This window comes from Variovorax sp. J2P1-31, from assembly GCF_030317215.1.
GTDB lineage: Bacteria > Pseudomonadota > Gammaproteobacteria > Burkholderiales > Burkholderiaceae_C > Variovorax.
The window spans coordinates 445,638-674,296 of the sequence record NZ_JASZYA010000001.1; the positions used below are offsets into that span (position 1 = coordinate 445,638).

Here is a 228,659-nt window from a genome sequence, read left to right on the forward strand (position 1 = left end):
GCATGGCGCAGCTGCGCACCATCCCCGGCGTGCGGCTGATCGGCACCGCGGCCGACAAGGCCAGCGTGATGTCCTTCGTGCTCGACGGCTACAGCACCGAGGAAGTGGGCCATGCGCTCAACGACGAGGGCATCGCGGTGCGCACCGGCCACCACTGCGCGCAGCCGATCCTGCGGCGCTTCGGCGTCGAGACCACGGTGCGGCCCTCGCTGGCCTTCTACAACACCTTCGACGAGATCGATCGCCTGGTGGCGGTGGTGCGCAAGCTCGCGGGGCAGCGGCGCGCAGGTTGAACGCCGGCCCGCATGGCGTCGCGCGGCGCCATGCGGGTAGACGTTTTCGGCATGCGCATATCGGATTTGCGTCGTTGGGTTTCGGGCGTCGGCTTCGTACAGTCGGTTTCAGTTTCAACACAGGAGACCGAATGTCGATCCTTCGCAAATGGTGGCATGCCGCCACCCTCGCCACCCTGACCTTCACCGCGGCGGCCCCGGCCGCCTTCGCGCAGGCCTCGGCCGACGGCAGTGGTCCGCTGGTGTCCACCGAATGGCTCGACAGGAACCTCAAGAACCCCAAGCTGCGCGTGATCGAGGTCAGCGTGAACCCGGGCCTCTACGAGCGCGGCCATGTGCCGGGCGCGGTCAACTTCTCGTGGCATGCCGACCTCAACGACCGCGTGCGCCGCGACATCGTGAGCCAGGCCGATTTCGAGAAGCTGCTGTCGGCCGCGGGCGTCGACAACGACAGCACCGTGGTGCTCTACGGCGACAACAACAACTGGTTCGCGGCCTGGGGCGCCTGGGTGTTCGAGCAGTACGGCGTGCGCAACGTCAAGCTGCTCGACGGCGGCCGCAAGAAGTGGGAAGCCGAAGGCCGCGTGCTCGAGAACCGCGCACCGGAAGTCGTGGCCACGCGCTACAAGGTCACGCGCCCGCATCCCGAACTGCGTGCGCGCCTCGCCGACGTGCTGGGCGTGGCCGAGGGCAAGACCGACGCCAGGCTGGTCGACATCCGCTCGGCCGACGAGTACACCGGCAAGATCTTCGCGCCGCCGGGCGCGGCCGAGCTCGCGGTGCGCGCCGGCCACATCCCGGGCGCGGCCAACGTGCCCTGGGGCCGCGCGGTCAACGAGGACGGCACCTTCAAGTCGGCCGCCGAACTCAAGGCGCTCTATGCGGCCGCCGGCATCGACGGCAGCAAGCCCGTCATCACCTACTGCCGCATCGGCGAACGCTCGAGCCACACCTGGTTCGCGCTGACCAAGATCCTGGGCTACCAGAACGTGCGCAACTACGACGGCTCGTGGACCGAGTACGGCAATGCCGTGGGCGTGCCGGTGAGCAACCCCAGCGGCACGGTCTGGGCGTCGAAGTAGGCACCGTTCTTCTTTCTTTTCTTCTTTCTTTGGGTGGGGACAACTCGTTGTCTCCTCGTCGTGTGGTAACGACGTTCGGGCGGGCCTTGGGTCCGCCCTTTTTTCGTGAGGAGTGGGTTCGACGATGACGACGACAGCGCAGATTCCGGTGGCCGATGCGCCCGCGGGGCCCGGCCGCGTGGCATGGATCGCCGCCGCACTGGTCGTGCTGCTGACCATGGCCGGCGTGCAGGCCCTGGGCGAACGCAACGGTGGCCGTGCACTGGCCTTCGCGGTCGGCCTGGGCGCGCTGCTGGGCGTGGTGCTGCAGCGCTCGCGCTTCTGCTTCTACTGCCATGCGCGCGACTACTTCGAGCGCGGCGATGCGCGCGGCCTGCTGGCCATCGTCGCGGCGCTGGCGGTCGGCACATTGGGCATGCATGTGGTCATGACCGGCTGGCTGCCCGTGCCCGTGCCGGGGCGGCTGCCGCCCGATGCCCACATCGGCCCGGTGAGCTGGGCGCTGGTCCTGGCCGGCCTGGCCTTCGGCCTGGGCATGGTGGTGTCGGGCTCGTGCATCAGCGCCCACTGGTACCGGCTGGGCGAGGGCTCGCCCACCGCGCCCTTCGCACTCATCGGCTCCGCGGCCGGCTTCGTGCTGGGCTTCAACAGCTGGAACACGCTCTACAGCGCGACCATCGCGACGGCCCCCGTGGTCTGGTTGCCGCATCACCTGGGCTATGCCGGATCGGCCGCGGTGCAACTGGGCCTGCTGGCCGCGATCGCCGCGCTGCTGTGGCGGCGCCTGCCGGCCGAGGGCGCGTCCTTGCCGCGCGCCGCCAGCTTCGGCGCGGCCCTGCGCCGGGCCTTCATCGGCCGCTGGCCGGCGGTGTGGGGCGGTGTCGCGGTCGGCGCCCTCGCGGTGATCGTGGTGCTGCGCCTGCGACCCCTGGGCGTGACCGCGGCACTGGGCAGTGCCGCGCGCACGGTCGGCGAGCATCGAGGCCTGGTGCCGCAGCGGCTCGAAGGCCTCGACACCTTTGGCGGCTGCGTGGCGGCCGTGCTCGAGCATTTCTGGCAGACACCCAACGCCCTGCTCATCGCAGGCATCGTGGCCGGCGCGCTGGCGGCGGCGCTGGCCAGCGGCCAGTTCACGCCACGCGTTCCCAGCCTGCGCCAGGCCGTGCGCGGCCTGGGCGGCGGCCTGCTGCTGGGCTGGGGCGCAATGACGGGGCTGGGCTGCACCGTGGGCAACCTGCTCTCGGGCACCATGGCCGGCGCGCTCTCGGGCTGGGTCTTCGGCGCCGCGGTGCTGTTCGCGGTGTGGGCCGGACTGCGCCTGCGCTGGAGTCTCTGAAAGAGCAGGGAGAGGGTCTGCGCGCAGCGAGATTCCTCATGCGCAATCGGTCTTTGGTTTGCTCGCCGCGCCTCGCAGAATCGAGCACGGCGCAAGCCATTGAAGAGAGAAACCGATGACCACACAGCACCCCCCCGTTTCCCCGGTCGACCAGGCGCGACGCGTGATCGGCGTGACGCGCCAGGCCTGGCGCGTGGCGCCGCTGTCCGAGCAGGCCGAGGCCCGGCGTGCGCCGCACGGCTACGTGCCCCTGCGTGCCTTGCGGCGTGTGCAGGCCGCGGCGGCGCGCAGGATGCCGGTGGGGGTGGCGTTGGCGCATTCCTGGTAGGGGCAACATCCCCCTCGTGCGGGCGCCATGCGCGCGCCGGCAAGGCGCGACTCAGCGCCGCAGGCCCAGCAGTTCGCGCGCCACCACCCAGCGATGCACCTCGGTCGGCCCCTCGTAGATGCGCATCAGGCGCGCCTCGTTGGCCATCTGCTGCAGCGGCATTTCCTTGGTCATGCCCATCGCGCCGAACATCTGCATGGCGTGGTCGATCACCTCCCAGGCCATCTCGGTGGCGAACACCTTGACCATCGACACCTGCGTGCGTGCCTCGTCGCCACGGTCGATGCGTGCGGCGGCTTCGTAGGTCATGAGCCGGCAGGCATGGATGCGCGTCGCCGCGTCGGCGACCCACCATTGCACGGTCTGGCGTTCGGCGAGCGACGCGCCGAAGGTGCGGCGCTGCGGCGCGTACTCGCACATCATGTCGAGCGCGCGCTGGGCGCGGCCGATGCACCAGGCCGCCATCTGCAGCCGGCGGCTCGACAGCCGCGCCTGCATGGGCGCGAAGCCCTGGCCTTCCGGCCCGAGCAGCCGTGAATGCGGCACCCGGCAGTCCTCGAACAGCACCTCGTAGGTCGAGACACCGCCGATCATGGGAATGCGGCGCTCGACCTTGAAGCCCGGCGTGTCCTTGTCGACGATGAAGGCCGAGATGCCACCGCGCCCGCCTTTGTCCCGGTCCGTCACGGCCATCACGATGGTCCAGTCCGCGCGCATGGCGCGGCTGATCCAGATCTTGCGGCCGTTGAGGACCCAGTCGTCGCCGTCGCGCACCGCGCGGGTCGACATGGCCGAGGGATCGGCGCCCGCGCCGGGTTCGGAGATCGCGATGGCCGAGACCGTCTCGCCGCGCGCGTAGGGCGCGAGGTACGCGGCGCGCTGTTCGTCGTTGGCGGCCGTGAGCAGCATGCGCAGGTTGGGCGAGTCCGGCGGCAGCTCGTAGGGGGTGATGGTCTTGCCGAACTCCTCGTTCACCCCGACCATCGCGACCACCGGCAGGTCGAGGCCTTCCATCTCGGCCGGTGCGTCGAGGCCCCACAGCCCGCGCGCCTTGGACACGGCATCCAGCGTGGCGTGCTCCTGCGGCGACAGCTCCCACGGCGCGCCGGCCGCCTCGCGCTTCAACAGCGCCGCCTCCAGCGGCAGCAGGTCTTCGCGCACGAAGCTGGCCACCAGGTCCTTGAGCGTCTGATGCTCGGGATCGAGTTCGAAAATCATTCCATCACTCCAAAATTTCCAGGGAAACGGCCGACAGGCTCAGCGGCCGTTGAAGCGCGGCGTGCGGCGCTCGGCCATCGCCTGCACGCCTTCGCGAAAGTCCTCGCTGCGGAACTGCAGCTGCTGCTCGGCCAGTTCGCGCCGGTTGATGGCACGCACCTCCTGCGCCAGGTTGGCCCGCAAGGTGGCGCGGGTGCTCTGCACCGCGAGCGGGGCCGACTCGGCGATCTGCGCCGCCAGCGCCCGGGCCCGTGCCAGCACCTCGTCGGCCGCCACCAGTTCGTCGGCGAGGCCGATGGCGAGCGCCTCGCGGCCGTCGATGCGGCGGCCGGTGTAGAACAGCATCGCTGCCCGTTGGGCGCCGATCAGGCGCGGCAAGGTGTGGCTCAGCCCGAAGCCCGGATGGAAACCCAGCCGGTTGAAATTGACGCTGAAGCGCGCCGCCTCGCAGGTCACGCGGAAGTCGGCCGTCAGTGCCAGCCCGACGCCGGCACCCACGGCCGCCCCGTGGACCGCCGCGACGACCGGCTTGCGGTTGTCGAACAGCCGCAGCGCGTGCGCATAGAAGTCGGCGGGGTCCATGGCCTCGCCGCCCCCCGGCACACTGGAGAAGTCGGCGCCGGCGCAGAAGGACTTGCCCTCGGCCGCGAGCACGATGGCGCGGCAGCCCGCATCGCCGTCGAGCATGGCCAGGGTGTCGGCGAGTTCGCGCATGGCCTGCGCGTCGACGAAGTTGTGGGGCGGACGGCACAGCGTCAGCGTGACGACGTGGCCGTCGCGGCTTTGTGCGAGGGGGGAGGGGGAGGAGGCGTTCATTGGAGTTCGATCTTTGCGGAGCTTGCGATGCGTTTCCAGACCTCGATCTGCTCGCGCTGGAAGCTGCGCAGTTCGTCCTGGCCGCCCTTCATCACGACCACGTTCTGCTTGGCGTAGAACTCGATGGTCTCGGGCATGGCGAGGATCTTCACGAACAGTTCCGACAGCTTGTCGACCACCGGCTTCGGGGTGTTCGCGGGCGCCGCGACGCCGGTCCAGGTGTCGCCGCTGAAGCCTGCGAGGCCCTGTTCCCGCGCGGTGGGCACGTCGGCCAGTCCGGGCAGGCGCTGATCGGCCGCGATGGCCAGCGCGCGAAGCTTGCCGCCGCGCAGCAGCTCCATGGTGGCCGTGATGTCGGCGAAGCCCAGGTCGGTCTGCGCGGAGATGGTGGCATTCACCGCCTCGGGCGCGCCCTTGTAGGGCACGTTGAGCAGCTTGATGCCGGCCTTCTCGGAGAACAGTTCGCCCATCAGCTGGTAGGCGGCCGAGCCCGAGGCGAAGGTGGTCTGGCCGGGCTTGGCGCGGGCCGCGTCGATCAGGTCCTTCAGCGTCTTGTAGGGCGATTGGGCCGGCACGATGAGCACGATGGGCGAGCGCATCAGCGTCGAGACCGGCGCCAGGTCCTTCACCGGGTCGTAGGGCAGCTGCTTGAACAGCGCCACGTTGGTGGCCAGCGTCGAGTTGCTGCCCATGAGCAGCGTGTAGCCGTCGGCGGGGGCGGAGGTCACGGCCTTGACCGCGATGAAGCCGTTGGCGCCCGCGCGGTTGTCGACGATCACGGGCTGGCCCGTCAGTTCGCCCAGCTTGCGTGCGAAGAAGCGCGCGCCGACATCGGTGCCCGAGCCGGGCGGGAAGGGCACGACGAAACGGATCGGCTTGCTCGGATAGTCCGTGGCCGCCGCCGCTGGCTGCTGCGCTTGGGCGAACGGCGCTGCGGCGAGGGCCAGGGTGGCGGTCAGCGCCGCGGCGCTCAGCGTCCTCGACAAGGGGTTCATGAGGGATGTCTCCTGTAGGTGTGTGGCGGATTCTATAAACTTGCTTGTTGACTAGCAAGTAAGTAGTTACGATGGCTTCCATCGCATCAGCAGAGAACATTCCATGGAGACACAGACAAGCACTTCATCCGCGGCCACCGGGCCGCTCCAGGGCATCCGCGTGCTGGACCTCACTTCGGTCGTGCTCGGGCCGGTGGCCACGCAGATCCTCGGCGACTACGGCGCGGACGTGATCAAGGTCGAGCCGATCGAGGGCGACCTGATGCGGGCCAACGGCGTGTCGCGCCATGCCGGCATGAGCTCGATCTTCCTCGCGATCAACCGCAACAAGCGCTCGCTCGCTGTCGACCTCAAGACTGCAGAAGGACGGCAGATCCTGCTCGCGCTCGCGGCCGAGACCGACGTCTTCGTGCACAACATGCGCGTGCCGGCGATCGAGCGCCTGGGGCTGGGCTACGAGGCGCTGCGGGCGGTGTGCCCCGACATCGTCTACTGCGCGGCCACCGGCTTCGGCCAGTCGGGCCCGCACCGCGCCAAGCCGGCCTTCGACGACATCATCCAGGCGGCCAGCGGCATCGCCGGCCTGATGTGGCAATCGACCGGCACGGCCGACTACGTGCCGACCTTGATGGCCGACAAGACCACGGGGATCGTGACCGTCAACGCGATCCTCGCGGCGCTGTTCCATCGCGAGCGCTCGGGCGCCGGCCAGTACGTCGAGGTGCCGATGCTGGAGACCATGGTCGAGTTCACCATGACCGAGCACATGGGCGGCCTGGCCTTCGAGCCCCCGACCGCGCCGGCGGGCTACGGCCGCGTGGTCAGCGGCGGGCGCAAGCCGGCGCCGACCTCGGACGGCTACATCGCGATGCTGCCCTACAGCCCTCAGCAATGGCTCGCGCTGTTCCGGCGCGTGGGGCGCGAAGATCTCGCGCGCGCCTACGACCTGTCCGACCGGCACAAGCTCAATGCGGCGGTGCGCGATCTCTACCGCGAGCTCAACGGCCTGACGCCGACGCGCTCCAGCGCCGAGTGGGTCGCGATCTGCGACGAGCTCGACATCCCGGCCACGCAGATCTGGCAGATCGACGAACTGCCCGAACACCCGCACCTCAAGGCGGTCGGCATGTTCCAGGCAATGGACCATCCCTCGGAGGGCGCGCTGCTGGCCACGCGGCCCGCGACCCTGTTCGGGGCCACGCCCGCGCAGATCCGCAGCGGTGCGCCGCTGCTGGGACAGCATTCGGGCGAGATCCTGGCCGAACTCGGTTACGACGCAGGCCGGATCGAGCATCTGCGCAGCGCCGGCATCGTGAAGGAGCCGGTGCCGCCTCGTTAGACTTCGCGTCCATGAAAACAGCCGCGAAGCCGCCCGAACCGAGCCCGACCCGCCGCACGCAGGTCGAGCGCCGCGCGTCCGCGGAAGCGCGCCTGCTGGCCGCCGCGCGCGAGATCGTGGCGCGCAAGGGCTGGGTCGGGATGACGCTGGCCGAAGTGGGCGAAGCCGCGGGCTACAGCCGGGGCCTGGCCGCGCACCACTTCGGCAGCAAGCCCGCGCTGCTGCGCGCGCTGGCATCGCACATCAACGACAACTTCATGCGCGAGCTCGAGCTCAACCCGCCGGTCGCGGAGGGCATGGCCTCCTTGCTTTCCTTCGTCAGCGTGTACCTCGGCCGCACCGACGGCCGCTGGACCAACACGCGCGCGCTGCTGGTGCTCATGGCCGAGGCCACCACCGACGATTCCGAGACGGGCGAGAGCCTCGCGCGCTACAACCAGAGCGTGATCGACTTCCTCGCGCTGCACTTTCACGCGGCCATCGCGGCCGGCGAGATGCGCCAGGGCCTCGATCCGGGGACCTGCGCGGCCATCGTCATCGGCGCCTTGCGCGGCGTGATGCTGCAGTCGCTGCTGAAGAACGCGACGGTGGACCTGGCGGCCGTGAGCGAGACGCTGTCGGCGATGATCGTGCGGAGCTTCGCCCGGGACCCGGAGGCCTGGGGCCTTGCCGAGCGCCGCGGCGCGCATTCCGCCTAGCCTCCGGCGGGCGTCTCGGCGGGCTGGACGCGAGAGTCCTTCCCGAGCCGCCAGGCCATTGCGGTCCCGACGACCGCCGCGACGAAGCCCCCCAGGAACACGCTGGAATGGCCGAAGTGGTCGGCCATCAGGCCGGCCAGCGGACCGGTCGCGCCATACGCCAGGTCCTGGAAGGCCGCGAAGCCCCCGATGGCCGTGCCGCGCAGGTGCGCCGGCACGCGCTTGACGGCCTCGAGCCCCATGGCGGGAAACACCATCGAGCACCCCATGCCGGTCAGCAGCGCGCCCACCATGGCCACCGCGGGATGGGGCGTCAGCCACAGCAGCGCCTGGCCCAGCGCCTCGACCGTCAGCGACACCAGCGCGACCCGGTTGCCGCCGATGCGGTCGGGCAGGCGGCCCGCCACCAGCCGCAGTGCGACGAAGCCGAGGCCGAAGCAGGTCAGCCCATAGCCTGCGCCCTGCCAGCCATGGGCCAGGAAGTACAGCGGAAAGAAGGCGCCCAGGGCCGCGAAACCCACGCCTTGCAGGCCCACGACCGCACCCTGCTTCCAGATCAGCCGCAGCACATCGGAGAAGGGGGCACGGCGTCCCGGCGCGGACCGGGCCGGCGCGATGGACCACAGCATCGCGCCGCTGAGCAGCGGCAGCAGGATGCTGCCCGCCATCAGGCCGGCGAAGCCGAGCTTCTGCAGCAGCCAGAGCCCGAGCGGGCCGCCCAGCGCGAAGGCGCCGTACAGGCCGGTGCCGACGAGCGCCATGACCTGGCCCGAGCGCGCCGCGCCCATGGCCGCCATGGCCCAGCCCAGCATGCCGACCAGCGCGAAGCTCTCGCCCAGGCCCAGCACCAGGCGCCCCGCCAGCAGCACCAGGTACGCACCGGCGCCATGGCCGAGGGCGGGCAGCGCGGAGGCCCAGCACAGGAGCGACGCGGCCGCGTAGAGGAACAGGCCCCGGAACATCGCGACCTTGCCGCCGCGTTCATCGGCCATCCGGCCCGCCCAGCCACGGCTCAGGAGGGTGGACAGAAAGGCGATGCCCACGGCCAGGCCGGACGCGACGTTGCCCATGCCCAGCGTCTGCGACACATGGACCGCCACCGCCGGCATCGACATCGCGACCGACAGGTAGCCGAGGAAAAGCGCGAAGGTCATCCAGACCAGTTCGCGCAGGGAAGAATTTGCCTGGACGTCCGTCATCGAGCGCCGCTCCTTGAATTTCAAAGAGCACCTGCGGGGCGAAGCGGCGAGGGGAGATGGGTACCGAAGCGACCAACGCACACCGCCAGTCGGCCGCGGGTGCCACTGGTGATGCGTTGGTTGACGTAAACGCTTACGGCGTGTCGCGCGCTGAAGACCTCAGCGTCGTTTCTGCAGCGGCGATTCTAGCGACAACGGCTTCTTCGAAGCAGGGGCCGGCCTGCCCGAGGATCGACGTCCGACCGCGTCGAGGACTGGCTCAGCAAGGCTCGGGGTCGACAAGCAAGAAGCTGCCGTGACCGCCCGGCAGGATCTCGTGCCAGCGGCCCGCCGGGATGATCTGCAGGTCGCCGGCGCGAAGGGGCACCTGCACGCCGTCGAGGACCAGGTCGATGGCGCCTTCGAGCATCAGCAAGGCTTCGTCGTAGCCCGGATGCATCTCCCTGGCCAGCCCCGCTGCATCGACCTTGAACAGCTTCAGGCCCACGCCGCCGGGTCGCCCCACCAGCTTGCCGGCCCACGCCGGGCCCAGCAGCCGTGCGTGGCCGACCAGGTCCCGGTGCGTCGGCTCGGCGTGTGGAGCGGTCATGGGTGGCGCTGGCCCTGCCTCGGGTCAGGCGGCGCGCCGCGCCTCGTAGGCCTTGAGGTTGACGTAGGCGATCTGCAGCACCGACGGCGTGGCCGGCTGCCCCGGTGCCTTGCGCCGCAGCAGGTCGCCGATGATGTGGTCGGCTTCCACCGCCGCGCCGCGCGCCATGTCCTTGTACATCGAGGCCGTGATCGGCGAGCCGGGCATGGTGAGGAAGGCACGGCCGCGCTGCACGGCCGCCGCGCGGGGCGCGAAGCCGTTGTGGGCCGCGATGGCGCTGCATTCGTCGAAGATCGACAGCGACACGGCTTCGCCGCCCGCGGCCACGATCTCGCCGAAGGACGCGCGCAACAGCGTCGTGACGCCCGCGGCCGAAGCGATGAAGACCCACTTCTCCCACATCTCCTGCAGGATGTTCTCGCTGGCGTTGCTGCCGAAGTTCGCGCCCGCGAACTGGGCCGCGATCGCGTCGACGCGGGCCGAGCGGCCGCCCGCGCGTTCGCCGTAGTTGAGGTCGTGGGTGTCGTTGAGGTGCAGCACGCGGCCCTCGTCGTCGAGCGTGGCCGAGATCAGGCACAGGCCACCCAGCACGCGCTCCTCGCCGAAGCGCGCGGCCAGGGCGTCGATGTGCTGCATGCCGTTGAGCAGCGGCAGGATCACGGTGTTCGGCCCGACCGCGGGCGCGAAGGAGTCCATGGTCGAGGCGAGGTCGTAGGCCTTGCTGCCGACCAGGATCACGTCATAGGGCCCATCGATGCCGTCGGCCAGCACGTGCTTCGGTGCCGGCAGCTGCAGGTTGCCCTGCGGGCTCTGGATCACCAGCCCGGTCTTGGCGAGCTGCGCCACGCGCCGAGGCCGCAGCAGGAAGGTGACGTCGCGCCCCGCTTCGAGCAAACGACCGCCGAAATAACCACCGAGTGCACCCGCACCCACCACGAGGAATCTCATCTTTATCACTCCCGAGTCAGACAGAGAAAGATCGACGGCGATGCCGCCGCGATCACCCGGGGGCGTACTCTACGCCGAGCCTCGCTCCTTTGCAGGCTGGCGCGAAAAGGGCGCGAGGTCGATGCCGCCCGCGCGGCCCAGCAGCCGGTCGGCGATCGCGTCGCCCACGCCGGCCGAATGCTTGAAGCCGTGGCCCGAGCAGGCCGAGGCGATCAGCACGCCGGGTGCGCCGTCGAGCGCATCGATCACGAAGTGGCGGTCGGGCGTCACGGTGTACATGCAGGCGCGGGCCTTGAGCAGGCGGCCGGCGATCTGCGGGAAGCGGCCGGCCACGCGGCTCGCGTACATCGCGGCGCCTTCCTCGGCGCTGACCTCGCGCTGCAGTGCGTCGGGCGAGGTGGTGGCCGCGTACTGCTCGGTCGCGACCTTGAGCGCGGGCTGCGCCGGGTCGGACGACGGGAAGCCGTACATGTAGTCCTCCTGCGCGTCGCCGAACATCCAGATGAAGATGGGCAGCCTGTCCGGCGCGAAGTCGGGCGCGGCCGTGCCGGTGTCGAACCAGTACATCACCTGCCGGTAGACGGCGAAGTCGGCGTGCCAGTCGGCGCGCGCCTGCCGGCCCAGGAATTCCGGCAGCCACGGGCCGGCGGCGATCACCACGCGGTCGGCGGTGAAGCGTGCGTTGGCGGTCTGCACGGCGGTGGTGTCGCCGTTGCCCAGCGGCTCGACGGCCTGCACGCGCTCGCCGGTGCGCAGCGTGGCGCCCAGGCCGCGCGCGGCCTCGAGTTGCGCCGCGATGGCCTGCTCGGGCCGCACGAAACCGGCCTCGGGTTCGAAATAGCCGAGCTCGTCGCCCTGCAATGCGAACTGCGGGTAGCGCGCGCGGATGCCCGCGGCGTCGAGCACCTCGTGGCGGATGTCGAAGCGCTCGGCGCACGCGATGGTCCGGCGCACGAAGTCGGGCTTGCCGTGATGGGCGGCGATGCGGTCGCGCGGCGCGAGGATCAGGCCGCCGGTCTGCTCGAAGATCGCGCGGCCGGTGCTGGCCTCGAGCTCGCGCCAGATGGCATGCGAGCGCCGCACCAGCGGCACATAGGCATCGCCTTCGCCGATGGCCAGCCGCGTGATGCGCGACTCGCCATGCGAGGAGCCCTGGTCGTGCGGCGGGGCGTGCTGGTCGATGCCCAGCACGCGCGCGCCACGCAGCGCCAACTGGTAGAGCGTGGCCGCGCCGATGGCGCCGAGGCCGACGACGATGACGTCGTAATGGTTGTGCTGTGTGCTCACAGGATCGGCAGGTTCAGGAAGGCGTCCTTGACCTCGATCGGCTTGGGGATCAGCTTGAGCTGCGCGAACACGTCGGCCAGGCCCTGCTGCTCGCGCGCGATCTCGGGCGTGAGCGCGACCACGCCGTACTGCCGGCGCTCGGTCGCCAGGGCCAGCACCTTGGGCTCGACCTTGAGCTGCGGTGCGAGCGTGTCCACCACCTGCTTCGGGTTGGCCTGGGCCCAGGTGTTGGCCTTGCGCAGTTCGGCGAACACGGTCCTGAGCGTCTCCTGGTTGGCGCGTGCGTAGCCGGGCTGCGCGAAATGGTAGGTGCGGTTGCCGCTCAGGCCGGTGCCGTCGAACAGCAGGCGCGAATCGGTCGCGATCTGCGCGCCGGCGAGGAAAGGGTCCCACAGGCCGATGGCCGCCACGCTGCCCGATTGGTAGGCGGCCACGGTGTCGGAGGCGGTGAGGATGTAGACCGGTTCGATGTCCTCGTAGCTCAGGCCCGCGGCCTGCAGCGCCTTGATCAGCACGTACTGCGTGTTGTAGCCGCGGCCCGTGACCACCTTCTTGCCCTTGAGGTCGCGCACCGTGCGGATCGGCGAATCCTTGGGCACCAGGAAGCCCACGCCGCCGGGGTAGGGGCTCTCGGCCGCGAGGTAGGCCAGGCCCTTGCCGCTGGCCTGCTGGAACACGCCGATGCCGTCGGAGGCATGGCCGAAGTCGATGGCGTTGGCCGACAGCGCTTCCGCCAGCTGGCTGCCGCCCAGGAACTCGCGCCACTCGACCTGGATGCCCGCGGGCGCCAGCGCCGTCTCGAGCTGGCCCGTGCCCTTGAGGATGTTGAGCGTGTTGAACTTCTGGTAGCCGATGCGGATCACCTTGGCGGGTGCCTGCGCGAACGGCGGGCCGGCCGCGATGGCGGCGGCGGCACCGGCGCCGGCTTGCAGGAAGGCGCGGCGGCGCAGCGGGGGAATCGAATGCATGAGAGGGTCCTGGTGCACCGCGGGGGCGCTCGTTGGCGAAAAGGGGGACAAGCGTAGGCGGCCCCTGGCCGCCGCGCCACGACGCATTTCTCATTTGCTCATGCCTGAAGTGTGGGCACATAAGCAAGCAAAAAACGCTTCGTTGCCGCACTGCCGGGCGCTGCCTAGAGTCGCGTCTTTCCAACAAGGACGGAGGACGCATGAAGCGCCAACAATTCATCCTCGGCGGCCTCGCGCTGCTGGGCACGCTGGCCTTCCCGGCCGGCGCCTGGGCCGACAAGCTCGACGACATCCGCAAGGCCGGCGTGCTGCGCGTGGCGGCCTTCGACGGCAACCCGCCCTTCGGCTACATCGACGCCACGAGCAAGAAGCAGGTCGGCCACGACATCGACCTGGCCAACGAATTCGCCAGGAGCCTGGGCGTGAAGATCGAGCTGGTGCCGACCAATCCGGCCAACCGCATCCCGCTGCTGACCTCGGGCAAGGTCGACGTGGTGTTCGCCAGCTTCACCATCACCGACGAACGCGCCAAGGTGGTGGACTTCACCACGCCGTACTTCCTGGTCGGCCAGCAGTTCCTCGCCAGGAAGGGCGTGCTCACCGACGCGGCCCAGCTCAAGGACCTGCGCATCGGCACCGAGAAGGGCACGACGATGGAGACCAACCTGCGCACCAACTACCCCGATGCCAAGGTCGTGCTCTACGACGATTCACCCTTCGCGCTGGCCGCGCTGCGCAACGGCAACGTGCAGGCCATCACCAACGACGGCGTGAAGCTCACGGCGCAGTGGGGCCAGTTGCCCGACAAGGAAAAGTACGAGATCCCGGCGATCACGGTGTCGAAGGAATACCTGGGCGCGGCCGTGCCCAAGGGCGAGACGCGCCTGCTCGAATCGCTCAACAGCTGGCTCACCGAGATCGAGAAGAACGGCCGCGCCGTGGCCATCTACAACGCCTGGTTCGGCCCCGACAGCAAGGCGCCGCTGCCGCGCCTGCTGAAGATCGGCGAGCCACGCGTCGCATCGCGCTGAAGCGGATGAGTGCTGCGGCCATCGAGGGCGACATCGCCGAAGTCAGGACGCGCGCGGTCGCCCGCACGATGGCCGTGGTGCGGGCCTCGGTCGGCACCGAGGCCGACCCGCCAGCGCCGGTTCTCGCGCGCGTCGGCGCCTTGCTGGCCCAGCTGGCGGCGGAGCCCGCGCTGTTCCCCGATGCGCATTTCCCCGCGCCCGTCGAGGCCGCGGGCGAGACGCTCTACCTGCTGGCCGAGTCGGCCGACCGCGGGCATGCGCTCTACCTGTGGCGGCCCGCGCCGGGCTTTCGCACGGTGCCGCACGACCATTCGACCTGGGCGGTGGTGGCGGGCATCGAAGGCGAGGAGCCGAATGTCCTGTGGCGCCGCACCGGTGGCGGCGAAGGCCCGGGCCCGGCCACGCTCGAACCCACCGGTGCGAGGCGCATCGGGCCGGGCGCGCACATCGCCTTCGGGCCGCGCGACATCCACAGCGTGGCGATCGAGGGCGAGCGTGCGATCAAGCACCTGCATCTCTATGGCCGCAGCCTGACGAAGCTGCCCGAGCGACTGGACTTCGACACGGCGGCGGGCCGTTGCGTCACGCAGCCGGCGCAGCCGAAGGTGCTGGCGCCCGTCTCGTCCGACGCTGCCTTCGCGTGAACGCGTTCGAGAGCGCGCGCGAGCAGCTGCTCGCGCCGAAGTACCTCGGCTGGTTGCTCGACGGCTGGCTCATGACCATCGCGTCTTCGCTGCTGGTGATCGTCGCCTCGACCGCGCTGGGCCTGGTCTTCGCGGCCGCGCGCGGCAGCCCGCGGGCCGGCCTGCGCCGGGCCACCGCGGTCTATGTCTCGCTGTTCCGCAACACGCCGCTGCTGGTCCAGCTCTTCTTCTGGTATTTCGGTGCGCCCTCTCTCTTGCCCGAAGCGGCGCGCGAATGGCTCAACGCCGGGCACCAGGTGAGCGTGGCCGGCCTGCGGCTGCACTGGCCGTCCTTCGAGTTCCTCACCGCCATCGTCGGGCTGGTGCTCTACGCCACGGCCTATGTGGGCGAGGAGATCCGCGCCGGCATCCGCGGCGTGCCGGCCGCGCAGCTGCATGCGGGCATGGCCATGGGCTTCAGCGCGGCGCAGGTGCAGCGCCACGTCGTGCTGCCGCAGGCGGTGCGCATCGCGCTCGCGCCGCTGTTCGGCCAGTACATGAACATCGTGAAGAACACCTCGCTTGCCATGGCCGTCGGGCTGGTCGAACTGTCGTACACCTCGCGCCAGGTCGAGGCCGACACCTTCAAGACCTTCCAGGCCTTCGGCTTCGCGACGCTGTTCTACATCGCGACCATCGCGCTGCTCGAGTGGACGAGCGCGTGGGCGGTGCGGCGCACGAGGGTCAGGACATGAGCGGTGCCATCACGGTCCTGCTCGACAACCTGCCGTACCTGCTCTGGGGCGCCTGGCCGAACGGGCCGCTGGGCGGCGCGGCGCTGACGGTGCTGCTGAGCGCGGGCTCGGCGATCGCCTCGGCCGTGCTGGGCCTGCTCTTCGGCGTGGCCCTGGCGATGAGCCGCGGCGCCGCGCACCGCCTGCTGGTCACGGTGCTGGGTTTCTTCCGCGCGATCCCGGTGCTGATGCTGATCTTCTGGACGTACTTCCTGCTGCCGATCGCGCTGGACATCGACGTGCCGGGCGTGCTGTCGGTGATGTGCGCGCTCTCGCTGGTCGGCGGCGCCTACCTGTCGCATGCGGTGCATGCGGGCATCCGGGGCGTGCCCGCGGGGCAGTGGAACGCGGCGCTGTCGCTGGGCATGGGGCGCTGGGGCGCGCTGCGCCACATCGTGCTGCCGCAGGCGCTGCGCATGATGCTGCCCTCGTTCATCAACCAGTGGGTCACGCTGGTCAAGGACAGTTCGCTGGCGTACATCGTGGGCGTGGCCGAGCTTTCTTTCGTGGCGACGCAGGTCAACGCGCGCACCATGGTCTACCCGGCCGAGCTGTTCATGCTGGTGGGCGCGCTCTACTGGCTGCTGTGCACCGCGCTCGAGCGTGGCGTGTGGGCGCTGGTGCCGCGCGATCCGCAGCGCGGCACCTGACGCCCTTGCGGCGTCAGAGCACCTGCTGCACCAGCTGCGGGAACACCTTCGAGACCTTCTGCAGCAGGTAGTCACCGTAGCGGCCGTGGAAGGCATGCACGTTGGCCTGGTCCCAGCGCGTGGCGCTGTCGTCGACGACCGCGGGCACGGGCAGGCCCTCGATCTTGTGCACGCGGGCCTCGAAGTTCGGGTCGAAGAACAGCGGGAAGGACAAGCGGTCGCGGCCCGAGGTGTTGCGCACCACGCGGTGCGGCGTCGAGCGGTAGAGGCCGCCGGTCATGTGGTCGAGCATGTCGCCGATGTTGATCACGAAGGCGTCGGGCACGGGCGTCGCGTCGATCCAGCCCTGGGCGGTGCGCACCTGCAGGCCGCCGATGTCGTCCTGGCGCAGCACGGTGAGCAGGCCGTAGTCGGTGTGCTCGCCCACACCCCATTCGACATTCGAGCCCTCGGGGATCGGTTGCGTGGGGTAGTTGAACAGCCGGAACAGGATCAGCGGGTCGGCCGTGTAGCGCGCCTGGAAGTAGTCGGCCTCCAGTCCCAGGCTCAGTGCGATGCCTTCCATGAGCCGATGGCCCAGCTGCGTCACGGCTGCCATGTAGTCGAGCAGCGTCTGCTTGAAACCCTCGACCTCCGGGAACAGGTTGGGCCCGTGCACCGGCAGGCGCGCCTGCACGCGCGGGTCGTCCGCGCCCAGTTCGCTGCCCAGGTACAGCCCCTCCTTCCAGTCGGGCCGGCCCGAGGTCAATTCGCCGCCCAGCGGGAAGTAGCCGCGCCATGCAGACCCGCCGAGTTCCATGCGCCAGCGCAGCTTGGTCGGCTCGTCGAGCGCGAAGAAGGCGCGGCTCAGCGTTTCGAGGCGCTGCGTGAGGGCGGGGGCGATGCCGTGGCCGACCGCGTAGAAGAAGCCGTGCGCGCGGCAGGCCTCGCCGATCCGGGCGGCGGCGGTGTGGCGGTCCGGCGTGCCGGCCACCAGGGCGGAGACGTCGATGAGGGGGAGGGTGGTCATTTGAACGGCGAACGGATGTCCGACAGGAACTGCGCGGCGCGCGGATGCTGCGGGCGGTTGAAGAAGTCGTCGGGCGTGGCGCGTTCGAGCACGCGGCCTTCGTCCATGAACAGCACGCGGTCGGCGACCTCGCGCGCGAAGCCCATCTCGTGCGTGACGCAGACCATGGTCATGCCCTCGCGCGCCAGGTCGCGCATCACGATCAGCACCTCGCCGACCATCTCGGGGTCGAGCGCGCTGGTGGGTTCGTCGAACAGCATCAGCGGCGGTTCCATGGCCAGCGCACGCGCGATGGCCACGCGCTGCTGCTGGCCGCCCGAGAGTTCGCTGGGCCAGGCCTGGGCCTTGTTCGCCAGCCCGACCTTCTCGAGCAGCGCGAGCGCGCGTTCCTGCGCCGCGGCCGCGCTCAGGCCCAGCAGGTGCGAGGGCGCGAGCGTGCAGTTCTGCAGCACCGTGAGGTGCGGGAACAGGTTGAACTGCTGGAACACGAAGCCGATGCGCGAACGGAAGGCATTGACGTCGGTGCCGCTCGCGTGGATGTCCTGGCCGTCGATCACGATGCGGCCCGACTGAATCGGCTCGAGCCGGTTGAGCGTGCGGATCAGCGTCGACTTGCCCGAGCCCGAGGGCCCGCAGACCACCACCACCTCGCCTTGCGGGATGGTCTCGGTGACGTCGACCAGCGCGTGGTAGTTGCCGTACCACTTGTTCACCTGCTGCAGCTCGATCATGCGGAGATTTTCCTTGTCTTCTTCGCGGCGAGCGCGGGGGTGCGGCGGGTCTGGCGCCGTTCCAGCCAGTAGGCGAAGCGCGAGAGGCCGAAGCACAGGATGAAGTAGGTCAGGCCCAGGATGCCGTAGACCTCGGCCGGCCGGGTGAAGACCTGGGTGTTGATCTGCGTGGCGATGAAGGACACCTCGGCCAGCCCGATGATGTAGCCCAGCGAGGTCTCCTTGATGGTCGAGACGAACTGGTTCACCAGCGAGGGCAGCATGCTGCGCAGCGCCTGCGGCAGCACCACCAGGCGCATCGCGCGGCCGTAACCCAGGCCGAGCGCGCGGGCGCATTCCATCTGGCCCTTGGGCAGGCCCTGGATGCCGGCGCGCACGATCTCGGCCAGGTAGACCGCATCGAACACCACCAGCGCGATCAGCATGGTGGTGAACTGATCGGTCTTGACGCCGGTGACGCTGGGCAGGAAGAAGTAGGCCCAGAAGATCACCATCAGCAGCGGGATGCCGCGCACCACGAAGACCAGCGCCGTGACCGGCCAGCGCAGCCAGCGGTAGGGGCTCACCCGCGCCAGCCCGAAGACGATGCCCAGCGGCAGCGCCAGCACCAGGCCCAGCGCCGCGAGGATCACGGTGAGCGCCAGCCCGCCCAGCGGCCCGTTGGGGTACTGGCCGACCAGGAAATAGAGCCAGTAAGTATGGATGAGTTCGAGCATCAGGGAACCGCCTCGCCATCGCGTGGCCGGCGATGGATGCAACCTGCACGGCCCAGGCCAGGAACACCGCGGAACCGGCTTTGCCGGGCCGCTGGTGTTGCCCCCGGCGAGGGGGTTGGCGCAGCGACACGAAGTGCGCGGAGACTGGGGGAGAACGTCATATCGTGCGCACCGGAAAGCGGTGGTGGTACCAGGCCGCCAGCCCGGTGATGCCCAGCGAGACCGAGAGGTAGGCGAGGGTGGCGAAGGCGAAGGATTCGGAGCTGCGGAAGGTCTCGCTCTCGACCTGGCCGGCCTGGTACATGAGCTCGGCCGCGCCGATCACGGTGGCGATCGAGGTGTTCTTCCAGAGGTTGAGCGTCTGCGAGATCAGCGGCGGCACGGTCACGCGCAGCGCCTGCGGCAGGATCACGCGGCGCATGGTGGCGAGAAAGCCGAAGCCGAGCGCGCGGCCGGCTTCCATCTGCACCGAGGGGATCGCGCGGATGCCGCTGCGGATGTCCTCGGCCATGAAGGCCGCGGTGTAGAGCGACAGCGCGATCACCGCGCTGATGGCCTCGATCGGCCCGGCATAGAGCTTCTCGCGGAGGCCCTCGGGCAGCAGCTCGGGCGCGCCGAAATACCAGAACAGCATGTGGGCGATCAGCGGCACGTTGCGTATCGCCTCGACGTAGGCAAAGCCGACGGCGCGCAGCCACGCGAGCGGCGACAGCCGCAGCAGCGCGACCCCCAGCGCGATGGGCAGCGCGCACAGCAGCGAGACGGCCAGCAGCTGCAGCGACAGCAGCAGGCCGGCGACGAGCATGTCGTGGTACTTGCCGGTGAGCAGCAAGGAGTAGTCGAACAGGGGCATGGGGAAGCGACGGTAGCACCGCGGCCTGGGATTTGCGCCGCCCGGTGGCGGAAGCGCTGGATTTTCTCCCTCTCCCGCTGGGGGAGGGTGGGGGTGGGGGCGCGACGGCGATCAACGCGTCACGCCTGCCGCATGTGCAAAGGCCGCTAGCCCCCATCCCGGCCTTCCCCCGGAGGGGGAAGGAGAAAGACCCGGACTCAGTCGATCTTGTCGCTGTCGAGCTTGAAGTCGCGGGTCTGGAAGCCCGAGGCCGTGTTCGGGCCGTACCACTTGAGGAAGATCTTCTGGGCTTCGCCCGAGGTCTCGAGCTCGCGCAGCGCGCTGTCGACCACGGCCTTGAGGCCGGTCTCGCCCTTCTTGATGCCGATGGCCAGCGCCTCGGTGCTCAGGTTCTGCTTGAGCACCACGTACTGCGCCTTCTGCGCGCCGAGCTTGGCGTAGCTGCGCAGCAGCGCGGCCTCGTCGTCGACGTAGCCCACGCCCTTGCCCTGCTGCAGCGCCTGGAAGGCCTGCTGGCTGGTGTCGAAGGTCACGACTTCCACGTTGGGCACGGCCTTGCGGATGTTGGGTTCCTGCGTGCCGCCACGGATGGTCAGCACCTTCTTGCCCGCGAGTTGCGGCACCTCGGTGATGCCGCTGCTCTTCTTCACGATCGCCTTCTGGCCGGTCACGAAGGTGGTGAGCGAGAAGTCGATCTGCGCCTCGCGCTCCTTGTTGTGCGTCAGGCCGGCCGCGACCAGGTCGACGTGGCCCTGCTGCAGTTCGGGAATGCGCGCGGCCACGGCGATCTGCTTGAGCACGGTCTTCACGCCGATCTTTTTGGCGATCGCATTGGCCAGGTCGACCTCGTAGCCGACGATCTGCCGGGTCTTGGGGTCGATGAAGGTGGCCGGCTCGTCGGTGCCGAGCACGCCGACGACGAGCTCGCCCTTCTTCTGGATGTCGGCCAGCTGGTCGGCATGGGCCAGGCCGGCCAGCCCGAAGGTGGCGGCGACGAGGGAGGCGGCGAGGGTGGCGATGGGCCGGATGCGCATGTTCTTGTTCTCCGTGAAAGCGGTTCTGGGTCCGACCGGCGACGCGCCGGTCTCTCCCCCGGCCGCGAGACTAAACAGGTCGCCGGGGTTTGGGAACAACCGTTTCGGCATATTCAAATTCCGGGCCGCCGCGCCGGGATGCTCGACCTGGCCCGGGCGCGGCGGCGATTTGTACCATTCTGTAAACTTGCCGCATATTCCTACGCCGCCGGGGCTGACCCGGGCGGCGCGCCTCTTGTCATGAACCTTCGCGTGTCCCCTCCAGCGCTCGTCGCGCCCGTCGATACCGAGGTCTTGTCACGCATGGTCCGCACCGACCAGCTCGTGATGGTTCGGCGCAGCGTGCTCGCGGCCATCCCGATCAACGTCGCGCTGAGCCTGGCGGCCGCGCTGGTGGCCTTGAACTCGGGGCACACCGTGGGCGGGCTGTGGTGGCTGCTGCTGTCGCTCTCGGTGAACGGGGCGCGCATCTTCATCTGCCGGCTGCCTTTCGCGCCCTCGCCGGGCGTCACGCCCGAACGCGGGGTCGCGGTCTCGGCGCAGGCCAGGCCGGTGGAGTGGCACCTGCGGCTGGCCGGCTTCTGCGCCGCGGCGTCGGGCGGGGTCTGGGCGCTGATCCCGCTGCTGTGCGCGGGCTACACCTCGCCGCAGACCCTGTTCTACCTGACCGTGGTGTGCGGCATCTGTGCCGGCGCCGCCACCTACGGCATCGCCTACGCGGCGGTCCCGATCAGCTTCGTGATCCCGGCGCTGCTGTCGGTCATGGGCTGCCTGGTGTATGCGGGCGGCTTCGACCGGCTGAGCCTGGCGGCCATGGTGCTGCTGTACCTCGCGGCGCTGGTGCGCGGCTCCCTGCAGAGCCAGAAGGCCTTCCGGGCCGGCAGCCGCCTGAAGAACGAGGCGACGGCCATGGCCTCGCAACTGCGCGAGGCGCACCAGCATCTGCAGGCCTCGGCGCAGGAGCTGACGCGGCGGGCCTCGTACGACGCGCTCACCGGCCTGCTCAACCGCGAGGGCTTCATGCAGGCCACGATGCAGTACATCGAGGCCCGGCCCGGGCGCCCGCTGTGCCTGCTGCTGCTCGACCTCGACGGTTTCAAGGCGGTCAACGACGCCTTCGGCCACAAGGCCGGCGACCGGGTGCTGCGGGACGTGGGCGACTGGCTGCAGCGCGAGCTGTGGTCCTTGAACGCGATCCTCAGCCGCTGGGGCGGCGACGAATTCGCGGTGCTCTATTGCCCGCGCGGCGACGCGCAGCAGCCCGCGGCGGTGGCCGAGGCGCTGATTGCCGCGATCCCCTTCGCCACCGCGCACTACGGCGGCCACCTGGGCGTGAGCATCGGCATCGCGACGTCCGACGGCGCGGGCACGGTGGACATCGCCGAGGCCCTCGACCTGGCGGACGAAGCGCTCTACGAGGCCAAGCGCGCCGGCCGCAACCGCTACCAGGTCGTGGACGAGGCGCTCAACCTGCGCCTGGCCACGCGCCGCGACGTCGAGCGCGACCTGCTCTACGCGATCGAGACGCGCGCGATCGGCGTCTGGTACCAGCCGATCGTGACCAGTGAGGGCGGCCAGATCCACAGCCTCGAGGCGTTGCTGCGCTGGAACCACCCGCGGCACGGCCGCGTCGCGCCCGAGCGCGTGGTCTTCGCGGCGGCCAGCACCGGCGTCGCCGAGCAACTGCTGCGCCACATCCTCAACGAAGTCTGCCTGGCGATGCACCAGCTGGAGGCCGAAGGCTCGGCGCTGGCCCGGGTGCCGATCGCGATGAACGTCTCGCCGCGGGAGATGGGGCAGCTGGCCGTCGACGACATCGTGCTGGGCATGCTGCGCGCGCACGGCATCGCGCCGAGCCGGCTGCACATCGAGATCACCGAGGAGGTGGCCCTCGACAGCCATGCGACCCGCGCCCGGCTGGCCGCGCTCTCGACGGCCGGAGTGACCATCGTGGTCGACGATTTCGGCGTCGGCTACTCGTCGCTGGCCTCGCTGCGCAGCGAGTACGTCGGCCAGGTCAAGATCGACCGCAGCTTCGTCTCGGGCCTGTCGGCCTCGCCGGGCAACACCGTGCTGGTCAACTCGATCGTGCAGCTCGGCCACTCGCTCAACATCCAGGTCGTGGCCGAGGGCGTGGAAACCCACGACGAACTCGACGCCCTGCGCGCGCTGGGCTGCACCCTGGCGCAGGGCTACCACTTCGCCCGGCCCGCGCCCTTGCCCGAGATCGCCGCCTGGGCGCTGCAGCGGCAGTCGATGTCCTGAGACGCGCGAGCGTCCGGAGTCGGGTCCGGGGCCGCGAGCTCCGCGTGACGGATGTCACGCTTGCCCGCGTTTTCTGAAACCGCCTTTTTCGAGGCCTGCGCGCGCCCGCCTGGCGCCGGGTCCACGCACCAGAGGGACGGCGAGGCATGGGCGCCGGGCGACCGTCATGAACGGTCATAAATGGTCATGAATGGCCCATGACGCTCGTCCTGCAGGCCATAAGAATGACCCTGCCCATCGTCCTTGACGCAGGCAGTCCCGTGCGCTTCGCGAGCTCCCCAGGCCGCCGTCCGTGCGGCTGCGCCGCGGCGGCGCCGGGCTTCTCCGACCCCGATGTTGACTGCACGCATGACCCCAACCCGCTCTTCCCAGACGACCCGCGACCCCGCGGGCGCGCCCGCCTGCTGCATGGCGATCCGGTGGGTGCCGGGCCCGGGCGGCGCCGGGGCGTGAGGCGAATGTCCGCCCGGCCCGAGTTCGCCAAGCCCGCCTGCGCCGGGGTGCTCGCGCGCGACGAGACCCTGCGCCGCCGCTGTTGCGCGATGGTGGAGGCGATCGGGTACGAGGCGCAGCCCTTCGCCGCCGTCGACGAGCTCGTCTCGGCCTGCCTGGCCAGCGCCAAGCGCTTCGACCTGCTGGTGATGGCCTTCCCCGGCGACGTGTCGCGGGTGGTGCTGGGCCTGGAGCGGGTCTGCCGGATGATCTCCAACTCGGTGTCCGGCCTGCTGATCCTCGAGGAGCGGCAGATCGACGCGGTGCACCAGGTGCGCTGGGTGCTGCCGCGCGACTTCATCCTCGCGCCCTTCGACGACGAGGAGTTCCGGCTGCGGCTGGTGCGGTGCGGGCCTTCGGCCGAGCTGGCGCAGCAGCGCCCCTTGGTGCTGCCGACGGAAAGCATGCTGCCCTGAGGCGCCGCCCGGTGCCGACACCGGTGGAAAAGATCGGCCGTTCGCCGCTTCTGGGAAAACGCTGACGCGGGCTGATGCGGGTTCGGGCCGAGCCGCGCGCCGGATCGGCCGGAGGGTGCCCATGGGCGTGCTCAAGTGTCGGTGGCGTTCGCCGCCAAAGGCAGCGTCAGCCGGAAGACCGCCCCCCGCCCCCCGGCCCGCGGCCGGCTGGCCGCGAGAACCGTGCGCGGGGAGGCTGCCGCCCAGCCAGCGCAGCAGCGCGCAGAGCAGTGCGGGAAGCCACCGGGCAGGGGGCGAGGTCGGGCGATGGGCGTGATGGCAGTTTCCCCTGCGCGGCACGTCGCCGGCAGCGGCGGTGTGCCCGTCGGCCGTGCACGGCCCGCGTCATGTGCCCGACATTCGCGCGCGCCAGACTCGGGTCGTCGCCGCGCGTCCGCCGGCGGCACGGCTCGAAAGGACAGGCGCATGCACGAAGGCGAGCGACTCAACACCTGCACCCACGGGCTCGGCCTGCTGCTGGCGCTGGCCGCGGCGGTGGTGCTGATCGGCGAGGCCGCCGCTTCGAAGGACGCCCGGCGGGTGGTGAGCTTCAGCGTGTTCGCCGCGGCGATGGTGGCGCTCTATGCCGCCTCGACGCTGTTCCACGGCACGCGCGGCCGCGCCAAGGCGGCCTGGGCGCGCGCCGACCACTGCGCGATCTACCTGATGATCGCCGGCACCTACACGCCGCTGGCGCTGGTCGCGCTGCGCGGTATCTGGGGCTGGGGCCTGTTCGCGGCGGTCTGGGCCGCGGCGCTGTACGGCGTGGCGCGCGAGCTGCTGCCGGCGCGCGAGAGGCCGCCGGCGGTCGCGCTCTATGTGCTCATGGGCTGGATCGGCCTCGCGGCCGTGCTGCCCATCGTCGAGCGCTTTCCCGCCGCCGGCCTGCCGTGGCTGCTGGCCGGCGCCTTGCTCTACACCGGCGGCGTGCTCTTCTACGCGCGCGACGGCCGCTGGCGCCATGCGCACGGCGTCTGGCACCTGTTCGTGCTGGGCGGCAGCGCGAGCCACTGCATCGCGCTGCGCTCGCTGCTGGCCTGAAGGCGGCTGAAGTCCGGTCCGGCGCTCAGAGGCCGGCCAGGCGGCGCGTCATCTCGGCGGCCGGGATCGCGCGGCAGCCGCTCGCGTTCTGCCCCGACCACAGCGCCGAGAAATCGTCGCGGCCCAGCTTCTCCGCTGCGGCCTTGAGCGGCGCGAGCGCGGCCGTGGCCAGCGGGAAGGCCGGCGGCGCATCGCTGAGCGGCCCCAGCGCATCGAGCAGGCGGTTGCGCATGCCGCGCGCCGGCCGGCCGGTGATCAGGTTGGTCAGCACCGTGTGCTCGGCCCGCGGGCTCTGCAGGGCGGCGCGGTGCAGCGCGGTGGTGGTGGCCTCGGGGCACAGCATGTAGCTGGTGCCGACCTGCACGCCGGCGGCGCCCAGCGCCATGGCCGCAGCCACGCCCTGCGCATCGGCGATGCCGCCGGCCGCGATCACCGGCAGCTTCACCGCCTGCACGACCTGCGGCAGCAGCGCGAAGGTGCCGATCTGCGTGGAGAGGTCGTCGCAGAGGAAGATGCCGCGATGGCCACCGGCCTCCAGGCCCTGGGCGATCACCGCGTCGGCACCGTGCGCCTCGAGCCAGCGCGCCTCTTCCACCGTGGTGGCCGAGGACAGCACCTTGGCGCCCCAGTCCTTGACGCGCGCCAGCAGCGCGGCCGAGGGCAGCCCGAAATGGAAGCTCACGACCGGCGGCCGGAAGGGCGCGATCAGCTCGGCGATGGCTTCGCTGAAGGGGGCCCGCCCGCCGCCCTCGGGGATGGTGGCGGGGTCGATGCCGAACTCGGCATGGAAGGGCGCGAGCGCCGCGCGCCACCGGGCCTCGCGCGCCGCATCGGGCGCGGGCGGCGTGTGGCAGAAGAAGTTGAGGTTCCAGGGGCGGGTGGTCTGGGCCGTGATCGCCTGCAGCTCGCTGCGCAGCACTTCGGGCGTGAGCATGGCGCAGGGCAAGGAACCCAGCCCGCCGGCGTTCGACACGGCCACGGCCATGGCGCTGCCCTGGATGCCCGCCATCGGGGCCTGGACGATCGGCAGTTCGATGCCGAAGAGTTCGCGGATGTTCATGCGTCGCTCCTTTCGCGCGTCACGAAGCTGAAGGGCAGGCCGGTGCTCGACACATGCGTTTCGCGCGCGGTCTCGCACCAGCCGGCGCCCAGCGAGGGCGCGTGCGCATCGCCCTCGAAGTCCTGTGCGATCTCGGTCACCACGGCGCGCTGCGCCAACGCCGCGGCTTCGGCATAGATCTGCGCGCCGCCGATCACCCACACCTCGGCCGCATCGGCGCACAGCGCGATCGCCTGGCCCAGGTCGGCCGCGCGCTCGGCGCCCGCGGCCTGCCAGTCGGCCTGGCGCGTCAGCACGATGTTGCGCCGCCCCGGCAGCGGGCGGAACTTCGGCGGCAGCGAATCCCAGGTCTTGCGGCCCATCAGCACCGGGCAACCGGCCGTCATGCGCTTGAAGTGCGCCATGTCCTCCGGCAGGTGCCAGGGCAGGGCGTTGTCCTTGCCGATCACGCCGTTGGCGGCGGATGCATAGATCAGGTTGAGGCGCATGGGTGTGGGAGCTTGTCTTGCGGGGGCCGAGCCCGGCATCGGGCCGGACAGGAGGGTGGAGCGCCCGATTATCCGGCGGGACGCCTGAGGGGGCGACATTGCGAGGCGGGAGCGGCTGTCGGGGGTTAATTCGTTCTCGTTAAGTCTGATTGAACATCCGTTATAGGTTTATTGAATTTTGGCCGAGATGATGACGTAGGGAGTAAATCTTTTGTCTAAAAAATGATGAAGATGCTCTGTCTCTTCTTGCAAAAGAAATGTCATTTTTTCCGCCTGAGCGCCCGCTGGAATCGCGCGAAAGTCCAGTGGATTCAGGATTTTTCGCCAAGGAATTGAGGCGCTGAATCGTTGGTTTTGGGGCGATGCGGGGGCGCTTGACAGCGCTGCGTGCCACCCGGATCACTGTGACCAAAGCACGCGATCGAGCCGGCGTTTTCCCTCTGGGAATGGCCATTTTTCTTCGCGCGAGAGGCCGCCGCCGGCTTGCTTTGGAGCGCCCTTCGTGCGGCTGGCGGACGCCACGATTCAACCCGCCCGATCGTGCGTGCGCTAAATCATCCGAGTGCGCACTTTTCATATTCTCCGTTCTGAATATTCGTGATGGCGAATTTTCTCCTCAACTAAAGTTTGCAATCCGCGGATCGTGCATAAATCCGTTGACGAACGTCTCTTTTTAAGTTGCTTATCTCGCTCAATGTTTCATGGCGGGATGGGCTCGGATTCATCCATTCATCGAGGGGGATTCACGTGAACAAGTCATACAAAACCATCTGGAACGAGTCGCTGGGCGCCTGGGTCGCCGCATCGGAGCTGGCGACAGGGCGAGGGAAATCCAGCCGCAGCCGCAAGGCGGCCAGGGCGGTGCTGGCGGCGGGGGTGCTGCTGCAGGCGGGGGTGATGGCGCCTGCGGTGGCGGGGGCGCTGGACGACGGCTCCGTCAGTCAACCTAACAAGCAGGTAGCCTATGGACCTGGGTCATGGATCGGTGGCATCGGAGCCGGGGTCACCATCGGCGTCGACACCTCGGTCTATGCGAACAATGCCATTGCCCTTGGCATGGGCGTGCACAACAACTCCGCTAGTTCCATCTTGATAGGGAACGACATCACGTTGGACAGGGCGTCGGGTGGTTCGGTTGTCTTCAAGCCCGGCGGGTCGGGAACCTCGAACATCACGCCAGTCAGCAACTCCCTGAACAGCTTCGTCTTCATCAATGGGCTCAGCACGGTGACCAACAGCGGGTCGTCGGTGGCGATTGGTGGGACGCTCACCGACGCGCCAAGTTCGATCGCGATTGGCGTGGTGTCCAACGTGACGGCGGCCACCGCGGTCGCCATCGGTGCGGGTGCGCAATCGCTGGCGAGGTCGGCCGTCAGCATGGGCAATTCCGCCCTGGCATCAGATTCGCTAGCTGTAGCAGTTGGGAGTCAGAGTACGGCTTCCGGTCTACAGAGCGTGGCCGTTGGGGCAACTTCGAAGGCGTCGAACGCCAATGCATTGGCGGCAGGCACCGCCGCCAATGCCGCCGGCAGCAGTGCCGTGGCCGTCGGTACGAACACCCTTGCGAGCCTTGCAAACACGGTGGCGGTTGGCAATAACGCCAAGGCGACCGGCGCCAATGCGCTTTCTGCAGGCAATGCCTCTGCCGCTTCCGGGAGCGATTCGACCGCGGCAGGCCCCAGTGCCACGGCTTCGGGCAATCAGAGCGTGGCCGTCGGGGTGAACTCAAAGGCATCCAACACCAACGCGGTCGCGACGGGCAACGGTGCCACCGCCTCAGGCGACAGCGCCGTGGCCGTGGGCGCAAGTACTCTTGCAAACCTTGCCAACGCGGTGGCGGTCGGCAACAACGCCAGGGCGACCGGCGCCAACGCGATTTCCGTGGGCAATGCCTCCGCGGCCTCGGGCAGCGATTCGACCGCGGCCGGTCCCAGTGCCACGGCTTCGGGTGGACAGAGCGTGGCCATCGGCCTGAACTCGAAGGCCTCCAACACCAACGCGATCGCCACAGGCAACGGTGCCACGGCCTCCGGCAACAGCGCCGTGGCCGTGGGTGCCACCGCCCTGGCGACCAATGATTACGCGCTGGCCGTCGGCCCCACCGCCACGGCTTCGGGCAATCAGAGCCTGGCGGTCGGTTACCTGAGCAAGGCGTCCCAACTCAATGCCGTGGCGCTGGGAACGGGCGCCAACGCGGGCGGCAGTTCGTCGGTCTCCATCGGCGACGGCTCGCAGGCTGCGGGGACGCAGGCGGTGGGCGTGGGCTATTTCAGCAAGGTCACCGGCAACAACTCGGGCGCGATCGGCAACAACAACACCGTCGCCGCCAACAACGCCTTCGTGATGGGCAACAACATCTCGGTCAACGCCGCACTGGTCGGCGCCGTGGTGCTGGGCAATGGTTCGGCGGCGGTGGCCGCGACGCCGGTCACCGGCGTCACCCTCAACGGCACCGCCTACAACTTTGCCGGCACCGCGCCCTCCAGCACGGTGAGCGTGGGGGCTGCGGGGGCCGAGCGCCAGATCACCAACGTGGCCGCGGGCCGCGTGACGGCGGGCAGCACCGATGCCGTCAACGGCAGCCAGCTGTTCGCGACCAACCAGGCGGTGACCAACCTCGCGACCAACGGCGCGCCCACCAAGTATTTCCGTGCCAACTCGAGCGGCGCGGACAGCAACCCCCTGGGCACCAACAGCGTGGCCATCGGGCAGGATGCCGTGTCGGGCGGGGACAGCTCCCTGGCCGCAGGCCTGGGCGCGCGGTCCGCGGGGCAGATGGCGGTGGCGGTCGGCCCCAATGCCAATGCCAGCGCCTTCGGTGCCACCGCCATGGGCGTCAACAGCAAGGCCACCGCCGGCAGTGCCACCGCCGTGGGCAACAGCGCCGTCGCGGCCGGCAACAGCGCCGCGGCCCTGGGCGAAGGCGCCAACGCAACGGGCTCCAACGCAGTGGCCGTGGGTGGCAGCGCCAGGGCGAGCGCCGACTACGCGGTAGCCGTGGGCCCCGGTGCCAATGCCAGTGCCTTCGGTGCCAGCGCCCTGGGCATCAACAGCAAGGCGACCGGCAACAGCGCCGTCGCGCTGGGCAACGGTGCGAGCGCGTCCAACATCCACGCCATGGCCCTGGGCACCAACGCCGTCGCATCCGGCGCCAGCGCATTGAGCGCGGGCGAAAGCAGCACGGCCACCGGCAGCCGGTCCGCGGCCTTCGGCAACACCGCCAGGGCACTGGCCGACGACGCGCTGGCCGCCGGCTCGAGCGCCAATGCATCGGGTCAGCAGAGCGTGTCGGTGGGGTACCTGAGCCAGGCCACCAAGCTCAATGCGGTGGCGATGGGCGCAAGCGCCAAGGCTTCCGGCGCCACCAGCACCGCGTTGGGCGGAAACAGCGTGGCTTCAGGCGATCAGAGCGTGGCGCTCGGCTCCAGTGCCAATGCCGCCGCCTTCGGTGCCAGCGCCCTGGGCGTCAACAGCAAGGCCACGGGCGGATCCTCGATCGCCTTGGGCAACAGCGCGAATGCGTCCAACAGCAGCGCGATGGCCATGGGCACCAATGCCATCGCCTCCGGCAACAGCGCCGTGGCCGTGGGTGAAAACGGTAACGCCGCCGGTCTCCGGTCGGCGGCCTTGGGGAACGGTGCCAGGGCACTGGCCGACGACACGCTGGCCGCCGGCTCGAGCGCCAATGCATCGGGCACGCAAAGCGTGGCGCTCGGCTATCTGAGCAAGGCTTCCAACGCCAATGCCGTGGCCTTGGGCACAGGTGCCAACGCGTCCGGCAGCAGCGCGGTCAGCGTCGGCGCGAACTCCGTCGGCCGCTTCGACAACGCGGTCGCGGTCGGCAACAACGCCAATGCATGGGCCAACAATGCCACGGCGCTGGGCAATGCCGCCTTGGCCTCCGGCACCAACGCGCTGGCCGTTGGCGCCAGTGCCACGGCCAACGGGGGCCAGAGCGTGGCCATGGGCCTCAACTCGAAGGCCTCGAACACCAGCGCGCTGGCCTTCGGCAACAACGCCCTGGCATCGGGCGCGCAGTCGATCGCCATCGGCGACGGCGCGCAGGCCACCGGCACGCAATCCTTGAGCGTGGGCACGGGCAACAAGGTCAGCGGCAACAACTCGGGCGCCTTCGGCGACCCGAACACCGTGACCGGCTCGGGCTCCTATGCGGTCGGCAACAACAACACCATCGCGGCCAACAACGCCTTCGTGATGGGCAACAACGTCAATGTGGCCTCTGGCCTGAACGGCGCCGTGGTGCTGGGCAATGGCTCGGCGGCCGTGGCCGCGACGCCGGTCACCGGCGTCATCCTCAACGGCAGCGCCTACACCTTCGCCGGCACCGCGCCCACCAGCACGGTGAGCGTGGGCGCCGCCGGTGCCGAACGCCAGATCACCAACGTGGCCGCCGGCCAGCTGAGCAACACCAGCACAGATGCGGTCAACGGCAGCCAGCTGTTCGCGACCAACCAGGCGGTGAACAAGCTGGTGGTCAGCGGCGCGCCGACCAAGTATTTCAACGTCAACTCGACGCAGGCTGACAGCATTGCGCAGGGTGCGGAGAGCGTGGCGATCGGGCCGAAGGCTGTGGCCGGCGGTGCAGATTCGATCGCTATGGGCAACAACGCCAATGCCACCGCCGTCGGGGCGATTGCCATCGGGGCCAACAGCATGGCAGAGAGCGCGACCCAGGGCACGGTGGTTCTCCACGGTCTTGCCATCGGAACCAACGCCCGTGCCAACGCAGGGGTGGCCGTCGGCGATAGCGCGAATTCTTCGGACGGGTCCACGGCGCTGGGCAACGGCGCTGTCGCGTCGAACGGCGGCATCGCCATCGGCGTACGCTCGGACTTTGGGACAAGTGCCACGGGAGGCAATTCCCTGGCACTGGGCATGTTGGCCAATGCTTCAGGTGTTCAGGGCGTGGCCATGGGTGTTCGGAGTCTGGCCTCCAACCAGAATGCGGTGGCGTTGGGACCGTTTGCCAATGCGACCGGCCTCGGTGCGCTCGCTGTGGGTTCGGCTGCGAGTGCTTCCGGTGAACTCGGCGCTGCATTCGGGGTACTCAGTGCGGCATCGGGTGCGAAGAGCCTGGCTGTTGGGTACAAGGCAAGCGCGACCCTTGACAGCGCGATGGCGCTCGGCGATGGCGCGACGGGGTCTGCCAAGGATGCGATCGGCGTCGGTTCCCAGTCGGTCGCGAGCGGTCAATCCGCTGTGGCGATGGGGAAAACGAGCGTGGCATCGGGCACGTCGTCGCTCGCCATCGGCGAGGGTGCGCAGGCCACGGGCACGCAGTCGCTGAGCTTGGGCGGTGGCAATGTCGTCAGCGGCAACGGCGCAGGTGCGCTGGGTGTCAACAACAAGGTGGCGTCGAACAACGCCTTTGTGCTCGGCAACAACGTCACGGTCGGGACTGGCCTGGACGGCGCCGTCGTGCTGGGCAACAACTCGAAGGTGGCGGCCGCGCAGGCCACCACAGGTGCGACGATCAATGGCAAGGCCTACACCTTCGCCGGCACGACACCGGCGGCGGGCGATGTGGTGAGCGTGGGCGCGGCAGGCGCGGAGCGCCAGATCACCAACGTGGCCGCAGGCCGTGTGATCGCGGGCAGCACGGATGCGGTCAACGGCAGCCAGCTGTATGCGACGAACACCGAGCTGAGCAACGTGGGCTCGACGTTGACGAACATCACCAACGGCGCGGGGATCAAGTACTTCCGTGCGAACTCGACCCGCCCCGACAGCATTGCCACGGGCGGCAACAGCGTGGCCATCGGGCCGGATGCCGTGTCGAGCGGCTCGAGCTCCCTGGCGGTAGGCCCGGGCGCTCAATCTGCCGGACAGACCTCGGTGGCGATCGGCTTCAACGCCAACGCCAGCAAGATCTCGTCGATCGCCATCGGCGACGGTGCGCAGGCCACGGGCACGCAGTCGGTGAGCATCGGCAGGGGCAACGTGGTCAGCGGCAACAACTCGGGTGCCATCGGTGACCCGAACACTGTCTCCGGATCGGGCTCCTATGCCCTCGGCAACAACAACACCATCGCGGCCGACAAGGCTTTTGTGATGGGCAACAACGTGACGGTCGGTGCCGGCCTGACCGGCGCCGTGGTGCTGGGCGATGGCTCGGCGGCCGTGGCCGCGACGCCGGTCACCGGCGTGACGATCAATGGCAACGGATACGCCTTCGCCGGTACCGCGCCCACCAGCACGGTGAGCGTGGGCGCTGCCGGTGCCGAACGCCAGATCACCAACGTGGCGGCGGGCCGGCTGAGCAACACCAGCACCGATGCGGTCAACGGCAGCCAGCTGTTCGCGACCAACCAGGCGGTGAACAAGCTGGTGGTCAGCGGCGCGCCGACCAAGTATTTCAACGTCAACTCGACGCTGGCCGACAGCATCGCGCAGGGTACGGACAGCGTGGCCATCGGGCCGGAGGCGGTGTCGGGTGGGGCGAGATCCCTGGCGGCGGGTCCGGGCGCTCAATCCGCGGGACAGGTCGCGGTGGCGATCGGCTCCAATGCCAATGCCAGCGCCTTCGGTGCAACCGCGCTGGGCGTGAATACCAAGGCCACTGCAGGCAGCGCCACCGCCCTGGGCAACAGCGCCAATGCAGCCGGTATCAGCGGAACGGCTGTGGGCGAAAATGCCAACGCATCCAGCAACTATGCAGTAGCCGTGGGTGCGAGCGCCAATGCGTCCGGCTTGCAGGGCCTCGCGATTGGCTATCTGAGCAAGGCGTCCAAACTCAATGCGGTGGCGCTGGGAACGGGTGCGAATGCGGGCGGCAACTCGTCGATCGCCATCGGCGACGGCGCGCAGGCCTCGGGCACGCAGGCGGTGAGCGTGGGCCTTGGCAACAACGTCAGCGGCAACAGATCGGCCGTGATCGGCAACAACAACACCATCGCGGCCGACAAGGCCTTCGTGATGGGCAACAACGTGTCGGTGGCTGCCGGCCTGACCGGCGCGGTGGTGCTTGGCGATGGCTCGGCGGCGGTGGCCGCGACGCCGGTCACCGGCGTGACGATCAATGGCAACGGATACGCCTTCGCCGGCATCGCGCCCACCAGCACGGTGAGCGTGGGGGCGGCCGGTGCCGAACGCCAGATCACCAACGTGGCGGCGGGCCGCCTGAGCAACACCAGCACCGATGCGGTCAACGGCAGCCAGCTGTTTGCGACCAACGAGGCGGTGACCAAGCTCGTGACCAATGGCGCACCCACGAAGTACTTCAACGCCAACTCGGCATTGCCTGACAGCATTGCGCAGGGCACGAACAGCGTGGCCATCGGGCCGAATGCAGTGGCGAACAAGGCAGGCGACGTGGCCCTGGGCAACGGCTCGATCGCCAATGGCGCCACGGTGACGGCGGGCGCAACCGTCAACGGCAAGACCGTGACTTTTGCAGGCAACGCGCCGACCAGCACGGTGAGCGTGGGTGCGGTGGGTGCTGAACGCACGATCACCAACGTGGCTGCAGGCCAGTTGAGCACGACCAGCACGGATGCCGTCAACGGCAGCCAGCTGCATGCGACCAACACGGAGCTGAGCAACGTGGGCTCGGTGGTGACCAACATCACGAACGGTGGTGGCATCAAGTACTTCAAGGCGAACTCGACGCTGCCCGACAGCACGGCGACAGGTGCGAATAGCGTGGCCATCGGCCCGAACGCCGTGGCCAAGAACGCGAGCGACGTGGCGCTGGGCAGTGGCTCTGTGACGGACACGGTGCACGTCACGACCGGTGCGACGGTCAACGGGAAGGCCGTGACCTTCGCCGGAACGGCCCCGGCCAGCACGGTGAGCGTGGGTGCGGTGGGCGCAGAGCGCACCATCACGAACGTGGCCGCAGGCCAGTTGAGCGCCACCAGCACGGATGCGGTCAACGGCAGCCAGCTGTACGCGACCAACACGGAGCTGAGCAACGTCGGCAGCACGGTGACCAACATCACCAACGGCGGTGGCATCAAATACTTCCGTGCGAACTCGACGTTGGCGGACAGCCAGGCGCAGGGCCTGGACAGCGTGGCCATCGGCCCGAACGCCGTGGCCAAGAACGCAAGCGACGTGGCGCTGGGCAGCGGCTCCGTCACGGACACGGTGCACACCACGACAGGCGCGACCCTCAACGGGAAGGCAGTGACCTTCGCCGGTACGACGCCGGCCAGCACGGTCAGCGTGGGCGCGGTGGGTGCCGAGCGCACCATCACCAACGTGGCCGCCGGCCGCCTGAGTGGTACCAGCACGGACGCGGTCAACGGCAGCCAGCTGTATGCGACCAACAACGAGCTGAGCAATGTCGGATCGACGGTGACCAACATCACCAACGGTGGTGGCATCAAGTACTTCCGTTCCAATTCGACGCTGGCTGACAGCATTGCGCAGGGGACGGACAGCGTGGCCATCGGGCCGAACGCGGTGGCCAAGAACGCGAGCGACGTGGCGCTGGGCAGCGGCTCCACCACGACCACCGCGATCCAGACGGCCGGTGCGACCCTCAACGGCAAGGCTGTGACCTTTGCGGGTGCCGCACCGACCAGCACGGTCAGCGTGGGCAGCGCAGGTGCGGAACGCACGATCACCAATGTGGCGGCCGGTCGCCTGAGCGCGACCAGCACGGACGCCGTCAACGGCAGCCAGCTGTACGCGACCAACACCGAGCTGAGCAACGTCGGCTCGACGGTGACGAATATCACCAATGGCGGCGGCATCAAGTACTTCCGTGCCAATTCGACACTGGCGGACAGCATTGCCCAGGGGACGGACAGCGTGGCCATCGGGCCGAACGCTGTGGCCAGCGGCGCGGGTGACGTGGCCCTGGGCAACGGTTCGATCGCCAACGGCGCCACGGCGACGACGGGTGCGACCGTCAATGGCAATGCCTACACCTTCGCAGGTACCGCGCCGGCCGGCACGGTGAGCGTCGGCGCGGCGGGTGCGGAACGTACGATCACCAACGTGGCCGCAGGCCAGTTGAGCACCAGCAGCACGGACGCCGTCAACGGCAGCCAGCTGTACGCGACCAACACGGAGCTGAGCAACGTCGGTTCGACGGTGACCAACATCACCAACGGCGGCGGCATCAAGTACTTCCGAGCGAACTCGACGCTGGCGGACAGCCAGGCCCAAGGCCTGGACAGCGTGGCGATCGGGCCGAATGCCGTGGCGAACAACCCGAACGACGTGGCGCTGGGCAGTGGTTCCGTGACGGCAGGGGTCACATCGACGACCGGTGCGACGATCAACGGCCAGGTCGTGACCTTCGCCGGTACCGCCCCGACCAGCACCGTGAGCGTGGGGGCAGTGGGTGCGGAACGCACCATCACCAACGTCGCCGCAGGCCAGTTGACTGCCAGCAGCACGGACGCCGTCAACGGCAGCCAGCTGTATGCGACCAATACGGAGCTGAGCAACGTCGGATCGACGGTGACGAACATCACCAATGGTGGTGGCATCAAGTACTTCCGCGCGAACTCGACGCTGGCCGACAGCATCGCCACAGGTGCGAACAGTGTGGCCATCGGGCCGGACGCAGTGGCCAACGGCGCTGGCGACGTGGCCCTGGGCAACGGCTCGATCGCCAATGGCGCCACGCTGACGGCGGGTGCGACCATCAACGGCAAGGCCGTGACCTTCGCAGGCATCGCGCCGACCGGCACGGTCAGCGTGGGCAGCGCCGGCGCGGAGCGCACCATCACCAACGTGGCCGCCGGCCAGCTGAGCCCGACCAGCACGGATGCCGTCAACGGCAGCCAGCTGTATGCAACCAACACGGAGCTGAGCAACGTGGGCTCGGTGGTGACCAACATCACCAACGGTGGCGGCATCAAGTACTTCCGTGCCAACTCGACGCTGGCGGACAGCCAGGCGCAAGGTCAGGACAGCGTGGCGATCGGCCCGAACGCGGTGGCGACCGGACCGGGTGATGTGGCCCTGGGCAGCGGTTCGACCGCAGCAGGTGCGACGGCAACGGCCGGGACGACCATCAACGGCAAGGCCGTGACCTTCGCCGGGACGACGCCGACCAGCACGGTCAGCGTGGGTTCTGCGGGTGCGGAACGCACGATCACCAACGTGGCCGCCGGCCAGTTGACTGCCAGCAGCACGGATGCCGTCAATGGCAGCCAGCTGTATGCGACCAACACGGAGCTGAGCAACGTCGGTTCGACGGTGACGAACATCACCAATGGCGGTGGTATCAAGTACTTCCGCGCCAATTCGACGCTGGCTGACAGCCAGGCGCAAGGCACGGACAGCGTGGCGATCGGCCCGAACGCCGTGGCGACCAATGCGAACGACGTGGCCCTGGGCAGTGGCTCGGTCACGGACACCGCGCAGGTCACGACTGGCGCGACGATCAACGGCAAGGCCGTGACCTTCGCCGGAACGGCGCCGGCAAGCACGGTGAGTGTGGGCTCGGTGGGTGCGGAGCGCACCATCACCAACGTGGCCGCAGGCCGCCTGACGTCCAGCAGCACCGACGCGGTCAATGGCAGCCAGCTGTATGCGACCAACACGGAGCTCTCGAATGTGGGTTCGACGGTGACGAACATCACCAACGGCGGTGGCATCAAGTACTTCAAGGCGAACTCGACGCTGCCCGACAGCACGGCGACAGGCGCCAACAGCGTGGCCATCGGTCCGAATGCCGTGGCCAATAACGCGAGCGACGTGGCGCTGGGCAGTGGCTCCACGACAACCACCGCGATCCAGACGGTTGGCACGACCGTCAACGGCAACGCCTACACCTTCGCAGGCACCGCGCCGACCAGCACGGTCAGCGTGGGGGCGGTGGGCGCGGAGCGCACGATCACCAACGTGGCTGCAGGTCAGGTCAGCGCAAGCAGCACGGACGCTGTCAACGGCAGCCAGCTGTATGCGACCAACACGGAGTTGAGCAACGTCGGTTCGACGGTGACGAACATCACCAACGGCGGCGGCATCAAGTACTTCCGTGCCAACTCGACACTCGCTGACAGCATTGCGCAGGGGACGGACAGCGTGGCCATCGGGCCGAACGCTGTGGCGACGAATGCAGGTGACGTGGCCCTGGGTGCGGGATCGACCGCAGCGGGTGCAACGGCAACGGCCGGTGCGACCATCAATGGCAAGGCTGTGACCTTCGCAGGCATCGCCCCGACCAGCACGGTGAGCGTGGGAAGCGCCGGAGCAGAGCGCACGATCACGAACGTCGCAGCAGGCCAGTTGAGCGCAACCAGCACCGATGCCGTCAACGGCAGCCAGCTGTACGCGACCAACACGGAGCTGAGCAACGTCGGCAGCACGGTGACCAACATCACCAACGGCGGTGGCATCAAGTACTTCCGAGCCAACTCGACACTGGCCGACAGCCAGGCCACGGGCCTGGACAGCGTGGCCATCGGACCGAACGCAGTGGCAGGCAAGGCGGGCGACGTGGCCCTGGGTGCGGGTTCGACTGCAGCGGGCGCAACGGCAACGGCCGGTGCGACCATCAACGGCCAGGCGGTAACCTTTGCCGGCATCGCCCCGACCAGCACGGTGAGCGTCGGCAGCGCAGGTGCGGAACGCACGATTACCAACGTCGCAGCAGGCCAGTTGAACGCAACCAGCACGGACGCCGTCAATGGCAGCCAGCTGTATGCGACCAACACGGAGCTGAGCAACGTCGGCAGCACGGTGACCAACATCACCAACGGTGGCGGCATCAAGTATTTCCGTGCCAATTCGACGCTGGCTGACAGCGTTGCGCAGGGTACAGACAGCGTGGCGATCGGCCCGAATGCGGTAGCGACCAAGGCAGGCGACGTGGCCCTGGGTGCGGGATCGACCGCGGCAGGTGCGACGGCGACGGCCGGCGCGACCATCAACGGCCAGGCCGTGACGTTCGCAGGCATCGCCCCGACCAGCACGGTGAGTGTCGGCAGCGCAGGTGCGGAGCGCACGATCACCAACGTGGCCGCAGGCCAGTTGACTGCCAGCAGCACGGATGCTGTCAATGGCAGCCAGCTGTATGCGACCAACACGGAGTTGAGCAACGTCGGTTCGACGGTGACGAACATCACCAACGGTGGTGGCATCAAGTACTTCCGTGCCAACTCGACGCTGGCGGACAGCCAGGCCCAAGGCTTGGACAGCGTGGCGATCGGCCCGAACGCAGTGGCAGGCAAGGCGGGTGACGTGGCGCTGGGTGCGGGTTCGACCGCAGCAGGTGCGACCGTAACGACTGGCGCGACGATCAATGGCAAGGCTGTGACGTTCGCCGGGACGGCGCCTACCAGCACGGTGAGCGTCGGTGCAGTGGGTGCGGAGCGCACCATCACCAACGTCGCCGCAGGGCAGCTGAGCGCAACCAGCACGGATGCCGTCAATGGCAGCCAGCTGTATGCGACCAACACGGAGCTGAGCAACGTCGGATCGACGGTGACGAATATCACCAATGGTGGTGGCATCAAGTACTTCCGTGCGAACTCGACGCTGGCGGACAGCCAGGCCACGGGCCTGGACAGCGTGGCGATCGGACCGAATGCGGTAGCGACCAAGGCGGGCGACGTGGCCCTGGGTGCGGGATCGACCGCAGCAGGTGCAACGGCAACGGCCGGGGCGACCATCAACGGCAAGGCCGTGACCTTCGCCGGGACGACGCCGACCAGCACGGTCAGCGTGGGTTCGGCGGGTGCGGAACGCACGATCACCAACGTGGCCGCCGGCCAGTTGAGTGCTGCCAGCACGGATGCCGTCAATGGCAGCCAGCTGTATGCGACCAACACGGAGCTCTCGAATGTGGGTTCGACGGTGACCAACATCACCAACGGTGGTGGCATCAAGTACTTCAAGGCGAACTCGACGCTGGCGGACAGCACTGCCACGGGCACGGACAGCGTGGCGATCGGCCCGAACGCAGTGGCAGGCAAGGCAGGTGACGTGGCCCTGGGTGCGGGTTCGACCGCGGCAGGTGCAACGGCGACGGCTGGTGCGACCATCAATGGCCAGGCCGTGACCTTTGCCGGCATCGCCCCGACCAGCACGGTGAGCGTCGGCTCGGCGGGTGCTGAACGTACGATCACCAACGTCGCTGCGGGCCAGCTGAGCGCTGCCAGCACGGATGCCGTCAACGGCAGCCAGCTGTATGCGACCAACACCGAGTTGAGCAACGTCGGTTCGACGGTGACCAACATCACCAACGGTGGCGGCATCAAGTACTTCCGAGCCAATTCAACACTCGCTGACAGCGTTGCGCAGGGCACGGACAGCGTGGCGATCGGCCCGAACGCAGTGGCGACCAACGCGAACGACGTGGCGCTGGGCAGTGGCTCTGTGACGGACACCGCGCAGGTCACGACCGGTGCAACGATCAACGGCAAGGCCGTGACCTTCGCCGGAACGGCGCCCACCAGCACGGTGAGCGTCGGCTCGGCGGGCGCGGAGCGCACCATCACCAACGTGGCCGCAGGCCGCCTGACGTCCAGCAGCACCGACGCGGTCAATGGCAGCCAGCTGTATGCGACCAACGCGGAATTGAGCAACGTCGGTTCGACGGTGACCAACATCACCAACGGTGGCGGCATCAAGTACTTCAAGGCGAACTCGACGCTGGCGGACAGCGTTGCGACGGGCGCCAACAGCGTGGCGATTGGGCCGAACGCGGTGGCGACTGGCGCAGGCGACGTCGCCCTGGGCAATGGCTCGATCGCCAACGGTGCGACCGCGACGACCGGCGCGACCATCAACGGTCAGGCCGTGACCTTCGCCGGCATCGCCCCGACCAGCACGGTGAGCGTCGGTGCAGTGGGCGCAGAGCGCACCATCACCAACGTGGCCGCAGGCCGCCTGAGTGGTACCAGCACGGACGCGGTCAACGGCAGCCAGCTGTATGCGACCAACAACGAGCTGAGCAATGTCGGATCGACGGTGACCAACATCACCAACGGTGGCGGCATCAAGTACTTCCGTGCGAACTCGACGCTGGCGGACAGCCAGGCCACGGGCCTGGACAGTGTGGCGATCGGCCCGAATGCGGTAGCGACCAAGGCAGGTGACGTTGCCCTGGGTGCGGGATCGACCGCAGCGGGTGCAACTGCAACGGCCGGGGCAACAATCAATGGCCAAGCGGTGACCTTCGCAGGTATCGCTCCGACCAGCACGGTGAGCGTGGGTTCGGCAGGCGCAGAGCGCACGATCACCAACGTAGCCGCAGGCCAGTTGAGCGCGACCAGCACGGACGCCGTCAACGGCAGCCAGCTGTACGCGACCAACACGGAACTGAGCAACGTCGGCTCGACGGTGACCAACATCACCAACGGTGGCGGCATCAAGTACTTCCGCGCCAACTCGACGCTGGCGGACAGCCAGGCGCAAGGCCTGGACAGCGTGGCGATCGGCCCGAACGCAGTGGCGACCAACGCCAACGACGTGGCCCTGGGCCGTGGTTCCGTCACGACGGGGGTCACCCCGACGACCGGTGCGACCATCAACGGAAAGGCCGTGACGTTCGCAGGTATCGCCCCGACCAGTACGGTGAGCGTGGGCAGCGCTGGAGCAGAGCGCACGATCACCAACGTGGCTGCAGGCCAGTTGAGCGCAACCAGCACGGATGCCGTCAACGGCAGCCAGCTGTATGCGACCAACACAGAGCTGTCGAACGTGGGCAGCACGGTGACGAACATCACCAACGGCGGCGGCATCAAGTACTTCCGTGCGAACTCGACGCTGGCGGACAGCCAGGCCCAAGGTCTGGACAGCGTGGCGATCGGCCCGAACGCGGTGGCAGGCAAGGCGGGTGACGTAGCCCTGGGTGCGGGTTCGACCGCAGCAGGCGCGACGGCGACGGCAGGCGCGACCATCAACGGCAAGGCTGTGACGTTCGCCGGAACGGCGCCTACCAGCACGGTGAGTGTCGGCAGCGCAGGTGCGGAACGCACGATCACCAACGTGGCTGCAGGCCAGCTGAGCGCAACCAGCACGGATGCCGTCAACGGCAGCCAGCTGTATGCGACCAACACGGAACTGAGCAACGTCGGCAGCACGGTGACCAACATCACCAACGGTGGCGGTATCAAGTACTTCCGTGCCAACTCGACGCTGGCGGACAGCCAGGCCACGGGCCTGGACAGCGTGGCCATCGGCCCGAATGCGGTAGCGACCAAGGCAGGTGACGTGGCGCTGGGTGCGGGATCGACCGCAGCAGGTGCAACGGCAACGGCCGGTGCGACCATCAACGGCAAGGCCGTGACCTTCGCAGGCATCGCCCCGACCAGCACGGTGAGCGTGGGAAGCGCCGGAGCAGAGCGCACGATCACGAACGTCGCAGCAGGCCAGTTGAGCGCAACCAGCACCGATGCCGTCAACGGCAGCCAGCTGTACGCGACCAACAACGAGCTGAGCAACGTCGGGACAACGGTGACGAACATCACCAACGGAGGAGGTATCAAGTACTTCCGAGCCAACTCGACGTTGGCGGACAGCGTTGCGCAGGGTACAGACAGCGTGGCGATCGGCCCGAACGCAGTGGCGACCAACGCCAACGACGTGGCCCTGGGCAGTGGTTCCGTCACGACGGGGGTCATCCCGACGGTCGGTGCGACGATCAACGGCAAGGCTGTGACGTTCGCAGGAACGGCGCCGACCAGCACGGTCAGTGTCGGCAGCGCAGGTGCAGAGCGCACCATCACCAACGTCGCTGCAGGCCAGTTGAGCGCAACCAGCACGGACGCCGTCAACGGCAGCCAGCTGTATGCAACCAACACGGAACTGTCGAATGTGGGCAGCACGGTGACCAACATCACCAACGGCGGCGGCATCAAGTACTTCCGAGCGAACTCGACGCTGGCGGACAGCCAGGCTCAAGGCCTGGACAGCGTGGCCATCGGCCCGAACGCAGTGGCAGGCAAGGCGGGTGACGTGGCCCTGGGTGCGGGTTCGACCGCAGCCGGTGCAACGGCAACGACCGGTACGGCCATCAACGGCAACACCTACACCTTCGCCGGTGTGGCGCCGACCAGCACGGTCAGCGTGGGCTCGGTGGGTGCGGAACGCACGATCACCAACGTGGCAGCAGGCCGCCTGAGCGCCAACAGCACCGATGCCGTCAACGGCAGCCAGCTGTACGCGACCAACGAGGAGCTGACCAAGGTCGGTACCACGGTGACCAACATCAGCAACGGTGGCGGCATCAAGTACTTCCATGCCAAATCGAGCGGCGCGGACAGCCAGGCCCAGGGCCAGGAGAGCGTGGCGATCGGCCCGAACGCGGTGGCCGTCGGTGCGGGCGATGTGGCGCTGGGCAACGGCTCGAAGGCGAACGGCGCCACGGGCACGACCGGCGCCACCATCAACGGCAACGCCTACACCTTTGCCGGCAACGCGCCCACCAGCACGGTGAGCGTGGGCGATGTCGGCGAGGAGCGCACGATCACCAACGTGGCGGCGGGGCGCCTGAGCGCGACCAGCACCGATGCGGTCAACGGCAGCCAGCTGTTCGCGACCAACATCGAGGTCGGCCTGATCGGCACCACGGTGAAGAACATCAACAACGGCGCCGGCATCAAGTACTTCCACGCCAACTCGAGCGCGGCCGACAGCAAGGCCCAGGGCGCCGACAGCGTCGCCATCGGCCCGAACGCGGTGGCCAACAGCAACGGCGGCGTGGCACTGGGGGCGGGTTCGGTCGCCAACACGGCTGCGGGTGTCGCTGGCTACGTTCCGCCTTCGGCAAGCACCAGTGCGGCGAGCGCGATCAACGCGACGACCAGCACGCAGGGCGCGGTCTCGGTGGGCGATGCGGCCAACGGCATCTTCCGCCAGATCAATGGCGTCGCCGCGGGCACGGCCGACAGCGATGCGGTCAACGTGGCCCAGCTCAAGGCGATCAGCCAATCGGTCTCCACGGCCGGTGACAAGTGGGTCGTGGGTTCGCCGGCGAGCTACAAGGCGCCGACCTCGGTCGGCAACGACAGCACCGCGGTGGGTTCGGGCGCATCGGTCACGGCGAACAACAGCGTGGCGATGGGCACCGGCGCCTCGGTGACGGCGGACAAGAGCGTGGCCCTGGGCAACGGCGCGACGGCCTCGACCGCCAACAGCGTGGCGCTGGGCAACGACTCGACCACCTCTGCCGCGGTTGCCAGCACCGGCGTGACCCTGAAGGGCACCACCTACACCTTTGCCGGCGGCGCGCCGGTGGGGGTGGTCAGCGTCGGCAGCGCAGGCCAGGAACGCCAGATCACCAACGTGGCGGCCGGGCAGCTCAACGCCAACAGCACCGACGCGGTGAACGGCAGCCAGCTCTACGCGACCAACCAGGCGCTCAGCAACATCCAGGGCGGTGGCGGCATCAAGTACTTCCATGCCAATTCGAACGCAGCGGACGCGACCGCCGTTGGTGCGGAGAGCGTGGCGATCGGCCCGCAGGCCGTGTCGACCGGCGCAGGCTCCGTCGCCATGGGCAATGGCGCGACGTCGAACGCCGCCAACAGCGTCGCACTGGGCGCCGGCGCCACGGCAGACCGCGCCGGCATGGCGGGCCAGAAGGAGCTGTTCTCCAACACGGTGGTGAACTCGACGCAGGGCGCGGTGTCGGTGGGCAGTGCGGGCAACGAGCGCCAGATCACCAACGTGGCGGGCGGTACCGAAGCCACCGATGCGGTGAACGTGCGCCAGCTGCAGGCCGTGAAGGCGGGCAGCGTGCAGTACGACACCCATGCCGACGGCTCGGTCAACCAGAGCAGCATCACGCTGGGCGGATCGGGCGGCAACGCGACCGCGATCCACAACGTGGCGGCGGGCGTGGCCGGCACCGATGCGGCCAACGTCGACCAGGTCAAGCAGATGGGCCGCGATGCCAACGCCTACACCGACCAGACCGCCGGCCAGATGCGCACCGACATGCGCAACAACGCACGGGATGCGAGTGCAGGCACCGCCGGTGCGATGGCGATGGCCGGCATGCCGCAGGCCTCGATCCCGGGCAAGAGCATGTGGACGGCGGGTGTGGCCGGCTACGACGGCCAGGCCGCGGTCGCGATCGGTGTGTCCAAGCTGGCGGACAACGGGCGCTGGGTCATCAAGTTCAGCGGCTCGGCCAACTCGCGCGGCAAGACCGGCGTGTCGGTCGGCGCGGGCTTCCACTGGTAAGCCGACTCCATCCAAGCAAGGACGACATCATCATGAACAACAAACTGCATCGTCTCTCCCTCGTCGCGCTGGGCATTGCCGCGCTGCTGGCCCTGCCGGCCTGCGGCAGCTCCTCGGTGAGCCGGGGCATCACCGACAGCGGCACGGCCGCCGAGGTGGTCTTCCCGAGCGCCGAGAAGGACGCCTGGCTCAAGGAGGGGACCTTCCCCAACCTCGACAACCTGCGCGCCGTGGGGCCCGGCGCGACCAAGGACCAGCTCTACGACCTGCTGGGCCGGCCGCATTTCCGCGAAGGCCTGGCCGGCCCGCGCGAGTGGGACTACATCTTCCATTTCCGCCGGCCCGACGGCGGCGTGGCGACCTGCCAGTACAAGGTGATCTTCGACAAGAACGTCGAGGCGCGCAGCTTCCTCTGGTCGCCCGCCGGCTGCGCCGAGGTGCTGAAGCCCGCGGCGGCGCCAGCGCCCGTGCAGGCGCCCGTGGCGGCGGTGGTGCCGGCCGTGCTGCCGGTGGCGCCGCCGGCCCCCGTGCCCGCGGCCCCCATGCCGCGCCGGGTGACGCTCGACGGCGACAGCCTGTTCCGCTTCGACAAGAGCGCGGCCGAGGACATGCTGCCCGAAGGGCGGCGCCAGGTCGCGGCGCTGGCGGCCAGCATCCAGAGGAACTTCAAGTCGCTGCGCGAGATCCGCATCGCCGGCCACACCGACCGCCTGGGCAGCGATGCCTACAACGACATGCTGTCGCGGGCGCGTGCCAACACGGTGCGCGAGATGTTCGTGCGCGAAGGCATCCCGGCGCAGGTGATCCGCACGCAGGGCATGGGCAAGCGGCAGCCGGTGGTCAACTGCCCCGGTGCCCGGAAGAACGACGCATTGATCAGCTGCCTGCAGCCCAACCGGCGGGTGGAGATCCAGGTCGACGGTGCGCAGTGACCGCGTACGGCGTTCAAGCACACGCAGAAGGCGGCGCGCCGCTGGGGCGCATCGCCATCGTGGACGCGCGGGAGCGCTCCCGCGCCAATGCCCGGCGCGCGGTTCGGCGCCTGGGCTACGAAGCGGAGGTCTACGAAAGCGTCGGGGAGATGGCGCGTCGCATGCAGGGGCCGGCGCGGCTCGCCATGGCCTTGCTGGCCGGCGCGAAAGACAGCGCGGCCTCCGCTGCACAGATGGCGGAGTTGCGTGCGCTCCTTGGCCCCTCGGTGCCCACGCTGCATCTGGTGCCGAAGAACCAGCTGCATGAATTGGCATCGCTGTGCCACCACACCCCGGACGAAATCTTCGGCCGGCTCACCGCCTTCAGCGAGCTGTCCAGCCTGCTGCGGGTCTACATGCGCAACGTGCACCTGCGCGTGCCCGACGTCGATTGGGAATGGGAGCGCTACCACTTCCTGTCCATGATGAATGCGGTGGCGTTCGGCGACTGCACGGTCGAATTGCGGACCGACGAGTTCGATCTGGCGACCGAACTGTTCCGCCACACGGGCCACACGCTCACGCGCCAGCAGCTCTGCATGGCCATCTGGGGACACGACGGCCACGACAAGTCGCGCTCGCTGGACGCCTGCGCATCGCGCCTGCGTCGGGCCTTGCAGCTTGAAGAGAATGGGTGGAAACTGCGGGCCGTTTGGGGTGCGGGCTATCGCCTGGACGGGCCGTCTGCCACGGCAACAGCACCGTTGAAGGAGTCGGACTTCGAAGTGTCCTAGTCGACACCGGCAGAGGAAGGGAGGGAGAAAAGAATGAACCAGAAACAGAGCCGCCGCCATGGCGGAGCCAGATCGCCGTGCAAGCACGGCGTGCCACCGTGCGATGCGGATCGCCAGACGGAACGGCGATGGGGCGCTATCTCCTGACCTTCATCGTGCTCGCGGCCTGTGTCGCGGGCGCCATCTGCTTCTTCCTGACCACGCGAGGCACGCCTTCGGACCCTCTGCGCGGGCCCGTGCCGTCCCGGGCCGCCCGTCCGCACGCTGGGCGACGACGTGCCGGCCTGGGTCCGGCGCGCGGATGCGGCCGCGAAGGCGTCGGGCGACGGCGGTTGACGCGCTGGCGCGTTCGTCGACGGGGTCGGCAGAATCAACGCGCGTCCGGGCCGCCCGTCGGCCCCTCGGCTGCGGCCGCCATCGCCATCGCAAGCAGGCCCATGAGGTGTTCGCCCACAAGCTCCTTCTCGAAGGAACTGCGCAGTGCCTCGAGTTCTTCCCATGCCCAGCCGCGCAGGTAGGCGGACAGCGGCGCCACCCATTCGTCCTCGGCTGCGAATCGGCGTGCGCTCGCCGCGGGCGTGAGGCCGAACCAGCGCGCGGTCCATTGCGCCGACAGGCCGATGGTCCAGGCGTTCAGAAGGGGCGCTGCGCACGGGCCCGCCTCGCTGGCTGGATCGACGAGCAGCAGCCGCATTCCATGGGCCGTGTCGACGCACCCTCCGGGGCGCTCCGCCGTGGTGGCGCACCGCCGCCACAGGCGCACGCCGCCCAGTGCAATGCCGGGGTCGGGCGCCTCGTCGGCGGGGCCTTGACGCTCGCCAGGCCGCGAGACCAGGGGCGTCGACGCGCCGTTTCGGCGGGCCGACGCGGCGCCGGCTTCGTGGCCAGAGAGGGAGCTCACCTTGTGCCTTCTTCGTGTGACAGATCTCCTCCTGAGGCAAGGTGCGTGCCCGATGCCGCCGATCGCCGGAGCGGGCGCTGCGGCTTTACGGCGGGTGCGACAGCTGCTTGATTTCATTGGGGAATCCCTTGCAGATCATGGCCTCCCTGCTGTGCTTGCAGTGCGCGCGGAGGCGGCGCGGCATGTTCCGTTCCGGCGCTGCGTAACGCGCTTTCAGGTAACGGCCGCCACATCGGCGGCGGCATGGGGCGGTGATTCGACGGGCCCCGGGAGCGGGTCGCTGCGTTGCATGCCGTGCGCCATGGCATCCGCCGTCGAGCGTGGCGGCTCGGCTTTCGTGCATTGCTAGACAGCTGTGCGTGATCTTCATAGAGCTGGTTCTCGTTTTTCAACTTCTGAATTTGTTTCAAACGCTAACGTTCCTCAAACTCCCGCTACAGAGTGGCATCGGATGACCACGGCGCCGGGAGATGCCACCCAGACGGCCAGGCCATTGGCCGAAATCTGCCCAGGGGATGTCCGGCGCGGACACCCCGCAGGAAGCCGCCGTCGGGGCTCTTCAGATCGAATTTCCAGGCTTGCCTCCATGTCCGACACGCCTTTGCATGTGCATCAGTTCGATACGGATTCACTTGAACGGAAGCACCGGTTCTCCTACTGGGCCGACACCTTCTCCGGCAGCGTCGGCTATGCGGGTCTCGAGAGCCCCAGCCGCGACGACTTCCATCAGCAGCTCTCGATCCTCGAGGTGCCGGGCGTGGCCCGCTTTCAGCGGCACCGGGGCAGCGTGATTTCGGTGCGCTCGGAGCCAGGGCAGGTGGAGCGCGTCGAGGCCTATCCCTTCTACCTGATGCTCAAGCTGGGCAACGGCGCCACGACGATCGCGCAGGGCCGCGAGGCGCTCATCGAGACCGGCGACATGGTGCTGCTCGATGCCAGCAGGGGCATGCAGATGCGCGCGCACGAGGCGGTGAACTCGCTGGTGATCGGCCTGTCGGCACCGCTCACGCAGCGCTGGATTCCCGGCGGCCGCGACTCGGTGGGGCTGCGCCTCGATGGCGCCAAGGGATGGGCGGGCGTGCTGTCGGCCTACCTGCGATCGCTGGACCTCCATCAGGTCGAGGGCATCGAGCGGCCGCTCGAGCGCGCGCTGATCGGCGAGCACATCCTGTCGATGCTCTCGTTCACGCTGGAGCAGCGCGGGCTGATGGGCGGCGGAGAAACGGTGTCGTCGCGGGATCACCTGCTGCACGGCCGCATGCGCAACTGGATCCGCGACAACTACAGCAATCCCGCGGTCAGCGCGTCGATGCTGGCGGACCATTTCAACGTCTCCGTGCGCTATGTGCACAAGGTGTTCTCCATCGCAGGCCGCGGCGTGACCTTCAGGGATGCGCTGCAATGCGAGCGTCTCGACGCCGCATTGCGCATGCTGCGCACGGCCGCCAACTCCAACACCTACATGGCCCAGATCGCCTACCGCTGCGGCTTCTCCGACGCGGCCTACTTCGGCCTGGTGTTCCGAAAGGTCTTCGGCTGCACGCCCCGCGCCTACGGGCGGAAGTTCCTGGGTGAGGGGCCGGCGGACGACGAGGTGCCCGCCGCAGAGCTCTCCTGAGCGCGGGCCTGCCTCGGCCAGCCGAGGAAGCGCTGCGCCGCGCCGTGCAGCCCTTCCTTGCATGGGGCCGCCACCGCGTTGCGCTCCTTGTGCCCTGTGGCGCATGTGCGACATGCGCCCTGGGTCGACGCCCGTTCCCAGCCGGGGTGTTTTCGTTCATGATCTTGCGCTCGGCGCTGTCCCATCAAGACAGCGCACGCCAGAAAAACCGATGCCATAGAAGTGTCGGTCGACGAGATCAGTCACTCAGGGAGAAGCGATGACCATCGCAGGAGAAGCAGACGCCGATATCTTTTCGGCACCGTACGGCGTTGTTCCGCGAGGGCGCGCCGGTCCACCAGGCCTCGGCTTCGCGGCGCAGGAGGCGCTGCAGGCGCGTGAGGCCCGATCCGGATGCCCTACCGTCGATCTGGGGGGCATGTCCTTCATGCGCATCCGGGGCGGCAGCGTGGAAGCATGCCAGCATGCCTTGATCGGGCTGCGCGAGAAGAGGCGAACGTTCTCGCTCCAGCTGCTGGCCGTCGTGCACGGCGAACTCACGGCCGTCGGGTCCTCGGGGCGCAGCCTCACGCTGGCAGCGGGCGACATGGCGCTGCTGGACGCCGGCGAGGGCACGAGCCTGCTGTCACTGCAGCCCATGGATGCCTGGGTGGTCGACCTGTCGGAAGCCGTGATCGCGCGCTGGCTGCATCCGCTGCCGGCCGGCATGTCGAGGCTCGCGGGCGACAGCGGATGGGGCCGCCTGCTGTCCACCTACCTGCGCAACTGGGCGTTCGAGACCCTGAGCGCGCTCAGCAGTTCTTTCGAAAAGGAACTCATCGGCGAGCATGTGATGTCCCTTCTTTCGCTGGCACTGGCGCAAGGACGCGACGCCGCGCCGGACGATGCGCCCGTCGTTTCCGCGCGCGATCGACACATGTACCTGCGGATGCGCCAGTGGGTGCGCGACAACCATGCCGACCCCGAGTTCGGCGTGGCCGCGCTGGCGGCCCGGTTCGGCGCGTCCACGCGCCATGTGCACCGCGTGTTCGCCAGGGCGGGCGGCGGCGAGTCCTTTCTCGATGCCGTCCGGCACGATCGCCTCGATGCCGCGGCGCGGCTGTTGCGGGACGCCATGGACGACGGCTCGCAACAGGTCTCGGTGGCCGAGATCGCCGCGCGCTGCGGCTTCTCCGACCCCGGCTACTTCGGCCGTGTGTTCCGCAAGAAGTACGGCCACTCGCCGAGCGAGTTCGCCAAGAAGAACTTCAGGGCGCCGCGCTGAGCTTGCGGCGGCACCGTCGCGCTGAAGCGGCGGTGCTCAGACCGCCATGGCCGCCGTCAGCGGCGCATGGTGTTCATAGCCCTCGAGCGTGAAGTCGCTGGGCAGCACCTTCTCCAGCCACTCGGGCTCGTAGACCCCGGTGTCCTTATAGGCCGGCACGCGCGACGAAAGGTTCAGCCGCGGGGCGGGGAAGGGCTCGCGCTTGAGCTGCTCCTGCAGCATGTCGACGTGGTTCTCGTAGATGTGCACGTCGCCGATGAAGTAGGTGAACCACTTGGGCGTGTAGCCCGTGAGCCGGCCCACCAGGTGCAGCAGCGCCGCGCCTTCGGTCAGGTTGAAGGGCGTGCCCAGGCCCACGTCGTTGCTGCGGATGTAGAGGCACAGCGAGATCTCGCCCTTGGCCTTGTTGGGCAGGAACTGGTAGAGCAGGTGGCAGGGGGGCAGCGCCATCTCCTCGATCTGCGCCCAGTTCCAGCCGTGGAACAGGATCCGGCGGTCGGAGGGGTTCTCGATGATCGTGTCGAGGCACAGGCGCAACTGGTCCACCGCCTTGTACAGCAGCACCTTGCTGCCCTCGTCGCCGTCGTCGAAGGTGGCGAGCTGTCGGTAGCCGCGGGACTTGGCATCGTCGATCTGGCGGGTCTGGGTCGCCGGCAGCGCCTTGTAGGCCGGCCAGTCGCGCCATTGCACGCCGTACACCGGGCCCAGGTCGTCGGTGCCCAGGCGGTAGGGGTTCTCGAGCCAGCGGGCGTTCTCGTTGGCGTTCTGGTCCCAGACCTTGCAGCCCAGCTCGCGGAACTCGGCCGCGTTCCGCGACGCGCGCAGGAAGCCCACGAGCTCGCCGATGGCCGACTTGAAGGCCAGCTTCTTGGTCGTGACCGCCGGGAAGCCCTGCGTGAGGTCGAAGCGCATCATCGCGCCGGGCAGGCTCAGCGTGCGGATGCCGGTGCGGTTCTCCTGCCAGCTGCCGTTGTCGAAGATGTCTTGGACGAGGTCGAGGTACTGTTTCATGGCTTGGCTATTCTGCAGCGAAGGCGGCTTTTGCGCTCAGGCGCGCAGCACGCGGCCGGGGTTCAGGAGGTTCTGCGGATCGAGCCCCTTCTTGATGGCCCGCATCATGCCCAGCGCCACCGGCGACTTGTGCTTCTCCAGCTTGTGCACCTTGAGTTCGCCGATGCCGTGCTCGGCCGAGAAGGAGCCGCCGAACTTCTCGACCGCGTCGTAGACCAGCGTGTTGACGCGCTCTTCCTCGTCGCGCAGGAAGGCACGGGCATCGCCCTCGGCCGGCGCCTGCACGTTGTAGTGCAGGTTGCCGTCGCCCAGGTGGCCGAAGTTGACCAGCCGCACGCCCGGGATCTCGCGCTGCAGCAGTGCGTCGGTCTCCTGCACGAAGGCCGGGATGCGCGACACCGCGATCGAGATGTCGTGCTTGATGTTCAGGCCTTCCTCGGCCTGCGCCAGCGGAATGCTCTCGCGGATGTGCCAGAGCTGGTGCGCCTGCGAAAGGTTCTCGGCCACCACCGCGTCGGTCACGCAGCCGTCCTCGAAGGCGGTCTCGAGCAGCGCCTCGAAGCGCGCGCGCGCATGGTCTTCGGATTCGCTGTCGGAGTTCTCCAGCAGCACGCAATAGGGCACGGCCTCGTCGTCGACGAAGGGCACGCGCAGCTGCGGCATGTGCTTGTCGACCAGGCTCAGCGCGAACTTGCCCATCACCTCGAAGCCGGTCAGGCCGGCGCCGAGCTGCTTGTGGGCCAGGCCCAGCAGCGTGACCGCGTGGTCGAGCGAGGGCACGGCGGCCCAGGCCGTGAGCTGGGCCGCGGGCAGCGGGTAGAGCTTCATGCTCGCGGCGGTGATGATGCCCAGCGTGCCTTCGCTGCCGATCAGCAGGTCGCGCAGGTCGTAGCCGGTGTTGTCCTTGCGCAGGCCGCTGGTGCCGTCCCAGATCTCGCCCTGCGCGGTGACGATTTCCAGGCCCAGGCACAGGTCGCGCGTGTTGCCGTAGCGCACCACCTGCGTGCCGCCGGCGTTGGTCGCCAGGTTGCCGCCGATGGTGCAGCTGCCCTCGGCCGCCAGGCTCAGCGGGAACAGGAAGCCGGCCTTCTCGGCCGTTTCCTGCAGGGTCTGCAGGATGCAGCCGGCCTCGACCGTCATCGTGAGGTTGGCCTCGTCGATGCCGCGGATGGCGTTCATGCGCTGCAGGCTCAGCACGACCTGCGTGCCGCTGCCGTCGGGAATGCTGCCCACGGCCAGGCCGGTGTTGCCGCCCTGCGGAATCAGGGCGGCGCCGGCCGCCGCGCAGGCCTTGACGACATCGGCCACCTGCTGCACGTTGGCCGGTCGCACCACGGCCAGCGCCTTGCCGCGCGCGCGCTTGCGCCAGTCCTGCTCATAGGCGGAGAGGTCGCCGTCGGTGAGCACATGGGGGGCGCCGAGGATGGCGCGCAATTGGTCGATCAGGGCGGTGGTCATGGGTGGGAAGTCTCCGGCAGGGCGGCTGCCTTTGCGGCCTGGGCCGCGTTGGCGGCGTGGGCATTGCGCAGCCGCAGTCGAACGTGCAGGGCGCATGCGACGAACAGCGCCAGGCACAACAGGATCTCGATGCCGGCCAGTACGCGGCCGGTGGGAAGGGCGTCGCTCCAGGCGCGCACCACGCCTTCGGTGAAGTAGAGCCAGATCATCAGGCTGACCCAGCGGTAGGTGTACATGCGGTTCTTCATCAGCCCCGCGAGCGGCACCACCAGCGGCAGCACCTTCAGCGCGAGCCACGAGCCGCCCGGGCGCAGCGGCGCAAGCCACATCTCCCAGGCCAGGCCCAGCACGATCAGGCCGACGAGGCTGCCCACGGCCAGCCAGCGGGTGGCGGCGACGGAAGAGGACGAGACGGGGGCGGGTGGTGGCAGGGTCGTTTTCATATCAGGAACACCGCGGAACCGGCTTTGCCGGGCCGCCGGTGTTGCCCCCGGCGAGGGGGTGGGCGCACGCGACACGAAGTGCGCGAAGACACGGGGGAGGTCCCTATGATACGGCCATGAATCGTCGGCAATGGTGGAGGGATCTTTCGCATTTTCCGTGGCGCAACACCGCCGCGGTGCTGGGCGAACGCTTCCGCGAAGACCGGCTGGGCCTGACGGCCAGCAGCCTGACCTTCACCACCACCATCGCGATGGTGCCCTTCTTCACGGTCGCGCTGGCGCTGTTCACGGTGTTCCCGATGTTCGCCAAGATGCAGGGCCGGCTGCAGCGCTGGCTGATCGAGAGCCTGATCCCCGACAACATCGCGCGCCAGGTGCTGGGCTACCTCAACCAGTTCGCCAGCAAGGCCAGCGGGCTCGGCATCGCGGGCCTGATCGTGCTGCTGATCACCGCCATCGCGTTGATACTCACGATCGACAAGACGCTCAACAACATCTGGCGCGTGCGCACGCCCCGGCCCTTCGCGCAGCGGGTGCTGATCTACTGGGCCGCGATCACGCTCGGGCCGCTGATCCTGGCGGTCAGCCTGTCCACCACCTCCTATGTGTTCTCGGCTTCGCGCGAGGTGGTGGGCGGCGCGATGGTCAAGCTGGTGTTCGACGGCTTCGAATTCCTGCTGCTCGCGGCCGGCATGGCCTCGCTCTACCACTACGTGCCCAACACCCATGTGCGCTGGGCGCATGCCTGGGCCGGCGGCCTGTTCGTGGCCGCGGCCATCGAGATCGCCAAGCGCGTGCTGGCCTACTACCTGAGCCTGGTGCCGACCTATTCGGTGCTCTACGGCGCCTTCGCCACCTTCCCGATCCTGCTGGTCTGGATCTACGTGGCCTGGGTCATCGTGCTGCTGGGCGCGGTCATCGCGGCCTACCTGCCCAGCCTGCTGACCGGCGTGGCGCGGCGCGGCGGCACGCCCGGCTGGCCGATGCAGCTCGCGATGGAGGTGCTGCAGCACCTGGCGCACGCCCAGGCCGAGCCGGCCCGGGGCGTGGGCGCGGTCGATCTGGTGGCGCGCATGCGCGTCGATGCGCTGCAGCTCGCGCCGGTGCTCGAGACCCTGGTGGCGCTCGACTGGATCGCGGCGCTGGACGAACAGACGGCCGACGAAAACCCGCGCTACGTCCTGCTGGCCGATCCGGCCACGCCCATGGCGCCGCTGCTCGAGGCCCTGCTGATGCCCCGGGCGGAGCCGCTCGAGGGGCTGTGGCGGGAAGGCCCCCTGCACCGCCTGCGGCTGGGCGAGGTGCTGGTGCTCAGAGGCTGACCTTGCCGCGCCAGATGTCGCGGTACATCGCCCAGTCGCCCATGAAGGAATAGAGCGGCCGCTTGAAGGAGGCCGGCTTGTTCTTCTCGAAGCCGAAATGGCCCACCCAGGCGAAAGCGTAGCCGGCGAGCAGGCCGGCCAGCAGCCACCATGCGTTCAATGTGGCCACGGCCGCCGCCACGCAGACCAGCGAGAGCGTCGATCCCGCGAAATGCAGCCGCCGGCAGCTGCGGTCGGCGTGTTCGCTCAGGTAGAAGGGATAGAACTCGGCGAAGCTCTTGAAACGGCGGGGATCGGCGGCAGATGCCGTGCCAGTCGTGGTGTTCATGTGCGTCTCCTGGAGGCCGGCGGGTAGGGCGCGAAGGCCTTGTCCATAATAGCCACGACCTCCCGGCCGCACCATCCGGCCTTCCGATCCCCTCATCGATGCATCCGTCTTGAGCGCCCTGCCTGCCACCACCGCTTCCGCCGCGCCCGCCAGCGACGCGCCCTGGGTCGTGTGCCTCTGCGCCGAATGGTGCGGCACCTGCCGCGACTACCGGCCGCTGCTCGCGCAGGTGGCGCGCGCCCATCCGCAGTTCCGCTTCGCCTGGGTCGACATCGAGGACCATTCGGAGATCGCCGATGTCTTCGACGTCGAGACCTTCCCGACCCTGCTGGTGGCCGGGGCCGACGGCACGCGCTTCCTCGGCCCCTTGCTGCCGCACGCCGAGACGCTCTCGCGCATGCTCGACGCGCTGCAGTCGCCCAAGCCCTCGAGCGCCGACGTCACGTCGCTGCTCGCGGTGCTGGACCAGCAGCCGACCACCTTCGCGGTCTGACCGGAGCCTTGCCATGAACATCCTGATCTTCGGCGCCACCGGCATGGTGGGGCAGGGCGTGCTGCGCGAATGCCTGCTCGCGCCCGACGTCGAGCGTGTGGTCACGATCGGCCGCGGTGCCACCGGCCAGCAGCATCCCAAGCTGCGCGAGCTGGTGCACAAGGACCTGTACGACTACGGCGCCATCGAATCGCAGCTGCAGGGCTTCGACGCCTGCTTCTTCTGCCTGGGCGTGTCGTCCGCCGGCATGAAAGAAGACGCCTACCGCCGCATCACCTACGACCTCACCTTGGCCGCGGCCACGGTGCTGGCCCGGCTCAACCCGGGCATGACCTTCACCTACGTCTCGGGCACCGGCACCGACAGCAGCGAACGCGGCCGCAGCATGTGGGCGCGGGTCAAGGGCGCGACCGAAAACGCGCTGCTGCGCCTGCCCTTCAAGGCCGCCTACATGTTCCGCCCCGGCGTGATCCAGCCGCTGCACGGCGCGCGCTCCAAGACGCCGCTGTACCACGCGCTCTATGTCGTGCTCTCGCCCCTGCTGAGCCTGGCCGGCCGGATCTGGCCCGACCAGCTCACGACCACCGAGCGCGTGGGCCGCGCGATGCTGGCCGTGGCGCGCCACGGCGCGCCCAAGGTCTGGCTCGAACCCAAGGACATCAACGCGCTGGCCTGATCAGCCTCAGCCCCGCGCGCGGCCGCGCTTGCGCCGCCCGGCGCCGGCGATGGCCTGCACCAGGTGCTGGACGAAGGCCTCGACCAGCGGCGGCAGCGTGCGGCCCTCGAGCGCCAGCACCTGCAATTGCCGTTGCTGCAGCGGCGCCTCGGCAAAAGGCCGCGCCACCACCTCGCCGGCCTCGATCAGGTGCACCACGGTCAGGTGCCCCGACAGCATCACGTCGGGCGTGCGCAGCAGCGGCAGCAGCACCGACGAGAAATTGCTCACGAACAGCGCGCGGTACTGCAGGCCCTGCAGGCTGCAGGCCTGGTCGAAGAGCTGGCGCGCGGTGACACCCTTGTCGCCCACGGCCAGCGGGTAGCGCACCGCATCGGCCACGGACACCACGCGCTGGCGCGCCAGCGGATGGTCGGGCCGCAGCACCGCGAACACCGGCGCGCTGGCCGCATGCGCGATGCGCAGGCCGGGCTCGGGCGCGACCACGTACTTGAGCGCGATGTCGGTCTCGCCGCGCGCCAGCAGCGCGCTCACGCCGTCGGGCGAACCCACGTGCAGCTCGAGCTGGCAACCCGGGTGCGCGGCGTCGAAGCCGCGCATCACCAGCGGCATGAAGTGGCCCGCGAAGCCCTCGGTGCAGGCCATGCGGATGCGGCGCGCGTCCTGGCCGCCGAGGTCGCGCACCTCGTCCACCACCTGCTCGATGTCGCGTTGCGCGTTGCGCAGGTGGGCGGCCAGCCGCTCGCCGGCCGCGGTCAGCGCCATGCCGCGGGCATGGCGCTCGAACAGCGGCGTGCCCAGGCTGTCCTCCAGCTTCGCGATCTGGCGGCTCACGGCCGAGGAGGCCACGAACAGCCGCGCCGCGGCCTGGTTGACCGAGCCGCTGCGCGCCACTTCGAGGAAATGGCGCATCGGGATGCTGAGCAGGGGGAGGGACATGGGCTGCAGGTATTGCCTTCAAGGCAATGGTAGCTTGCGAAAACGATGCTGGAAGCATCGGCGTCTTGGCCTTGTACTTGCTGCATCCCACGCATCCACAGGAATTCGCCCATGCAACGCACCGACAGCCTCGCCGCCGCCGCGTCCTACTTCGACGACGGCCGCTTCTTCGCCGACCTGCAGCGCCGCATCGCCCTGCGCACCGAGAGCGACACCGGCGCCGCCACCCCCGCGCTCGAGGCCTACCTGCGCGAGGAGCTGATGCCGCCGCTGGGCGCACTCGGTTTCGAGTCCGAGGTCGTCGCCAATCCGGTGCCCGGCGGTGGCCCCTTTCTGATCGCGCGGCGCATCGAGGACCCGGCCCTGCCCACCGTGCTGAGCTACGGCCACGGCGACGTGGTGAGCGGCCAGGACGCGCAATGGGACGCGGGCCTGGGCCCCTGGGCGCTCACCGCGCGCGGCGAGCGCTGGTACGGCCGTGGCACGGCCGACAACAAGGGCCAGCACAGCATCGCGCTCGGCGCGCTGGCGGCCGTGCTGCAGGCGCGCGGCGGCCGCCTGGGCTACAACCTGACCTGGCTCATCGAGATGGGCGAAGAGGCTGCCTCGCCCGGCCTGCACGCGGTGTGTGTGCAGCAGCGCGACAAGCTGCGCGCCGACCTGTTCCTGGCCAGCGACGGCCCGCGGGTCAGCGCCGAGCGGCCCACGCTGTTCCTGGGCTCGCGCGGGGCGGTCAACTTCAGCCTGCGGCTGCGCGCGCGGCCCCGCGGCTACCACTCGGGCAACTGGGGCGGCGTGCTGGTGAATCCGGGCACGGTGCTGAGCCACGCGGTGGCCTCGCTGGTCGACGCGCACGGCCGCATCCGGGTCGAGGCGCTGCGCCCGCCGCCGCTCACGCCGGCGCTGCGCGAGGCCCTGGCCGGCATCGCGATCGGCGGCGGCGCCGACGATCCGGCGGTCGACGATCGCTGGGGCGAGCCCGGCCTCACGCCCGCCGAGCGCCTGGTGGGATGGAACACCCTCGAGGTGCTCGCGCTGGGCGCGGGCTCGGCCCAGCGGCCGGTCAACGCGATCCCGGCCGAGGCGGTGGCGCACTGCCAGCTGCGCTTCGTGGTCGGCACGCCCTGGCAGGACCTTGAGCAGATCGTGCGCGCGCACCTCGATGCCCACGGTTTCGAACAGGTCGAGGTGCAGGTCACGCTGAGCGGCGCGGCCACGCGGCTGGACCTGGCCAACCCCTGGGTCGACTGGGCCCGCGCGTCCATCACACGCAGCAGCGGCCGGCCGGTCGACCTGCTGCCCAACCTGGCCGGCTCGCTGCCCAACGACGTGTTCGCCAGCGAACTCGGCCTGCCCACGCTGTGGGTGCCGCATTCCTACCCGGCCTGCGCGCAGCACGCGCCCAACGAGCACCTGCTGGCGCCGCTGGCGCGCGAGGGGCTGCAGATCATGGCCGGCCTCTACTGGGACCTGGGCGAGCCCGGCCACGCGCCCTGGGCCGCGGGCCGGCTTCCTTCGCACACCGCCTGATCGATTCTCTTCTTCGTACGCACCATGACCCACCTTCGCACCCGTCGCCGCCTGCTGCTCGGCGCCTCTTCCCTTTGGCTCGTCGCCATGCCCGCGCTGGCGCAGCCCAACGCCTGGCCCGAGCGCCCGATCAAGCTGGTCGTCCCCTTCCCGCCGGGTGGCGGCACCGACATCGTGGCGCGCGGCATGGGGCAGGCGCTGGCGGAGCGGCTGGGCCAGCCGGTCGTGATCGACAACCGGCCCGGCGCCTCCACCATCATCGGCACCGATGCGGTGGCCAAGGCCGCGCCCGATGGCTACACGCTGCTGCTTTCCGGTTCGACCAGCTACAGCGTGAACCCGGCCCTGCGGGCGAGGTTGCCCTACGACCCGGTGCGCGACCTGGCACCGATCGCGATCGTGGCGCGCACGCCGCTGGTGCTGGTGGTGGGCCAGGGCACGCCGTACCGCTCGCTCCACGAGCTGATCGCCGCGGCCAAGGCCAGGCCGAAGGGCCTGCGCTACGCCACCTTCGGCGCCGGCTCGGGCCCGCACCTGGCGGGCGAACTGCTCGCGCTGGCGGCCGGCATCCAGCTGCAGGACATCCCGTACAAGGGCAGCGCGCAGGGCGCGATGGCGGTGATTGGCGGCGAGATCGAGATCGGCATCGACACCGTGGCCTCGGTGGCGCCGCATGTGCGCTCGGGCAAGCTGCGCGCGCTGGGCATCGTGGGCGCGACGCGCGCGAGCCTGCTGCCGGAGGTGCGCACGCTGGCCGAGCAGGGCCTGCCCGAAGCCACTTTCGACGCCTGGTACGGCTTCGCCGCGCCGGCGCGCACGCCGGCCCCGGTGATCGACAGGCTGGCGCAGGCCGTGGGCGCGACCATGGCCAGCCCGGCCCTGCAGGCGCAGCTGCGCGCGCAGGGCATGGAGCCGGTGTTCATCGGCGCGGCCGCCTTCCGCCAGCAGATGGAAGGCGAGATCGCGCGCTACCGCGCGCTGGCCCACCGCGCGGGCATCGCGGCGGAGTAGCGGCGGGGGCGCCGGATCAGCCGGCCACGAAATCGCGCAGCGCGAACAGCACCGCGTCGGGCGCCTCGCTCATCAGCGCGTGGCCGGCCTGCACCGTCACCACCCGGGCCTGGGGCGCCTTGCCGATCAGCGTCTTGGCGGCGCGCGGCGGCGTCATCTGGTCGGCCTCGCCGAGCAGGAACAGCACCGGGCACTGCAGCTTCGCGATGGCGGTCTCGCCGTTGGCGTAGTCGTTGCAGGCCTTGAAGCCGATGTGGAACACGTTGGCATCGCGGTTGCTCGCCAGCACGCGGCGCATCAGCGCGCGCGAGCTGCCGTGCAGCCAGGTGCCCGGGCCCAGCGAGGAGGGCGGCGGCGCCATCATCGAGTGCGAGAAGGTGTTGACCATGGCGATCGCGCGCTGCGGGTCGTTGAGCGCGCCGTCGAGCAGCGCCGGCGACACCACCATCGGGTAGGCCGTGCCGACCATCGCCAGATGCGTCACGCGCTCGGGCGCGCGGGCCGCGGTCTCGAGCGCGATCAGCGAGCCGAAGCTGTGGCCGATCAGCGCCGCCTTGTCGATGCCGGCGGCATCGAGCAGCGCGATCACGAACTGCGCCGCGTCCTCCACGCTGGCCGGCGGCGGGCCTTCGCTCTTGCAGTGGCCGGGCAGGTCGATCGCCAGCACGTTCCAGCCGTGGTTGGCGAACCAGCGGCTCTGCAGGATCCACACGCTGTGGTCGTTGAGCACGCCGTGGATGAACACGACCGTGGGCTTGGCGGCATCGAAGGACTTGCCGCCGGTGTAGGCGTAGGTCGAGTGGCCGTTGACTTGGTACTGCGCCATGGCTCAGGCCCCCGCCTTTTCCGCGGCCTTGAGCGCGCGCTTGAGGTCGTCGATCAGGTCGGCCGGGTCTTCCAGGCCGATCGACAGCCGGATCGTGCCCTGGCCGATGCCGGCGCCGGCCAGCGCTTCGTCGCTCATGCGGAAGTGCGTGGTGCTGGCCGGGTGGATCACCAGGCTGCGGCAGTCGCCCACGTTGGCCAGGTGGCTGAACAGCTTCAGCGCCTCGATGAAGGCCTTGCCCTGCGCGCGGCTGCCCTTGATGTCGAAGCTGAACACCGCGCCCGCGCCGCGCGCGCCGTGGCGCAGCAGCTTCTTGGCCAGTTCGTGGCTGGGGTGCGAGGGGATCAGCGGATGGCCCACGCGCGAGACGAAGGGGTGCTCGGCCAGGAACTCGACCACCTTCTGCGTGTTGTCGATGTGGCGCTCCATGCGCAGCGGCAGGGTCTCGATGCCCTGCAGAATCAGCCAGGCGGTGTGCGGGCTCATCGAGGCGCCGAAGTCGCGCAGGCCCTCGCGGCGCGCGCGCAGCAGGAAGGCGCCGACCGTGCTTTCCTCGCTGAACACCATGTTGTGGAAGCCGTCGTAGGCCTGGCTCAGCTCGGCGAACTTGCCCGACTTCTCCCAGTCGAAGCTGCCGCCGTCGACCACCACGCCGCCGATCACGGTGCCGTGGCCCGACAGGAACTTGGTCGCCGAGTGGTAGACCAGGTCGGCACCGTGGTCGAAGGGCTTGATCAGGTAGGGCGAGGTCAGTGTCGAGTCGACCAGGAGCGGCACGCCGGCCGCATGGGCGATGTCGCTCACGGCCGGGATGTCGAGCACGTCCAGCCCCGGGTTGCCCACGGTCTCGCCGAACAGCAGCTTGGTCTCGGGCCGGATCGCGGCGCGCCAGGCGTCGAGGTCGTTGGGCTTGACGAAGGTGGTCTCGATGCCGAAGCGGCGCATCGTGTAGTGCAGCAGGTTCTGCGAGCCGCCGTACAGCGCGGTGCTGGCCACGATGTGCGAGCCGGCGCCCATCAGCGTCGCCACGCTCAGGTGCAGCGCGGCCTGGCCGCTGGCGGTGGCGATGGCGCCGATGCCGCCCTCGAGCGCCGACACGCGCTGCTCGAGCACCGCGTTGGTCGGGTTGCTGATCCGGCTGTAGACGTGGCCGGCGCGCTCGAGGTTGAACAAGGCGGCCGCGTGGTCGCTCGACTCGAAGACGAAGGAGGTCGTGAGGTGGATCGGCACGGCGCGCGCGCCGGTGGTCGGGTCGGGCGAGGCGCCGGCGTGCAGCGCGAGCGTGTCGAATCCGGGGTCGGAATAGCCTGGCATGGGTCTCCTGGGAAGTCGGTCTTGGAAGCCTGTAACGCCCGGTCACGCCTGCAGGGCGGAAGGGCGCGCACCGTGTGGTGCGATGGGCGGCTATTGTGAGCCAGATGGGCTATATTCAAAACGCAACCGGCCCCTGTCAGAAGAGGATGATTCCGAGGTAAATACGATGAAAGTCAGCGACATCCTGCGTGTGAAGGGCAACACGCTCTATACCGTGACCCCCGACGAGCCCCTGGCCGACGCCGTGACCACGATGGCCGAGAAGGACATCGGTTCGCTGGTCGTGATGGAACATGGCGACCTGGTGGGCATGCTCACCTTCCGCGAGGTCATCGCCGCCATCGTGCGCAACGGCGGCCAGATCGGCGGCTCGCTGGTCCGCAAGGCCATGGACGATGCCCCCGTCACCTGCACCGCCGAGACCGACCTCGACGAGATCCGCCGCATCATGCTGGACCGGCACGCGCGCTACATGCCGGTCATGGACCAGCGCATGCTGATGGGCGTGATCAGCTTCTACGACGTGGCCAAGGCCGTGGTCGACAGCCAGAACTTCGAGAACAAGATGCTCAAGGCCTACATCCGCGACTGGCCTGCCGAGGACGAAGGCAGCGGAAGCTGAGTTCCACCATGAGCGACAGCGCGGAAGCCATCGCCCGCGACATCGCTGCCGTGGCGCGCATCAGCGCCGTTCCGTCGCTGCTGCGCCTGATCTGCCAGAACACCGGCATGGGCTTTGCCGCGGTCGCCCGCGTGACCGACGGCACTTGGACCGCCTGCGCGGTGCAGGACAACATCCGCTTCGGGCTGCTGCCCGGCGGCCAGCTCGACGTCGAGACCACGCTGTGCAGCGAGTCGCGCGCCGCCCGGCGGCCTGTGGTGATCGACCACGCGAGCCTGGACCCGGTCTACCGCGACCACCACACGCCGCGCATCTACCAGATCGAGAGCTACATCTCGGTGCCCATCATTCGGCCCGACGGCACCTACTTCGGCAACCTGTGCGCCATCGATCCGCGCCCGGCCGTGGTGTCGGACCCGCGCACGGTCACCATGTTCACGGTCTTCGCCGACCTGATCGCGCTGCAGCTGGAAAGCGAGGACCGCCAGGTCGCGACCGAATCGGCGCTGGTCGATGCGCGCGCCACGGCCGAGCTGCGCGAGCAGTTCATCGCGGTGCTGGGGCACGACCTGCGCAATCCGCTGGCCGCGGTCGGTGCCGCGGCCGAGGTGCTGGTGCGCAGCAAGCCCGGGACCGATGTGGTGCGCATCGGCGAGCGGTTGCGCACGACGACTCGGCGCATGTCGCGGCTGATCGACGACGTGCTCGATTTCGCGCGGGGCCGGCTCGGTTCGGGCATGGGCCTGAACTTCGAGCGGGTGGACGACCTCGGCGCCGCGCTGAAGGATGTGGTGTCCGAACTGCGCGAAGCCAATCCGCACCGGGCCGTGAGCGAGCACATCGCGGTGGACATCGCGGTGCACTGCGACCGCGGCCGCCTGCAGCAGCTGCTGTCGAACCTGCTGGGCAACGCGCTGACCTATGGCGCGGTCGACCGGCCGGTGAACGTGCGCGTCGACATCGAGCAGGACGTGCTGGTGCTGGCCGTGTCGAACCATGGCGAGCCGATCCGGGCCGAGGACCTGTCGCGGGTGTTCGAGCCCTACTGGCGCCCGCGCAGCAGCGTGCCGGGCGGCGGCCTCGGGCTGGGCCTCTACATCTGTTCGCAGATCGTGCTGGCGCATGACGGCGAGCTGCAGGTGGCGTCCTCGGCCGAACACGGCACCTGTTTCACCGCGCGGCTGCCGGTGTCCGGCCCGGCCGCGCTCGGCTGAGCGCCGGGCGTTCAGCGGGCGATCACCACTTCATCTCGCCCTTGGCGACCTTCGCCCCCAGTTCCAGCGACGAGGTCTCGCGAAGCGCCGGGTAGCGCTTCTTCATGGCGGCGACCAGCGCGCCCGAGTCCTGGGCCTTCGCGGTCTCGGCATCGAAGGCGCGGATGTAGCCGGCGGTGAAGCGCGCCGCCTGCAGCGGCGTCGACGCGCCGGCCAGGAAGTGGCCCGGCACCACGGTCTTCGGCTTCAGGCCGTCGATGATCTTGAGCGTGGCCAGCCAGTCGGCATGCGACTTCGGGGTCTGGGTGTCGGCCATCCACACATGCAGGTTGTTGGCCAGCACGACGCCGCCGACCACCGCCTTGAGCGAGGGAATCCAGACGAAGCTGCGCTCCGGCTGCGGTCCCTTCAGGCCCATGACCTGCAGCGTCTGGCCCTCGAGCGTCAGGCGGTCGCCTTCGAGCACCTCGGGCACCAGCGTGGCCTTGGGCGCATCGGCGCCCAGCTTCGGGCCCCAGAAGGCGAGCTTGCCGGCGGCGGTCTCGCGGATGTGGGCCACGGTCTGCGGCGTGGCGAGCACGCGCGCGTCTGGGAAGGCGGCCTTGACCGTCTCGAGGCCGAAGTAGTAGTCGGGGTCGCCATGGCTGATACAGATGGTCGTGAGCTTCTTGCCGCTGGCGCGGATCTTCTCGACCACCTCGCGTGCCTGCGCGGCGCCGAACTGGGCGTCGACCAGCACGGCCTCGGACTGGCCGGTGACCAGCACCGAGGAGACCGGGAAGAGGGCCTTGTCGCCCGGGTTGTAGACCTCGAGTTGGAGGGCGGCCGCAAGGGCCGGAGCGGCGAGGCTCAGGGCGGCGAGCAGCGCGAACAGGGGGCGGGCGAAAGGAAGGCGAAGCATCTGGATTTCCGACGAGTGACAGGAAATCCGAGCGTAGTTGTCCGAGATCCAATGAAAAATGGCGGAATCGCGTTCGGTCTGTTTCTGAAACCGGTCGAATCAAGGGGCTGGACCGCGTGCGATCCCGCCCCCTTGTCGATCAAGCCGCCGTGTCGAGCGCGACCAGCGCCGCCCCCGGGAAGTGCGCGAAGAGTGCGCCCATCGGCAGCGCGCCATCGCGCACGGTCAGCACCTCGCCCGTGAGCACGTTGCGCAGGCGCGCACCCTCGGGCCAGCCCTGCAGCCGCAGCACCGTGTCGCCCCAGACCGCCTCGCCCAGCGGCAGCCACTGCGCCGCCGCGTGTTCGGGCGCGGCCCATTCGACGTCGCTCGACAGCCTGGCGAACAGCCGGCCCGCGACCACCACCAGCGCCCGGCCCTCGTGCCGGCGCGTGAAGGCCAGCACATGCTCGGCGCGCGCGCCTTCGGCCGCGAGCGCGGTGTAGTCGCCGTCGCGGAACAGGGCCGGGTCGGCGCGGCGCAGCGCCAGCAGGCGCCACAGCACCCAGAGCTTGGCGCCGCCGTCGTGCGGCGCGGCCGCCAGCGCGTGCGCGCCCTCGGCCTTTTGCGGCGACTGGGTCAGCGCCGTCAGCCGGTCCAGCCAGCCCACGCGCGCCGGGTAGTCGACCGGGCGCCGGTTGTCGGGGTCGACCAGGCTCAGGTCGGTGAGCTCGTTGCCCTGGTAGAGGTCGGGCACGCCCGGCGAGCCGTACTTGACCAGCGTCATCGACAGGCTGTTGAGCGCGCCGAACCAGGCCAGCGTGCGGCCCAGGGCCTGCAGGTCGTCGAGGAAGGGGTTGCCGTCGGTGCGCGCGAGGATGCGGTCGACGAAGCCGGTCAGCGCATCCTCGTAGGGCTGGTCGGTGAAGACCCAGCTGGTGTGGACCTTGGACTCGCGCGCGGCCTTGAGCATGTAGGTCTGGATGCGCTCGACGTAGCCGGCGCGCGCCTCGGCCGTGAGCCCGCCCGCGGGCAGCGTGCCCAGCAGCGTCTGGTAGAGCAGGTACTCGTCGGCGGCCGATGGCGCAGGTGCGGCTTCGTCCTGCCGGTTCATCGCGCGCCAGCGCCGCAGCGCGAGCCGCCAGGTGGCCGGCAGTTCCGAGAGCACGTCGATGCGCGTGCGCACGTCCTCCGAACGCTTGTTGTCGTGCGTCGAGGTGGCCAGCATGGTGTGCGGCCAGCGCGCGGCGCGGTCGGCGCTGGCGGCGTGGAAGTCGGCCACCGTCATGCCGAAGTGCGCGGGCTCGCCGCCGACCTCGTTGAGCGAGCTCAGCGGGAAGTAGCGGTAGAAAGCGGTGTCCTCCACGCCCTTGGCCGTGACCGGCGCGCTGAACTGCTGGAAGCGGATCGCCAGCCGCAGCGCGCGGGCGCGCAGCGATTCGTGCGCATCGGGCACGGTCTCGCCCAGCAGCGTGAGCCGCAGGAAGTCGAAGACCGAACCGTCGGCATCGCGGCTGCGGCGGCGCGCCTCGTCGACCGCGCGGTCGATGTAGTGGCGGTCCTGCGCGGAGGGCGCCTCCAGGATGTAGCTGCGGTAGACCGGCAGGCAGGCCGCCACCTCCGACAGCGCGCGGCGCAGCGTGTTGAGCGTGTAGTCGCGGGTGCGGCGGTCGGCGCGCGCGATGCGCAGCAACTCGCTCGACAGCACGTTGAGTTCCGACGACAGCGCGTTGCGCATGATGGCGCGCTTGCCCTCGTAGGCCAGCTCCTCGAAGGGCTGCAGCACGCCGGTGAAGCTGCGCCAGATGCGCGCGAAGCGTTCGGCGGCGGCGGTGTCGACCAGCACGCCGTTGACCACGGTCGCGAAGCGGTAGCCGGTGGTGCCGTGGATCGCCCACTGCACCGGCACCTCTTCCTGCGAAGCCGCGATCTTCTCGGCCACCACGTAGAGCGGCCGCGCGGGCCGGCCCTGGGCATCGGGCCCGGGCAGCACCAGGCCGGCGCGGCGCGCGTAGCCCTGCTGCAAGCGGTCGAAGTACTGGGCCGGGTCGTAGAGGCCGTCAGGGTGGTCGATGCGCAGGCCGTCGACCGCGCCCGCGGCCGCCAGGTCCAGCGCCATGCCCTGCGTGGCCTCGAACACCGGCTCGCGCTCGATGCGCAGGGCCGCGAGTTCGTTGATGTCGAAGAAGCGCCGGTAGTTGATCTCGTCGGCCGCCACGCGCCAGTAGGCGACGCGGTAGGCCTGGGCATCGAGCAGGTCGTGCAGCGCATCGCGTTCGGCCGGCGCGTTGAGGTCGGCCACCGCGGCGGCGATGGCCTGCGCCACGTCGAGCTGGCGCGTCACCAGCCGGGCCAGCCGGCTCTTGAGCAGTTCCTTGTCGCGCGCGCGTTCGGCCACGGCTTCGGGCTCGGGCGCCTCGCGGGCCGGCAGGTGGCCGAAGGAGGTCGCGATGCTCGCCAGGCTGTCGGCCAGGTCGGGGTCGCCCAGCCGGGCCTGGGCACGCTCGAGCACGCGCGGGTAGGTCTCGGGCGCGAGCGGCAGCCGGTGTTCGTGGTAGCGCAGCGCCAGGCTGCCGCTGTCGGCATCGAAGGCCAGCGCCAGTTCGCCGCGCGCCAGCACGTCGCCGTAGTGGTCGCCCAGCACCGGCACCAGCACCTTGCCGTGCAGCTCGGCATTGAGCGGCTGCCAGTCGATGTCGAAGTGCTGCGCATAGAGCGAGGCGGGGCCGTTCTCGAGCACGTCCATCCACCAGGCGTTGTCGGCGCCCAGCACGCCCATGTGGTTGGGCACCAGGTCGAGCAGCTGGCCCATGCCCTGCGCGCGCAGCGCGGCGGTGAAGCGCTCGAAGCCCTCCGGGCCGCCGAGCTCGGGGTTGATCTGGTCGTGCGCCACCACGTCGTAGCCGTGCATGCTGCCCGGCCGCGCGCGCTGGATGGGCGAGCAGTAGACATGGCTCACGCCCAGCCGCGCCAGGTAGGGCAGCACCGCGATCGCGTGGTCGAAGGTGAAGTCCTTGTGGAACTGCAGCCGGTAGGTGGCGCGCGGCACCAGCGTCTCGACCCCGCGGCGCGCGGTGGGCGCGCGGGCCGGGTGCGGGCGCACCGTCTCGAGCGTCTTGAACAGCCGCAGTGCGTTCTCGTCGGCGGCGAGCTGCTGCAGGTCGAGCGTGAGCTTGCGCTGCCAGTTTGGGTGGGCGTCGGTGGTGCCGGGCATGTTGGCCTGATCGAGCTGGCCGATCACGTCCTCCAGCTGGACCATCATCACCTGCGAAGGCGTGCCGGCCAGGAAGGCGTGCAGCGCCGCCACGGTCTCGGGCGCCAGCGCCTGCGCGCCCGTGGCTTCGGCCACCGCATCGGGCGTCAGCAGGCCCGCGCGCTGCACCGCGAGCAGCAGGCGCACGCGCTCCTGGGCGCGGTCGAACAACTGCTGCTCGAACAGCGCCTGGTTCGGGAACAGGCCCAGCGCGAGCCGCAGCCGCAGGTCGTGGCCGGCCCACCAGCCGGTGAGGGTGGCCAGGTCGTGGGTGCTGATCGCCACCAGCGCATGGCGCGGGTAGGCGGCCGGGGCCTTGAATTCGCCGTCGGCACCGCGTTCGAAATACATCAGCCGGTACGACAGCACCTCGAAGCGGGCCAGCGCGCCGCGCATCTCCTCGGCCACCGTGCCCAGGTCCTCGCCGATCACCATGCATTGCGCGCGCTGGCTCTCGATCGCCACCACGGCCAGCATCTCGTGCAGCGCGTAGTGCACATAGGCGCCGTCGTGCGGCGTCCTGCCCGGCGGAATCCAGAACAGGCGCAGCAGGCCCATCACATGGTCGATGCGCAGCGCGCCGGCACCCTGCATGTTGGCGCGCAGCGTCTCGATGAAGAAGCGGTAGCCGCCGGCGCGCAGCTTGTCCGGCCGCAGCGGCGGCAGGCCCCAGCCCTGGCCGTTGGGGTTGAACTCGTCGGGCGGCGCGCCCACGCTCGCGCCATGGGCGAAAGTGTCGGCTTGGCACCAGGCGTCGGAGCCCGCGCGGTCGACCGACACCGCGAGGTCCAGGTAGAGGCCGACTGCCATGCCCAGCGCCGCGCACTGGTCGCTCGCGCGCTGGAGCTGGCGGGCCGCCTGCCATTGCAGGTATTCGAAGAAGCCGATGCGGCCCGGCTGCGTTTCGGCGAAGCGCGCGACCTCGGGCGAGGCCGGGTCGTGGTAGGCCTCGGGCCACACGGGCCAGCCCCAGACCGATGCATCGGTCTCGTGGAAATGCGCCTGCAGCGCCTCGAACAGCGCATGGCGGCGCAGGGCCTCGCCGCGTTCGGCGCGGAAGGCCTCGAAGGCCGCCGCGGTGGCGCTGCGGCCGCTGCGCTGCTGGGCGCGGAAATGCGCGTGCAGCAATTCGAGCACTTCGAACTTGGCGGCCGCGACACCGGGGTAGTCGACCAGCGGCGCTTCGCGCAGCGCGGCCAGCCGGGCCTGGAAATCGGGCGATTGCACCAGCCGCTGCGCGGGTTCGCAGTCGCGGAATTCCTCCACCGCCTCGACGTCGATGTAGAGCACGTCCAGCATCAGCCGCGACGAGGGGCTGTAGGGGCTGGCGTGCGCCGGGTTGTGCGGGAACAGCGCATGCAGCGGGTTCAGGCCGATGATGCCGGCGCCGCGCGGCGCGACCTGCTGCGCGAGCTGCGCCAGGTCGCTGAAGTCGCCGATGCCCCAGTTGCGCGGCGAGCGCAGCGCATAGAGCTGCACGGCCGGGCCCCAGACGCGGCCGTCGCCTTCCAGCGCGGGCGGGCGGTAGCAGTGGGGCGGCGCGGCCAGCAGCAGCGTTTCGCCGGCCAGGCCCGCGATGGCCAGGCGGTGATAGCCCACGGGCAGCGCGGCGTGGATCGTCAGTTGCCGCTCGCAGATCGCCACGCCGTCGATCTCCGTGCGCCGGCCTTCGGGCAGCGCATGCAGGTCGATGCGCCCGTGGTGCGGCGTGCCGTCTTCGGCGCGCACCGCCCAGGTGGCTTCGGGCCATGCCGCGGGCACGCGCACCGTGACCGACCAGCCGCTGCGGCCGGCATCGATGGCCACCGCCGGCGGCATCGCCTCGCGCCAAGCCTGCGCCTCGACCTGCTGCAGGCTCTCGTGCGGCAGCGCCGCCGCGTCGATGCCGAAGCTGCCGAGCAGCGCGACCAGGTTGGCCGGCGCCACCACATGGCGGTGGCCGAAGATGTCGTGGTAGTCGGTCGCGATGCCGAAATGGGCGCACAGGCGCTGCAGCGCGTCGTGCTCGCCCTGCGGGGCCTGCGTGGCGTGGGGGTGGGCGTCAGACAAGCGGTTTCTCCTCGAGGGTCACGCACACGGCGCCGGGCTGAAGCGGGCCCGAGCCGGCGTCGATGCCGCAGGCATAGAGCAAGTCTCCGGCCAGCGGGGCGGCTTCGGTGGGCTGCGGGCCGAAATGGGCCAGCAGCTGGAGACGGGCGGTGGTGCCGGGCGCGGCGCCACCGACCGTCCATTCGACGCGCAGCGCCGCGCCGTCGCGCCAGAAGCGCCCGCCATGGTGCTGGCCGGCCAGCCGCGGCACCAGGCGGTCGCGGCGCAGCGTCAGCAGTTCTTGCACGTGGGCGAGCATCTCGGCGTGGGGGCCGGTCTCGCGCTCCTCCCATTTCAGCTTCGAGGCGAGGAAGCTGGCTTCCGCGTTCGGATCGGGAATGCGCGCCCGCGCGGCCTCGTCCTTGAAGGCCGCGAAGCCGCCGAACTCGGCGCGCCGGCCTTCGGACACCGCGGCCGCGAGCTCGGGGCCGAAGTCGCAGAAGTAGAGGAAGGGCGTCGACGCCGCGTATTCCTCGCCCATGAAGAGCATCGGCGTGTGCGGCGACAGCAGCAGGCAGGCGTAGGCGGCGCGCAGCAGCACCGGGTCGGCCAGCATCGCGATGCGGTCGCCGAAGGCGCGGTTGCCGACCTGGTCGTGCGTCTGCAGGAAGGACACGAAGGCCGCCAGCGGCAGTTGGTCGCTCGGTTCGCCGCGGCGCTCGCCGTGGCGGAAGGGCGAGGGCTGGCCCTGGTAGACGAAGCCCTGCGCCAGCGCGAGGCCGAAGCTTCCGACCGCGTCGTCCGCATAGTCGGCGTAGTAGCCGTCGCGCTCGCCGGTGGTCAGCACATGGGCCGCATGGTGCAGGTCGTCGTTCCACTGCGCGGTGGCGCACAGCGGCGCATGGTCGGCGCCGCGCTCGAGGTAGTGGGCGCCGTTGGCGTCGTTCTCCAGCACCACGTGGATCAGGCGCTCGCGGCCCGGTCCGTCGCGCAACGCGGCGCAGATCTCGCTCACGATGTCCGGCGTGGAGTCGTCACGGATCGCGTGCACCGCGTCCATGCGCAGGCCGTCGAAGCGGAACTCCTCGACCCAGTAGAGCGCGTTGTGCACGAAGAAGTCGCGCACGGTGCGCGCCTGCTCGCCGTCGTAGTTGATGGCCGCGCCCCAGGGCGTCTGGTGCGCGGGGTTGAAGAAGGCCGGGCTGCCCGCGTGCAGGTAGTTGCCTTCGGGGCCGAAGTGGTTGTAGACCACGTCGATCAGCACCATCAGTTCCAGCGCATGGGCCGCGTCGACCAAGGCCTTGAGCTCGTCGGGCGTGCCGTAGGCCGCATCGGGCGCGAACAGCAGCACGCCGTCGTAGCCCCAGCCGCGCGCACCCGGGAAGTCGGCCACCGGCATGAGTTCGATCACGGTGAAGCCCAGCGCTGCGAGTTCGGGCAGGCGCGCGCGCGCCGCGGCGAAGGTGCCTTCGGGCGTGAAGGTGCCGATGTGCAGTTCGTAGATCGCGGCCTCGGTCCAGGGCCGGCCGCGCCAGGCGTCGTCGCGCCATGCATAGGTGGACGGGTCCACCACCTCGCTGGCCTCGTGCACGTCGTCGGGGTTGCGGCGCGAGGCCGGATCGGGCACGGCCGTGCCGTCGGGCAGGCGGAAGCGGTAGCGGTCGCCGGGCGCGGCCGCGGCCACGTCGAGCGCGTGCCAACCGCCGTCCTCGCGTGCCATGGGCAGCACCTCGTCGCCGCGTTCGAGCGCAACGCGCTCATGGCCGGGGGCCCAGTAGCGGAAGCGCACGCCTCCGCCGGCAATGGGGGTGGCGCCGAAAGGCATGGCGTGGAGGTGGTTCATGGGGTTTTCTGGAGGGGTCGGCTCAGCAGCACCAGCGACCGGCAGTGCAGGGTCAGGCTCGGGGTGTCGAGCGGAGAGTGCGCTTCGGTGAGCGCGTCATGGGTGGTGTCGAGCACGACCTGCCAGCGGCCGCCGTCGTCGACCGGCAGCACGAAATCGAGGTGCTCGTGGTGGGCGTTGAACAGCAGGAAGAAGTCGTCGTCCTCCAGCGCCTCGCCGCGCGTGCCCACGTCGGCGATGCCGCGGCCCGACATGAACATGCCGATGCAGCGCGCGTTGCCGTCGTTCCAGTCGTCGGGCTTCATCTCCTGGCCGTCGGGCCGGTACCAGACCAGGTCCTTGGCCTCGGCGCCGTCGAGCGGCGCGCCGCGGAAGAAGCTGCGCCGGCCGAAGGACGGGTGGCGGCGGCGGAAATGCACCAGGTGGCGGGTGAAGTCGCGCAGCGCCTCGCGTTCGGCGTCGAGCTTCCAGTCGATCCAGCCCAGCGCGTTGTCCTGGCAGTAGACGTTGTTGTTGCCGTCCTGCGTGTGGCCGGACTCGTCGCCGGCCAGCAGCATCGGCACGCCCTGCGACAGCAGCAGCGTGGCCAGCATGTTGCGCTTCTGGCGCGCGCGCAGGGTGCGCACTTCCGGGTCGTCGGTGGGGCCCTCGACGCCGCAGTTCCACGACACGTTGTTGCTGTTGCCGTCGCGGTTGCCTTCGCCGTTGGCCTCGTTGTGCTTGTCGTTGTACGACACCAGGTCCTGCAGGGTGAAGCCGTCGTGCGCGGTGATGAAGTTGATGCTCGCGTGCGGCTGCTTGCCCGACCAGCCGTACAGGTCCTGCGAGCCGGTCAGGCGCTTGGCCACCTCGCCCAGCAGGCCGCCGTCGCCCTTCCAGTAGCCGCGCATGCTGTCGCGGTACTGGTCGTTCCATTCGGCCCAGCCCAGCGGGAAGTTGCCCACCTGGTAGCCGCCGTGGCCCAGGTCCCAGGGCTCGGCGATCAGCTTGACGCGGTTGAGCACCGGGTCCTGGCGGATCGCGTCGAAGAAGCCGCCCAGGTTCTCCACCTTGCCCGCCTCGCGCGCCAGCGCCGAGGCCAGGTCGAAGCGGAAGCCGTCGACGTGCATCTCCTCGACCCAGTAGCGCAGCGAGTCCATCACCAGCTGCAGCGCGCGCGGGTGCTCGAGGTTGACGGTGTTGCCGCAGCCGGTGAAGTCGTCGTAGTAGCGCCGGTTCTCCGCGTTGACGATGTAGTAGGACGCGTTGTCCACGCCGCGCAGCGACAGCGTGGGGCCCAGCTGGTTGCCTTCGCAGCTGTGGTTGTAGACCACGTCGAGGATCACCTCGATGCCCGCCGAGTGCAGCGTCTTCACCATGGTCTTGAATTCCTTGACCTTGCGCGAGGCGCTGTAACGCATCTCGGGGGCGAAGAAACCCAGCGTGTTGTAGCCCCAGTAGTTCTGCAGGCCGTTCTCGACCAGGTGGCGGTCGTTGAGGTAGCTGTGCACCGGCAGCAGCTCGACCGTGGTCACGCCCAGGCGCTGCAGGTAGTCGATCACCGGGGCGGTGGCCAGCGCCGCGTAGGTGCCGCGCAGCTCGGGCGGCACCGCGGGATGCTGCATGGTGAAGCCGCGCACATGCATCTCGTAGATCACCATGTCCTGGCGCGCGATCTTCGGCCGGCGGTCCTCGCCCCAGGTGAAGGCGGTCTCGAGCACCCGGCCCTTGGGCATCAGCGCGGCGCTGTCGCGGCGGTCGAAGGACAGGTCCTCGCGCTTGCTGCCGATGGTGTAGCCGTAGAGCGCGTCGCCCCAGCGCAGCTTGCCGACCAGGTCCTTCGCATACGGGTCGATCAGCAGCTTGTTCGGGTTGAAGCGGTGGCCTTCCTCGGGCTTGTAGGGGCCGTGCACCCGGTAGCCGTAGGCCATGCCGGGACGCGCCTCGGGCAGGTAGCAGTGCCAGACGTCGTCGGTGCGCTCGCGCATCACGATGCGCTGCAGCTCGTGGCGGCCGGTGTCGTCGAACAGGCAGAGCTCGACCTTCTGCGCATGCTGGGAGAAGAGGGCGAAGTTCACGCCCTCGCCGTCCCAGGTGGCGCCGCGCGGGTAGGCGGTGCCGGGCCACACGACGTGGATCGGATTGACGGATTTCATGGAAGCGGTGCCTGGCGGAAAGAAAAGACGATGGAAACGCGGGCGCCGCGCGCGCGGCTCAAGGCAGCTTGTCGCGCTTGTCGCCCAGCCGGTCGGCGCGGTCCTTGAGCGACTGGCCGCGGCGCGGCCACCACTCCTCGATGCGCTCGGCGGCCCAGTCCTTGCCGCCCAGGCCGAAGGCCAGCGCGATGGCGAACACCACGCCGCCCAGCAGGATCAGGAAGCTCTCGCGGATGATGTCGCCGCCGACCTTGATCTGGTCGAGCGCGATCAGCACCACGAAGGCCAGCACCGCGTACTGCGCGAGCTTGCCCAGGAGCAGCGCGTCCTGCATCTTCACGTTGCGGCAGTAGGTGGTCACGGTGTCGCCGATGAAGCGCGCGAAGTAGGAACCGAAGGCCAGCACCAGCAGCGCCACGAACACGTTGGGCACGAACCAGACCACGCGGCCCAGCAGGTCGGTGATGTAGGTCAGGCCCAGGCCGTTGAAGGCGATCAGCAGCGCGGCCAGGATCACCAGCCAGTACACCAGCACGCCGAAGACGGTGGTGGTGTCGCCGGCCATGCCGCCCTGGCGCAGGAAGCCGTCGAGGCCCGAGCGTTCGGTCAGCACGTTGAAGTTGATCGCGCGCAGCGCCTTGACGACCGCGAAGCGCGCCACCTTGGCCAGCAGCCAGCCCGCGATGATCACCACCACCGCGATCAGCAGCCGGGGCAGGAAGGCGCCGATCTGGAACAGGATGGCCCGCACGGGCTCCAGGTGAATGCCGAAATTTTCCATGGTGTGTCTCTCCGGTGCCGGGGCGTGGATGTTCTTCAGTTCAATGCTTGCGTTCGACCAGCGCCAGGATGCCCTGCAACGGCACCTGCACCCAGTCGAGGCGGTTGTCGAGCTCGTAGCGCAGCTCGTACATCGCCTTCTCGAACTCGAAGAGCGCGAGCAGGCGGGTGGCCGATTCGGCCGTCTGCGCGGCGCCGCCCTGCGCCATGCGGGCGGTGTAGGCCGCGAGGAAGGCCTCGCGCGTCTCCGCCTCCCAGTCGCGCGCCGCGGGCTCCAGCCGCGCCAGCTCGTCGGCGCTCTGCGCCACCCGGCGCAGCGCCGACCAGCGCGCATAGTTGAAGGAACGCACCATGCCGGCCACGTCGCGCAGCGCCGAGCTGCGCTGGCGGCGCTCCTCGAAGCTGCGGGCGGGCTCGCCCTCGAAATCGATGATCAGGAAGTCGTTGCGCGAGACCAGCACTTGGCCCAGGTGGTAGTCGCCGTGGTAGCGGGTCTTGAGGCCGGTCTGCCCGTCGAGCGGGAAGTCGGCCACGCGGGCCCGCACTTCCGAGGCGCGCGCCAGCAGGCGCTTGGCCTCGTCCTGCAGTTCGGGCGGCAGGTCGGCCAGGCGCTCGGCCAGGCGGTCGAGCGTGCGGCCCGCGCCTTCGGCGGCGCGTTCGCGCCAGCCGATCACGTCTTCCGTGGTCATCGGCTCGGGGTCGAAGGCCGGGTTGCCGGTGCGCTTCGACAGCGCCAGGTGCAGCTCGGCCGTGCGCTCGCCCAGCGTGTGCATCAGCGACAGGAAGCCGCCGTGCACGTCGGCCGGCTGCGGCGCGTCCATGGTGCGCAGGGCTTCGAGGTAGCGCTCGAGGTAGCTCAGCGTGTAGTCCCAGCCGTCGCCCTGGTTGGGCACGAAGGCCTGGACCATCGCCAGCGTCATGGTGCTGCCGTCGTCGGCCATGTATTCCAGCGCGCCGGCCACCGGCACGCAGTTCGGGTACTTCGCGACCTCGGTCAGGAAGCGGCCCATCTCGAGTTCGGGGTTGATGCCCGCGCGCAGCCGGCGGTAGCCCTTGAGGAACAGGCTCTCGCCCAGCGTCACCACGGTGTTGCTGCTCTGCGCGGTCGGCGCGGTGACGGGCAGCGACGCCACGTCGTCGCCGGCCAGGCTCGCGAAAGCCGCGGTGTGGCTGAAGCGCAGCTTGCCGCCGGCGGTCGCCAGCTCGGTGCCACGGCCCATGGCCTCGACCAGCGAACGGCAGAAGCTCTCGTCGAAGAAGGCATCGGCCATCACGCCCACGTTGGCCTGCTGGCGCACCTTGGCGACCGGGCAGGCCATCAGGGCCTTGAGGCGTTCTTCCTCGCTGTCTTCCCAGGCCAGGGCCAGCGGCATGAAGTAGGTGGCGGCCTCGGCCGGGCCGTCGAGGTCGAGCAGCGGCAGCATCCAGCTGCGGCCGTCGACCTCCCACACCGCCTGGTCGCGCATCCGCGCACGCAGGATGGCCGTGCCCTTGGAGGCGTACCAGCGCTGGGTCTCGACATGGCGCGGCAGCGTCTCGGTCTCGAGCTGCAGCCGCATGCGCTCGGCCATGCCGATGCGCCAGGGCATCACGCGGTCGCGGAAGAAGCTGGTCCAGCCGTCGAACAGCACCAGCACCGCGCGGTCCTGCAGCGGCGTGCCTTCCTGGTGCCAGCTGGGCATCGGCGCCTCGGCCGAGAGCCGGAACCAGTAGAAGCCGTGCGAGGGCAGCGTGAGCAGGTAGGGCAGTTCGCCGATCGGCGGGAAGGGCGTCTTGCCCAGCATCTCGACCGGCACCCGGCCCTTGAAGGCCGACAGGTCGAGCTCGACCGGCTGCGCGGTGCGCGACAGGTTGAACACCGTGAGGATGGTGTCGTCCTCGTGCTCGCTGAGGTAGGCCAGGATCTTGCGGTTGCCCGGCTTGAGGAAGCGGCGCTGGCCGCGGCCGAAGGCGCGGCTGGTCTTGCGCACCGCCAGCATGCGCTTGGTCCAGTTGAGCAGCGAGCTGGCTTCGCGCGATTGGGTCTCGACGTTGAGCGCCTCGTAGCCGTACATCGCATCCATGATGGGCTGCAGGTACAGGCTCTGCGGGTCGGCGCGCGAGAAGCCGGCGTTGCGGTCAGGGCTCCACTGCATGGGCGTGCGCACGCCGTTGCGGTCGCCCACGAACACGTTGTCGCCCATGCCGATCTCGTCGCCGTAGTAGATGATGGGCGAACCCGGCATCGACAGCAGCATGCTGTTCATCAGCTTGATGCGGTCGTTGTCGTTCTCCATCAGCGGCGCGAGGCGGCGCCGGATGCCCAGGTTGATGCGCGCGCGCGGATCGGCGGCGTACATGCGGTACATGTAGTCGCGCTCCTTGCTGGTCACCATCTCGAGCGTGAGCTCGTCGTGGTTGCGCAGGAAGATGGCCCACTGGCAGCCGTCGGGGATGTCGGGCGTCTGCTGCAGGATCTCGATGATCGGGTCGCGGTCTTCCTGCGCGATCGCCATGTACATGCGCGGCATCAGCGGGAAGTGGTAGGCCATGTGGCATTCGTCGCCGTTGCCGAAGTACTCGCGCACGTCCTCCGGCCACATGTTGGCCTCGGCCAGCAGGAAGCGGTTGGTGTACTCGGCGTCGATCGCGGCGCGCAGCTGCTTGATCACCGCATGCGTCTCGGGCAGGTTCTCGTTGCTGGTGCCGTCGCGCTCGACCAGGTAGGGAATGGCATCGAGCCGGAAGCCGTCGACACCCATGTCGAGCCAGAAGCGCATCGTCTTGAGGATGGCCTCCATCACCGCCGGGTTGTCGAAGTTGAGGTCGGGCTGGTGGCTGAAGAAGCGGTGCCAGAAGTACTGCTTGGCCACCGGGTCCCAGGTCCAGTTCGAGGTCTCGGTGTCGGTGAAGATGATCCGCGTGCCCTGATAGATCTGGTCGGTGTCGCTCCACACGTAGAAGTTGCGCTCGGGCGATCCGGGGGGCGCGAGCCGCGCGGCCTTGAACCACGGGTGCTCGTTCGAGGTGTGGTTGATCACCAGCTCGGTGATCACGCGCAGGCCGCGCGCATGGGCGGCGTCGAGCATCTCCTTGAAGTCCTCGATCGTGCCGTACTGCGGGTGCACGTTCTCGTACTCGGAGATGTCGTAGCCGTCGTCGCGCAGCGGCGAGGGATAGAAGGGCATCAGCCAGATGGTGTTGACGCCCAGCTCCTTGACATAGTCGAGCTTCGCGGTCACGCCCTTGAAGTCGCCCATACCGTCGTTGTTGCTGTCGAAGAAGGCCTTGACGTTGAGCTGGTAGATGACCGCATCGCGGTACCACTGCGGGTCATGGCTGGTGTCGATCTCCGGCGTTTCCAGCGTGAGGGCGGGCAGGGTGGGCGAGGGTGCGTTCAGTGCCATGGCGCGTCTTTCTGCTTCTTCTTCGGGAAGGTCAAAGGAAGTACTCGAAATCGTTCTCGTCGCGGGTGCGACGCCGCACGCGCAGCACGTGGGCCGGCGTGTGCTGCGGGTCGAGCTGCACGTAGTGCCACTCGCCCTGCCAGAGGAAGCGCTGGTCGCTCAGCAGGTCGTGCACCTGGAAGGACTGGCCGGCCGGCACGCCGATCGATTCGGGCGTGAGGCCGATCCAGCCCGACTGCGTCTGGTGCGGGTCGAGGTTGACCACCGTGACCACCACGTTGCTGCCGTCGTCCGAGGACTTGGCATAGGCCAGCAGCTGGTTGTTCTCCACCGGCAGGAAGCGCAGCGTGGCGTTGGTCTGCAGCGCCGGGTTGTCGCGGCGGATGCGGTTGAGCCGCCCGATGAAGGGCGCCAGGCTGTGCGGCATCTCGGTGCGCCAGTGGCGCAGCTGGTACTTCTCGGAGTCGAGGTACTCCTCGCTGCCCGGGTTGCGCGGCAGGTGCTCCAGCAGCTCGTAGGCCGGGCCGTAGATGCCGTAGTTGGCGGCCAGCGTGGCGGCCAGCGTGAGCCGCAGCCGGAACATCGGCGCCTCGCCGCTCTGCAGCTGCTCGTGCAGGATGTCGGGCGTGTTGGGCCAGGCGTTGGGCCGGAAGTACTCGTGGCCCGGCGAACTCGACAGCTCGGTGAAGTAGGCCGTGAGTTCTTCCTTGCTGTTGCGCCAAGTGAAGTAGGTGTAGGACTGCGAAAAGCCCAGCTTGGCCAGCCGGTGCATCACCTTGGGCCGGGTGAAGGCCTCGGCCAGGAACAGCACCTCGGGGTGCTCGCGCTTGATCTCCGAGATCGCCCATTCCCAGAAGGGGAAGGCCTTGGTGTGCGGGTTGTCGACCCGGAAGATCGAGACACCTTCGCCGATCCAGTGGTCGATCACGCTCTTGAGCTCGGTCCACAGCCCCTGCCAGTCGTCGCACTCGAAGTTGAAGGGGTAGATGTCCTGGTATTTCTTCGGCGGGTTCTCGGCGTACTGCACCGTGCCGTCGGGCCGCCAGCGGAACCAGCCCGGGTGCTGCTTGACGTAGGGATGGTCGGGCGCGCACTGGAAGGCGATGTCGAGCGCGATCTCCAGGCCGTGCCTGCCGGCCTCGGCCACCAGGTGGCGGAAATCCTCGGGCGTGCCGAGCGCGGGCAGGATGTGCTTGTGCCCGCCTTCCTCCGAGCCGATGGCCCAGGGGCTGCCGACGTCGTCGGGCTCGGTCACCAGCGCGTTGTTCTTGCCCTTGCGGTCGATCCGGCCGATCGGGTGGATGGGCGGGAAGTACAGCACGTCGAAGCCCATGCGCGCGATCGCGGGCAGCCGGGCCTCGACATCGGCGAAGGTGCCGTGCTGGCCCAGTTCGGTGCCCGCCGAGCGCGGGAACAGTTCGTACCAGCTGCTGAAGCGGGCCCGCTCGCGGTCCACCACCAGCGACAGCTCGGCGCCGTAGCGGGCTTCGAAGCGGCGGTCGGGGTATTTGCCGGCCAGCGTCTCGAGCGCCGGGTCGAGGGCCAGTGCCTTGAGGCGCGGGCCGTCGATGGCGCGGTCGGTCGCGGCCTTGGCCAGTTCGGCGGCAGCCCGCGCGAGCGCCTGCGCGTCTTCGCCGGTGGCGCGTGCACCGGCCGCCGCGATCTCGAGCGCGCCGACCTGCGCCGCGATGCGGATGTCGGCCTCGTCCACGCGCCGCGTCAGTTCATGGTGCCACGATGCGAAGCCGTCGACCCAGGCCAGCACCGTGTAGACGTAGCGACCCGGCACCGGCGGCACGAAGCCGCCATGCCAGACGTCGTTGTTGCTCAGCGTCATCGGCGTCTCGTGCACCGTGGTCTCGCCCTCGCGCCACCATTGCAGCAGCACCCGCAGCACGTCGTGGCCGTCGGTGAAGCAGTGGGCCGTGACCTCGAAGGCTTCCCCCGCGATGCGCTTGACGGCGAAGCGGCCGCCATCGACGGACGGCAGCACCGCGTCGACCACGGCGCGCACGCGCCCCTCCTTGGGCATGCCATGCGGCAGCGACAGCAGGGCCGCGACCTGGGTCTGCGGCATCGGCGGCGCGGCCGGGATGGCGGTGTCGGCCGCGGTGGGCGCGGCCGGTGCGGCGGCGGGTTGGAGGGACTTCGGGGTCTTGGGGGGCTGGGAACTCTTAGGCATGGGGCACGTGCTTGAGGATCAGGGTGGACAGGGGCGGCAGCGTGAGGTTGAGCGAGTGATGGCGGCCGTGCGCGGGCAGGGGCGAGGTCTGGGCGCCGCCCAGGTTGCCCCAGCCCGCGCCGCCGTAGTCGCGGGCGTCGCTGTTGAGCAGCTCCTGCCATTCGCCGGCCAGCGGCACGCCCACCGTGTAGTTGGTGCGCGGCAGCGGCGTGAGGTTGCACAGCACCAGCACCGGCGCGCCGTCCCTGGCCTTGCGCAGGAAGGCGAACACGCTGCGCTGTGCATCGTCGGCCTCGACCCACTCGAAGCCCTCGGGCGAGAAGTCGAGCTCGTACAGCGCGGGCTCGGCCTTGTAGACGCGGTTGAGTTCGCGCACGAAATGCTGCAGGCCGCCGTGGCCTTCGGTGCCCGCGACCCACCATTCGAGTTCGCCGTCGTGCGTCCACTCGCGGCGCTGGCCGAACTCGCCGCCCATGAACAGCAGCTTCTTGCCCGGGTGCGCCCACATCAGGCCGAACAGCGCGCGCAGGTTGGCGAACTGCTGCCAGCTGTCGCCGGGCATCTTGTTGATCAGCGAGCCCTTGCCGTGCACCACCTCGTCGTGCGAGAGCGGCAGCACGAAGTTCTCGTTGAAGGCATAGACCAGCGAGAAGGTCAGCTGGTGGTGGTGGTGCCGGCGGTGCACCGGGTCCTTGGCGAAGTAGGCCAGGGTGTCGTGCATCCAGCCCATGTTCCACTTCATGCCGAAGCCCAGGCCGCCCATGTCGGTGGGCCGCGACACGTTGGGCCAGGCGGTCGATTCCTCGGCCACCGAGACGGTGTCGGGGTGTGCGCGGTAGACGGCGCGGTTGAGGTCGCGCAGGAACTCGACCGCCTCGAGGTTCTCGCGGCCGCCGTCCTTGTTGGGGATCCACTCGCCGGGCTGGCGCGCGTAGTCGAGGTAGAGCATCGAGGCCACGGCGTCGACGCGCAGGCCGTCGAGGTGGTAGCGATCGAGCCAGAACAGCGCCGAGGAGATCAGGAAGCTGCGCACCTCGTTGCGGCCGTAGTTGAAGATGCTCGAGTTCCATTCGGGATGGAAGCCCTGGCGCGGGTCTTCGTGCTCGAACAAGTGGGTGCCGTCGAACACCGAGAGCCCGTGCGCATCGGTCGGGAAGTGCGAGGGCACCCAGTCGAGCAGCACGCCGATGCCGCGGCTGTGCAGGTGGTCGACGAAGGCCATGAAGTCCTGCGGCGTGCCGTAGCGCGCCGTGGGCGCGAAGTAGCCGGTGGTCTGGTAGCCCCAGGATCCGTAGAAGGGATGCTCGGTCACGGGCATCAGCTCGACGTGGGTGAAGCCCAGGTCGACCACATAGGCCGCCAGTCGCTCGGCGAGCTCGCGCCAGCCCAGCATCTCGCCGCCCTGGCGCTGCCAGGAGCCGGGGTGCAATTCGTAGACCGACATCGGCGCATCGAGCGCATTCTTCGGGCCGCGCTGCTGCATCCAGTCGGCGTCGTTCCATGCGTAGTCGTCGATCGACCAGACGCGCGAGCCGGTGGCCGGCGGGTGCTCGGCATAGAAGGCGAAGGGGTCGGCCTTGTCGACCGAGTGGCCATTGCGGTCGAACACGCGGTACTTGTAGACCGCGCCTTGCACCGCGTCGGGCGAGAAGCCTTCCCAGATGCCGCTGCCGTCGGGGCGTGGCGCGAGCCGCAGCGCGGTGTCGTTCCAGCCGTTCCAGTCGGCCACCACGGACACGCCGCGCGCGTTGGGCGCCCAGACCGCGAAGGTCGCGCCGCCCTCGGGCTGCAGCTGGCAACCCATGGCACGGTGCATCTCTGCATGCGTGCCTTCACGGAATAGCCAGACGTCCTGCTCGCTCAGGCGTGGGGATGGGGTGTGCACGGGTGGAATCCTCCTGCGCGGGCGGGTCCGGCGAATTCCGGCGGCGCCCTTGCGACAACGTTCATTGAACCGTATGCCCGACCCGGATTGGGCCGCCGAGCGCCCTTTGCCTTGTCGGACAGGAGCTATGTTGCACCTTTCATGCCATTGTCAAAACCGCGGGCGCGGACCCGCGCTGGGTCTCAGCCGCGCAGTCGGTTGGCGCTGGTCACCGCGTCGTTGTACTTCTTGACCATGTCGTTGAAGGACTTGGCGGTCTTGGCCTGCTTCATCGTGCGGTAGGTGCCGATGAAGGAGACCAGCGACGAGCCGGTGCTCTCATGCGCCGAATCGGGGCGGGGCTCCTTGTCCTTGGCCGCGGCATAGAGCTCGCGCTGTTCGGCCAGGGTCTTGTCGAGCGAGGCCACGATCGCATCGGCGGCCTGGTACTTGGCCGGGTCGCGGATGTCGGATTCGCTGTCGAACAGCGACACCACCTCCTCGGCCTGCTGCAGGCCCAGCTTGGTGTTGTAGCCCAGCATGTCGCCCGAGGCCTTGAGCTTGGCCAGCATGGCCGCGCTGCGCTTCTTCTCCTCGGTGCCCAGCACGGCGCTGAAGCTCTTCATGCTGGCGGTGCTCTTGTCGAAGGCGGTGCGCACCTCGGCGTCCTGCGCCTTGCCCTTGGCCAGGTCGTCTTCCTGGTAGGCCTTGGAGCTGTAGTAGACCTCGAGCGCCTTGAGCTGGGTCACGAGCTTGCCGAGATCGCCGATCAGCACATCGGCGCTCTGGTCCAGTGCGCCGAGTTCGGAGGCGGGGAGTGCGCGGGCCTTTTTCAGTTGCTCGAGCGAGATGTCGACCCAGCCGGCGCTGATCGAGAGGTTCTCGGTCGCCTTGCGCTTGGGAATGTTGAGCTTGAGGTAGCGCTCGTGGGTCTCGGGCAGGCCGAAGGTGCCGATGAGCTTGTTGTAGCCCTGCGTGTAGCCGTTGAGCTTGGCGCTGGTCGCCTGGCCGGTGTCCACGTTGCTGGCCGCCGACTTGACCTTGTCCCCGACCGCCGAAGCCGCCGCGCTCACGCTCGACGCAGCGTCGCCGGCCTTGCCGCAGGCGCTCAGCGCGAGCACCGCGCAGGTGGTGGCGGCGGCGATCCAGAGCTTCTGGCTGTGCGTGCGGGTCTTTGTCTTGCTGTGCATTGTTGTATGTCCAAAGAGGTAGGGAGAAGGCTTGGTAACTTAATGCATCACCGCGCCCCGCGTTGCAGGACAGGACCGCAGATGTAAAGCGGGGTGACGCGGGCTTTACCGGGGACCGTCGAAGGACGATACTGTATGAAAATACAGTATCCATCATGTCCGACGCCTTCATCCCCCTGTATGCCCTCAAGGGCCGCGGCGCGGCCAGCCGCCTGGCCCACCGCTTCGAGCGCGACGTGCGCGACGCCTACGACGACGGCTGGGGCACGCTCGACGAAACCGCGGCCGATGCATGGCTGCCGCTGCAGACCGAGGTGCGCTTCGAAAACGTGAAGTCGGTGCTCAGCGAGAACGATTCGCCCGACATCCCCTTCGACCGCTCGCTCAATCCCTACCGCGGCTGCGAGCACGGCTGCATCTACTGCTTCGCCCGGCCCACCCACAGCTACCTCAACCTCTCGCCCGGCCTGGACTTCGAGACCAAGCTGATCGCCAAGCGCAACGTGGCCGAGGTGCTGCGCGCCGAACTGGGCCGCAAGGGCTACCGGCCCAGCCAGATCGCGATCGGCACCGCGACCGACTGCTACCAGCCGATCGAGCGCGAGCTGCGCCTGACCCGCGCGGTGATCGAGGTGCTGCAGGAAACCCGCCACCCCTTCGGCCTGGTCACCAAGTCCAGCGCGGTCGAGCACGACCTGGACCTGATCGCGCCCATGGCGGCCGAGCACCTGGCCGCGGTCTACGTGACCGTCACCACGCTCGACGGCGCGCTGGCCCGCAAGCTGGAGCCGCGCGCCGCCTCGCCGCAGCGGCGGCTGCGCACCATCCGCACCCTGGCCGAGGCCGGCGTGCCCGTGGGCGTGAGCGTGGCGCCGCAGATCCCCTTCATCACCGACGACATGGAGAAGGTGCTCGAGGCCGCCTGGGAGGCGGGCGCGCGCTGCGCCTTCTACACGGTGGTGCGGCTGCCCTGGGAGGTGGCGCCGCTGTTCAAGCAGTGGCTGGAGCTGCACTACCCCGACCGCGCGGCGCGCGTGATGGCGCGCATCCGCGAGATGCGCGGCGGCAAGGACTACGACGCCGACTTCGCCACCCGCATGAAGGGCAGCGGCCTGTGGGCCGACCTGATCCGCCAGCGCTTCGAGAAAGCGACGAATCGCATCGGCTTCAACCGCCAGCGCATCCCGCTGGACCTGGGCGCCTTCCGGCCGCCGGGGGCGGCGGGGCAGGGCAGCCTGTTCTGAAGAAAGGATCAGATGCTGCGCAGGTTCACGCGCTGCGACAGCGCCGCCGCGCTCTCGCGCCGTTCGCTGTAGCGGTCGACCAGGTAGTCCGCGCAGTCGCGCGTGAGCAGCGTGAACTTGAGCAGCTCCTCCATCACGTCGACCACGCGGTCGTGGTAGGGCGAGGGCTTCATGCGGCCGTCGGCCTCGAATTCCAGATGCGCCTTGGCCACCGAGGACTGGTTGGGGATCGTGATCATGCGCATCCAGCGCCCCAGCACGCGCAGCTGGTTCACGGCGTTGAAGGACTGCGAACCCCCGGACACCTGCATCACCGCGAGCGTCTTGCCCTGCGTGGGCCGCACCGCGCCGATGGACAGCGGGATCCAGTCGATCTGCGCCTTCATCAGGCCGGTCATCGCGCCATGCCGCTCGGGCGAGCACCAGACCATGCCCTCGCTCCACTGCACCAGCTCGCGCAGCTCCTGCACCTTGGGATGGTCCTCGGGCGCGCCGTCGGGCAGCGGCAGGCCGTGCGGGTCGTAGGTGCGCGTCTCGGCCCCCATGGCCTGCAGCAGGCGCGCCGCCTCCTCGGTCACGAGCCGGCTGTACGAGCGCTCGCGCAGCGAGCCGTAGAGCAGCAGGATGCGCGGCGCATGCGTGGCGCGCGCCGGCGGCGGCAAGCGCTGCGGGTCCGGCCGCTGGAGGAATTCAAGGCTTGGCGACACGCTGGCCCTTCGCATCGACCACGGCCTCGCCGTCTTCCTTGGAGAACGCGCCCTGCTGGGGCTGCGGCAGGATGTCGAGCACCGCTTCGGACGGGCGGCACAGGCGGGTGGCCTTCGGCGTCACCACGATCGGGCGCTGGATCAGGATCGGGTGCTGCAGCATGAAGCCGACGATCTGCGCGTCGGTCCAGGTCGGGTCGGCCAGGCCGAGTTCGGCAAAAGGCTTCTCCTTCTGGCGCAGCAGCTCGCGTGCCGTGATGCCCATGGCCGCGATCAGGCCTTCGAGCGTGGCGCGGTCGGGCGGGTTCTTCAGGTACTCGATGACCGTGGGTTCCTCGCCGGAGTTGCGGATCAGCGCGAGCACGTTGCGCGAGGTGCCGCAGGACGGGTTGTGGTAGATCGTGATGTCGCTCATGGTTCGAGTCAGCAGTGGTTGAAGCGTAAAAAGTGGATGTTTCAGCCGCCGAGCCGCAGCGCCAGCGCGGCCAGCGTGACGAGCAGCACCGGCAGGGTCAGCACGATGCCGATGCGGAAGTACTGGCCCCAGCCGATGGTGGTGCCCTTCTTCGCCAGCACGTGCAGCCAGAGCAGCGTTGCCAGGCTGCCGATCGGCGTGATCTTCGGGCCCAGGTCGCAGCCGATCACGTTGGCATAGACCATGGCTTCCCGGATCACGCCGCTGGCGCCCGAGGCCTCGATCGACAGCGCGCCGATCAGCACGGTGGGCATGTTGTTCATCACCGAGGACAGCAGCGCCGTCAGCAGGCCGGTGCCCAGCGCCGCGCCCCAGACGCCGCCCTGCGCGAACACATCCAGCAGCGACGCGAGCTGGCCCGTCAGGCCCGCGTTGCGCAGCCCGTAGACCACCAGGTACATGCCCAGCGAGAAGACCACGATCTGCCAGGGCGCGCCGCGCAGCACCCGGCGCGTGTCGATCACCGGACCGCGGGCCGCGACGGCCAGCAGCGCGAGCGCCGCCACCGCGGCCACCGCGCTGACCGGCACGCCCAGCGGCTCGAGCCCGAAGAAGCCGACCAGCAGCAGCGCCAGCACGATCCAGCCGGCGCGGAAGGTCGCGGGGTCGCGGACCGCCTCGGCCGGCAGCCGCAGCCGCGCCACCGCGTAGCCCGCGGGAATGTCGCGGCGGAAGTACAGCACCAGCACGCCCAGGCTGGCGAGCACGGCCGCGAGGTCGACCGGCACCATCACCGCGGCATAGCGGTGGAAGCCGATGCCGAAGAAGTCGGCCGAGACGATGTTGACCAGGTTGGAGACCACCAGCGGCAGGCTCGCGGTGTCGGCGATGAAGCCGGCCGCCATCACGAAGGCCAGGGTCGCGGCCGGCCCGAAGCCCAGCGCGGCCAGCATGGCCATCACGATCGGCGTGAGGATCAGCGCCGCGCCGTCGTTGGCGAACAGCGCCGCCACCACCGCGCCCAGCAGCACCATCAGGGCGAACAGCCGCGCGCCGCGCCCGCCGCCCCAGCGCGCCACATGCAGCGCGGCCCATTCGAAGAAGCCGGCCTCGTCGAGCAGCAGGCTGATCACGATCACCGCGATGAAGGCGCCGGTGGCGTTCCACACGATGCCCCAGACGGTCGCCACGTCGGCCCAATGCACCGCGCCGGACAGCAGCGCGAGCCCGGCGCCCAGCGAGGCGCTCCAGCCGATGCCCAGCCCGCGCGGCTGCCAGATCACCAACACCAGCGTGAAGGCGAAGATCGCCAGTGCCGTCAGCATGCGCAGGCGGCGCTGCCGTCGGCGAGGCAGGGCGCGCCCTGGCAGCAGTTCTCGGTCAGGTAGCCGAGCAGCGCGTTCATCCGGTCGAAGGCGGCGCGGTAGATCAGGTTGCGGCCCTGGCGCTCCTGCGACACCAGGCCCGCGTGCGTCAGCTCCTTGAGGTGGAAGGAGAGGCTGGTGGCGGGCACGCCGATGGCCTCGACCAGCGCACCGGGGGTCAGGCCCTCGGGGCCGGCGACCACCAGGCAGCGAAAGACCTGCAGGCGCACGGGTTGGGCGAGGGCGGCGAGGGCGCGGACGACTTCATTGGCTTCCATGATTCAATCATAGTTGAATCATGGAATTGATGGCGAGCCCTGGGGTTTTTCGGCCGCGGCCCCCTCAGCGCCGCATCCCGTCGCGGTCGAACAGCGTGGGCGCGGCTTCGCGCACCACCTCGAGGAAGGCCCGCAGGCCCGCCGGCACGTGGCGATGGCCCGGATAGTAGATGCACAGGCCGGGGATCGGCGGCGACCAGTCGTCCAGCACCCGCAGCAGCCGGCCGGCCGCGACATGCGGTGCCACGGCGTACTCGCTGGTCCAGACCAGGCCCGCGCCACCCAGCGCGGCCTCGACCATCAGGTGATGGTCGTCGAGCGTCAGGGGCCCGGCCACGTCGACCGACACGCGCTGGCCGCGCTTCTCGAAGTCCCACTTGTAGAGCGGGCCGCTGGGAAAACGCGTGCGCACGCACACATGCCCGGCCAGGTCCTGGGGCGTGCGCGGCTTGCTGCGCGTCGCGAAGTAGGCGGGCGAGCCGACCACGGCGAAGCGAACGGGCGGGGTGCAGGGCACGGCGATCATGTCCTCGGGCACGCTCTCGGCGATGCGGATGCCGGCGTCGAAGCCCTGGCCCACGATGTCGACCAGCCGGCCCTCGGTCACGATGTCCACCTCCATGGCCGGATGGCGGCGCAGGAACTCCAGCACCACGGGCGCGAGGATCATCGAGGCGGCGGCCTCCGAGGCATTGAGGCGCAGCGTGCCCGCGGGCGTGTCGCGCAGTTCGTTGGCCGCGGCCATGGCGGCCGAGATCTCGCGCAGCGCCGGCTGCACGCGCGCCAGGAACTGCTCGCCCGCGGCGGAGAGCGCCACGCTGCGCGTGGTGCGGTTGAACAGGCGCACGCCCATGCGCTGCTCCAGCGCCGCGATCGCATGGCTCAGCGCCGAGGGCGACAGGCCGAGTTCGGCCGCGGCACGGCGGAAGCTGCGGTGCGTCGATACCGCGACCACGGCGTTGAGTTCGGCCAATCCGGTTTTCTGCATTGTGCGATCTCCTGCATGACTTCATGCGTCATTGGGCCGATTGTTTCATCGATCGGCGCGGCCTATCTTCGCTGCTCTTCGAAAGGAAATCACATGACATCCGCTTCCGCCGACGGCCGCAAGACCGTCCTCATCACCGGTGCCTCGACCGGCTTCGGCGAGTCGGCCACCCGGCTCTTCGCGCTGCACGGCTGGAACGTCGTCGCCACCATGCGCACGCCCGCCGCCGGCGCCGAACTCGCGGCCCTCGACAACGTGTGGGTCACGCGGCTCGACGTGCAGGACCACGCCAGCATCGACGAGGCCATCGCGGGCGGCATCGCGCGCTTCGGCCGCATCGATGCGCTGGTCAACAACGCGGGCTTCGGGCTGTTCGGCCTGTTCGAGTCGGCCTCCAGGGAAAGCATCCAAACGCAGTTCGACGTGAACGTGTTCGGCGTGATGGACGTGACCCGTGCGCTGCTGCCGCACTTCCGCGCCCGGCGTTCGGGCGTGATCGTCAACGTGAGCTCGGGGGCCGGCGTGTTCGGGCTGCCGATGATCTCGCTCTACACGGCCAGCAAGTTCGCGCTCGAAGGCTTCTCGGAATCGCTGGCCTACGAACTCCGGTCGCAGAACATCGTGGTGAAGATCGTCGAACCCGGCGGTGTGGTCAGCACCGGCTTCGGCGCCCGCGCTGCGGCCGAGGCCTCGCAGGCGCTGGCCGCACCGGCCGACTACGACGGTTTCGTCGCGGGCGCGCAGAAGGTGTTCGAGGGCCTGCGCTCGGCTCGGCTCGCCACCTCGGAAGACGTGGCCGGCGTGATCTACGAAGCCGCCAGCGACGGCACGGACCGGCTGCGCTACGTGGCGACCGAGGACATCGCGCCGCTGGTGCGGGCGCGGCGCGAGACCTCGGAGGACGACTACATCGCGCTGATGCGCGCCACCTTCACGCCGACGGCGTGATCACCGCGGGCGCGCAGCCCGCGGGCTTGAACACCCGCTCGGTCGAAGCCGGCGACTTCGCCAGCTTGGCCGCCGGCCGGCGCGGGCGGCGGATCAGTTCGCCGCCGCAGTTGGGGCAGGCGCCCGCGAGGCGGCGTTCCGCGCAGTCGCTGCAGAAGGTGCACTCGAAGGAGCAGATCCGGGCGTCCGCCGATTCGGCGGGCAGGTCGCGGTCGCAGCATTCGCAACCTGGGCGCATTTGGAGCATGGAAAGAAGACCTCGGAAAGTGGTGCCTTCGAGCTTAAACGAGACGGCGCGGCGCCTCAGCCGGCCTTCCAGCGTGCGCAGCGCGATTCGGCCTTGGTGGTCCAGGGCACCTCGCCCTTGATCGATTCGACGACCTTGTAGTAGTCCCAGGGCTCCTTCGACTCGGCGGGCGTCTTCACCTGCAGCAGGTGCATGTCGTGCACCATCAGGCCGTCGCCGCGCAGCCAGCCGCCCTTGACGAACATGTCGTCGAACTTCGCCTTGCGCAGCTGGGCCATGACCTTGTCGCCGTCGTCGGTGCCCGCGGCCTTGACCGTCTTCAGGTACTGCAGCGTGGCCGAGTAGTTGCCGGCCTGGAAGGAGGAGGGCATGCGCTTCTGCTTGTCGAAGAAGCGCCGTGCCCACTCCCGCGATTCGGCGCTCTGGTTCCAGTACCAGCTGTCGGTGAGGAACATGTTCTGCGCGGTCTTCAGGCCCAGCGCATGCACGTCGTTGATCGTGATGATCATGCCGGCGAGCTTCATGTTCCTGCCGATGCCGAACTCGGCCGCCGACTTGAGCGCGTTGACCGTGTCGCCGCCCGCATTGGCGAGCGCCAGCACCTGGGCCTTGGAGCTCTGCGCCTGCAGCATGAAGGAGGAGAAGTCGCTCGCGCCCAGCGGGTGCTTGACCGAGCCCGCGACCGTGCCGCCGTTGGCCAGGATCACCTTGGTGGCGTCGCTCTGCAGCGAGGCGCCGAAGGCGTAGTCGGCGGCGACGAAGAACCAGGACTGGCCGCCGCCCTTGACCACGGCATTGGCCGTGCCGCGCGCCATGGCGACGGTGTCGTAGGCGTACTGGATGGTGTAGGGCGAGCAGAACTCGTTGGTCAGGCTGGAGGCACCCGAGCCGACGACGAAATAGGGCTTCTTCTTGTCCGCCGCCACGCCGGCCATCGCGATCGCGGCACCGGAGTTCACGCCGCCGATCAGCATGTCGAGCCGGTTCACGTCGAACCACTCGCGCGCCTTGGCCGCGGCGATGTCGGGCTTGTTCTGGTGGTCCATGGTCAGCAGCTCGATCCGCTTGCCGTCGATCGCGCCACCCATGTCGGCGATCGCCATGCGGATCGCGTCCGCGCCCGCGGGACCGTCGTAGTCGCGGTAGATGCCGGACATGTCGCTGATGAAGCCGATGCGGATCACGTCGTCGGAGACCTGGGCATGGGCCCCGGCGGCCGAGGCCATCATCCAGGCGAGCGCGCAGGCGATGCGGGTTTTCTTCATGGGTGTCTCTCTTGTCTTCTGGGTGGGAATCGGGGGCTCAGAGGGCGAAGGCGGGACGCACGGCACCCACGCGCGGCAGGCCCATCATTTCGCGCGCTTCGGCGGGCGTGGCGGGCTCCATGTCCATCTCGCGGATGATCCGCACGATGCGTTCGGTGAGCTGCACGTTGGTCGCGAGCTCGCCCTGGCGGAAGTAGAGGTTGTCCTCCAGCCCCACGCGCGCATGGCCGCCGAGCAGCAGCGAGGCCACGTTGGCCTCGAGCTGCGAGGGGCCGATGCCGCTCACGCAGAAGATGCTGTGCTTGGGCAGCGTGTCGACCATCATCTGGAGGAAGCGCGGCGAGTAGGGCATCGCGTTCTGGAAGTTGCGGTGCACGTTCATCACCAGATTCACGAAGTGCGGCGCGTCGTCCAGCCCTTCGTGGATCAGCGTGGTGGTGTCCTGCAGGATGTGGGTGGGGCTGAAGACCTCCCACTCGGGCTTGATGCCGCGCGCCTTCATGCCCGCGGCGAGTTCGCGGCCGCGCGCGAGCGAGGTGTCCATCAGGATCTCCTTGCCCTCGAAGCTCAGGTTCAGCGTGGTGGCGTCGAGCGTGCACATCTCGGCGCCGGCCTCCATGCCCTTGAGCCGTTCTTCCCAGAGGATCTCCCAGCGGTCGCCCGCCAGCGGATGCACCATGTCGCCGTGCACGCCGCCGCCGGTGGAGTTGTTGATCACGATGTCGCTGCGCGCACGGATGCGGGTGTTGATGTCGCGGTAGATGTCGGGGTTGCAGGTGGCGCCGTCGTCGGGCCGGCGTGCGTGGATCGCGACCACGCTGGCACCCGCGTTCCAGCAGCGGACCGTGTCGTCGGCGATCTCCTGCGGCTGCGTGGGCAGGTGCGGGTTCTGCGACTTGTGGGCCATTCCGCCGGTCGGGGCGATGGTCAGGATGACTTTGCGTTTGGACATGGGATGGGCTCTGGCGTGGGGAGAAACGAGGAAGCGGCGTTGCGCGTGGCGTGCGTCGATTGTTCGATCCCGGGTCCCCCAGGTCAGTCGTCGCAACGACAATTCACCTCAGGGTTTACGCGGCCGGGGCCACGCTCAGGCTTCGCGGCCCACCTTGCCCGCGCGCTTCTCGAGGAAGGCCCGCACGCGTGCCTTGGCCTCGTCGTCGCCCTGCGCCACGGCCGACATCAAGGCCTCGACGAACAGGCCGTCGGAGCGGCTCATGTCGGCGATGCGCGGCAGCGCCTGCAGGATCGCGAAGTTGGACAGCGGCGCATTGCCGGCGACCTTGCGTGCCAGTTCGATCGCCTTGTCGACCGCCGTTCCGGGTTCGACCAGGTAGTTGCTCAGGCCCGCGGCCTGGCCCTCGGCCGCGTCGAGCACGCGGCCGGTGAGCATCATGTCGGTCATGAGGCTGAAGCCCGCGAGCCGCGGCAGGCGCACCGAGCCGCCGCCGCCCACGAAGATGCCCCGCTGCCCTTCGGGCAGGCCGTAGAAGGTGCTGCGATCGGCCACGCGCAGGTGCGCCGTGGCCGCGAGCTCGAGCCCGCCGCCGATCACCGCGCCATGCAGCGCCGCGATCACCGGCACGCGGCCGTACTGGATCTGCTCGGAGGCCTGGTGCCAGGCGCGCGAATGCAGCACGCCGTCGGCGACGCTGCGCTCCATCACCTCCGAGAGGTCCAGGCCGGCGCAGAAGTGCTCGCCGGCGCCGCTCAGCACCACGGCGCGGCAATCGGGGGGCAGGGCCGAGAACGCGATCTGGAGCTCGGCCAGGAAGGCGTCGCTGATCGCGTTGCGCTTGTCGGGCCGGTGCAGGCGCAGGTGCACCAGCGCCTCCGAGCGCGTGACCTGGAGGAAGCGCAGCTGGCTGCAGGGGCCGGGCAGGGGAGAGAAATCGTCGTGCATGAAGAAGGTTTGTGATGTGTTCTCAGGTCCGGATGACGTCGGCGTCGCCGGCGTAGAGCCGTGCCACCGCGTCGGCGCGCCGCGTCAGCACCGCGCGCTGGTTCACGTAGCCCTTGTCGGTGATCTCGCCGGCGTCGGCATCGAGCGGCTCGGTCATCCACAGGATGCGGCGCGGCATCTGCGACGAACCCGCGCCGCTGCGCTGGAAGGCGGCCAGCGCCTCGCGCACCGTCTGCGCGACCGCAGCGGGACCGGCCGCCAGCGCGGCGGCCGTGGGGAAGACCAGCGCGCCGATCTCGTCGCGGTCGTGGCCCGCGATCACCGCGTCGGCCGCATAGGGCGACAGGGCCGTGACCAGCTGCAGACGCAGCGGACCGACCGAGACCCAGGTGCCGCTGGAGAGCTTGAAGTCCTCCGCGACGCGGCCGTCGAAGATCACGCCGCGTGCCGGGTCTTGGGGGTCGACCAGGTAGCCCGCGTCGCCGATCCGGTAGAAGCCTTCGTCGTCGAAGGCGGCGGCCGTGAGCTCGGGGGCGTTGCGGTAGCCCGCGAACACCGAGACGCCGCGCACGCGCATCTCCTGCTTCTCGCCGTTGCGCACCAGCTTGAGCTCGAGGCCGGGCAGCGGGATGCCGATGCAGCCCGCGCCGTCGAGGCGGAAGTGCGCGCTGGTGACCAGCGGCGAGGTCTCGGTCGAGCCCCAGGAGGTGGTGAGCCACAGCGGTTCGTCGCGCACGCTGGCCGCCAGCGCCTCGAGCCGCTGCCAGGTGCTGGCGGGCAGGGCGGCCGCGGCATAGAAGACCAGCAGCAGCGGCGACAGCACCTCGCGCGCGAGCGCGGGGTCGGCCTCGAGGAAGGGCAGCAGCATGTCCAGGCCGCGCGGGACGTTGAAATGCAGGTTGGGCCGCACCTCGCGCAGGTTGCGCACGGTCTTCTCGATCAGCCCGGGGGCGGGCCGCCCCTCGTCGATGTGGAGCGTGCCGCCGTGCCGCAGCACCAGGTTCAGGTTGTGGTTGCCGCCGAAGGTGTGGCTCCAGGGCAGCCAGTCGAGCAGCACCGGCTTGTGCGTCGCGAGGAAGCGCCAGGTCTGCGCCAGGGCCTGCTGGTTGGCGCACAGCATGCGGTGCGTGTTGACCACCACCTTGGGCTGGCCGGTCGAGCCCGAAGTCAGCAGCAGCTTGGCCACGTCGTCGCTGCGCAGGGCCTCGAAGGCGGCCCTGACGGCCGGCGTTTCGGCGGTGTCGAGGAAGCTGCCGAAATGCAGGGCGCCGGGCACGTCTTCGGCGCCTTCGCTCAGCACCTTCACCGCGTCACCCGCGCAGGCGCTGATCGCTGCACCATAGGTTTGGGCATTCGCGGCATAGACCAGCGAGGGCTGCAGCGTCTGGACGATGCCGCGGATCTTGGTGTGGTCGCTGGTCAGCCGGCAGTAGGCGCTGGAGACCGGGCAGAAGGGCAGGCCGACATGCAGCGCGGCCAGCATCAGCATGGCGTGGTCGATCGAGTTGTCGGAGAGCACCAGCACCGGCCGGTCGCGCGGCAGCTGCAGGTCGAGCAGGCGCTGCGCGATCGCGCCGACGTGGCGCCGCAGTTCGCCCCAGCGCACGCGGCGCCATGCGCCGCCGGCGTCGCGTTCGGCGAAGGCCAGCGTGTCGGGCGTCTCGGCGGCCCAGCGCTCGAGCCAGTCGCCGATGCAGCGGTCGTAGGCGCCCAGCGTTTCGGGGGAACTCAGCACCAGGCTGCCGTCGGCTTCTTCGCGGCACAGCGTGCGGGCCGGTGCCACGAGGGCGGGGTTGTCGTAGAGGGCGGCCATGTCGGGTCCTTTCCTGTGGAGTGGGTGCGGGCGGCGATCAGCTGCGCGGGTCGGCCGCGGCCCTGGCCTGGATCAGCCCGATCAGCAGTTCGTCGCGCCGGGCCTCGAGTGCCGCGAGGCTCTGCCCCTCGAGCGCATCGGCCATGCCCTGCACGACCAGGGCCTTGAGCTCGGCCGTCATCGCGGGCGTGCCCAGGTCCTGCCACCAGGCCTCGATCGGGCCGCCCAGGTGGTCCAGCACATGCGCGATGCCGCCCGCGCCACCGGAGAAATGCAGGTTCATGAAGGGGCCGAACACGCCCCAGCGCAGGCCGGGGCCGAAGGCGATGGCGGTGTCGATGTCCTCGACCGTGGCCACGCCCTGGTCGACCAGGTGGAAGGCCTCGCGCCAGAGCGCGGCCTGCAGCCGGTTGGCGATGTGGCCCTGGATCTCCTTGCGGCCGTGGATGGGCCGCTTGCCGACCGATGCGTAGAACTGCATCGTGCGTTCGATGGTGCGCGCCGAGGTGTGCGCGCCGCCGATCACCTCGACCAGCGGGATCAAGTGCGGCGGGTTGAAGGGGTGGCCCAGCACCACGCGGCCGGGGTGGCGGCAGGCGGACTGGATGTCGGTGGTCGAGAGGCCCGAGGAGCTCGAGGCCAGGATCACCTCGGGCGGCAGCAGCGCGTCCATGCGCTGGAACAGATCGGTCTTGAAATCGCGCCGCTCGGGCCCGTTCTCCTGCACGAAGTCGACGCCCTGCAAGGCGGTGTCGAGTTCGGCGTGGAATCGCAGCCGGTCCATCGACGCGCCCGGCGCGAGGCCCAGCCGTTCGAGCGTGGGCCAGTGCCGCGCCACGCTCGCGCGCAGCCGCGCCTCGGCATCGGGCGCGGGATCGGTGGCCACCACGTCCAGCCCGTGGGCCAGGAAGTGGGCGGCCCAGCTGGCGCCGATGACGCCGGTGGCAACGATGGCGACGCGCTGGATGGAAGGAGAGGTCATGGTGTGAAAGGGGCGGTCGATGAAGGGCGAAGGCGAGTGCGCAGGCGGTGCTCGCACGGGGGGCTTTCCGCATGGAATTGTTCGATGGGCCGGGTGAACTCACAGTCGTCTGAACGACAATCCGCACCTGGGAAAACCTCAGGCCCGGCCCCGGCGCCCACGCACGCATCCACCCCATCCCATGAGCTTCAAGACAGCGCCGCGCGCGGCCGGCATCACCCTGCAGCAACTGCTGGCCGAATCGGCGTGGTTCGCGCTGTTGACGCCGGCCGCGCGCGCGCAGGTGCTGGCCGACATGGTCGAGCGCACGGTGGTGGCCGGCGATGCGCTGATCCGCCATGGCGAGACCGCGCTCTGGTGGAACGGCGTGATGGAAGGCGTGATGAAGTGGTCCACGGGCACGCGCGCGGGACGCTCGGTCACGCTGGGCGGGCTCACGGTCGGCAGCTGGTTCGGCGAGGGCAGCCTGCTGCGCGGCAAGCCGGTGCAGGCCGACATCATCGCGCTGCGCCACAGCCGCGTGGCCCTGCTGCCCAAGAACACCTTCGAGTGGCTGTACGAGACGCAGCCGGCCTTCGGTCGCTTCCTCACCAACCAGATCAACGAGCGCCTGCACTGGTTCATGGGCGACTTCGCCGCGCACCGGGTGCTGGGCGTCGAGGCGCAGGTGGCGCGCGCGCTGACCGGGCTGGTGCACCCCTGGCTGAACCCCGGCGGCGACCTGCACCTGCAGATCTCGCAGGAGGAACTGGCCAACCTCGTGGGCCTGTCGCGCCAGCGCTGCAACCAGGCGCTGAGCCAGTTCAAGGCGATGGGGGTGGTGCGCACCGAGTACGGCGGCATCACCATCCTCGACATCGACCGGCTCACCACGCTGAGCGCGGTCGAGTAGCGCCACCGGCGCGAGCCGACGCTTCAGACGCCCAGCCAGGTCGCCAGCGCCGCGGGCTCGGCCGCCACCGCCGCCGATTCGGCCGCGAGCACGATGCGGCCCTTCTCCATCACGATCGCGCGCTCGGTGTGGGCCAGCACACGGCGCCAGTCGCGGTCGACGATCAGCGTGGCGATGCCGGTGCCGCGGATGTCGGCGATCACGCGCCAGATCTCGGCCACGATCAGCGGCGCCAGGCCCTCGGTCGCCTCGTCGAGGATCAGCAGCCGCGGGTTGGTCATGAGCGCGCGGCCGATCGAGAGCATCTGCTGCTCGCCGCCCGACAGCTGCTGGCCGCCGTGCGCGAGCCGCTCGGTCAGGCGCGGGAAGGTCGCCATCACGCGCTCGAAGGTCCATTCGCGCCGGCCGTCGATGCCGGCGCGTGCGCTCATCAGCAGGTTCTCGCGCACCGAGAGGTTGGGGAAGATGCCGCGGCCCTCGGGCACGTAGCCGATGCCCAGGCGCGCGATCTTCTCGGGCGCCCAGCCGCTCACGTCGCGGCCGTCGAGCAGCACGCGGCCGGAGGCCGGCCGCACATAGCCCATCAGCGTGCGGATCAGCGTGGTCTTGCCCATGCCGTTGCGCCCCAGCAGACCCAGCGAGGTGGCCGCGGCCTGGGTCGCGTCGACGCCGCGCAGGATGTGGCTGTCGCCGTAGTAGGTGTGGATGGCTTCGATCTGCAGCATCTCAGTGGCCCTCGCCGTGTTCGTCGCCCAGGTAGGCCTCGCGCACGCCCGGATCGTTGCGGATGTCGGCCGGTTCGCCGGTCGCGATCACGCTGCCGTTGACCATCACGGTGATGCGGTCGGCGATGCGGAAGACCGCGTCCATGTCGTGCTCCACCAGCAGGATCGCGTGCGTGGCCTTGAGCCGCGTGAGCAGGGCCAGCATGCGTTCGGATTCTTCCGCGCCCATGCCCGCCAGCGGCTCGTCGAGCAGCAGCACGCGCGGGCGGGTCGCGAGGCACATCGCGACCTCGAGCTGGCGCTTGGCGCCGTGGCTCAGGGTGCCGGCGATGCGGTGCGCCTCGGCCTCGAGGCCGGCGGCACGCAGCGCCTCGCCGGCCGCGGCGTTGCTGGCGGCGCAGGCGCGCGCCGACTGCCAGATCGCCCAGGGCCGCGGCGTGGCGGCCTGCGCGGCCAGGCGGCAGTTCTCGTGCACCGTGAACTCGGGAAAGATCGTGGTGCGCTGGTAGCTTCGGCCCACGCCGTCGCGTGCGCGCCGCGACTGGGCGCGCGCCGTGATGTCGACGCCTTCGAGCGCGATGCGGCCGTCGGAGGCCTCGATCTCGCCCGAGAGCATGTTGATCAGCGTCGACTTGCCGGCGCCGTTGGTGCCGATCACCGCATGCACCTCGCCGCGGCGCAGGTCCAGCGTGACCGCGTTCACCGCCACCAGGCCGCCGAAGCGGCGGGTCAGGCTCTGGACGGACAGCAGGGGCGTGCTCATGGCGTCACCGCCTTGGCCGCGGGCGTGGGCGAGATCCGCGCCGCGAGCGCGATCAGGCCCTTGGGCAGCAGCGCCACGAACACGATGATCGCGATGCCCAGCGTGAGCTGCCAGTGGTCGGCCAGCGGACCGACCAGCGCATGGGTGCCCAGCACCTCCTTGAGCAGCGTGAAGGCGACCGCGCCGATCACCGCGCCGCGCAGGTGGCCGAGGCCGCCGAGGATGATCATCAGCAGCACCTCGCCCGAGTTGTGCCAGGCCATGAGTTCGGGGTTGACCACGCCGTCGCGCGCGGCGACCAGGAAGCCGGCCAGGCCGGCCAGCGCGCCCGCGATCACGAAGGCCGCGAGCTTGTAGCCGTAGACCGCGAAGCCGGCCGCGCGCATGCGCTGCTCGTTCACACGGATGCCGGCCAGCGCGGCGCCGAAGCGCGAGCGGCGGATCAGCGCGAGCAGGCCGTAGGTGCCGGCCAGCGCCGCCAGCACGAAGTAGAACTGCACCCGGCGGTTCTCCATGTCGATCGCGCCCAGCGCGGGCCGCACGTACAGGTAGATGCCGTCGCTGCCGCCGCCGACCTTGGTGTCGTGGAACACGAAGTAGGCCATCTGCGCGAAGGCCAGCGTGACCATGATGAAGTAGACGCCGCGGGTGCGCAGGCTCAGCGCGCCCACCGCCAGCGCGTACAGCGCGGCGCTGCCCATCGCGAGCGGCAGCAGCCAGGCGATCGAGCCGCCCTCGGCCCCCGAACCCAGCACCGTCGCATAGGCGCCGATGCCGTAGAAGGCCGCGTGGCCCAGGCTCACCAGGCCGGTCATGCCGACCAGCAGCTCCAGGCTCAGCGCGAAGATCGACAGGATCATGACCTTGACGATCAGGTCCGAGATGTAGGGGCTCAGCGTGGGGCCGAGCGCGGCCAGGGCCAGCGCGCAGAGCAGGGGAATCCAGTGGGCGAGGGTTTTCATTGCGTTGTCCACCAAGCTGTCGAACGATGCACGGCCATCGAAACCGATGCACGCGCATGCGTGAGATACCGCGGAACCGGCTTTGCCGGGCCGCTGGTATCGCCCCCTCGAGGGGGAGACGCCGCAGGCGTTTCGGGGGTGTTCAATTTCGTTTTCCCATGAGGCCTTCGGGGCGCCAGATGAGGATGATGGCCATCAGCACATAGATGCCCATCCCGCTGAGTTCGGCGAAGAAGACCTTGCCGAAGGTGTCGACGAAGCCCACCAGCAGCGAGGCCACCAGCGCACCGGTGATCGAGCCGATGCCGCCGATCACCACCACCACGAAGCAGACGATCAGCACGCTCGCGCCCATGTTCGGGTAGACCGAGGACATCGGCGCGGCGATCATGCCGGCCAGCGCCGCCAGCGCCACGCCGGCCGCGAACACGATGCGGTAGAGCCGGCGGATGTCGATGCCCAGGCCGCGCACCATGTCGCGGTTGCTGGCGCCGGCGCGGATCATCATGCCCAGCCGCGTGCGGTGGACCACCAGGTACAGGCCGATCGCGAGCACGATGCAGGCGGCCGAGGCGAACAGCCGGTACCAGGGGTAGCTCATCAGGTCGCCCAGCGCGAAGCTGCCTTCGAGCCAGGGCGGGGCCTTGACGCCGTGCACGTCGTTGCCCACCAGGATCGAGCGCAGCTCCTCGAACACCAGGATCAGCCCGTAGGTCATCAGCACCTGCTGCAGGTGGTCGCGCTGGTAGAGGTAGCTGAAGAAGGCCCATTCGAGCAGGTAGCCGAAGACGGCCGCGAGCACCACGCCCGTGACCAACATCACGATGAACTGGTCGCCGAACAGCGGTGAGAGCGCGAAGGCCATGTAGGCGCCCAGCATGTAGAAGCTGCCGTGCGCCAGGTTGATGACGCCCATGATCCCGAAGATCAGTGTCAGCCCCGAGGCCACGAGAAAGAGCAACAGTCCGTACTGAACCGAGTTCAGGCATTGGACGAGGAAGGTGCCGATGTCCACGTTGGAGGTTCTCTCTGGACGCGTTCGTTGAGAAGGAGATGCGATGCGGGAGACACCGCGGATCCGGCTTGGCCGGTCCGCAGGTGTCGCCCCCTCGAGGGGGGAGTCGAGCTACACGAAGTGAGCGAGGGACGGGGGTGGGCTACATCCTGCAGCCGCGCGCGGGATCGGCCAGGCCCTTCACGGCGATGCTGACCATCTTGTTCTCCTTGCCGTCGACCTTACGCAGGTAGATGTCCTGCACCGGGTTGTGCGACTTGCTCACCGAGAAGCTGCCGCGCGGGCTGTCGATCCTGGCGCGCTCGATGGCGGCCGAGAACTCGGCCTTCTTCGAGATGTCGCCCTTGACCGCATCGAGGCCGATCGCCAGCATCTGCGCGGCGTCGTAGCCCTGCACCGCGTACACGTCGGGCTGCAGCTTGAAGGCCTTGGCATAGGCGGTGCGGAAGCTGTTGTCGCGCGGCGTGTTCAGGCCGTCGGCATAGTGCAGCGTGGTCAGCATGCCCTGCGCGGTGTCGCCCTGCGCGTCGAGCGTGCCGTCGGTCAGGAAGCCCGGGCCGTAGAGCGGGATGGTCTTGTGGAGGCCCGCGGCCGCGTAGTCCTTGACGAACTTGACCGCGCCGCCGCCCGCGAAGAAGGCGTACACCGCGTCGGGCTTGGCCGCGGCGATCTCGGTCAGCAGCGCCTGGAACTCCACGTTGGGGAAGGGCACGGTGAGCTGCTTCACGACCTGGCCGCCGGCCTTCTCGAAGCCTTCCTTGAAGCCGTTGACCGACTCGTCGCCGGCCGCGTACTTCCAGGTGATGGTGATGGCCTTCTTCTTTTTCTCCTGCTTGGCCGCGACCTCGCCCATGGCGTAGGCCGGCTGCCAGTTGGAGAACGAGCTGCGGAAGATGTTGGGTGCGCACATCGGGCCGGTCACGGCGTCGGCGCCGGCGTTGGGCACCAGCAGCACGGTGCCGCTTTCCTTGGCGGCCTTGGCCATGGCCATGGCGACGCCGGAGTGCACGGTGCCCACGATCACGTCGACGTTGTCGCGCTTGATCAGCTTGTTCACGTTGTCGGTGGCCTTGGCCGGATCGGATTCGTCGTCGACCTTCACGTACTCGATCTCGCGGCCGCCGAGCTTGCCGCCTTGCTCTTCGACGCGCAACTTGAAGCCGTTCTCGATCGCCACGCCCAGCGCGGTGTAGGTGCCGCTGTAGGGCAGCATCAGGCCGACCTTGAGTTTGGCCGGCTGGGCATGGCCGGCGGTGGCGATGCAGGCCAGCGCGAAGGCCGCGAGGGCGGCCGCGGTGCGGCGCGTGGGGGTGTGGCTCATGGATGTCTCCTGTTGTGGATGAACGAAACGGTGGCGTCGATCACGGCCTGCGGCTGGTCCCGGTGCGGGGAATGCCCGCAGTCCGGCAGCTCGAGCAGTTGCGTGGCGGGGACCCGCGATGCGATGCCGCGGATCTGTTGCAGGGTGCCGTACGCGTCGTCCTCGCCCTGGATGGCGAGCACCGGGCAGCGGATGCCCTCGAGTTCGGCTTCGATGTTCCAGTGGCGAAAGGGCGGGTGCAGCCAGATCCGGTTCCAGCCCCAGAAGGCCGAGTCCGGGTCGTCGTGGTAGCGGCCGAGCTTCTGCGGCAGGTCGGTGCCCAGGTAGGCGGTGCGCGCGAGCTCGATGTTCGCGACGGTCTTGTCTTCCACGAAGATGTGCGGCGCGAGCACCACCAGCCCCGCGACCTTGGCGGGGAAGCGCGCGGCATGCAGCAGCGCGATCGAGCCGCCGTCGCTGTGGCCGAAGAGCCAGGGTGCTTCGTCGATGCCCAGCGCCGCGAACAGCGGCGGCAGCACCTCGTGCGCCTGGCGGTGCATGAAATCGACATCCCAGGTCTCGTCGGCGTCGCGCGGGGTCGAGCGGCCGTAGCCGGGCCGCGAGAACACCAGGCCGCGAAAACCGCCGGCCGCGCACAGCTGCGCCGGGAAGTCCTTCCACATCGCGACCGAGCCCAGGCCCTCGTGCAGGAAGACGACGAGCGGGGCGTCGCTGCGCTCGGGCGCGATCCACTCGCACTCGATGCGCACCGCGCGGCCGGGCCAGTCGATGGTGGCGAAGGTCGTGCTCATGCGTCTTGCTCCTTCCCCCTCCGGGGGAAGGCGGGGATGGGGGCGTGCAGCGCCTGCAAAGTCCTGGCGTGCGCGAAGGCCCGAGCCCCCACCCCAACCCTCCCCCAGCGGGGGAGGGAGGAAGAGGAAGGCAGAGGCCGTCTCGTGCATGGCTGTGGCTCCTTCCCCCTTTGGGAGAAGGCGGGGATGGGGGCAAGCAGCGCTTGCAAAGTCTGGGCGTGTGCGAAGGCCCGGGCCCCCACCCCGACCCTCCCCCGGCGGGGGAGGGAGGAAGAGGAGGACATCGGCCGTCTCGTGCATGGCTGTGGCTCCTTCCCCCTTTGGGGGAAGGCTGGGATGGGGGCAAGCAGCGTTTGCAAAGTCTGGGCGTGCGCAAAGGCCCGAGCCCCCACCCCAACCCTCCCCCAGCGGGGGAGGGAGGAAGAGGAAGACAGCGGCCGCCTCATGCCTGCTGCTCCCGCTCGCGCAACCTGAACCTCTGGATCTTCCCCGTCGCCGTCTTCGGCAGCTCCTCGACGAACTCGATGAAGCGCGGGTACTTGTAGGCCGCCAGGTGCTGCTTCACGAAGGCCTTGAGTTCTTCCTCCGTGGCCGCGCTGCCGTTTTTCAGCACCACGAAGGCCTTGGTCTTGGTCAGGCCGTCGCTGTCCTGCTTGCCGATCACCGCGGCCTCGAGCACGGCCGGGTGCCGCATCAGCGTGGCTTCGACCTCGAAGGGCGAGACGTAGATGCCGCTGACCTTGAGCATGTCGTCGCTGCGCCCGGCATAGGTGTAGTAGCCGTCGGCGTCGCGCGAGTACTTGTCGCCGCTCTGGGTCCAGCCGTCGCGGAAGGTGGCGGCGCTCTTCTCGGGGTTGCCCCAGTACATCAGCGCGCTGCTCGGGCCCTGGATGTAGAGGTCGCCGACCTCGCCGTCGGGCACGGGGCGGTCGTCCTCGCCGCGCAGTTCGATCCGGTAGCCCTCGACCGGTCGGCCGGTGGTGCCGTAGCGGATGTCGCCCGGCCGGTTGGAGATGAAGATGTGCAGCATCTCGGTCGAGCCGATGCCGTCGATGATCTCGCAGCCGTAGTGCGCCTTGAAGCGCTCGGCGATCTCGCCCGGCAGCGCCTCGCCGGCCGACGAGCACATGCGCAGCGCGACCGCTTCGCGCGCGGGCTTGGCGGGCGAGGCGAGCATGCCCGCGAAGCCGGTCGGCGCGCCGAAGAAGACCGTGGGCTTGACGGGCGTGCCGTGCGCGGCCTGCGCTTCGCCGGTCCAGCGCCGGAAGGTGGCGTCGGGCGTGGGCCGTTCGGCCATCAGCACCACCGTGGCGCCGACCGACAGCGGGAAGGTCAGGCCGTTGCCCAGGCCGTAGGCGAAATAGAGCTTGGCGGCGGAGAAGCAGACGTCGTCCTCGGTCAGGCCCAGCACCGGCTTGCCGTAGAGCTCGGCCGTCCACCAGGGGTTGCCGTGGGTGTGGACCGTGCCCTTGGGCCGGCCGGTCGAGCCCGAGGAATAGAGCCAGAAGGCGTGGTCCTGGGCCCGCGTGGGTGCGGGCGCGGCCATCGGTGCATGGGCCGCGATCTGCGCCTCGAAGTCGAGCCCGCCCGGCGGCAGCGCCGCGATTGGCTGCGTGACGAACAGCCGTGCCAGCGCATGCGGCGCGCGGACCATCGCGTCCTGCAGCACCGGCAGCAGCGCGCCCGAGACCAGCGCCGCCTTCGCGCCGCTGTGTTCGAGCATGTAGGCGTAGTCGTCGGCCGTCAGCAGCGTGTTGACCGCCACCGGCACCAGGCCCGCGTAGAGCGCGCCGAGGAAGCTCACCGGCCAGTCGCTGCTGTCGAGCTGCAGCAGCAGCACGCGGTCCTCGCGCTGCAGGCCGGCGGCAAGCAGCGCGCTGGCCAGCCGGCGGGCGCGGTCCTCGAGCTGGCCGTAGTCGAGCGTGCCGCGGTCGTCGATGTAGGCCAGCTTCTGCGCGCGGCCGCGGTTGAGCGCGAACAGGTACTCGGCGAAGTTGAGGTCGGTGGGCGGGTTCATCGTGTGTCTCCTGAAGGCCGTGTGTGCCGGCGCGTTCTGTTCGGGCCCGTGCGCCGGCTACAGGCCGAGCGCGGCCAGCACCGCGGGGCTGGCCTGCACCGCGCTGCGGCGGTGGTAGAAGTCCAGCGCGCGCAGTCCGCCGAGTTCGGCGCCGCCGCCCGCGCGGCCCGGGCCGCCGTGCAGCGACATGGGCATCACGTTGCCGTGGCCGGTGTGGGCCTGCGCCACCTCGGGCGTGACCACGTGCACCCGGCCGTGGCTGGCCGCCACGCGTACGGCCGTGCGGGCCAGCGCGGCGTCGTCGCTGCCGTACAGCGAGGTCACGAGCGAGCCCTGGCCGCGGTGCGCCAGCGCGATCGCATGCTCGGCGTCGCGGTAGGGCAGCAGCGTGGCGACCGGGCCGAAGACCTCGACCTCGTGCACCAGCGGCGCGGCGTCGGCGTCCTTCGCGCCCAGCAGCACCGGGCCGATGCAGGCAGCGATGGCGGGGTCGGCATCGACCAGCGGCTGCTGGCTGCCGTCGTGCAGCCATTCGGCCTGCTGGCGCAGCGTGGCCAGGCCTTCGCGCACCGACTGCAGCTGAGCGCGGCTCACCAGCGAGCCCATGCGCACGCTCTCGTTGCGCGGGTTGCCCACGGTGATGGCGCGCAGCTTGGCGCCGATGGCTTCGGCCGCGGCGTCGTACACCGCCGTCGGCACCAGGATGCGGCGGATGGCGGTGCATTTCTGGCCGCTCTTGACCGTCATCTCGCGCACCACTTCGCGCACCAGCAGGTTGAAGGCCTCGCTGCCCGGCACCGCGTCGGGCATCAGCAGAGCGGAGTTCAGGCTGTCGGCCTCGATGTTGGCGCGCACCGAGCGCTGGGCCACGGCCGCGTGCGCGCGGATCAGCGCGCCGGTCTCGGCCGAGCCGGTGAAGGACACCACGTCGAAAGGCTCGAGCGCATCCATCAGCCCCTTCGAGCTGCCGCAGATCACCGACAGCGCGCCGGCCGGCAGCACGCCCGCGTCGACCACGTCGCGCACCATGCGCTGCGTGAGCCAGGCGGTGGCGGTGCCGGGCTTGACGATCACCGGCACGCCCGAGAGCAGCGCGGGCGCGGCCTTCTCCCACAGGCCCCAGGCCGGGAAGTTGAAGGCGTTGATGAACAGCGCGACGCCCTGCGTCGGCACCTGCAGGTGCTGCGACAGGAAGACCGGCTCCTTGCCGAGCTTGAGCGCGTCGCCGTCGCGCAGCACCTGCACGTCGCCCAGCGCATCGCCCCACTTGGCGTACTGGCCGAGCGTGAAGATCGCGCCGTCGATGTCGACCGCGGAGTCGTTCTTCACCGTGCCCGAATTGGCGGTGGCGATCTCGTAGTAGGCGTCGCGATGCGTCTGCAGCACCTTGAGCACCGCGCCCAGCAGGGCTGCGCGCTGCCGGTAAGTCAGCGCACGCAGGCCGGCGCCGCCGGTGTCGCGGGCGAAGCGGAAGGCCGCGGGCAGGTCCAGCCCGGTCGCGTCGACGCGGGCCAGTTCGGTGCCCAGCACCGGGTCGAAGAGCGGCGTGCCGCTGCCGCTGCCGTGTTGCCAGCGGCCGGCGACGTGGTTGGCGAGAAGTTCGGTCATGGGAGCGTGGCCCTCAGTGGCGCGTGAATTGGATCTGGCCTTCGGGCAGCAGATAGAGCACCAGGGCGCGGCCCTGGGCGACGGTCGGGTGGTGGGCGCTGCCTGGCGGGTACACGCACCAGCCGGCCGGGCGGCCGTCGAAGGTGGCGTCGCCTTCCAGCGGCATGATCAGGTCGATCTCGCCGTTGGGATGGGTGTGGTGCGGGCCCGCGAGGTCGCGCATGTCGACGACGTCGACCGAGAAGCGGTGCAGCGCGTCCTCGGGCTTGAAGGGCCGGCCGTAGCGGATGCCGCCGCCTTCGCGCTCGCACAGCCAGCCCTGGGCCACGCCTTCGAGGCACGCGTTTTGCAGCGCCGCGAAAGTGGGGCTGCCGGCGCCGTGTTCGGTGTTGAGCCACTGGTCGAGCGCGGCGTCGAGCGGGCGGCCCGCGATCTGGGCCGTCAGGTCGGCCACCAGCTGGTGGAAGTTTTCTTTGGACATGGTCTTCGTCGTGGGGCGAACGTTCTTGCAGGTGAAGTGCGGTTGCGGCTTTGGGCTGCGTGCAGTATCTTGCGTGTGATTGAACGATAGGCACCATGATGCATGTTGTCAAGCAACATAGTGCATGTATGGCGTTTACCCTGAGCGCGCAAAATCACGTGACTGAATTGAGGAGTTCCATGACTGAGAAAGTGCAGGCGGGGGGAATGGCGGCGGAGTCCGCCGAGCCGACGGGTGCGGAGGCGGCGCGCAATCCCTTGCTGGCCGCGCTGGGCGACCGGGTGCGCAACCTGCGCGCGCAGCGCGGGCTCACGCGCAAGGCGGTGGCGCTGTCGGCCGAGGTGTCGGAGCGGCACCTGGCCAATCTGGAATACGGCACGGGCAACGCGTCGATCTTGGTGCTGCAGCAGGTGGCGACGGCGCTGCACTGTTCGCTGGCCGAGCTGGTCGGCGACGTCACCACCAGCTCGCCCGAGTGGCTCTTGATCCGCGAGCTGCTCGAGCACCGCAGCGAGGCCGACCTGCGGCGCGCGCGCCTGGCGCTGGGCGAGCTGCTGGGCAGCGGCCGCGGCGATGCGGCGCGGCACCGGCGCATCGCGCTGATCGGACTGCGCGGCGCGGGCAAGTCCACGCTCGGGCCGCTGCTGGCGCAGGACCTCGACGTGCCCTTCATCGAGCTGAGCCGCGAGATCGAGACGCTGGCCGGCTGCAGCGTGCGCGAGATCCACGACCTCTACGGCACCAGCGCCTACCGGCGCTACGAGCGGCGCGCGCTCGAGGAGGTGGTGCAGATCCACAGCGAGGTGGTGATCGCCACGCCGGGCGGCATCGTGTCGGACCCGGCCACCTTCAACGAGCTGCTGTCGCACTGCACCACGGTGTGGCTGCGCGCCGCGCCCGAAGAGCACATGGGCCGCGTGGTGGCGCAGGGCGACACCCGCCCGATCGCCGCCAGCAAGGAAGCGATGGACGACCTGCACCGCATCCTCGACGGCCGCGCCGCCTTCTATTCGAAGGCCGACCTGCAGATCGACACCAGCGGCCAGACGCTGGAGCAGAGCTTCAAGGCCCTGCGCGGCAGCGTGCGCGCTGCCATCGCCGCCGCCTCCTGAACCCGGCGCCGGCGGCGCCCCCGTGAAGTTGAAGAAAAACGCAACAGGCATTGACTTGCATGTTCGCATGCATGATGATGCATGTCAGGCGATCGAGAAATGCACTATTTTTCTTGTTCTTTCCTTTCACGGAGACCCGCATGACCCCCACCCCTGACACCGCCCCCCGCGTCGACTACCGCACCGAACCCGCCCAGTACCGGCACTGGAAGCTCTCGGTGCAGGATCAGGTCGCGCAACTCACGCTGGACATCGCCGAGGACGGCGGCATCCGCCCGGGCTACAAGCTCAAGCTCAACAGCTACGACCTGGGGGTCGACATCGAGCTCAACGACGCGCTCAACCGCGTGCGCTTCGAGCACCCGCAGGTTCGCTCGGTGATCGTGACCAGCGGCAAGGACCGGATCTTCTGTTCGGGCGCCAACATCTTCATGCTGGGCGTCTCGAGCCACGCCTGGAAGGTGAACTTCTGCAAGTTCACCAACGAGACCCGCAACGGCATCGAGGACTCGTCGAAGCACTCGGGCCTGAAGTTCCTGGCCGCCGTCAACGGCGCCTGCGCGGGCGGCGGCTACGAGCTGGCCCTGGCCTGCGACGAGATCGTGCTGGTCGACGACCGCTCCTCGGCCGTGTCGCTGCCCGAAGTGCCGCTGCTGGGCGTGCTGCCCGGCACCGGCGGCCTGACCCGCGTGACCGACAAGCGCCATGTGCGCCACGACCTGGCCGACATCTTCTGCACCAGCGTCGAAGGCGTGCGCGGCCAGCGCGCGGTGGACTGGCGCCTGGTCGACGCGATCGCCAAGCCCGCGCAGTTCGGCGCCATGGTGCAGGAACGCGCCGCCAAGCTGGGCGAGGGCGGTCGCCGCGCGGACAAGGGCGCGCAGGGCGTGAAGCTGACGCGCATCGAACGCGAAGAGACGCCCGACGGCCTGCGCTATGCGCACGTGAGCGTCGACATCGACCGGGCCCGCCGCACCGCCACGCTGACGGTCAAGGCGCCCGTGGGTCCGCAACCCGGCGACGTCGCCGCCATCGAGGCCGCGGGCGCCGGCTGGTGGCCGCTGGCCATGGGCCGCCAGCTCGACGACGCGATCCTGCACCTGCGCACCAACGAGCTCGACATCGGCACCTGGCTGCTCAAGACCGAAGGCGACGCGCAGGCCGTGCTCGCCAGCGACGCGACCCTGCTGGCCCACCAGGACCACTGGATGGTGCGCGAAACCCTCGGCGCGCTGCGCCGCACGCTGGCGCGGCTGGACGTGTCCTCGCGCACGCTGTTCGCGCTGGTCGAGCCCGGCTCCTGCTTCGCCGGCACGCTGGCCGAGATCGCCTTCGCCGCCGACCGCACCTACATGCTGGCGCTGCCCGACGATGCCGAGCGCGCACCCCGGCTCACGCTCGGTGAGTTCAACTTCGGCTTCTTCCCGATGGTCAACGACCAGAGCCGGCTGCAGCGCCGCTTTTATGAAGAGAGCGAGCCGCTCGAGGCCGCGCGTGGCGCGGTGGGCCGCGCGCTCGATGCCGACGAGGCGCTGAAGCTGGGCCTGGTCACGGCGGCGCCCGACGACATCGACTGGGAAGACGAGCTGCGCATGGCGATCGAGGAACGCGCCGCGATGTCGCCCGATGCGCTGACCGGCCTGGAAGCCAACCTGCGCTTCGCCAGCAAGGAAAACATGAACACCCGCATCTTCGGCCGGCTCACCGCCTGGCAGAACTGGATCTTCAACCGGCCCAACGCGGTCGGCGCCAAGGGCGCGCTGAAGGTCTACGGCACCGGTGAAAAAGCCGGCTTCGACTTGACCCGCGTCTGACCCTTCGTCCAGAACTCACCAGGAAATCCTCATGAGCACCGTCAACTACAGCGACAAGATCCCGAACAACGTCAACCTCAGCGAAGACCGCACGCTGCAGCGCGCGCTCGAAGGCTGGCAGCCCAACTTCGTCAACTGGTGGGACGACGTCGGCCCCGACGGCTCGACCGGCTACGACGTCTACCTGCGCACCGCCGTCAGCGTCGATCCGCAGGGCTGGGCCCAGTTCGGCCACGTGAAGATGCGCGACTACCGCTGGGGCATCTTCCTGAACCCGGGCGATGCCAACCGCGAGATCCACTTCGGCGACCACAAGGGCGAGAAGGCCTGGCAGGACGTGCCCGGCGAGCACCGCGCCAACCTGCGCCGCATCATCGTGACGCAGGGCGACACCGAGCCCGCCTCGGTGGAGCAGCAGCGCCACCTGGGCCTGACCGCGCCCAGCATGTACGACCTGCGCAACCTCTACCAGATCAACGTGGAGGAAGGCCGCCACCTCTGGGCCATGGTCTACCTGCTGCACAAGCACTTCGGCCGCGACGGCCGCGAGGAAGCCGAGGCGCTGCTGCAGCGCACCTCGGGCGACGTGGACAACCCGCGCATCCTGGGTGCCTTCAACGAGAAGACGCCGGACTGGCTGGCCTTCTTCATGTTCACCTACTTCACCGACCGCGACGGCAAGTTCCAGCTGTCGGCGCTGGCCGAGAGCGCCTTCGACCCGCTGGCCCGCACCACCAAGTTCATGCTGACCGAGGAAGCACACCACATGTTCGTGGGCGAGAGCGGCGTGTCGCGCGTGCTGTCGCGCACCGCGGCCGTGATGAACGAGCTCAAGACCGACGATCCGCAGAAGGTGCGCGCCGCGGGCTGCATCGATCTGGGCACGATCCAGCGCTACCTGAACTTCCACTACAGCGTGACCATCGACCTGTTCGGCGCCGACCAGTCGAGCAACGCCGCGATCTTCTACAGCTCGGGCCTCAAGGGCCGCTACGAGGAAGGCAAGCGGACCGACGACCATGTGCTCAAGGGCCAGACCTACAAGGTGCTGGAGGTCAAGGACGGCCAGCTGGTCGAGAAGGACGTGCCGATGCTCAACGCGCTCAACGAGGTGCTGCGCGACGACTTCATCAAGGACTCGGTGGCCGGCGTGGGCCGCTGGAACAAGGTGCTCGAGAAGGCCGGCATCCCGACCCGCCTGACCGTGCCGCACAAGGCCTTCAACCGCCAGATCGGCGCATTGGCCGGCATCAAGATGTCGCCCGACGGCCGGGTGGTGGGCGAGGTGGAATGGGCCGCGCGCAAGAGCGAATGGCTGCCCACGCCAGAGGACTTCGCCTTCGTCGCCTCGCTCATGGGCCGCGTGACCGAACCCGGCAAGTTCGCCGGCTGGATCGCGCCGCCGGTGATGGGCATCAACCGCCAGCCGGTGGATTTCGAGTACGTGCGTTTCGGTTGATCGGTATTGCTCCTTCCCCCGCTGGGGGAAGGCTGGGATGGGGGCCCGACGGCGCGACCACGACAAGCGCCGCGGCCCCCACCCAACCCTCCCCCGGAAGGGGAGGGCTCTAGGAGAAACAACATGGACATGGCCGTTGAAGCGGGCGTCATCAGGCAGCACCTGATCGACCCCGAGATCTGCATCCGCTGCAATACCTGCGAAGCCACCTGCCCGGTGAACGCGATCACGCACGACGACAACAACTACGTCGTGCGCGCCGATGTCTGCAATGGCTGCATGGCCTGCATCTCGCCGTGCCCCACGGGCTCGATCGACAACTGGCGCACCATGCCGGTGGTGCGCGCATATTCGATCGAGGAGCAGTTCGGCTGGGAGGAACTGCCGCCCGAACTGAGCGCCGACGAACTCGCGGCCGCGGGTGTGGAGGCGGGCGATGCGGTGGCCGAGCCGGCAGCGGCCGAAGCGCCTGCCGCATCGGCCGGCGAGGCGGTGTTCAACTCCGCGAGCTACGGCGCCACCACGCCGCCCTGGTCGGCCGCGCATGCCTACACCAACCTCTATGCGCCCAAGAAGCCGGTGAGCGCGACCGTGACCGGCAACTTCAACTGCACCGAGGCCGGCTTCGAGAGCGAAACGCACCACATCGTGCTCGACTTCGGCGCGCTGCCCTTCCCGGTGCTCGAAGGCCAGTCGATCGGCATCGTGCCGCCGGGCACCGACGCGCTGGGCAAGGCGCATCATCCGCGCCAGTACTCGGTCGCCAGCGCGCGCAACGGCGAGCGGCCCGGCTACAACAACCTCTCGCTGACGGTCAAGCGCGTGGTCGAGGACCACCAGGGCAACGCGGTGCGCGGCATCGCCTCCAACTACATGTGCGACCTGCAGGTGGGCGACACGGTGACGGTGGTCGGGCCTTTCGGCTCCACCTTCCTGATGCCCAACCATCCGAAGTCGCACATCGTGATGATCTGCACCGGCACCGGCAGCGCGCCCATGCGCGCCATGACCGAATGGCGCCGCCGCCTGCGCAAGAGCGGCAAGTTCGAGGGCGGCAGGCTGATGCTGTTCTTCGGCGCGCGCACCCAGCAGGAGCTGCCCTACTTCGGGCCGCTGCAGAGCCTGCCCAAGGACTTCATCGACATCAACCTGGCCTTCTCGCGCCTGCCCGGCCAGCCGCGCTGCTATGTGCAGGACCTGCTGCGCCAGCGCGCCGCCGACCTGGTGCCGCTGCTGCGCGACGGGCTCACCCACGTCTACGTCTGCGGCCTCAAGAGCATGGAAGAGGGCGTGGTGATGGCGCTGCGCGACGTGGCCGAGGAAGCCGGCCTGCCCTGGGAGCCGCTGGCCGCGACGCTCAAGAAAGAGGGGCGGCTGCACCTCGAGACCTACTGAGCGCGATGAAGAACAAAGAAAGGATGGCCCCGTGACGAACATTCGAACGATGCAGGTGGACACCGAGGACTTCCGTGTCGAGCTGGGCGACGACGGCGTGGCCGAGGTCGTGCTCGGCACGCCGGGCACGATGCCGACCACCGGCGTGCGCGGCCACGCGGCGCTGGGCACGCTGTGGCCGCGCCTGGCGGTCGAGCCCGGCGTGCGCAGCGTGCTGGTGCGCAGCGAGGGCAAGGGCTTCTGCGCCGGCGGCCACGTCGAGCTGGTGGCGCAGATGCTGGGCAGCGAGGCCGAACGCATGCGCGTGATGCGCGAGGCGCGGCAGATCGTGCAGGGCATGGTCGACTGCGACCTGCCCATCGTCTCGGCCATCCACGGCGCGGCCGTGGGCGCGGGCGCCGCGCTGGCGCTGCTGGCCGATGTCTCGGTGGCGGCGCGCAGCGCCAAGATCATCGACGGCCACACCAAGATCGGCGTCGCGGCCGGCGACCATGCGGCCATCGTCTGGCCGCTGCTGTGCGGCATGGCCAAGGCCAAGTACCACCTGCTGACCTGCGCGCCGCTGAGCGGCGAGGAGGCCGAGCGCATCGGGCTGGTCAGCCTCTCGGTGCCCGACGACGAACTGCAGGCGCGGGCGCGCCAGATCGCGCTGGAGCTGGCGGCCGGCAGCCCTTCGGCGCTGGCTTTCACCAAGCGCTCGCTCAACCACTGGCTGCGCGCGGCCTGGCCGGCCTTCGAGCATTCGCTGGCGCTGGAGATGATCGGCTTCGCCGGCAGCGATGCGCGCGAGGGCCTGGCGGCACTGAACGAGCGGCGCGCGCCGCGCTTCGGCAGCGCGCCGTGAAGTTCGCCGAGTTCCATGTGGGGCAGGTCATCGAGGCCGGCCCCTACGCACTGGGCGAGGCCGAGCTGCTCCAGTTCGCGCGCGCCTACGATCCGCAGTGGTTCCACACCGATGCGGCCGCCGCGAGCGACGGGCCCTTCGGCGGCCTGATCGCGAGCGGCTGGCACACCTGCGCCATCGCCATGCGGCTCGTCGTCGGTGCCGCGCTGGCCGGTTCCGAATCCTTCGCCTCGCCCGGCCTGCAGTACGTGAAGTGGCCGCAGCCGGTGCGCCCCGGCGACGTGCTGCGGCTGCGCGCGGAAGTGATCGGCGTGCGCGTGTCCGAACGGCGCCCGTCGCTGGGCATCCTCGACTGGCGATGGCAGCTGTTCAACCAGCGCGAACTCTGCGTGCTCGACCTGCAGGCGACCAGCCTGTTCCAACTGCGCGAGGCACGCTGAGCGCCGGTGCGTGCTATGGTCCTTCGGCCACGACCTGACAGATGGCGATACACCCATAACGGAGACAGGCCATGCGAATTTGGCAGAAGGACGTGACGCTGGCGCTGCTCAACGGCAGCCACGGCCAGACCGCGGTCGAGCGGCTGGGCATCGAGTTCTTGGAAGTGGGCGACGATTTCATCCGCGCGCGTGCGCCCGTGGACGCGCGCACGATGTCCCAGGCGGGGACGCTGGATTCCGGCGTGGCCGTGGTGCTGGCCGAGACGCTGGGTTCCTGCGGTGCGCACTACGCGACACCGGACGACCGGCGCGCGGTGGGCCTGAGCATCAGCGCCCACCACTTCAAGCGCCCGTTGACGGGCTGGATCACCGGCGTGACCCGCCCGCTGCAGAACGAGGACGGCGCCCAGGCCTGGACCATCGAGATCAAGGACGACGAGGGCGAGCTCGTCTGCACCTCGCAGATCGTGATGGCCGTGCTCGGCCCGCGTTAGACCAACCTCAGTTCGACTGCAGCAGCGCGATCTCGCGGCGCAGGGCCTCGTTCTCGCGCGTGAGCTCTGCCACGCGCGCGCGCAGCGTCGTCAGCTCGTCGCCGGCATCGGCGTGGCCCTCGGCCGACGCGTCACCACCGGCGTCCGCCGCGGCCGCGTCCTCGCGCGGCTTGCGCTTGTTGGCTTCGCGCACCCGCTTGGCGGCCTGCTTGAGCTCGTCCTTGCCGCCGATGGCGGCAGCGGTCTGCTCCTCGGCCGGCAGGCTGGACACGGCGGCCGCGGCATTGAGCGTGATGGTGCCGGACTTGAGCGCGGCCACCACCTCGGGCGCGGCCTGCTTCTGGATCTTCTCGATCATCACCACCTGGCTGCTGCTCAGGCGCGCGGCCTTGGCGATGGCCTCGCGGCTGTCCAGCGGGGCGGGCGGCGGCGCGTCGTCGACGTCGAAGGGCGGGCCTTCGTCGGCCTCGTTTCCGGCCGGCGGGGGCGGGGCGGCCGCGCGGGCGCGGCGCTCGGCCACGATCTCGCGCTTGCGCAGCGCCAGCACGCCGCGCTGGAAGTCCGAGACGCTGCGGCGGCCCAGGTGCTGGTCGATCATCCAGAGGTGCACGTCCTCGATGGTGCGGAAACGCGGGTTCTGTACCGTCTGGAAGGGCAGGTCGTGCTTCTGGCAGATGCCGTAGCGGTTGTGGCCGTCGACCAGCACATTGCCCCACAGCACCAGCGCGTCGCGGCAGCCCTCGGCCAGCATGCTGCGTTCGAGCGCTTCGTATTCCTCCGGCGTCAGCGGGTCGATGTAGGCTTTGAGTTCTTCGTTGACGACGATGTCCATGGGCACGGGATCCGGGAAATGAGCAGAAGGGCCGGCATTGTAGAGAGGGCCGCCGCGCCCACCGCCCGGGCCGGGTCTTCAGCTCGACAGCGGCATCGGCGTGAGCCGGCTGGCTTCGAGGCCCAGCGCGTCCATCACCCGCATCGCGGCATAGGCGTCGTTGGCGGCGTAGCAGACCTGGCCCTCGCTCAGCTGGCGGGCCGCCCAGTTGGAGGTGGTCTGCTTGCGCGACTTGATGAAGCGCTGGCCGAACACCAGCGCCACCGCGGTCTTCACGCCCACCGAGTTGCGGTAGCCGCGGCGCTTGAACACCGTGTCGAGGTCGACCACGGCCTGCGGGTCGATGCCCAGCGTGTGGCGGATCTGGGTGCGGTCGCCGGCCAGGCCGAAGCCGACCTTGGTCAGTGCGCTCGAGGCCAGCAGGCTGGCCGCGGCGGCGCGGCAGACCGGGTCGTGCAGCTGGAACACCCAGGCCCGGTCGAGCGAGGCGAACTGCACCGTGTGCGGGCCGGTCGAGACCTCGTTCTTCTGAAAGGTCGGCTTGGATTCGGTGTCGAATCCCACCACCCGCAGCGCGCCCAGCGCGGCCAGCGCGTGTTCGGCCTGCAGCGCGGTCGCGACCACGTCGATGTCGCGCATCTCGAGGCCGGCGAAGGGTTCGAGCAGGGCGATCTCGTCGCGTGTGGGCAGGGGTGGCGGCGCGGTGTTCATGGTGCTTTCTTTGTCTTCTTCGCAGGGGTCTTGCGGGGTTTGGCGGGTTTGGGCGCGCCGGCGCGCAGCGCCGCTTCCCAGGCCCGCCGGCCCCACAGGGTGGCGAGTTCGGCGTCGTCGAACAGGTCGGCCGGGGCCTCGCGGTACGACAGCCGGGCCGGCTTGCCCTGCCGCAGGTAGCTGAAGTGTGGCAGCTGCAGCGCATCGAAATGCGGGGCGCTCTGGTCGTCGGCCTTGAGGTAGAGCACGTCGCCCAGCACCAGCGCGATCATGCGCCCGTCGTGGAAGATGCCGTGGCCGCCGAACATGCGGCGCGCCTGGATGCGGCCCAGGCCCTGGAACACCTCGTGCAGGCTGTCGACGAAGGCGGCGGAGGCCATCGCCGCTCAACGCGCGAGCTGCGCGGCGTGGTGCCGCAGGTGGTCGGCCATGAAGCTCTGGATGAAGTAGTAGCCGTGGTCGTAGCCCGCGTGGCGGCGCAGCGTGAGCGGCTGGCCGATGTGTTCGCAGGCGGCCTCGAACAGCTGCGGGTGCAGCTGCTCGGCCAGGAATTTGTCGGCCAGGCCCTGGTCGATCAGGATGCCCGCGGGGTAGGGCGCGACCGGCTGGTTGTCCATCAGCACGGTGGCATCGTGTTCGAGCCAGGCCGAACGGTCGGCGCCGAGGTAGCCGGTGAAGGCCTTCTCGCCCCAGGGGCAGCGCGTGGGCGCGCAGATCGGCGCGAAGGCCGAGAGCGACCTGAACAGCCCCGGGTGGCGCAGCGCCAGCGTGAGCGCGCCATGGCCGCCCATCGAGTGGCCGGACAGGCCGACGCGCTGCAGGTCGAGGCCGCACTGCGCGCCCAGCAGGGGCAGCAGTTCGCCGATCAGGTAGCTCTCCATGCGCCAGTGGGTGGCCCAGGGGGCCTGCGTGGCGTCGAGGTAGAAGCCGGCGCCGACACCGAAGTCCCAGGCCTCGGCCTCGCCCGGCGCGTTGGCGCCGCGCGGGCTGGTGTCGGGCGCGACCAGGGCCAGGCCCAGTTCGGCCGCGAGCCGCTGCGCGCCGGCCTTGACCATGAAGGTCTCCTCGTTGCAGGTCAGGCCCGCGAGGTAGACCAGCGCCGGCACCGGGCCGTCGGCGGCCTGCGGCGGCAGGAAGACCGAGAAGCGCATCGGCAGGCCGATCTCGCGCGAGGCATGTTCGTGGAAGCGCTGCGTGCCGCCGAAGCAGGCGTGCTCGGAGAGGGTCTTCAAGGTGTCGGTCATCGCGCGCCGATCAGTAGTGGACCACCGAGCGGATCGACTTGCCTTCGTGCATCAGGTCGAAGGCCTCGTTGATGCCCGACAACGGCATGGTGTGGGTGACGAAGGGCGCGAGCTGGATGTCGCCCTTCATCGCGTCCTCGACCATGCCCGGCAACTGCGAGCGGCCCTTGACACCGCCGAAGGCCGTGCCCAGCCAGCGCCGGCCGGTCACCAGCTGGAACGGGCGGGTGGAGATCTCCTGGCCCGCGCCGGCCACGCCGATGACCACCGACTGGCCCCAGCCGCGGTGCGCGCATTCGAGCGCGGCGCGCATCACGTTGACGTTGCCGATGCACTCGAAGGAATGGTCGACGCCCCAGGTCGTCATGTCGACGATCACCTGCTGGATCGGCTTGTCGTGGTCCTTGGGGTTCACGCAGTCGGTGGCGCCGAAGGTGCGCGCCAGCTCGAACTTCGAGGGGTTGGTGTCGATGGCGATGATGCGTCCGGCCTTGGCCAGCTTGGCGCCCTGGATCACCGCCAGGCCGATGCCGCCCAGGCCGAACACCGCGACCGAGTCGCCTTCCTGCACCTTGGCGGTGTTCTTCACCGCGCCCAGGCCGGTGGTCACGCCGCAGCCCAGCAGGCAGACCTGCTCGGGGTTGGCGTCGGGGTGGATCTTGGCCAGCGAGACCTCGGCCACCACCGTGTATTCGCTGAAGGTGGAGCAGCCCATGTAGTGGTAGATCGGCTGGCCGTTGTAGCTGAAGCGGGTGGTGCCGTCGGGCATCACGCCCTTGCCCTGCGTGGCGCGCACCGACACGCAGAGGTTGGTCTTGCCGCTCTTGCAGAACAGGCACTCGCCGCATTCGGCGGTGTAGAGCGGGATCACATGGTCGCCGGGCTTGACGCTGGTCACGCCTTCGCCGACCTCGACCACGATGCCCGCGCCTTCATGGCCCAGCACCGCCGGGAACAGGCCTTCGGGGTCGTCGCCGCTGAGCGTGAAGGCGTCGGTGTGGCAGATGCCGGTGTGGGTGATCTTGACCAGCACCTCGCCCTTCTGCGGCGGGGCGACGTCGATTTCGACGATCTGGAGGGGCTGTCCGGCAGCGAAGGCGACGGCGGCACGGGATTTCATGGGCAAGGACTCCTGAAGAAGGGTGGGGATGGGTGGGGGGCGTTCACCGGAGGTAGGTGCGCACCAGCGTGGTCATGTCCTGCACCCGCTGCGCGTGGCGCGGGTCGGCGTCGGAGGGCGGGCCGAATTCCTCGCGGATGTGCGACTCGAGCACCTCGGACATCAGCCCGTTGACGGCGCCACGGATCGCCGCGAGCTGCTGCAGCACGCTGCCGCATTCGGCGCCGGCTTCCAGCGCCCGTTCGAGCGCGTCGGCCTGGCCGCGGATGCGACGCACGCGCAGCACGGCCTTTTTCTTCTCGTCGGGTGAATGGGGCATGCTGCGAGTGTATACCCCCCGGGAGTATGGTTCGTGAGGATTCGCATCGCGCCTGGCCTAAGATGCCAGGCCCCAGCAGCCAGACCTTCCAGATGAAGACCATCCTCGTTCTCAACGGCCCCAACCTCAACCTGCTCGGCACCCGCGAGCCCGCGCAGTACGGCCACGACACCCTGCCCGACGTCGAGCGCCTGTGCGCCGAGGCCGGCACGAAACTTGGCGTGGCCATCGAATGCCGCCAGACCAACCACGAGGGCACGCTGGTCGACTGGCTGCACGAAGCCGGCCGCGAAGTCGCGGCGGGGCGCATGCTCGGCGTGGTGCTCAACGCCGGTGCCTACACCCACACCTCGGTGGCGCTGCACGACGCGATCAAGGGCGCCAGCGTGCCGGTGATCGAGCTGCACATCTCCAACGTGCATGCGCGCGAGGCCTTCCGCCACCACTCCTTCATCTCGCCGGCGGCGCGCGGCATCATCGTCGGGCTGGGCGTCAAGGGCTATGCGCTGGCGATCGAGGCGCTGACCCAGCTATGAGCCTGGCCGAAGGGCTGTTCGCCGACGACGAGGGCGCGCCGCGCTGCCGCTGGTGCGAGGCCACGCCCGCCTACCGGCACTATCACGACCACGAATGGGGCTTCCCGGTCACCGACGACCGGCGGCTGTTCGAGAAGCTGTGCCTGGAGGGCTTCCAAGCCGGGCTCAGCTGGCTCACGATCCTCAACAAGCGCGAGAACTTCCGCCAGGCCTTCGCGAACTTCGAGGCCGAGCAACTGGTGCGCTTCGGCGAGGCCGACGTGGCGCGCCTGCTGGCCGACGCAGGCATCGTGCGGCACCGCGGCAAGATCGAGTCGACGCTGAACAACGCGCGCCGCGTGCTCGAGCTGCGCGAGGAATTCGGCTCGCTGGCCGCCTATGCCTGGGGCTACGAGCCAGAGCCGTCGACGCGGCCGAAGAAGATCACCTTGGCGGCATTGCGCACCTTCACCACCTCGGCCGAATCGATCGCGATGTCCAAGGACCTGAAGAAGCGCGGCTGGAGCTTCGTCGGCCCGACCACCGTCTACGCCTTCATGCAGGCCATGGGCCTGGTCAACGACCACATCGAAGGCTGCGGCGCGCGGGAGCAGGCGCTGCAGGCGCGGCGCGAATTGAAGCGGCCGGCCTGAGCGTGATGGCCTAGCGGCTGCGCGTCGCCGCCGCCGTCTCGCGCAGCGTGACCCGCCCCTGCGCGTCCACGCTTTCCAGCCGCACGTCGAAGCCCCAGAGCCGCGCCACGTGCTTGAGCACCTCGGGCGTGCCCTCGTGCAGCGGCAGGCCGTTGCGCTGCACATGGCGCAGCGTGAGCGAGCGGTCGCCGCGCAGGTCGACGTTCCAGACCTGGATGTCCGGTTCGCGGCTGCCGATGTCGTACTGGCGCGAGAGCGATTCGCGCAGCGCCTGGTAGCCGCTGTCGTCGTGGATCGCCGAGATCTCGAGTTCGGGCTCGGCCGCATGGTCGCGCACCGCGAACAGCCGGAAGTCGCGCATGGTCTTGGGGCTCAGGAACTGGCCGACGAAGCTCTCGTCCTTGTAGTTGCGCATCGCATGGTCGAGCGTCGTGACCCAGTCGGTGCCGGCGTAGTCGGGGAACCAGCGCCGGTCCTCCTCGGTCGGCTTCTCGCAGATGCGGCGCAGCTCGGTGAACATCGCGAAGCCCAGCGCATAGGGGTTGATGCCGCTGTAGGCGCGGTGGCCCACGGGCGGCTGGTAGACCACGCTGGTGTGGGAGCGCAGCCACTCGATCATGAAGCCGTCGGCGAGCTGGCCCTTGTCGTATAGGGTGTTGAGCAGCGTGTAGTGCCAGAAGGTGGCCCAGCCCTCGTTCATCACCTGCGTCTGGCGCTGCGGATAGAAGTACTGCGCGACCTTGCGCACGATGCGCACCACCTCGCGCTGCCAGGGTTCGAGCAGGGCCGCGTTCTTCTCGATGAAGTACAGCAGGTTCTCCTGCGGCTCGGCCGGGAAGCGGCGCGCGGCGTCGACGTCGGTCGCGGTCTCGATGCGGCGCGGCAGGGTGCGCCAGAGGTCGTTGACCTGCTGCTGCAGGTGGTGCTCGCGCTCGGCGCGCTGGCTGATCTCCTGCGCCAGCGAGCGCTTCTGCGGCCGGCGGTAGCGGTCGACGCCGTAGTTCATCAGCGCATGGCAGGAATCGAGCAGTTCTTCCACCGCATCGATGCCGTGGCGTTCTTCGCACTCGCTGATGTAGTTCCGCGCATAGACCAGGTAGTCGATGATCGAGGACGCGTCGGTCCACATCCGGAACAGGTAGTTGCCCTTGAAGAAGCTGTTGTGGCCGTAGGCCGCATGGGCGATCACCAGTGCCTGCATCGCCATGGTGTTCTCTTCCATGAGGTACGCGATGCAGGGGTCGGAGTTGATCACGATCTCGTAGGCCAGCCCCATGTGGCCGCGGCGGTAGTTCTTCTCGGTCGCGATGAACTGCTTGCCGTAGGACCAGTGGCGGTAGATCACCGGCATGCCGACGCTGGCGTAGGCGTCCATCATCTGCTCGGCCGTGATGATCTCCAGCTGGATCGGGTAGGTGTCGAGCTTGAAGGACTCGGCGGTGCGCCGGATCTCCTGGTGGTAGGTCTCGATCAGCTCGAAGGTCCAGTCGGACGGGCTGGGCAGCACGGCCTTGGCGCCCGCCGGGTGCAGCAGCTCGGTCATGCGGGCACTCCTTCCTTCTTGAACAGGTCGCGGAACACCGGATAGATGTCCTGCGCGCTGGCCACCTTGCGCATCGCGAAGTTGGGGCGGATGCCCACCAGCTGCGAGTATTCCTGCCAGAGGTTCTGCTCGGCATCGGCCACCTGCACGTAGGCGTAGTAGCGCGACATCGGCAGGATCGATTCGTCCAGCAGCTGGCGGCAGCGGCCGCTGTCCTGGTGCCAGTTGTCGCCGTCGCTGGCCTGGGCGCCGTAGATGTTCCATTCGGCGCTGGAATAGCGCGACTTGATGATCTCGTCCATCAGCACCAGCACGCTCGACACCACGGTGCCGCCGGTCTCGGTGGCGTGGAAGAACTCTTCCTCGCTGACTTCCTGCGCCTGCGTGTGGTGGCGCAGGAAGACCAGGTCGATCTTCTCGTAGTGGCGCGTGAGGAACAGGTAGAGCAGCATGAAGAAACGCTTGGACATGTCCTTGCGCGCCTCGTCCATCGAGCCCGAGACGTCCATCAGGCAGAACATCACGGCCTTGGCGCTGGGCACCGGCACGCGCACCCGGTTGCGGTAGCGCAGGTCGATGGGGTCGATGTAGGGCACGTGCTTGGCGGTGCGGCGCAGCTCGGCGATCGCCTCCTCGAGCGCGCGGATGCGTTCGAGCGCCGAGGGCAGCTCCGAGCCCGGCTCGAGCTTGAGCCGCAGCAGCTCGGCCTCCATGCGGTGCAGCTCGATGCGGCTCTCGCCGCCCAGCGCGATGCGCCGGGCCAGCGCGCCGCGCATCGAGCGCACCACGTGCAGGCTGCTCGGATTGCCGTCGCTCTTGAAGCCCGCGCGGTGGCTCTTCCATTCGGGCACCTCGGTGAGCTGGGTGCGCACCAGGTGGGGCAGGGCGAGGTCCTCGAAGAAGACCTGCATGAACTCCTCGCGCGTCAGGCTGAAGACGAAATCGTCCTCGCCTTCGCCGCCGTCGCCGGCTTCGCCCTGGCCCGTGCCCCCGCCGCTCCCGCCCGGCGGCCGCGCGATGCGGTCGCCCTTGAGGTATTCCTGGTTGCCCGGGTGCACATGCTCGCGGTTGCCGCCGGCCCCGTGCCCGAACACCGGCTCGGACACGTCGCGCTTGGGCAGCGTGATGTCCTCGCCGCGCTCGAGATCGCGGATGTTGCGGCCACTGATTGCGCGCCGCACCGCGTCGCGGATCTGGCCCCGGTAGCGCCGGAGAAAGCGCTCGCGATTGCCGATCGACTTGTTCTTGCCGGACAAGCGTCGATCGATGATCTGTTGCAGCATGGCCAAGGTGTCAAACCTCCGCGCCGGAGCGCGTCATGGAACTCTGAAACTCAGGAACTCTTGCGAACCCGCAGGTACCACTCGCACAGCAGGCGCACCTGCTTGGACGTGTAGCCCTTCTCCACCATGCGCGCGACGAAGTCCTGGTGCTTCTTCTGTTCGTCGGCGCTGCTCTTGGCGTTGAAGCTGATGACCGGCAGCAGCTCCTCGGTGTTGGAGAACATCTTCTTCTCGATCACCGTGCGCAGCTTCTCGTAGCTGGTCCAGGCCGGATTGCGGCCCGCGTTGCCGGCCCGCGCGCGCAGCACGAAGTTGACGATCTCGTTGCGGAAGTCCTTGGGGTTCGAGATGCCCGCGGGCTTCTCGATCTTCTCCAGCTCGCCGTTGAGCGAGACCCGATCGAACACCTCGCCGGTGTCGACGTCGCGGTACTCCTGGTCCTGGATCCAGTAGTCGGCGTAGGTCACGTAGCGGTCGAAGATGTTCTGGCCGTACTCGCTGTAGCTCTCGAGGTAGGCGGTCTGGATCTCCTTGCCGATGAATTCGGCATAGCGCGCGGCCAGGTGCTCCTTGATGTAGGCCAGGTACTTCTGCTCGGTCTCCGGCGGGAACTGTTCGCGCTCGATCTGCTGTTCGAGCACGTACATCAGGTGCACCGGGTTGGCCGCCACCTCGCTGCTGTCGAAGTTGAAGACCTTGGAAATGATCTTGAAGGCGAAGCGCGTCGACACGCCGCTCATGCCCTCGTCGACGCCCGCGTAGTCGCGGTACTCCTGCAGCGACTTGGCCTTCGGGTCGGTGTCCTTGAGGCTGTCGCCGTCGTAGACCAGCGACTTGCTGAAGATGCTCGAGTTCTCCGGCTCCTTGAGCCGCGTGAGCACCGAGAACTGCGCCATCATGCGCAAGGTGCCGGGAGCGCAGGGTGCCTCGGCCAGCGAGGAGGTGCGCACCAGCTTCTCGTAGATCTTGATCTCTTCGGAGACGCGCAGGCAGTAGGGCACCTTGACGATGTAGATCCGGTCGAGGAAGGCCTCGTTGTTCTTGTTGTTGCGGAAGGCCTTCCATTCGCTTTCGTTGCTGTGCGCCAGCACGATGCCGTCGAAGGGGATGGCGCCGAAGCCCTCGGTGCCCTTGAAGTTGCTTTCCTGCGTGGCGGTCAGCAGCGGATGCAGCACCTTGATCGGCGCCTTGAACATCTCGACAAACTCCAGCAGGCCCTGGTTCGCGAGGCACAGGCCGCCCGAGTAGGAGTAGGCGTCGGGGTCGTCCTGGGCGTAGGTCTCGAGCTTGCGGATGTCGATCTTGCCGACCAGCGAGGAGATGTCCTGGTTGTTCTCGTCGCCGGGCTCGGTCTTGGCCACCGCGATCTGGCGCAGCACCGACGGGTAGCGCTTGACCACCTGGAACTTGCGGATGTCGCCGCCGAATTCCTCGAGCCGCTTGACGGCCCAGGGCGAGAGGATGCGCTGCAGGTAGCGGCGCGGGATGCCGAATTCCTTTTCGAGGATTTCACCGTCCTCGGCCGGGTCGAACAGGCCCAGCGGTGATTCGTTCACCGGCGATCCCTTGATCGCATAGAAGGGCACCTGCTCCATCAATTGCTTGAGACGCTCCGCGATGGAGCTCTTGCCGCCGCCCACCGGGCCCAGCAGATAGAGGATCTGCTTCTTTTCCTCGAGGCCCTGGGCCGCGTGGCGGAAATAGGACACCACCTGCTCGATGGCGTCCTCCATGCCGTAGAACTCCTTGAACGCCGGGTAGAGCTTGATCACCTTGTTGGCGAAGATGCGCGAGAGCCGGGGGTCGTTGCGCGTGTCCACGAGTTCGGGGGCGCCGATGGCTTGGAGCATGCGCTCGGCAGCGGTGGCATAGGCCACCGGCTCGCGCTTGCAGAGGTCAAGGTACTCCTGCAGCGAGAGGACCTCTTCTCGCGTGCGGTCGTAGCGGGCGGCAAAGTTGCTGATCACATCCATGGACACACCTCCATCGAGTCAATGAGGCCGAAGCCCCGGACCTGCAGCAGCCCACGCATCGCAACACTCGCATTCAGGTGCTTGGCGCTGGGCTGCATGCCCTGCAAAAAACTCCCTATTCCAACTGCTGAATCAGCATAAAGCAAAGAACGCTTCTGCGAGTGCTTATTCGTTCAGAACAACAGCCTCTGTTTAAAGTTCCTACTGATGCATGAACGATTCAACATCCCCATGCGTGCACATACGCGTCCAGTTTTATTTTGGATCTGCCGATCTTGACGCAAAAAAAAGCGGCCCGCAGGCCGCTCTTTCGTAGTCCATCCGCCGACCGCGATCAGCTGAAGAATTCCTTGGCCTTGTCGAACCAGCCCTTGTCGGTCGGGCTGTGCTTGTTGCCGCCTTTCTTGAGCGACTCGTCGAGCTCCTTGACCAGCTTGCGCTGGTGCTCGGTGAGCTTGACCGGTGTCTCGACGCGCACGTGGCAGTACAGGTCGCCCGGGTAGCTGCCGCGCACGCCCTTAATGCCTTTGCCGCGCAGCCGGAACTGCTTGCCGCTCTGCGTGCCTTCGGGGATGTCGATAGCGGCCGCGCCCTTGAGCGTCGGCACGTTGATCTCGCCGCCCAGCGCCGCGGTCGTCATGGCCACCGGCACCACGCAGTGCAGGTCGTCGCCGTCGCGTTCGAACAGGTCGTGCTTCTTGAGCCGGATCTCGATGTAGAGGTCGCCCGGCGGACCGCCGTTGGTGCCGGGTTCGCCGTTGCCGGTGCTGCGGATGCGCATGCCGTCGTCGATGCCGGCCGGGATCTTCACTTCCAGCGTCTTGTTGTTCTTGATCTTGCCCTGGCCGTGGCAGGTGGCACACGGTTCGGGGATGATCTTGCCCGTGCCGTGGCACTGCGGGCAGGTCTGCTGTACGCTGAAGAAACCCTGCCGCATCTGCACCGCGCCCGCGCCGTGGCAGGTGGTGCAGGTGATGGGCTTGGTGCCGGGCTTGGCGCCCGTGCCGCTGCAGGTCGCGCAATCGTCCCAGCTGGGGATGCGGATCTGCGCGTCCTTGCCGTCGGCCGCTTCCTCCAGCGTGATCTCCATCGCGTAGCTCAGGTCGCCGCCGCGGAAGACCTGCCGTCCGCTGCCCTGGCGGCCGCCGCGCGCACCGCCGAACACGTCGCCGAAGATGTCGCCGAAGGCCTCCGCGAAGCCGCCGAAGCCTTCCGCGCCCGGGCCGCCGCGCATGTTGGGGTCGACGCCCGCATGGCCGTACTGGTCATAGGCGGCCCGCTTCTGCGGGTCCGACAGCATCTCGTACGCTTCCTTGGCGTCCTTGAACTTGGCTTCCGCATCCTTGGACGCGTCGCCCTGGTTGCGGTCGGGATGGTGCTTCATCGCCTGCTTGCGATAAGCCTTCTTGATTTCATCCTCGCTCGCGTTCTTGGGAACGCCGAGGGTTTCGTAGTAGTCGCGTTTGGTGGCCATGGTGCGGGTCGTGCGGGTCGTCGGGGGCGGTAGCTGGAAACGGAAAAGGCTGGATCACCCGTCGGGGGGTGATCCAGCCTCGGGAAGCGCTGCGGGATCAGCCCTTCTTGACTTCCTTGACCTCGGCGTCGACCACGTTGTCGTCCGCCGGGGCGCTGGCTGCCGCTTCAGGGCCGCCGGCCGCGCCGCCAGCCGCACCGGCTGCGGCCTGCGCGTCGGCGTACATCTTCTCGCCCAGCTTCTGGCTCGCGCTCATCAGCGTGTTGGTCTTGTCCTCGATGGCCGCCTTGTCGTCGGTCTTCAGGGCTTCCTCGACGTCCTTGATGGCGGCCTCGATCTTTTCCTTCTCGCCGGCGTCCAGGGTCTCGCCGTGCTCGCCCAGCGACTTCTTCACGCTGTGCACCATGGCTTCGCCCTGGTTGCGGGCCTGCGCCAGCTCGACCTTCTTCTTGTCGTCGGCCGCGTTCAGTTCGGCGTCCTTGACCATCTTCTGGATCTCGTCTTCCGACAGGCCCGAGTTCGCCTTGATGGTGATCTTGTTTTCCTTGCCGGTGCCCTTGTCCTTGGCGCCCACGTGCAGGATGCCGTTGGCGTCGATGTCGAAGCTCACCTCGATCTGCGGCGTGCCGCGCGCGGCCGGCGGGATGCCTTCGAGGTTGAACTCGCCCAGCGCCTTGTTGCCCGAGGCGATCTCGCGTTCACCCTGGAACACCTTGATGGTCACGGCCGGCTGGTTGTCCTCGGCGGTCGAGAAGGTCTGCGCGAACTTGGTCGGGATGGTCGTGTTCTTCACGATCATCTTGGTCATCACGCCGCCCATGGTCTCGATGCCCAGCGACAGCGGGGTCACGTCGAGCAGCAGCACGTCCTTGCGGTCGCCCGAGAGCACCTGGCCCTGGATGGCGGCGCCGACGGCCACGGCCTCGTCGGGGTTCACGTCCTTGCGCGGTTCCTTGCCGAAGAACTCCTTGACCTTCTCCTGCACCTTGGGCATGCGGGTCATGCCGCCGACCAGGATCACGTCGTTGATGTCCGACACGCTCACGCCGGCATCCTTGATGGCGGTGCGGCAGGGCGCGATGGTGCGCTCGACCAGCTCTTCGACCAGGCTTTCCAGCTTGGCGCGGCTGAGCTTGATGTTCAGGTGCTTCGGGCCCGAGGCGTCGGCCGTCACGTAGGGCAGGTTGATGTCGGTGGCGGCGCCGTTCGACAGCTCGATCTTGGCCTTCTCGGCGGCTTCCTTGAGGCGCTGCAGGGCCAGCACGTCCTTGCCCAGGTCGACGCCCTGTTCCTTCTTGAACTCGGAAATGATGTAGTCGATGATGCGCTGGTCGAAGTCTTCGCCGCCCAGGAAGGTGTCGCCGTTGGTCGACAGCACTTCGAACTGCTTCTCGCCGTCGACGTCCGCGATCTCGATGATCGACACGTCGAAGGTGCCGCCGCCCAGGTCGTACACGGCGATCTTGCGATCGGCCTTGTCCTGCTTGTCCAGGCCGAAGGCCAGGGCCGCGGCGGTGGGTTCGTTGATGATGCGCTTGACGTCCAGGCCGGCGATGCGGCCGGCGTCCTTGGTGGCCTGGCGCTGGCTGTCGTTGAAGTACGCGGGCACCGTGATCACGGCCTCGGTCACCGGCTCGCCCAGGTAGTCCTCGGCGGTCTTCTTCATCTTGCGCAGGATCTCGGCGCTGACCTGCTGGGGCGCGAGCTTCTTGCCGCGCACCTCGACCCAGGCGTCGCCGTTGTCGGCCTTGGAGATGGTGTAGGGCATCAGGTCGATGTCCTTCTGCACTTCCTTCTCTTCGAACTTGCGGCCGATCAGGCGCTTGACGGCGTAGATCGTGTTGCGCGGGTTCGTCACCGCCTGGCGCTTGGCCGCGGCGCCGACCAGGACTTCACCGTCTTCCTGGTAGGCGACGATCGATGGCGTGGTGCGTGCACCTTCCGAGTTCTCGATCACGCGGGTCGTGTTGCCCTCCATGATCGAGACGCACGAGTTGGTGGTGCCAAGGTCGATACCGATGATTCTGCCCATGATGTGAATGCTCCTGAATGCTGGAATTGAGTTGTTGTGAACGTGTGGATAACCCGGCGCTATTCAAGGGATGACGCGGGGATTTCCTGTGGGTTTCCTGGGGGCGGTCAGCCCGCGGCGCTGACCGTGACCAGCGCGGGGCGCAGCACGCGCTCGGCGATGGTGTAGCCCTTCTGCAGCACGCCCACGATGGTGTTGGGTTCCTGGCCGGGCGTCGGCACGACCGAGATGGCCTGGTGCTGGTGCGGATCGAACCTGCTGCCCGCGGCGGGGGCGATCTCGATCACCTTGTGGCGCTCGAGCGCGCTCTTGAGCTGGCGCAGCGTGGCTTCGGCGCCTTCGCGGATCTGCTCGGGCGTCACGTCCTGGATCGCCAGGCCGGCCTCGAGGCTGTCGGTGACCGGCAGCAGGCTCTCGGCGAAGGCCTCGACCGCGAACTTGCGCGCCTTGGTGATCTCCTCGTCGGCGCGGCGGCGTGCGTTCTGCACGTCGGCCTGCGCGCGCAGGTACTGGTCGGCCAGCTCCGCGTTCTTCGCCTGCAAGGTCGCCAGCTCGGCCTGGGCCGCGACCAGCGCGTCCTGTGCATCGGCTTCGTTGGCGAATTGCGCTGCTTCGAGTTCTTCGGGGCTGGGTGCGCCTTGCAGCGTTTGCGGGTTCATTTCGGGGTTTTGTGGATCTGACATGCTCAAAAACCGTTGGAACGGACGTGAAAGAAACGATTCCGGGCCAATTGGGGCCGCCGGAAGGGTTTTTCAAGACAAAAAAATGCGGCTTCATCAAGCCGCTGGCAGGAAACACTGAATTCCCCTGACCACCCCAGTCCGTACGGTCCCGCCCAGGCAAGGCGCACGCAGTGCGCGAGCCCGCAGAACCCCAGGACTACCGCGGAACCGGCTTCGCCGGGCCGCCGGTAGTGCCCCCGGAGGGGGGAAGGGCGAAGCGACACGAAGTGCGCAAAGCCCCTCGGGGGGGAGCCATCAGTGCGCGTCGAGCAGCTCGACGTCGAACTTCAGCGTCGCGTTCGGCGGGATCACGCCGCCGGCGCCGCGGGCACCGTAGCCCAGGGCCGCGGGGATGATCAGCGTGCGCTGGCCGCCGATCTTCATGCCGGCCACGCCTTCGTCCCAGCCCTTGATGACCTGGCCGGCGCCCAGCGAGAAGGCGAACGGATCGCCACGGTCGCGGCTGGAGTCGAACTTGGCGCCCTGCACGCCGTCGTTGTAGAGCCAGCCGGTGTAGTGCACATGCACGTGCTGGCCGGCCTTGGCTTCGCTGCCGTCGCCGACGACGGTGTCTTCGTATTGCAGGCCGGAGGGAGTGGTGGGCATGGGCGTTCCTTATCGAGGATGAAAACGGGTTGGAAGAAAGGCGGGGAGTTTAACGACCGGGCGTGTCCCTGCCCGCAGGACGTGATGCCGTCGCGGCGCGACGAGGCTCAAACAGAGGGAAAGGGGGGCCCGGGCGGCGTCGGTGCCGGCGTCACCGCCGCGGCCTTCTTCGCCTGCCCGGCCTGCCACTTGCCCGCGAAGGCCTGCAGGTCCGACAGCCGCCGCAGCAGGTCCTGGCCGCTCAGCGTCAGGCTGTAGCCGTCGCCGCCGTGGATCACGAGGCCGGCCTCGCGCAGTTCCTTGATGCGGGTGTTGAGCGTGTTGGGCGTGATGCCGCCCACGCTGTCCTGCAGCAGCCTGAAGGTCTGCGCATGGCCGTCCCGCAACGCCCAGAGCACGCGCAAGGCATAGCGGGCCTCCAGCAGCGCGAGCAACTGGTTGACGGCTGCGTTTTCCTTGGAACTCATCGGTGTCGTGGCGGGGAGGGCGGCAAGGCGCGAAGGGGCCGGCGACTATAGCGCAGAAGCGGTTTTGCTACTGCTTTCGTAGCTGAACTTCGCCGCTGCGTGCGGCTTCGCGCGGGGGCGGCTCATGGCCGGGGCTGCCGCGCCATGACTTCGCCCAGCCGCACCGGAGCGCCCGGCGCCCAGTCCGGGTTGAAGGCCAGGTCGGGCGAGGGGAACAGCATCACCACCGTCGAACCGAGCAGGAAACGGCCCATTTCCTCACCCTGGCGCAGCACGATCTGCTGCTGGTCGTCGTAGCGCCATTCGCGCACCGCGCCGCCGCGCGGCGGGTTGATCACGCCATGCCAGACGGTCGCCATGCTGCCGACGATGGTCGCGCCCACCAGCACCAGCACGAAGGGGCCGTGCGGGCCGTCGAACACGCACACCGTGCGCTCGTTGCGCGCGAACAGCCCCGGCACGCCGCGCGCGGTGGTCGGATTGACCGAGAACAGGTCGCCCGGCACGTAGATCATGCGGCGCAGCCGGCCGTCGCAGGGCATGTGGATGCGGTGGTAGTCGCGCGGGCTCAGGTAGAGCGTGGCGAAGCTGCCGTGCGCGAACTGCGCGGCCAGCGCCGCGTCGCCGCCGACCAGCGCGGCGGCGGTGCAGTGGTGGCCCTTGGCCTGGAACAGCTGGCCGTCGGCGACCGGGCCGAACTGGCTGATCGCGCCGTCCACCGGCGACACCAGGTCGGCCTGCGCGATCGGCCGCGCGCCCGGCTTGAGCGCGCGCGTGAAGAAGTCGTTGAAGCTCGCGTAGCTCGCGATGTCGCTGTCGAGCGCCTCCGCCATGTTCACGTCGTACTTCGCCACGAAGCGCCGGATGATCCAGGTGGTGACGGCGCCGCGCTCCTTGCCGGCGACCCAGCCGGCGAAGGAAGTCAGAGCCTGCTTGGGCAGGACGTATTGGGGGAGGACGGAGAGGCGATCGGACACGTGGGGTGGGCAGAAGCGGAAGCGGCAGGACCGGGCATTCTAGGAAGCTTGCGGCCCGGCGCGCCTATCGATTGCCCGGGGCTGGTGTGGCGACCGGGCGTTCTCAGGGCGCGAGCCGTTCGCGCAGCCAGCCGCCGCCGGCTTCGTCGGCACGGTAGCGCAGCCGGTCGTGCAGCCGGCTCTTGCGGCCCTGCCAGAACTCCCAGCGCTCGGGCACCAGCCGGTAGCCGCCCCAGTGCGGCGGGCGCGGCGGCGACAGCAGGTGGCGGGCGGCGGCCAGGGCCGCGTTCTTCACCAGCACGTCGCGGCCGCTGATCACCTCGCTCTGCGGGCTGGCCCAGGCGCCCAGGCGCGAATCGAGCGGGCGGCTGGCGAAATAGGCGTCGCTCTCGGCGTCGTCGGTCTTTTGCACCCGGCCCTCGATGCGCACCACGCGCTCGAGCTCGACCCAGTGGAACTGCAGCGCGGCATAGGGGTTGCCGCCCAGCTCCTGGCCCTTGCGGCTCTGGTAGTTGGTGAACCAGACGATGCCGCGCGCGTCGTAGCCCTTGATCAGCACGATGCGCGTGGAGGGCCGCAGGTCGCTGCCGACCGTGGCCAGCGTCATGGCGTTGGGCTCGGGCACCTGGGCCTCGATGGCTTCGCCGAGCCAGCGTTCGAATTGCTGCAGCGGGTCGGCCGCGCTGCGGACTTCGTCGAGTTCGGCGCGCTCGTAGCTCTTGCGCAGCGCGGCGAGGGAATCGTTGGGAGAGGTCATGACGCGATTGTCGACGCGCGGGATACTTCGCGCATGAACCCCATCGCCTTGCCCACCGTGATCGTGCTGGCCTCCGGCCGCGGCGACCGCTTTCGTGCCTCGGGCGGCACGGTGCACAAGCTGGCGGCGCTGCTCGGCGGACGGCCGTTGCTGGAGCACAGCCTGGCCGCGGTGCGCGCGAGCGGGCTGCCCTGGCATCTGGAAGACGCCGGCCATCCGGGCATGGGCGATTCGATCGCCGCGGCGGTGCGCGCGACGGCCGACGCCGGTGGCTGGCTGATCCTGCCGGCCGACCTGCCGCTGGTGCGGCCCGACACGCTGCGGCGCGTGGCGGCCGCGCTGGCCGAGGGCGCGGCGGCGGTGCAGCCCAGCCATGCGGGCCGGCGCGGGCACCCGGTGGCCTTCGGCGCCGCTTCGCGCGAGGCGCTGCTGCAGCGCACGGGCGAAGTGGGCGCGGCGCCGGTGCTCCAGGCGCTGCGCGCGCGCGGCGAGGTGCGCGAACTGGCGCTCGATGACGTCGGCATCGTGACCGACGTCGACACCCTGGCCGACCTGGCGGCGGCCGAGGCGCTCTGGCGGGAACTCAGCCCTTCGAGATGACCGCGCAGGCGATGCGCGGGCCGGAGTTGCCGGCCGGCTGGGTCGTGTAGTCGTCGCGGTCGCGGTGCACCACCAGCGCGCGGCCCAGCACGTTGTTGGCGGCGCCGTCGGTCAGCGAGATCGAATGGTCGTCGACACGGAAGCGCGCCACGCCGCTGGCGTCGGCCATCAGGCTGGGCAGTTCGCCCGCATGGCTGCCGGGCGCGGCGAACTTGCCGTGGATGCCGCCGGCCGGGTTGAAGTGGCCGCCCGAGGCGTTGCCGTTGTCCCCGCAGTCGCCCTTTTCGTGGATGTGGAAGCCATGCTCGCTGTTGGGCGCCAGGCCGCGCACCTCGCCGGCCACGCGCACGCCGTGGTCGAGCGGGGTGAAGGTCACTTTGCCGATGGTCGGGTTGGGCGAAATCGCCGCGGTGGGCGCGAGCTCGGCGACGGCGCCGGGGCTGCCCATGCTGGCGCAGCCGGGCAGTGCGGCGAGGGCCAGTGCGGCGAGGGCCGCGGAAGGAAGACGGAAGCTCATGGTTTCTCCTGGGAAGTGTCTGGGGCGCCATCGGGCGCGGATGTCATGGTGTATAGCGGACTCGGGCCGTCCTGACCATCGGCCCGCGCCGACAGTTCGGCCTCGGCCAGTCGCAACAAGCGGGCCAGCGCCCGGTCGTGGATGGCGTGTCGTTGCAATTCCTGCAGCGTCTGGCGCGCATAGTCCAGCGAACTGCCGTAGCGGCCGGTGGCGCTGCGGAAAATCTGGCGGTAGCGTTCCTCGCTGAGTTCGCCGGTGAAGTTGGGGCTGCGGCGCGACAGCGTGAAGGCCAGCGCGCGCACCGGTCCGCCGGGCGTGATGCAGTCGAGCCAGCGCGGGTCGTAGACGCCGGTGGGCATCTCGCGCAGCCAGAGCTGGCCCAGCGTCTCGAGCCCGACCGCGGCCGGCACCCGGAACACCATGCCGCGGCAGCTGCCGCCCGACAGCAGCCCGAACACCAGGCCCGGGTTCTGCAGCGAGCCGCGGTTGACCCGGCTCCACATCTTGAGCGCCCGGTGCCAGCCGTGCACCCGCGCCGGCCGGCGCTCGCTGAAGTCGAAGTCGGGGCGCCAGATCAGCGAGCCGTAGCCGAACAGCCAGAGGTCCTGCTGGCCTCCCCATTCGGCGATGGTGCGCTCGAGCATCGGCCGCGGATCGCGCACCGGTTTCAGCGCCGGGTCGAGGCCCGGCAGGCCGGTGTCGCCGGCGGGCGGGGGCGGCGGCGGCGGGGCACCTACAATTTCAGGGTCATGGATCACGAACCCATTATTTACCGGCCTCTTTCCTTCGGAGAACATCGCATGTCATCCAGCAGCGACGACGACAGCCAGCAGCGCTTCGCCCTCGGTTTCCTTTTTGCCTTGATTGCGCTGGTGGTCTTCACCGTCGTGGGGGTGTCGGTCTTCAATTACGGCATGGGCGGCGCGACGCCGCCCACCGCGCAGGACAGCGGCCTGCCCGTGACCCAGGTCGAGCCGGCGGAGGCCCCGGCGCCCGTGCCGGCCCCGGGCAGCACCGTGACCACCGAGACCGTGACCGTCGTCGTGCCCGAAGGCGCGAGCATCCAGGTGGTGGGTGGCGTGGTGAACTTCTACTTCGCCACCGGCAGCGCCGACCTGGCCCCGGGCGCGGCCGAGGCGCTGGCCGTGGTGATCAAGGGCATCGAGGGCGGCCGCAAGGCCGTGATCTCGGGCTTCCACGACACCACCGGCGACGCCAAGGTCAACGAAGAGCTGGCCAAGCTGCGCGCGCAGACCGTGCGCGACGTGCTGGTGGGCCTGGGCGTCCCCGCCGACAAGGTCGACCTGCAGAAACCCGTGGTCGGCACCGGCTCGGGCAACAACGCCGAGGCGCGCCGCGTCGAGGTCAAGCTGCTGGACTGATCCCCCGCAGCCTCATGAAGAAGCCCGGCACGACCGGGCTTTTTTCATGGGCTTTCAGGTGCTGCCGCGCACCACGAGTTCATAAGCCAGTTCGACGCAGCCGGGCTGCGGCAGCGTGCCGCGCATCAGGCCCAGCAGCATCTCGGCGCCGGCACGGCCGACCTCGCTGCGCGGCGTGCGCATGGTGGTCAGCGGCGGCACCATCTGGTCGCTGCCGGCCAGGTCGTTGAAGCCGGCGATGGCGACGCGTCCGGGCACCGGCACCTGCAGGCGGTTGGCCGCCAGCAGCCCGCCCTGCGCGATGTCGTCGTTGCAGAAGAAGATGGCATCGATGTCGGGCATGCGCTGCAGCATCTCCTCGAACAGGCGCGCGCCCAGCGCGATCGACGAGCGCTCCGGGCTCAGCATCTCGAGCCGCGCGTCGTAGAGGCCGGCTTCGCGCAGGCAGCGGCGGTAGCCCTCGGCGCGCTGCATCACGCGCGGATCGAGCTGGGCGCCGCAGAAGGCGATGCGCCGGTGCCCGCGCTCCAGCAGGTGGCGCGTGACGGCCGCACCCGCGTCCACCTGCGAGAAGCCCACGCAGGCCACGCCGGGCGCGCGGCTGGTTTCCATCAGGTGCACGCAGGGCACGCCGCTGTGGGCGATCAGCTGGCGCGCCGTCTCGCTGCGGTCGAAGCCGGTCACCAGCAGGCCTGCGGGGCGATGGGGCAGGTAGGTGCGCAGCAGCAGCTCTTCCTCGGCGCTGTCGTAGTGCGTCACGCCGATGAAGGGCTGGTAGCCCTCCGGGAAGAGGGTGCGGTGCACGGCTTCGAGCAGGTCCACGAACAGCGTGTTCGACAGCATCGGCACCAGCACCAGCACCTGGCTGCTGCGCTGCGAGGCCAGCGCGCGGGCGGCGGGGTCGGGCACGTAGCCCAGGCGCTCGGCCGCTTCGCGCACCCGCAGGGTCAGGGCCGGGTCGACGCTGCGCTCGCCGCGCAGCGCGCGCGAGACGGTGATCGGGCTGACGGCCGCGGCGCGCGCCACGTCGTCGAGGGTGATGCGGCCACTGGAGCGGCGAGGGCGGCGGGTCGCGTCGGTCAAGGGTTAATCCGGAGAAAAGTGGCGCCCATTGTTCTATAGGATAGCGCTATCCTTCAGAGGGTTAACAAGTAGTCGCGCCTGCCGAAAAGCTGCGCATGGACTTCTTTCCTCTGAAAATGAGCTTGAAGAAGGCAAGGATTGCCATGGCCTGGACCGCTGTCCGGGCCTTTTTTTGATTTCCATGGATAGCGCTATCTCACAATTTCAACCACAGGCCATCGTGGTCATGGGCGTGTCCGGCTGCGGCAAGTCGAGCGTCGGCGAGGCCTGCGCGCAGGCGCTGGGCTGGACGCTGCACGAGGGCGACGCGTACCACGCGCCGGAGAGCGTGGCCAAGATGCGCGCCGGCACGCCGCTGACCGACGCCGACCGCGCGGGTTGGCTCGAGCGCCTGGCCGGGCTGCTGGCCTCGCCGCCCGAGGGCGCGGGCCGGGTGCTGACCTGTTCGGCGCTGCGCCGCCGCTACCGCGACCGGCTGCGCCAGGCCGCGCCCCGCCTGGGCTTCGTGTTTCTCGCGCTGGACTACGACGCGGCCCTGGCGCGCGTGCAGACGCGTGCCGGCCATTTCTTCTCGCCGGCGCTGGTCTCGAACCAGTTCGCCACGCTCGAGTCGCCCGAAGGCGAGCCCGGGGTGCTGGTGCTGGACGCCACCCGACCCGTGCCCGAACTGGTCGCGGCCGTCGTGGCCTGGGCCGCCCCTTCTTCTTCTTCTTCAACCGCAGGGCCCGACAGCGCGCCCGGAGACATCGCATGAGCCATTCCCCCTCCGCGCCGCCCGCGCGTCCCAAGCCGGTGCTCCAGCGCCTGGCCGAACTCTTCATGGTCGTGGCGCTGGCCGGCATGGTCGTCGCGGTCTTCGTGAACGTCGTGCTGCGCTACGTGTTCGCCACCAGCATCGTGTCGTACGAGGAAATCTCGCGCCTGCTGTTCGTCTGGCTGGTGGCCGTCGGCACCATCGTGGCGGCCTTCGAGGGCAAGCACCTGGGCTTCGACATGGTGACCTCGCGCCTCAAGGGCGGCTCGCGCAAGGCGCTGTTCTGGCTGAGCCAGCTGCTGGTGGCCGCCTGCATGGTGCTGCTGCTCAAGGGCGCGTGGACGCAGGTGATCGCCGGCATGGAAAGCTACAGCACCGTGCTGGGCTATCCGCTGGCGCTCGGTGCCGCGGCCACGCTGGTGCTGGCGGCCGGCCTGCTGGTGGCGCTGGTGTTCGACCTGGTGCGCGGCGAGCCGCCGGCGCCGTCGGGCGCCGCGGGCGAGATCGAGTGAGGACGGCCCGATGATCGTCACCGCCATCTTCCTGTTCGTGCTCATCGGCGGCATGGTGATCGGCATGCCGATCGCCCACTCGCTGGTGCTGACCGGTGTCGCCCTCATGTGGCACCTGGACTTCTTCGACGCGCAGCTGCTCGCGCAGAACCTGCAGGCCGGCTTCGACAACTTCCCGTTGCTGGCCGTGCCCTTCTTCATCCTGGCCGGCGAACTGATGAACGCGGGCGGCCTGTCGCGCCGCATCATCGACCTGGCGCGCGCCTTCGTCGGCCACATCCCCGGCGGCCTGGGCTTCGTCGCCATCGGCGCCGCGGTGCTGCTGGCCTCGATGAGCGGCTCGGCCATCGCCGACACCGCCGCGCTCGCGACCATCCTGCTGCCGATGATGCGCGAGCAGAAGTACCCGGCCAGCTACAGCGCGGGCCTGCTGGCCTCGGGCGGCATCATCGCGCCGATCATCCCGCCGTCGATGCCCTTCGTGATCTACGGCGTGACCACCAACACCTCGATCAGCAAGCTGTTCCTGGCCGGCGTGTTCCCCGGCCTGATGATGGGCCTGTTCCTGATCGCCGCCTGGTGGTGGATCGCGCGCAAGCACAAGCTGCCGGCGATGACGCGCGTGGCCTGGGGCGCGCGCATGAAGGCGCTGCTGCACAGCTTCTGGGCCATGATGATGCCGGTCATCATCCTGGGCGGCCTCAAGGGAGGCATCTTCACGCCCACCGAGGCCGCGGTGGTGGCGGCGGTCTATGCGCTGATCGTCTCGATGTTCGTCTACCGCGAGCTGAGCTGGGCCGACCTCTACCAGGTCTTCCTCAACGCCGGCAAGACCACCTCGGTGGTGATGTTCCTGTGCGGCGCCGCGACCGTGACCGCCTACATGATCACGCTGGCCGACCTGCCCAACATGCTGGCCGACAGCTTCTCGGGCGTGATGGGCAACCCCGTCGTGTTCATGGCGCTGATGATGCTGTTCCTGCTGGTGGTCGGCACCGCGATGGACCTGACGCCCACCATCCTGATCTTCGGCCCGGTGTGCGCGCCGCTGGCGGTGAAGGCCGGCATCGACCCGGTGTACTTCGGCTTCATGTTCATCTACGTGGGCTGCATCGGCCTGATCACGCCGCCCGTGGGCACGGTGCAGAACGTGGTGGCCGGCGTCGGCCGGCTGCGCATGGAAACCGTGATCAAGGGCACCACGCCCTTCCTGCTGATGTACGTGCTGCTGGTCGTGCTCTTCGTGCTGTTCCCCTCGCTCATCACCGCGCCGCTGGCCTGGATGCACTGACGGCGGCCCGCGCGCCATTCCTTTTCCTTTTCCCTTTCGATACTCAGGAGACTTCCCAATGCGCATCCGTTTCGCTCTCGTCGGCCTCGTGGCCGCACTCGCTGCCGCCGGCGCGGTCCAGGCCCAGGACTTCAAGCCGCGCATCGTGCGCTTCGGCTATGGCCTGGTGGACAACTCCAACCAGGGCCGCGCGGTGCGCCTGTTCGCCCAGGAGGTCGAGAAGGCCACCGGCGGCAAGATGAAGGTGCGCGGCATCGGCAACGCCTCGCTGGGCTCCGACACCCAGATGCAGCAGGCGCTGATCGGCGGCGCGCAGGAGATGATGGTCGGCTCGACCGCCACGCTCGTGGGCATCGTGCCCGAGATGGCCGTCTGGGACACACCCTTCCTGTTCGGCAACGTGAAGGAAGCCGACGCCGTGCTCGACGGCCCGGTGGGCGAGAAGGTCAAGGCCAAGCTCGAGCCCAAGGGCATGGTCGGCCTGGTCTATTGGGAGAACGGCTTCCGCAACCTGACCAACAGCAAGCGCCCGGTCCAGAAGCTGGAAGACATGGGTGACATCAAGCTGCGCGTGATGCAGAACAACGTGTTCCTCGACAGCTTCAAGGCGCTGGGTGCCAACGCCGTGCCGCTGCCCTTCTCGGAACTCTTCACGGCCCTCGAGACGCGCGCGGTCGACGGCCAGGAGAACCCGTTCAACACCGTGGTGTCGAGCAAGTTCTACGAAGTGCAGAAGTACCTGACCGTCACCAACCACGTCTACAGCCCCTGGATCGTCACGGTCAGCAAGAAGTGGTGGGACACGCTGAGCCCGGCCGAGAAGAAGGTGCTGCAAGACGCCGCGCTGAAGAGCCGCGACTTCGAGCGCAAGGACACGCGCGAGGAGGCCACCCAGGCGCTGGCCGAGCTCAAGTCCAAGGGCATGCAGGTCAACGAACTGCCCGCCGCCGAGGCCAACCGCATGCGCGAGAAGCTCGTCAGCGTGAACGGCGGCATCGCCAAGTCGGTGGGCCAGGAGACCTGGGACGCGGTCAACGCGGCCGTCGCGCAGGTGCGCGGCAAGTAAGCGCCATCCCCTTGGGCGAAGGAGGTCTCGCACCCCCTTCGCCTGCATCGCGCCATCTGCGGGGTTTACCATGAGGCCCCAGCCAGCCGGCGCATCCACAGCCCCAGCATGCCACTCCACGACACCGTCCAAGCCGTCACCCGACGCATCCGCGAACGCAGCGCGCCCACCCGCGCCGCCTACCTCGAACAGATCGAAGCCTACGGCGAGCGCGACCGCGGCTCCGACCGCATGGGCTGCGCCAACGTGGCCCATGCGGTGGCCGGCGTGCCCGCCAACGACAAGCTGCGCATCGTGGCCGAGCGCCGGCCCAACATCGGCATCGTCACCGCCTACAACGACATGCTCTCGGCGCACGCGCCGTTCCAGGGCTACCCCGACATCATCAAGCACGAGGCCCGCCGCCTCGGCGCCACCGCGCAGGTCGCGGGCGGCGTGCCGGCCATGTGCGACGGCGTGACCCAGGGCACGCCCGGCATGGAACTGAGCCTGTTCAGCCGCGACGTGATCGCGATGGGCACCGCGGTCGCGCTCACGCACGACATGTTCGACGCCGCGCTGATGCTCGGCGTGTGCGACAAGATCGTGCCCGGCCTGCTGATCGGCGCGCTGCACTTCGGCCACCTGCCGACCGTGTTCGTGCCGGCCGGTCCGATGCCCTCGGGCCTGTCGAATAACGACAAGGCCAAGGTGCGCGAGAAGGCGGCCCAGGGCCTGGTCGGCCGCCAGGGCCTGATGGACGCCGAGATGGCGGCCTACCACGCGCCCGGCACCTGCACCTTCTACGGCACCGCCAACAGCAACCAGATGCTGCTCGAGGCCATGGGCCTGCACGTGCCCGGCACGGCCTTCATCCAGCCCGGCGACGCGATGCGCGAGGCGCTCACGCGCGAGGCGGTGCGCACGGTGCTGGGCAAGGCTTCGTCCGAGGCCTTCGCCTGCCCGCCGATCGGCCGGCTGGTCGACGAGCGCGCGATCGTCAACGCGATGGCGGCGCTGCTGGCCACCGGCGGCTCGACCAACCACCTGATCCACTGGGTGGCGGTGGCGCGCGCGGCCGGCATCGTGATCGACTGGAACGATTTCTCCGAACTCTCCGACGTGGTGCCGCTGCTCACGCGGGTCTATCCCAACGGCAGCGCCGACGTCAACGCCTTCCAGGAAGCGGGCGGCCCGGGCTACGTGATCGGCGAGCTCGTCGGCGCGGGCCTGATGCACGCCGACGTGCTGACCGTGCGCGCGGGCGGCATCGCCGAATTCGCCAACATCCCGAGCATGGCGGGCGAGCCCTCGGCCGAGGGCGTGCTGCACTGGCACGCGGCGGCCCCGTCGAAGAACGAGGCGGTGGCGCGGCCGGTGTCGGCGCCCTTCAGCCCCACCGGCGGGCTCAAGCTGCTCAAGGGCAACCTCGGGCGCAGCGTCATCAAGGTGTCCTCGGTGCCCGACGACCGCCATGTGATCGAGGCGCCGGCGCGCGTCTTCGATTCGCAGGCCGCGCTGCAGAAGGCCTTCACCGCCGGCGAGCTCGACCGCGACGTGGTCTGCGTGGTGCGCTGGCAGGGTCCGCAGGCCAACGGCATGCCCGAACTGCACAAGCTCACGCCGCCGCTGTCGGTGCTGCAGGGCAAGGGCTTCCGCGTGGCCCTGGTCACCGACGGCCGCATGAGCGGCGCCTCGGGCAAGGTGCCCGCGGCCATCCACGTCTCGCCCGAAGCCGCGGCCGGCGGCCCGCTGGCCAAGGTACGCGACGGCGACGTGATCCGTCTCGACGGCGTGGAAGGCACGCTGGCCGTGCTGGTGCCGCAGGACGAATGGGCGGCGCGCGAGAATGTGCCGATGCCCGAGGCGCAGCGCCTGGCCGACGGCCGCGGCCTGGGCCGCGAGCTGTTTGCCGGCATGCGGCGCAACGCATTGACAGCCGAAGAGGGCGCCTGCTCGTGGCTTTGAGCGGCACCCTGAATCTCTAGAACACAGCAACAGTGGAACCCTGACATGAACGAAAAACTCACCGCCCTCGACGTGATGCGCGATGCCCCGGTGATCCCGGTGATCGTGCTGCACGACGTGGCCCATGCCGTGCCGCTGGCGCGCGCGCTGGTGGCCGGCGGCATCCGCATGCTCGAAGTCACGCTGCGCACGCCGCAGGCGCTGCAGTGCATCGAAGCCATCGCGAAGGAAGTGCCCGAAGCCGTGGCCGGCGCCGGCACCATCCGCAGCGCGGCCGATGCGCAGGCCTCGGCGCTGGCGGGCGCGAAGTTCGGCGTGAGCCCGGGCTACACCCGCGCGGTGGGCAGGGCCTGCCACGACCTCGGCCTGCCGCTGCTGCCCGGCGTGGCCACCGGCAGCGAGATCATGACGGCGCAGGAAGACGGCTACCAGCAGCTCAAGTTCTTCCCCGCGATGCAGGCCGGCGGCCTGCCGATGCTCAAGGCCTGGCAAGGGCCCTTCGGCGACGTGACCTTCTGCCCCACCGGCGGCATCCACGCGGGCAACGCGGCCGAGTTCCTGGCGCTGTCGAACGTGGCCTGCGTGGGCGGCTCGTGGATCGTGCCGAACGACGCCATCCAGGCCGGCGACTGGGCGCGCATCGAGCAACTCGCGCGCGAAGCCTCGCAGCTGCAACGCTGAGGAGCCGCCATGCTGCAGAAGCCCGAAGCGGCCGAGCTCAAGGTCATCGCCTTCGATGTCTTCGGCACGGTGGTCGACTGGCACGGCGGCATCGCGGCCGAGGCCGAGCGCATGATCCCGGGCGTCGACGGCAGCGCCTTCGCGTTGGCCTGGCGCGCCGGCTACCAGCCCGCGATGCGCGGCGTGATGGCGCGCATCGCCGAAGGCGAGGGCGGCTTCACGCTGCTCGACGAGCTGCACCGCAGCATCCTCGAGACCGTGCTGCGCGACTTCAGCATCACGCACCTCGACGCGGCGCAGAAGCGCGAACTCAACTGCGCCTGGCACCGCTTGCCGGCCTGGCCCGACGCGGTGGCGGGCCTGACCCGGCTCAAGTCGAAATACATCATCTGCAGCCTGTCCAACGGCAACATCGGCCTGCTCACCGAGATGGCCAAGAACGCCGGCCTGCCCTGGGACTGCGTGCTGTCGGCCGAGGTCTTCAAGGCCTACAAGCCCGACCCGCGCACCTACCTGGGCGTGGCCGCGGTGTTCGACACCACGCCCGGCCAGGTCATGCTCGCGGCCGCGCACCACGACGACCTGGCGGCCGCGCGCGCCTGCGGCCTGCGCACCGGCTACATCGAGCGCCCGTTCGAGTTCGGCCCGGGCCAGCCCAAGGACGTCTCGCCGCAGCCGGACAACACGCTGCACGCGCGCGACATCGGCGCGCTGGCCGACCTGCTGGGCTGCTGAGCCGGCAGGGCCCGTCGCCGGGATATACCTTGGTATAGCCCGGCGATACATCGGGCGCGCAATCACATCCTCCGAGCTCCTGGTTTTCCCTTGTAACGGCAGGCAAAATTCGCTTCGTCATCGAGACGAACAGACGAATCTCGACGACTCCAAAGGATCTTTCAACCATGCCCAGCGACAGTCGTCGAAGCGTGCGCCGTTGAGACCGTCCGGTCGAGCCTGAAACTACTTTTTCATGCTCGCCTGCGGCGGCCTGTTCGGCGCGTCGACAAGGTGAGATATGAACACTGCCAACACCGAACCCGCAGCCGTCGCCTTCGCGCGCCGGCGTGCCGTGCCGGGCACCCCCACCTCAGGAGGCCACCATGGATCCCGACCCTGAGGGGCGCCGCTGCGCGCCGACTGTCTTCGCACCCCATCCCATGAACTTTGCATATCCGGCGCCGGTCCGGAGGCCCGCACTCACCTGAACGCGTGAGGACGCCTCCGCGGCCGCGTGGCCGAAGGAGATCCTCATGCTGTTTCGCACCCCTCGTTTCCACGACGCACTGCAGCGCGCGCTGCGTGCCGCCATCGCCTCGCACCGCAGCGCCGTGCTGTGCGAGCTGCTCGCCGTCCATGGCCAGCGCGCCTGTGCGCTGGCGCTGGCCGATCTCTCGACGCGCGTCATCGCCGATGCGCTGTCCATGCTTTCCGTCACCGAACGCGCCGGCGTGCTGCGGCACCTGCCGCGCGATGCGCGGGCCCGGCTCGCGGCCGCCGGCGGCATCGTGCACGACACCGCGCATGCGCCGGCGGTCATGCCGCGCCTGTCGCCGTTCTCCCTTCTGGTCGGCCGACCGCAGGCCTGACCCGCGGCCCGACCTCCTTCACCCGTCCCCGATCCCCCAGGAGAAATCCGATGAAAAAAGCCCGTCTCGCGATCGCCGTCGCCATCGTCTGCGCCGGCAGCACGCTGCTCACGGCCTGCGATGTCAAGAAACTGCTGCCCGGTGCCGCCGCCGCCGAAAGCCATGCGGCGCCGGCGCACGGCCTGCAGCACGAAGGCCACCTGCTGATCGTGCCCGAGGCCTCGCCGCTGCGCCACAGCCTGCAGGTCGACGCCGTCCGGCAGCAGGCGCTGGCCCAGGGCATCGACGCGCCGGGCGTGATCGAGGCCCTGCCCGAGAAGCTGGTGAAGGTGACGCCGCCCCTGGCCGGCCGCATCGTCAAGCTGCACCGCACGCTGGGCGATGCGGTGAAGGCCGGCGACGCGCTCTTCACCCTCGATTCGTCGGACCTCGGGACGGTCTACAACGAGCATGCCAAGGCCCAGTCGGCGCTGCTGCAGGCGCGGCGCGAATTCGAGCGGCAGAAGGCGCTGTTCGACGGCGACATCTCGGCGCGCAAGGACTACGAGGCCGCGCAGCTCGCGCTGGCCGCGGCCGAGAACGATGCGCGCGCCAGCGCCGGCCGGCTGGCCCAGCTGGGCGTGGTCGCCGATGCCAGCTCGCACCGCGAGTACGTGCTGCGTTCGCCCATCGCCGGCCGCGTGGTCGACATGGCGGGCGCGCAGGGCGGCTACTGGAACGACATCACGGCGCCGATCATGACGGTGGCCGACCTGTCGACGGTCTGGCTCTCGGCCAGCGTGCCGGAGAAGGAGATGGCGCAGGTGTTCCCGGGCCAGAAGGCGCGCATCACGCTCAACGCCTATGCCGACCAGCCGGTCGAGGGTCAGGTGAAGTACGTGGGCGACCTGCTCGACACCGAGACCCGCACGGTCAAGGTCCGGGTGGCCATCGACAACCGCGACGGCCGCATCAAGCCCGGCATGTTCGCGCGCGTGAGCTTCGCCGGCGTGAGCCGCCCGACCCTGGTGGTGCCGGCCGCGGCCGTGCTGCAGAGCGGCCTCTACACGCGGGTGTTCGTCGAGAAGACGCCCTTCCATTTCGAGTCGCGCGTGGTCAATGTCGGCGCCAGCGTGCCGGGCAACGGCGTCGAGGTGCTGGCGGGCCTTTCGGCCGGCGAGCGCATCGTGGTCAAGGACGGAGTGCTGCTGAATGATTGAGCGCATCGTCACCACCTGCTTCCAGCGCCGCGGCATCGTCTGGCTGCTGTTCGTCTTCGTGGCGCTCTACGGCGTCTGGAGCTGGAAGCAGCTGCCGGTCGAGGCCTTTCCCGACATCGCCGACGTCACCTCGCAGATCGTGACGCAGGTGCCGGGCCTGGGCGCCGAGGAAGTCGAGCAGCAGATCACCATCCCGCTGGAGCGCGCGCTGCTGGGCACGCCGGGCATGCACGTGCTGCGCTCGCGCAGCCTGTTCGCGCTGTCGCTGATCACCGTCGTGTTCGAGGACGGCACCGACGGCTACTTCGCCCGCCAGCGGCTGCAGGAACGCATGAACAGCGTCACGCTGCCCTACGGCGCCACGCCGGGGCTGGACGCCTACACCTCGCCCACGGGCGAGATCTACCGCTACACGCTGGAGTCGAAGACGCGCAGCCTGCGCGAGCTGTCGGAGCTGCAGTTCTGGACCGTGATCCCGCGCCTGAAGAAGGTGCCCGGGGTGGTCGACGTCGCCAACTTCGGCGGCCTCACGACGCAGTTCACGCTCGAGCTCGAACCCGAGCGGCTGACCGAGTACGGCCTCACGCTGCAGCAGGTGAAGGACGCATTGACCGCCAACAACGCCAACGGCGGCGGCAGCGTGGTCGACCGCGGCGAGCAGAGCTATGTGGTGCGCGGCGTGGGCCTGCTGCGTTCGCTCGACGACATGGGCAACGTGGTGGTCAAGTCGAAGAACGGCGTGCCGGTGCTGGTCAAGGACCTGGGCAAGCTGGTCTACGGCAACGTCGAGCGCCGCGGCATCCTGGGCAAGGACGACAACCCCGACACCATCGAAGGCATCACGCTGCTGCTCAAGGACTTCAACCCGTCGGTGGCGCTGGCCGGCGTGCACGAGGCGGTGCGCGAGCTCAACGAGAGCCTGCTGCCCAAGGACGTCAAGGTGGTGGCCTACCTGGACCGCACCTCGCTGATCGAGGCCACGCTGCACACCGTGGGCGGCACACTGACCGAGGGCATGGTGCTGGTGAGCGTGGTGCTGCTGCTGTTCCTGGGCAGCCCGCGCGCGGCGGTGATCGTGGCGCTGACCATCCCGCTGTCGCTGCTGATGGCCTTCATCTTCATGCACCACTTCAAGGTGCCGGCCAACCTGCTGTCGCTGGGCGCGATCGACTTCGGCATCCTGGTCGACGGCGCGGTGGTGCTGGTCGAGGGCATCCTGCGCCGGCGCGAGGAGGAGGAGGGCCGCATGCTCACGGCGCGCGATGCGATCACCGCCACGCTCAAGGTGGCGCGCCCGCTGTTCTTCGGCATGGGCGTGATCATCGCGGCCTACCTGCCGCTGTTCGCCTTCCAGCGCATCGAATACAAGCTGTTCTCGCCCATGGCCTATGCGGTCGGCGCGGCGCTGTGCGGTGCGCTGGTGGTCTCGCTCACGCTGATCCCGGGCCTTGCCTGGCTGGCCTTCCGCAAACCGCGGCGCATCTTCCACAACCGCCCGCTCGAGGCGCTGGGCCGGGCCTACCGCCGCTTCCTCGAGCGCGCGGTCGGCAAGACCCGCTGGGTGCTGCTGGTGTGCCTGGCGGCCGTGGCCGGGCTCGGCGTGCTGGGCGGCACCATCGGGCGCGACTTCCTGCCGTACCTCGACGAAGGCTCGCTGTGGCTGCAGGTGACGCTGCCGCCGGGCATCACGCTGGACAAGGCCTCGGAGATGGCCAGCGAGCTGCGCCGCGCGACGCTGGAATTCCCCGAGGTCAGCTACATGGTGACCCAGACCGGGCGCAACGACGACGGCACCGACTACTTCACGCCCTCGCACATCGAGTCCAGCGTCGGCCTGCACCCCTACAAGGAATGGAAGTCGGGCATGACCAAGCAGGAGCTGATCGCCAAGCTGGGCGAGCGCTATGCGCAGATGCCCGGCGTGACCGTCGGCTTCATGCAACCGATGATCGACGGCGTGCAGGACAAGCTGTCGGGCGCGCACAGCGACCTCACGGTCAAGGTGTTCGGCAACGACCTGGCCGAGGTGCGCGGGGTCGCGCAGCAGGTGGCCCACACGCTGGAGGGCGTGCCCGGCGCGGCCGACGTGGCGCTCGACGTGGAGCCGCCGCTGCCCAACCTCAAGATCGAGCTCGACCGCGCCGCGGCCGCGCGCTACGGCCTCAATGCCGCCGACGTGGCCGACCTGATCGCCACCGGCATCGGCGGCTCGCCCGTGGGCCGGCTCTACGTGGGCGAGAAGAGCTACGACATGACGGTGCGCTTCCCCACGGCCGCGCGCTCGAGCCCCGACGCGATCGGCAACCTGATGCTGACCACGCCCAACGGCGCCAAGGTGCCGCTGTCGGAAGTGGCGCACATCAGCACGGTCTCGGGCGAGAGCGTGATCGTGCGCGAGATGGCGCGGCGCCACATCGTGGTCAAGCTCAACGTGCGCGGCCGCGACCTGTCGAGCTTCCTGGCCGAGGCGCAGCCGCTGGTGGACCAGCAGGTGCACTTCGACGCCCAGCGCATCCAGCTGGCCTGGGGCGGGCAGTTCGAGAACCTGCAGCGCGCCGAGGCGCGGCTGCTGGTGATCCTGCCGATGACGCTGGGCCTGATGTTCATGCTGCTGTTCGGCGAGTTCCGCAACCTGCGCCAGCCGCTGCTGGTGCTGGCCGCGGTGCCGCTGGCGATGCTGGGCGGCCTGGCCGCGCTGCACCTGCGCGGCATGACCTTGAGCGTTTCGAGCGCCGTCGGCTTCATCGCGCTGTTCGGCGTGGCGGTGCTCAACGGCGTGCTGATGATCGCGCAGATCAACCGGCTGCGCAGCGAGGAAGGCAAGCCGCTGCGCGAGGCCGTGCTCGAAGGCGCGGCCAGCCGCATGCGGCCGGTGCTGATGACCGCCACCGTGGCCGCCTTCGGCCTCACGCCGGCGATGCTGGCCACGGGCCTGGGCAGCGACGTGCAGCGCCCGCTGGCCACGGTGGTGGTGGGCGGCCTGATCACGGCCACGGCCCTGACGCTGCTGCTGCTGCCGGCGCTCTATCACCTGATCGAGGCGCGCGCGGCGCGCCGGCAACCGGCCGACAGCCCCGCGGACGAAGGCATCGACGGCCTGCCCCGACTGGCCCAGGGAGAAGTCTGATGACGATGAAGAAGCGAATCACCGGCACCGCGGCCCTCGCGCTGCTGCTGGCCGTCGGCGGCTGCGCCGTCGGGCCGGATTTCCAGAAGCCCGAGGCGCCCGCGACCCGCGGCTACACCGCCGAGCCGCTCCCCGCGCAGACGACCTCCGCACCGGGCATCGCGGGCGAGGCCCAGCGCTTCGTCGAAGGCCAGGACGTGCCCGCCCAATGGTGGCGCGTGTTCGGCTCGGACGCGCTCGACGAACTGGTGGCCTCGGCCCTGCGCGCCAACCCCGACCTGCAGGCCGCGCAGGCGGCCCTGCGCGCGGCGCAGGAAGGCGTGGCCGCGCAGCGCGGCGAGGCGCTGCCCAAGCTCGACCTGCAGTTCACGCCGACGCGTCAGCGCGTGGCCAACCCGCTGGCCAGCCCGGCCGAGTCGGGCGCCTCGCTCTACACGCTGCACAGCGCGCAGCTGAACATCAGCTATGTGCCCGACGTGTTCGGCGCCAACCGGCGCCAGGTCGAGGCCCTGACGGCGCAGGCCGACGTGCAGCGCTTCCAGCGCGAGGCCGTCTACATCACGCTGACGACCAACATCGTCAATGCCGCGATCCAGGAGGCGTCGCTGCGCGCGCAGTGCCAGGCCACGCGCGACCTGATCGCGCTGTCGACGCAGCTGCTCGACATCACGCGCCGCCAGCACGCGGCCGGCCAGCTGGGCGGCATCGAGGTGGCGGCGCAGGAGTCGGCGCTGGCGCAGGCCGAGGCGGTGCTGCCGGGGCTGGAGAAGCAGCTGGCGCAGCAACGGCACCTGCTGGCCGTGCTGGGCGGACGGCTGCCCAGCGAGGACGTGGCGCCGCGCTTCGAACTGGCTTCGCTGGTGCTGCCGCAGGAACTGCCGCTGAGCCTGCCCTCGCGCCTGGTCGAGCAGCGCCCGGACATCCGCGCGGCGCAGGCCCAGCTGCACGCGGCCAGTGCCCAGGTCGGCGTGGCCACCGCGGCGCGGCTGCCCAGCCTCACGCTCACGGCCAACGTGGGCAGTTCGGCGCTGGCCTTGTCGCAGCTGCTGGGCAGCGGCACCGGCTTCTGGTTCATCGGCGGCGGGCTGGCCCAGCCGATCTTCCACGGCGGCACGCTGCTGCACCAGCAGCGCGCGGCCGAGGCCAGCTACGAACAAGCGGCGGCGCAATACCGCAGCACCGTGCTGACGGCCTTCCAGAACACCGCCGACACGCTGCAGGCCATCGTCAGCGATGCGCAGACCCTGCGCGCCGCCGCGGCCGCGGAGTCCGCTTCGCGCAAGAGCCTGGGCTACGCACGGCGGCAGCGCGAACTCGGCGCCGGTGGCGCGGCCGAGCTGATCCTCGCGCAGCAGACCCACCAGCAGGCGGTGAGCACGCTGATCCAGGCCCAGGCCAGCCGCTTCACCGATGCGGTGGCCTTGTTCCAGTCGCTGGGCGGCGGCTGGTGGAACGTGGCCGCGGCGGACGACACGCCGCACTGACGCAACGCGCGGCGCGAGGCCGATCGTTCTCGCGCTGTTTCCCTCGCGGGCAGGCATCCCCATGTCGGCTCGCGATCGCACCACGGCGCCGCCGGCATTCCTCGGCGCCATCACGGGCCTGCCTTCGCGGCGGAGGCCCTGGGAGTCATGACATGAAAATCATCGGAAAAGTCTTCCGCAACTGGTTCGGGGGCGTGCTCGAACGGCGGCACATCTCGGCGCTGTTCAGCCGTGCCGCGCTGCCGCACACGGTGGGCGGGCGCGGGGCCGCCCAGGGCGTGCCGGAGCAGGTCTCGCGCGACATGCTCAAGGCCGCGAGCGACGACCTGGCCGGGGTGCTGGTGCGCGCGGGCTCGCACGAGGACGGGCTGAGCGCCGACGAGGCCGCGGAGCGCCTCGAGCGCTTCGGTGCCAACGAGGTCGCGCACGAGAAGGCGCTGTCGCCCTGGCGGCATCTGTGGCTCTGCTACAAGAACCCGTTCAACCTGCTGCTGACCGCGCTGGCCGTGGTGTCCGACGCCACCGGCGACATGAAGGCCACGGTCGTGATCGGCACGATGGTGGTCTTGAGCACGTTGATCCGCTTCGTGCAGGAAGGTCGCTCCAACCGTGCGTCGGCACGGCTCAAGGCGATGGTCGGCAACACCGCGACCGTGATCCGCCGCGGGCCCGGCGACACGCCCTCCGGCTTCGGCCCGCAGGGCCGGCGCGCCGCCGGGCAGCGCGAGGTGCCGATCCGCGAGCTGGTGCCCGGCGACCACATCGTGCTGTCGGCCGGCGACATGATCCCGGCCGACTGCCGGCTGATGACCGCCAAGGACCTGTTCGTGGCCCAGGCCGCGATGACCGGCGAATCCCTGCCGGTGGAGAAGTTCGCCGAGGACGGCAACGGTTTCGTCTCGGTGCTCGAGGCGCGCAACCTGGTGTTCATGGGCACCAACGTGGTCTCGGGCTCGGCCACGGCGCTGGTGGTCGCGACCGGCAACAGCACCTACTTCGGCACGCTGGCCACACGCGTGACCCGCAGCGACCGCGCGCCGACCGCCTTCGAGGCCGGCGTCAACAGCGTGGTCTGGCTGCTGATCCGCTTCGCGCTGGTGATGGTGCCGCTGGTGCTGGTGATCAACGGCTTCACAAAGGGCGACTGGATGGAGGCCTTCCTGTTCGCGCTGGCGGTCGCGGTCGGGCTGGTGCCCGAGATGCTGGCGATGGTCGTGACATCGACGCTGGCCAAGGGCGCGGTGCTGCTGTCGCGCAAGAAGGTGATCGTCAAGCGGCTCGACGCGATCCAGAACTTCGGCGCGATGGACGTGCTGTGCACCGACAAGACCGGCACCTTGACGCAGGACAGGATCGCGCTCGAGCGCCACACCGACCCCTTCGGCCACGCGTCGCAGGAGGTGCTCAAGTTCGCCTACCTCAACAGCCACTACCAGACGGGGCTCAAGAACCTGCTCGACCGCGCGGTGCTCGAGCACGTCGAGCTGCAGTCGGAGCTCAAGCTGGCCGAGGACTACCGCAAGGTCGACGAGGTGCCCTTCGACTTCGAGCGCCGCCGCATGTCGGTGGTGGTGTCGGAGCGCGAGGACCATCACGAGCTGATCTGCAAGGGCGCGGTCGAGGAGATGCTGGCGGTCTGTACCCGGGTGCGCAACGCCACCCGCGCGGGCCATGAGGACCTGCCGATGGACGCGCGCCTGCTGACGCACGTGCGCCGGATCACGCAGCAGCTCAACGCCGACGGCCTGCGGGTGGTCGCGGTGGCGATGAAGGAGCTGCCGGCCACGCAGACCGCCTATTCGGTGGCCGACGAGGCCGAGCTGACGCTGGTCGGCTACATCGCCTTCCTCGATCCACCCAAGGACTCGGCCGCGCCGGCCCTGCGCATGCTGGCCGAGCACGGCGTGCAGGCCAAGGTGCTGACGGGCGACAACGAACTGGTCACGGCCCGCGTGTGCGAGCAGGTGGGGCTGGCGGTCGGCACCGTGCTGCTGGGGCCGCAGGTCGAGCGCATGAGCGAGGCGGCGCTGGCGCAGGCGGTGGAGGCGCACCAGGTGTTCGCCCGGCTCACGCCGCTGCACAAGGAGCGCATCGTGCGCGCGCTGCGCGCCAACGGCCATGTGGTCGGCTTCATGGGCGACGGCATCAATGATGCGCCGGCGCTGCGGGCGGCCGACATCGGCATCAGCGTCGACAGCGCGGTGGACATCGCCAAGGAGGCGGCCGACATCATCCTGCTGGAGAAGAGCCTGATGGTGCTGGAGGAGGGCGTGGTCGAAGGCCGCAACACCTTCTGCAACATGCTCAAGTACATCCGCATGACCGCCAGCTCGAACTTCGGCAACGTGTTCTCGGTGCTGGTGGCCAGCGCCTGGCTGCCCTTCCTGCCGATGCTGCCGCTGCAGCTGCTGGTGCAGAACCTGCTCTACGACATCTCGCAGACCGGCATCCCCTTCGACAACGTCGACCCGGAGCTGGTGAAGAAGCCCTTGCGCTGGAACCCCGCGGACATCGGCCGCTTCATGGTCTTCTTCGGGCCGATCAGCTCGGTCTTCGACATCGTGACCTTCGGCGTGATGTGGCACTTCTTCGATGCGAAGACGCCCGCGCAGCAGACCCTGTTCCAGACCGGCTGGTTCGTGGTGGGCCTGCTCACGCAGACGCTGGTGGTGCACATGATCCGCACGCCCAGGCTGCCCTTCATCGAGAGCCGCCCGGCGCCGGCGCTGATGGGCATGACGCTGGCGATCATGGCCGCCGGCATCGCGCTGCCCATGAGCCCGCTGGCGGGCTACTTCGGGCTGCAGCCGCTGCCGCTGGCCTACTTCCCGTGGCTGGCGGCCATCCTGCTGGGCTACTGTGTGCTCGCCACCGTCATGAAGCGCTTCTATATTCGGCGCTTCGGCTGGCAATGAGACGCCCCACGCGAAGGACCCGCACCCCATGCAAGCGCTGCAGAACCTGAACCTGAGCTCGATGCTCGACACCTTCGTCAGCCTCTCGACGGCCTTCGCGCTGGGCGGCCTGATCGGTTTCGAGCGCCAGGTGCGCCAGCGCACCGCGGGCCTGCGCACCAACACGCTGGTGGCGGTGGGCGCGGCGGTGTTCGTGGACATGGCGAACCGGCTCGGCGGCCACGAGGGCGCGGTGCACGTGGTGGCCTACGTGGTCTCGGGCATCGGCTTCCTGGGTGCCGGCGCGATCATGAAGGAAGGCGCCAACATCACCGGCCTCAACACCGCCGCCACCCTGTGGGGCTCGGCCGCGGTCGGCGCTTGCGCCGGAGCCGACCTGATCGGCGAGGCCCTGTTGGCCGCGCTCTTCGTGCTGGCCAGCAACACCTTGCTGCGGCCGGTGGTCAACCGCATCAACCGCAACCCGGTGCAGGAGGAGTTCAGCGAGGCGACCTACGTCGCCTACGTGATCTGCTCGCGCGGCGTGCAGGCGGAGGTGCGGGAAAAACTGCTCGAGCTGCTGGAGGCCGCCAGTTATCCGGTGCGCGACGTCGACCAGCATCCTTTTGGCCAGCTGGACGCCGAGATCGAGGCCACGCTCTACGCCACGGCCGTGCAGGCCGAGGAACTCGACCGCGTGATGGCGCAGCTGGAAAGCCTGCCGGGGGTGCAGCAGGCGTTCTGGAATGCGGGGGCGGAGGGCTGAGGGCGGCTGAACGGCTTGTGGCAGGATGCGGTGCAGAGACAACCGACAACATCCGTGCCCGCTGTGGACGGGGAGACAGCGGGCATCCAGGGTCACGACCAGGAGGTGCCTATGTGGAGCAAATCGCACGGCGTGTGGGCCGCCATCGCCGTCTTTTCTCTGATGGCGACGGGGGCTGCCGCCGCCCCGGCGGCCGATGCGCCGGCCGCCACCGTGCTGACCCGCGCCCGCGTCGCGTCCTTCCTCGATGAGCCTGGCGGCAAGTCCTATGTCCGGCTGAAGCTGATGCCGAGGTCGAAGCTGCCCTTCACGACCCAGACCTTCAGGGTCACCGACCGTTCGCTGCTGAGCGGCATTGCCGAAGGCGCAACGGTCAAGTTCAGCTCGAAGCACATCGAGGGCGAGAACGTGGTGACGGCGATCCAGGTGGTGGCCGAGTGCGTGCGCTTCCAGCCATGCGATTGATGCGGCTGCGCCTCGACCGCTGCCAAGTGAAAGTGCAAGCGGACAGCCGGACGCAGAGGACGCAGAGGTTTCGCAAAGGACGCGAAAGAAGACATTGAAATGATTGCCTCGTCCTTTCTGCGATCTCTGCGTTTCTTTGCGCCCTCTGCGTCCGGTCAAGTCCGGGTCAGTCTTCCGTCTGCCCCAGCGAGGTCCTGAAGGCATTCAGGAAATCCTCGAAGCCCTGGAGCTGCCGCCCTTCGGCCGTCGAGATGGCCGACACGGCCACGGGGATGCGCGGTGACACGTCCCTGAACACCAGTGCCTCGGGGTCCGCGAAGCGCGCGGTGAAGGAGTCGACGATGCAGGGGCCGAAGCCGTCGAGCGTCAGCAGCAGCGCTGACTGGTAGGTCTGGGCCGAGAGCCGGGTCTGGGTGAAGACCGCGCTTTCGCTCAGGTGGCCCAGCAGCACCTTGCCCACCGGGTCGTCCTTGTCGATGCCGATGAAGTCGGTGGCCGCGATGTCGGCGATGGCGATGTCCGAGGTGTCCGCGCCGGTCGTGTCCGCTTCCTTCTGCTCCACCCAGACCAGGTGCCCGACGCCCACCACCTCGGCGTCGACCGAGGGAAAGTCGAACTCGCCATAGGCGATGCCCAGGTCGCATTCCTGCAGCGCGACCGCGCGCAGGATGTCGTCCGAATGCAGGACCTTGATCGACACCGCGACCGCCGGGTGCCGGGCCTTGAACAGGCTCAGCGCCAGCGACAGGCACTTGGTGGACAGCGAGGGCACGATGCCGACCCTGAACTGCGAGGCGCCGTCGGTCTTCAGCGACTGCGCCAGGCGCCGCAACTCATCGACCTGCTCGAAGATCTTCTTCGACCGCGGGTACAGGTGGCGCGCCTCGGGCGTGGGCCGCAGCCCGTTCTTCTCGCGGAAGAACAGCGCATAGCCCAGCTGTTGCTCGGCGTGCTTGAGCGTCTGCGTGACCGCGGGCTGGGTCACGTTGAGTATCCGGGCTGCCGCGCTCACGCTGCCCGACAGCATGATGGCGTTGAATACTTCGATGTGTTTGAGCTTCATGGGGCCCCATAAGAAAAGCTTATCGCGCTCGGTCGAATTCTAATTTGACGCCCTGGGTGGACGCCCGCAGACTTCAGGTCCATGAAGGCATTCGGGCCGTGTTTTAAAAAAGCGCATTCCGATCTGCCATTTCCACCTTGAAATCTCATTGAAGAATACATGGCGCATTCACTGGCGGGAAATCCGAATTCCCTGCACTCCATCGATCCGAAGATTTTCGACAATGCCGAGGTCCGGCTGGCGCGGATCGAATTGGCCGCCTGTTTTCGGATGGCGGCCCGGCTGGGCATGGAAGAAGGAATCTGCAATCACTTCTCGGCCGTCGTGCCCGGATTCGACGGGTATTTCCTCGTCAATCCCTTCGGCCTGGCATTCGATGAAATAAGGGCGTCGGATCTTATCATTTGCGACTTCGAAGGCAATGTGGTCCAGGGCGACCGCGCGCCGGAAATCACCGCCTATTACATCCATGCCCGGGTGCACAAGAACCTGCCGCGCGCCCGGGTCGCCTTCCACACGCACATGCCCTATGCGACCTGTCTGGCGATGGTCGAGGGGCAGCCGCTGCGGTGGGCCGGCCAGACTTCGCTGAAGTTCTACGGGCGCACGGCAGTGGACGATTTCAACGGCCTGGCGCTCGACGCGCTCGAGGGCGACCGCATCGCGCGAGCCATCGGCGACGCCGACGTGGTGTTCATGCGCAACCACGGCGTGATGGTGGTCGGGCAGACGATCGCGAACGCGTGGAACGACCTCTACTACCTGGAGCGCGCCTGCGAGGTCCAGGTGCTGGCCGAATCGACCGGCCGAAAGCTCCGCCCCGTCGCGCCCGAACTGGCCCAGGCCACCTACGCGCAGATGCGCTCGGGCGGCAGCGAAAGCGCCATCCAGCACCTGGAAAGCGTCAAGAGACGGCTGCTCCGGACCGACCCCGACTATCCCCTTTGAATTGCAGAGATCGCGAGATTGAAAATGAAATCGAACATGCTCCCGCTGGCCATTGCGGCACTGGCCTTTTCCGCCGTGACGGCGAATTCGGCGGAACTCACGGGTCGGCTCAAGACCATCCAGGACCGTAATTTCATCACGGTCGCCTACCGCGAATCGTCGGTGCCTTTTTCCTATCTCGGCAGCAATGCAGAACCGATCGGCTATGCCCAGGAAATCTGCGGCAAAGTCGTCGATGAAATCAAGAAGGTCGTCGGCCGGCCGAACCTCGAAATCCGGCGCCAGGCCGTGACCTCGCAGAATCGAATTCCGCTGATGCAGAACGGCACCATCGATCTCGAATGCGGCTCGACCGTCAACAATCCGGAGCGCCAGGCGCAGGTGAGTTTCAGCACCACCTATTTCGTGGTGGGCGCCAAATTCGTGGCATTGAAATCGAGCAACCTGCACACGCTCAAGGACCTCAAGGGCAAGACCGTCGTGGCGACCACGGGCTCGAACACCGTGCCGCGCATCCGCCGCATCGACCGTGCCGAGCACCTGGACCTGAACCTGATCCAGGCCAAGGACTTCTCCGACAGCATGCTGACCTTCACCTCGGGCCGGGCCGAAGCGTTCTTCGAGGACGACATCAACCTGGTCGGCCAGATCGCGTTCACGCTCAACCCGGCCAACTACACGCTGAGCACCGACACGCTGAGCAAGGACCCCTACGCCATCATGCTGCCGCGCGGCGAGGCCGAGTTCAAGGCCATCGCCGACAAGACGATCGAGAAGCTCTACGCCAGCGGCGAGATCAAGGCGCTCTATGCCAAGTGGTTCCAGTCGCCCATTCCGCCGCGCGGCGTGAACCTGAACTTCCCGATGAGCGAGGCGCTGCTGAAGGTGATCGCCAAGCCCACGGATTCGCCCAACCCCGCGGACTATTGAGCCCGCCGAGGTGGCATCGATGCAGATGAACAGCCGCAAGGTCGGCATCCTGGGCGGCATGGGGCCGGCCGCCGGCGCCGACTTCATCCGCCTGTTCGTCGCGGCCTGCAAGCGCGAGCTGCAGGCCGGCGGCAGCGCGGTGTTCGACCAGGCCTTTCCCGAGCACTGGCTGGTGCAGCTGCCGGTGCCGGACCGCACCGAGGCGCTGCTCGACGACGGCCCGTCGCCGCTGGCGGGCATGCTGCGCGGCATCGAAGGGCTGGCGCGGCACGAGGTCGTGAGCGTCGCGATCGCCTGCAACACCGCCCATGCCTGGCATCCGCAGCTGCAGGCGGCCTGCCCGGAGGTCGAGCTGCTGCACATCGTGCACGAGACGGTGCGGTCGCTGGCCGACGACGGCGTGGCATCGGTCGGCCTGCTGGCCACGCTGGGCACCTACAGGCTGGGGCTGTACCAGCAGGCGCTGCAAGCGCGGGGCATCGTGTGCCACCTGCCTTCGGAGGCGGAACGCGCGCAGCTGATGCGCGGCATCGTCGAGGGCGTGAAGGCCGGCGACATGGCACTGGCGAGCACCTTGTTCGCCGAGGTCGCGGCCAGCATGGTCGAGCGCCATGGCTGCCGGCACCTGGTGCTGGCCTGCACCGAGATCCCGCTGGCGCTCACCGCACTGGATGCACACCCGGGCGTGCGGCTGGTCGACCCGGCCCAGGTGCTCGCGCAGGCCCTGGCGCAGCGGGCCTATGCGGCGGCCTGAACGCGCGTTTTTTCGCAGTATCCTTCCCCGGCCGAACGCGCCACCCGCCCGTCTCCCGATGCCACGCCTCGGAAGGGGCGGCCCCGGCGCCGCGCATCGGCATCCACACGGGCGGCGGCTGTCCTGATCGGTGCCGCCCGGTCCTCCGCGTCCTGCTGTTCCGAGCGTCAAAAAATGCGAATGCCGCTGCAATACCGTCGCATGCTGAGCCTTGTCGGCATGGTGCTCGTCATGGCCGCGATCTTCGTGGCCGACACGCTCACCGAATACGCGGTGGCGGTGGCGGTCTTCTATTCGGTGGTGATCCTGGCGGCGGTGAGCCTGCTCACGGTGCGCGCGGCGATCGCGCTGGCCTGCGCCTGCATCGCGCTCACCGTGGTCAGCTTCTACCTCACGCCGGCCGGCCTCTACAAGGTCGGGCTGGTCAACTCCGGCATCAGCATCGTCGCCATCTCGATCACGACCTGGCTCGCGCTCAAGACCGAGGCCGCGCAGGCCGCGGCGCACGATGCGCAGGCCCGGCTGCTGCGCATCGCGCGCGTCACCAGCCTGGGCGGGCTCACGGCCTCGATCGCCCACGAGGTCAACCAGCCGCTGGCCGCCATCGTCACCAGCGGCAACGCCTGCCAGCGCTGGCTGGCCCAGGACCCGCCCAACATGGAGAAGGCCCTGCAGGCCCTCGACCGCATCCTGAGCGACGCCCACCGCGCGAGCGAGATCATCGACCGCGTGCGCAGCCTCACCAAAGGCGAGAAGCCGCGCAAGAGCGCCTTCGACCTGCCGCAGGCGGTGCGCGAGATCGTCGACATGTCGCGCGGCGAGATCGAGCGGCACGGCATCGCGCTCGAAACCCACATCGACGACGCGCTGCCTCCCGTGCTGGCGGACCGGGTGCAGATCCAGCAGGTGATCGGCAACATGCTGCTGAACGCCATCGAGGCGGTGGCGTCGGGCCCGGCCCATCGCAAGGACATCCGGATCTCGACCTCGATGCCCGACGGCGCCAGCGTGCTCTTCTGCATCGAGGACGCGGGCTGCGGCCTGAACGCGGAGGCGCTCGACCACCTGTTCGACGCCTTCTGGACCACCAAGGAAGGCGGCATCGGGCTCGGCCTGAGCATCAGCCGGACCATCGTCGAAGCCAACGGTGGGAAGATCGGAGCCGAACCGAACGCGAGCGGCGGCGCCACCTTCCGCTTCAGCGTGCCCCTCGTCAAAGGAAAGAGCGCATGAACCGCGACATGGAAGCAGCGGCGATGGACCGCGCGACACCGCCCATCGTCTACGTGATCGACGACGACCATTCGGTGCGCGCCGCGCTCGACGACCTGTTCGCCTCGGTCGGGCTGCAGGTTCGTTCCTTCGGCTCGGCCCGCGAGTTCCTCGCGCATCCGCCCGACGATGCGCCCGGCTGCCTGGTGCTCGATATCCGCATGCCCGGCCAGAGCGGGCTGGACTTCCATCGCCAGATGGGCGACCTGGGCATCCGGCTGCCCACCGTCTTCATCACCGGCCACGGCGACATCGCGATGAGCGTGGAGGCGATGAAGAACGGCGCCATCGAGTTCCTCACCAAGCCCTTCCGCGACCAGGACCTGCTCGATGCGATCCAGCACGGCATCGAGAAGGACCGGGCACGGCGCGCGAGCGAGGCGGTGGTGTCCGAACTCCAGCTGCGCTGGGCCTCGCTGAGCGCGGGCGAGCAGGAGGTCACGCGGCTGGTCATCCAGGGCCTGCTCAACAAGCAGATCGCGGCCAGCCTCAACCTCAGCGAGATCACGGTCAAGGTCCGGCGCGGCCAGGCGATGCGCAAGATGCAGGCCGCCTCGCTGATCGAGCTGGTGCGGCTGATCGAGAAGGCCGGGGTGTAGGTCCCCGGCCTGGGTCTTCGCTCAATAGCCGTTGGCCGCGCCCGAGCGCCGGTTGTCGGCCGCGCCGGTGTAGACCGGGCGCCCCTGGGCATCGCGCGTCACGGCGATGCCGCTGATGCCGCTCTTCAGCCCGGTGACCTGCAAGGTGCTCGCGGTGTAGCCGAAGCCGCTGCGCAGGTCCGCTGCCAGCGGCGCCAGCGCCGAGCCGCTCTCGATCTCGGCGACGCCGTTCTGGCCGGTGAAGTTGGGCGCGTTGACCGCAGCCTGGATGTCCATGCCGCCGACCACATGGCCCATGAAGGTCTTCACGATGTAGTCGGGGATCGGGCCACCGCCCGCGGAGCCCCAGACCAGGCGCAGGTTGCCCGCGGCATCGAAGGCGATGGCCGGTGCGATCGAGCTGCGCGGCCGTTTGTAGGCCTCGTAGCCGTTCACGTCCGAGCCCGGCGTGCTGGCCGAGAAGTTCGACATCACGTTGTTCATCATCATGCCCGCGGCTTCCAGGTGCGCGCCCCAGTGCGTGTTGATGGTGGTGGTCATCGACAGCGCATTGCCGTAGGCGTCGACGATCGCGACGTTGCTGGTGGTGTTCCAGTCTTCCTCGTGGCGCGGCGCGCCGGCCTTGGCCAGCAGCGTGCGCCCGCGCTTCGACAGCAGCGATGCCATCGTGTCGTAGCCCGCCGGGTCGGTGGCCGCGAAGGCACCGACGGCGCCCACAGGCACCGTGCCCAGGGCCGTGCCGTCGATCAGGCCGGCGCGCAGGTCGAGCGCGGCATCGGACAGCAGCGTGGCCACGCGCGCGTTGACGTTCGAGTAGGCCGGGTCGCCCAGCACCGTGCGGCGGTCGATGTTGGCCAGCCGGCTGGCCTCGGCCGCGGTGTAGACGAAGCGCGGCGAGTTGAAGGCCTCGTCCTGGATCTTCTTGCGCTCCAGCAGGCCCAGCGTGTAGAGCGTGACGAAGCCGCCGAAGGAGGGCGCGGGCTGCGTGTAGATCGTGGTGCCGAAACGCGTGCCGACCAGCGGCTTGCGCTCGACCGCGTGGTAGCTGGCGAAGTCGGCCGCGCTCATCAGGCTCGGGATCGAGGCGATGGTGCTGGCCACGCTGGGCTTGGCCGTGGTGCCGGCCACGGGCAGGATCGACGCGCAGGGCAGGCTGCCCGTGGTGGTGCGCTGCACGATGGCCTGCACCGTCGGCTGGGCCGGGTCGTAGAAGGCCGCGGCGCCGCCATCGCGCACGCGCTTCATGGTGGCGGCGAGCTCGCTGTTGGTGATCAGCGTGCCGATGGGCAGCGGGCGCTGGCCGCTGCTGTCGGTCGGGTCGCAGTAGCGCTTCTGGATGTCGGGGTATTTGCAGCGCGCGGCGCCCTTGGCGGTGCCGGCCGAATTGACCCAGGCGGCCACGCCGGTGCCCGCGTCGACCGGGTTGCCGTCGTCGTCGAATTCCGCGCTGTCGGCATAGAGCGTGGAGTACATGTACTTCGTCATCGGGAAGCCGTGTTCGGCCAACGCGATGGCATCGTCCCACAGCGTGTTCCAGGGCGCCTTGCCGTAGGCCTGGTGCACCAGGTCGAGCACCGCCACCGTGCCCGGGATGCCCACCGCGCGGGCAGAGATGTTGGTGTTGCCCTGCTGCGAGGAGATCGACGCGCCGGCGTTGAGGCCCGACTTGCAGGTGTTGAAGGGCGCGAGGTTCGACGCGTCCTGCGCGACCGCCTGGTAGACCGTGGTCGCGCCGCCGGTGCTGCCGGGCGCGGCCGAGAAGCCGTCGAAGGTGCGGACCTTCCGGCTGGCCGCGTCGTAGTAGGTGATCACGGTGCCGCCGCCCAGGCCGGAGGCGAAGGGTTCGGCCGTGCCCAGCACGGCCTGCACCGCGATGGCGGCGTCGATGGCGGTGCCGCCCGTGGCGAGCACCTTGCAGCCGGCCTTCGAGGCTTCGTAGTGCGCCGAGGTCACCATCAGGGTGGTGCCGGCGATGCCGGCGGTCTGGCCGTGCGGCGCGCCGGCCTGCTGGGTGCACAGCGCGGGGTCGAAGCGCACGCCGCTCGTGGGCTGCTCGGGCACGGTCGGCGCGACCGGGTCCACCGGGGCCGGAGAGGGCTGGATGGGATCGAAGGAACCGTGCGAACCGCCACCGCAGGCGGCCAGGGTCGCGGCCAGCGCGACGGGAAGAAGTCTCAGAAAGGGCATCGTGAAAAAAAGAAAAGCCGACCCATGTCGGCGTTTCGATCATCACGCAAGTCGCATGCCGGGCGCATCGGGATGCCCCCTGGGCCGCGACCTCTTGCGCTCTCTTGCGGGCTCAGCGCAGCCCGCCGCCCTCGGCGTTCTCGGCCCGTTGGATGAGTTCGATCTTGTAGCCGTCCGGGTCGGTCACGAAGGCGATCACCGTGCTGCCGCCCTTGACCGGGCCGGCCTCGCGCGTGACGTTGCCGCCGGCGGCCTTGATCTTGTCGCAGGCCGCGTAGGCGTCGGGCACGCCCAGCGCGATGTGGCCGTAGGCGGTGCCCAGCTCGTAGCTTTCGGTGCCCCAGTTGTAGGTCAGCTCGATCTCGGCCTGGGCCGGGTTGCCCTCGTAGCCGACGAAGGCCAGGCTGTACTTGTACTCGGGGTTCTCCGAGGTGCGCAGCAGTTGCATGCCCAGCACCTGGGTGTAGAAGTCGATCGAGCGTTGCAGGTTGCCGACGCGCAGCATGGTGTGGAGAAGTCGCATCTCGTGGGTTCGCAGTTTTTGGGAATCCCCGATTGTGCGACGCCTTCCGAATCAGCGCGCGTCGAAGGCCTCTCCGGGCGTGAGCGGCGCATGGCGGTAGGTGGCGGGCGTGCGGCCCAGCTTCACCGGCGCGCCGATGCCGCGGTAGCCGCCGGGCATCTCCACCACCATTTCGCGGTGCGCGGTGTGCGGATGCGCGAGTGCCGCGTCCACCGGCAGCACCGGCGCGGCGGGCACGCCCGCGGCCATCAAGGTGTCGACCAGCGCGCGGCCGTCGAAGGCCTGCATCGCGGCCTCGAGCGTGGGCTTGAGCGCGGCGCGGTTCACCGAGCGCGCGCCGGCGGTGGCGTAGCGCGGGTCGGCAGCGAGTTCGGGCCGGCCGATGCAGCGGCAGAAGTTGGCGAACTGGCCGTCGTTGCCCACTGCGACGAACACCGGCTCGGTGCCGGTCGCGAGCGCGTCGTAGGGGTAGATGTTGGGGTGCGCATTGCCGGTGCGCCGCGGCGCCTGGCCGTCGACGAACCAGTTGGCCGCGTGCGGGTGCAGCAGCGACAGGCCGCTGTCGTAGAGCGCGGCCTCGACGAACTGGCCGCGGCCGCTGCGCGTGCGTTCCTGCAGCGCCAGCAGCACGCCGATGACGGCATTGAGGCCGGTCACCATGTCGACCACCGGCAGGCCCACGCGCAGCGGGCCGCCGTCGGCCTCGCCGTTGATGCTCATGATGCCGGTCATGGCCTGCACCGCGGCGTCGTAGCCGGGCAGCGCGCCCAGCGGGCCGTCGGCACCGAAGCCCGAGACGCGGCACCACACCAGCCGCGGGAAGCGCTGCGACAGCGTCTCGTAGCCGATGCCCCAGCGCTCCATGGTGCCGGTCTTGAAGTTCTCGATCAGCACGTCGGCCTCGGCCACCAGCGCGAGCAGCGCCTCGCGGCCCTCGGCGCTGCCGAGGTCCAGGTGCAGGTTGCGCTTGTTGCGGTTGAGGCCGTGGTAGTACGACGCCACGCCGTCCTTGAAGGGCGGGCCCCAGGTGCGCGTGTCGTCGCCCTGCGGCGGCTCGACCTTGAGCACGTCGGCGCCGTGGTCGCCGAGGATCTGGCCGCAGTAGGGCCCGCCGAGGATACGCGAGATGTCGAGCACGCGCACGCCCGCGAGGGCGCCGGGGGTGGAGGCGGGGGAGGTCATCGGGGTCCTTGAAGAGAGAAGAAGGGGCTCAGGCGCTCGCGGCGCGCTCGGCCAGCTTGAAGGTGCCGGTGGCCAGCGCGAGCAGCGTGCCCTGCGCGTCGCGCACCTCGCCGCGCACGAAGCACAGCGAGCGGCCGCGCCGTTCGCAGACCGCCGAGGCCACGACCTCGCCGCTGGCGGTCGCGACGAAATGCAGCGTCATGTCGACCGTCAGCACGCCGAAGCGCACCGGATCGTGGGCGCGCGCCGCGCTGGCCAGCGTGCAGTCGAGCAGCACGGCCAGCGCACCGCCGTGCACGTCGCCGCGGCTGTTGGTGTGCAGCGCGTGGAAGGGCATGCGCACCCGGGCCCGGTCGTCGCCGATGGCCTCGCCGCGCAGGCCGAAGACCTGGACCATCGGCATCGGCAGGCCGAAGAGGTTGTCCGCCGGCTCGTCGTCGAAGGGCGTGCTCATCGGCCCTCCACCACGCCGGCCGTGTAGAGCGCCTCGACCTGCGCCGGGTCCAGCGCCGCCCATTGGTCCAGCACCTCGCGCGTGTGCTGGCCCAGCTGCGGCGGCGCGCGGTAGTCCACCGGGCTGTCGCTCATGTTGAGCGTGCTGCGCAGGATCGGGATGCGCTGGCCGCTGGCATGGTCGACCTCCACCGTCATCTTGCGCAGCCGCACCTGCGGGTCGTCGAAGACCTGGTCCATGGTGTTGATGCGCGTGGTCGGCACCTGCGCGGCCTCGAGCAGCGGCAGCCAGTGTTCGGTGGGGTGGGCGGCGAGCAGCGGCTCGATCTCGGCATGCAGCGCGACGCGCGAGAGCACGCGCTGGCCGTTGGTCGCGAACAGCGGATGCGTGGCCAGCTCGGGCCGGCCCAGCGCGTTGCACAGGTGGACGAACTGCCGGTCGTTGCCCGCGGCCACCACCAGCCAGCCGTTGGCCGTCTTGAACACGCCCGAGGGCGCGGCGATCGGGTTGTTGTTGCCCTGGCGCGTGGGCACCGCGCCGTTGAGCAAAAAGCCCTGCGCCAGGTGCACGTTGAAGCCGATGCTGGCGTCGAGCATGGCCGCGTCGATGAACTGGCCGCGGCCGGTGATGCCGCGCTGGATCAGCGCGCCCAGCACCGCCACGCTGGCCTGGTAGCCGGTGACCAGGTCGGTGGCCGGGATCGCGGTGCGCATCGGCGCCGCGCCGGGCGTGCCGTCGGGCATGCCGCAGGTGCTCATCATGCCGGTCATGGCCTGCATCACGAAGTCGTAGGCGGGGCGGGTGGCGTAGGGTCCGTCCTGGCCGAAGCCGGTGACGGAGCAGTAGACCAGCCGCGGGTTGATGGCCTTCAGGCTGTCCCAGTCGAGGCCGTAGCGGCGCAGGGTGCCGGCCTTGAAGTTCTCGACCAGCACGTCGCAGTCGCGCACCAGCGTGCGCACCAGTTCGGCGCCCGCGGGCTTGGCGAAGTCGATCGCGATCGAGCGCTTGTTGCGGTTGCAGGCCAGGAAGAAGTTCGAGTCGCGGCCCTGGCCGGGCTGCTGCGGTTCCAGCGCCAAGCCGAGTTCGCGCGCGTCGTCGCCGCGGCCGGGGCTCTCGACCTTGACCACGTCGGCGCCCATGTCGCCCAGCAGTTGCGCGCACCAGGGGCCGGCGAGCACGCGGCTCAGGTCGAGCACGCGCAGGCCGTCTAGGGCGCGGCTCGGTGGGGGTGTGGTGGCGGCGTTCATTCGATCAGGCCCTTGGCGCGCAGCCGTGCCACGCGTTGCTTCTCGCGCGCCGAGGTCGCGAGCGCGTACTGGCGGTAGTCCTCCGCGCCCAGGTAGTTGATCGGCTGGTTGAGCTGGTCGAGCACACGCTGGCCGGCGACCGATTCGAGCGCCTTCTTGAAGGCGTCGTGCACGACCTTGACGCGTGCCGGCTCCATGCCGGCAGGGCCGGCGATGCCGTAGGGCGAGTCGATCACGGCGTCGATGCCCAGCTCCCTGAGCGTGGGCACTTGCGGGTAGCGCTTCACGCGCTGGGGCGTGAGCATCACGAGGTAACGCATCTTGCCTGCGTCGATGTGCGGCACGGCCACGCCCGACAGGGGCGCGGCGTCGATGTGGCCGCCGAGGATGGCGTTGGTCACTTCGGCATCTCCTTTGAACGGAATCATGTTGAACTGCAGCCTGGCGGCCTCGCCCACCTCGTCCATCACGATGCGCGGCGTGCCGACCGCGCCGGTCGCGCCGATGTTGATCCTGCCGGGCCGCCTGGCCGCATCGGCCGCCAGGTCCTGCCAGCGCTTCCAGGGTGCATCGGCCTTGACCGCCAGGCCGAAGGCATAGTCGGACAGCAGGATCACGTACGAGAAGCTGCTGGCCGGATCGAAGGGTACCTTGTTGATGAAGGGTTCGCGGTAGACCGAGGCCGGCAGCACGCCCAGCGTGTAGCCGTCGGGCGCGGCGCGCGTGAGCATCGCGGCGGCGTTGGTGCCGCTGGCGCCGGGCCGGTTGTCCAGCACGATGGCCTGGCCCAGCGCCTTGCCGGCTTCCTCGGCCACGGCCCGCAGGTGCTGGTCGGTGGGGCCGCCCGCGCCGTAGGGCACGACCAGCGTGATCGGGCGCTGCGGATAGGCCTGGCCCCAGGCCGTGGCCGCGGCGAGGCACAGCGTGGCGAGGGTCAGGGCGTGGCGATGGCGGGCAATGAATCGCATGGTTCGTCTCTTGTTCTTTTTTGGGGGGGAGCGCGTCAGTCGAGCTGCGCGCCGGACTTCTTCACGATGTCCTTCCACTTGTCGCGCTCCGACACGATGAAGCGGCCGAGCTGGGCGGGCGAGCTGTCGCGCGCGGCCTCCAGGCCCTGCGAGGCGAAGAGCTGCTTGACCTTGGGCGTGTCGAGCACCTCGACGAAGGCGTGATTGAGCTTGGCGATGCGATCGGGCGGCGTGCCGGCCGGCGCGACGATGCCGAAGAACACGCTCACGTCGTAGCCGGCCACGCCCTGTTCCGCGACGGTCGGCAGTTCGGGCAGGGCCTGCGAGCGCGCGGCCGTGGTGATGCCCAGCGCGCGCAGCTTGTCGGTCTTGACGTAGGGCAGGGCGGTGAGCACGTCGGTGAAGCTCATGCTCACCTGGCCGCCCAGCAGGTCGTTGAGCGCCGGGCCCGTGCCCTTGTACGGGATGTGCTGCAGGTCGATGCCGGCCGTGGCGTTGAACAGCACGCCGGCCAGGTGCGAGGACGCGCCGTTGCCCGACGAGGCATAGCTGAGCTTGCCCGGGTTGGCCTTGGCATAGGCGATCAGCTCCTTCACGTTCTTCACCGGCAGCGCGGGATTGACCACCAAGATGTTCGGCAGGTAGCCGACCTGGATCACGGGCGCGAAGCTCTTCACCGGGTCGTAGCCCGGCTTGCGGTAGAGGCTCACGTTGATCGCCAGCGGGCCCGAGGTGCCGAACAGCAGCGTCTGGCCGTCGGGCGTGGCGCGCGCCACGTAGTCGGCCCCGATGTTGCCGCCCGCGCCGGCGCGGTTCTCCACGATCATCGGCTGGCCCAGCCGGTCCTTCATCTCGGCCGCCAGCGTGCGCGCCATCGCATCGGTCGGGCCACCGGGCGGGAAGGGGATCACCAGCGTGATCGGCTTGTCGGGGAAGCTGTCGGCATGGGCCGCGGGCAGCAGGGGCAGCGTCGCGATGCCGGCGAGCACGAGGGTGGCGAGAAGTCGCATGGGTGTTGTCTCCGTTGTTGTTCTGGATGATGGAAAGGCTCAGGCCGTGTGCCAGTCGGCGGGCACGGCCGATGCCACCAGCGGGTCGCGCGGCAGCACGCGGTGCAGCAGCACCGACTGGGCCCAAGCCACGCGTTGGGCCGAGCCGCCGCGCGCGCCTTCCCAGGCCATCGCGATCGCGCTGACCACGTGGTAGAGGGCCGAGGCAGCCTGGCGCGCGAGCCGGTCGCCGCCGTCCTCGGCCGCGAGCAGCGTGAGCCGGGCCGCGCGCTCCAGCGCCTCGCGCAGCGCCGCGGCGAAGGCCGGCGCCAGCGGCGCGTCGTCGACCAGTGCCGCGAAATGCGCCTGCAGCACCGGCAGCGAACCTTCGCGCTTGACCGCGCGCAGCACGTCGAGCGCGACGATGTTGCTGGTGCCTTCCCAGATCGAGCCCAGGTGCGCATCGCGCAGCAGCCGCGGGTCGCTCCATTCCTCGATGTAGCCGCAGCCGCCGCGCACTTCCATCGCATCGCCCGTGACCTTGCGCGCATCGCGGCAGGCGCGGAACTTGATGAGCGGCGTGAGGATGCGCAGCAGCGGGTAGGCGCCGGTGTCGCCGCCGTCGGAGCGCGCCAGCGCCTGCGCGGTCTGGAACACCATGCTGCGCGCCTGCTCGGCGGGCAGGCGCAGCTTCTCGAGCTGGCGCTGCATCAGCGGCATGTCTTCCAGCCGCTGGCCGAAGGCGCGGCGCTCGTGCGCGATGTACTCGGCCTCGGCGACCGCGCGGCGCATCAGGCCGGCCGCGCGCACGCCGTTCGACAGCCGCGAGTTGTTCACCATGTCGGCCATCTGCACGAAGCCGCGGCCCTGTTCGCCCATCAGGTAGGCCAGCGCGCCTTCCAGCCGGATCTCGCCGCTGGCCATCGAGCGCGTGCCCAGCTTGTCCTTGAGCCGCAGGATGCGGTAGCGGTTGGCGCTGCCGTCCTCGAGCCGGCGCGGCAGCAGGAACAGCGACACGCCCTTGAGGCCGGGCGCGCCGCCGTCGACGCGGGCCAGCACCATCGCGAAATCGGCATCGGGGTTGGAGCAGAACCACTTGTCGCCGCTCAGGCGCCAATGGCCGTCCTCGTCCTGGTGCGCGCGCGTCTCGGTGGCCGCGATGTCGGAGCCCGCGGCCTGCTCGGTCATGAACATCGCGCCCTGCGCCAGCGTGTCGAAGTCCAGCGACTGGAAGCGCGGCATGAAGCGCTCGACCAGTTCGGGGCTGCCGAACTTCTTCAGGGTGCGGGCCAGCGAATCGGTCATCGAGACCGGGCAGCACAGGCCGAACTCGGCCTGCACGAAGAGGTAGGTCAGCACGTACTTGACCAGCGGCGGCATGCGGCCCCGCCAGCCCAGCGTCTCGTCGCGGTGCGACATGGCAGCCAGGCCGAACTCGCTGAGCGCGAGCCGTTCCATCTCGACGTAGGCCGGGTGCTTGTGCACCCGCGGGTCGTCGATGCCGGTGCGGGTGCGCAGCGTGAGCGTGGGCGGGTTCCGGTCGGCGGTGTGCGCCAGTTCGTCGAGCCGGCCGCCGGCCAGCGCGCCGAGGCGCTCGAAGTGCGGGCGCATGTGGGCCAGCAGGTCGGGCGGCAGGTAGAGCGCGAGCAGGCGGTGCAGCTCGGTGTCGTGGTCGAACAGGCTCCGGCCATGGCGGTCGGGCACGGGATGGGCGGCAATCTCGCCGACGGATGCGGCAGCTTGGCTCGGCATGGGCTTGTCTCCTGGTTCGCCCGCATTCTTCGGCGGCCGATGATTCTTGTCTAATATCGATTTGGTCTTGATCAATCCGATCTGCCTATCGTCGAAAGAACGCCCCATGGAACTGCGCCACCTGCGCTATTTCGTCGTGCTGGCCGAGGAGCTGCACTTCGGCCGCGCGGCGCGCCGGCTCGCGATCTCGCAGCCGCCGCTGAGCGTGGCGATCCGCCAGCTCGAGGACTCGGTGGGCGCGCAGCTGTTCGAGCGCAACAGCAAGGCGGTGCGCCTCACGGCCGCCGGCCAGACGCTGCAGGCCTCGGCGCGCACGCTGCTGCGCGACGCCGAGGAAGCGGCGACCGAGGCGCGGCAGGTGGCGCAGGGCTCGGCCGGGCGGCTGCGCATCGGCTTCGTCGGCGCCATGCTCTACCGCGGCCTGCCGCAGGCGCTGACCCGCTTCCAGGCCGCGCATCCGGCGGTGCGCGTGAGCCTGGTCGAGCTCAATTCGGGCGAGCAGATGACCGAGCTGCTGCAGGACCGCATGGACGTGGGCTTCGTCCACACCGGCCGCGTGCCGGCCGAGCTGCAGGCGCGGCTGCTGGTGTCCGAGCCCTTCGTCGCCTGCCTGCCGGCCGCCCACCGGCTGGCGCGCAAGCGCGCGGTGGCGCTGGCCGACCTGCGCGGCGAACCCTTCGTGCTGTTCTCGCGCAGCGCCTCGCCCGACTACCACGCGCGCATCCTCGCGATCTGCGCCGAAGCCGGCTTCTGGCCCGAGGTGCGGCAGGAGGTGCGGCACTGGCTGGCCGTGGTGTCGATGGTCTCGCAGGGCCTGGGCGTGGCGCTGGTGCCCGACGCGATGCGTCATTCGGCGCTCAAGGGCGCGGTGTTCCGACCGCTGGAGGAGGCCACGCCGCCCTCGGAGGCCTACGGCGTCTGGCCCGCGGGCTCGCCCAACGTGCTGGTGCCGCGGCTGCTCGATGCGGTGCTGCGCAGCCTGGGGCCGCGCGCCGCGGCGGGATGATTGCAATCGGCCGCGCCGCCCCTAGATGAAAGACACCGAGGACACCCCATGACCGACACCCTGCACATCGTCTGCCCGCACTGCCACACCACCAACCGCGTGCGCAACGACCAGCTCGGCAGCGCACCCGACTGCGGCAGCTGCCATCGAACGCTGTTCGCGGGCCGTTCGGTGGCGCTGAACGAATCGGCTTTCGACCGCCACATCGCGCGCAACGAGATCCCGGTGCTGGTCGATTTCTGGGCACCCTGGTGCGGCCCCTGCCGCCAGATGGCGCCGGGCTTCGAAACCGCGGCGGCGAAGCTGGAGCCGCGCGTGCGCCTGGCCAAGGTCGACACCGAGGCCGTGCCCGCGCTGGGCGCGCGCTTCAACATCCGCAGCATCCCCACGCTCGCGCTGTTCAAGGGCGGCCGCGAGATCGCGCGGCAGGCCGGTGCCATGGGCAGCGCCGACATCGTGCGCTGGGCCGAGGCACAGCTGCGCTGATCAGTGCCGGACCTTCTCCAGCACCCGCGTCAGCTTGTTGGCGATGCGCTGGGGCAGCGTCCAGCCGTTGAGCCGCGCCATCCGCGGTGAGCGCCAGCGGGCGAACTCCGCTTCGGCCGAGCCGCCCGGGTCGGCGTTGCGGATCAGGGCCAGCAGCGCATCGGCGTAGTAGGGGAAGATCCGCTCGGGGCTGAAATGCACCTGCCAGGCCCGGTGCGCGGCCTCGCCCATCGCCAGGTGCTCGGCGGCCCGGGCCTCGAGCCGCTGCTGCAGGGTGGCCAGTTCCGCCTCCGGCACCTTGACCGACAGGCTGCGCCAGTCCGGCCCCGGCGGCTCGACGAACTCGTCGGCCAGGATCGCCGGCGCCACGCCCAGCGCCATGCTCTCGAACACCCGCATCGATGCCGGGGCCCAGCCGCCCGGGCACAGCGAGAACTTGCCCGAGCGCAGCAGCTCGACATAGCGCCGCTTCTCGTCCGGTCCATGGTTGAGCCAGCTCTCGGTGGATTCGGCCTTGAACGCTGGCGAGCGGCTGCAGACGTCGAGCAGGCCCTGGCGCAGCTTGCGGTTCGATTTGGGGTTGCCGCGCCAGGTGGCCAGCAGCGTGGCCGGCGGTCGCGGCGTGCCGGCCTGGGCCGCCACCTCTTCGTTGGGCTGGGCGACGAAGGGGATGGCCGCGTGCAGCTTCGGATCGAAGCGGCTGCGCTGCAGGCAGGTGTAGAGGCCGCGCAGCAGGCCGGCCGCGGCGTCGTCCTCGTTGAGCGTGTAGACCTTGTGCGCAAAGCGCCCCACGACCGGGTCGGCGACCAGCATGTCGATGTAGCGCCACTCGCGGAAGGCCCAGGGCTCGTGCAGGATCAGCGCGTCGGCCTCTTCGATGTCACCGACTTCGACGACGCCGGGGCGGGTCAGCAGTTCGGCGCGCAGCGCGTCGAGGCGTTGGGGGTCGGCGCTGGCCAGCGGGGTGTCGGCGGGCGTGAGAAAGCGGAGCTTCATGCGGCGGGACCTGGAAGGAGGGCACCGGAGCCGGCGCTGCATCGCAATATAAGCGCGGGGGTCGCCGGCCCTGGTCCTTGGCCGGAAATTTGAGCTTTTGACCTACACCCAGCGGCTCAGACGGCCGTTGTGCATGGTGCCGATGCGGTCGGCCATGACCTGGGCCTCGCGTTCGTTGTGCGTGACCAGGATGGCGGTCTGGCCGGCCTGGCGCAGGATGTCGCGCACCTCGGCCGTGAGCCGCTCGCGCGTCGCGCCGTCGAGGTTGGAGAAGGGCTCGTCGAGCAGCAGCAGCGCGGGCGCGGGCGCGAGCGCGCGGGCCAGCGCGATGCGCTGCTGCTGGCCGCCCGACAGCTCGTGGGGAAAGCGCGCGCCGGCTTCGGCCAGGCCGACCAGCGCCAGCATGTCCCGCACCCGTGCGGTGCGTTCGGCCGCCGCCGCGCGCCGCAGGCCGAAGCCCACGTTCTGCGCGGCCGTGAGGTGCGGGAACAGCGCGTACTCCTGGAACATCATGCCGACGCGCCGCTTCTCGGGCGGCAGGTGGCGCTCGGCCGTCGACAGCAGCACCTCGCCCAGTTCGATGCGCCCCGCGCGCACCGGCTCGAAGCCCGCGATGGCGCGCAGCACCGTGGTCTTGCCGCAGCCCGAGGGGCCGAGCAGGCAGCCGATCCGGCCGGCCTCGAGCGCGAGCGAGAAGCCCTCGACCACCGTGTGCAGGCCGCGCGGGCCCTGGTAGCCGAGTCGCAAGTCGTGGATGTTCAGGGCGGCGGTCATGGGTGGAGATTCTCGGAGAGCGGCGCGCCGGCATCGGGCGCGCCGCGGAACTGCGTGCGCGCCAGCAGCACCACGGGCAGCAGGCCGGCCACCACGATGGCCAGCGCCGCGATGGCGCCTTCCTCGTAGGTGCCGCGGGCCGCTTCGGCATAGAGCCAGGTCGCGAGGGTGTCGAAGTTGGCGGGCCGCAGCAGCAGCGTGGCGGGCAGCTCCTTCATCGCGTCGACGAAGACCAGCAGCGCGCTGGCCGCGATGGCCGGCTGCAGCAGCGGCAGGTGCACGCGGCGCAGCGTGCCGCCGGCGTTCTCGCCGAGCAGGCGCGAAGCCTGTTCGAGCGCGGGCGGGATGCGTGCCAGGCCGGATTCGATGCCGCCCACCGGCATGGCCAGGAAGCGGATCACGCAGGCGACCACCAGCACCACGCCCAGCCCCATCAGCGGCAGCCCGGGCAGGCGCAGCCCCTCGGCCAGCTGCGCATCGAAGGCCAGCGCGGGCGTGAGCAGGCCGATGGCCAGCACCGTGCCCGGCAGCGCATAGCCCAGCGTGGCCACGCGGGCCTGCCAGCGCGCGCGGTTGGGCATCGAGCCGTGGCTGCGCGCGGTCCAGGCGACCACCAGGCCGGCCGCCACCGCGATCACGGTCACGCCCATGGCCAGCGCCAGCGTGTTGCCCAGGCTGTGCACCAGTCCTTGGGACACGCCCTGGCCCAGCCGCAGGCGCTTGAAGCTTTCCCACACCAGGTAGGCCGCCGGCGCGGCGAAGCCGATCAGCACCGGCAGCGCCGCGGCCGCGGTCGCGGCCCAGGCGGCCGCACCGCGCAGCGCGCGCGGCTGCATCGCGCGCATGCGCTGCGCCGAACCGAAGCGCTGGTGGCGCCGGCCGTGGCGCTCGAGCAGCACCAGCAGCACCACCACCAACAGCATCGCGCAGGCGATCTGCGCCGCGCCCGCGAGGTCGGAGCGCGTGATCCAGGTCGTGTAGACGGACACGGTCAGGGTGTTGATGCCCAGGAATTCCGAGGCCCCGATGTCGTTGAGCGTCTCCAGCAGCGCCAGGCTCAGGCCCACCGCCAGCGCCGGCCGCGCGAGCGGCAGCGCCACCCGCCGGAAGGCGCCGAAGCGGCCTTCGCCCAGCGTGCGCGCGGCTTCCATCAGGTGGGCCGGCTGCGTCATGAACATCGCGCGCGCCGTCATGTAGACATAGGGATAGAGCACGAAGCCCAGCACGAAGATCGCGCCGCCCATCGAGCGCAGGTCGGGCAGGCGGAACTGGCGCGGGCTGTCGTAACCCAGCAGCCAGCGGATCGCGCCCTGCACCGGGCCGATCGGGTGCAGCAGGTCGAGGTAGGCGAAGGCCACGATGTAGGTCGGCATCGCCAGCGGCAGCAGCAGCGCCCAGTGCAGCACGCGCCGGCCGGGGAAATCGCAGCTGCTCACCAGCCAGGCGCAGCCCGTGCCGATCACCAGCACCACCGTGCCCACCCCCGCCAACAGCACCGCGGTGTTGAGCGCGGCCTGCGGCAGCACGTAGCGCAGCAGGTGCGCCCAATGCGAAAGATCGGCGCCCAGCGCCAGCCAGGCCAGCGTGGCCACCGGCGCCAGCACGCCCAGCGCCACCAGCAGCGTGGCAACCCGCCACAGCGGCCCGGCCGCACGAAGACCTTCAGGACGACGGCCGAAACTCAAACCCAACACACACCGCCCATGAACTGATTTATCGACTTATTCCAGGAACACCGTGGAACCGGCTTCGCCGGGCCACCGGTGTTGCCCCCGGAGGGGGGAAGGGCGACGCGACACGAAGTGCGCAAAGCCCCTCGGGGGGAGCCAGTGCTTTCGGCTTTGCCGGGCCACCGGTGTTGCCCCCGGAGGGGGAAGGGCGAAGCGACACGAAGTGCGCTAGCCCCTCGGGGGGGAGCCATCACTGATCGAACCCGACCTTGTCGACCAGCGCGCTCGCCTGCTTGCGGTACTTCGCGATCTCGGTCAGCGGCAGCGGGTCGACCTTCAACTCGCCGATGGCCTGGCCGATGATCGGGTCGAGCGCCACGCCCTTGCGCACCGGGTACTCGTAGTTGGCCTGCGCGTACAGCGACTGGGCCGATTCCGACACCAGGAACTCGAGCAGCTTGACCGCATTGGCGCGCTGCGGCGCGTTCTTCGCCACCGATGCGCCGCTGATGTTGACGTGCGTGCCGCCGCTCTTGGCGTTGGCGAAGGTCGGGCGGATCACCTGGATCGCGTCGCCCCACTTGCGCGCGTCGCTGCCTTCCTTCGAGGCCTTCATCTGGCCCACGTAGTAGGAGTTGGCCAGGCCGATGTCGCAGATGCCGCCCAGGATGTCGCGCGCCACGTCGCGGTCGCCGCCGGTGGCCTTGCGTGCCAGGTTGGCCTTCACGCCGCGCAGCCACTGCTCGGTCTTGGCTTCGCCGTCGTGCGCGATCAGCGAGGCGATCAGCGCGGTGTTGTAGGGGTGCTGGCCGGCGCGGATGCAGACCTTGCCCTTCCACTTGGGATCGGCCAGGTCTTCGTAGCGGAAGCTGTTGATCTTCATGGCCTTGTCGGCGTACAGCACGCGGGCGCGCATCGACAGGCCGAACCACTGGCCGTCGGCGCCGCGCAGGTTGGCCGGGATCGCGGATTCGAGCACCGCCGACTTCACCGGCTGCGTCACGCCGCCTTCGACCAGGTCGAGCAGGTTGCCCGCATCCACCGTCATCAGCACGTCGGCCGGCGAACGCGCGCCCTCGGCCTTGACGCGCTCGAGCAGGCCGTCCTTCACGAACACCGTGTTGACCTGGATCTTGGTGGTGGCGGTGAAGGCCGACAGCAGCGGCTGGATCAGGCCGGGCTCGCGCGTGGTGTAGAGCGTGAGCGACTCGGCGGCCTGGGCCGGCAGCGCGGCTGCGGCGAGGCAGGCGATGGAAACGAGGGAGCTCAGGGCACGCAAGGGGCTGCGGCCGGTCGCGCGCAGGCGGTCGGTCATGAAGGGGTTCTCCTGGGTGGACGTGGAGGCGGCTGCCGGGTGGCGGCCGCGGTCTCATCGGGCGGTGCCGATGCGAATCATTATCAAGTTCGCCGGCCACGGTCCGGGCGATTGGACCTACAAGGCTGCGGCCTATTCCGCCCGCGGGGGAGGGGAAAAGGGTTTTCCCTTGGCTCATGTTCTGCATTGCAGTCCTGGACTGCGTCGATCGGGCCATTCTGCAGACTGCAAAACCGCTCGGCGGAATAAGATTCCGCAAAAGCGCAGTACCTGAAGTGCGCAGCCCAGACGGAGACACCATGCCAGCCCTTGCCCATCCCGGCGCCGCGCCCACGCGGCTTCACCAGCTGATCGACCCCTGGGTCGCCGCCCGGCCCGACGCCCTGGCCGTGGCCGACGCCCATGTGTCGCTCGACTATGCGCAACTGCATGCGGTGACCGTGGCCGCGGCGGCCCAACTCCAGTCGCTGGGCGTGCGGGCCGGCGACCGGGTGCTGATCGTGGGCGAGAACTGCGCGGCCGTCGGCGTCTTCGTGCTCGCGCTGAGCCGGCTCGATGCCTGGGCCAGCGTGGTCAACGCCCGGCTGTCGGCGCGCGAGGTCGACGACTTCGTGGTCCATTCGGGCGCGCGCCGCGTGCTCTACACCCCCCATGTCTCGGCCGATGCGCAGAAGCATGCGGAGCGCCATGGCGCGCAGGCGGTCGAGTGGGCGGGCCTGGGCCCGCTGCCGGTCGGCCCGCTGGCCGAGGCGGTCGCGCCCGAGCCCTGCCACGCGGCGGCCGAGGACCAGGTCGCGGCGCTGATCTACACCTCGGGCACCTCGGGCGCGCCCAAGGGCGTGATGCTGACCCATGCCAACCTGATGTTCGCGGCCATGGCCTCGGTCCACATCCGCCGCTTCGGGCCCGGCGACCTGATCTACAGCGCGCTGCCCATGGCCCACGTGGTGGGCCTGTCGACCCAGTTCCTGGGCTGCATGGCCAGCGGCTCGGCCGTGCTGCTCGAGCCGCGCTTCTCGCCCGCGGCCATGGCCCGGGCCTTCGCCGACAAGGGCGTGACCGCCTTCACCGGCGTGCCCGCGATGTTCGTCAAATTGCTCGAATGGTCGCGCGACCAGGGCGTGCCGCTGGCCGCGCCCAAGCTGCGCTTCCTCTGCGTGGCGGGCTCGCCGCTCACGCCCGCGCTCAAGGCCGACGTGGAGCAGGTCTTCGGCCTGCAGCTCAACAACGGCTACGGCCTGACCGAGACCGCGCCTACCGTGGCCCAGACCCGCATCGACGTGCGGCGCGACGACTGCGCGGTCGGCGTGCCGCTGCCGGGCGTCGAGACGCGCATCGTCGACGCCACGGGCGCCGAGGTGCCCGATGCACAGATCGGCGAACTGTGGGTGCGCGGGCCCAACCTCATGAAGGGCTACTACCGCAACGCGGCGCAGACGCGCGCGGCGATCAACGCCGAGGGCTGGTTCAACACCGGCGACATGGCGCGGCGCACCGACGACGGCGCGCTGCTGATCGTGGGGCGCAGCAAGGAACTGATCATCCGCTCGGGCTTCAACGTCTACCCGGTCGAGGTCGAGCAGGTGCTCAACAGCCACCCGGACGTGGTGCAGTCGGCGGTGGTCGGCCGCACGGTCGAGCACAACGAGGAGGTGGTGGCCTTCATCGAGACGGTGTCGGGCGCGGCCTTCGACGAGCCGGCCCTGCGCCTCTACCTGCGCGAGCGGCTCTCGCCCTACAAGCTGCCCACCGAGATCCACTGCCTGGCGCAGCTGCCGACCACGCCCTCCGGAAAGATCCTCAAGACCGCGCTCGAGGCCATCGCCCGCCAGCAAAGCGCCGCCTGAGCGCCGCGCTCCCGTTTTTTCGCAACTTCACCAGGAGCCTCGCATGGCCCTTCCCGACCTCCTCAAGGACCGGCTGTCCCTGCCGCTGATCGGCTCGCCGCTGTTCATCATCTCGAACCCCGAGCTCGTGCTGGCCCAGTGCCTGGCCGGCGTGGTCGGCTCCTTCCCCGCGCTCAACGCGCGGCCCAAGGAACTGCTCGACGAATGGCTCACGCAGATCACCGGCACGCTGGCCGCGGCCCGCGCGGCCGAGCCGCAGCGCCGCATCGCGCCCTTCGCGGTCAACCAGATCATCCATGCGTCGAACGACCGGCTCGACCACGACATGGCGCTGTGCGTGAAGCACCGCGTGCCGATCGTGATCACCAGCCTCTCGGCCCCGACCGACTACGTGGCACCGATCCATGCCTACGGCGGCCTGGTGTTCCACGACGTGACCAACGTGCGGCACGCGAAGAAGGCGCTCGAGGCCGGCGTCGACGGCCTGATCCTGGTGTGCGCCGGCGCGGGCGGCCATGCCGGCACCATGAGCCCCTTCGCGCTGGTCAGCGAGGTGCGCCAGTTCTTCGACGGCCCGATCGCGCTCTCGGGCTCGATCACCTCCGGTGCGCATGTGGCGGCGGCGCGCGCGATGGGCGCCGACCTGGCTTACGTCGGCACGCGCTTCATCGCCACGCCCGAGGCCAATGCGCAGGAGGGCTACAAGAAGATGATCGTCGACAGCGCCGCGGCCGAGGTCACCTACACGCCGCTGTTCACCGGCGTGCACGGCAACTACCTGGCCCGCAGCATCGCGGCCGCGGGGCTGGACCCGGCGAACCTGCCGACCGCCGACAAGACCTCGATGAACTTCGGCTCGACCCGCATCAAACCCTGGAAGGACGTCTGGGGCGCGGGGCAGGGCGTGGGCAACATCCGCGAGGTGCTGCCGACGGCGGACCTGATCGCGCGCATGGTGCGGGAGTACCGCACTGCGCTCCACGGACTGGCGGCTTGAGATGAAGATCGGCATCCCCGCGGAGACGCTGGCCGGAGAAACACGCGTGGCGGTGACGCCGGAGACCGCGAAGAAGCTGGTGGCGCAGGGCCACGCGGTGATCGTTCAATCGGGCGCGGGCGTTGCGGCCAGCGTGACCGATGCGGCCTATGAGGCCGTCGGTGCACGCATCGTCGATGCGGCCGAGGCCTTGGCCGCCGAGATCGTGCTCAAGGTGCGCGCACCGTCCGATGCCGAAGCCGCGCGGCTCAAGCCCGGTGCGGTGGTCATCGGCATGCTCAACCCCTTCGATGCCGCGGGCCTGCAGCGCCTGGCGGGTGCCGGTGCGGTGGGCTTCGCATTGGAAGCGGCCCCGCGCACCACCCGTGCGCAGAGCATGGACGTGCTGTCCTCCCAGGCCAACATCGCCGGCTACAAGGCCGTGATGATCGCGGCCGACCAGTACCAGCGCTTCTTCCCCATGCTCATGACGGCGGCGGGCACGGTCAAGGCCGCGCGTGTGGTGATCCTGGGCGTGGGGGTGGCGGGCCTGCAGGCGATCGCCACGGCCAAGCGCTTGGGCGCAGTGATCGAGGCCTCCGACGTGCGCCCCAGCGTGAAGGAACAGATCGAATCGCTGGGCGGCAAGTTCATCGAGGTGTCGTACGACACGCCCGAAGAAAAGGAAGCGGCTGTCGGCGTGGGCGGTTATGCCAAGCCCATGCCCGCGAGCTGGCTGGCGCGCCAGCAGGTCGAAGTGGCCAAGCGCGTGGCGCTGGCGGACATCGTGATCAGCACGGCGCTGATCCCCGGGCGTGCCGCCCCGACGCTGATCACCGAAGAGATGGTCAAGAGCATGAAGCCGGGCTCGGTGATCGTGGACATCGCCGCGGGCAAGGGCGCCGATGGCGTGGGCGGCAACTGCCCGCTGTCGGAAGCCGACCGCACGGTGGTCAAGCACGGCGTGACCATCGTGGGCGAGACCAACCTGCCCGCGCGCGTGGCGGCCGATGCGTCGGCGCTGTATGCGCGCAACGTGCTGGACTTCCTCAAGCTGATCTGCCCCAAGGAGGGCGGCCTGAAGATCGACCTCGAGGACGACATCGTGGCGGCCTGCCTGGTCACGCGCGACGGCCAAGTGACGCGCAAGTAAAAGAACAAGGAGCCGACATGGATTCCGTCAACCCGACCGTCATCAACCTGATCATCTTCGTGCTGGCCATCTACGTGGGCTACCACGTGGTGTGGACGGTCACGCCCGCGCTGCACACGCCGCTGATGGCGGTGACCAACGCGATCTCCGCGATCGTGATCGTGGGCGCGATGCTCGCGGCCGCGCTCACCACCACGCCGCTGGGCAAGACCATGGGCGTGCTGGCCGTGGCGCTGGCCGCGGTCAACGTCTTCGGCGGCTTCCTGGTGACCCGGCGCATGCTGGAGATGTTCAGGAAGAAAGAGAAGAAGACGGCCGCACCCGCTGCCGGCAAGGGAGACGCAGCATGAGCATGAGCCTCGTCACGCTGCTGTACCTCATCGCCAGCGTCTGCTTCATCCAGGCCCTGAAGGGCTTGTCTCATCCCACCACCTCCATCCGCGGCAACGTCTTCGGCATGACCGGCATGGCGATCGCGGTGCTGACCACGATCGCGCTGATCCATGGCCAGGCGAAAGCCTTGAACATCGACTTCGGCACCGGCATCGCCTACGTGCTGGTGGCGCTGGTCGTGGGTGGCGGCCTGGGCGCCTACATGGCCAACAAGGTCGAGATGACCAAGATGCCCGAGCTGGTGGCCTTCATGCACAGCATGATCGGGCTGGCGGCGGTGTTCATCGCGGTCGGGGCCGTGGCCGAACCTTGGGCCTTCGGCATCGCGGCGCAGGGCACGCCCATCCCCACGGGCAACCGCCTGGAGCTGTTCCTGGGCGCGGCCATCGGCGCGATCACCTTCAGCGGCTCGGTGATCGCCTTCGGCAAGCTCTCGGGCAAGTACAAGTTCCGCCTGTTCCAGGGCGCGCCGGTGCAGTTCTCGGGCCAGCACATGCTCAACCTGGTGCTGGGCCTCTTGACCATCGCGCTGGGCCTGGTGTTCGTCTTCACCGAGAGCTGGACCGCCTTCTTCGCGATGCTGGCGCTGGCCTTCGTGATGGGCGTGCTGATCATCATCCCGATCGGTGGCGCGGACATGCCCGTGGTGGTGTCGATGCTCAACAGCTACTCGGGCTGGGCGGCGGCGGGCATCGGCTTCAGCCTGAACAACGCCATGCTGATCATCGCGGGCAGCCTGGTGGGCAGCTCGGGCGCGATCCTGAGCTACATCATGTGCAAGGCGATGAACCGCAGCTTCTTCAACGTGATCCTGGGCGGCTTCGGCGGCGAGGCGGTCACGGCCGGCGGCGGGGCCAAGGAGCAGCGGCCGGTGAAGAGCGGCAGTGCCGATGACGCGGCCTTCGTGCTCTCCAATGCCGAGACGGTGGTGATCGTGCCCGGCTATGGCCTGGCGGTGGCACGCGCGCAGCACGCGGTCAAGGAACTCGCGCAGAAGCTCACCGACAAGGGCATCACGGTGAAGTACGCGATCCACCCGGTGGCCGGGCGCATGCCGGGGCACATGAACGTGCTCTTGGCCGAGGCCGAGGTGCCCTACGACCAGGTGTTCGAGATGGAGGACATCAACGGCGAGTTCGGCCAGGCCGACGTGGCGATCATCCTGGGTGCGAACGACGTGGTGAACCCCGCGGCGCACACCAAGGGCAGCGCGATCTACGGCATGCCGATCCTGGAGGCCTACAAGGCCAAGACGGTGATCGTGAACAAGCGCTCCATGGCCGCGGGCTACGCGGGCCTGGACAACGAACTCTTCTACATGGACAAGACCATGATGGTCTTCGGCGACGCCAAGAAGGTCGTCGAAGACATGGGCAAGGCGATCGAGTAGGCCGCGCACACCGCACCGGCCGATCCACATCAGCACAACGAAGGAGCTGCACATGAAGGACGACAAGACAGGAAAGAAGGCGATCCTGGTGATCGGCGCCGGCGACGCCACCGGCGGCGCCATCGCCAAGCGCTTCGCGCGCGAGGGCTACATCGCCTGCGTGACGCGCCGCCAGGCCGAGAAGCTCGCGCCGCTGGTCGACGAGATCAAGGCCGAGGGCGGCGAGGCGCACGGCTTCGGCAGCGACGCGCGCAAGGAAGAGGAGATGGTGGCGCTGGTCGCGCAGATCGAGCGCGACATCGCGCCGATCGAGGTGGCGGTGTTCAACATCGGCGCCAATGTGCGCTTCGGCATCACCGAGACCACGGCGCGGGTGTACTTCAAGGTCTGGGAGATGGCCTGCTTCGGCGGCTTCCTCATGGGCCGCGAGACCGCCAAGGCGATGCTGCCGCGCGGCCGCGGCACGATCATCTTCACGGGGGCCACGGCCAGCCTGCGCGGGCGCGATGGCTATGCGGCCTTCTCGACCGCCAAGCAGGGCCTGCGCGCGCTGGCCCAGAGCATGGGCCGCGAACTCTGGCCCAAGGGCATCCACGTGGCGCACCCGGTGATCGACGGCGCGATCGACACCGAGTTCATCCGCACCACCTTCCCCGAGCGCTACGCGCTCAAGGAACAGGGCGGCATCCTGAGCCCCGAGGCCATCGCCGACGCCTACTGGCAGATCCACATGCAGCCGCGCAACGCGTGGACGCACGAGACCGAACTGCGTCCCTGGATGGAGGCCTGGTGATGAACGACACGACGAACGACATCTCCCACGCGCTCGAGGCCGGCGTGCTGCGCCTGGGCTTCGACCGCCCGGCACGCAAGAACGCCATGACCGGCGCGATGTACCTCGCGCTGGCCGAGGCGCTGCAGCAGGCCGATGCCGACGACGCGGTGCGCGTGGTGGTGATCCACGGCAACGAGGACGCCTTCTGCGCCGGCAACGACATCGGCGACTTCGCGGCCGCCGCGCCCAGCGAGGGCGAGCGCCCCTCGGCGCGCTTCATGAAGGCGCTGCTGCGCATGGGCAAGCCCGTGGTGGCGGCGGTCAACGGGCCGGCGGTGGGCATCGGCGCGACGATGCTGCTGCACTGCGACCTGGTCTATGCGGGCAGCGCCGCGAAGCTGGTGTTCCCGTTCGCCAAGCTGGGCCTGTGCCCGGAGTTCGCCTCGACGCTCCTGCTGCCGGCCAAGCTCGGCCACCAGCGCGCGGCCGCGCTGCTGATGCTGGGCGAGCCCTGCACCGCCGCCGAGGCACAGGCGCTGGGCCTGGTCAACGCGGTGCTGCCGCCGGCCGAGGTGCTGCCGCAGGCCTTGAAGGCGGCGGCGCAACTGGCCGCGACCTCGGCGCCGTCGCTGCGTGCCACCAAGGCGCTGATGCGCGGCGAGGAACTCGCGGGCTACGAGGCCCGCATCGCGCAGGAGAACGCGCAGTTCGCGCAACTGCTCGCCTCGCCCGAGGCCAAGGCCGCCTTCGCCGCGTTCCTGCAGCGCGGCAAGGGCGGTTGAGCGAATGCATCCAGAGACCCAGGAGACCACCGTGCGCCCCCAAGTTCCCGTCCACTTCCTGTTCGACTTCGGCAGCCCCAATGCCTACATGTGCCACCGCGTGATCCCCGAGATCGAGGCCCGCACCGGTGCCGTGTTCACCTACATGCCGATGCTGCTGGGCGGGCTGTTCAAGCTCAGCAACAACCGCTCGCCGGCCGAGGCCTTCGCGGACATCGCGAACAAGCGCGCCTACGACAAGCTCGAGGTGCGCCGCTTCGTCGCGAAGCACGGCCTCTCGCGCTACCGGCCCAACCCCTTCTGGCCGGTCAACACGCTGCAGACCATGCGCGGCGCGGTGGCGGCGCAGAAGCTGGGCTTCTTCGAGCCCTACGTGGAGGCGGTCTACGCCGCCATGTGGGAGCAGGGCCTGGACATGGCCGACCGCGAAGTCATCGTGCGCACGCTGGATGCGGCCGGGCTCGACGGCCTGGCGATCTACGAGGGCACGCAGGACGCCGAGGTCAAGGCCGAGCTGATGGCCAACACGCAGCGCGCCTACGAGCGCGGCGCCTTCGGTTCGCCGACCTTTTTCGTCGGCGACGAGATCTTCTTCGGCAAGGACCGGCTGCGCGAGGTCGAGGAAGAGATCGTGCGCGCGCAGGCCGCCGCGGCCTGAGCGCGCCGACGACCCCATCCCAAGAGAGACAGGAGACAAGAATGAACACCCGACTTTTCATGCGCACGCTCGGTGCGGCCTGGGCGCTGGCCGCCCTTGCGCCCCTGGCGCAGGCGCAGCAGGACAGCGTCACCAACTACCCCGTGCGGCCGATCCGCGTGATGATCGGCTTCGCGCCCGGCGGCTCGACCGATGCGCCGATGCGCGTGCTGGCCGAGCGCGTGGCCAGGATCCTCAAGCAGCCGGTGGTGATCGAGAACAAGCCCGGCGCGGCCGGCGTGATCCCGACGCAGGTGCTGCAGTCCTCGCCCAACGACGGCTACACGCTGGCCATCGCGCCGGCCGGCGTCTACCGCATCCCCTACACCACCGACCTCAAGTGGGACCCGGCGACCGACCTGAGCTACGTCATCGGCATCACCGGCTATGCCTTCGGCACCGTGGTGCAGTCCTCGTCCTCGATCAAGACCATGGCCGACTTCATCGCCCAGGCCAAGGCCCGGCCCGGCGAAGTCACCTACAGCACGCCGGGCGTGGCGACCACCAACCACCTGACGATGGAGCAGGTGTCGCGCATCGCGGGCATCCAGCTCAACCACGTGCCCTACAAGGGCTCGGCCGAATCGCTGCAGGGGCTGCTCGCGGGCCAGGTCGACTCGGCCGCCGAGACCTCGGCCTTCGTGCCGCAGGTGGACAGCGGCAAGCTGCGGCTGATCGCGGTCTGGGGCGCCAAGCGCATGGCGCGCTACCCCAACGTGCCCACGCTCCGCGAGCTGGGCATCGACATCGTCCAGACCTCTCCCTGGGGCCTGGTCGCGCCCAAGGGCACCGACCCGCGCATCGTCGCGCGGCTGCACGACGCCTTCAAGGAGGCGATGGCCTCGCCGGCCTTCCTCGAGGTGCTGGCGCGCTACGACATGGAGCCCGACTACCGGAGTTCCAAGGACTTCCAGCACTTCGCCGTCGAGTCGATGAAGCGCGAGAAGGCCATCCTCGACACGCTGGGGCTGAGCCGCGCGCGGCAATGACCGCGCGCGCAAGAACAAGGACGGAGACAAGACCATGAAGACACGACAGTTCCTCGCGGGCGGCCTGGCCGCCGCCGCCGTGGGCCTGCTGGGCGGGGCCTCGACGGCCATCGCGCAGGAGGCCTTCCCCGCGCGCCCGATCAAGGTCATGCTGGGCTTTCCGCCCGGTGGCTCGACCGACACGCCGATGCGCGTGCTGGCCGAGGACGCGGGCCGCATCCTCAAGCAGCCGGTGGTGATCGAGAACAAGCCCGGCGCGGCCGGCCTCATGCCCGCGCAGCTGCTGCAGTCGGCACCGGCCGACGGCTACACGGTGGGCGTGATCCCGGGCAACCTGTTCCGGCTGCCCTACACCGGGACCATGAACTGGAATCCGGCCACCGACATCACGTATGTGATCGGCCTCACGCAGTTCGTCTACGGCGTGGTGGTGCCGCCCAGCTCGCCCTTCAAGACCTGGGACGACCTGCTGGCCTATGCCAAGGCCAACCCCGGCCAGCTGACCTATGCGACCTCGGGCGCCTACCTCGCGCAGCACATCACGATGGAGCAGATCGCGCGCATCAAGAACGTGAAGTTCAACCACGTGCCCTACAAAGGGACGGCCGAGGCCCTGAACGCGGTGATGGGCGAGCATGTGATGGCCGCGGCCGACACCTCGGGCTGGGGCCAGGCGGTCGAGGCCGGGCGGCTGCGCTTGCTGGTGACCTTCAACGAGAAGCGCATGGCCAGGTTCCCCAACGTGCCGACGCTCAAGGACGTGGGCATCGACTTCCCGCCGCCCTCGGCCGCCTGGGGCCTGGCCGTGCCGAAGAACACGCCGCCGGCGGTGGTGCAGAAGCTGCACGACGCCTTCAAGCAGGCGATGGAGCTGCCGGGCTTCCGCAACGCGCTGGCCCAGTACTACATGGAGCCTTCGTACATGAGCCCGGCGCAGTACCAGCAGTTCGCCGCGGCCTCGGTCAAGCGCGAGAAGACGCTGCTCGACGAGATCGGCTTCGTGCGCGACAAGTAGGCCCGTCGCATGCGCCCGTCTGCACGGCGGGCGCTTTTTTTTCGTCAGCGCCGCGCGCCGAGCTGCTGCTCGATGCGGCGCACCGTCTCGATCACGCGCGGGCGGATCTCCTGCATGAAGCTCTCGCGCGACAGCAGCTGCGCCGGGCCGGCCGCGTTGATCACCATCACCGGCAGGCCCTGGCCCAGCTGCAGCGGCACCGCGATGCCGTGGATCTCCTTCTGCCATTCGCCGAAGGAGCTGCAGCAGCCGTGCTCGGCCAGGTCCGACACGCCCTGGCGGATGCCCTGGGCGATGCGCGGCCAGGAGGTCGGGTCCAGCGCCTCGATGCGTTCCTCCAGGCCCTGGCGCTCGCCGGGCGTCACGCCGGCCAGGTAGGCCCGGCCCATGGCCGTGGTCGCGAGCGGGATGCGCGAGCCGATGTCCAGCCGCAGCGTCACGATCGACTGCCCGCGGCAGACCTCGATGTAGAGCATCGACATGCCGTCGCGGATGCCCAGCGAGATCTGGCTGCCGGTGGCGTTGGCCAGGTCTTCCATCAGCGGCCGGCTGACCTCCTTGACGTCGAGCCGCGCCAGCGTGGTGCCGCCCAACGTGAGCGTGGCCATGCCCAGCCGGTAGCGGCCCGACTCCTCGACGTGGTGCAGGTAGCCCAGCTTGGTCAGCGTGTAGGTCAGCCGCGTGACGGTGGACTTGGGCAGCTTGCAGCGCTCCGACAGGTCCTGGTTGCCCAGCCGCTCCTCGCCCGACTTGAAGCAGCGCAGCACCTCGAGCCCGCGCGCCAGCGCGGTCACGAAATGGCGGTCTTCCTTGCCGTGGGCGCTGCCGGTGGCTTCGTCGTCGGGGTCTTCCTCGGCGTCGACGGGGGAGGGGGCCGATCTCTTGTTCATGGTGTGGTGCTGCACAGCGGTTTTTTAATCTGCCATGGAGGTACTCCGACCCCGCATGGTCCCTCTTGTCTCTTCAAACGACTCGATTGCAGAATTCTAGACTGCATTGCAAAACACTTGACCCTCGCTGACCCTTCCCACACAGGAGACCTTCATGCCCACCCTCACGCCCACCGGCATTCACAGCTTTCCCGCCATCGAGCGCGTGCGCTTCGGCCAGCCGGCCGCGGCGGCCGTGGCCATCGAAGCCGCCCAGGCCGGCGCGCAGCGCGTGTTCGTCATGGCCAGCCGCACGCTCAACACCCGCACCGAGGCGATCCGCGAGATCGAGGCCGCGCTGGGCGCGCGCCATGCGGGCACCTACGACGGCATGCCGCAGCACACCACGCGCAGCGGCGTGGCGCGCGCCGCGCTGGCGGCGCAGCAGGCCGGCGCCGACCTGGTCGTGGCGGTGGGCGGCGGCTCGGTGATCGACGGCGCGAAGATGGTCACGCTGTGCCTGCGCCACGGCATGACCGACGCGCACCTGGAGGCGCTCGACCGCTTCGAGGTCAAGCTGGGCGACGACGGCAAGCCGGTGCGGCCGGTGTTCGACGGCCCGACGGTGCGCATGGTCGCGGTGCCCAGCACGCTCAACGGCGGCGAGTTCAACGCGGGCTGCCTGGTGACCGACGAGCGCCGCAAGCACAAGCAGACCTTCTTCCACATCCACATGATGCCGCGCGCGATCGTGCTCGATCCTGCACTCACGCTGCACACGCCCGAGACGCTGTGGCTGGGCTCGGCCACGCGCGCGCTCGACCATGCGATCGAGGCGCTGCTGTCGGTCACGGCCACGCCGCTGGCCGATGCGGTGGTGCTCTCGGGCATCGCGCGCATGGCGGCGGTGCTGCCGAAGTGGCAGGCCGCGCCGCACGACCTCGCGCTGCGCGCCGAATGCCAGATCGCCTCCTGGCTGTGCTCCTACGGCCTGTCGAGCCGCGGTGCGCAGGGCGGCGTGATGATGGGGCCGAGCCATGCGATCGGCCATGTGCTGGGTGGCACCTGCGGCGTGCCGCACTACCACTGCACGCCGGTGCTGATGCCGGCCGTGCTGCGCTGGAGCGAGGGCGCCACCGCCGACCGGCAGCGGCTGCTCGCGCAGGCGCTGGGCCAGCCCGGGCTGTCGGCCAGCGAGGCCTTCGCGCGGCTGGTCGCGTCGCTGGGCCTGCCGGCCAACCTGCGCGCGGTGGGCGTGGACCAAAGCCGCTTCGACGAGATCGCGAAGATCAGCATGCACGAGATCTTCACGCGCGGGAACGCGCGCCAGATCACCACGCCGGCCGACGTGCGCGAGATCCTCGCGCTCGCGGCCTGAGCGCGGGGCTCAGACCAGTTCGGTGCCTTCGCGTCTGGCGGCGCGCATGTCGCGGTACAGCGCGACGCACAGCACGATCAGCACGAGGGTGGCGATCACGGGCCATACCAGCACGTAGGCGGTCAGGGCAAGAGTGGACATGGATGCTCTCCTTGAGGATGGGTATGCGGGCGCTCAGTGGGTCTGGAACGCGACCACGCGTTCGCCGATCGAATCGAAGTCGAAGCGCTTCCTGGCGCTCAAGCTCAGGCCCACGCAGACCAGCGTGCTCACGCCGTAGGCCGTGAGCGAGCTCAGCAGCACCGGGTAGTCGCGCAGGAAGCCCACGGCGAAGGGCGCGAACACCACGGCCGTGAGCAGGCCCAGCACGCAACCGGTGGTGCGGCCGAAGAAGCCGAAGCTCATCAGGCCGATCACCACGCCGCCGCCGATGGCCGCGCAGAGTTCGAACAGCGTGCCGACCGCGCCCTGCATGGGCAGCAGCTCGAAGCGCGCGACCAGGAACATCGCGAAGGCCGCGATCACCGCGCCGGTGAAGGCCTTGTTGGTCACGCGGTCCCAGAACAGGCTCGCGATCACCGGGAACACGATGGCGCCCCACAGCGCGCCGACGAAGATCAGCATGGTCAGGATGTCGAGCTTCATGCTCGCGAAGATCACGCCGACCGCGGTCGCGACGACCATGGTGAGGCGGCCGATCCACAGCATCAGCGTGGGGTCGGGCTTGCCGCGCGCGAGGTTCTTGCCGTAGACGTCGGTCATCACGATCGCCGACAGCGCCGAGAGGTCGGAGTCCGCGGTGGACGACAGCGAGCCGATCACCATGATGAAGAACAGGCCGATGGCGAAGGGCGGCAGGTAGGTCGCGGCCATCTGCGGGATCAGGTTGTTGAGGTCGCCCTCGAGCGGCTGCACGCCGGCCAGCAGTGCCAGGAAGCCCAGCATGCCCAGGCCGATCACGATCGAGGCATAGCCGATGGTGGCGGTGATGAAGGTCGGCTTGATCAGGTCCTCGCGCACCGCGAACAGGCGCTGCGCGATGGTCTGGTTGCCGATCGCGTAGGCCAGCACGGCCACGAAGAAGGGCGCGCCCTGTTCCAGCGCCGCGGTCCTGGAGAAGAAGTCGCCTTGCTCTCCCGTGAGGCGCGGCATGCCTTCGGCGAACAGCCCGGGGCCGCCGAGCTGGAAGAAGATCATCGGGATGATGATCACGGCCGCGAGGATCATCGCCATCAGCTGGCCGAAGTCGGTCAGCACCGAGGAGCGGAAGCCCGACCACAGCGTGTACGAGAGCACGCCCACGCCCGCGATCAGCACGCCGTGGATGAAGCTCAGCGGCGACAGCACGTCGACCAGCGCACCGGCCGCGGTGAAGTTCACCATCAGGCTGATGCCGCTGCCCAGAATGTTGGAGCCGGCCAGGATCATCTGGCTCGAGCGGCCGTGGCGCGCATGCATGATCTCGCCCAGCGTGTGGGCCTTGGGCGCGAGCTGGCGGAAGCGCTTGCCGAAGGGGTAGATGAACAGGATCATCAAGGCGCCCCACAGGCCGTAGTGCAGCGCGCCCGACAGCCCGTACTTGTAGCCCGAGCTCGCGGCCGCGTAGAAGGAGGCGGCCCAGATCCAGGTGGCGGTCATGCTGGCGGCCGACATGCCGAAGCCGATCGTGTTGTTGGACACCATGTAGCCGTCGACGCTCTCCTTCTTCTTGCCGATGCGCAAGGACATCAGGAAGGTGAGGCCGTAGAAGGCCAGCATCAGCAGGATGACGGTGGTGGTGGACAGTTGGAACAAGAAAGCGTCTCCTTCTTTCGCCGCACACGCCGCGACGCGACGCATGGCCGCGGTGCGGCATGGCGTTGTGGCGACCCCGGTCCTCCTGCACTCGGGCAGGTCATGGTCGAGCGCATGCTCGAAGGGTCACGTACAAAAGAAAAGACTGACAGGGGACGCGCGCGAAGAACAACGCGATTCGACGTCCGGTGTGCGCACGCGCACGTGCATGCGGGTGCGCAACCCTGCAGCCACGTACCGGCAGCGCCGGAGAGTGTTGCGCGCACCTGCGGGTGCCGCGTGAGTGGGTAAGCGAATGAAAGTCTAGCATCCGCCTGCACCGGGCAGCCTGCTTTAACCCTACGCCAGCGTTCGGCCCTTGCGCTGCGGGCCGACCTGGCGTAGTCGTCTGGATCAGAGGCGGTCGGCGTCGATCACCGCCTGCGCGAAGGCCTGCGGTGCTTCCTGCGGCAGGTTGTGGCCGATGCCACCGGTGAGCGTGCGGTGCGCGTACTGGCCCGTGAACTTGCTGCGGTAGGCCGAGGGATCGAGGAAGGGCGCGCCGTTGGCATCGCCTTCCAGCGTGATCGTGGGCACGCCGATCGCGGGTGCCGTCGACAGCCGCTGCTCGATGGCGTCGTAGCGCGGCTCACCCGGTGCCAGGCTCAGGCGCCAGCGGTAGTTGTGCAGCACGATCGCCACGTGGTCGGGGTTGTCGAGCGATGCGGCGCTGCGCTCGAAGGTTGCGGCATCGAAGCGCCACTTCGGCGATGCGCTCTCCCAGATCAGCTTCGCGAACTCGCGCCGGTACTGCGTGTAGCCGGCGGCGCCGCGCGCGGTCGTGAAGTAGTACTGGTACCACCAGTCGAACTCGGCCTTGGGCGGCAAGGGGCGCTTGCCGGCCTCGAGGTTGGTCATGAGGTAGCCGCTCACCGAGACCAGCGAGCGGCAGCGCTCGGGCCACACCACGGCCATGATGCAGGCGGTGCGCGCGCCCCAGTCGAAGCCGGCGATGCTCGCGCGTTCGATCTTCAGCGCGTCCATCAGCGCCAGGATGTCGAGCGCCACGGCCGACTGCTGCGCGTTGCGCAGCGTGCTGTCGGAAAGAAAGCGCGTGCTGCCGTGGCCACGCAGGTGCGGCACGATCACGCGGTAGCCCGCGGCCGCGAGCAGCGGCGCGGCGTCGACGAAGCTGTGGATGTCGTAGGGCCAGCCATGCAGCAGGAGGGCCACCGGCCCGTCGGCCGGGCCGAGCTCGGCATAGCCGATGTTCAGCAGGCCGGCATCGATCTGCCGGATCGACGCGAAGGCCGTGTGGCCGCCGCTTCGGCCCGCGGCCGGGACGGCTTCAGTGGCCTGTGCGTGGGCACCGGCCACGAGGCCCAGTTGCGCGGCGGCGAGCGTGGCGGCGGCCGTGCCGAAGAAGTGGCGGCGTTGGGGGTCGAGGGGGGCGGACATCGGTTTTCTCCAGGGCGTTTGCGATGGAGACAGTGGGCCCGCGCGATGTATCCGGGGTGTGTTCGGATCGGGCCGATTTGCATGCCCGTGTGGCTCCGGGGTGCGCAGAGACACTGCGATACAGAAAGCCGGCGGCCGGCGGCCTGTCAAGAAACGGTCATTCGGCACGGCGAGCATTGCAGGTTTGGATTCACCTCCGGCCGCTTTGTCGCGTTCATTCACTTCCTTCTTCCCGCCGCTGCTGCAGCCCGCCTGCCGGCAGGCGGGCGCGCGCGCCGCCGGCGGAAGAGGGTGGCCGGCCGCATGCGCCGGCACGCCGTGACGCCGGCCTGGGCGCGCGCGCTCGTGGCCGTGTGCTGCGTGGCGGGCGCCCAGGGCGTCGCGTCGGCCGACACCGCCGAGGGGCTGTTCGACTTCGACCTGGCCAGCCAGCCGCTGGCCTCGGCCCTGCGGGTCTATGCGACCACGGTCCGTCGCCCCTCGGTCTTCCGCAGCGAGATGGTGGCCGGCAGGACCTCGAGCGCATTGCACGGCCGCTATTCGGCGGAGGCCGCGCTCGCGCTGCTGCTGGCCGGCACCGGCCTGGCGGTCGAGACCGTCGATTCGGGCGGCATCCAGGCCCAGGTGCTGGTGGCCGCGCCGATGGCGGCGCTGGCGCTGCGGCCGTCGGGCCTGTCGCTGGGCGACTACGCGGGCCTGCTGCAGGCGGGCGTGTGGTCCGGCTTCTGCGAGGACGCGCGCACCGCGCCCGGCGCCTACCGCGCGCTGCTGCGTTTCCAGGTCGACGGCGCGGGACAGGTGCAGCGGCCTCGGCTGCTGGGCCCTTCCGGCGATGCGCTGCGCGATGCGGCGCTGCTGGAGGTGCTGCAGCGCGTGCGCATGGCACAGGCGCCGCCGCCGGACTTCCCGCAGCCCGTGACCCTGCTCATCGAACCGCACCGCGCGCACGGCGGCCCGCGCTGCACCGACGGGCTCGCCGGGCCATGACCGACAACGCCCATCCGGCCCTGTCCGACTACCTGAGCCGGCACTACGCGCGGCTCAAGCTGCGCGTGGCCCGGCTGCTGGGCAGCGAGGACCTCGCGGGCGACGCACTGCAGGACACCTGGCTGCGGCTGCAGGGCCAGCCGGACGAGGCCGCGCCGATCCGCAGCCCGACAGGCTACCTGATCCGCGTCGCGGTCAACATCGCGGTCGACATCCAGCGCCGGCAGAGCCGCTCGGCCTCGGTAGAGGAGATCGAGGCCTTCATCGATCCGGCGCCCGGCCCGGCGCAGACCGCCGAGGCGCGCTCCGATCTCCAGGCGATGCTCGCGTTGCTCGAGCGGCTGCCGGAGCGCCGCCGCCAGGTCTTCCTGCTGGTGCACCTGGACGGCCTGCCGCACAAGGAGGTCGCGCAGGCGCTGGGGATCTCGATGCGCACGGTGGCCTACGAGTTGAAGAGCGCGCACGAGACCCTGCACCAGGGCCTGCAGCAAGGGGCCGGTCCGCGCCGGGCGAGGCCCATGGAAAATTCATGATCGAAAAAGTTTGCAGTTTCGGCGTGCGCCATTCGTCCTTCCTGGATATGGCCCTGCTTGCACCCCCTCGCGACACCTCGGCGTGCCGCGCCGCGCGCGGCCGGTGGGCGATCGCATGAACACCGCCTTGCCATCCGACGCGCTCGATGCGGGCGCCGCCGAGCGCCTGCAGGCGCAGGCCTGGGTCTGGCTGCGGCTGCTGCATTCGGGCCGGGCGCGGGTGCACGACCTCGACGGCCTGCGGCGCTGGTTGCGTGCCGCGCCCGCGCACCAGGCGGCCTTCGACGAGGCCAAGCAGCAGTGGGCCGCGCTCGCGCCCCTGTCGCGCGAGGCTCTGCGCGTCGACGCCGGCCTGGCGCAACGGCACGCCCAGCTGCGCGCGGCCCGGCCGGCGCGCACCCGCGGCACGCCGGGCCGGCGCGCCTTCCTGGGCATGGCCGGCGCGGGCGCGCTGGCCGGCCTGGTCGGCGTCGCGCTGGTGCATCCGCCGGCCGAGCTGTGGCCCGCGGCCGGCGAATGGGGCGCCGACCTGCGCACCGCCACCGGGGAGCAGCGCACGGTGACGCTCGAAGGGCGGGTCGGGCTGATGCTCAACACCCGCACCAGCGTGCGCCTGCGCGGCACCGGCATCGACCTGCTGGCCGGCGAGGCGGCGATCGACCTGCGGGCCAGCGCGCAGCCCTTCGGCGTGGTGGCCGGCGCGGGCCGCAGCGTGGCCGAGGGGGGCCGCTTCGAGGTGCGCCACCTCGACGGCCGCGTCTGCGTGACCTGCATCGAGGGCCAGGTGCGCATCGCGCATCCCGCGGCCGAACGCCGGCTGCGCGCGCGGCAGCAGGCCGTGTACACGGCCGATGCCATGGGGAACGCGGTCGACATCGATGCGGCGGACGCCACCGCCTGGCAGAAGGGCGAGCTGGTCTTCAACGAGACGCCGCTGTACGAAGTCATCGCCGAGATCAACCGCTACCGCCCGGGCCGCATCGTGCTGATGAACACGCAGCTGCGTGACAGGCCCGTGACCGGCAGCTTCTTCACCGCCTCGCTGGACGAGGCACTGCTCCAGCTGCGCCACGGTTTCGGCCTGCAGGCGCGGACGCTGGTGGGTGGGCTGGTCGTCCTGAGCTGAGGGCTGCGCTGCACGCGCGCCGCAGCCTTCGTCTCTTCGGTCGGAATTATTTTTGCAGTCGACCGGGGGCGTCGTTCGTCCTTTCGGTATCGGAGCCTGCATGGCGCCGCGAGACCGACCTCCACCTTCGACTGGACACCCGATGAGCAGACGCGAACCCCAGGCCCCCACGACCCCGCGCACGCCGCGCGCACCGCACCGATCGCAACGCAGGCTGGCGCCGATCGCGCGGGCGATCGCCGTCGTGCTGGCCACGGGCGGCGTGCTCGCCGATGCCCACGCGCAGCGCGCGCTGGGCGCGGCCTGGCTGGCGCAGAAGAACGTGATCCAGGGCACGGCGCAGGCCACCGGCCGGCTGCCCAACGGCCAGCCGGTGTCGAGCCTCACGAACCCCACGCAGCAGCGCGACAACGCGCAGATGCAGCGCTCGCTCGACAACCTCAACCTCGCCGCACGCGGCATCGCGGCGCAGCAGGCGGCCCAGGAAGCGGCGCGGCTGGCGGCGTTGAATAGCACGGCCACGGTGCCCGATGGCCTCGTGGACGGTGGCCTCAAGGTCGACACGAACAGCCTCACGGCCGGCTGGCTCAACGCCAAGGCGCCGGTGCAGAACACCGCGGGTGGCCGCACGGTGGTGGGCATCGAGCAGACCGACGAAAAGGCGATCCTCAACTGGGAAAGCTTCAACGTGGGCCGGAACACCACGGTGAAGTTCGACCAGAAGGGCGGCGCGAAGGCCGACGGCACCAACGGCTGGATCGCGCTCAACCGCATCAACGACCCCAGTGGCAAGCCGAGCCAGATCGCCGGGCAGATCCAGGCCGACGGCGCGGTCTACATCGTCAACCGCAACGGCATCGTCTTCAACGGCAGCGCGCAGGTCAACACGCGTTCGCTGGTGGCGAGTTCGCTGGCGCTGAGCGACAAGCAGTTCAAGCTCGGCATCAACAAGTCGCAGTACTTCGACGATGCCTACCAGGGCCAGGCCGATGCGTTCGCGATCCCGCAGTTCGGCCTCTTCACGGCCGAGCGTCCGGACATCAACCTGGGCTTCGTCAAGGGCGTGGATGGCGCGCCCGACACGCTGGGCGGCGTGGCGCGCTTCGATCCGGGCGCGGCGCCCGGCGCGGTGCAGGTGCAGGCCGGCGCGCAACTGGCCGTCGAGGCGGGCGGCAAGATCATGCTGTTCGCGCCCAAGGTCCACAACGCGGGCACGGTGTCCGCACCCGACGGCCAGGTGATCCTGGCGGCCGGCGAGAACGTGCACATCAACACCTCCAAGCTGGGCGACAAGAACGGCGTGCGCGGCCTGGAAGTCGCGGTCTCGGCCGTGCCGGGCTGGGCCTTCGCCTGGACGCACATGGAGAACGCGCTGTCCAGCAATCCGGTGCAATGGAACCGCGAATTCGTGCAGGGCCTGCGCGACGCGGTGCTGCCGGGCATGGCGGCCCGCACCGCCGCCATCGGCTACGACGTGAGCAACAGCGGCATCGTGCAGTCCGAGCGCGGCAACATCACGCTGCAGGCGCAGGACATCCACCAGAACGGCGTGCTGACGGCGAGCACCGCGCTCAACAACCGCAACGGCTCCATCCTGCTGCGCGCCTGGGGGCAGGGCACGCACGCCTACCAGAACAGCGACAACCACGACATCCTGATCAACTGGCTGGCCGGCACGCTGACGCTGGGCGAAGGCAGCGTGACCCGGGTCATGCCCGACGCCAGCGACACCAGCCTGATCGAGACCACCGCGCTGGCCACCCGCTACCAGCCGGGCCGCATCGCGCTCTACGGCCAGCTGATCGACCTGCGGCCGCGCGCCGGCGTGCTCGCGCCCTCGGGCACGATCGAGATCGAGTCGGCGGTCAACCCGCTCTACACGCAGCTGCCGGGCTACCGCCCCGGCAGCTTCGGCGACGGCAGCCGCGTCTACCTGGACGCCGGCGCCTACGTCAGCGTGGCCGGCATCCAGGGCGCGGCCGTGGACATGTCGCGCAACTTCGTCGAGGCCGAGCTGCGCATCAACGAACTGCGCGATTCGCCGCTGCTGCTCGATTCCTGGGTGCGCGGCAAGAAGGTCATGGTCGACCGCCGGGCCTCGGGCGTGTTCACCGACGGCCCGATGGCCGGCGTCGAATGGGTCAAGAACAGCGCCGGCGTGATGGTGCCGGGCGCCTGGGCCGGCACGCCGATCGGCGACGTCACCGGCTGGGTCGGCGTCGGCATGACCGACATGAAGGAGCTCTCGACCGATGCGGGCCGGATCACCGTGCGCGCCGGCGGCGAGTTCATCTCGCGCACCGGCTCGCTGTTCGACGTCTCGGGTGGATCGGTGCGCTACAGCGACGGCCTGAACACCGCGACCAAGCTGATGGGCGCGGACGGCCGCGTCTATGCCATGGACAAGGCCTTCTCCGACCGCGACTACACCGGCATCGCCGGGCGCTACACCCAGGTGCACCAGCGCTGGGGCGTGTCGGAGGCCTTCGTCTCGCCGCTGATCGGCCGCAACGCGATCGAGGCGGGCTACACCGAAGGCCGCAACGCCGGCTCGGTCGTGCTCTTCGCCGGCAAGGGCTTCGTGCTCGAAGGCGACTATGCGGGCGGCGTGGTGGTCGGCGAGCGCCAGCAGAAGCAGCCCTCGAAGAACGGCGGCGGCCGGCTCGAGTTCGGCGGCGGCAGCGTCGAGGACCGGCCCTGGTCGCTGGGCGACCTGGTCGTCAGCCATGACCCGCACCGGCTCTCGGCCGACTTCCGTTCCACCTCGGTGCTGGGCGCCGACTTCATCGCCGCGCCGCGCCCGGGCCGCAACGAGGAGCCGGGCAAGCTGAGCTACATCCTCGACGACACGCTGAGCCGGTCGCGCATGGGCTCGATCACCTTCCACATGCGGCGCGACTTCACGCTCGCCGAAGGCGCGGTGCTCGACATGGCGCCGGGTGCCAGCCTGATGATCAACGAGTTCGAGAACTCGACCAACACCGTCGCCATCGACGGCACGCTGCGCGCGCCCGGCGGCAACATCAGCGCGCTGGCGGCGACGGGCACGCTGCGCATCGGCGCGCAGGGCCGCTTCGACACCGGCGGCCAGTGGATCAACACCTGGCTCGACGGCGTACAGCCCGCGCGCTGGGCCATGGACGGGGGCAGCATCCTGCTGTCGGCCAAGGACTTCGAGGTCGACAGCCGCGCCGTGCTCGACGTCTCGGGCGGCGGACGGGTCGACACCGGCGCCCGCGGCCTGCCGACGCTGCGGGTCGGCCAGGCCGGCCTGATCACGCTCGACGGCGTGGACGGGCGCACCGACCTGGGCGCGCTCGACATGCGCGCGCTGGCGGCGGGCTCCGCCGGCCGGCTCGCGATCAGCACCGGCGCGGTGGTGCAGATCGGCGGCGAGCGCGACGACCCGGCCCGCCTCTGGCTGCCGGAAACGCTCTACACCGAACGCGGCTTCGGCGTGGTGAGCATCGCGGGCCGGGCCGACATCGGCGTGGCCGACGGCGCCGTGCTCAGCCTGGTGCCGTTCAGCCTGGACACCGGCGGCTTCGACCACCGCCTGCTGGCCAGCGGCGCCCGCCTGGCCGATGCCGCGCCGGCCGTGCGGCTGCCGGCCGCGCAGCGCTTCGCACGCAAGCCGTCGGAGCTGAGCCTGAGCAACACCTCGAGCCGGATCACGATCGGCGCCGGCGCATCGGTCGGCGTCGACACCGGCGGCCGCATCCAGCTCAAGGCCGAAGGCGGCGCCGTCACGGTGCAGGGCACGCTCAGCGCGCCGGCCGGCGCGATCACGGTCGAGGCGGGGCAGGTCACGCTCGAGGCCGATGCGCAGCTGCTGGCGCGCGGCGCCGCGCTGATCGCCCCCGATGCCAAGGGCCGGCTGAGCGGCCGGGTGCTGGATGGCGGGCGCATCGAGCTGGTCGGCGGCATGGCGGACCTGGCCAGCGTGGCGCTGCAGGCCGGCTCGCTGGTCGACGTCTCGGGCAGCAGCGGCCAGGTCGACAGCCCCGCGGCCGGCCGCTTCGGTGGCGAGGCCGCCGGCACGCCGCTGCTGCGGTTGGACAGCGACGGCGGCAGCATCCGCGTGCAGGGCGCGCTCGCGCTCGACGGCCGCCTGGTGGGCCATGCGGGCGGGGCCTCCGCCAGCGGCGGTGCGCTGACCCTGACCGACAGCGGCGTGAAGCCGGCGGGCGGCATCACCGTGCCCACGCGCCTCTACTACCGCGACAAGGCCGGCGTGATCCGCAACGGCCTCTACACCACGCTGGACCTGGACATCTTCGACGAGTACGGCACCGCGCCGCTGCGGCTCACGGCCGCCATGCGCACGGCCCTGACCAACCTGTCGCCGGTGCAGGCCAGCGGCATGCTGATCGACGACGGGGGGAGCGGCGGTGGCGGCGTGACCGTGCAGAAGCCGTGGGAAGCCAACCCGGTGCTGGACGCCCGCGTGGTCCAGCTGCTCAACACCCACTTCTTCTCGAACGCCACGGCGACGCAGAGGATCCAGATCGGCGACGTGCAGGTCTCGGCCAGTTCGCATGTCTCGCAGAAGTCGCTGGCCGACGGCGGCTTCGCCGACCTCTCGCTCAACGGCAAGGTGTCGCTGAACAACGTGCAGCTGCAGGCGGGCCGTTCGATCGCCATCGGTGGCACGCTGAGCGGCCTGAACGGCAGCAGCGCCAGCCTCAGCGCGCCGCACCTGATGCTCGGCGGCATCGGCGGCGGCGCGACCCCGGCCGCCAACACCGCGCAGTCGGGCGGGCAGCTCACGCTCAAGGGCCAGCTGATCGACATCCAGGGCAGTAACGCGCCCGGCGCGGGCATGCGCATTGGCGGCTTCGCGCGCACGGTGATCGAGGGGCAGGACCTGCGCTTCATCGGCGAGTTCCCGGCGCAGTTCTCGGGCGCGCTCAACACCGACATCACGCTCGGCGTCGACGGCGACCTGGTGGTGCGCGCCGGCCAGGTCTATCCCTCGACCGGCATGACCGGCATCCTGCGCGCCGGCGATTCGATCACCGTCGAGCGCTTCGGCGAGGCCGGCCCCGCGCCCCTGTCGGCCGGCGGCACGCTGCGCCTCGAAGCGCCGGTGATCGCGCAGAACGGCGTGCTGCGCGCACCCTTCGGCCAGATCGAGCTGCTCGCCACCCAGCACCTGACGCTGGGCGCGGGAAGCCTGAGCTCGGTCTCGGGCGCGGGCCTGAACGTGCCCTACGGCAGCCTGATCAACAACGAGCATTGGCAGGACCCGCGCAAGGCGCCGAACACGGTGACGCCGTCCGAGGGCGCGCTGGTCGCGCCGCCCGAGAAGCGCATTACGCTCAAGGCGCCGGACGTCGGCCTGGCCGCGGGCGCGGTGCTCGACATCAGCGGCGGCGGCGACCTGTTCGCGGCCGAGTTCGTGCCGGGCCCGGGCGGCTCGCACGACGTGCTCAACGTGCCCGGCATGTACGCCGTGCTGCCCGGCTACGGCAGCGCGGCGCCGGTGGCCGGTGCGCCGGCGAGCCGGCGCGTCTGGCTGGCCGGCAGCCCCGGCCTCGCGGCCGGCTGGTACACGCTGCTGCCGGCCCGCTACGCGCTGCTGCCCGGCGCCTTCGCGGTGCAGGACAACGGCCGCGCCTGGCTGGGCACGGCGGCCCGGGCCTCGACCCAGCCCGACGGCAGCCATGTGGTGCAGGGCCGGGCCGGCGACGCGCTGGGCCCGGTGAGCGACGCGCCCGCCACCGGCTGGCGCGTGATGTCGGGCGCGACGCTGCGCCAGTACACCGAGTACAACGAGGCCGCGTCGAACGCCTTCTTCTCGTCCGAGGCCTTCAAGCTCACGCAGTACCGCCTGACCGGCCGCGACATCGTCACGCCCCGGCTGGCGCGCGACGGCGGCGCGGTGGTGTTCGACGCCACCGCCAGCCTGGTGCTGGACGGCAGCCTGAAGTCCGCGCCCGACACGGGCGGACGCGGCGGCCTGGTCGACATCGCCGGCCAGAAGATCGCCATCGTCGGCCGCGGCCTGGATGCGGCCGACCTGCGCGCCGACGGCTACCTGGTCATCGACGCGGCGAGCCTGTCGAACTTCGGCGCCGGCAGCCTGCTGGTGGGCGGCAAGCGCAGCGGCAACCCGCAGGGCCTCGGGCTCGAGGTCACGGCCACCGACATCGTGGTGCGCAACGGCGCCGGCTCGGCGCTGCGCGGGCCGGAGATCATCCTGGCGGCCAGCGAGCAGGTCGGCATCGACAGCGGCAGCGTGCTGCGCGCCGTCGGCACGGTCTCGCCCGGCGGCGGGAAGCTGGTCGTCAAGCCGCGCGTGGCAGCGGTCTACACCGACCCCGACGGCAACCTCGACGACAACAACGACGGCGTGATCGACGCCAAGGACACCAAGGACGACGTGCTGACCAGCCCGGCGCGCGACCACGGCGCGCTGGTCCGCCTGTCGAACGGCGACGCCACCACCGTGCTGCGCGAAGGGGTGGACACCACCACCGGCGGGCGGGTGCGCATCGGCGAAGGCGCGGTGCTGCAGGGCGGCGCCTCGCTGCTGATCGACGCGACCCGCACGACCGAGCTGGCGGGCTCGGCCCGGCTCTCGGCCGAGCGGCTGTCGGTGGCGGCCGGCCGCATCAGCTTCGGCGGCGGCAGCGAAGGCATGCTGCTGGACACGGCCACGCTGGCGCAGCTGTCGAACGCCAAGGCGCTCACGCTGCGCAGCTACTCGAGCTTCGACTTCTACCGCTCGCTCGACCTCGGCGCCGCCGGCCTGGCCGCGCTGACCTTCGACGGCGCGACCTTCGCCAGCCGCGCGCCGGGCGACGTGAGGATCCAGGGCGACACCGTGACCCTGGCCAACAGCGGCGGCGCGGCCGCCGTCGATCCCGCGCAGGCCGGCGGCGCCTTCGTCCTCGACACCCGCACGCTGGTGCTGGGCGGCGGCGACAAGGCCTTCGCCGGCTTCGGCCGCATCGAGCTGGCCGCGCGCGAGCAGGTCGTCGGCGAAGGCAAGGGCAGCCTGTCGGGCGCGAGCGCGCTGACGCTGCGCACGCCGCTGCTGACCGGCCGCGGCGGCGCGGTGCAGTCGATCGCCACCACCGGCGACCTGCAGGTGCTGGCGTCGGCTTCGTCCGGCACGGCGGCGGCGGCCCCGCAGGACAGCCTGGGCTCGCGCCTGTCGCTGAGCGGGCGCAACGTGTTGTTCGCCAGCCAGGCGCTGGCGCTGGGCGGCAGCATCGAACTCGGCGCCACCGGCGGCAGCGTGGTGGTGGCCGACGGCGCGCGGCTCGACGTGGGCGGCTTCGCCAAGAACTTCTTCGACGTCGCCGATTTCGCCGACGCGGGCCGCATCAGCCTCTCGGCCCTGGGCGGCGACGTGCGCCTGGCCGCCGGCAGCCGCCTCAACCTGGCCGCGCACCGGGACGGCGGCAGCGCCGGCACGCTGAGCCTGGCCGCCTCGGGCGGCGGCACGGTGGTGCTCGACGGCGCCATCGCCGCGCAGGCCGGCGCCGGTGGCAAGGCCGGCGGCTTCGCGCTGGACATCGCCGCGCTGCCGGACTTCGCGGGCTTCAGCCAGCGGCTCAACGACGCGGGCTTCAACCGCTCGCGCCAGTTCCGCATCCGCCAGGGCGACGTCGCGCTGGGCGGCCTCACCACGGTGGAGGACTTCGTGCTGACGGCCGACCAGGGCCGCGTCGACATCAGCGGCAGCATCGATGCGCGCGCGGCCTATGGCGGCGCGGTGCGCATCACCGGCGGCAACGGCGTCGCCATGCAGGCCGGCGCGCAGCTGCGGGCCGGCGCCACCGGCGAACTGGGCAGCGGGCGGGTCACGCTCGACGCCGCCGGCGGATCGCTGGACCTGCAGGGCGGCCTGATCGACGTGGCGGGCGCGGACGGCGGCAAGGTGCGCCTGCGCGCGCGGCAGAGCGCCGACCACCGGGACCTGCAGGTCACGGCGCTGCGCACCGCGATCCAGGGCGCGCGTTCGGCGGTGCTCGAAGGCGTGCGCGGCTACGACGTGGCCGACTACGACGGCCGCAGCGTCGACGCGGTGAAGGCCGATGCGGTCGCCGACGCCGTGCGCTTCGCCGCCCTGGCGCCGGCGCTGGCCGCGCGCCTGGGCCGCGGCGACATCGCCATCGCCGCCGGCATCGAGATCGCCAGCGCCGGCGACCTGGTGATGAACGGCGACTGGAACCTGTTCCGCGATTTCGCCGCCAGCCGCGAAGGCAGCCTGACGCTGCGCGCCGGCGGCAACCTGCTGTTGAACGGCCACCTGAGCGACGGCTTCGACCAGGCCGGGCGCGATGGCGTGCTGCAGGACGCCGCCTCCTGGGACCTGCGCCTGGTCGCCGGCGCCGACCTCGCCTCGGCCGACCGGCTCGCGCTCCGGCCGCTGGCGGGCCTGGCGGCGGGCACGGGCTCGGTCGTCGTCGGCACGGCCAACACCAGCAGCGACCCGGCGGTCGACAACGGCGCCGGCAAGCTGCTGCGCACCGGCACCGGCGACCTCACGGTCCGCGCCGGCCGCGACTTCACGCTGGCACACAAGGATTCGGTGGCCTACACCGCCGGCCGCAAGGACACGATGACCTGGGCCGACTTCACGACCGCGCGCGCCGACGCCACCTACGGCGTGGCCGGCGGCCACCTCGACCTGGCCGCGCAGGGCGACATCGGCGCGCAGGCCTCGGGCCAGCGCTACACCGAGTGGCTCAACCGCCAGGGCATGCTGAACCAGGACGGCTACTTCGGCGAGTACTCGATCCGCTCCGGCACCCGGCCGGACGGCAGCTACGGCCCGATCGTCGAGGGCCCCGCCCAGTCGAGCTGGTGGGTCAACTACGGCGAGTTCCGCCAGGGCGTGGGCGCGCTGGGTGGGGGCAACGTGAAGGTCAGCGCGGGCGGCGACCTGCGCGACCTCGGCGTGATGCTGACGACCCACCTCCGGCTGCGCGGTGGCCTGCGCCCGGGCGCGGCGATGGCGCAGGAGATGCGCAACGGCGGCCTGATGACGGTCGATGCCGGCGGCGCGATCCGCGGCGGCCAGTACTACGTGGCACGCGGCGCGGCCGAGCTGCGCGCCAACGAGACCGCGACCGGCCACGGCATCCAGGTCCGGCGCAGCAGCGGCAGCACCACGCAGGACGTGGTCGGCGACTTCGCGCTGGCGCCGGTGCTCTCGCTGGGCGATGCCACGCTCAGCCTGCGCACGGCCGGCCACCTGCTCTTGCAGGCGGTCATCGACCCCCTGCTGGTGCGCTACGGCGACGGCTACAACGCGTCCGGCAACCAGAACGACTACCAGGCCTACATGAGCGGCTACACCGGCCGCAGCGCGCTGCGGCTGTCGTCCACCGGCGGCGACCTGACGCTGGTCAACCAGGCGGAGTTCGCCTTCAGGGACGTCGCGCTGCAGGGCGCGACCACCACCCAGGATGGGCTGGTCGGCAAGGGCGCCAACCGCTTCCCGGCGATCACGCAGGCGACCGCGATGAACGGCTCGCTGGAGATCCAGGGGCCGATGTTCGTCATGCCCGGCACCACCAACGACGTGCGGCTGCTGGCGCAGAAGGACGTGTTCTTCAACAACCGGAACTACAGCCTGATCCGAGCCCTCGCCGGCAACACCCGCTACAACGCGACCTACAACAACGAGCCCTACGCCGAGATCATCATGTCGTACGCGACGCCGGAGATGATGCCGTCGGCCTTCGCGCCGCTGGGCAACTTCCGCCAGGTCAACCTCGACGCGCTGCTGCGCAACGTGCAGGGGCCCAGCGTCGACATCGGCGCCTTCCCCGGCGGCCGCTACAGCGAGCTCAAGAATCCGGAGGTGCTGCCGCTGGCCGGCGACCGCGAGCCCAGCCGCGTCTACGCCTCGCAGGGTTCGGTGCTGGGCCTGGACATGATGGCCAGCGAGCAGACCTGGACCCGCGCCGGCACCGACATCCGCGGCCTGCGCATGAGCGGGCGCAACAACCATGCCGACGACGTGACTCTGCTGGAGGCCGGCAACGACATCCTCGCGATGACGCCGCTGCGCCCGCGCGGCGGCAGCGGCGTCGTGATGCAGGGCGCGGGCACGCTGCTGCTGACGGCCGGGCGCGACGTGTATGCCGACGACGTGCAGATCCGCAGCGTCGGCAACCAGCTCTTCGACGGCGCCAACCGCCCCTTGCCCGACACCCGGGTCAAGGGCCTGCCCGACCAGGGCGCGGCGATCACCGTGATGGCCGGCATGAACCACGCCGCCGGCTACGAGGCTTTCGCCAGTGCCTACCTCGATCCGGCGCAGGTCGCGGCCATGCCCGAGCACCTCAAGGCCCGCGCGGCCGACGGCCGCATGCTGCCGATCTACCTGACCGACCAGGTCGAGCGCCGCGCGAATGGCCAGGAGAAGACGGTGCGCCGCGGCCTGGTCTCGTACATGAAGGACATGACCGGCGAGACGCTGGACCCGCTGGCCGCCTGGTCGCGTTTCCAGACCCTGCAGCCGCTGGCCCGCGAGCAGTTCCTGCGCCAGGTCTACCTGCTCGAGCTGCGCGAGGCCGGCCGCGACCAGAACGAGCCGGGCACCGGCGGCCTGCCGCGCAACGGCGGCTACAACCGCGGCTACGCGGCGATCGCCACGCTGTTCCCGGGCGACCAGTGGAAGGGCGACGTGGCGGCCAACAAGCTGATGCTGCGCACCATGGCCGGCGGCGACATCGACGTGCTCACGCCAGGCGGCGGCCTGCAGGTGGCGGCGCTGGGCGCGACCGTGCCCGACGGCTACGGCCTGGTCACGCTGGCCTCGGGCCACATCAATGTCTTCGCCAGGGAGGACGTGACGGTCAACCGCTCGCGCATCCTGTCCTTCGTGCCGGCGGCGACGCAGCAGGGCAGCGACCAGATCATCTGGTCGACGGTGGGCGACATCGACGCGGGCCGGGGCTCGAAGACGGTGCGCGTGCCGTCCGGCCCGGACATCGGCACCGACGTCGACGGCAACACCACGGTGCGCGAGCGTTCCGACATGAGCGGCAGCGGCATCGGCACCGTGGGGGACGGCGACGTCGACCTGGTCGCGCCGCTGGGCACGGTCAATGCGGGCGACGCCGGCCTGCGGGTGGCGGGCAACCTCAACATCGCGGCGCTGCAGGTGCTCAATGCCGACAACATCCAGGTCAAGGGCGAGATCAAGGGCCTGCCGGTGATCGCGGCGGTGAACATCGGCGCGCTGACCAACGCCAGCGCGGCGGCCTCGCAGGCGGCGGCCGCGGCGCAGGAGGTGCTGCAGCGCGAGCGCGCGGCGGCGCGCCAGACCCTGCCCTCGGTGTTCACCGTGCGGGTGCTGGGCTTCGGCGGCGAACCCGCGGCGCCGGGCGCCCAGGGCGCGCCCACCTCGGGCCCACCCGCGCCCCGGCCCGCGAACCGCGCGGCCTACGACCGTTCGAAGATGGTGCAGATCGTCGGCCTGGGCGCCGACATGGACGCCGCCGGCTGGCAGCGCCTGACCGAGGCCGAGCGCCGCAGCGTGCAGCAGGACCGGTGATGCACGGCCTCACGGTGGAACCCATGGCGGAGCGCGGCGACGCCGCCGTCCCGGCCCTGCCGGGCCTGCCGCTGCGCGAGGTGCTGGTGCGCCACTACGCCACGCTGCACCGGCGCCTGACGCGGCAGCTGCGCTGCCCCGAGTTCGCGGCCGAGTGCCTGCACGAGCTCTGGCTCGGCCTGGGCGAGGCCGTGGCCGATGCGCTGGACCGGCCCGAGGCCTACGTCTACCGCGCGGCTTCCAACCTCGCGATGGACCGCCTGCGCACGCGCAGCCTGTGGCAGTACGTGGACGAGAGCGAGGCCTCCGAGCTCGCGGACCTGTCGCCCGGGCCGGCCCAGCTCACGGAGATGCGCTCGGAGATCGCGGCCATCGACCAGGCCTTCCAGCAGCTGCCGCGGCGCCACCGCGCGGTGCTGGTGGCGATCCGCGTCGATGCCTGCAGCCGCAGCGAGGTGGCGGCGCATTTCGGCATCTCGCTGCGCACCGTCGACACGGTGCTGCGCCAGTCGCTGGACCACTGCGCGCAGCAGACCGGGCTGCGCATCGCGGGCGGCGTGAGCGCGCCGCGCCGCGGCCTGGCCCCGCGCCGCCGGATGCATCCAGCGGCGGCGGCCACGGTCTGTCAGGCCGCCTGCGCCCCGAGCGCGATGTAGCGCGCCAGGTGATGGTCCTCGTCGCCCAGCTGGTGGTCGATCATGACCAGCCGCTTGGCGTAGTGGGCCAGCGGCAGTTCCCAGGTCATGCCGATGCCGCCGTGCATCTGGATGCTCTCCTCGGCCACCAGCGTGCCGACGCGGCCGATGGTGAACTTGGCGGCCGACAGCGCGCGTTCGCGCGTCGTGCGGTCGGCGTCGTCGAGCGCGGCCGCGGCGTTGATCACGGCCGAGCGGGCCTGCTCGATCTCCAGCAGCAGCTGCGCCATGCGGTGCTGCAGCGCCTGGAAGCTGCCGATGGGCACGCCGAACTGCTTGCGCGTGCGCAGGTACTCCAGCGTGGCCTGGCGCGCCGCGTCCATCGCGCCCAGCGATTCGGCGCACAGCGCGAGCAGGCCGCGGCCCACCGCATGCTCGAGCAGTGCGAAGCCTTCGCCTTCGGTGCCCAGCAGCGCCTCGGCGCCCAGCACCACGTTGTCGAACGTGAGCTCTGCGGCCCGGCCGCCGTCCACGCGCGGGTAGCCGCGCAGCGCCAGGCCCGCGCTGTCGCGCGGCACCAGGAACAGCGAGAGGCCGGCCTCGTCGGCCTGTTCGCCGGCGGTGCGCGCGCTCACCAGGAACAGTTCGGCCTGCTCGCCCTGCAGCACCACGGCCTTGGCGCCGTCGAGGCGCCAGCCCTCGCCGCTGCGGCGCGCGGTGGTGGCGACGTTCGCGAGTTCGTAATGGGAGCCGGGCTCGTCGTGCGCCAGCGCGGCCACGGTGCGGCCTTCGATCACCGCGTCCAGCAGCGGCTTGTGCGCCGTGCCGCCGGCCCGCGCGATCGCGCTGCCCACCACCAGCGCGCCCAGGAAGGGCTCGACCACCAGGCCGCGGCCCAGGCTCTCGAAGACCACGGCGATGTCGAAGCCGTCGCCGCCGAAGCCGCCCTCGGCCTCGCCGAACAGCGCGCACAGCGCGCCGAGTTCGGCGAAGCGCTGCCAGAGCTCGGTGCTGAAGCCGCGCGTCGACTGCGCGATGTGGTCGCGCGTGGCGAAGCCGTACTGCTCGGCCACGAAGCGGTCCAGCGTTTCCGCCAGCATGCGGCGTTCTTCGGTGTGTTCGAAGTTCATGGTGTGGCGCTCACAGTCCCAGGATCATCTTGGAGATGATGTTCTTCTGGATTTCGTTGGAGCCGCCGAAGATCGACAGCTTGCGGTTGTTGAAGTACAGCGCCGCGGCGCCGGCCGCGTCGGCCGGGCCCACGGGCGCCTCGCCGTAGCCCTCGTGCAGCGCGGCCTCGATGTAGGGCTGCGCATAGGGGCCCATGGCGCGGCGCATCAGCGACGACAGCTCCTGCCGCAGCTCGGTGCCGCGGATCTTGAGCATCGAGCTCTCGGCCCCGGGCACGCCGCCGCCGGCCACGGCCGCGAGCACGCGCAGGTTGGTGGTCTTCATGTTCTCCAGGTCGATCTCGGCGCGTGCCAGGCGCGCGGCGAACAGCGGGTCCTGCGCCAGCGGGCGGCCGTTGCGGCGCTGCGTGGCGGCGGTGCGGCGCAGGCGCTCCAGCAGCGCCACCGAGAAGCCCACGCCCGCGATGTTGGTGCGCTCGTAGGTCAGCAGGTACTTGGCGTAGGTCCAGCCCTTGTTCTCCTCGCCCACCAGGTTCTCCGCCGGCACGCGCACGTCGGTGAAGAACACCTCGTTGACCTCGTGCTCGCCGTCGAGCGTGATGATGGGCCGCACTTCGACGCCGGGCGAGGCCATGTCGACCAGCAGGAAGCTGATGCCGGCCTGCTTGCTGCCGTCCTTCGAGGTGCGCACCAGGCAGAAGATCATGTTGGCGTGCTGACCCAGCGTGGTCCAGGTCTTCTGGCCGTTGACCACGTAGTGCTCGCCCTCGCGCACCGCGGTGGTCTTGACCGAGGCCAGGTCCGAGCCCGCGCCCGGCTCCGAGTAGCCCTGGCACCACCAGTCGCTGCCGTCGAGGATGCGCGGCAGCCAGTGGCGCTTCTGCGCCTCGTTGCCGTACTTGATGAGCACCGGCGCGAGCATGTTGACGCCGAAGGGCACCACGCGCGGCGTGCCGTAGAGCGCGCACTCGTTCTCGAAGATGAACTTCTCGATCGCGGTCCAGCCCGGGCCGCCGTGTTCCTTGGGCCAGTGGTTGCCCAGCCAGCCTTGCGCGTTGAGGATCGCGTGCCACTCGACCATGTCGGCCTTGGCCGGACGCTTGCCGCTGCGCACCAGGTTCGACAGGCGGGCCGGCACCTTGGCCGCGAGAAAGGCCTTCACCTCGCGGCGGAAGGCTTCTTCTTCAGGGGTGAAATTCAGGTCCATGAAGGCAGTCGTTCAGAAGATCTCGAACAGGCCCGCGGCGCCCATGCCGCCGGCGATGCACATGGTGACCACCGCGTACTTCGCGCCGCGGCGCTTGCCTTCGATCAGCACATGGCCCGCGAGCCGCGCGCCGGTCATGCCGAAGGGGTGGCCGATGGAGATGCTGCCGCCGTTGACGTTGAGCAGTTCGTCGGGCAGGCCGAGCCTGTCGCGGCAGTAGATCGACTGCGAGGCGAAGGCCTCGTTGAGTTCCCACAGGCCGATGTCGCTGACCTTCAGGCCATGGCGCTGCAGCAGCTTGGGCACCGCGAACACCGGGCCGATGCCCATCTCGTCGGGCTCGCAGCCGGCCACGGCCATGCCGCGGAAGGCGCCCAGGGCCTTCAGGCCCAGGCGCTCGGCCTCCTTGGCCTCGACCATCACGCAGGCCGAGGCGCCGTCGGACAGCTGCGAGGAGTTGCCGGCGGTGATGAACTTGTCGGGGCCGTTGACGGGCGCGAGCTTGGCCAGCGCCTCGTAGGTGGTGCCGCGGCGGTTGCAGTTGTCGGCATCGACCGTGACTTCGCGCTGCGTCACCGCGCCCGTGGCCTTGTCGGTGACGGCCATGGTGGTGGTGACCGACACGATCTCGTCGCGGTAGCGGCCGGCCAGCTGGGCCTCTTCGGTGCGGCGCTGGCTCTCGGCGGAGAAGATGTCCTGCGCTTCGCGGCTGATGCCATAGCGCGAGGCCACGATGTCGGCGGTCTCGATCATCGAGAGGTAGAGGTCCGGCTTGTGTTCCTGGATCCACGGGTCGATGCCGGTCTCGCCGTCTTCGCGCGAGCGGATGCCCGAGATGCTCTCGACGCCGCCCGCGATCATGGCCGGCGCGCCGTCGACCACGATGCGGCCCGCGGCGATCGCGATGGCCTGCAGGCCCGAGGCGCAGAAGCGGTTGACCGTGGTGCCCGCGATGCCGATCGGCAGGCCGGCGCGGATCACGCTCTGGCGCGCGATGTTGCGGCCGGTGCGGCCTTCGGGGTAGCCGCAGCCGAGCACCGCGTCCTCGATCAGCGCGGGGTCGATGCCCGCGCGGTCGACCGCGGCGCGCACCGCGAAGGCGGCCAGCGTGGGGCCGGGCGTGATGTTGAATTCGCCGCGGTGCGCCTTGGTGAGGGGGGTGCGGGCGGTTGAAACGATGACGGCTTCGCGCATGGTGTGGGGTCTCCGGAAATGAAGGGGTGGGTTATTCGGTCTTGTTGAGGCTCGCGAAGTCGGCGCCGCGCGCCACCAGCTCGACCAGCAGCGGCGAGGGCCGCCAGAACAGCGGGTCTTCCTTGGCGAAGGCCTCGATGTCGGCCAGCACCGTGGCCAGGCCGACCGTGTCGGCGTAGTGCATCGGGCCGCCGCGGTAGCGCGGGAAGCCGTAGCCCGAGAGGAAGGCCACGTCCACGTCGAGCGGGCGCAGCGCGATGCCTTCGTGCACGACGTTGGCGCCCTCGTTGACCATCGCCGCCATGTAGCGGCGCACGATCTCGGCGTCGCCGAAGGGGCGCGGCGTGACGCCCGCGCGGGCGCGCTCGGCCTCGACGATGGCCAGCACCTCGGGGTCGGGCTGGCCGGTGCGCGCGCCTTCGGGATAGAGGTAGAAGCCGCGGCCGGTCTTCTGGCCGAACCAGCCGCGCTCGCAGATGCGGTCGGCGATCTGCACGTAGCGCGCCTTCGGGTCGCGCGTGGCGGCGCGGCGCTTGCGCGTGGCCCAGCCGATGTCGCCGCCCGCGAGGTCGGCCACCTGGAACGGGCCCATGGGGTAGCCGAAGTCGCGCAGCGCCTGGTCGATCTGGTAGGGCGAGGCGCCGTCCTCCATCATGTGGTCGGCCGCGGCGCGGTACACCGCGAGCACGCGGTTGCCGATGAAGCCGTCGCACACGCCGGCGCGCACCGGCACCTTCTTCAGCTGCTTGGCGAGCGCGAAGGCGGTGGCCACGGCCTCGGCGCCGGTGGTGGCGGGCACCACGATCTCCAGCAGCTTCATGATGTTGGCCGGCGAGAAGAAGTGCAGGCCGATCACGTCGGCCGGGCGCGAGGTGGCGGCGGCGATGCGGTCGATGTCGAGGTAGGAGGTGTTGGTCGCGAGCAGCGCGCCGGGCTTGCACACGCGGTCGAGTTCGGCGAAGACCGCGAGCTTGACGTCCATGTCCTCGAACACGGCCTCGATCACCAGGTCGACCTCGGCCAGCGCGTCGTAGCGCGTGCTGCCGGTGAAGCGCGCCATCACCGCGGCCTTGGCTTCGGCGCCGATGCGGCCCTTGGCGACCAGACCGTCGTAGACCTTCTCGACGTTGGCGCGGCCCCGCGCCAGCGCGGCCTCGTCGCGCTCGACCATGGTCACGGGCAGGCCCGCGTCGAGCACCGACACCGCGATGCCCGCACCCATGGTGCCGCCGCCCACGATGCCCACATGGGCCAGCGTGCGAGGCTTGGCGCTGCGCGTCTCGGGCGCCTTGGCCACTTCGCGCTCGGCGAAGAAGGCGTGGATCAGCGCGGCCCGCTGCGGGCTGGCCAGGCATTCGGTGAAGGCCGCGCGTTCGAAAGCCAGGCCCTCGTCGAAGGGCTGGTCGAGCGCGGCCTGCACCGCGTCGACGATCTTCAGCGGCGAGAACAGGCCGCGCGCCTTCTTCGCGGTCTCGGCGCGCGCGGCATCGATCGCGGCCTGGCTCGCGGCGCGGTCCTGCAGGCCGCTCGCATCGCGCGTGGGCCGGGGCAGGGCGCCGCGGGCGAGCAGTTCGCGCGCATGGCCGAGGCCGGCTTGCGTCGCGTCGCCGGCCTCGCCGAGCTGGTCGACCAGGCCCAGCGCCAACGCTTCCTTGGCGCCGACGTGGCGGCCGCTGAGCATGAGCTCCAGGGCCGCCTTGGCGCCGATCAGCCGTGGCGTGCGCTGGGTGCCGCCCGCGCCGGGCAGCAGGCCCAGCAGCACCTCGGGCAGGCCGAGCTTCGCGTCGGGCAAGGCGATGCGGTAGTGCGCCGACAGCGCGACCTCGAGCCCGCCGCCCAGCGCGGCGCCGTGCAGCGCGGCGATCACGGGCTTGGCGCAGCCTTCGAGGCGGCGACAGACCTCGGGCAGCGCGGGCGGCTGCGGTGCCTGGCCGAACTCGCGGATGTCCGCGCCCGCGATGAAGCCGCGGCCCCGGCCCACCAGCAGCAGGGCGCGCACCGAGGCATCGGCCTCGGCCGCTTCGACGGCGGCCAGCAGCCCGCGGCGCACGGCCGCGCTCAGCGCGTTGACCGGCGGGTTGTCGACGGTCACGACCAGGACGCCGTCGGCGATGCGGTAGTTCACGGGGGAGGGAGAGGAGGGAAGGGCGTCGGTCATCGTCGTTGTCTCGTGCGGGCGGCGCGTGCCGAGGCACGGCCTGGGAAAGGAGCCGGTGCCGCATTCTTCGGGGCCCAGGGCGTCTTGACAATGGGATGGCTGATTGACATGCTGTCAAAGAAATTTTGACAATCAACCGGCGAAGGCAGCGCAAGGATGGCAGCGGAGATGGACTTGAGCGCGCTCGCGCTGCTGGTGGAGATCCTGGACGCGGGCAACCTCAGCGAGGCCGCGCGGCGGCTGCGCATGAGCCGGGCCAACGTGAGCTACCACCTGGCGCAGCTCGAGCGCTCGGTGGGCGCCCAGCTGGTGCGCCGCACCACCCGGCGCGCCGAGCCGACCGAGATCGGGCTGCGGCTCTATGCGCACGGGCGCCGGATCCAGAACGAGCTGCTGGCCGCGCGCGAGTCGGTCTCGTCCCTGGGCGACGAACTGCGCGGCCAGGTGCGCCTGAGCGTGCCCAGCGGCTACGGCCAGCTCGTGATGTCCGACTGGCTGCTGGACTTCAAGCGGCGCTACCCGGGCATCGTGCTCAACGTGATGTTCGAGAACCGGGTCGACGACCTGCTGCGCGACGAGGTCGACTTCGCGATCCGCGTGATGCCCGAACCGCCGGCCGCGCTGGTGGCGCGCGAGCTGGGCGTGGTGCGCTACGTGGCCTGCGCCTCGCGCGCCTACGCGGCGGCGCATGCGCTGCCGACGCAGCTCGCGGACCTGGCGGGCGCACCGGTGATCACCGCCTCGGTGGTCGGCAAGCAGCTGCGCGTGTCGGCCTATGCCGAGGGCGAGCGCGAGGAATTGCTGCTCGAGCCCACGCTGATCTCGGAGAACTTCGTGTTCCTGCGCCAGGCCATCCTGGCCGGGCTGGGCATCGGCCTGGTGCCCGACTACGTGGTGCAGCCCGACATCGCGAGCGGCGAGGTGGTGACGGCGCTCGACGCGCTGCAGCTGAGCATCTTCGGCACCCGCATGTTCATGCTCTACATGCCCAACCGCCACCACACGCGCGCGGCCTCGACCTTCATCGACTTCATCCTCGAACGGGCGAAGGAAGAGGGCCGGCGGCCCTGAGGACCGGGCCTGGCGGGACGGCGCGCATCGGCGCGCGCTCAACCTTTTCCTTTGCCGTCGATGGCGTCCGGCCGCTGCTGCACCAAGGAAGCGCAAATGGCCAAATTCCGGGCCAACATGGCGCAATTAGGCAAATATCTGCCAATTAATGCACCTTGTCCTGGCGCTGAAGATATGCCGGACGGATTCCCGTTCGACGTAATTGAGCGTTGTACGAATATCCGTACGCGCTTGAATGATCAAACGCACTTCAAACGCCGGATTTTTGGGTTTTCATATCGAAACTCGGGTTTACGAGGTAAACAAGCTGGCACAGACCATGCTCCAGTACGCATGCCCCGATTCTCGTGAGCGACCCCGTGCAAAGGCCGCCCAAAGCGGTTTTGCATCAATTCGTAGTTCCAGGAGTAGAAATGATCGATATAAATAATTGGCGTCTGTCGGTAATTACCGCCGCATTGTTCCTTGCCGCGTGCGGCGGCAGCAACGACACGCAGGTTGCGACCACGCCTCCAGTGAGCGAAAAACCCACGCCTTCCCCGGATCCATCGACCCCGACCGATCCCAATAAATTCGTCATTCCGCCGGAAGTCGTCGCGGCTGCGGCCAAGATCGATGGCGATGCGCAAATCAAGGCGTTGCTGGCGGACCAGAGTTCGGCCACCGCCGCGAAATCGCGCTGGAATCAATTCCTCGAGCTGGTGAAAATCGCCTCGCCGTCGCGCTCCGAACTCCGCATGGCCGCCGAAATTCACCAGCGCATGACGAACGAATGGGGATTTTCTCCCACCGAGGTCAAGACCCGTGCCGACGGCATCATGTACGGCACCGACGTGAATGTGGTCGACGGCCTGCCGGTCTATAACGCCTGCGTCGAAATCAAGGGCTCCTATTCCAGTTCCGCCGCCGCGAAGCATTACAACGGCCAGTTCCCGAAGGTGCTGGTCGAAGGCCACATCGACGTGGTGAATCCGGAGAGCCTGCCGCCGGCCGGCGATCCCTTCAACAAGATCCGCCTGCAGCCCTTCAGCCAGCCCGTGGTCGAAACGCCGGCCCAGCTCGCCGCGATCAACGACGTGCTGCGCTTCGATGCGACCGGCCGGGTGATCGAAGACACGAACTACGGCATCGCCAGCAAGGTCTTCGCCAACGAAGCCGCCGCGAAGGACGGCGGCGGCGTGCGGGTGTATGTGCCGGGCTACGGCGACATGATGTCCAGCACCTCCAACGCCTTCGTGCTGGCCGCGGCGATGAAGAAGTTCAAGATCCGGCCGGTCTACGACGTCTGGATCTGCGGCACGGCGGGCGAGGAAGGCAAGGGCAACCTGGCCGGCATGAAGCAGCTGTTCGGCTTCGAGCAGGACCTGGGCACCGGATCGAACCCGCTGAACTTCGTCTCCAGCATGGGCCTGGAAGGCGGCGGCACCGTCAACTTCCTGGGCAGCTACCGCTTCGAAATGAAGTTCAAGGCGCCAGTCACGCCCGGCAGCGGCGACCCGAGCGCGCCGGAAGCCATGGCCGCCGCCATCGCGAAGATCGCCGACGTGAAGACCCCCTCCGAACTTCGCAAGGATGCGCCCCGGACGACCTACACGGTCGGCCGCGCCTCATGCGAGGCGCCGGCGGCCGGCAGCGGCGTCGTGCCGAGCTGCTCGCTGGAAGTCGACATGCGCTCGCCGATCACGGAAACCCTCAACGAGGTGCGCGCGTCCATCGTGCCGCAGTTCCAGGCTGGCCTGGTGGCGGAGAACGCCCGCTATAACCGCACGGAAGGCAGCGCCCAGGCGTTGTCCATGGAGCAGGTCTGGTACGGACTGCGTCCCGCCTTCGTCCTGACGCAGCCCAACACCCCGGCGATCCATGCCGGCATCCAGTCGGGCCTGACCACCGGGACGGACACCCGCACCACGGTCAACACCTCGTCGGGCAGCCTGAACGACAACGTGCCGGCCAACACCGGTGTGCCGACCTACAACTTCACCCTGGCCTCCAACGCCGCCGGTGCGGGCGGCCATGCCTTCTGGGAGTGGGGCACGCGCGGCGCGCCCGAGCTCGAGGTGCAGCGCATGCGCCGGGTGCTCACCGCCACCCTGATCCAGTCCGGCTACCACGCCGCGGACGGCACCATCGTGCAGCCCTCCGTCGGTCCCATCGGCAACCGCACCCGCGAAGTGCGCTAAGGAACACCCACATGAACACGCAATTTCTGAAGAAGGCGGCCTGCCTGGCTGCGTTGACACTGGCCGGCCTGTCCGCCCACGCCCAGCAGACGGGCACCGTCGCGGTCGAGTTCCAGGGGCCGGGGGGCCACAGCAGCGGCAACTACGGTCGCACCAGTGCCCTTCACGCCGCGGGACGCGCGGTGATCTTCCTGCAGCAGGCCAACCTGCCGCGCGGCAGCTACACGATCACCAACGTGACCGGCGGCAACTCGGTCAACAGCATCGCCTCCGATGGCCTGATCGAACTGCAGCTGACGGCGGCCGACGCGACGGCCTATGCCGACGTGGTGAGCAAGATCACGGCCGCGGCCAAGGCGGGCGCCGATGCGGAAAACGCCTTCCGGGGCGTCAAGGCGGGTGACACGACGGCCGGCGCGCCGGCGCACATCCGCTACACCGTGAACCCGGGCCTGGCCCTGCGTTGAGCCATGGCCGGTCTGCCGGGCGCACGGGCGCCCGGCGGAGCCGGCCATTGACCGAGGGCGTGCATCCTGTCGACATGCCTGCACGGTCCTGCAATTCCAACTCATAAAAATGCCGTGGTGAAGCTAAACCCTGCAAAGGCGCAAGAGGCTTTGATCTCGAGACAGCCCATGGCCCAACGTGGGTGGGCGGCGCTTTGTCGGTTTTTTGTTGTTCTCGTGCTCGGCAGCGCGGGCGCGGCGCATTCCCAGGACATCGACACCCTCAAGCGAATTGCGGACACCGGCACGGTCCGCCTGGGCCACCGCGAATCGTCCATTCCATTTTCCTATTACGACGAAAAACGCAATGCGGTCGGTTTTTCGCATGACCTCATGCTGAAGATCGTCGATGCGCTCAAATCGAATCTCGGGCTCCCGGGATTGACGATCAAACTGGTGCCGGTGACGCCGCAGAATCGCATGGCGCTGGTGCAGAACGGCAGCGTGGATATCGAATGCGCGTCGACCACCCACAATCGCGAACGCGCCCGCCAGGTCGCTTTCTCCACCTCTTTTTTCCAGATCGGGACACGTCTTTTGACACACCGGGCCTCGGGAATCCATGATTTCCCCGATCTGGCGGGCAAACGCGTGGCCGTGACCTCGGCAACCACCTCCGAGCGCTTGCTGAGAACCTACAATGAACGTTCGGCCAAGGGCTTTCGCATCCTGGTGGGCAAGGACCACGGCGAATCCTTCGAATTGGTGACGAGCGGCAGGGCCGATGCCTTCATGATGGACGACGCCCTGTTGTACGGCGAGCGCGCCAAGGTCGCGAATCCGCAGGACTGGGATGTGGTGGGCACGCCGATGTCATCCGAAGTGTACGGATGCATGATGCGATTGAAGGACCATCAGCTCAAGCAGATCGTCGACGGTGCCCTGATAAAAATGATGACAAGCGGAGAGATATTGAAGGTGCACCAGAAGTGGTTTCAAAAACCCATTCCACCGCGAGGGCTGAATCTGGCCTGGCCGGCTTCGCCGGAATTGCGGGCGCTGTACGAGCACCCCGACGACCAGCCGTCGGAATAACGCCCCGATGTTGCGGGGTCCGGCAATTGCCAATATTCTCAAGGCCGCCATCGGCGTCGTGGCGCTGCTGTTGATTTCCGCCGCCGCCATGCTTTCCTATCATCAGGGAAAAGAAAGCGGTATTCGACAGCTCAAGACCGAAGCCAACCACCGGCTCGATCTTTTTGCATCGGCGGTGGAAGGCGTCGCCAAGCCGCTCGAAAACATTCCGGCCACCATCCAGTTGCATCCGGACGTGCTGGAGATCCTGCGCACGCCCGGCACGCTGCGCACCACCCGCGCGGTGAACGACTATCTGCGGCGCCTCAATGCCCATGTGGGCGGGCTGGCGGCCTTCACCCTCAACGTGCGGGGCGTGGTGGTGGCTTCGAGCAACACCTCCGCGCAGGACGACAGCCTGCTGGGCACCGACGTCTCCTTCCGTCCGTATTTCCTCGATTCGCTCGCCGGCCGGGTGGGCAAGCATTTCTCCATCGGCATCGACGGCGGCGGCGCCGGCTACTTCGTCTCGTACCCGGTGCGGGACGGCGCGGTGGTGGTGGGCGTGGCGGTGATCAAGATCGGGCTGCACCCGGTCGACCAGCTCTGGGACCTGGTCGGCTCGCCCGCGTTGATCGCGGACGCCAACCAGGTGGTGATCCTCGCGTCGCGGCCCGAATGGCGCTACCGCGCGCTTTCGCCGCTGTCCGTGGAGCAGCGCGTGAACCTGCAGCTCACCCGCGCCTATTCCGATCTGGAGATCCTGCCGATCCAGGATTTCCTGAACATCGGCGCCGATGGCGACGTCCGGACCGACGGCCAGAAGATGACGCTGATCCGTCCGCTCGACGGCATGGACTGGCGCGTCAGCATCGTGCTCGACCTGAAGCAGGTGCACCGCACCGCGAGGATGGCCGCGCTCACCGGTGGCGGCGCCGCCACCTTGCTGCTGCTGCTGGCGCTGGCCGCGGTCCAGTGGCGGCGCATCGCCAAGCAGCGCCGGCTGGTGCGGCGGATGCTGGAGCAGTCGAACGTGGCCCTCGAGATCAAGGTCGCGGAGCGTACGCACGACCTCAGCACCATCAACGACCAGCTGCGCCGCGAGGTGCACGAGCGCAACGTGGCCGAGCAGTCGTTGCGGGCCGCGCAGAGCGAGCTGGTGCAGGCGGGCAAGATGGCGGTGCTGGGGCAGCTCTCGGCCGGCATCACCCACGAACTCACCCAGCCGCTGGGCGCGATGCGCACCATTGCCGGCAATGCCGAGGAATTCCTGCTGCGCGGCAAATCCGACAGCGCGATACAGAACCTGAAGATCCTCGGCCGCCTGGTCGACCAGATGGGCGGGATCATCCAGCCGCTGAAGAACTTCGCCCGCAAGTCCGAGCCTGTCTTCCAGAAGGTCGACCTGAGCAAATCGCTGGGCGACGCGCTTTTTCTCCTGAGCAGCAGGATCCGCGCGCTCCAGGTCGAGATCCGCAACCCGGTCGCGAAGGGCCAGTTCTTCGTTCGCTGCGAACAGAACCGGCTCGAGCAGGTGCTGATCAACCTGCTGAGCAATTCGCTGGACGCGCTCGAAGCGCAGGATTCGCCGCGGGTCATCACGGTCGAGGCCGAGCAGGGCGGCGATGGGCCATGCGATGCCCGCATGACCCGCATCAGTGTTTCGGACAACGGGGCGGGCATGGACGAAGCCACGCGCGCCCGCTTGTTCGAACCTTTTTTCACCACCAAGGAAAGCGGCGCGGGCCTCGGCCTGGGCCTGGTCATTTCGCGCGACATCCTGACCGAGTTCGGCGGCACGATCGAAATCGTCTCCACGCAGGGTCGCGGCACCTGCTTTCGTTTGAGGATACCGTCGTATGAACCGTGATGAATGTGCCGGCAGCCAACTGATGGTCCTGCTGGTGGAAGACGAGCCCGACATGCGCCTGGGCTGCACGCAGGCGCTGGACCTCGACGGCATCCCCTCCCGCGCGGTGGCCAGCGTGGAGGAGGCCCGCCCCCTGCTGCAGCCCGGCTTCCCCGGCGTGGTCATCACCGACATGAAGCTGCCGGGCGAGGACGGCCTGGCGCTGATCAAGTTCTGCCGCCAGCTCGATGCCGAACTGCCGGTGGTGATGATCACCGGGCACGGCGACGTCCGGCTGGCCGTGGAAGCCATGCGAAACGGCGCCTACGATTTCATCACCAAGCCTTTTTCCAGGGAGACCCTGCTGGACGTGACCCGGCGCGCGCTCGAGAAGCGGCGGCTCACGCTGGAAGTGTTGAAGCTGCGGCGGAGCCTGGCCGATCTGCACGGTTTCGAGCGGCAGCTGGTCGGCGCGTCCGAACACATCAAGAACGTGCGCATATTGACGGCCGAGCTGGCCGCCTCGCCCATCGACGTGCTGATCTCCGGTGAGACCGGCACCGGCAAGGAAGTGGTCGCGCAGGCCCTGCACACCCAGTCCGACCGCCGCCAGGGGCCCTTCGTCGCCATCAACTGCGGCGCGATGTCCGACCAGCTCCTCGACGGCGAGCTCTTCGGGCACGAGCCGGGCGCGATGCCGGGCGCGCTGGAAAAACGCATCGGCAAGATCGAGTTCGCGAACGGCGGCACCCTGTTCCTGGACGAGCTGGAGTCGATGTCCATCTCGATGCAGATGAAACTGCTGCGGGTCATCCAGGACCGGAAGATCGAGCGGATCGGCTCCAACGAAGCCTTGCATGTGGACGTCCGCATCATCGCGGCGACCAAGATCAACCTGCTGCAGGCGGTACAGGACGGGACCTTCAGGGCCGACCTGTACTACCGGCTGAACATCGCCTCGGTCAAGATGGCGCCCTTGCGCGAGCGGCGGGAGGACATCCCGGTCCTGCTCAACCACTTCCTGCTGCTGGCCTCGAGCCGCTATGCGCGGCCGCTGCCCGAAATCAGCCAGGCGCAGCAGAACCAGCTGCTGGCGCACGACTGGCCCGGCAACGTGCGGGAGCTCAAGAACATCGCCGAATGCCTGGTGCTCAACGTGCCGTGCGGCGTCATCACGCGGCGCGAGCCCGACGCGGACCCCGACCTGGACAACGATCCCGGCCTGGTCGACATGGTCGAGAACTTCGAGAAGGCGATCATCGAGAGCGTGCTGGTCAAGCACAGCGGCAACGCGTCCCTGAGCGCCCGTTCGCTGAAGGTGCCCAAGACCACGCTGGCCGACAAGCTGAGGAAATACAACCTCTCGACCAGGCGCGACGACGGTCCGATCGCCGCGACGCGTGTGCGCCCCGAAGGCGCCGCGGAAAGAGATCCGCAGGAAACCGTGGAGTAGGGCGCCGAGGAGGCCGAGGGCGCTAGGCCCGCTTCAGTTCGAACACCAGGCAGGTGGTGGTGGCGTGCGCGTACAGCGTGCCGTCGGGCCCGAGCAGCCGGGCCTCGGCGGTGGCCAGCTGGCGGCCGCAGTGGATCACCCGGCCTTCGGCGCGCACGCGCTGCACCTTGGGCGTGACGCCCTTCACATAGTTCACGCCGAGCTCGGCCGTGGTGTAGCTGCGGCCGGCCGGCAGCATGGTGTGCACCGCGCAGCCCAGCGCCGAGTCGAGCAGCGTCGCGACCCAGCCGCCGTGGATCGTGCCCAGCGGGTTCAGGTGCCGCGCCATCGGCGTGCCCTGGAACACCGCCACGCCGGCCTGCACCGAGAGCACGGTGAAGTCGAGCGTCTTGGCGATGGCGGCGTAGGGGATCTCGCCGTCGATCATGGCCTGCATGACCTCGAGGCCGCTCTTGCCCTCGATCTGTTCGAGGGCCGCGACGCCGGGGCCGGGCCCCGCATCGAGCCGTTCTGTGATGCGGCGTTCTTCTTCGATCCAGGCTTCGAGCTGGTGGCTGGGTGATGTCATGCCTATGTTCCCCTTGTGGGCTTTGGGATGGTGGGTAAGTTGCATATGCAACAGTTGCACCTACAATAATATCCCATGAACACCTCCCTCAAGCCGAGCGGCTGCACCAACTTCAAGGTCCGGCAACTGTCGCGCCGGCTGTCGCAGCGCTACGACGCCGAGGTTGCGCAGAGCGGGCTCAAGACCACGCAGTACTCGCTGCTGTCGAACCTGGCGCGGCTGGGCCCGTCTCGGCCGGTCGACCTGGCGGCCGAACTCCAGATGACGGCCTCGACGCTGAGCCGCAACCTGCAGCCGCTGATCGCCGCGGGCTGGATCGTGCAGAGCGCGGGTGCCGATGCGCGCAGCCAGCTGGTGCAGGTCACCGCGTCGGGCGAGGCCAAGCGCCGCGAAGCGCAGCAGTACTGGAAGACGGCGCAGCAGAAGATGAATGCGCTGCTGGGCGTGGAGCGCGTGATCGCGCTGCACCAGCTGATCGACGAAGCGATGGCGCTGCTCGGGGCCGACGACGGCTCGGCCGTCGACGACTGATCGCCATCCGAGCCAGGACCTCCCACACCTTTTCTTCGCGCGTGCCGGCCCACGCAGGCACGCGTCGCCCGCCTCCTCACATTCCATTCCAACAGCCGAGGTCCCATGTTCGCCACCCAAGTCTCCGCATGGCTCCAGCGCCGCGGCATCCACTACGGATGGATCGTCGCCGCCATCACCTTCCTGACCATGCTGACCATGTCGGCGGCCCTGGGCCTGCCGGGCGCGATGCTGCAGCCGCTGACCAAGGAGTTCGGCTGGAGCACCGAGCAGATCTCGTCGGCGCTGGCGCTGCGCTTCGCGCTGTTCGGCCTGATGGGCCCCTTCGCCGCGGTGCTGATGGAGCGCTACGGCCTGCGCGCGGTGATCTGCACCGGCCTCACGCTGGTCGGCCTGGGCATGGCGCTGGTCACCATGGCCTCGCAGCTGTGGCAGCTGTTCGTGCTCTGGAGCCTGCTGCTGGGCCTGGGCACCGGCATGACCGCGCTGGTGCTCGGCGCGGTGGTGGCCAACCGCTGGTTCGTGGCGCGCCGCGGCCTGGTGATCGGCATGCTCACCGCCAGCTCGGCCACCGGCCAGCTGGCCTTCCTGCCCTTCGCGGCCTGGATGATCGAGCACTGGGGCTGGCGCTCGGCCATCGTGCCGATCGTGATCGGCAGCATCCTGATCGGCGTGCTCGCGCTGTGCCTGATGCGCAACCGGCCCTCGGACATCGGCCTGCTGCCCTACGGTGAAAAGCCCGGCACGCAGCCCGCGGCACCCGCCGCTGCCGCGCCGATGATGAATTTCGCCACGCCCTTCCGCGTGCTCAAGGAAGTCTCGACCAACCGCACCTTCTGGATCCTGGCGGGCACCTTCTTCATCTGCGGCCTGAGCACCAACGGCCTGGTGCAGACCCACTTCATCTCGCTGTGCGGCGACTACGGCATGGCCGCCGTGCCCGCCGCCTCGGTGCTCGCGATGATGGGGGCCTTCGACTTCGTCGGCACCATCCTCTCGGGCTGGCTCTCGGACCGCTACGACAACCGCAAGCTGCTCTTCTGGTACTACGGCCTGCGCGGGCTCTCGCTGTTCTGGCTGCCGCATTCGGAATTCACCATCTACGGCCTGGGCATCTTCGCGATGTTCTACGGCCTCGACTGGATCGCCACCGTGCCGCCGACCGTCAAGCTCGCGGGCGCCGCCTTCGGCCCGGCCAAGGTGGGCCTGGTGTTCGGCTGGATCTTCGCCGCGCACCAGCTGGGCGCCGCCACCGCCGCCTACGGCGCGGGCTTCGCGCGCACGCTGCTGCTGACCTACACGCCGGCGCTCTACGCCGCCGGTGCCGCCTGCCTGGTGGCCGCGGTGATCGTGATGCTGATCCGCCGCCCCGCGGCCAAGGCCGGCGCGGCCGTCGCGGCCGGCGCGCGTGCCTGAACACCCGCACCAGGAACTGCGATGACCACCACCTCGGACCTCGACCCCCGCACCCGCCTGCTGCTCGAGGCGCCCATCGTGCCCACCCTGCTGCGCCTGGCCGCGCCCAACGTGGTGGTGATGGTGGCGCAGGCCTCGGTCGGCCTGATCGAGACCTACTTCGTCGGCAAGCTCGGCACCGACGCGCTGGCCGGCATGGCGCTGGTGTTCCCGATCGTGATGCTGATGCAGATGACCTCGGCCGGCGCCGTGGGCGGCGGCATCGCGTCGGCCATCGCGCGGGCGCTGGGCGCCAAGCGCATGGACGATGCGCGCGCGCTGGTGCTGCACGCGATCGCGGTGGCGCTGTGCTTCGGCGTGTTGTTCAGCGTGGTGCTGCTGTTCGGCGGCCGCTGGCTCTATGCGGAGATGGGCGGCAGTGGCGCCTCGCTGGAAGCGGCCGTCACCTACTCGCACTGGGTGTTCGCGGGCGCGGTGCTGGTCTGGCTCTTCAACTCGCTGGCGGCCGTGATCCGCGGCACCGGCAACATGGCGGTGCCCGCCAACGTGACGGTGGCCGGCGTGGTGGTGCTGATCCCGCTGTCGCCGCTGCTGATCTTCGGCTGGGGCCCGGTGCCGGCCATGGGCATCGCGGGCGGCGCGATGGCGCTGCTGCTGTACTACCTGCTGGGCACCGCGGCGCTGCTGTTCTACATGCGCTCGAAGCGCAGCCTGCTCAAGCTCTCGTTCGCCGGACTGCAGCTGCGCTGGCCGCTGTTCCGCGACATCCTGCGCGTGGGCCTGATCTCGGCCATCGCGACGGTCTGCGTCAACCTGTCGATCGGCGTCGCGACCGCCTTGGCCGGCCAGTTCGGGCCTGGCGCCATCGCGGGCTACGGCACCGCCTCGCGGCTCGAGTACCTGCTGGTGCCGCTGGTCTTCGGACTCGGCGCGCCGCTGCTGGCCATGGTCGGCACCTGCATCGGCGCCGGCCAGCGCGAGCGCGCGCTGCACGCCAGCTGGATCGGCGTGGGCATGGCCTTCGCGCTGACTGAGACCATCGGCCTGGCCGCGGCGCTGTTCCCGCGTCCCTGGCTGCTGCTGTTCGGCAACGACCCGGCCATGCTCGAGGCCGGCACGCACTACCTGCGCGCGGTGGGGCCGTTCTACGGCTTCTTCGGCGTCGGCCTGGTGCTGTACTTCGCGTCGCAAGGCGCGGGCCGGCTCTACTGGCCGGTGATCGGCAACCTCGCGCGGCTCGCGGTCGCGGGCCTGGGCGGCTGGCTGGCGCTGCGCTGGAGCGGCGAGCTGACGCAGGTCTTCGTCGCGCAGGGCGTGGCGCTGGTGGTCTACGGCGTGATCACGGCCGCGGCCATCGCCGGCGGCGCCTGGTTCGGCCGCGTGGGCTGGCCGCGCACGCCGCGCGCCTTGATGCAGCGGCTGCAAGGCGCGTAGGCGGTTCCTCATCTCTCCCTTTCCTCCTCACCCCGAAAGCAATCCATGAAGCTCCAAGATTCCGTCGTCTTCATCACCGGCGCCAACCGCGGCCTGGGCCTGGCCTTTGCACAGGCGGCGCTGGCCGCCGGTGCGCGCAAGGTCTATGCGGCCGCCCGCAACCCGGCCAGCATCACGCTCGCGGGCGTGGTGCCGATCGCGCTCGACGTCACCGACGCGGCGCAGGTCGCGGCCGCGGCGCGCGACTGCGGCGACGTGACGCTGCTGATCAACAACGCGGGCATCTCGCTGGGCTCCGACCTGCTGTCGCCCAATTCGGTCGAGAAGGCGCGCGCCGAGTTCGAGACCAACTTCTTCGGCGTCTGGGCGCTGGCCGCGGCCTTCGCGCCGGTGCTCAAGGCCAACGGCGGCGGCGCCATCGTCAACGTGCTGTCGGCGCTGGCCTGGGCCACCTTCCCGAGCGTGGCCACCTACAGCACCAGCAAGGCCGCGGCCTGGTCGCTGAGCAACGGCCTGCGCAACGAACTGCGCGAGCAGGGCACGCAGGTGACCAGCCTGCACGTGGGCTACATGGACACCGACATGACCGACGGCATCGACGCCCCGAAGAGCGCACCGGCCGATGTGGCACGCGTCACGCTCGAAGGCGTGGAAGCCGGTTTGTTCGAGGTGCTGGCCGACGACGTGAGCCGCGGCGTCAAGGCCAGCTTGTCGAGCGCCACGCCGGCTTACGCGGGCTGAGCGCGCGAAGCCCCGCCCGCACCGTCAGAGCCCGAGTTCGCTCAGGCCCGGATGGTCGTCGGGGCGGCGGCCCAGCGGCCAGTGGAACAGGCGCTGGGATTCGTCGATGGCCAGGTCGTTGATGCAGGCGAAGCGGCGCTTCATCAGGCCGTCGGGCGCGAACTCCCAGTTCTCGTTGCCGTAGCTGCGGAACCACTGGCCCGAGGCGTCATGCGATTCGTAGGCGTAGCGCACCGCGATGCGGTTGCCGGCAAAGGCCCACAGCTCCTTGATCAGCCGGTAGTCGAGTTCCCGCGCCCACTTCTGTTCGAGGAACGCGCGCGCGGCCTCGCGGCCCACGGGGAAGTCGGTGCGGTTGCGCCACACGGTGTCTTCCGTGTAGGCCAGGCTGACGCGCGCGGCGTCACGGGTGTTCCAGCCGTCTTCGGCCAGGCGGACCTTCTGCACCGCGGTCTCGTGCGTGAAGGGCGGAAGGGGTGGGCGCGTGTCCATGGCGGGGCTCCTGTGGATCGATGGGTGACGATGCCTGGAAGGCTAGCACCGGGCCCCGCGCTGCAGTGCTGCGGAATCGGCAATGCACTTTTCTTCGCCGCGGCCTCACTGCAGGTTCGGGTTCTGGCGCAGCGTTTCCACCGCCATGTCGATGAAGGCGCGCACCTTGCGCGTGGCATGCCGGCCTTCGCGGTGCACCACATGAATGGGCAGCGCGGGGCGCTCGAAATCCTCGAGCACCAGCTTCAGCGTGCCCTGCTGCAGCGCCTGTGCGATGTGGTACATCGGCAGCCGCGTGATGCCGAAGCCCGCGCTGGCGGCATCGGCGGCCGACTCGTTGGTGTTGGTCGACAGCCGCGGCTGGAAGCGCACCTGCACCGGCTTGTCGCCCTCGAGGAAGCGCCACTCCAGCGTGGGCGACACGCCGGTGGCGGCCACGATCACGTGCGCGGCCAGGTCCTCGGGCCGCTGCGGCACGCCGTGGCGCGCCAGGTAGTCGGGCGAGGCGCAATGCACCTGCCGCACGCGGCCGACCCGCGTGGCCTGCAGCGATGAATCGGGCAGGGCGCCGATGCGCACCGCCACGTCGACGCCTTCGTCGACCAGGTTGACCACGCGGTCGAGGAACCAGCACTGCATGTCGACCTCGGGGTACTGCCCGAGGTAGTGACGCACGATGGGCGCGACATGGATGCGGCCGAAGTTCACCGGCGAGGTGATGGTCAGTTGCCCGCGCGGTGCGGCATGCGTGCCCGCGGCCGAGCTTTCCACCTCCTCGAGCTCGGCGAGCAGGCGCCGGCAGCCGTCGGCATAGCCGGCACCGGTTTCGGTGAGCCGCACGAAGCGCGTGGTGCGCGTGAGCAGGCGCGTGCCCAGGCGCTCCTCGAGCTCGGTGACGGCGCGCGTCACCACCGAGGGCGAGACGTTGAGCTTGCGCGCGGCGGAGGCGAAGCCGCCGGTGTCGACCACGGCCAGGAAGGCCGACATGGCCTGTATGCGATCCATACCCGGGTTCCTCCGCGCCAGCGTGTCGTTGTTCGTGAATCGGCAAGAGTGACTTGCCGCAGACGGGGATTCTAGAGAGCGGCCGAAGAAAAGATCATCGAGCCCAAGCCGGTGCCACCGGTCCTTTTCCCGAACCCTGGAGATCCCCATGAAGCTCTACCACCACCCGCTGTCCGGCCACTCGCACCGCGCCCGCCTGTTCCTGTCGCTGCTCGGCGTGCCGCACGAACTGGTCGAGGTCGACCTGGCCCAGCGCGCCCACAAGGCGCCCGAGTACCTGCGCATCAACCCCTTCGGCCAGGTGCCCGCGCTCGACGACGCCGGCACCATCGTGACCGACTCGAACGCGATCATGGTCTACCTCGCGCGCAAGCTGGGCAAGACCGAATGGCTGCCCACCTCGCCCCTCGCCGAGGCGCGCATCCAGAAGTGGCTCAGCGTGGCCGCCGGGCAGATCGCCTACGGCCCGGCCGCGGCGCGGCTGATCACGGTCTTCGGCGCCGACTTCCGGCCCGAGGAGGTGATCCAGCGCGCGCACGGCGTGCTGGCGCTGATCGAGGCCCAGCTGTCGTCGCAGGCCTTCATCGCGGCCGCGCAGCCGACCATCGCCGACGTGGCGCTCTACAGCTACATCGCCCGCGCGCCCGAAGGGCATGTCGATCTCTCGGCCTATCCCCAGGTGCGCGACTGGCTCGCGCGCATCGAGGCGCTGCCGGGCTTCGTCGACTTCCAGCGCACGCCGGCGGGGCTCGAGGCCTGAGCCTTCACGAAAGCGCACCGCCATGTCGAACCCGTCCCCACCGCGTCCCGACTCGCCCTGGCATGCGGGCGAGCTCGCGATCCAGCAGAGCGTCGGCGTGGTCGAGCACATGGATCGGCCGGGCCGGCTCTATGTGCGCAGTTTCCTGCTCGACCAGCACCGCACCTTCTATCCGCTGCTGCCCTCCATCGCGATCGGCGCGGTCGACCGTGCGGGCGATGTGTGGGCCACGATGCGGGCCGGCGCACCCGGCTTCCTGCAGTCGCCCGACGCGGGCACGCTGCAGGTGCGTTCGCGGCGCGACCCAGTCGATCCGGCCGAGGCGGGCATGGAAGACGGCGATGCGCTGGGCATGGTGGGCGTCGACCCGATGACGCGACGGCGCAACCGCGTCAACGGCACGGTGCGGCGCGAGGGCGCCGAAGGCTTCGACCTGGCGGTCGCGCAGAGCTTCGGCAACTGCCCGCGCTACATCCAGAACCGCCGCTTCTCGCTGGTGCGCGATCCACAAGAACCGGCCCGGCCAGCGGCCGTGCATCTCGATGCACTCGATGGGCGCGCACGGCAGCTGATCACGGCCGCCGACACCTTCTACGTCGCCTCGTACGTGGACCGCGAAGACGGCACGCGCCAGGTCGACGTGTCGCACCGCGGCGGCAAGCCGGGCTTCGTGCGCATCGGCGACGACGGCGTGCTCACCATCCCGGATTTCAACGGCAACCTGTTCTTCATGACGCTGGGCAACCTGCAGTCGAACCCGAAGGCCGGCCTGCTCTTCGTCGACCCGGCCACGGGCGACATGCTGCAGATGAGCGGCGACACCGAGCTGCTGCTCGACTCGCCCGAGATCGCGGCCTTCGAAGGGGCCGAGCGCCTGTGGCGCTTCAGGCCGCGGAAGCTCGTGCATCGCCCCGAAGGCCTGCCGCTGCGCTGGACCTTCGAGCCCGACGGCTGGTCGCCCCACCTCGCGCGGACCGGCGACTGGACGCAGGCCGCGCAGCGCCTCGAAGCGGCGGCATGGGCCGAACGCTGGCGGCCCTTTCGCGTGACGCGCACGGTGGACGAGAGCACGACGATCCGCTCGCTGCATCTCGCACCCGCCGATGACATCGCGCTGATCCCGCACCGGGCCGGGCAGCACCTGCCGATCCGCGTCGTGTTGCCCGGCACCGAGGCGCCGGAGCAGCGCAGCTACACGCTCTCGAGCGCGCCGGCCGATGGCGCCTACCGCATCAGCATCAAGCGCGAGGGTCGGGTGTCGCGGCACCTGCATGCGCTGAAGGAGGGCGACATGCTCGAAGTGCGCGCGCCCGCGGGCCGCTTCACGCTCGATGCGGCGCAGCGCCGGACGGCCGTGCTGCTGGCCGCGGGCGTCGGCATCACGCCCCTGCTCGCGATGCTGCGGCACGTGGTGCACGAGGGCGCGCGCACGCGCACGCTGCGGCCGACCTGGCTGTTCCAGTCGGCGCGCACGCTGGCCGAGCGCGCCTTCGATGGCGAGATCGCCGCGCTGGTGCAGAAGAGCCAGGGCGGCGTGCGCTGGGTGCGCGTGCTGAGCGCGCCGCAGGAGGCGCAGCCGGGGCCGGACTTCGAGGCCGAAGGCCGCATCGACATGGCGCTGCTCCAGGCCACGCTGCCTTTCGGCGACCACGACTTCTACCTGTGCGGCCCGCCGGCGTTCATGCAGTCGGTCTACGACGGCCTGCGCGGCCTCGGCGTGGCGGATGCGCGCATCCATGCCGAAGCCTTCGGGCCCGCGTCCTTGCAGCGCAGCGGAAGCGACCGACCGATGCTGCCCGCGGCCACGCAGCCGGTGCGCCTGGTCTTCGCCACCTCGGGCAAGGAAGCGCGCTGGAAGCCGGGCGACGGGTCCTTGCTGGAAGCGGCCGAGGCGCGCGGCCTGGCGCCGGCCTTCGGTTGCCGCGGCGGCAGCTGCGGCACCTGCAGCACGCGCGTGCTGCAGGGCGCGGTCAGCTACGCCACGCCGCCATCCTTCACGGTGGCGGAGGGCGCGGCGCTGGTCTGCTGCGCGGTGCCGGCGGCGTCTTCAGGCGAGGCCTTGCACCTCGCGCTGTGAGCGGCAGGGCTCAGTACGCGCCCATGTAGTCGCGCTTGCCGACCTCGACGCCGTTGTGGCGCAGGATCGCATAGGCGGTCGTCACATGGAAGAAGAACTGCGGCAGGCCGTAGTGCAGCAGGTAGGCGTTGGCCGAGAGCTTCTTCTCCTTGGGCGTGCCGGGGCGCAGCACGATCTCCAGCGATTCGCTGGCCGCGAACTGTTCGGGCGTGAAGCTCGCCAGATGGTCCTTCGCCTTGGCGATCAGCGCCTGCAGGTCGGCGAAGCTGGTCTCGGTGTCGGGCCACGAGGGCACGGGTGCACCCGCGAGGCGCGAGCCGATGCCCTTGGCGAAATCCGCGGCGATCTGCACCTGGCGCACGAGCGGGAACATGTCGGGGAACAGGCGCGCCTGCAGCAGGGCGGCGGGCTCGATCTTCTTGTCCGTGGCGTGGGCCTCGGCCTTGGCGAGCACATCGGAGAGGGCGCCCAGCATCTGCTGGAGGACGGGAATGCTGGCGCTGTAGAGGGGGCTGGTCATGGGTGGGTTCTTTTCTTGGGGAAGGCGCGGACCGATGGCGCTTGCGTCCCGGTGGGGGCTGCAAGCATGGTCTGCGGGAGAGCGTGCGCCCGGCGAATCGCGCGGGCGAGTGCGCATGGTAAGGCACGGCCCGGCGTCGGCGAGGCCTGCCGGTCCGCGCACGCCGCGGCTCAGGGCGCCGGCCGGACGCCGTTGCTGCTTCCCTTGTCGCACAGGTAGCTGATCACCATGTCGGCCACATGCGCCAGCCGGCCTTTCACGCGTTCGGGCGCGCCGAGGTCCACGTCCAGCACATAGGACAGCGTGTAGCGGTTCGTGATGAAGTACGAACCAAGGCCGGAGATCGACACGTAGAGATCGACCCAGTCGGCATCCTCGCGGAACACGCCCTGGGCCTTGCCCTTCTTCAGCACCTCGGCCAGGGCGGTGCGCAGCGGATTGAACATCGCCGGGATCAGCTTGGACTTGCGGATGTGCGCAGCCTTGTGCAGGTTCTCGGTCGACAGCAGCTGCAGGAAGTCGGGCTGGTCGATGAAATGCTGCGTCGTCTTCATGACCAGTTCGCGCATGTCGGCCACCGGGTCGTCACCCGTGAGCGCGAGCTCGTTCTGCCGCTCGCGCATGGCACCGTAGGCCTGCTCCATCACCTCGATGAACAGGGCTTCCTTGCCTTCGAAGTAGTGGTAGATCAGGTTTTTGCTGATCTTGCATCGCGCAACGATGGCATCGATGCGTGCGCCGTCGTAGCCACGCGCCGCGAACTCCTTGCTCGCGAACTTGATGATGCGCTCGCGGCTTGCCTGCGCGTTGCGTGGACGTTTTTTGGCGGCGGCGGGAGGGGGGGCTGTCATGGACTCGGAGGGTGGCACCGGACGGGCGGCCCGGCGCCCGGAGTTTACAGATCCCATGGCCAGCACCCGAGAAAACCCGATGCACGAACACGTTGACAGAGGTCCATTGCGTCTCCTATATTTCGCTCGTTGTTGTACTGGATGGTTAGTTAGTTAGCCGTCCTGGTCGCAGGATTATCAACCAGCCGCAAGGCACAGGAATCGGAGTGGCGGATGAACTTGAAAAAGCACGCTTCCAAAGGCGTTCGGGTCGGCTGTGACATCGGAGGCACCTTCACGGACATCGTCCTGGCGATGCCCGACGGACGGCTCTACGTGAACAAGACCTCGACCACGCCCGACGACCTCGGGCGCGCGATCGTGCAGGGGCTCGGGTCGCTGATCGAGCAGGCCGGCGTATCGCCCGGCGACATCACCGAGATCGTGCATGGCACGACAACGGCCTCGAACACCATCTTGCAGAAGGTCGGCGCGCGCACGGGCGTGCTGACCACCGAGGGCTTTCGCGACGTGCTCGAGATCGGTCGCATCCGCACGCCCACGATGTTCGACCTCGGCTGGTCCAAGCCCGAGCCGCTTTCGCCGCGCCGCTGGCGCCGTGGCATCCGCGAGCGCATCGATGCGCAGGGCCGCATCGTCACGCCGCTCGACGAGGCCCAGCTGCTGGACGAGGCCCGCGCACTGGTAGACGAAGGCGTCGGTTCGATGGCGGTCTGCTTTCTCAACAGCTACATCAACCCGGTCCACGAACTGGCGGCCAAGGCGCTGCTGCAGGCGAACTTTCCGTCGCTGCTGTTGAGCGTGTCGTGCGAGGTGCTGCCGGAGATCAAGGAGTACGAGCGCACCAGCACCACGGTCGTCAACGCCTACATCCTGCCGGCCATGCGCACCTACCTGGCGCGCCTGCGGAAAGACCTCGAACGCATGGGTGTGAAGGCCTCGCTGCAGGTCATGGCCTCCAACGGCGGGATGATGGGCATTGCCTCTGCCACCGACAAGCCGGTCTTTGCGGTCGCCTCGGGCCCGGCGGGCGGGGTGGCGGGCGCGGTCGAGATCGGCCACCTGGGCGGTGACGCCGACCTGATCGTCTTCGACATGGGCGGCACGACCGCCAAGGCTTCGATCATCGCGGGCGGCCAGCCCTCGCTGACCAACGAGTACGAGTTCCGCGACGGCATCAGCGCCCCCAGCCGCTTCGTCAAGGGCGGCGGCTATGTGCTCAAGGTGCCGGCGATCGACATCGCCGAGGTGGGCGCCGGTGGCGGCTCCATCGCGTGGATCGATGCCGGCGGCCTGCTCTGCGTCGGCCCCGAGTCGGCGGGCGCGACGCCCGGCCCCGCCTGCTATGGCAACGGCAATGACCGCCCGACCGTGACCGACGCCAACATGGTGCTGGGTTACCTCAATCCGCGCGCGCTCGCCGGAGGCAGCCTGCGCGTGTCACCCGAACTGTCGAAGGCGGCGATCGAACGCCACGTCGGCGGACCGCTGGGGCTGGACCTGCTGGCCGCCGCGCATGGCATCCGGCAGGTCGCGAACGTGAACAT

At 69.6% G+C, this 228,659-nt stretch carries 187 protein-coding genes and 1 pseudogene (2 of these 188 cut by a window edge); 91 read left to right on the plus strand and 97 right to left on the minus strand.

The window, feature by feature from the left end; translation table 11 throughout:
• The 4 genes from QTI20_RS02115 to QTI20_RS02130 all read left to right on the plus strand — a co-directional run.
• Positions 1-293: the end of a family 2A encapsulin nanocompartment cargo protein cysteine desulfurase gene (locus tag QTI20_RS02115; RefSeq protein WP_503011390.1), read on the plus strand. 1,597 nt of this gene lie to the left of the window's left edge; only the last 293 of its 1,890 coding nucleotides appear in the window; the start codon falls outside the window, past its left edge; its stop codon occupies positions 291-293.
• A 131-nt stretch (positions 294-424) separates the two neighbouring features.
• On the plus strand, positions 425-1,375 hold the full coding sequence (locus QTI20_RS02120) for a sulfurtransferase (protein ID WP_286550552.1): 951 nt from the start codon (positions 425-427) through the stop codon (positions 1,373-1,375).
• A 124-nt stretch (positions 1,376-1,499) separates the two neighbouring features.
• Positions 1,500-2,711 (plus strand): YeeE/YedE family protein, encoded by a 1,212-nt coding sequence (locus QTI20_RS02125; protein ID WP_503011372.1) that lies wholly within the window; start codon positions 1,500-1,502, stop codon positions 2,709-2,711.
• A 115-nt stretch (positions 2,712-2,826) separates the two neighbouring features.
• Positions 2,827-3,039: a hypothetical protein gene (locus QTI20_RS02130; protein WP_286550551.1), complete on the plus strand. Its 213-nt coding sequence runs from the start codon at positions 2,827-2,829 to the stop codon at positions 3,037-3,039.
• A gap of 51 nt (positions 3,040-3,090) precedes the next feature.
• Here the strand turns inward: QTI20_RS02130 and QTI20_RS02135 are convergent, their stop codons facing one another.
• The 3 genes from QTI20_RS02135 to QTI20_RS02145 are packed head-to-tail and all read right to left on the minus strand — an operon-like array spanning position 3,091 to position 6,068.
• Positions 3,091-4,257: an acyl-CoA dehydrogenase family protein gene (locus QTI20_RS02135; RefSeq protein WP_183023052.1), complete on the minus strand. Its 1,167-nt coding sequence runs from the start codon at positions 4,255-4,257 to the stop codon at positions 3,091-3,093.
• A 39-nt stretch (positions 4,258-4,296) separates the two neighbouring features.
• Positions 4,297-5,073, minus strand: a complete 777-nt coding sequence (locus QTI20_RS02140; protein WP_286550550.1) for an enoyl-CoA hydratase/isomerase family protein — start codon at positions 5,071-5,073, stop codon at positions 4,297-4,299.
• Entirely contained in the window at positions 5,070-6,068 is a 999-nt protein-coding gene (locus QTI20_RS02145; protein ID WP_286550549.1) for a Bug family tripartite tricarboxylate transporter substrate binding protein, read from the minus strand. Before QTI20_RS02145 ends, QTI20_RS02140 begins: the two co-directional genes overlap by 4 nt.
• A gap of 103 nt (positions 6,069-6,171) precedes the next feature.
• On the opposite strand from QTI20_RS02145, the gene QTI20_RS02150 reads away from it, so the two are divergent.
• Together QTI20_RS02150 and QTI20_RS02155 are read left to right on the plus strand one after the other, a co-directional pair.
• The gene (locus tag QTI20_RS02150; RefSeq protein WP_286550548.1) at positions 6,172-7,407 is read left to right on the plus strand and encodes a CaiB/BaiF CoA transferase family protein; all 1,236 of its coding nucleotides are present in this window, start codon (positions 6,172-6,174) and stop codon (positions 7,405-7,407) included.
• Positions 7,408-7,418: 11 nt separating this feature from the next.
• The gene (locus QTI20_RS02155; RefSeq protein WP_183023056.1) at positions 7,419-8,105 is read left to right on the plus strand and encodes a TetR/AcrR family transcriptional regulator; all 687 of its coding nucleotides are present in this window, start codon (positions 7,419-7,421) and stop codon (positions 8,103-8,105) included.
• Here QTI20_RS02155 and QTI20_RS02160 read toward each other — a convergent pair.
• The 5 genes from QTI20_RS02160 to QTI20_RS02180 form a co-directional block, all read right to left on the minus strand.
• On the minus strand, positions 8,102-9,304 hold the full coding sequence (locus QTI20_RS02160; protein ID WP_286550547.1) for an MFS transporter: 1,203 nt from the start codon (positions 9,302-9,304) through the stop codon (positions 8,102-8,104). The genes QTI20_RS02155 and QTI20_RS02160 overlap by 4 nt on opposite strands.
• A 259-nt stretch (positions 9,305-9,563) precedes the next feature.
• Positions 9,564-9,893, minus strand: coding sequence for a cupin domain-containing protein (locus QTI20_RS02165; protein WP_286550546.1), 330 nt, complete (start codon positions 9,891-9,893; stop codon positions 9,564-9,566).
• Between the two features lie 24 nt (positions 9,894-9,917).
• Positions 9,918-10,841, minus strand: coding sequence for a 2-dehydropantoate 2-reductase (gene panE / locus QTI20_RS02170; protein ID WP_286550545.1), 924 nt, complete (start codon positions 10,839-10,841; stop codon positions 9,918-9,920).
• Between the two features lie 69 nt (positions 10,842-10,910).
• On the minus strand, positions 10,911-12,128 hold the full coding sequence (gene solA / locus QTI20_RS02175) for an N-methyl-L-tryptophan oxidase (RefSeq protein WP_286550544.1): 1,218 nt from the start codon (positions 12,126-12,128) through the stop codon (positions 10,911-10,913).
• Positions 12,125-13,096, minus strand: a complete 972-nt coding sequence (locus QTI20_RS02180; RefSeq protein WP_286550543.1) for an aliphatic sulfonate ABC transporter substrate-binding protein — start codon at positions 13,094-13,096, stop codon at positions 12,125-12,127. The genes solA and QTI20_RS02180 overlap by 4 nt, the downstream gene beginning before the upstream one ends.
• Positions 13,097-13,296: 200 nt before the next feature.
• On the opposite strand from QTI20_RS02180, the gene QTI20_RS02185 reads away from it, so the two are divergent.
• The 4 genes from QTI20_RS02185 to QTI20_RS02200 all read left to right on the plus strand — a co-directional run bounded on the left by QTI20_RS02185 (position 13,297) and on the right by QTI20_RS02200 (position 16,194).
• Positions 13,297-14,127, plus strand: coding sequence for a transporter substrate-binding domain-containing protein (locus QTI20_RS02185; protein WP_286550542.1), 831 nt, complete (start codon positions 13,297-13,299; stop codon positions 14,125-14,127).
• 5 nt (positions 14,128-14,132) lie between these two features.
• Positions 14,133-14,771: a cysteine dioxygenase family protein gene (locus tag QTI20_RS02190; RefSeq protein WP_286550541.1), complete on the plus strand. Its 639-nt coding sequence runs from the start codon at positions 14,133-14,135 to the stop codon at positions 14,769-14,771.
• Positions 14,772-14,842: 71 nt separating this feature from the next.
• Positions 14,843-15,505: an amino acid ABC transporter permease gene (locus QTI20_RS02195; protein WP_503011389.1), complete on the plus strand. Its 663-nt coding sequence runs from the start codon at positions 14,843-14,845 to the stop codon at positions 15,503-15,505.
• Complete coding sequence (locus QTI20_RS02200) at positions 15,502-16,194, plus strand: amino acid ABC transporter permease (protein ID WP_286550539.1); 693 nt, start codon at positions 15,502-15,504, stop codon at positions 16,192-16,194. Before QTI20_RS02195 ends, QTI20_RS02200 begins: the two co-directional genes overlap by 4 nt.
• 13 nt (positions 16,195-16,207) lie before the next feature.
• Here the strand turns inward: QTI20_RS02200 and QTI20_RS02205 are convergent, their stop codons facing one another.
• The 5 genes from QTI20_RS02205 to QTI20_RS02225 form a co-directional block, all read right to left on the minus strand.
• Entirely contained in the window at positions 16,208-17,203 is a 996-nt protein-coding gene (locus tag QTI20_RS02205; protein ID WP_286550538.1) for an isopenicillin N synthase family dioxygenase, read from the minus strand.
• Complete coding sequence (locus tag QTI20_RS02210; RefSeq protein ID WP_286550537.1) at positions 17,200-17,934, minus strand: amino acid ABC transporter ATP-binding protein; 735 nt, start codon at positions 17,932-17,934, stop codon at positions 17,200-17,202. The genes QTI20_RS02205 and QTI20_RS02210 overlap by 4 nt, the downstream gene beginning before the upstream one ends.
• On the minus strand, positions 17,931-18,650 hold the full coding sequence (locus QTI20_RS02215) for an amino acid ABC transporter permease (RefSeq protein WP_286550536.1): 720 nt from the start codon (positions 18,648-18,650) through the stop codon (positions 17,931-17,933). The genes QTI20_RS02210 and QTI20_RS02215 overlap by 4 nt, the downstream gene beginning before the upstream one ends.
• Before the next feature lie 157 nt (positions 18,651-18,807).
• Positions 18,808-19,503 carry an amino acid ABC transporter permease gene (locus QTI20_RS02220; RefSeq protein ID WP_286550535.1) on the minus strand — a complete coding sequence of 232 codons (696 nt, stop codon included), beginning with the start codon at positions 19,501-19,503 and terminating at the stop codon, positions 18,808-18,810.
• 197 nt (positions 19,504-19,700) lie between these two features.
• A complete protein-coding gene (locus QTI20_RS02225; RefSeq protein WP_286550534.1) occupies positions 19,701-20,537 on the minus strand; it encodes an ABC transporter substrate-binding protein in 837 nt (278 codons plus the stop codon).
• 303 nt (positions 20,538-20,840) lie between these two features.
• On the opposite strand from QTI20_RS02225, the gene QTI20_RS02230 reads away from it, so the two are divergent.
• The 3 genes from QTI20_RS02230 (at position 20,841) to trhA (ending at position 24,790) form a co-directional block, all read left to right on the plus strand.
• Positions 20,841-22,802 carry a putative bifunctional diguanylate cyclase/phosphodiesterase gene (locus QTI20_RS02230; protein ID WP_286550533.1) on the plus strand — a complete coding sequence of 654 codons (1,962 nt, stop codon included), beginning with the start codon at positions 20,841-20,843 and terminating at the stop codon, positions 22,800-22,802.
• Positions 22,803-23,260: 458 nt separating this feature from the next.
• On the plus strand, positions 23,261-23,710 hold the full coding sequence (locus QTI20_RS02235; protein ID WP_286550532.1) for a hypothetical protein: 450 nt from the start codon (positions 23,261-23,263) through the stop codon (positions 23,708-23,710).
• Between the two features lie 465 nt (positions 23,711-24,175).
• The gene (trhA, locus tag QTI20_RS02240) at positions 24,176-24,790 is read left to right on the plus strand and encodes a PAQR family membrane homeostasis protein TrhA (protein ID WP_286550531.1); all 615 of its coding nucleotides are present in this window, start codon (positions 24,176-24,178) and stop codon (positions 24,788-24,790) included.
• A 25-nt stretch (positions 24,791-24,815) separates the two neighbouring features.
• Here the strand turns inward: trhA and QTI20_RS02245 are convergent, their stop codons facing one another.
• Both QTI20_RS02245 and QTI20_RS02250 read right to left on the minus strand, forming a co-directional pair.
• Positions 24,816-25,850 (minus strand): NAD(P)H-dependent flavin oxidoreductase, encoded by a 1,035-nt coding sequence (locus QTI20_RS02245; RefSeq protein WP_286550530.1) that lies wholly within the window; start codon positions 25,848-25,850, stop codon positions 24,816-24,818.
• Positions 25,847-26,338, minus strand: coding sequence for a dihydrofolate reductase (locus QTI20_RS02250; RefSeq protein ID WP_286550529.1), 492 nt, complete (start codon positions 26,336-26,338; stop codon positions 25,847-25,849). Before QTI20_RS02250 ends, QTI20_RS02245 begins: the two co-directional genes overlap by 4 nt.
• Before the next feature lie 762 nt (positions 26,339-27,100).
• Here QTI20_RS02250 and QTI20_RS02255 point away from each other — a divergent pair.
• The 3 genes and pseudogenes from QTI20_RS02255 to QTI20_RS02265 form a co-directional block, all read left to right on the plus strand.
• Positions 27,101-44,458 (plus strand): annotated as a pseudogene (locus QTI20_RS02255) (ESPR-type extended signal peptide-containing protein); the annotation flags it as partial.
• Positions 44,459-44,490: 32 nt separating this feature from the next.
• Complete coding sequence (locus QTI20_RS02260; protein ID WP_286550527.1) at positions 44,491-45,390, plus strand: OmpA family protein; 900 nt, start codon at positions 44,491-44,493, stop codon at positions 45,388-45,390.
• Positions 45,387-46,163 (plus strand): winged helix-turn-helix domain-containing protein, encoded by a 777-nt coding sequence (locus tag QTI20_RS02265; RefSeq protein ID WP_286550526.1) that lies wholly within the window; start codon positions 45,387-45,389, stop codon positions 46,161-46,163. The genes QTI20_RS02260 and QTI20_RS02265 overlap by 4 nt, the downstream gene beginning before the upstream one ends.
• Positions 46,164-46,533: 370 nt before the next feature.
• Here the strand turns inward: QTI20_RS02265 and QTI20_RS02270 are convergent, their stop codons facing one another.
• Positions 46,534-47,064, minus strand: coding sequence for a hypothetical protein (locus tag QTI20_RS02270; RefSeq protein ID WP_286550525.1), 531 nt, complete (start codon positions 47,062-47,064; stop codon positions 46,534-46,536).
• A 586-nt stretch (positions 47,065-47,650) separates the two neighbouring features.
• Here QTI20_RS02270 and QTI20_RS02275 point away from each other — a divergent pair.
• The gene (locus QTI20_RS02275; protein WP_286550524.1) at positions 47,651-48,682 is read left to right on the plus strand and encodes an AraC family transcriptional regulator; all 1,032 of its coding nucleotides are present in this window, start codon (positions 47,651-47,653) and stop codon (positions 48,680-48,682) included.
• A gap of 259 nt (positions 48,683-48,941) precedes the next feature.
• Positions 48,942-49,946 (plus strand): helix-turn-helix transcriptional regulator, encoded by a 1,005-nt coding sequence (locus QTI20_RS02280; protein ID WP_286550523.1) that lies wholly within the window; start codon positions 48,942-48,944, stop codon positions 49,944-49,946.
• Between the two features lie 36 nt (positions 49,947-49,982).
• On the opposite strand, the gene QTI20_RS02285 is transcribed toward QTI20_RS02280, so the two are convergent.
• Genes QTI20_RS02285 through QTI20_RS02295 form a run of 3 tightly spaced genes read right to left on the minus strand, consistent with a single transcriptional unit; the run spans position 49,983 to position 52,858 of the window.
• Entirely contained in the window at positions 49,983-50,957 is a 975-nt protein-coding gene (locus QTI20_RS02285; RefSeq protein ID WP_286550522.1) for a thymidylate synthase, read from the minus strand.
• Between the two features lie 36 nt (positions 50,958-50,993).
• The gene (locus QTI20_RS02290; protein WP_286550521.1) at positions 50,994-52,415 is read right to left on the minus strand and encodes an FAD-binding oxidoreductase; all 1,422 of its coding nucleotides are present in this window, start codon (positions 52,413-52,415) and stop codon (positions 50,994-50,996) included.
• Positions 52,412-52,858 carry a DUF2069 domain-containing protein gene (locus QTI20_RS02295; RefSeq protein ID WP_286550520.1) on the minus strand — a complete coding sequence of 149 codons (447 nt, stop codon included), beginning with the start codon at positions 52,856-52,858 and terminating at the stop codon, positions 52,412-52,414. Before QTI20_RS02295 ends, QTI20_RS02290 begins: the two co-directional genes overlap by 4 nt.
• Before the next feature lie 116 nt (positions 52,859-52,974).
• On the opposite strand from QTI20_RS02295, the gene QTI20_RS02300 reads away from it, so the two are divergent.
• Positions 52,975-54,180 carry a YihY family inner membrane protein gene (locus QTI20_RS02300; RefSeq protein WP_286550519.1) on the plus strand — a complete coding sequence of 402 codons (1,206 nt, stop codon included), beginning with the start codon at positions 52,975-52,977 and terminating at the stop codon, positions 54,178-54,180.
• Here QTI20_RS02300 and QTI20_RS02305 read toward each other — a convergent pair.
• Positions 54,170-54,508 (minus strand): Mpo1-like protein, encoded by a 339-nt coding sequence (locus QTI20_RS02305; RefSeq protein WP_286550518.1) that lies wholly within the window; start codon positions 54,506-54,508, stop codon positions 54,170-54,172. The two genes, QTI20_RS02300 and QTI20_RS02305, sit on opposite strands and share 11 nt — an antisense overlap.
• Positions 54,509-54,617: 109 nt before the next feature.
• On the opposite strand from QTI20_RS02305, the gene QTI20_RS02310 reads away from it, so the two are divergent.
• Both QTI20_RS02310 and QTI20_RS02315 read left to right on the plus strand, forming a co-directional pair.
• Positions 54,618-55,001 carry a thioredoxin family protein gene (locus tag QTI20_RS02310; protein ID WP_286550517.1) on the plus strand — a complete coding sequence of 128 codons (384 nt, stop codon included), beginning with the start codon at positions 54,618-54,620 and terminating at the stop codon, positions 54,999-55,001.
• 13 nt (positions 55,002-55,014) lie between these two features.
• Positions 55,015-55,677 (plus strand): NAD-dependent epimerase/dehydratase family protein, encoded by a 663-nt coding sequence (locus tag QTI20_RS02315; protein WP_286550516.1) that lies wholly within the window; start codon positions 55,015-55,017, stop codon positions 55,675-55,677.
• A gap of 6 nt (positions 55,678-55,683) precedes the next feature.
• Here the strand turns inward: QTI20_RS02315 and QTI20_RS02320 are convergent, their stop codons facing one another.
• On the minus strand, positions 55,684-56,616 hold the full coding sequence (locus QTI20_RS02320) for a LysR family transcriptional regulator (RefSeq protein ID WP_286550515.1): 933 nt from the start codon (positions 56,614-56,616) through the stop codon (positions 55,684-55,686).
• A 111-nt stretch (positions 56,617-56,727) separates the two neighbouring features.
• On the opposite strand from QTI20_RS02320, the gene QTI20_RS02325 reads away from it, so the two are divergent.
• Positions 56,728-58,146 (plus strand): M20 family metallopeptidase, encoded by a 1,419-nt coding sequence (locus tag QTI20_RS02325; protein WP_286550514.1) that lies wholly within the window; start codon positions 56,728-56,730, stop codon positions 58,144-58,146.
• Positions 58,147-58,170: 24 nt separating this feature from the next.
• Positions 58,171-59,157 carry a Bug family tripartite tricarboxylate transporter substrate binding protein gene (locus tag QTI20_RS02330; protein ID WP_286550513.1) on the plus strand — a complete coding sequence of 329 codons (987 nt, stop codon included), beginning with the start codon at positions 58,171-58,173 and terminating at the stop codon, positions 59,155-59,157.
• 16 nt (positions 59,158-59,173) lie between these two features.
• Here QTI20_RS02330 and QTI20_RS02335 read toward each other — a convergent pair whose 3' ends face one another.
• The gene (locus QTI20_RS02335; RefSeq protein WP_286550512.1) at positions 59,174-59,983 is read right to left on the minus strand and encodes an alpha/beta fold hydrolase; all 810 of its coding nucleotides are present in this window, start codon (positions 59,981-59,983) and stop codon (positions 59,174-59,176) included.
• A 3-nt stretch (positions 59,984-59,986) separates the two neighbouring features.
• Positions 59,987-61,297, minus strand: coding sequence for an O-acetylhomoserine aminocarboxypropyltransferase (locus QTI20_RS02340; protein WP_183023094.1), 1,311 nt, complete (start codon positions 61,295-61,297; stop codon positions 59,987-59,989).
• Positions 61,298-61,463: 166 nt separating this feature from the next.
• Between QTI20_RS02340 and QTI20_RS02345 the strand changes: the two genes are divergently transcribed.
• Positions 61,464-61,919 carry a CBS domain-containing protein gene (locus QTI20_RS02345; protein ID WP_183023095.1) on the plus strand — a complete coding sequence of 152 codons (456 nt, stop codon included), beginning with the start codon at positions 61,464-61,466 and terminating at the stop codon, positions 61,917-61,919.
• 8 nt (positions 61,920-61,927) lie between these two features.
• On the plus strand, positions 61,928-63,133 hold the full coding sequence (locus QTI20_RS02350; RefSeq protein ID WP_286550511.1) for a GAF domain-containing sensor histidine kinase: 1,206 nt from the start codon (positions 61,928-61,930) through the stop codon (positions 63,131-63,133).
• Positions 63,134-63,155: 22 nt separating this feature from the next.
• Here QTI20_RS02350 and QTI20_RS02355 read toward each other — a convergent pair whose 3' ends face one another.
• The 9 genes from QTI20_RS02355 to QTI20_RS02395 all read right to left on the minus strand — a co-directional run bounded on the left by QTI20_RS02355 (position 63,156) and on the right by QTI20_RS02395 (position 82,674).
• Positions 63,156-64,034 (minus strand): MBL fold metallo-hydrolase, encoded by an 879-nt coding sequence (locus QTI20_RS02355; RefSeq protein WP_286550510.1) that lies wholly within the window; start codon positions 64,032-64,034, stop codon positions 63,156-63,158.
• Between the two features lie 139 nt (positions 64,035-64,173).
• Entirely contained in the window at positions 64,174-69,315 is a 5,142-nt protein-coding gene (locus QTI20_RS02360) for a malto-oligosyltrehalose synthase (RefSeq protein ID WP_286550509.1), read from the minus strand.
• On the minus strand, positions 69,308-71,137 hold the full coding sequence (gene treZ, locus QTI20_RS02365; RefSeq protein WP_286550508.1) for a malto-oligosyltrehalose trehalohydrolase: 1,830 nt from the start codon (positions 71,135-71,137) through the stop codon (positions 69,308-69,310). Before treZ ends, QTI20_RS02360 begins: the two co-directional genes overlap by 8 nt.
• Positions 71,134-73,272, minus strand: coding sequence for a glycogen debranching protein GlgX (gene glgX, locus QTI20_RS02370; RefSeq protein ID WP_286550507.1), 2,139 nt, complete (start codon positions 73,270-73,272; stop codon positions 71,134-71,136). The genes treZ and glgX overlap by 4 nt, the downstream gene beginning before the upstream one ends.
• Before the next feature lie 58 nt (positions 73,273-73,330).
• On the minus strand, positions 73,331-74,053 hold the full coding sequence (locus tag QTI20_RS02375; RefSeq protein WP_286550506.1) for a mechanosensitive ion channel family protein: 723 nt from the start codon (positions 74,051-74,053) through the stop codon (positions 73,331-73,333).
• Positions 74,054-74,093: 40 nt separating this feature from the next.
• Entirely contained in the window at positions 74,094-77,438 is a 3,345-nt protein-coding gene (treS, locus tag QTI20_RS02380) for a maltose alpha-D-glucosyltransferase (protein ID WP_286550505.1), read from the minus strand.
• A 31-nt stretch (positions 77,439-77,469) separates the two neighbouring features.
• Positions 77,470-79,515, minus strand: coding sequence for an alpha-1,4-glucan--maltose-1-phosphate maltosyltransferase (locus QTI20_RS02385; RefSeq protein WP_503011388.1), 2,046 nt, complete (start codon positions 79,513-79,515; stop codon positions 77,470-77,472).
• Positions 79,516-79,612: 97 nt separating this feature from the next.
• Positions 79,613-81,505, minus strand: coding sequence for a 1,4-alpha-glucan branching protein GlgB (gene glgB, locus QTI20_RS02390; RefSeq protein WP_286550504.1), 1,893 nt, complete (start codon positions 81,503-81,505; stop codon positions 79,613-79,615).
• 182 nt (positions 81,506-81,687) lie between these two features.
• A complete protein-coding gene (locus QTI20_RS02395; RefSeq protein WP_286550503.1) occupies positions 81,688-82,674 on the minus strand; it encodes a DUF3829 domain-containing protein in 987 nt (328 codons plus the stop codon).
• Between the two features lie 155 nt (positions 82,675-82,829).
• Here QTI20_RS02395 and QTI20_RS02400 point away from each other — a divergent pair, with 155 nt between their 5' ends.
• Positions 82,830-83,918: a PA0069 family radical SAM protein gene (locus tag QTI20_RS02400; protein WP_286550502.1), complete on the plus strand. Its 1,089-nt coding sequence runs from the start codon at positions 82,830-82,832 to the stop codon at positions 83,916-83,918.
• Between the two features lie 8 nt (positions 83,919-83,926).
• Here QTI20_RS02400 and arsH read toward each other — a convergent pair whose 3' ends face one another.
• The 5 genes from arsH to QTI20_RS02425 form a co-directional block, all read right to left on the minus strand.
• A complete protein-coding gene (arsH, locus tag QTI20_RS02405) occupies positions 83,927-84,640 on the minus strand; it encodes an arsenical resistance protein ArsH (protein ID WP_286550501.1) in 714 nt (237 codons plus the stop codon).
• Positions 84,609-85,040, minus strand: a complete 432-nt coding sequence (arsC, locus tag QTI20_RS02410) for an arsenate reductase (glutaredoxin) (RefSeq protein WP_286550500.1) — start codon at positions 85,038-85,040, stop codon at positions 84,609-84,611. The genes arsH and arsC overlap by 32 nt, the downstream gene beginning before the upstream one ends.
• Positions 85,041-85,081: 41 nt before the next feature.
• A complete protein-coding gene (locus QTI20_RS02415) occupies positions 85,082-86,365 on the minus strand; it encodes an arsenic transporter (RefSeq protein ID WP_286550499.1) in 1,284 nt (427 codons plus the stop codon).
• Positions 86,359-86,682, minus strand: a complete 324-nt coding sequence (locus QTI20_RS02420; RefSeq protein WP_219220182.1) for an ArsR/SmtB family transcription factor — start codon at positions 86,680-86,682, stop codon at positions 86,359-86,361. The genes QTI20_RS02415 and QTI20_RS02420 overlap by 7 nt, the downstream gene beginning before the upstream one ends.
• Positions 86,683-86,746: 64 nt before the next feature.
• Positions 86,747-87,670 (minus strand): LysR family transcriptional regulator, encoded by a 924-nt coding sequence (locus tag QTI20_RS02425; protein ID WP_286550498.1) that lies wholly within the window; start codon positions 87,668-87,670, stop codon positions 86,747-86,749.
• 93 nt (positions 87,671-87,763) lie between these two features.
• Here QTI20_RS02425 and QTI20_RS02430 point away from each other — a divergent pair, with 93 nt between their 5' ends.
• Positions 87,764-88,618, plus strand: coding sequence for an SDR family oxidoreductase (locus tag QTI20_RS02430; protein ID WP_286550497.1), 855 nt, complete (start codon positions 87,764-87,766; stop codon positions 88,616-88,618).
• Here the strand turns inward: QTI20_RS02430 and QTI20_RS02435 are convergent.
• The 6 genes from QTI20_RS02435 to QTI20_RS02460 all read right to left on the minus strand — a co-directional run bounded on the left by QTI20_RS02435 (position 88,602) and on the right by QTI20_RS02460 (position 94,825).
• Complete coding sequence (locus tag QTI20_RS02435; RefSeq protein WP_286550496.1) at positions 88,602-88,865, minus strand: DUF1272 domain-containing protein; 264 nt, start codon at positions 88,863-88,865, stop codon at positions 88,602-88,604. The genes QTI20_RS02430 and QTI20_RS02435 overlap by 17 nt on opposite strands.
• Before the next feature lie 56 nt (positions 88,866-88,921).
• Positions 88,922-90,130: an ABC transporter substrate-binding protein gene (locus QTI20_RS02440; protein WP_286550495.1), complete on the minus strand. Its 1,209-nt coding sequence runs from the start codon at positions 90,128-90,130 to the stop codon at positions 88,922-88,924.
• A 37-nt stretch (positions 90,131-90,167) separates the two neighbouring features.
• The gene (locus tag QTI20_RS02445; RefSeq protein ID WP_286550494.1) at positions 90,168-91,082 is read right to left on the minus strand and encodes a beta-keto acid cleavage family enzyme; all 915 of its coding nucleotides are present in this window, start codon (positions 91,080-91,082) and stop codon (positions 90,168-90,170) included.
• 135 nt (positions 91,083-91,217) lie between these two features.
• Entirely contained in the window at positions 91,218-92,030 is an 813-nt protein-coding gene (locus QTI20_RS02450) for a crotonase/enoyl-CoA hydratase family protein (RefSeq protein ID WP_286550493.1), read from the minus strand.
• 22 nt (positions 92,031-92,052) lie between these two features.
• Positions 92,053-93,843: a feruloyl-CoA synthase gene (locus QTI20_RS02455; protein ID WP_286550492.1), complete on the minus strand. Its 1,791-nt coding sequence runs from the start codon at positions 93,841-93,843 to the stop codon at positions 92,053-92,055.
• A gap of 37 nt (positions 93,844-93,880) precedes the next feature.
• Positions 93,881-94,825 (minus strand): 3-hydroxyacyl-CoA dehydrogenase NAD-binding domain-containing protein, encoded by a 945-nt coding sequence (locus tag QTI20_RS02460; RefSeq protein WP_286550491.1) that lies wholly within the window; start codon positions 94,823-94,825, stop codon positions 93,881-93,883.
• Between the two features lie 181 nt (positions 94,826-95,006).
• On the opposite strand from QTI20_RS02460, the gene QTI20_RS02465 reads away from it, so the two are divergent.
• Positions 95,007-95,717, plus strand: coding sequence for a Crp/Fnr family transcriptional regulator (locus tag QTI20_RS02465; protein ID WP_286550490.1), 711 nt, complete (start codon positions 95,007-95,009; stop codon positions 95,715-95,717).
• A gap of 23 nt (positions 95,718-95,740) precedes the next feature.
• Here the strand turns inward: QTI20_RS02465 and QTI20_RS02470 are convergent, their stop codons facing one another.
• The 9 genes from QTI20_RS02470 to QTI20_RS02510 all read right to left on the minus strand — a co-directional run bounded on the left by QTI20_RS02470 (position 95,741) and on the right by QTI20_RS02510 (position 105,400).
• Positions 95,741-96,442 (minus strand): ABC transporter ATP-binding protein, encoded by a 702-nt coding sequence (locus tag QTI20_RS02470; protein ID WP_219220203.1) that lies wholly within the window; start codon positions 96,440-96,442, stop codon positions 95,741-95,743.
• A gap of 1 nt (position 96,443) precedes the next feature.
• Positions 96,444-97,205, minus strand: coding sequence for an ABC transporter ATP-binding protein (locus tag QTI20_RS02475; RefSeq protein ID WP_286550489.1), 762 nt, complete (start codon positions 97,203-97,205; stop codon positions 96,444-96,446).
• Entirely contained in the window at positions 97,202-98,167 is a 966-nt protein-coding gene (locus tag QTI20_RS02480; RefSeq protein WP_286550488.1) for a branched-chain amino acid ABC transporter permease, read from the minus strand. Before QTI20_RS02480 ends, QTI20_RS02475 begins: the two co-directional genes overlap by 4 nt.
• Positions 98,168-98,309: 142 nt before the next feature.
• Entirely contained in the window at positions 98,310-99,182 is an 873-nt protein-coding gene (locus tag QTI20_RS02485; RefSeq protein WP_286550487.1) for a branched-chain amino acid ABC transporter permease, read from the minus strand.
• A 142-nt stretch (positions 99,183-99,324) separates the two neighbouring features.
• Positions 99,325-100,503: an ABC transporter substrate-binding protein gene (locus QTI20_RS02490; RefSeq protein ID WP_286550486.1), complete on the minus strand. Its 1,179-nt coding sequence runs from the start codon at positions 100,501-100,503 to the stop codon at positions 99,325-99,327.
• A complete protein-coding gene (locus QTI20_RS02495) occupies positions 100,500-101,294 on the minus strand; it encodes an alpha/beta fold hydrolase (RefSeq protein WP_286550485.1) in 795 nt (264 codons plus the stop codon). The genes QTI20_RS02490 and QTI20_RS02495 overlap by 4 nt, the downstream gene beginning before the upstream one ends.
• A 442-nt stretch (positions 101,295-101,736) precedes the next feature.
• Positions 101,737-103,311: a benzoate-CoA ligase family protein gene (locus QTI20_RS02500; RefSeq protein ID WP_286550484.1), complete on the minus strand. Its 1,575-nt coding sequence runs from the start codon at positions 103,309-103,311 to the stop codon at positions 101,737-101,739.
• A 57-nt stretch (positions 103,312-103,368) separates the two neighbouring features.
• Positions 103,369-104,919, minus strand: a complete 1,551-nt coding sequence (locus QTI20_RS02505) for a 3,4-dehydroadipyl-CoA semialdehyde dehydrogenase (RefSeq protein ID WP_286550483.1) — start codon at positions 104,917-104,919, stop codon at positions 103,369-103,371.
• Positions 104,920-104,932: 13 nt separating this feature from the next.
• Complete coding sequence (locus QTI20_RS02510) at positions 104,933-105,400, minus strand: 4-hydroxylaminobenzoate lyase (RefSeq protein WP_286550482.1); 468 nt, start codon at positions 105,398-105,400, stop codon at positions 104,933-104,935.
• A 179-nt stretch (positions 105,401-105,579) separates the two neighbouring features.
• Between QTI20_RS02510 and QTI20_RS02515 the strand changes: the two genes are divergently transcribed.
• From QTI20_RS02515 to QTI20_RS02545, 7 genes are all read left to right on the plus strand, one after another.
• Entirely contained in the window at positions 105,580-106,512 is a 933-nt protein-coding gene (locus QTI20_RS02515) for a helix-turn-helix transcriptional regulator (RefSeq protein ID WP_503011371.1), read from the plus strand.
• Positions 106,513-106,652: 140 nt separating this feature from the next.
• Positions 106,653-108,326 carry a 2,3-epoxybenzoyl-CoA dihydrolase gene (gene boxC / locus QTI20_RS02520; RefSeq protein ID WP_286550481.1) on the plus strand — a complete coding sequence of 558 codons (1,674 nt, stop codon included), beginning with the start codon at positions 106,653-106,655 and terminating at the stop codon, positions 108,324-108,326.
• Between the two features lie 31 nt (positions 108,327-108,357).
• Entirely contained in the window at positions 108,358-109,785 is a 1,428-nt protein-coding gene (gene boxB, locus QTI20_RS02525; RefSeq protein ID WP_286550480.1) for a benzoyl-CoA 2,3-epoxidase subunit BoxB, read from the plus strand.
• A gap of 123 nt (positions 109,786-109,908) precedes the next feature.
• A complete protein-coding gene (gene boxA, locus QTI20_RS02530; RefSeq protein WP_286550479.1) occupies positions 109,909-111,180 on the plus strand; it encodes a benzoyl-CoA 2,3-epoxidase subunit BoxA in 1,272 nt (423 codons plus the stop codon).
• Positions 111,181-111,229: 49 nt separating this feature from the next.
• Complete coding sequence (locus tag QTI20_RS02535) at positions 111,230-112,024, plus strand: enoyl-CoA hydratase/isomerase family protein (protein WP_286551008.1); 795 nt, start codon at positions 111,230-111,232, stop codon at positions 112,022-112,024.
• A complete protein-coding gene (locus QTI20_RS02540; protein WP_286550478.1) occupies positions 112,021-112,464 on the plus strand; it encodes a MaoC family dehydratase in 444 nt (147 codons plus the stop codon). The genes QTI20_RS02535 and QTI20_RS02540 overlap by 4 nt, the downstream gene beginning before the upstream one ends.
• A 71-nt stretch (positions 112,465-112,535) precedes the next feature.
• Positions 112,536-112,958, plus strand: a complete 423-nt coding sequence (locus QTI20_RS02545) for a hotdog fold thioesterase (RefSeq protein WP_286550477.1) — start codon at positions 112,536-112,538, stop codon at positions 112,956-112,958.
• Between the two features lie 7 nt (positions 112,959-112,965).
• Here QTI20_RS02545 and QTI20_RS02550 read toward each other — a convergent pair whose 3' ends face one another.
• The 6 genes from QTI20_RS02550 to frmR form a co-directional block, all read right to left on the minus strand.
• Positions 112,966-113,790, minus strand: coding sequence for a ParB N-terminal domain-containing protein (locus QTI20_RS02550; RefSeq protein ID WP_286550476.1), 825 nt, complete (start codon positions 113,788-113,790; stop codon positions 112,966-112,968).
• 78 nt (positions 113,791-113,868) lie between these two features.
• The gene (locus tag QTI20_RS02555) at positions 113,869-114,501 is read right to left on the minus strand and encodes a 3'-5' exonuclease (RefSeq protein WP_286550475.1); all 633 of its coding nucleotides are present in this window, start codon (positions 114,499-114,501) and stop codon (positions 113,869-113,871) included.
• On the minus strand, positions 114,498-114,881 hold the full coding sequence (locus tag QTI20_RS02560; protein ID WP_286550474.1) for a TfoX/Sxy family protein: 384 nt from the start codon (positions 114,879-114,881) through the stop codon (positions 114,498-114,500). Before QTI20_RS02560 ends, QTI20_RS02555 begins: the two co-directional genes overlap by 4 nt.
• Before the next feature lie 6 nt (positions 114,882-114,887).
• Positions 114,888-115,745: an S-formylglutathione hydrolase gene (gene fghA / locus QTI20_RS02565; protein ID WP_286550473.1), complete on the minus strand. Its 858-nt coding sequence runs from the start codon at positions 115,743-115,745 to the stop codon at positions 114,888-114,890.
• Positions 115,746-115,755: 10 nt separating this feature from the next.
• Positions 115,756-116,865 carry an S-(hydroxymethyl)glutathione dehydrogenase/class III alcohol dehydrogenase gene (locus tag QTI20_RS02570; RefSeq protein ID WP_183023133.1) on the minus strand — a complete coding sequence of 370 codons (1,110 nt, stop codon included), beginning with the start codon at positions 116,863-116,865 and terminating at the stop codon, positions 115,756-115,758.
• A gap of 43 nt (positions 116,866-116,908) precedes the next feature.
• The gene (frmR, locus tag QTI20_RS02575) at positions 116,909-117,184 is read right to left on the minus strand and encodes a formaldehyde-responsive transcriptional repressor FrmR (protein ID WP_286550472.1); all 276 of its coding nucleotides are present in this window, start codon (positions 117,182-117,184) and stop codon (positions 116,909-116,911) included.
• A 92-nt stretch (positions 117,185-117,276) separates the two neighbouring features.
• Here frmR and aroQ point away from each other — a divergent pair, with 92 nt between their 5' ends.
• Together aroQ and QTI20_RS02585 are read left to right on the plus strand one after the other, a co-directional pair.
• Entirely contained in the window at positions 117,277-117,720 is a 444-nt protein-coding gene (gene aroQ / locus QTI20_RS02580; protein WP_183023135.1) for a type II 3-dehydroquinate dehydratase, read from the plus strand.
• Positions 117,717-118,352 (plus strand): DNA-3-methyladenine glycosylase I, encoded by a 636-nt coding sequence (locus tag QTI20_RS02585; RefSeq protein ID WP_286550471.1) that lies wholly within the window; start codon positions 117,717-117,719, stop codon positions 118,350-118,352. The genes aroQ and QTI20_RS02585 overlap by 4 nt, the downstream gene beginning before the upstream one ends.
• Before the next feature lie 10 nt (positions 118,353-118,362).
• Here the strand turns inward: QTI20_RS02585 and QTI20_RS02590 are convergent, their stop codons facing one another.
• The 10 genes from QTI20_RS02590 to pdxH all read right to left on the minus strand — a co-directional run bounded on the left by QTI20_RS02590 (position 118,363) and on the right by pdxH (position 130,186).
• A complete protein-coding gene (locus QTI20_RS02590) occupies positions 118,363-119,895 on the minus strand; it encodes a SpoVR family protein (RefSeq protein WP_286550470.1) in 1,533 nt (510 codons plus the stop codon).
• Positions 119,892-121,184: a YeaH/YhbH family protein gene (locus QTI20_RS02595; RefSeq protein WP_286550469.1), complete on the minus strand. Its 1,293-nt coding sequence runs from the start codon at positions 121,182-121,184 to the stop codon at positions 119,892-119,894. The genes QTI20_RS02590 and QTI20_RS02595 overlap by 4 nt, the downstream gene beginning before the upstream one ends.
• Positions 121,185-121,228: 44 nt before the next feature.
• The gene (locus tag QTI20_RS02600; RefSeq protein WP_286550468.1) at positions 121,229-123,151 is read right to left on the minus strand and encodes a PrkA family serine protein kinase; all 1,923 of its coding nucleotides are present in this window, start codon (positions 123,149-123,151) and stop codon (positions 121,229-121,231) included.
• Positions 123,152-123,485: 334 nt separating this feature from the next.
• Positions 123,486-124,625 (minus strand): molecular chaperone DnaJ, encoded by a 1,140-nt coding sequence (dnaJ, locus tag QTI20_RS02605; protein ID WP_286550467.1) that lies wholly within the window; start codon positions 124,623-124,625, stop codon positions 123,486-123,488.
• Between the two features lie 97 nt (positions 124,626-124,722).
• Complete coding sequence (gene dnaK / locus QTI20_RS02610; protein ID WP_183023141.1) at positions 124,723-126,657, minus strand: molecular chaperone DnaK; 1,935 nt, start codon at positions 126,655-126,657, stop codon at positions 124,723-124,725.
• Positions 126,658-126,764: 107 nt separating this feature from the next.
• On the minus strand, positions 126,765-127,340 hold the full coding sequence (gene grpE / locus QTI20_RS02615; RefSeq protein WP_286550466.1) for a nucleotide exchange factor GrpE: 576 nt from the start codon (positions 127,338-127,340) through the stop codon (positions 126,765-126,767).
• Positions 127,341-127,634: 294 nt separating this feature from the next.
• The gene (locus tag QTI20_RS02620; RefSeq protein WP_183023143.1) at positions 127,635-127,985 is read right to left on the minus strand and encodes an FKBP-type peptidyl-prolyl cis-trans isomerase; all 351 of its coding nucleotides are present in this window, start codon (positions 127,983-127,985) and stop codon (positions 127,635-127,637) included.
• A 107-nt stretch (positions 127,986-128,092) separates the two neighbouring features.
• Entirely contained in the window at positions 128,093-128,452 is a 360-nt protein-coding gene (locus QTI20_RS02625; RefSeq protein ID WP_286550464.1) for a winged helix-turn-helix transcriptional regulator, read from the minus strand.
• Between the two features lie 122 nt (positions 128,453-128,574).
• Positions 128,575-129,429 carry an archaetidylserine decarboxylase gene (gene asd, locus QTI20_RS02630; RefSeq protein ID WP_286550462.1) on the minus strand — a complete coding sequence of 285 codons (855 nt, stop codon included), beginning with the start codon at positions 129,427-129,429 and terminating at the stop codon, positions 128,575-128,577.
• A gap of 103 nt (positions 129,430-129,532) precedes the next feature.
• Positions 129,533-130,186: a pyridoxamine 5'-phosphate oxidase gene (pdxH, locus tag QTI20_RS02635; protein WP_286550461.1), complete on the minus strand. Its 654-nt coding sequence runs from the start codon at positions 130,184-130,186 to the stop codon at positions 129,533-129,535.
• Between the two features lie 33 nt (positions 130,187-130,219).
• Between pdxH and QTI20_RS02640 the strand changes: the two genes are divergently transcribed.
• Complete coding sequence (locus QTI20_RS02640) at positions 130,220-130,786, plus strand: nucleotidyltransferase family protein (RefSeq protein WP_286550460.1); 567 nt, start codon at positions 130,220-130,222, stop codon at positions 130,784-130,786.
• Here the strand turns inward: QTI20_RS02640 and QTI20_RS02645 are convergent.
• Positions 130,770-131,303 (minus strand): superoxide dismutase family protein, encoded by a 534-nt coding sequence (locus tag QTI20_RS02645; RefSeq protein WP_286550458.1) that lies wholly within the window; start codon positions 131,301-131,303, stop codon positions 130,770-130,772. The genes QTI20_RS02640 and QTI20_RS02645 overlap by 17 nt on opposite strands.
• Positions 131,300-131,947: a gamma-glutamylcyclotransferase gene (locus QTI20_RS02650; protein ID WP_286551007.1), complete on the minus strand. Its 648-nt coding sequence runs from the start codon at positions 131,945-131,947 to the stop codon at positions 131,300-131,302. Before QTI20_RS02650 ends, QTI20_RS02645 begins: the two co-directional genes overlap by 4 nt.
• A 156-nt stretch (positions 131,948-132,103) precedes the next feature.
• Between QTI20_RS02650 and QTI20_RS02655 the strand changes: the two genes are divergently transcribed.
• Positions 132,104-132,685: an OmpA family protein gene (locus QTI20_RS02655; RefSeq protein ID WP_286550456.1), complete on the plus strand. Its 582-nt coding sequence runs from the start codon at positions 132,104-132,106 to the stop codon at positions 132,683-132,685.
• 54 nt (positions 132,686-132,739) lie between these two features.
• Here QTI20_RS02655 and gntR read toward each other — a convergent pair whose 3' ends face one another.
• Positions 132,740-133,768 (minus strand): HTH-type transcriptional regulator GntR, encoded by a 1,029-nt coding sequence (gntR, locus tag QTI20_RS02660; protein WP_286550454.1) that lies wholly within the window; start codon positions 133,766-133,768, stop codon positions 132,740-132,742.
• A gap of 226 nt (positions 133,769-133,994) precedes the next feature.
• On the opposite strand from gntR, the gene QTI20_RS02665 reads away from it, so the two are divergent.
• From QTI20_RS02665 to QTI20_RS02730, 14 genes are all read left to right on the plus strand, one after another.
• The gene (locus QTI20_RS02665; RefSeq protein WP_286574136.1) at positions 133,995-134,522 is read left to right on the plus strand and encodes a gluconokinase; all 528 of its coding nucleotides are present in this window, start codon (positions 133,995-133,997) and stop codon (positions 134,520-134,522) included.
• A complete protein-coding gene (locus tag QTI20_RS02670) occupies positions 134,519-135,034 on the plus strand; it encodes a TRAP transporter small permease (RefSeq protein ID WP_286550452.1) in 516 nt (171 codons plus the stop codon). Before QTI20_RS02665 ends, QTI20_RS02670 begins: the two co-directional genes overlap by 4 nt.
• 10 nt (positions 135,035-135,044) lie before the next feature.
• Positions 135,045-136,325, plus strand: a complete 1,281-nt coding sequence (locus QTI20_RS02675; RefSeq protein WP_286550451.1) for a TRAP transporter large permease — start codon at positions 135,045-135,047, stop codon at positions 136,323-136,325.
• 58 nt (positions 136,326-136,383) lie between these two features.
• Complete coding sequence (locus tag QTI20_RS02680; RefSeq protein WP_183023154.1) at positions 136,384-137,391, plus strand: TRAP transporter substrate-binding protein; 1,008 nt, start codon at positions 136,384-136,386, stop codon at positions 137,389-137,391.
• A 108-nt stretch (positions 137,392-137,499) separates the two neighbouring features.
• Entirely contained in the window at positions 137,500-139,338 is a 1,839-nt protein-coding gene (gene edd, locus QTI20_RS02685; protein WP_286550450.1) for a phosphogluconate dehydratase, read from the plus strand.
• Between the two features lie 45 nt (positions 139,339-139,383).
• Entirely contained in the window at positions 139,384-140,019 is a 636-nt protein-coding gene (gene eda, locus QTI20_RS02690; RefSeq protein ID WP_286550448.1) for a bifunctional 4-hydroxy-2-oxoglutarate aldolase/2-dehydro-3-deoxy-phosphogluconate aldolase, read from the plus strand.
• A 9-nt stretch (positions 140,020-140,028) separates the two neighbouring features.
• A complete protein-coding gene (locus tag QTI20_RS02695; RefSeq protein WP_286550446.1) occupies positions 140,029-140,754 on the plus strand; it encodes a haloacid dehalogenase type II in 726 nt (241 codons plus the stop codon).
• A gap of 515 nt (positions 140,755-141,269) precedes the next feature.
• The gene (locus QTI20_RS02700; RefSeq protein WP_286550445.1) at positions 141,270-141,605 is read left to right on the plus strand and encodes a hypothetical protein; all 336 of its coding nucleotides are present in this window, start codon (positions 141,270-141,272) and stop codon (positions 141,603-141,605) included.
• Between the two features lie 50 nt (positions 141,606-141,655).
• On the plus strand, positions 141,656-142,804 hold the full coding sequence (locus QTI20_RS02705; protein WP_183023159.1) for an efflux RND transporter periplasmic adaptor subunit: 1,149 nt from the start codon (positions 141,656-141,658) through the stop codon (positions 142,802-142,804).
• Complete coding sequence (locus QTI20_RS02710; RefSeq protein WP_286550443.1) at positions 142,797-145,931, plus strand: efflux RND transporter permease subunit; 3,135 nt, start codon at positions 142,797-142,799, stop codon at positions 145,929-145,931. The genes QTI20_RS02705 and QTI20_RS02710 overlap by 8 nt, the downstream gene beginning before the upstream one ends.
• 5 nt (positions 145,932-145,936) lie before the next feature.
• Entirely contained in the window at positions 145,937-147,415 is a 1,479-nt protein-coding gene (locus QTI20_RS02715) for an efflux transporter outer membrane subunit (protein WP_286551006.1), read from the plus strand.
• A 152-nt stretch (positions 147,416-147,567) separates the two neighbouring features.
• A complete protein-coding gene (gene mgtA, locus QTI20_RS02720; protein ID WP_286550442.1) occupies positions 147,568-150,330 on the plus strand; it encodes a magnesium-translocating P-type ATPase in 2,763 nt (920 codons plus the stop codon).
• A 28-nt stretch (positions 150,331-150,358) separates the two neighbouring features.
• Positions 150,359-151,075, plus strand: a complete 717-nt coding sequence (locus QTI20_RS02725; RefSeq protein ID WP_286550440.1) for an MgtC/SapB family protein — start codon at positions 150,359-150,361, stop codon at positions 151,073-151,075.
• A 54-nt stretch (positions 151,076-151,129) separates the two neighbouring features.
• Positions 151,130-151,540 carry a copper-binding protein gene (locus QTI20_RS02730; protein WP_286550438.1) on the plus strand — a complete coding sequence of 137 codons (411 nt, stop codon included), beginning with the start codon at positions 151,130-151,132 and terminating at the stop codon, positions 151,538-151,540.
• A 166-nt stretch (positions 151,541-151,706) separates the two neighbouring features.
• Here QTI20_RS02730 and QTI20_RS02735 read toward each other — a convergent pair whose 3' ends face one another.
• On the minus strand, positions 151,707-152,603 hold the full coding sequence (locus QTI20_RS02735; protein WP_286550436.1) for a LysR family transcriptional regulator: 897 nt from the start codon (positions 152,601-152,603) through the stop codon (positions 151,707-151,709).
• 159 nt (positions 152,604-152,762) lie between these two features.
• Here QTI20_RS02735 and QTI20_RS02740 point away from each other — a divergent pair, with 159 nt between their 5' ends.
• The 5 genes from QTI20_RS02740 (at position 152,763) to QTI20_RS02760 (ending at position 157,106) form a co-directional block, all read left to right on the plus strand.
• The gene (locus QTI20_RS02740) at positions 152,763-153,551 is read left to right on the plus strand and encodes an aldolase (RefSeq protein ID WP_286550435.1); all 789 of its coding nucleotides are present in this window, start codon (positions 152,763-152,765) and stop codon (positions 153,549-153,551) included.
• Positions 153,552-153,587: 36 nt separating this feature from the next.
• Positions 153,588-154,481, plus strand: a complete 894-nt coding sequence (locus QTI20_RS02745) for an amino acid ABC transporter substrate-binding protein (RefSeq protein WP_286550433.1) — start codon at positions 153,588-153,590, stop codon at positions 154,479-154,481.
• Positions 154,482-154,500: 19 nt separating this feature from the next.
• A complete protein-coding gene (locus tag QTI20_RS02750) occupies positions 154,501-155,235 on the plus strand; it encodes an aspartate/glutamate racemase family protein (RefSeq protein WP_286550431.1) in 735 nt (244 codons plus the stop codon).
• Between the two features lie 201 nt (positions 155,236-155,436).
• On the plus strand, positions 155,437-156,468 hold the full coding sequence (locus QTI20_RS02755; protein WP_286550430.1) for a sensor histidine kinase: 1,032 nt from the start codon (positions 155,437-155,439) through the stop codon (positions 156,466-156,468).
• Positions 156,465-157,106 carry a response regulator transcription factor gene (locus tag QTI20_RS02760; RefSeq protein ID WP_286550429.1) on the plus strand — a complete coding sequence of 214 codons (642 nt, stop codon included), beginning with the start codon at positions 156,465-156,467 and terminating at the stop codon, positions 157,104-157,106. Before QTI20_RS02755 ends, QTI20_RS02760 begins: the two co-directional genes overlap by 4 nt.
• A 21-nt stretch (positions 157,107-157,127) precedes the next feature.
• On the opposite strand, the gene QTI20_RS02765 is transcribed toward QTI20_RS02760, so the two are convergent.
• The 8 genes from QTI20_RS02765 to QTI20_RS02800 form a co-directional block, all read right to left on the minus strand.
• On the minus strand, positions 157,128-159,293 hold the full coding sequence (locus QTI20_RS02765) for a gamma-glutamyltransferase family protein (protein WP_286550427.1): 2,166 nt from the start codon (positions 159,291-159,293) through the stop codon (positions 157,128-157,130).
• A 112-nt stretch (positions 159,294-159,405) separates the two neighbouring features.
• Positions 159,406-159,816, minus strand: a complete 411-nt coding sequence (gene gloA, locus QTI20_RS02770; RefSeq protein WP_183023170.1) for a lactoylglutathione lyase — start codon at positions 159,814-159,816, stop codon at positions 159,406-159,408.
• A 51-nt stretch (positions 159,817-159,867) separates the two neighbouring features.
• Positions 159,868-160,998 carry a CaiB/BaiF CoA transferase family protein gene (locus QTI20_RS02775; protein WP_286550425.1) on the minus strand — a complete coding sequence of 377 codons (1,131 nt, stop codon included), beginning with the start codon at positions 160,996-160,998 and terminating at the stop codon, positions 159,868-159,870.
• Positions 160,999-161,026: 28 nt separating this feature from the next.
• Entirely contained in the window at positions 161,027-161,452 is a 426-nt protein-coding gene (locus QTI20_RS02780) for a PaaI family thioesterase (RefSeq protein WP_286550423.1), read from the minus strand.
• Positions 161,449-162,699: a CaiB/BaiF CoA transferase family protein gene (locus QTI20_RS02785; protein ID WP_286550422.1), complete on the minus strand. Its 1,251-nt coding sequence runs from the start codon at positions 162,697-162,699 to the stop codon at positions 161,449-161,451. Before QTI20_RS02785 ends, QTI20_RS02780 begins: the two co-directional genes overlap by 4 nt.
• On the minus strand, positions 162,696-163,667 hold the full coding sequence (locus QTI20_RS02790) for a tripartite tricarboxylate transporter substrate binding protein (protein WP_286550421.1): 972 nt from the start codon (positions 163,665-163,667) through the stop codon (positions 162,696-162,698). Before QTI20_RS02790 ends, QTI20_RS02785 begins: the two co-directional genes overlap by 4 nt.
• 35 nt (positions 163,668-163,702) lie before the next feature.
• Entirely contained in the window at positions 163,703-164,677 is a 975-nt protein-coding gene (locus QTI20_RS02795) for a Bug family tripartite tricarboxylate transporter substrate binding protein (RefSeq protein ID WP_286550420.1), read from the minus strand.
• Between the two features lie 39 nt (positions 164,678-164,716).
• A complete protein-coding gene (locus tag QTI20_RS02800; RefSeq protein ID WP_286550419.1) occupies positions 164,717-166,408 on the minus strand; it encodes an acyl-CoA dehydrogenase family protein in 1,692 nt (563 codons plus the stop codon).
• Positions 166,409-166,514: 106 nt separating this feature from the next.
• On the opposite strand from QTI20_RS02800, the gene QTI20_RS02805 reads away from it, so the two are divergent.
• Positions 166,515-167,414 (plus strand): LysR family transcriptional regulator, encoded by a 900-nt coding sequence (locus tag QTI20_RS02805; protein WP_286550417.1) that lies wholly within the window; start codon positions 166,515-166,517, stop codon positions 167,412-167,414.
• Positions 167,415-167,462: 48 nt separating this feature from the next.
• Entirely contained in the window at positions 167,463-167,900 is a 438-nt protein-coding gene (gene trxC, locus QTI20_RS02810; RefSeq protein WP_286550416.1) for a thioredoxin TrxC, read from the plus strand.
• Here the strand turns inward: trxC and QTI20_RS02815 are convergent, their stop codons facing one another.
• The 4 genes from QTI20_RS02815 to QTI20_RS02830 form a co-directional block, all read right to left on the minus strand.
• The gene (locus QTI20_RS02815) at positions 167,901-168,896 is read right to left on the minus strand and encodes an exostosin domain-containing protein (protein ID WP_286550413.1); all 996 of its coding nucleotides are present in this window, start codon (positions 168,894-168,896) and stop codon (positions 167,901-167,903) included. It abuts the gene before it with no gap.
• Positions 168,897-168,998: 102 nt separating this feature from the next.
• On the minus strand, positions 168,999-169,670 hold the full coding sequence (locus QTI20_RS02820; RefSeq protein WP_286550411.1) for an ABC transporter ATP-binding protein: 672 nt from the start codon (positions 169,668-169,670) through the stop codon (positions 168,999-169,001).
• Positions 169,667-171,355, minus strand: coding sequence for an ABC transporter permease (locus tag QTI20_RS02825; protein WP_286550410.1), 1,689 nt, complete (start codon positions 171,353-171,355; stop codon positions 169,667-169,669). Before QTI20_RS02825 ends, QTI20_RS02820 begins: the two co-directional genes overlap by 4 nt.
• Before the next feature lie 235 nt (positions 171,356-171,590).
• Positions 171,591-172,655 carry a Fe(3+) ABC transporter substrate-binding protein gene (locus QTI20_RS02830; RefSeq protein ID WP_183023182.1) on the minus strand — a complete coding sequence of 355 codons (1,065 nt, stop codon included), beginning with the start codon at positions 172,653-172,655 and terminating at the stop codon, positions 171,591-171,593.
• Positions 172,656-172,954: 299 nt separating this feature from the next.
• Between QTI20_RS02830 and QTI20_RS02835 the strand changes: the two genes are divergently transcribed.
• From QTI20_RS02835 to QTI20_RS02880, 10 genes are read left to right on the plus strand one after another with little or no spacing between them, the layout of a single operon-like run.
• A complete protein-coding gene (locus tag QTI20_RS02835; protein WP_286550408.1) occupies positions 172,955-174,502 on the plus strand; it encodes a class I adenylate-forming enzyme family protein in 1,548 nt (515 codons plus the stop codon).
• Positions 174,503-174,545: 43 nt separating this feature from the next.
• Positions 174,546-175,499, plus strand: coding sequence for an NAD(P)H-dependent flavin oxidoreductase (locus QTI20_RS02840; RefSeq protein ID WP_286550407.1), 954 nt, complete (start codon positions 174,546-174,548; stop codon positions 175,497-175,499).
• A gap of 1 nt (position 175,500) precedes the next feature.
• Positions 175,501-176,631, plus strand: coding sequence for a Re/Si-specific NAD(P)(+) transhydrogenase subunit alpha (locus QTI20_RS02845; RefSeq protein ID WP_286550406.1), 1,131 nt, complete (start codon positions 175,501-175,503; stop codon positions 176,629-176,631).
• Positions 176,632-176,648: 17 nt separating this feature from the next.
• A complete protein-coding gene (locus QTI20_RS02850) occupies positions 176,649-176,981 on the plus strand; it encodes an NAD(P) transhydrogenase subunit alpha part 2 (protein WP_183024257.1) in 333 nt (110 codons plus the stop codon).
• Positions 176,978-178,414, plus strand: coding sequence for an NAD(P)(+) transhydrogenase (Re/Si-specific) subunit beta (locus tag QTI20_RS02855; RefSeq protein WP_286550403.1), 1,437 nt, complete (start codon positions 176,978-176,980; stop codon positions 178,412-178,414). Before QTI20_RS02850 ends, QTI20_RS02855 begins: the two co-directional genes overlap by 4 nt.
• A 52-nt stretch (positions 178,415-178,466) precedes the next feature.
• On the plus strand, positions 178,467-179,207 hold the full coding sequence (locus tag QTI20_RS02860) for an SDR family oxidoreductase (protein ID WP_286550401.1): 741 nt from the start codon (positions 178,467-178,469) through the stop codon (positions 179,205-179,207).
• The gene (locus QTI20_RS02865) at positions 179,207-179,971 is read left to right on the plus strand and encodes an enoyl-CoA hydratase (protein WP_286574138.1); all 765 of its coding nucleotides are present in this window, start codon (positions 179,207-179,209) and stop codon (positions 179,969-179,971) included. Before QTI20_RS02860 ends, QTI20_RS02865 begins: the two co-directional genes overlap by 1 nt.
• A 31-nt stretch (positions 179,972-180,002) precedes the next feature.
• Positions 180,003-180,629, plus strand: a complete 627-nt coding sequence (locus tag QTI20_RS02870; RefSeq protein WP_286550398.1) for a 2-hydroxychromene-2-carboxylate isomerase — start codon at positions 180,003-180,005, stop codon at positions 180,627-180,629.
• Between the two features lie 41 nt (positions 180,630-180,670).
• Entirely contained in the window at positions 180,671-181,657 is a 987-nt protein-coding gene (locus QTI20_RS02875) for a tripartite tricarboxylate transporter substrate binding protein (protein WP_286550396.1), read from the plus strand.
• Between the two features lie 34 nt (positions 181,658-181,691).
• Positions 181,692-182,672 carry a tripartite tricarboxylate transporter substrate binding protein gene (locus QTI20_RS02880; protein WP_286550394.1) on the plus strand — a complete coding sequence of 327 codons (981 nt, stop codon included), beginning with the start codon at positions 181,692-181,694 and terminating at the stop codon, positions 182,670-182,672.
• A gap of 44 nt (positions 182,673-182,716) precedes the next feature.
• On the opposite strand, the gene QTI20_RS02885 is transcribed toward QTI20_RS02880, so the two are convergent.
• Positions 182,717-183,562, minus strand: coding sequence for an IclR family transcriptional regulator (locus tag QTI20_RS02885; RefSeq protein WP_286550393.1), 846 nt, complete (start codon positions 183,560-183,562; stop codon positions 182,717-182,719).
• A 154-nt stretch (positions 183,563-183,716) separates the two neighbouring features.
• On the opposite strand from QTI20_RS02885, the gene QTI20_RS02890 reads away from it, so the two are divergent.
• Positions 183,717-184,919 (plus strand): iron-containing alcohol dehydrogenase, encoded by a 1,203-nt coding sequence (locus QTI20_RS02890; protein ID WP_286550391.1) that lies wholly within the window; start codon positions 183,717-183,719, stop codon positions 184,917-184,919.
• A 9-nt stretch (positions 184,920-184,928) separates the two neighbouring features.
• On the opposite strand, the gene QTI20_RS02895 is transcribed toward QTI20_RS02890, so the two are convergent.
• The 3 genes from QTI20_RS02895 to QTI20_RS02905 form a co-directional block, all read right to left on the minus strand.
• Positions 184,929-185,060, minus strand: coding sequence for a putative transporter small subunit (locus tag QTI20_RS02895; RefSeq protein WP_286550389.1), 132 nt, complete (start codon positions 185,058-185,060; stop codon positions 184,929-184,931).
• Positions 185,061-185,093: 33 nt separating this feature from the next.
• Positions 185,094-186,758: a sodium:solute symporter family protein gene (locus QTI20_RS02900; protein ID WP_286550387.1), complete on the minus strand. Its 1,665-nt coding sequence runs from the start codon at positions 186,756-186,758 to the stop codon at positions 185,094-185,096.
• Positions 186,759-187,106: 348 nt separating this feature from the next.
• Positions 187,107-188,150 (minus strand): alpha/beta fold hydrolase, encoded by a 1,044-nt coding sequence (locus QTI20_RS02905; protein WP_286550386.1) that lies wholly within the window; start codon positions 188,148-188,150, stop codon positions 187,107-187,109.
• Between the two features lie 303 nt (positions 188,151-188,453).
• Here QTI20_RS02905 and QTI20_RS02910 point away from each other — a divergent pair, with 303 nt between their 5' ends.
• The 6 genes from QTI20_RS02910 to QTI20_RS02935 all read left to right on the plus strand — a co-directional run bounded on the left by QTI20_RS02910 (position 188,454) and on the right by QTI20_RS02935 (position 202,976).
• Positions 188,454-189,137, plus strand: a complete 684-nt coding sequence (locus QTI20_RS02910; RefSeq protein WP_286550385.1) for an energy transducer TonB family protein — start codon at positions 188,454-188,456, stop codon at positions 189,135-189,137.
• Entirely contained in the window at positions 189,134-189,670 is a 537-nt protein-coding gene (locus QTI20_RS02915; protein WP_286550383.1) for an RNA polymerase sigma factor, read from the plus strand. Before QTI20_RS02910 ends, QTI20_RS02915 begins: the two co-directional genes overlap by 4 nt.
• Positions 189,667-189,789: a hypothetical protein gene (locus tag QTI20_RS02920; RefSeq protein ID WP_286550381.1), complete on the plus strand. Its 123-nt coding sequence runs from the start codon at positions 189,667-189,669 to the stop codon at positions 189,787-189,789. The genes QTI20_RS02915 and QTI20_RS02920 overlap by 4 nt, the downstream gene beginning before the upstream one ends.
• A complete protein-coding gene (locus tag QTI20_RS02925) occupies positions 189,786-190,796 on the plus strand; it encodes a FecR family protein (protein WP_286550380.1) in 1,011 nt (336 codons plus the stop codon). The genes QTI20_RS02920 and QTI20_RS02925 overlap by 4 nt, the downstream gene beginning before the upstream one ends.
• 142 nt (positions 190,797-190,938) lie before the next feature.
• Positions 190,939-202,320: a filamentous hemagglutinin family protein gene (locus QTI20_RS02930; protein ID WP_286550379.1), complete on the plus strand. Its 11,382-nt coding sequence runs from the start codon at positions 190,939-190,941 to the stop codon at positions 202,318-202,320.
• Positions 202,320-202,976, plus strand: coding sequence for an RNA polymerase sigma factor (locus QTI20_RS02935; protein ID WP_286550378.1), 657 nt, complete (start codon positions 202,320-202,322; stop codon positions 202,974-202,976). The genes QTI20_RS02930 and QTI20_RS02935 overlap by 1 nt, the downstream gene beginning before the upstream one ends.
• Here QTI20_RS02935 and QTI20_RS02940 read toward each other — a convergent pair.
• The 4 genes from QTI20_RS02940 to QTI20_RS02955 are packed head-to-tail and all read right to left on the minus strand — an operon-like array spanning position 202,946 to position 208,644.
• Positions 202,946-204,085, minus strand: coding sequence for an acyl-CoA dehydrogenase family protein (locus QTI20_RS02940; protein WP_286550377.1), 1,140 nt, complete (start codon positions 204,083-204,085; stop codon positions 202,946-202,948). The two genes, QTI20_RS02935 and QTI20_RS02940, sit on opposite strands and share 31 nt — an antisense overlap.
• A gap of 10 nt (positions 204,086-204,095) precedes the next feature.
• Positions 204,096-205,292, minus strand: a complete 1,197-nt coding sequence (locus QTI20_RS02945; RefSeq protein WP_286550376.1) for an acyl-CoA dehydrogenase family protein — start codon at positions 205,290-205,292, stop codon at positions 204,096-204,098.
• A gap of 12 nt (positions 205,293-205,304) precedes the next feature.
• On the minus strand, positions 205,305-206,486 hold the full coding sequence (locus tag QTI20_RS02950) for an acetyl-CoA C-acyltransferase (RefSeq protein ID WP_286550374.1): 1,182 nt from the start codon (positions 206,484-206,486) through the stop codon (positions 205,305-205,307).
• Positions 206,487-206,517: 31 nt separating this feature from the next.
• Positions 206,518-208,644 (minus strand): 3-hydroxyacyl-CoA dehydrogenase NAD-binding domain-containing protein, encoded by a 2,127-nt coding sequence (locus QTI20_RS02955; protein WP_286550373.1) that lies wholly within the window; start codon positions 208,642-208,644, stop codon positions 206,518-206,520.
• 168 nt (positions 208,645-208,812) lie between these two features.
• On the opposite strand from QTI20_RS02955, the gene QTI20_RS02960 reads away from it, so the two are divergent.
• The 7 genes from QTI20_RS02960 (at position 208,813) to QTI20_RS02990 (ending at position 216,717) form a co-directional block, all read left to right on the plus strand.
• The gene (locus tag QTI20_RS02960; RefSeq protein WP_219219727.1) at positions 208,813-209,715 is read left to right on the plus strand and encodes a LysR family transcriptional regulator; all 903 of its coding nucleotides are present in this window, start codon (positions 208,813-208,815) and stop codon (positions 209,713-209,715) included.
• A 96-nt stretch (positions 209,716-209,811) separates the two neighbouring features.
• The gene (locus QTI20_RS02965; RefSeq protein ID WP_286550371.1) at positions 209,812-210,066 is read left to right on the plus strand and encodes a hypothetical protein; all 255 of its coding nucleotides are present in this window, start codon (positions 209,812-209,814) and stop codon (positions 210,064-210,066) included.
• A complete protein-coding gene (locus tag QTI20_RS02970; RefSeq protein ID WP_286550370.1) occupies positions 210,063-211,895 on the plus strand; it encodes a zinc-binding metallopeptidase family protein in 1,833 nt (610 codons plus the stop codon). Before QTI20_RS02965 ends, QTI20_RS02970 begins: the two co-directional genes overlap by 4 nt.
• Positions 211,896-211,906: 11 nt before the next feature.
• On the plus strand, positions 211,907-212,362 hold the full coding sequence (locus tag QTI20_RS02975) for a peptidase dimerization domain-containing protein (RefSeq protein ID WP_286550368.1): 456 nt from the start codon (positions 211,907-211,909) through the stop codon (positions 212,360-212,362).
• Positions 212,363-212,530: 168 nt separating this feature from the next.
• Complete coding sequence (locus QTI20_RS02980) at positions 212,531-213,436, plus strand: transporter substrate-binding domain-containing protein (protein WP_286574139.1); 906 nt, start codon at positions 212,531-212,533, stop codon at positions 213,434-213,436.
• Positions 213,437-213,524: 88 nt separating this feature from the next.
• Positions 213,525-215,285 (plus strand): sensor histidine kinase, encoded by a 1,761-nt coding sequence (locus QTI20_RS02985; protein WP_286550365.1) that lies wholly within the window; start codon positions 213,525-213,527, stop codon positions 215,283-215,285.
• The gene (locus QTI20_RS02990) at positions 215,275-216,717 is read left to right on the plus strand and encodes a sigma-54-dependent transcriptional regulator (RefSeq protein WP_286550363.1); all 1,443 of its coding nucleotides are present in this window, start codon (positions 215,275-215,277) and stop codon (positions 216,715-216,717) included. Before QTI20_RS02985 ends, QTI20_RS02990 begins: the two co-directional genes overlap by 11 nt.
• Before the next feature lie 22 nt (positions 216,718-216,739).
• On the opposite strand, the gene QTI20_RS02995 is transcribed toward QTI20_RS02990, so the two are convergent.
• Positions 216,740-217,285, minus strand: a complete 546-nt coding sequence (locus tag QTI20_RS02995; RefSeq protein ID WP_286550361.1) for a PaaI family thioesterase — start codon at positions 217,283-217,285, stop codon at positions 216,740-216,742.
• Between the two features lie 75 nt (positions 217,286-217,360).
• Between QTI20_RS02995 and QTI20_RS03000 the strand changes: the two genes are divergently transcribed.
• From QTI20_RS03000 to QTI20_RS03015, 4 genes are all read left to right on the plus strand, one after another.
• Positions 217,361-217,816, plus strand: a complete 456-nt coding sequence (locus QTI20_RS03000; protein ID WP_286550359.1) for a MarR family winged helix-turn-helix transcriptional regulator — start codon at positions 217,361-217,363, stop codon at positions 217,814-217,816.
• 105 nt (positions 217,817-217,921) lie between these two features.
• The gene (locus QTI20_RS03005; RefSeq protein WP_286550358.1) at positions 217,922-219,232 is read left to right on the plus strand and encodes an MFS transporter; all 1,311 of its coding nucleotides are present in this window, start codon (positions 217,922-217,924) and stop codon (positions 219,230-219,232) included.
• Between the two features lie 21 nt (positions 219,233-219,253).
• Positions 219,254-220,666 (plus strand): MATE family efflux transporter, encoded by a 1,413-nt coding sequence (locus QTI20_RS03010; RefSeq protein WP_286550357.1) that lies wholly within the window; start codon positions 219,254-219,256, stop codon positions 220,664-220,666.
• 45 nt (positions 220,667-220,711) lie between these two features.
• Positions 220,712-221,407 (plus strand): SDR family oxidoreductase, encoded by a 696-nt coding sequence (locus QTI20_RS03015; protein ID WP_286550356.1) that lies wholly within the window; start codon positions 220,712-220,714, stop codon positions 221,405-221,407.
• Between the two features lie 24 nt (positions 221,408-221,431).
• Here the strand turns inward: QTI20_RS03015 and QTI20_RS03020 are convergent, their stop codons facing one another.
• Both QTI20_RS03020 and QTI20_RS03025 read right to left on the minus strand, forming a co-directional pair.
• Positions 221,432-221,899 carry a nuclear transport factor 2 family protein gene (locus QTI20_RS03020; protein ID WP_219219748.1) on the minus strand — a complete coding sequence of 156 codons (468 nt, stop codon included), beginning with the start codon at positions 221,897-221,899 and terminating at the stop codon, positions 221,432-221,434.
• A 105-nt stretch (positions 221,900-222,004) separates the two neighbouring features.
• A complete protein-coding gene (locus QTI20_RS03025) occupies positions 222,005-222,904 on the minus strand; it encodes a LysR family transcriptional regulator (RefSeq protein ID WP_286550355.1) in 900 nt (299 codons plus the stop codon).
• A 148-nt stretch (positions 222,905-223,052) separates the two neighbouring features.
• On the opposite strand from QTI20_RS03025, the gene QTI20_RS03030 reads away from it, so the two are divergent.
• Together QTI20_RS03030 and QTI20_RS03035 are read left to right on the plus strand one after the other, a co-directional pair.
• A complete protein-coding gene (locus tag QTI20_RS03030) occupies positions 223,053-223,664 on the plus strand; it encodes a glutathione S-transferase family protein (protein ID WP_286550353.1) in 612 nt (203 codons plus the stop codon).
• A 22-nt stretch (positions 223,665-223,686) separates the two neighbouring features.
• The gene (locus QTI20_RS03035) at positions 223,687-225,741 is read left to right on the plus strand and encodes a 2Fe-2S iron-sulfur cluster-binding protein (RefSeq protein ID WP_286550352.1); all 2,055 of its coding nucleotides are present in this window, start codon (positions 223,687-223,689) and stop codon (positions 225,739-225,741) included.
• Positions 225,742-225,751: 10 nt separating this feature from the next.
• Here QTI20_RS03035 and QTI20_RS03040 read toward each other — a convergent pair whose 3' ends face one another.
• Together QTI20_RS03040 and QTI20_RS03045 are read right to left on the minus strand one after the other, a co-directional pair.
• Positions 225,752-226,261, minus strand: coding sequence for a DUF1993 domain-containing protein (locus QTI20_RS03040; RefSeq protein WP_286550351.1), 510 nt, complete (start codon positions 226,259-226,261; stop codon positions 225,752-225,754).
• A gap of 170 nt (positions 226,262-226,431) precedes the next feature.
• Complete coding sequence (locus tag QTI20_RS03045; RefSeq protein ID WP_183023219.1) at positions 226,432-227,112, minus strand: TetR/AcrR family transcriptional regulator; 681 nt, start codon at positions 227,110-227,112, stop codon at positions 226,432-226,434.
• A 213-nt stretch (positions 227,113-227,325) separates the two neighbouring features.
• Between QTI20_RS03045 and QTI20_RS03050 the strand changes: the two genes are divergently transcribed.
• On the plus strand, positions 227,326-228,659 hold the 5' portion of the coding sequence (locus tag QTI20_RS03050; protein ID WP_286550350.1) for a hydantoinase/oxoprolinase family protein. Its footprint extends 787 nt past the window's final position; the window shows 1,334 of its 2,121 coding nt (coding positions 1-1,334); the start codon lies at positions 227,326-227,328; its stop codon lies off the right edge, out of view.

What these genes read in the sequence shown, in the direction of transcription:
- QTI20_RS02455 (WP_286550492.1), bottom strand. Translation starts at nt 93,843, where the DNA reads ATGGCCGCCCTCTACGACAACCCCGCCCTCGTGGCACCGGCCCGCACG.
- QTI20_RS02900 (WP_286550387.1), bottom strand. Translation starts at nt 186,758, where the DNA reads ATGCGTCGCGTCGCGGCGTGTGCGGCGAAAGAAGGAGACGCTTTCTTG.
- QTI20_RS02165 (WP_286550546.1), bottom strand. Translation starts at nt 9,893, where the DNA reads ATGACCGCTCCACACGCCGAGCCGACGCACCGGGACCTGGTCGGCCAC.
- QTI20_RS02940 (WP_286550377.1), bottom strand. Translation starts at nt 204,085, where the DNA reads ATGAACTTCGAACACACCGAAGAACGCCGCATGCTGGCGGAAACGCTG.
- QTI20_RS02155 (WP_183023056.1), top strand. Translation starts at nt 7,419, where the DNA reads ATGAAAACAGCCGCGAAGCCGCCCGAACCGAGCCCGACCCGCCGCACG.
- QTI20_RS02950 (WP_286550374.1), bottom strand. Translation starts at nt 206,486, where the DNA reads ATGCGCGAAGCCGTCATCGTTTCAACCGCCCGCACCCCCCTCACCAAG.
- QTI20_RS02960 (WP_219219727.1), top strand. Translation starts at nt 208,813, where the DNA reads ATGGACTTGAGCGCGCTCGCGCTGCTGGTGGAGATCCTGGACGCGGGC.
- QTI20_RS02190 (WP_286550541.1), top strand. Translation starts at nt 14,133, where the DNA reads ATGAGTGCTGCGGCCATCGAGGGCGACATCGCCGAAGTCAGGACGCGC.
- QTI20_RS02715 (WP_286551006.1), top strand. Translation starts at nt 145,937, where the DNA reads ATGAAGAAGCGAATCACCGGCACCGCGGCCCTCGCGCTGCTGCTGGCC.
- QTI20_RS02510 (WP_286550482.1), bottom strand. Translation starts at nt 105,400, where the DNA reads ATGTCCAAAGAAAACTTCCACCAGCTGGTGGCCGACCTGACGGCCCAG.
- QTI20_RS02945 (WP_286550376.1), bottom strand. Translation starts at nt 205,292, where the DNA reads ATGGACCTGAATTTCACCCCTGAAGAAGAAGCCTTCCGCCGCGAGGTG.
- trhA (WP_286550531.1), top strand. Translation starts at nt 24,176, where the DNA reads ATGCACGAAGGCGAGCGACTCAACACCTGCACCCACGGGCTCGGCCTG.
- QTI20_RS02665 (WP_286574136.1), top strand. Translation starts at nt 133,995, where the DNA reads ATGGGCGTGTCCGGCTGCGGCAAGTCGAGCGTCGGCGAGGCCTGCGCG.
- treS (WP_286550505.1), bottom strand. Translation starts at nt 77,438, where the DNA reads ATGGCACTGAACGCACCCTCGCCCACCCTGCCCGCCCTCACGCTGGAA.
- QTI20_RS02195 (WP_503011389.1), top strand. Translation starts at nt 14,843, where the DNA reads ATGACCATCGCGTCTTCGCTGCTGGTGATCGTCGCCTCGACCGCGCTG.
- QTI20_RS02985 (WP_286550365.1), top strand. Translation starts at nt 213,525, where the DNA reads ATGCTTTCCTATCATCAGGGAAAAGAAAGCGGTATTCGACAGCTCAAG.
- frmR (WP_286550472.1), bottom strand. Translation starts at nt 117,184, where the DNA reads ATGCCCCATTCACCCGACGAGAAGAAAAAGGCCGTGCTGCGCGTGCGT.
- QTI20_RS02550 (WP_286550476.1), bottom strand. Translation starts at nt 113,790, where the DNA reads ATGGACATCGTCGTCAACGAAGAACTCAAAGCCTACATCGACCCGCTG.
- QTI20_RS02245 (WP_286550530.1), bottom strand. Translation starts at nt 25,850, where the DNA reads ATGAACATCCGCGAACTCTTCGGCATCGAACTGCCGATCGTCCAGGCC.
- boxB (WP_286550480.1), top strand. Translation starts at nt 108,358, where the DNA reads ATGAGCACCGTCAACTACAGCGACAAGATCCCGAACAACGTCAACCTC.
- arsC (WP_286550500.1), bottom strand. Translation starts at nt 85,040, where the DNA reads ATGAGCGACATCACGATCTACCACAACCCGTCCTGCGGCACCTCGCGC.
- QTI20_RS02315 (WP_286550516.1), top strand. Translation starts at nt 55,015, where the DNA reads ATGAACATCCTGATCTTCGGCGCCACCGGCATGGTGGGGCAGGGCGTG.
- QTI20_RS02920 (WP_286550381.1), top strand. Translation starts at nt 189,667, where the DNA reads ATGATCGAAAAAGTTTGCAGTTTCGGCGTGCGCCATTCGTCCTTCCTG.
- QTI20_RS03020 (WP_219219748.1), bottom strand. Translation starts at nt 221,899, where the DNA reads ATGGACACGCGCCCACCCCTTCCGCCCTTCACGCACGAGACCGCGGTG.
- QTI20_RS02955 (WP_286550373.1), bottom strand. Translation starts at nt 208,644, where the DNA reads ATGACCGACGCCCTTCCCTCCTCTCCCTCCCCCGTGAACTACCGCATC.
- QTI20_RS02495 (WP_286550485.1), bottom strand. Translation starts at nt 101,294, where the DNA reads ATGAGCACGACCTTCGCCACCATCGACTGGCCCGGCCGCGCGGTGCGC.
- QTI20_RS02435 (WP_286550496.1), bottom strand. Translation starts at nt 88,865, where the DNA reads ATGCTCCAAATGCGCCCAGGTTGCGAATGCTGCGACCGCGACCTGCCC.
- QTI20_RS02500 (WP_286550484.1), bottom strand. Translation starts at nt 103,311, where the DNA reads ATGAACCCGCCCACCGACCTCAACTTCGCCGAGTACCTGTTCGCGCTC.
- QTI20_RS02445 (WP_286550494.1), bottom strand. Translation starts at nt 91,082, where the DNA reads ATGTCCAAACGCAAAGTCATCCTGACCATCGCCCCGACCGGCGGAATG.
- QTI20_RS02120 (WP_286550552.1), top strand. Translation starts at nt 425, where the DNA reads ATGTCGATCCTTCGCAAATGGTGGCATGCCGCCACCCTCGCCACCCTG.
- QTI20_RS02655 (WP_286550456.1), top strand. Translation starts at nt 132,104, where the DNA reads ATGTCATCCAGCAGCGACGACGACAGCCAGCAGCGCTTCGCCCTCGGT.
- pdxH (WP_286550461.1), bottom strand. Translation starts at nt 130,186, where the DNA reads ATGACCTCTCCCAACGATTCCCTCGCCGCGCTGCGCAAGAGCTACGAG.
- QTI20_RS02710 (WP_286550443.1), top strand. Translation starts at nt 142,797, where the DNA reads ATGATTGAGCGCATCGTCACCACCTGCTTCCAGCGCCGCGGCATCGTC.
- QTI20_RS02505 (WP_286550483.1), bottom strand. Translation starts at nt 104,919, where the DNA reads ATGACCGAACTTCTCGCCAACCACGTCGCCGGCCGCTGGCAACACGGC.
- QTI20_RS02210 (WP_286550537.1), bottom strand. Translation starts at nt 17,934, where the DNA reads ATGATCGAGCTGCAGCAGGTGAACAAGTGGTACGGCAACTACCACGCG.
- QTI20_RS02880 (WP_286550394.1), top strand. Translation starts at nt 181,692, where the DNA reads ATGAAGACACGACAGTTCCTCGCGGGCGGCCTGGCCGCCGCCGCCGTG.
- QTI20_RS02890 (WP_286550391.1), top strand. Translation starts at nt 183,717, where the DNA reads ATGCCCACCCTCACGCCCACCGGCATTCACAGCTTTCCCGCCATCGAG.
- QTI20_RS02765 (WP_286550427.1), bottom strand. Translation starts at nt 159,293, where the DNA reads ATGCCCTTTCTGAGACTTCTTCCCGTCGCGCTGGCCGCGACCCTGGCC.
- QTI20_RS02280 (WP_286550523.1), top strand. Translation starts at nt 48,942, where the DNA reads ATGACCATCGCAGGAGAAGCAGACGCCGATATCTTTTCGGCACCGTAC.
- QTI20_RS02885 (WP_286550393.1), bottom strand. Translation starts at nt 183,562, where the DNA reads ATGAACAAGAGATCGGCCCCCTCCCCCGTCGACGCCGAGGAAGACCCC.
- QTI20_RS02355 (WP_286550510.1), bottom strand. Translation starts at nt 64,034, where the DNA reads ATGCTTCGCCTTCCTTTCGCCCGCCCCCTGTTCGCGCTGCTCGCCGCC.
- QTI20_RS02835 (WP_286550408.1), top strand. Translation starts at nt 172,955, where the DNA reads ATGCCAGCCCTTGCCCATCCCGGCGCCGCGCCCACGCGGCTTCACCAG.
- QTI20_RS02745 (WP_286550433.1), top strand. Translation starts at nt 153,588, where the DNA reads ATGCTCCCGCTGGCCATTGCGGCACTGGCCTTTTCCGCCGTGACGGCG.
- QTI20_RS02145 (WP_286550549.1), bottom strand. Translation starts at nt 6,068, where the DNA reads ATGAACCCCTTGTCGAGGACGCTGAGCGCCGCGGCGCTGACCGCCACC.
- QTI20_RS02275 (WP_286550524.1), top strand. Translation starts at nt 47,651, where the DNA reads ATGTCCGACACGCCTTTGCATGTGCATCAGTTCGATACGGATTCACTT.
- QTI20_RS02200 (WP_286550539.1), top strand. Translation starts at nt 15,502, where the DNA reads ATGAGCGGTGCCATCACGGTCCTGCTCGACAACCTGCCGTACCTGCTC.
- QTI20_RS03010 (WP_286550357.1), top strand. Translation starts at nt 219,254, where the DNA reads ATGACCACCACCTCGGACCTCGACCCCCGCACCCGCCTGCTGCTCGAG.
- edd (WP_286550450.1), top strand. Translation starts at nt 137,500, where the DNA reads ATGCCACTCCACGACACCGTCCAAGCCGTCACCCGACGCATCCGCGAA.
- grpE (WP_286550466.1), bottom strand. Translation starts at nt 127,340, where the DNA reads ATGTCAGATCCACAAAACCCCGAAATGAACCCGCAAACGCTGCAAGGC.
- QTI20_RS02845 (WP_286550406.1), top strand. Translation starts at nt 175,501, where the DNA reads ATGAAGATCGGCATCCCCGCGGAGACGCTGGCCGGAGAAACACGCGTG.
- QTI20_RS02325 (WP_286550514.1), top strand. Translation starts at nt 56,728, where the DNA reads ATGCAACGCACCGACAGCCTCGCCGCCGCCGCGTCCTACTTCGACGAC.
- QTI20_RS02755 (WP_286550430.1), top strand. Translation starts at nt 155,437, where the DNA reads ATGCTGAGCCTTGTCGGCATGGTGCTCGTCATGGCCGCGATCTTCGTG.
- QTI20_RS02830 (WP_183023182.1), bottom strand. Translation starts at nt 172,655, where the DNA reads ATGACCGACCGCCTGCGCGCGACCGGCCGCAGCCCCTTGCGTGCCCTG.
- QTI20_RS02800 (WP_286550419.1), bottom strand. Translation starts at nt 166,408, where the DNA reads ATGCCGAGCCAAGCTGCCGCATCCGTCGGCGAGATTGCCGCCCATCCC.
- QTI20_RS02220 (WP_286550535.1), bottom strand. Translation starts at nt 19,503, where the DNA reads ATGCCCCTGTTCGACTACTCCTTGCTGCTCACCGGCAAGTACCACGAC.
- QTI20_RS03000 (WP_286550359.1), top strand. Translation starts at nt 217,361, where the DNA reads ATGAACACCTCCCTCAAGCCGAGCGGCTGCACCAACTTCAAGGTCCGG.
- QTI20_RS02980 (WP_286574139.1), top strand. Translation starts at nt 212,531, where the DNA reads ATGGCCCAACGTGGGTGGGCGGCGCTTTGTCGGTTTTTTGTTGTTCTC.
- QTI20_RS02815 (WP_286550413.1), bottom strand. Translation starts at nt 168,896, where the DNA reads ATGAAGCTCCGCTTTCTCACGCCCGCCGACACCCCGCTGGCCAGCGCC.
- QTI20_RS02420 (WP_219220182.1), bottom strand. Translation starts at nt 86,682, where the DNA reads ATGGAAGCCAATGAAGTCGTCCGCGCCCTCGCCGCCCTCGCCCAACCC.
- QTI20_RS02670 (WP_286550452.1), top strand. Translation starts at nt 134,519, where the DNA reads ATGAGCCATTCCCCCTCCGCGCCGCCCGCGCGTCCCAAGCCGGTGCTC.
- dnaK (WP_183023141.1), bottom strand. Translation starts at nt 126,657, where the DNA reads ATGGGCAGAATCATCGGTATCGACCTTGGCACCACCAACTCGTGCGTC.
- QTI20_RS02780 (WP_286550423.1), bottom strand. Translation starts at nt 161,452, where the DNA reads ATGAGCACGCCCTTCGACGACGAGCCGGCGGACAACCTCTTCGGCCTG.
- QTI20_RS02875 (WP_286550396.1), top strand. Translation starts at nt 180,671, where the DNA reads ATGAACACCCGACTTTTCATGCGCACGCTCGGTGCGGCCTGGGCGCTG.
- QTI20_RS02640 (WP_286550460.1), top strand. Translation starts at nt 130,220, where the DNA reads ATGAACCCCATCGCCTTGCCCACCGTGATCGTGCTGGCCTCCGGCCGC.
- QTI20_RS02555 (WP_286550475.1), bottom strand. Translation starts at nt 114,501, where the DNA reads ATGAACACCGCGCCGCCACCCCTGCCCACACGCGACGAGATCGCCCTG.
- QTI20_RS02130 (WP_286550551.1), top strand. Translation starts at nt 2,827, where the DNA reads ATGACCACACAGCACCCCCCCGTTTCCCCGGTCGACCAGGCGCGACGC.
- QTI20_RS02860 (WP_286550401.1), top strand. Translation starts at nt 178,467, where the DNA reads ATGAAGGACGACAAGACAGGAAAGAAGGCGATCCTGGTGATCGGCGCC.
- QTI20_RS02480 (WP_286550488.1), bottom strand. Translation starts at nt 98,167, where the DNA reads ATGAAAACCCTCGCCCACTGGATTCCCCTGCTCTGCGCGCTGGCCCTG.
- QTI20_RS02840 (WP_286550407.1), top strand. Translation starts at nt 174,546, where the DNA reads ATGGCCCTTCCCGACCTCCTCAAGGACCGGCTGTCCCTGCCGCTGATC.
- QTI20_RS02125 (WP_503011372.1), top strand. Translation starts at nt 1,500, where the DNA reads ATGACGACGACAGCGCAGATTCCGGTGGCCGATGCGCCCGCGGGGCCC.
- QTI20_RS02515 (WP_503011371.1), top strand. Translation starts at nt 105,580, where the DNA reads ATGACTGAGAAAGTGCAGGCGGGGGGAATGGCGGCGGAGTCCGCCGAG.
- glgX (WP_286550507.1), bottom strand. Translation starts at nt 73,272, where the DNA reads ATGAAATCCGTCAATCCGATCCACGTCGTGTGGCCCGGCACCGCCTAC.
- panE (WP_286550545.1), bottom strand. Translation starts at nt 10,841, where the DNA reads ATGAGATTCCTCGTGGTGGGTGCGGGTGCACTCGGTGGTTATTTCGGC.
- QTI20_RS02295 (WP_286550520.1), bottom strand. Translation starts at nt 52,858, where the DNA reads ATGAAAACGACCCTGCCACCACCCGCCCCCGTCTCGTCCTCTTCCGTC.
- QTI20_RS03025 (WP_286550355.1), bottom strand. Translation starts at nt 222,904, where the DNA reads ATGGATCGCATACAGGCCATGTCGGCCTTCCTGGCCGTGGTCGACACC.
- QTI20_RS02340 (WP_183023094.1), bottom strand. Translation starts at nt 61,297, where the DNA reads ATGCCAGGCTATTCCGACCCCGGATTCGACACGCTCGCGCTGCACGCC.
- mgtA (WP_286550442.1), top strand. Translation starts at nt 147,568, where the DNA reads ATGAAAATCATCGGAAAAGTCTTCCGCAACTGGTTCGGGGGCGTGCTC.
- QTI20_RS02990 (WP_286550363.1), top strand. Translation starts at nt 215,275, where the DNA reads ATGAACCGTGATGAATGTGCCGGCAGCCAACTGATGGTCCTGCTGGTG.
- QTI20_RS02300 (WP_286550519.1), top strand. Translation starts at nt 52,975, where the DNA reads ATGAATCGTCGGCAATGGTGGAGGGATCTTTCGCATTTTCCGTGGCGC.
- QTI20_RS02855 (WP_286550403.1), top strand. Translation starts at nt 176,978, where the DNA reads ATGAGCATGAGCCTCGTCACGCTGCTGTACCTCATCGCCAGCGTCTGC.
- QTI20_RS02440 (WP_286550495.1), bottom strand. Translation starts at nt 90,130, where the DNA reads ATGAAGAAAACCCGCATCGCCTGCGCGCTCGCCTGGATGATGGCCTCG.
- eda (WP_286550448.1), top strand. Translation starts at nt 139,384, where the DNA reads ATGAACGAAAAACTCACCGCCCTCGACGTGATGCGCGATGCCCCGGTG.
- QTI20_RS02230 (WP_286550533.1), top strand. Translation starts at nt 20,841, where the DNA reads ATGGTCCGCACCGACCAGCTCGTGATGGTTCGGCGCAGCGTGCTCGCG.
- QTI20_RS02805 (WP_286550417.1), top strand. Translation starts at nt 166,515, where the DNA reads ATGGAACTGCGCCACCTGCGCTATTTCGTCGTGCTGGCCGAGGAGCTG.
- QTI20_RS02395 (WP_286550503.1), bottom strand. Translation starts at nt 82,674, where the DNA reads ATGCACAGCAAGACAAAGACCCGCACGCACAGCCAGAAGCTCTGGATC.
- QTI20_RS03005 (WP_286550358.1), top strand. Translation starts at nt 217,922, where the DNA reads ATGTTCGCCACCCAAGTCTCCGCATGGCTCCAGCGCCGCGGCATCCAC.
- QTI20_RS02535 (WP_286551008.1), top strand. Translation starts at nt 111,230, where the DNA reads ATGCAGGTGGACACCGAGGACTTCCGTGTCGAGCTGGGCGACGACGGC.
- QTI20_RS02995 (WP_286550361.1), bottom strand. Translation starts at nt 217,285, where the DNA reads ATGACATCACCCAGCCACCAGCTCGAAGCCTGGATCGAAGAAGAACGC.
- QTI20_RS02490 (WP_286550486.1), bottom strand. Translation starts at nt 100,503, where the DNA reads ATGAGCCACACCCCCACGCGCCGCACCGCGGCCGCCCTCGCGGCCTTC.
- QTI20_RS02215 (WP_286550536.1), bottom strand. Translation starts at nt 18,650, where the DNA reads ATGCTCGAACTCATCCATACTTACTGGCTCTATTTCCTGGTCGGCCAG.
- QTI20_RS02425 (WP_286550498.1), bottom strand. Translation starts at nt 87,670, where the DNA reads ATGCAGAAAACCGGATTGGCCGAACTCAACGCCGTGGTCGCGGTATCG.
- QTI20_RS02350 (WP_286550511.1), top strand. Translation starts at nt 61,928, where the DNA reads ATGAGCGACAGCGCGGAAGCCATCGCCCGCGACATCGCTGCCGTGGCG.
- QTI20_RS02415 (WP_286550499.1), bottom strand. Translation starts at nt 86,365, where the DNA reads ATGCTGACGGCACTGGCGATCTTCGCCTTCACGCTGGTGTTGGTGATC.
- QTI20_RS03045 (WP_183023219.1), bottom strand. Translation starts at nt 227,112, where the DNA reads ATGACAGCCCCCCCTCCCGCCGCCGCCAAAAAACGTCCACGCAACGCG.
- QTI20_RS02590 (WP_286550470.1), bottom strand. Translation starts at nt 119,895, where the DNA reads ATGACCGAGCTGCTGCACCCGGCGGGCGCCAAGGCCGTGCTGCCCAGC.
- QTI20_RS02820 (WP_286550411.1), bottom strand. Translation starts at nt 169,670, where the DNA reads ATGACCGCCGCCCTGAACATCCACGACTTGCGACTCGGCTACCAGGGC.
- QTI20_RS02865 (WP_286574138.1), top strand. Translation starts at nt 179,207, where the DNA reads ATGAACGACACGACGAACGACATCTCCCACGCGCTCGAGGCCGGCGTG.
- QTI20_RS02975 (WP_286550368.1), top strand. Translation starts at nt 211,907, where the DNA reads ATGAACACGCAATTTCTGAAGAAGGCGGCCTGCCTGGCTGCGTTGACA.
- QTI20_RS02795 (WP_286550420.1), bottom strand. Translation starts at nt 164,677, where the DNA reads ATGCGACTTCTCGCCACCCTCGTGCTCGCCGGCATCGCGACGCTGCCC.
- QTI20_RS02570 (WP_183023133.1), bottom strand. Translation starts at nt 116,865, where the DNA reads ATGAAATCCCGTGCCGCCGTCGCCTTCGCTGCCGGACAGCCCCTCCAG.
- dnaJ (WP_286550467.1), bottom strand. Translation starts at nt 124,625, where the DNA reads ATGGCCACCAAACGCGACTACTACGAAACCCTCGGCGTTCCCAAGAAC.
- fghA (WP_286550473.1), bottom strand. Translation starts at nt 115,745, where the DNA reads ATGACCGACACCTTGAAGACCCTCTCCGAGCACGCCTGCTTCGGCGGC.
- QTI20_RS02775 (WP_286550425.1), bottom strand. Translation starts at nt 160,998, where the DNA reads ATGACCTCCCCCGCCTCCACCCCCGGCGCCCTCGCGGGCGTGCGCGTG.
- QTI20_RS02910 (WP_286550385.1), top strand. Translation starts at nt 188,454, where the DNA reads ATGCGCCGGCACGCCGTGACGCCGGCCTGGGCGCGCGCGCTCGTGGCC.
- QTI20_RS02290 (WP_286550521.1), bottom strand. Translation starts at nt 52,415, where the DNA reads ATGACCACCGCCCTGATCGACCAATTGCGCGCCATCCTCGGCGCCCCC.
- QTI20_RS02305 (WP_286550518.1), bottom strand. Translation starts at nt 54,508, where the DNA reads ATGAACACCACGACTGGCACGGCATCTGCCGCCGATCCCCGCCGTTTC.
- QTI20_RS02700 (WP_286550445.1), top strand. Translation starts at nt 141,270, where the DNA reads ATGCTGTTTCGCACCCCTCGTTTCCACGACGCACTGCAGCGCGCGCTG.
- QTI20_RS02935 (WP_286550378.1), top strand. Translation starts at nt 202,320, where the DNA reads ATGCACGGCCTCACGGTGGAACCCATGGCGGAGCGCGGCGACGCCGCC.
- QTI20_RS02450 (WP_286550493.1), bottom strand. Translation starts at nt 92,030, where the DNA reads ATGCACGACGATTTCTCTCCCCTGCCCGGCCCCTGCAGCCAGCTGCGC.
- QTI20_RS02930 (WP_286550379.1), top strand. Translation starts at nt 190,939, where the DNA reads ATGAGCAGACGCGAACCCCAGGCCCCCACGACCCCGCGCACGCCGCGC.
- QTI20_RS02785 (WP_286550422.1), bottom strand. Translation starts at nt 162,699, where the DNA reads ATGAACGCCGCCACCACACCCCCACCGAGCCGCGCCCTAGACGGCCTG.
- QTI20_RS02135 (WP_183023052.1), bottom strand. Translation starts at nt 4,257, where the DNA reads ATGATTTTCGAACTCGATCCCGAGCATCAGACGCTCAAGGACCTGGTG.
- QTI20_RS02735 (WP_286550436.1), bottom strand. Translation starts at nt 152,603, where the DNA reads ATGAAGCTCAAACACATCGAAGTATTCAACGCCATCATGCTGTCGGGC.
- QTI20_RS02905 (WP_286550386.1), bottom strand. Translation starts at nt 188,150, where the DNA reads ATGTCCGCCCCCCTCGACCCCCAACGCCGCCACTTCTTCGGCACGGCC.
- QTI20_RS02625 (WP_286550464.1), bottom strand. Translation starts at nt 128,452, where the DNA reads ATGAGTTCCAAGGAAAACGCAGCCGTCAACCAGTTGCTCGCGCTGCTG.
- treZ (WP_286550508.1), bottom strand. Translation starts at nt 71,137, where the DNA reads ATGAACCACCTCCACGCCATGCCTTTCGGCGCCACCCCCATTGCCGGC.
- QTI20_RS02205 (WP_286550538.1), bottom strand. Translation starts at nt 17,203, where the DNA reads ATGACCACCCTCCCCCTCATCGACGTCTCCGCCCTGGTGGCCGGCACG.
- QTI20_RS02285 (WP_286550522.1), bottom strand. Translation starts at nt 50,957, where the DNA reads ATGAAACAGTACCTCGACCTCGTCCAAGACATCTTCGACAACGGCAGC.
- QTI20_RS02185 (WP_286550542.1), top strand. Translation starts at nt 13,297, where the DNA reads ATGAAGCGCCAACAATTCATCCTCGGCGGCCTCGCGCTGCTGGGCACG.
- QTI20_RS02695 (WP_286550446.1), top strand. Translation starts at nt 140,029, where the DNA reads ATGCTGCAGAAGCCCGAAGCGGCCGAGCTCAAGGTCATCGCCTTCGAT.
- QTI20_RS02620 (WP_183023143.1), bottom strand. Translation starts at nt 127,985, where the DNA reads ATGCCCACCACTCCCTCCGGCCTGCAATACGAAGACACCGTCGTCGGC.
- QTI20_RS02925 (WP_286550380.1), top strand. Translation starts at nt 189,786, where the DNA reads ATGAACACCGCCTTGCCATCCGACGCGCTCGATGCGGGCGCCGCCGAG.
- QTI20_RS02705 (WP_183023159.1), top strand. Translation starts at nt 141,656, where the DNA reads ATGAAAAAAGCCCGTCTCGCGATCGCCGTCGCCATCGTCTGCGCCGGC.
- QTI20_RS02470 (WP_219220203.1), bottom strand. Translation starts at nt 96,442, where the DNA reads ATGCTGCAGATCGAAGCCATCCACACCTACTACGGCGACAGCCACATC.
- QTI20_RS02460 (WP_286550491.1), bottom strand. Translation starts at nt 94,825, where the DNA reads ATGACCTCTCCTTCCATCCAGCGCGTCGCCATCGTTGCCACCGGCGTC.
- QTI20_RS02725 (WP_286550440.1), top strand. Translation starts at nt 150,359, where the DNA reads ATGCAAGCGCTGCAGAACCTGAACCTGAGCTCGATGCTCGACACCTTC.
- QTI20_RS02760 (WP_286550429.1), top strand. Translation starts at nt 156,465, where the DNA reads ATGAACCGCGACATGGAAGCAGCGGCGATGGACCGCGCGACACCGCCC.
- QTI20_RS02250 (WP_286550529.1), bottom strand. Translation starts at nt 26,338, where the DNA reads ATGCGCCTCAACCTGATCTATGCATCCGCCGCCAACGGCGTGATCGGC.
- gloA (WP_183023170.1), bottom strand. Translation starts at nt 159,816, where the DNA reads ATGCGACTTCTCCACACCATGCTGCGCGTCGGCAACCTGCAACGCTCG.
- QTI20_RS02650 (WP_286551007.1), bottom strand. Translation starts at nt 131,947, where the DNA reads ATGCTCGAGCGCACCATCGCCGAATGGGGAGGCCAGCAGGACCTCTGG.
- QTI20_RS02790 (WP_286550421.1), bottom strand. Translation starts at nt 163,667, where the DNA reads ATGCGATTCATTGCCCGCCATCGCCACGCCCTGACCCTCGCCACGCTG.
- QTI20_RS02235 (WP_286550532.1), top strand. Translation starts at nt 23,261, where the DNA reads ATGTCCGCCCGGCCCGAGTTCGCCAAGCCCGCCTGCGCCGGGGTGCTC.
- QTI20_RS02895 (WP_286550389.1), bottom strand. Translation starts at nt 185,060, where the DNA reads ATGTCCACTCTTGCCCTGACCGCCTACGTGCTGGTATGGCCCGTGATC.
- QTI20_RS02465 (WP_286550490.1), top strand. Translation starts at nt 95,007, where the DNA reads ATGAGCTTCAAGACAGCGCCGCGCGCGGCCGGCATCACCCTGCAGCAA.
- QTI20_RS02675 (WP_286550451.1), top strand. Translation starts at nt 135,045, where the DNA reads ATGATCGTCACCGCCATCTTCCTGTTCGTGCTCATCGGCGGCATGGTG.
- QTI20_RS02850 (WP_183024257.1), top strand. Translation starts at nt 176,649, where the DNA reads ATGGATTCCGTCAACCCGACCGTCATCAACCTGATCATCTTCGTGCTG.
- QTI20_RS03015 (WP_286550356.1), top strand. Translation starts at nt 220,712, where the DNA reads ATGAAGCTCCAAGATTCCGTCGTCTTCATCACCGGCGCCAACCGCGGC.
- QTI20_RS02740 (WP_286550435.1), top strand. Translation starts at nt 152,763, where the DNA reads ATGGCGCATTCACTGGCGGGAAATCCGAATTCCCTGCACTCCATCGAT.
- QTI20_RS02385 (WP_503011388.1), bottom strand. Translation starts at nt 79,515, where the DNA reads ATGCCGCAGACCCAGGTCGCGGCCCTGCTGTCGCTGCCGCATGGCATG.
- trxC (WP_286550416.1), top strand. Translation starts at nt 167,463, where the DNA reads ATGACCGACACCCTGCACATCGTCTGCCCGCACTGCCACACCACCAAC.
- QTI20_RS02965 (WP_286550371.1), top strand. Translation starts at nt 209,812, where the DNA reads ATGGCCAAATTCCGGGCCAACATGGCGCAATTAGGCAAATATCTGCCA.
- boxC (WP_286550481.1), top strand. Translation starts at nt 106,653, where the DNA reads ATGACCCCCACCCCTGACACCGCCCCCCGCGTCGACTACCGCACCGAA.
- QTI20_RS02645 (WP_286550458.1), bottom strand. Translation starts at nt 131,303, where the DNA reads ATGAGCTTCCGTCTTCCTTCCGCGGCCCTCGCCGCACTGGCCCTCGCC.
- QTI20_RS02150 (WP_286550548.1), top strand. Translation starts at nt 6,172, where the DNA reads ATGGAGACACAGACAAGCACTTCATCCGCGGCCACCGGGCCGCTCCAG.
- QTI20_RS02560 (WP_286550474.1), bottom strand. Translation starts at nt 114,881, where the DNA reads ATGGCCTCCGCCGCCTTCGTCGACAGCCTGCACGAGGTGTTCCAGGGC.
- aroQ (WP_183023135.1), top strand. Translation starts at nt 117,277, where the DNA reads ATGAAGACCATCCTCGTTCTCAACGGCCCCAACCTCAACCTGCTCGGC.
- QTI20_RS03030 (WP_286550353.1), top strand. Translation starts at nt 223,053, where the DNA reads ATGAAGCTCTACCACCACCCGCTGTCCGGCCACTCGCACCGCGCCCGC.
- QTI20_RS02475 (WP_286550489.1), bottom strand. Translation starts at nt 97,205, where the DNA reads ATGAGCACGCCCCTGCTGTCCGTCCAGAGCCTGACCCGCCGCTTCGGC.
- QTI20_RS02680 (WP_183023154.1), top strand. Translation starts at nt 136,384, where the DNA reads ATGCGCATCCGTTTCGCTCTCGTCGGCCTCGTGGCCGCACTCGCTGCC.
- QTI20_RS02140 (WP_286550550.1), bottom strand. Translation starts at nt 5,073, where the DNA reads ATGAACGCCTCCTCCCCCTCCCCCCTCGCACAAAGCCGCGACGGCCAC.
- QTI20_RS02320 (WP_286550515.1), bottom strand. Translation starts at nt 56,616, where the DNA reads ATGTCCCTCCCCCTGCTCAGCATCCCGATGCGCCATTTCCTCGAAGTG.
- QTI20_RS02225 (WP_286550534.1), bottom strand. Translation starts at nt 20,537, where the DNA reads ATGCGCATCCGGCCCATCGCCACCCTCGCCGCCTCCCTCGTCGCCGCC.
- QTI20_RS02750 (WP_286550431.1), top strand. Translation starts at nt 154,501, where the DNA reads ATGCAGATGAACAGCCGCAAGGTCGGCATCCTGGGCGGCATGGGGCCG.
- QTI20_RS02915 (WP_286550383.1), top strand. Translation starts at nt 189,134, where the DNA reads ATGACCGACAACGCCCATCCGGCCCTGTCCGACTACCTGAGCCGGCAC.
- QTI20_RS02345 (WP_183023095.1), top strand. Translation starts at nt 61,464, where the DNA reads ATGAAAGTCAGCGACATCCTGCGTGTGAAGGGCAACACGCTCTATACC.
- QTI20_RS02160 (WP_286550547.1), bottom strand. Translation starts at nt 9,304, where the DNA reads ATGACGGACGTCCAGGCAAATTCTTCCCTGCGCGAACTGGTCTGGATG.
- QTI20_RS02600 (WP_286550468.1), bottom strand. Translation starts at nt 123,151, where the DNA reads ATGGATGTGATCAGCAACTTTGCCGCCCGCTACGACCGCACGCGAGAA.
- QTI20_RS02335 (WP_286550512.1), bottom strand. Translation starts at nt 59,983, where the DNA reads ATGGCGCAGTACCAAGTCAACGGCCACTCGACCTACGCCTACACCGGC.
- QTI20_RS03040 (WP_286550351.1), bottom strand. Translation starts at nt 226,261, where the DNA reads ATGACCAGCCCCCTCTACAGCGCCAGCATTCCCGTCCTCCAGCAGATG.
- QTI20_RS02430 (WP_286550497.1), top strand. Translation starts at nt 87,764, where the DNA reads ATGACATCCGCTTCCGCCGACGGCCGCAAGACCGTCCTCATCACCGGT.
- QTI20_RS02260 (WP_286550527.1), top strand. Translation starts at nt 44,491, where the DNA reads ATGAACAACAAACTGCATCGTCTCTCCCTCGTCGCGCTGGGCATTGCC.
- QTI20_RS02585 (WP_286550471.1), top strand. Translation starts at nt 117,717, where the DNA reads ATGAGCCTGGCCGAAGGGCTGTTCGCCGACGACGAGGGCGCGCCGCGC.
- QTI20_RS03035 (WP_286550352.1), top strand. Translation starts at nt 223,687, where the DNA reads ATGTCGAACCCGTCCCCACCGCGTCCCGACTCGCCCTGGCATGCGGGC.
- QTI20_RS02400 (WP_286550502.1), top strand. Translation starts at nt 82,830, where the DNA reads ATGTCCGACGCCTTCATCCCCCTGTATGCCCTCAAGGGCCGCGGCGCG.
- boxA (WP_286550479.1), top strand. Translation starts at nt 109,909, where the DNA reads ATGGACATGGCCGTTGAAGCGGGCGTCATCAGGCAGCACCTGATCGAC.
- QTI20_RS02545 (WP_286550477.1), top strand. Translation starts at nt 112,536, where the DNA reads ATGCGAATTTGGCAGAAGGACGTGACGCTGGCGCTGCTCAACGGCAGC.
- QTI20_RS02330 (WP_286550513.1), top strand. Translation starts at nt 58,171, where the DNA reads ATGACCCACCTTCGCACCCGTCGCCGCCTGCTGCTCGGCGCCTCTTCC.
- QTI20_RS02180 (WP_286550543.1), bottom strand. Translation starts at nt 13,096, where the DNA reads ATGCATTCGATTCCCCCGCTGCGCCGCCGCGCCTTCCTGCAAGCCGGC.
- QTI20_RS02375 (WP_286550506.1), bottom strand. Translation starts at nt 74,053, where the DNA reads ATGGAAAATTTCGGCATTCACCTGGAGCCCGTGCGGGCCATCCTGTTC.
- arsH (WP_286550501.1), bottom strand. Translation starts at nt 84,640, where the DNA reads ATGCGAAGGGCCAGCGTGTCGCCAAGCCTTGAATTCCTCCAGCGGCCG.